The sequence below is a fragment of the Sediminibacterium sp. genome (assembly GCF_030695065.1).
In the GTDB taxonomy this organism is placed as follows: domain Bacteria; phylum Bacteroidota; class Bacteroidia; order Chitinophagales; family Chitinophagaceae; genus Sediminibacterium.
Genome location: NZ_JAUYTR010000009.1, coordinates 57,672 through 288,357, shown reverse-complemented (window position 1 = coordinate 288,357; position 230,686 = coordinate 57,672). Strand labels below are relative to the sequence as shown.

Genomic DNA, 230,686 nt, shown 5'->3' with positions numbered 1-230,686 from the left:
CACCCATTAGTCCAAGGCTTACGATGAATTATAAGTTGAATGCGAACTTGAATATATACGGAATTATTGCAAGAGGATTTTCCGCTCCAAGTTTGGCAGAAATTAGACCATCAGATGGTAATTTTTATCCGCAATTAAATGCAGAACAAGGGTGGAATGCAGAGATTGGTATTAAAGGTGGGTTACTTAATGATCAAATACAAGTAGACTTGTCTTATTATTCTTTTCAACTAAAGAATGCGATTGTAAGAAGAAACGATTTAAATGGGAATGAATATTTTATAAATGCAGGTGCAACAAAGCAAAATGGACTTGAAGCAATGATAAAATATTTACTGGTACGGCCCTCTAAAGAGAAAAAATACAGCATTGATATTACCAATTCATTTAGTTTTCAACCGTATCAATTTACCAATTATCAACAGGGGAATACCGTATTTAGTGGTAATCCAATAACAGGGGTGCCGAAATATATTTTGGTATCAACAGTAAACTTTGCTCATAAAAACGGTTGGACATTTAACATTACCGCCAACTTAACCAGTAAAATATCATTGAATGATGCTGCAACAGTTTATGCAGAAGGGTATGAATTATTACAAACGAAATTAGCTAAGCAAATTAAATGGAAGCAGTATCAGTTTCAGTTATTTGCAGGGGCAGATAATTTATTAAACCAAACATTTAGCTTGGGTAATGATATTAATGCAGTTGGGAGTAGGTACTTTAATCCAGCCCCGCTGCGTAATGGTTATATGGGCATCAGAATCAATTTGCAATGATTAACTTCGTAAATAAACCAAAATATGGCTTCCATACTAATTATTGATGATGAAAGAGCTATTCGGAATGTTTTAAAAGACATTTTGAATAATGAAGGTTATACAACAGATGAAGCAACAGATGGAGAAGAGGGGTTGAAAAAATTTAAATCTAGTAGTTTTGATTTAGTGCTCTGCGATATTAAAATGCCTAAGATTGATGGTATAGAATTTTTGCAAAAAGCAAAAGAGATAAATGCCGATGTGCCTATTATTATTATTAGTGGGCATGGCAATATAGAAACAGCTGTAGACGCGGTTAAGAAAGGTGCATTTGATTATATAGCCAAGCCGCCTGATTTAAATAGGCTGTTGATTACGATTAGAAATGCCATGGATAAAAATAGTTTGGTGAAGGAAACCAAAGTGTTAAAGAAAAGAGTGGCAGGTATTCAAGAAATCATTGGACAATCAGCTCCAATTATCAAAATTAAAGAAACCATTGAAAAAGTAGCAGCAACAGATGCTCGAGTTTTAGTAACAGGGGAGAATGGCAGTGGTAAGGAACTAGTAGCAAGATGGTTGCATGAAAAAAGTAATAGAGCTGCTGGAACATTGATTGAAGTTAATTGTGCTGCTATTCCTGCAGAATTAATAGAGAGTGAATTATTTGGGCATGAAAAGGGATCATTTACTTCTGCCATAAAACAAAGGATTGGAAAATTTGAACAGGCCAATGGGGGTACACTGTTTTTAGATGAAATTGGAGATATGAGTTTGAGTGCTCAGGCCAAAGTGCTAAGGGCTTTGCAAGAGGGTAAAATAACTAGGGTAGGGGGAGATAAAGAAATAGCAGTAGACGTTCGGGTGGTAGCTGCAACCAATAAAGATTTGTTGAAGGAAGTAGAAGAGAAGAATTTTCGATTAGACTTATACCATCGCTTAGGGGTAATTTTAATTCATGTTCCTTCTTTAAATGATAGAAGAGAAGACATACCGTTGCTGGTCAATCACTTTTTAGCCGATATAGCAAAAGATTATGGGCAGGCTCCAAAAACTATAGCTAATAATGCATTAGAGCTGTTGAAAAAACACAATTGGACGGGTAATATTAGAGAGTTGAGAAATGTGGTAGAGCGGTTGATTATACTGTCTGGAAAGGAGATTTTGGCGGAAGACGTAAAAAATTATATTTAGCAAAACATTATATTTAATTATTGAGCATTGTATTTGAAATAGATACATTTGTTTAAACTAAAACCGTTTTATGGGCTTAGCGTTGTTTATTATAGGAATATTAGGTTGGCATATTGGAATGTATGGCATGTTTAAGAAAGCTGGTATTGATGCTTGGAAGGCCTTTATCCCCTTTTATAATACATGGGAAATTGTGCAGAAAGCAGAAATTAAGCGTTTTTGGTTTTGGCTACAGCTTATACCTATAGCAGGTCAGTTTATTACAATTTGGATTACTATCATTTTTGTAATGAATTTTAAAAAAGTCTCGGTTCCTGCACATGCTGCAGTAGTTTTTTTCCCTTTTATTTATTTCCCTTATTTGGGTTTTTCTGAAAAAGAAAAATGGCATGGTCCTCAAACTTTAAATCATTACCACAAACCTGCTTCTCGAGAGTGGATTGATGCAGGAGTATTTGCAGTTGTAGCGGCTACTATCATTAGAACATTTGTGTTTGAAGCCTATGTAATACCAACAGAAAGTATGGAGAAGAGTTTATTGGTGAACGACTTTTTATTTGTTAGTAAAATGAGTTATGGTCCAAGAGTTCCTCAAACGCCTGTTTCTTTTCCTTTTGTGCACAATATCATGCCTTTCAGCTTAACCACTCCGTCATATATTAAGGAGGTTCAGTTGCCATATAAAAGATTACCTGCTTTAACAACAGTGAAAAGAAATGATGCAGTTGTTTTTAATTTTCCAGCTGGTGATACCATCATTAACTTACCTGAATTTGGGAGCAAAATAACGTATTACGAAGTTTTGCGAAGTAGCCAGTTTAAGGGGAATAGAGATGCCTTATTAGCAGAGTATCCCATATTGGTACACCCAATGGACAAAACAGATAATTATATCAAACGCTGTGTTGCAGTGCCTGGCGATGTGCTGGAGATTAAAAATGCAGATTTATTTATCAATGGAAATCCTGCTGATTTACCAGGTGGTGCTCAAACGGATTATATTGCAACAACTAGTGGATCGGGTTTTTCTGATGAGTTTTTACAAGACGAGTTAGGTATTGATTTAGAAAACAATAACGGTAATTTTTCTCCAGGTCCAGATAGTAAAACCTATATTTTCAATATTACTGCAGAGGCTGCTGAAAAAGTAAAAAAATATCCTGGTGTTCTTTCTTTAACTAAGTATGTAGATACCAATGTGGGAATGTTTTTTCCGAACGATGAAGCTAATTTTCCTTGGACATTAGATAATTATGGACCAATAACCATTCCTCAAAAAGGAAAAGCTATTGGGTTGAATCAGAACAATATTTCCTTGTACCGCAGGTTAATCACGGTTTATGAGCACAATGTTTTAGAAGAAAAACAGGGTCAATTCATTATTAATGGCAAAGTGGTAAATAGTTATACACCTCAATACAATTATTATTGGATGATGGGAGACAACCGACATAGAAGTCAAGACAGTCGTTTCTGGGGCTTTGTTCCTGAAACACATATAGTTGGTAAAGCCTCTTTAATTTGGTTTAGCTGGAATAAAGGACCAAGATGGGATAGATTATTTAAAGTGATTCAATAACTGGGATGAAAGAAATCGTATTCCAATATCAAATGCTAGAAAACGCTTCTTCTCTTTCTACAGAAGATGCCCATTTATTATTAATGGCAAGAGAAGCTACTTCAAAAGCATATGCGCCTTATTCTCAATTTCAAGTTGGGGCAGTAGCAATGCTGAACAATGGAGAAACAATTGAAGGCACCAATCAGGAAAATGCCAGTTACCCTGTAGGCATTTGTGCTGAAAGGGTATTATTGTCTGCGGTATCTTCTTTATATAGCGGTGTGGCAATTAAAACCATTGCTATTAGTTGCCACAATTTAAAAGGAGAAAGTAAAAATCCGGTGAGCCCATGTGGCTTATGTCGCCAAAGCTTATTAGAACAAACTTTGAGACAGGCTCAACCCATCAAATTAATTTTAAGTGGAATGGAAGGGGCAATTTATGTGTTAGAAGATGCAGCTTCATTGTTGCCGCTTAGTTTTACCGCTAACGATATGAAATAGCCCCTTATTTAATTGCTATTTCATACCGGTTATTCTCCTTTTTAAAATAAAAAGTCAGCGCTAAAGATATTAATAAATATATGCCAACTATATAAGGCATAATGGGTGCAATGGTACCTAGTCCGAACCATCCATTGGTATTAATTAAAAAATAAATACCCATCCCGAATTTGATAAATTCCCAGGCCCATGCATTTGGATTGCCATCCATTAATTCTGTAAATGCATAAACAAATACAAAAATGAAAAGCCCATAATAGAACATTCCCGGGCTTCCTATTGCTGCAATATTTCCAAATAAGTAGCTAATAAAAAGCAGCAACAAACCTAGTTGTACCCAAACCCATACTGTAAAAAAAGATCCTGCTTTGGTTTCATATTTTTCAAAATGATAAGGGTCCTCAATTTTAAATACTGGATATTTTTCAGCAACATCAGCAGGCCTCCATCCAGTAGGCATAAACCATATACGTAACTTATCTTTTAAACTATTTGCTCGCCATGCATCTTGAATGAGTAACCATAAATGCATAAAATTAATTTTGATTGGATTCCAAGTTCTTACTGGTCTTGTAATACCGTAAACAGGTTTAACATGGGATAATTCTTCCTGATAAGTACCAAACCACTTATCCCAAAAAATAAAAATCTGGCCGTAGTTTTTATCTAGGTACTCCTGATTAATGGCATGATGTACTCTATGGTGTGAGGGGGTTACAATGATTTTCTCTAACCATCCCATTCTATCAATATGTTGGGTATGATACCAAAATTGTGCAAATAAATGCAAAGGCGCAACCACCGCAATTACTTGTGTTGGAACCCCTAATATTGCCGCTGGTAAAAGAAAAATAGTAAATAAGCGAACAAAAGTAGATATGCTTTGGCGCAAAGCACAAGCAAGATTGAAGTCTTCGCTGCTGTGATGAATAATATGCGCGTTCCAGAAAAAATTAAATTCATGGTCAATCCTATGCACTAAATAACCAGTGAGGTCTAAAGCAACAAAAGCAATAATATAAAGCAAAACAGAAGCTTCAACTTGAAAGATAGCCCAATGGGTTACCATCCAATCATAACTTAAAACAGCAATACTTAACCCTAAAACATCTTTTGTTGAATTGGTTATTCCAGATGTTAAACTAGATACCATATCCATGGTTCTAATGGTGTCATTTCCTTTTCGAATTCCCCACCATTTTTCCAGTAAAATCAATACTAAAAAAGCAGGCATCGCAATGAGTAGAATTTTTCCGTAAGTTTCCATAATTATTAGCTTAAAGATAATAAGCTATCTTCAAAATAACCCTATAATTAAATGAAAATAACCATCATAGGTGGAGGAATCATTGGCCTTAGTAGTGCTTGGTTTTTAAATAGTGCTGGGCATGAAGTAACGGTGATAGATAAAACAGATATGCAAAACAATTGCTCTTACGGTAATGCAGGTTATGTATGTCCAAGCCATTTTGTTCCTTTGGCTACCCCAGGAATTGTTACACAAGGATTAAAGTGGATGTGGAATTCGAAGAGCCCTTTTTATGTTCAACCCCGTTTAGACATTAACTTAATAAAATGGGGATGGAAATTCATGCAAGTAGCAACGGAGCAACATGTTGAAAAAGCGGCTGTTCCGTTAAGAGATATTGCTATGTTGAGTCAATATTGGTACGAACAATGGGATCAATCTACCCTATTTGATTTTTCGTATGAACACAAAGGGTTGTTGGAGATTTTTAAAACTGATAAAGGGGGAGACAAGTGTAAAGCTTTATGTGAAAGAGCGCACCAATTGGGATTATTAGATACAACAATGCTTTCCCAAGATCAATTGCAAGGCTTAGAGCCACATACAGCAATAGATGCGTTAGGGGCATTGTTTTTTAAGTGTGATGCTCATTTGTACCCCAATAAATTAATGCAGCAGTTGTTGGAAGTACTGGTTCAAAAAGGAGTAAAATTGGTTAAAGAAGAAGAGGTAGTAGGCTTTGAAAAAAAAGGGAAAAAAATCATTGCTGTAAAAACCATTACTGCCAGCTACCCAACAGATGAAGTAGTGCTGTCTTCTGGCTCATGGAGCAGGGAATTGGCAGCGAAATTAAATATGGATTTATTATTAATGCCCGGAAGAGGATATTCTATTACACTAGAAAATTCACCCTATCACATTAATTATCCAAGCGTTTTAGTAGAGGGGAGAGTTGCATTAACGCCAATGGATGGGAATAAAATCAGGTTTGGAGGTACTATGGAAATCACCTCTACTAAAACCCCTCCTAGAATGAATAGGGTTCAAGGAATAGTTGATGCAGTTAAAACCGTGTATACCCAATTTGATATTGCATTGCCTCCCAACGAAAAGATTTGGTACGGTTATAGACCCTGCTCGGCCGATGGACTTCCTTATATTGGAAGAGCCAAGCAATGGGATAATTTGGTTATGGCCACTGGGCATGCAATGGTTGGGTTAAGCTTAGGTGCTGGTACCGGAAAACTGGTTGCTGAAATTGTTGAAGGAGGGGCATTAAGCATGGATATATCTCCATTTAATCCCAATAGATTTGATTAATCTAAACCTCAATAATATAAGACTTAGATAAATCAATGATGTTGTATTTTTACATTCTATATGGATTGTAGCACCCAGTATTTGCCATACGAAAAAACCGGATTTTTTTCTAAGATTGTTCAGGATTACCTGCAACAACACGAAAATTTAAAGCCATTTTATTTGCATAACACCAGTTTAGAAGGTGTTCAATCTGCAATGAGTGCTAGAGATTTACATCCAGTAAACAGAAAAGTTCTGGTAGAAGAATTGACTTTGCAATATCATGGAATTGCTATCAGTTCCAAAGTGCAACAGCATATTCAAGATTTACAATTGCCCAATACATATACTATTACTACAGCGCATCAACCCAATATTTTTACAGGGCCTCTGTACTTTATTTACAAAATCGTTCATACCATCAAATTGGCAGAAGAACTTTCTGTTGCGTTTCCACAGAAAAAGTTTATTCCTGTTTATTATATGGGAAGCGAAGATGCCGATTTAGATGAATTGGGATTTGTAAATATTGGCGGAGAGAAATTAGTTTGGAATACCGCACAAACAGGGGCGGTGGGTAGAATGAAAGTAGACAAATTATTTGTTTCACTCATCCATTTAATTTCAGGACAAATTGGTATATTACCTTTTGGAAACGAATTGACGCAATTATTTTCAACTTGTTATACCATTGGAAAAACCATTCAACAAGCAACTTTAGAATTGGTTAATTCACTTTTTGGTTCCTATGGATTGATTGTTTTGGTTCCAGACAATGCACGATTAAAAGCTTTATTTGCTCCTGTAATTGAAAAAGAATTAACACTGCAATTTTCAGAAAAAATTGTTGCGACGACCATTGTAAAATTGCAAGAAAATTACAAAGTACAAGCTGCAGGAAGGCCAATCAATTTATTTTATTTAATTGGTGATAAAAGAGAAAGAATTGAATTCAATAATGGTATTTATGAAGTGGCTGCTTTGAATATTCAATTTACCCAAGAAGCCATTTTACAAGAACTACAAGACCATCCTGAAAGGTTTAGTCCAAACGTGATTTTAAGAGGCGCATTTCAAGAGTCTATTCTGCCGAATATTGTTTTTATTGGGGGAGGAGGAGAACTGGCTTATTGGCTAGAACTCAAAAATGTATTTGAAGCTGCAGGGGTGGCTTTCCCGGTTTTACTGCTGCGGAATTCTTTTGCAATCTTATCTCCAAAAATGGGGACCAAACAAAAAGCTCTAGAACTGAGCAACCAGGCATTATTTTCACCTGAACATCAGTTGATAAAAGAATATGTTGCAAGTCATTCTAACAATGAATTAAGCCTTGCTACAGAATTAGAAGACTTAACAGCATTTTATTTAAAGCTAAAGAACAAAGCGGGTTTAGTGGATGCCTCTTTAAATGAACATATACTTGCGCTTGAAGCCAATGCGCTTAAAAGAATAAAAGCGTTAGAAAATAAAATTAGAAGAGCCGAAAAAAGAAAATTTGCAACAGCAACACAACAAATACAAGTATTGAAGCAAAACTTATTTCCAAGCAATAGTTTGCAAGAACGTCATGAAAATATCGCTTTATTTTATAGCCAATATGGCTCAGCCCTTATTGAATGCATTTATCAATCTTCAAAGGGATTAAGTTCGGCGTTTGGTTTAATCAAATTGAATCAATAATTATTTATTTCCACCTGGCTTTTTAACAGGAGGAGGAAGTACTGCTTTGGGTTTGTCTGCAGGTTTGTTGGTATTGCTTCCAGGAGTTGCAGGTGGGGTTGCAGGTTTTTTATTCTCGATAATGATATCAGATTCTGCTCCTAATTCTTCTGGTTTAATATTTTTTGGAATCTCATAATCTTCTGAAGTACCTGTTCCCATGTCTTCTCCTTCACCTCCTAAAATTGGATTGGTGCCATTAATGTAATCAATGATAATATCGTTACTCATCACTTCCGGTTTAATGAAGCTTAGCTTAGTGTCTATGCCACAATTAGGATCAGCTATAGCTTTATTAAAGAAGTAAGCCCAAATTGGCATTGCTGCTCTACCGCCTTCACCATTCTTGCTATTAAAGCGAATAAAACGGTCGTCGCATCCAACCCAACCACCAGCAAGGTATTGCGGCGTATATCCCATAAACCAAGCGTCACTGTTATTATTGGTAGTTCCTGTTTTACCTGCTACTTGCAAGCCAGATGGAATTCCATGTCCCCAGATACCGGCACCGGTTCCATTGGTTAATACCCCTTGCATCATTTTAATGACTGAATAGGCAGTAACATCATTAATCACTTCTTTTCTTTGAGGAGTAAAAGTGGCCAGCACATTACCATTTCTATCTTCAATTCTGGTAATATACATGGGCTTTGCATTAAAGCCTCTTCCAGGAAACATGCTGTAAGCTTGCATCATTTCAAATAAAGAAATTTCGCAAGCACCTAATGCTATAGAAGGGTAAGGTTCAATCTTAGTTTTTAATTCGCATTTCTCTAAAAACTCAACGAATCTTTTTGCCCCGTTATTAGCAGTATTATCCAACTGCTTCATAATATATGCAGAAGCGCAGTTTCTAGATTTAGCCAATGCAATGGCCATTGGAATGGTAGCGCCAGTACATGTTTTAGAAGTAGCAGGTACCAGCCCATATTGTCCAAAATTTTGTTGAATATCCTGAACTGGTGAGTTGGGGTTTAGGCCAGCTTCTTCAATTGCCAAGCTGTATAAAAGGGGCTTAATAGTACTTCCTACTTGTCTTTTTGTATTGATATTGGCGTGATCGTATTTAAATGTTTTAAAATCAATGCCACCTACCCAAGCTTTTATTTGACCATTTAGTGGGTCCATTACCATAAAGCCTGCTTGCAACATTTGTTTGTGGTATTTAATGGAATCAAATGGAGTCATAGTAGTATCAATACCTCTATTATTATTCCAAGCAAATACACGCATGGGTACTTTCTGGTAAAAAGTTCGCAAGTTTTCTTCGTCGGTTAAACCTTCTCTTTTTAAATTTTTCCAACGGTCTGTTTGTTTTATTGCTTGATCTAGATTTGTTTCAAACCCTTTCCAAATACTACCTGTTCTAATATTTTCTTGGGTATTAAAGAGCTTCTGCATATAGCTCATATGCTTTGCTACAGCTTCTTCTGCATACAATTGCATTCTAGGGTTGATAGTAGTATAAATTTTTAAACCATCTCTATATAAGTCATATTGATCTCCATTATTTTTTGTGTTTTCTTTGCACCATTTTTTCATTTCTTCTCCAAGAATCATTCTGAAATATGGCCCTAAACCTGTGGTTTCATCTAGCTTTTTGTAGTTAAGCTCAATAGGTTGACGTTTTAATATTTCGGCTTGTTGTGCATCCAAATAGTTGTTTCTAACCATTTGGCTCAGTACCGTATTTCTTCTATCTAATGATAATTTTGGGTTTCTTCTTGGATTATAAAGCGTTGCGCCTTTTAGCATTCCAATTAGAACTGCGGCTTCTTCTACATTCACTCTATCGGGCTCCTTTTGAAAAAATGTTTTAGAAGCATTTCTGATTCCAAATACATTGTCGCTGTAAGCAACTGTATTTAAATACAAAGTGATGATTTCTTCCTTTGTGAAATTTCTTTCAAGCTTAACTGCAATAATCCCTTCCTTGATTTTTTGGAGGGCCCTTAATATAAAATTCTTAGTGCTCCAATTTTCTGTGAAAAGGTTCTTTGCTGTTTGCATGGTTATTGTACTCGCCCCTCCCTCACTTCCTAAATAAAATATAGCCCTTCCTAAAGACCTAGCGTCAATACCGCTGTGCGCATAAAAACGCTCGTCTTCTGTTGCAATTAAAGCTTCAATTATATGCTTGCTTATATCTTTATAATGAACATTAATTCGATCTTCAATATAATATTTACCCATCAATGTGCCATCTTCGGCATAAACTTGGGAAGCCAAAGAAGCTGATGGATTTTCAATATCGTCTAAATCGGGCATGCTTCCAATCCAACCAAAATTGAGCATAGCCAATAGAATAATCACAAAGGCAAAGCCTCCAAAAAATATACGCCAAAAAATACGAACCGGTTTAGTCATTGTCAATGCGCTGTTTTGTATGGGTAAAATTAATACTTATCGGGAAACAGATTTCTCACTAGTTGCCAATAAGTAGTTGTTTCCCCTTTTTTTCTTAAAAGCGTTAAGTTTTTAGGACTAATAATGCTAAAGCTGTACTTGTCAGTTGTTAGCCATGGCATAATTCTGGATGCAGCCAAAGACTTATTCTTGTCTGTATAAGTGCTTGCTTCGGCAGCATTTATAAATGGACCAATTAACAATATTTGTTCTGTATCATTCACTCTTATAACGTTAATAGGGAGTTTCTGCCCATAATACCTTTCTTGGTTAAACCTATTAAAAGCATTTCTTGCTTCGCTTACAAAAATGGGGTCAACTTTATATAAAGCAATGGCCACATATTGAGAATCCGTTGCATTAAAATCATAAGATTCTGGAAGAGTTGGTTTTTCAACCGGCGCAGCGGTTATAGGTAAGCTAGGTATTACCTTCTCAGGAACTTTTACAACTGTGGGCGCTTTTGAAACAATAGGTAAATCTTGTGCGTTGGTTGTATTTAAATCTATTTTTCTTTCCACTACTTCAACAGGTCTTTCTATTGTTAAATTGGTCAAGTATGCTTCAATTTCCGCCCTTTTGCTTAGCACTTCAAGCATTGTCTTTGCTTTCTCAGCAATTGGACTTGCTGGAAAGAGGCGGCTAATTTCGTTCAATCTGTTTTTAGCAGTACTATCCTGCTTTTGTTTGATATAGTAAACTGATTCTATATAGAGCAATTGAGGTGTCCAATAAGAACTGCCTAATTGTATATCCGCTTTCTTTTTATTGGCAATGGCTTCTTCAAATTTACCTTCTATAAATTGGTTATAAATATGGGCATAAAGCTGATTGGTTTCTGCTTCTTTTAAATTGACTCCCGACTGAAGCAGTTGATTATTTTTTCCTTTTGGGTAAAATGCATTTAGTAATTGCTTTACTGAGTCTGCCTTTTTAAACTGATTTTGTTTACTATAAGAATTATGTAATTGAAACCAAACTTCTTCTAATGCGCTACTCTCAGCAAAACGTTTTGCAATTTCTTCATAGGTTTCAGTGGCCGCTAAAACATCTCTAAGCTGGTATTGAAAAATGCCAGCACTCAAAATGAGCGAGTTCAAGATGGTATCATTAGAAATAGCTAGCTTTTCTATAGTAAGTGGAATGCTATCTTTTAAAGTTTCAAGGCTCAAGACAGTATTTTGTGCAGATTTAGTGTTGTTGGGCTTTTGATCGTTATCAATTGCCATTGCACCAACGTTCCTATCTATTGCAGACTGTCTTCTCCAATTATCAATATTGGGCCTATTACCCCACTTAGCTTTAAAATCGGCCAGCCCCTTGGTTTTTAAGGAATTATTGGTAAAGTAAAATCCAGTGTTGCCAGTTGGAGGTGCAAATAAGTCTGTTGGTGCTGCTATAGAGCCACTTAATCCAAAACTGGTTTCTGTATCTGATTCTTTTATGCCTTTTTCTTTTCTTAATTTTTTTAATAAAGCTTTCAATAAGGCATCCCTTTCTGTTTCAGGGAGTAATGCAATTTTTTGTAGACTATCTTCTCTGTTAACAGATTTTAATGCAAGGGCTATTCTATTTAACGGTGCTTTTTTTTGGTTTACTGTATTTGATTCAGCTGTATTTAGTAAACTAATAGATAGGCTGTCGTAAGCAGCAGATGCAGAAATGTATTTTTTGTTTTTGTATAAGGTTTCTGCTAAGAGAAAATAGGATTTTGATTTTTGCGAATTATTCTCTTCGCTGTAGTTAATACTTTTGTTTAACCAGTTTTCTGCATTATTTAAATTATTTTGTCTAATTTCTATTTCGGCCGCTGCATAATAAATAAGGTCTCTGTAGCCTTGGTATTTTTCTTTTTTGGCCATTGCCAAAAGCTGCAATAAATGAAAATTAACGGCATTTGCTTTTTTCTCGGAGGATAGAGATACAATATTTAGCCTAGCATAAACATCCATTAAAGGATCAGGTGTATGGGTAATTGCTTTTTCATACCAAACAACCGATAAAGAGTCTTGGTTAGATAACGAATACATTTGAGCAATTAAATATTCCCATCTAGCTGTTTCTAACTTTGAATGCGCATTAGGTAAAGCTTTCGAAAGATAAAAAGCGGCACTATCGTATTGCTTTTCTTTGTAGAGTAAATAGGCAGTGTATTCGTTCCAGGTTGTTTTTAATCTTTCTGGGAAAAATTTATCTGCTGCTAAAATTTGTAATAGTGCTTCTGCTTCAGCAAGCTTTTCTTGTTCAATAAAATTTCGAGACTGAAATAAAAAGCTTTCATTTCTAGCTGGCTTAGGAGAACTTATTTTTCTCCAAAAATTTCTTTTTTCGTCTGTACTAATAGAAAATGCACCGCCTTTACTACTTAAATTACTTCCTATTGGTAAGTCATATCCTTCGTCTTTTGCTGCAAATGCATAGTTGATATAATTGAATACCAAGGCAGCAGAATCAAAATCTTTTCGATGCATGTACGCATTCCCCATTAATAAATACAACTGATCTACCCAGTCGCTCCTTAAGTCGTGTAATAATATACCAGCAGTGCATTTATATATCACACTGTCTATTTGCCCTTTAGCAGTTTCATCTAAGGAATAGTTGTAAAAGGGTAGCAATTCTGTATAATCTTCTTTATATTGGTTTTTAGCCGCTAAAATGATATCATTAAGCTTAACGGAAGCATTGTAGTAGTAGTTGTAATGGCTTACTGTATTATTGTAAATTCTTTTTGGAATAGTGAACTTCTTATTTCCAGATTTTTCTGCAGGGAGTAAACGGCTTTGGTATTTTTCTGGTTTAGTTAATTCAATAGTAGTGTTGGGCTGTGCACTTAAATAGGAACAACTTAATATGAAAATGCCTAAAAGGCCCTGTTTTGAATATTTTAGAAATTGGCGCATAAAATCCATTAAAAATACAGTTATTTCTGCACCATACAGATATAAAACCGAACCAATCCTTACCTTTAACCAGTTTTTATAATATGAATAAAATAAATACCGGAAATACATTTAAGCGATTAAGGAATACTTATCGCTTGGTAATTATGAATGACGACACTTATGAAGAGATGGTGGCATTTAGATTATCTAGATTAAGTGTATATATTGGTTTGAGTACAGTATTTGTTTTGCTGGTTGGTTTTACCATTGCATTGATTGCTTTCTCTCCTTTAAAATATTATATACCTGGGTACGGTACCAAGGAGAGTAGAACTGCTTTACAGTTATTGAAAATTAGGACTGATTCTTTAGAAAATGAAATAAGGTATAAAGAACAATACTTAGAAGGTATAAAAAAGGTATTGGCTGGCGATAAGCCAGCTACTTTAGACACTGTTCCATTGGCGCTACCTAAAGTGGAAGCATCTAACGATTAAATTGCATTCATGAAAACTAAGTTTCAACAATTTTATATTCCCCTAATTGTATTATTTGGAGTAGTAAATGGGATCTGTTTGCTATTTAGTGATGCATTAAAACTGAAGCAAATTGACCCAGTCATGGTAGCAGGTGCGAATACATTATTGTTCGTTATTTGTACTGTTAGTATACGTTCGCAAATAAAGTCGGTAAACAATACCAACCCCCATGCCATGGTAAGAAGTGTAATGGGGTCTGTAGTATTGAAGCTTTTTGTGTTGGGAACTGCAGCATTTATTTACCTATATAATGTGGGCGAAGCCCAAAGTATAAATGGAATATTTTTAAGTATGGGATTGTATATACTTTATACTTGGTTAGAAGTAAAAATGGCCATGCAAATAAAACCGACTAAAAAAAATGGCAGCAATTGAGCATCCATTGCATGAATTAGCCCGTTTTTTACCTGCGGGTAGTTTTGATTATGTTGTAAAATACCTTTATCAATATAAAGTACATTTAACTGTTGCTAAAAGTCGCAAATCGGTCCTAGGCGATTATAGACATGCACATCAGGGTAACAATCATAGAATTAGTGTAAATGGGAATTTAAACGTTTATGAGTTTTTAATTACCCTATTGCATGAGTTGGCCCACTTGCTCACTTTTGAGCAATATCAAAATAGGGTAGAGCCTCATGGGAAAGAATGGAAGGCTATTTACAGCAAATTATTGATTGATTTTGTAGCATTTGGTGTATTCCCAACTGAAATTGTAGCTGCTTTACAAAAATCAATAATCTCCCCTGCTGCAACAGCAAATGGAGAAACAGAATTGTTGATGGTATTAAGAAAGTATAATTCAAGTAAGAAAGAGGGAGTCTGTTTTATTGCTGATTTACCTATGGGTGCCCTTTTTAGGTTGTCTAATGGAAAGGTATTTAGAAAAGGGGAACTCCGTAGGAAGCGATATACCTGTATTGAAATAAAAACAGGATTAACATATACAGTTAGTGCAATAACAGAAGTTAAACAACTTGAAGTGATTAATCAATAAAAAAAGCCATTAGAAATTGATGTACTTTTCTAATGGCTTTAAAATAAGGCATTTATAAATTACGCAACCGCTTGTTTTACTAAAGCTGCAGCCTCGCTTAACTGAATAGCAGATTGAACTTTTAATCCACTTTCGTCAATTAATTTCTTGGCTTCAACGGCGTTGGTACCTTGTAATCTTACAATAATTGGGATATTAATATTGCCTAGTTTATTGTAAGCTTCAATTACTCCTGCTGCTACACGGTCACATCTTACAATACCACCAAAAATATTAATCAAAATGGCTTTTACATTTGGATCTTTCATAATGATACGAAAACCTGCTTCAACGGTTTGTGCATTTGCTGTACCGCCTACGTCTAAGAAATTGGCTGGTTCACCACCGCTCAATTTAATCATATCCATGGTAGCCATAGCTAATCCTGCACCATTTACCATACAACCTACGTTGCCATCTAATTTAACAAAGTTCAAATTGTATTGACCTGCTTCTACTTCAGTAGGATCTTCTTCTGTTACATCTCTTAAAGCGGCAACATCTGCATGACGCATTAAAGCATTGTCATCAATATTCATTTTGCAATCAACTGCAATTATCTTTTCATCACTCGTTTTAAATAGTGGATTAATCTCAAGCATCCCACAATCTAAACCTACATAGGCATTGTATAAATTCGTTACAAATTTCACACAGTTTTTGAAAGCTTCTCCGCTTAATCCTAAGTTAAACGCTATTTTTCTTGCCTGAAATCCTTGTAATCCACCTCCTGGGTGAACCCACTCTTTAAATATTTTTTCTGGGGTATTATGTGCTACTTCTTCAATATCCATTCCACCCTCTGTGCTATACATAACCACATTCATGCCCTTTGATCTATCTAACAAGATAGATAAGTAGAATTCTTTAACTGGGTTGGGACCAGAATAGTACACATCTTGTGCAACTAAAATTTTGCTCACTTTCTTTCCTGCTTCGCCTGTTTGAATAGTTACCAAAGTGCCTCCTAAAATATTCTTAGCAATACTGGTAACGTCTTCAGCACTTTTGGCAACAGCTACCCCTCTTTGCTCTGTACCTACAATTTTTCCTTTCCCGCGTCCGCCAGCGTGTATCTGTGCTTTCACTACGGCAAAATTGTTGCCAGTTTGGGTTTTTATTTGACGATAAGCCTCTTCGGCCGCCATTACAGTGTCAACTGCTATACCTTCCTGTACAGGAACATGGTATTTTTTGAGTAATTCTTTAGCCTGGTACTCATGAAGATTCATATGGAACAATTTTTGCGAAGATAAGATAATCGTAGATGCAGATTTAAACCTTTTGTTAAAATTGTTGTTGTAACATTAATTTTTGTATTTTTGAAACTCTAAATAAAAATCAACATGAAAAAAATGGCATTAGCGCTGTTAAGTACAGCTTTTTTAGCAGGCATTTATTCTTTTACTGGTGCAACTAGTACCAAAGAAGTAATCACTTATAAAGTAGAAGCCGGAAAAAGTCGCGTTGACTGGGTAGGTTCTAAGAAGAATGATTTTCATACTGGTTTTTTCACTGTTAAAAGTGGATCAGTTCAAGTTAATGCTGGTAAAGTAACTGGTGGCGAATTTGTTATTGACTTAGCAAATATCAAAGTAACAGACGCAGCAGGTGCTAAGTTAGAAGGTCACTTGAAGTCTGGAGACTTTTTTGATGTTGCAAAATTTGGGGAAGCAACTTACAAAATCACTAGTGTTGTTTATAACGACGATACCAATGCAACCATTACAGGAGATTTAAACTTGAAGGGTGCTAGCCTTCCTGTAAGCTTTAAAGCTGCTATTCGTAGTGCAGATGAAAAAGGTTTGTTTGCTGAAGCTTTCTTTGCAATGGATAGAACCATGTTTGGTATTAATTACGGAGTTGGAAATATTGCCAAAGATGTACAGGTTGCTGTTCACCTTTATGCTACCAAGTAATTATTGGTTAACAATTTCATTATAAAAAAAGTCCCGGTTACTAGTAGTAGTCGGGACTTTTTTATTCTATTATAGATAGCGTTCTTCAATTATTTTCTTGTGGTGTAATAAATGACCAAATAAAATATATGCAATAGCATTGGCAGTTACTTTTTTATCACTTGCTATTCCACTATTCAATAATTGAGTTTCTGTTAAGGAGCTAATTAACAAATCGGTAGATTTTCTGAGCGCTTTAAATTCCTCTTTTAACGCAATAAAAGTTCTAGTATTAGCTTGTGCGTTTTGTGCATAAAGGTTTTCATCAAAACCTGGGAGAGGGGTTGAATCGTTTCTAGCAACTCTCAATAATCTGTATTGCATTATTCTCTCGGTGTCAATAATATGTTGAATAAGATCTTTTAACGTCCATTTCCCTTCTGCATATGCATAGTCCCCTTTTTCATCAGGAAGGTTCAAAAAAAAGTAGGTGAGTGGGTGAGACAATTGTTTTACCGCTTCTTGTATATCGGTTACTTCAACTTGCTTAATATATCCTTCAAAATAGGTTGGATATTCTCCTGACTGTGGCTTTGGCATAATTATTTTTTGGGGTTAATATTGGGTTTAATTGCACTGGATAATTTGTATTCATTGGCTATTTTAACCGCTTCATAAGCATTTACGATACCACCTGTTTTTGATAATGTTTTAAAAGGAACAACTTGTTGTTCTTGGCCAGGCTTTAAACATTTGACATCATCCGATGGTTTATAAACCGATTGTTCTATAATTTTCTTGATTTCAATTGCAGACAAATGCGGATAATAGGATTTTAAAATGGCTGCCAAACCAGAAACAATTGGAGTAGCCATGCTGGTTCCTTTTAAATTACCATAATTGTTCCCACCGGGAATAGTTGAATAGATTTTTACACCTGGTGCAAATACATCAACCTGTTGTTGGCCGTAACTACTGAAGTCGGCTGCAATGCTCGGCCCCAAATTAGGGTCACTACTAGCTCCTACAGTTATATAATTTTTTGCATAAGATTTCCATGGATTTAGCCATGGATTGGGGAAGTTGTCTACTGAATCTAGGTTTTCTGCATCATTGCCTGCGGCATGAATTAATAATACATCTTTTTGTTCTGCATATTTAACTGCACTGTCTACCCAAGCTTTCTGTGGAGAAAAAGATTTACCAAAACTCATATTGATAATTTTGGCTCCGTGATCTACTGCATATCGAATTGCCAATGCAATGTCTTTATCATACTCATCTCCGTCTGGAACAATTCTTAGTGTCATTATTTTTACTTGATCCGCAACCCCATCAATTCCTACTCCGTTGTTTCTTGTTGCACCAATAATCCCCGACACATGTGTTCCATGTGTGGGTCCTGGCCCCATTACATCGTTGTTTCCATAAAACCTATCCAATAAATTTTCATAATCATCTCCAATTATTTCGGCTCTGTAATTAGGAGGAGCATTGTCTTTTGATTCAAATGCTGATTTCTTCCCGTCTATGTATTCCTCTAGTTCTTTTAACGCATTCGAGTTTTTTTCCTCGGGATCAATTTGTAGCATTTTCATAACGGTCAAAAAACCCAATTTTGCATCTCTTGCAGTTTTGGTAATTGGCTCAAATTTTTCTAGTTTTTCGCAATTATATTCCTCTACCCCCATTTCTTGGCGTAGAATTTTATCGTGTCTTTTTAATGCTTTTGCTGTTACTTCTATGAACATTAAGTCCATCATTTCGTCTTGACTAAAATTTAGTTCTTTTGCCGCTTTTGACCACATTTGAAATTGTGACTTTTCTGCACTTGAAAGCAAGTTCGTATCTATAAATGCAGACTGGTATCTATTCTTCCATTTATGAAATACCCTTGCTCTTTCATCCCCAGCTTTTTTAAGACTCTTGCCGTCTTTCCCCCCTAAAAAATTCCACCCAAAAACGTCGTCGATAAATCCGTTTTTGTCGTCGTCTATTCCATTGCCTGGAATTTCTTTAGGATTTCTCCATAATACTTTTATTAAATCTTCATGCGTAGTGTCTACACCGGAGTCTAATACTGCAACTATAACTGGTTGGGGCTTTTTGTTTTTTGCAGCTAAAAAATCGTATGCCTTATTTAGGCTTATTCCATATACATGGTTGTTCTCTAAATCTAGTAAATGCCAACCCTTGGGTATTTCCGATTGTGCAAATGAAGACAAACCAATTCCGCATCCAAAAAAGACGGCAAGCGCTGTTCCACGAATCATGTAGTGTAAATTTTCTATCTGTACAAATTTGCACAATACTGTTGATATATGGTAATGCCCATTTTTTATTTATCAAATCATTAAGCTTAGTATCCAATGTGATATCCTAACAAAATGTTAAACCTTGCTGTATTGTCTCCATTTTTCAATTGCAGTTTCCATATCTGCTGGTAAGGGCGATTCAAAAAAGATTTCTTTGCCAGTATGTGGATGAATAAAGCCAAGCGTTTTTGCATGTAGCGCACACCTTGGACATGCTTCAAAACAATTGTCTACAAATTGCTTATACCTTGAATAAATAGTGCCCTTTAAAATTTTGTCACCACCATATTCTGCGTCGTTAAATAAAGTGTGCCCAATATGTTTCATATGCACGCGTATTTGGTGTGTACGACCTGTTTCTAGCCTGCATTCAACTAAGGTTACATAATTAAATCTTTCCAACACTTTATAATGGGTAATTGCGTGTTTTCCTGTTTCACCTTCAGGATAAGCGTCAAACATTTTTCTATGTTGTTTGTGTCGTGCAATATGTGCGTTGATGGTGCCTTCCTCTTCTTGTATATTGCCCCAAACCAATGCTGTATATCTTCGATTAACCGTGTGATTAAAAAACTGTTTGGCTAAATGTGCTGCTGCTTCACCTGTTTTAGCCAACACAATTAATCCGGTTGTGTTTTTATCAATTCTATGAACCAAACCAAACCGGGGTAAACTTTCTTCGTTCAATTGCGGATTTTGTTGTCTTAAATAATACGCCACTCCATTTAATAAAGTACCGCTAAAATTTCCTACACCAGGATGAACCACCATATTGGGCGGTTTATTTATTACCATTAGAAAGTTGTCTTCGTAAACAATATTCAAAGGAATTGGTTCCTCTTTTAGAATGGTATGTTCAGGATTAATCAAACTCATTAAAATGATTTCATCCCCTGGCTTTATCTTATAATTGCTTTTAACTGTTTTACCATTAACTGTTAGAAAACCCGCTTCAATACCTTGTTGAACTTTATTTCTGGTAGCTCCTTCCATATGCATCTGTACCCATTTGTCTATTCGGAAGGGCTCTTGGCCTTTGTCTACAGTAAAAATCTTGCGTTCGTACAAGGCATCTGACTGCTCTTCTGAAATTAATTCGGTATCTATCTGCATGCGGCAAAATTAACTTTATTTTTGTGGTATGGAGCAGGAAGTCATTTTCAAGGATTTAGGTAAAAGCAGCTACAAAGAAGTGTGGGATCAGCAAGAAGCTTTATTGAAAGCAAATGCAGATATTAAAATGGCGTTTAAATTTGGGAATCAGCAATTAAATGCCCCAGAAACCATACCTACTTTGCATCATTTATTATTTGTTGAACACCCGCCTGTATATACCTTGGGTAAAAATGGAAAAGAAGAACACGTATTGATTAGTGAATCAGATAGGCTAAAAAAAGGAATTGAATATTTTCATATAAATAGGGGGGGAGATATCACTTTCCATGGTCCAGGGCAATTGGTAGGGTATCCCATTTTGGATTTAGAAAGGTTTAAAACAGATTTAGGTTGGTACTTAAGATCTTTAGAAGAAGTAATTATTAAAACCATGGCAGATTATGGTTTAAAAGGCGAAAGGAGTGCAGGAGAAACAGGGGTTTGGTTAGATGCCCATATAAAAGGCAAGGAAAGAAAAATATGTGCCATGGGCATTAAGTGCAGCAGATGGATTACCATGCATGGATTTGCTTTTAATGTAAATACAGACCTCACATATTTCGATCATATAGTTCCTTGTGGTATTCAAAATAAAAAAGTTACTTCTTTAGCACAAGAACTAGGACGAATAGTCGATTTTGAAGAAGTAAAGTATAGAGTAAAGAAACATTTTGAAGCCATTTTTCCTTGTAAGCTAATGGGTGATTCTGATTAGTGAAGAAGGAACTTATTTCTCTCTAACAATTCTCCATTGCAATACAATTCAAAATTATACCATCCACTGTGGTAGAAATTACTTTTTTCAATCACCCAATAATCTTCTTGCAAATTGGTAATATTATGTAGCAATATTTTACCATCGTAAATAAATAGGCTGTACCTTTTTGTGTTGGTATTAGGCAATTGAATGGTTAGGTTACCTTTTGCATTAGTGAATACATACATGGATGGAATCCAATTGTCTTGAACTTGAACGTTGGTTGGTGCAATTGGTGCCGGTGAAAATTGCAAGGTTCTTTTGCCAATTCTTGTTAGGGTGTCTTTGGTATTGGCAAAGATGGAATCTTTAAACTTTTTATATTCACTAGCTGAAAGCTCTTTGTATAATTTATTTTTGATGAAAATCCTTTGACTAATTTCAGCTTTGTTTGTTTTGTTAGATTTTGATTTTTGCCCAAGGGCTAAATTAAACAAGCCGAGTAAACAAATTAGGATAAAGCTGAATTGTTTCATAGTCAATGCAAATATATTTTTTTTAAGGCTAAAAAACTAAGCTCCTTGGAGCTAAACTTCTGTTGCCTTGTAATCCTCCACTATGTATGATTAGAATATTTGAATTGGGGTTAAAATATTGCTGCTTAATTAATTGTTCTGTAGCATAAAAAAGTTTTGAAGTGTACACAATATCAGTAGGTACTTGTTCTCTTTTGAATAATTGGTTCATATAATCAATTAATTCAGCAGGATGTTTAGCATAGCCTCCAAAATGATAATCGTGTATTGTTGTAAAAGATTTATTTTTTTGTAGTGGGAGTAAAGCTGTTACCATATCATTTAGCCCAATATTATTTTTTAGCACACTAATTCCTGTTACCAATTGGTTTTCATTCGATCCAATTACAAGGCCAGCTAACATAGTTCCTGTACCACAAGCACAAATTATATGTGAAAATGAAGAACAGTCTTTATCAGTTAATATAGTAGCTGCTCCAAGGGCCCCATTAATGCCATAGCCTCCTTCATTGATCCAAAACCATTCGTTATGGGCAAATTCTTGCATCACCACTTCTTTGTATTTATATGCATCTCTTGAAATAAAATGCAATTGCATACCCAATGCTTTTGCTTCTTGTAAACTGGGTGAATTGTTCATTTCTCCCCTAATAAAGCCAACAGATTTAAACCCGTTTATTTTGCAAGCTGCAGCAAGGGCTACTATATGGTTGGAGTATGCTCCGCCAAAACTAGCGATGGTATTGCATTTGAGCCGCTTTGCTTCCTCCAGATAAAACCTTAATTTAAACCATTTATTCCCACTTACAATAGGATGAATTAAGTCTGTTCTAAGTGTAGAAACCTTAATATTTTCAGTTCCTAAACTAGAGAGCTGTTGGATGGTTATTTTATTTATATCGAATAACATTTTATTACCAATTGTTGCAATGTTAAATGATTTAACTTTGTATTGTAAAATTAAGTTATGAAACCTACCCTTGTAATTTTAGCAGCTGGAATGGCCAGCCGTTATGGAAGCATGAAACAAATACAGTCTTTTGGCCCAGATGGAGAAACCATCATGGACTATTCCATTTATGATGCCATTGAAGCTGGTTTTGGTAAAGTTGTATTTATTATACGCGAAGAGTTTGCTGATCAGTTCAAAGGAATTTTTGAACCTAAGTTGGCAGGAAAAATTGCTACCGATTATGTTTATCAATATTTAGAAGCCTTCACCAATGGTTATGCAATACCAGCTGATAGAGCAAAACCCTGGGGTACTGCTCATGCTGTATTGTGTTGCAAAGGAAAAGTAAATGAGCCATTTGCTGTTATTAATGCAGATGACTATTATGGCCGGGATGCTTTTCATAAGGCATTTAATTTCTTAACAACGGCTTGTAACGATACTACATTTGCATTATTGGGGTATGAGTTGCAAAAAACCTTGAGTGAGAATGGAAGTGTAAGTAGAGGAGTTTGTACTGCTGATACCAATAATAATTTGACCGAAATTAACGAGCGAACTAAAATATATCGTGAAAATGGTGAGATAGTGTTTGAAGACGAAAATGGTAAAACGCCACTGCCTGGAACCAGCTTAGTGAGTATGAACTATTTTTGTTTTTCACCCGCTTTTATTGATATATGTGAAAATATGTTCATTGAGTTTTTAGCCGCTAAAGGTCAAGAGTTAAAGTCGGAGTTTTTTATCCCATATGCAGCCAACGAGTTTATTCAATCTGGTAAAGGGGTATTAAAAGTATTGCCTACATCGGCCCAATGGTTTGGCGTAACTTATAAGGAAGATGCACCAGGGGTGCAAGCAGCTATCAGTCAATTGGTGGCAGATAAGGTATATCCTGCCTCTTTGTGGAAATAGAAATAATCAATCAAGTAAATTCAAATAAAAAGGTCTCAGTTACATTTAGCAGCTGAGACCTTTTTATTTTATTAAATGTTATTATTTTCCGTAAGCTTTTACAAAATATACGCAGTCTTCTAATTTGTTGATTTGAACTTTTCTTTCAACCCCTTTTAAAGTAGATTTATTAGGAAGTTTGACTCTTTGAAATGCAGTGTCACTTTTCTTTAAATCTTCAATAATTGAATGAATATTTTTTGACTTCACTGCAAACGTTACACCATCTGCTTGCGCTTGCTTTGTACTTAAAACTCCAATTACTTCGCCATTCTTGTTGAATACTGGGCCGCCTGAGTTACCAGGATTGGCGCTAATTTGAATTTGATAAGAAAGTGAATCTCCATTGAAACCTGATTTTGCACTTAAATAGCCCATTCCATAAACAATTTCGTTTCTTGGATAACCTAAAGTGAAAATTTCTTCTCCTAAATCGGAATTGTTTTTTTGAATGGTGTAAGGAATAGACTTGATGGATTCATATTCTTCATCATTAATTTTCAATATGGCCAAATCTTTAACATGGTCTATTAAAACAATAGAAGACTTGAATTCCTTCCCTTTACTGTTTACCACAATGGCACCAGTTCCTTTAAGAATATGGGCATTAGTAACAATGTATCCTTTTACATCTACTAAAAATCCTGATCCACCACTTAGTAATCTTGCATTAATTGGAATTTTAGAAGTGACTTCATTAATAATATCCCCTTGATATTGTTGGTTTTTCTTTACAACTTCTAAATCTTTACCTAGTTGCTCTAATTTAGGATCGTTCACTGCAGTGGAGAAATACATTGCTAATCCACTGATGAATAGAGCAATTACCCCGCCAACAGATGCGGCAATAGCGGTGACTCTTTTATATTTATTAAAGAATTGAATTACTTTTCCTTTAGGGCTTAAAGCACCTCCTTCATTTAAGTCACCTCTCTCTAAAAGGTTTTGGTGAACCTCGTGTAAAGTTTGCTTGATTTGAATATTCGCAGAATAGTCGGCAATTTGATGCAAGAACATATTGTGCTCTACTACCATCTGATCAATTTCAGGGGTAGTATTGCGTAGATTCTCAAAATAAGCACGCTCTTCAGGGCTCATTTCTCCGCTGAGATATCTTTCAATTGCGTCTAATAATAAAATGTCATCCATATACTTACTCTCCAATATTATATTGCGAAAAGAATAATTTCTTTAGTCGCATTAAACACTTGTACTTCTGGTTTTTTGCATTGTCTGCATTGGTGTATCCAAATTCAGCCGCTAATGCATTCATGTCCATTTTTTTTAGGTAATAACCTTGAAGTAAACTTTTGCAAGGTTCACCCAAACTATTCAAAGCCCTATCCATTATAACAAACTCCGCATTCCTTTTCTCATGGGTTTCCAAATCTTCTTCAACTGCTACAGTTTCCTCAAACCCATCAACCGATCCTGTAAACCTTCCCATTTGTTGAAGTCTTTTTAGCCAAAGCCTTCGGCAAACAGAATACAGATATGTTTTAATTTGACAAGTCAGCACAAATGAGTCCGTTTGAGACTTTTCATATAAAGCTATCATCGCTTCCTGAAAAATGTCTCTGGCTTCGTCATAGCTCCCATTGTTATTCAATATAAAAGCTTGAATCATATTAAAATTATCTTTATATATGATTTCTACAGCTTTTGAATCATTGTGAGCCAGCCCCTTCAATAATGCTTGTTCGTTCGTATCTCCTTTCACTATCTGTTCCTTTAATACAGTTATAGGCTTAAAAGTAACCCAAAATAGCCCTAAATATTTTTATAAAAAAAATTGAAACAACGGGTTACCTTTTTCTCGTTGGCGTATTAAACAGTAATCATTCAAACTAAAAAAGAAAAAAAATGAAAAAATTATTATTCGTTTTAGCATTAGGCGTATTCGCATCTTGCGCTGGAGAAAACAAAGAAGCTGCTGCTGACACTACTGCAACAACTGTTGACACTGCTGCTGCAACTGTTGACACAACTGCTGCAATGGTTGACACAACTGCTGCTGCTGTTGATACCACTAAGAAGTAATTCAAACCATCTGTTGGTGAAGAGAACCGGTGAAGTCTAGCTTGCGGAAAGTACAACAGATTCAAAAATTTCATATGGCAAGCAATCGTTAGAAGCCGCTCCGTTTCCACGGAGGGGCTTATTTTTTTAATAGAAGGGAATAAAAACTAACTAACCTTAGTTTAATATTTGTCAAATTAATTTTTTGCTTCCCAATCAATTCTTATATTTGAAATATCATGCAAACGGCAATTAACAACTGGTTTTATTCTTTTTATTATTTCTTCTTTATGAAAAGGAGCCGGGTATTGTTTGCAAAAGCTTAAAAGTTTTAAATCGCATATAAATCCCGGCAAGTTGCCGGGATTTTTTTTATCCATTAATGAATGAAAAAAATAACAACCAATAAACACCAAATAAAACAACTGCCAATATTGGCAGAGGGTATTTGTATTCAAGGCTATGAAGGAAGTTTTCATCAAGTTGCAGCTAGACATTTTTTTGGCAAACAGGTTAAAGTAATACCCTGTGCTTCATTTAGGCAGTTGATAAAGCAAACTTTGGATTCTACTGTTTCCGCAGGCGCAGTAATGGCTATTGAAAACTCAATTGCTGGGAGCATTTTGCCTAACTATAATTTATTGCAGAAAGCAAATTTGAAAGTAGTGGGTGAAGTGTATTTATCCATCAGTCAAAATTTATTAGTGAATAGAGGTGTGAGCTTGTCGGATATTAAAGAAGTGCACAGCCATCCAATGGCCATTTTACAATGTCTAGATTTTTTAGAATCGCATCCATTTAAATTAATAGAAACAGAAGATACAGCTTTAAGTGCTAAATACGTTCACCAGCACAAGAGTAAGCATATTGCCGCAATAGCAAGTAAACTGGCGGCTGAATTATTTGATTTAGAGATTTTAGCACCCGATATTCAAACGCAAAAAAATAATATTACTCGCTTTTTAATATTACAAAGAACCAAAGAAGCTATGCCAATTGTAGGAGCAAATAAAGCTTCTATTTATTTTCAAACGAATCATTCTAAAGGAATTTTAGCAAAAGTGTTAACAGAAGTGGCTAAAACAGGCATTAATCTAAGTAAGCTTCAAAGTATGCCTATTCCGGGTAGTCATTTTAAGTATGGGTTTTATGCAGATATGGAGTTTGATCAATTAAAACAGTTTGATAGCATGATGAATAAAATTGAATCGCTAACGAATAATGTAAAACTGTTTGGAATTTATAAAAAAGGGAAACTGGTAAAAGGATAATTATGGAAATAGCTAAATCAAAAAGATTAGAAGGGATTGGGGAATACTATTTTTCCCAAAAGCTCAGAGAGATTGAACAGCTGAATAAAGCAGGGAAAGACATCATCAATTTAGGAATTGGTAGTCCTGATCTTCCTCCACATCCTTCTGTTATTAAAGTATTGCAAGAGCATTCTGGTTTGGAAAATTCGCATGCCTATCAATCCTATAAAGGAGTTCCAGCTTTAAGAAATGCCATAGCTAATTGGTATCAAACCCAATACCATGTTGGCTTAAACCCTGATACTGAAATTTTGCCTTTATTAGGAAGTAAAGAGGGCATTATGCATATCTGCATGACTTATTTAAATGAGGGTGATCAAGTGTTGATTCCTAATCCTGGATATCCAACTTATACCAGCGCAGTAAAATTGGCCGGTGGTACACCTATCTATTTTGAGTTAACAGAAGAAAGTAATTGGGAGCCCAATTTTGCGGCATTGGAGGCAAGTGATTTAAGTAAAGTCAAATTGATGTGGGTGAATTACCCGCAAATGCCCACTGGTAAAAAACCAAGTCTTGAACTATTTGAAAAGTTGATTGCTTTTGGTAAGCAATATCAAATTTTAATATGTCATGATAATCCGTATAGCTTTATTTTAAATGATGCACCTATGAGTTTGTTAAGTGTAGCAGGTGCAATGGATACTGCTATAGAATTAAATTCATTAAGCAAGAGCCATAATATGGCAGGGTGGAGAATAGGGATGTTATGCGGTGCAGAAGAAAGGATTAATGAAGTACTTACTTTCAAAAGCAATATGGATAGTGGAATGTTTTTGCCTGTTCAGCATGCGGCTGCAGCTGCTTTGAATTTGGGAAATGAGTGGTATAATTCGGTGAATGAAGTGTATGCGAAGCGTAGAGAAAAAGTTTTTGAATTACTTGATACACTTCATTGCAAGTACAGCACCAATCAAGTAGGAATGTTTGTATGGGCTAAAATTCCTGAGGGCTTAAAAGACGGATATGAATTAAGCGACCAAGTTTTATACAATAGCAATGTATTTATTACTCCTGGTGGAATTTTTGGTTCGGCTGGTAACCAATTTATACGAGTAAGTTTATGTGGAAGCATCACCAAATTTGAGAAAGCAATACAAAGAATACAAGCACAAAAGGCGAATTAAAAAAACGAGTATGGTTATTACAGTAGTAGGAATAGGTTTAATAGGGGGGTCACTTTCTATAGCATTACAAGAAAAGGGAATAGCAACCCATGTAATTGGGGTAGAAAATGATTCTGCGCATGCCTCCAAGGCAATTGAATTGGGATTGGTGCAAGAATGTTTGCCATTAGAAGATGCAATCCAAAAATCTTCTTTAATCATTATTGCAACTCCTATTAACGCGGCTGAACAATTATTGCCATTAATCTTAGATAAAGTTAGCAATCAGGTGGTATTTGACGTTGGTTCTACCAAATCAAAAATTGTGGAAGCGGTACAAAATCATCCTAAACGAGGAAGATTTGTTGCAACCCACCCTATGTGGGGAACTGAGAATAGTGGCCCTTCTGCGGCTGTTAAAGGAGCATTCAGCAAAAAAGCCACCGTTATATGCGATAAAACGGATTCTGATGCAGATGCTTTAGTACTGGTTGAAAAATTATATGCAATTCTCGAAATGCATATAATTTATATGGAATCAACTGCGCATGACATGCATGTGGCTTATATTAGTCATATATCACATATCACATCTTTTGCATTGGCCAATACCGTTTTAGAGAAAGAGCGGGAAGAAGATGCCATTTTTGAACTAGCAAGTGGTGGTTTTGAAAGCACAGTAAGACTTGCTAAGAGTAATGCTGCTATGTGGGTTCCCATTTTTATGCAAAACAGAGAAAATATCTTAGATGTATTAAATGAACATATAAGTCAATTAAGAAAATTTAAGTCCTGTTTAGAAAAAGAGAACTACGAATATTTGCAAGAATTGATTGAAAATGCCAATGGAATAAGGAGAATACTTAAGTAAAACACCGCAAAGAAGGCTATATAGAGTACCTTTGCACAAATTTTAGAATACATGATTACATTTGAAGGGTTGGGAATTGACGAACGTTTAATTCAAGCAACCACAGAGTTGGGGTATGTGAACCCAACAGCAATTCAGGAACAGGCGATACCGGTCTTATTGAGCGGAACGACTGATTTTATCGGTTTGGCGCAAACCGGCACGGGAAAAACAGCAGCATTTGGATTACCCTTGTTACACATTATAGACGCAGCAGCAAAATATCCACAGGCATTGGTGGTTTGTCCTACACGCGAATTGTGTTTGCAGATTGTTAAAGAGATAGAGCTGTTTAAGAAATATATGACCGGCATTTCGGTTGTTGCAGTTTATGGAGGAGCTTCCATCGGATTACAGATCCGTGATCTGAAAAGAGGAGTACAAATTGTTGTGGCTACACCGGGTAGACTAATTGATTTGATTGAGCGTAAAGCAATCAACTTAGAACAAATCAGTTATGTTGTATTAGATGAAGCAGATGAAATGTTGAACATGGGTTTTCAAGATGATATTGAGTTCATCTTAAAAAATACCCCTCAGAGAAATAGTACTTGGTTATTTAGTGCAACCATGCCACCTGAAATTAGAAAAGTGAGCAAGCGTTACATGAAAGATCCCAAGGAAGTAACAGTTGGAAAGGTGAATACTTCAAACAAAAGTATTGATCACCAATATTATGTTACCACTGCGCATCATCGTTATGAAACATTAAAGCGAATTATCGATTTTAACCCGGGTATTTATGGAATTATTTTTACCAGGACTAAATTGGATGCACAAGAAATATCAGAGCGTTTAACTAGGGAAGGGTATGATATTGATGCATTACATGGAGATCTTACACAAGGTCAACGTGATAAAGTAATGGGTCAGTTTAGAGATAAAAGCCTCCAATTATTAATTGCAACTGATGTGGCTGCAAGAGGTATTGATGTACAGGGTATTACCCATGTAATCAATTTTGAACTACCAGATGATGTAGAAATCTACACACATAGAAGTGGACGTACAGGTAGAGCTGGGAATCAGGGAATTTGTATATCAATTGTACATGCCAAAGAAACCTATAAGCTTAAGCAAATTGAAAGAATCAATAATTGTCATTTTAGCAAACTAGATATCCCTTCAGGAAAAGATGTTTGTAGAAAGCAATTTTTCTCTTTTATGGACAAGCTTTTGTCGGCAGATATTAGTCATGGCGATTACGAAACCTACGTTCCAATGTTGGCAGAAAAATTTGCCGATGTAAGTAAAGAAGACGTATTGAAGCGTGTTGCTGCAATGGAATTTGATCGATTCTTGAAGTACTATGAAAACTCTGAAGATTTAAATATTAGAGAGCGTGATAGAAGTGCGAAGAGAGATCCTAATGACCGTGGAGACAATAGATCAAGCCGAAGAGAAAGCGGAAGAGACGCTGGAAGAGATGCTGGTCGTGGTGATAGTCGCAAAGAATATAAATCAGGTGGTGGTTACAGTAGGTTATTTGTAAACTTAGGAACCAAAGACGGATTTTATAAAGCTAGCTTTTTACAGTTTGTATTAGATATGAGCGATTTAAAGAAAGAAGTGCTAGGACGTATTGATATGAAAGACATGAATAGCTGGATTGAAATTGAGAAAACAGCAGCACAGCAAATGATTCGTTCTTTGGATGGTAAGAAATACAAGGGAAGAAGCATTCGTATGAACGATGCAGACAGTGGAGGAGGACGCCGATAATTTTAGTAACAAGCAATCAATCGAATATGGAACAGACCTTACAGCAAGCAGCTAGTATTAACAAGGTGCTTGCAAAAAGACCACTTATTATTTCCGGACCTTGCAGTGCGGAAACAGAAGAGCAAATTTTAGCAACTGCTAGCCAGCTTGCCGCAACAGGAAAAGTAGATATTTTGCGAGCAGGTATTTGGAAACCCAGAACCAGACCTGGAAGTTTTGAAGGGGTTGGAACAAAGGGCTTGCCTTGGTTGCAAAAAGCGAAAGAGTTAACTGGGTTACCCGTAGCAGTAGAAGTAGCAACTGGTAAGCAGGTTGAAGATGCTTTACATTTTGGTGTAGACGTTTTGTGGATTGGCGCCAGAACAACGGTGAATCCATTTAGCGTTCAGGATGTTGCAGATGCTTTAAAGGGAGTGGATGTTCCAGTTTTGATTAAGAACCCAATAAATCCAGATTTAGAACTATGGATTGGGGCTGCTGAGCGTGTTGCAAAAGCAGGAATTAAAAATATTGGTTTAATTCATAGAGGGTTTAGTTCATATGGCAATACCGAATACCGTAATGCTCCAATGTGGCACTTAGCTATAGAAATGAAGCGCAGGTTTCCTGAAATGATTATGATAAATGATCCTTCCCATATTTGTGGTAGAAGAGACATTCTACAGGAAGTTGCACAAAAAGCCATTGACTTAGATTTTGATGGATTAATTATAGAAAGTCATATTGATCCAGATAATGCATGGAGTGATGCCAAACAGCAAATTACACCTGAAGTTTTAGGGTCAATGATGGATACCATGATTTGGCGTAAAGAAGACATCATTTCCGAGGAGTTACATATTCAGATGGATAAAATGCGTGCGCAAATTAACCAGTTAGACGATGAGCTTTTGCAATTATTAGGACAGCGAATGAAAGTGGCCGATAAAATTGGACAGTATAAAAAGGACAACAATATTACCATTTTGCAAACCAATCGTTGGAATGCTATTTTAGAGCGTGCTTTTGTAAAAGGAGGGCAGCTTGGTCTTAGCCAAGAATTTATCACTAAGTATTTTGATGCGGTACATATGGAAAGTATCAACCATCAAAATAAGATTATGAATTCATAGTATGCAGAAGAAGCGTTTTTTATTCTCTGGAAAAGAGACCCTTTTTTATTTTGATGCCGCATTTGGTTTGTTAGAAAAAATTGTTTCAAAAGAGAAAGCGATTATTGTAACAGATGAAAATTTGTTTCAAGCACACAAAAGAAAATTAAAGGGATTTAATACTATTGTGTTAAAGCCAGGAGAGCAATTTAAGGTTCAACAAACAGTTGATGTAATTATTGACCAGCTGATTTTATTGGGTGCCGATAGGCAAACCACCTTAATTGGTTTTGGAGGCGGTGTCATTACAGATATAACAGGATATGTTGCAGGAATTTATATGCGAGGGGTAGAAGTAGGATATATTCCTACTTCTTTGCTTGCAATGGTAGATGCCGCTATAGGTGGCAAAAACGGAATTGATGTAGGGGTGTATAAAAATATGGTTGGATTAATTAGGCAGCCCTCTTTTCTAATATATGATTACAGTTTACTAAAAACACTGCCTTTAGAAGAATGGAAAAATGGATTTGCAGAAATCATTAAACATGCTTGCATTAAGGATCAAAAAATGTTTGAAGAATTAGAGCAAAATAGTATTCCCAAGTATAAAAAAAATCCTGTATTACTTGCAAAGTTGATCATGCGCAATGCTTTAATAAAAATAAAAGTTGTGCAAAAGGACGAATTTGAAAAGGGGGATCGAAAGCTGTTGAATTTTGGTCATACGCTGGGTCATGCAATTGAAAATATGTATCAATTAAGTCATGGCGAAGCCATAAGCATTGGAATGACTTATGCGTCATTGATGTCTCAGCAACTAAAATTTTATAAAGAAGCGGATAGGGTTATACAGTTATTGCATAGTTATGGGTTACCCACTGTTGCTGATTTTGATGCAAAGAAGGCTTTTGGAGTTTTATTAAAAGACAAAAAACGTCAAGACGATTCAATCAATTATATTCTGTTGCAAAAAACTGGTAAAGGGGTTATACAACCTTTGTTACTTGTGCAATTACAAGAAATTTTTAAACAATTTTAATATTCCAATTTGTACTGATGATTGCAATCATTCATCCTACTAATATACAAGGTACTTTACTTGCTAATGCAAGTAAGAGCTCTATGCAGAGAGCTTGTGCTGCGGCATTGCTGCATCATGGGAGAAGCCATATTTTAAATGCAGGAGATAGTTTTGATGATTTGGCAGCAATAGAAATGATTAAAAAACTGGGTGCAAATGTAATCAGCAATGAAGATGGAAGTTTAACCATTCATTCTAATGGCGTTGTGCCTATTGATCATCAACTAAATTGTGGTGAAAGTGGATTGGGTATTAGAATGTTTACGCCAATTGCTGCCTTAAGCAATACAAGCTTACAAATTAATGGTACAGGAAGTTTATTAAAACGCCCCATGCATTTTTTTGATGAAGTACTCCCGCAGTTGAGTGTTCAAGTTAACTCAAACAATGGTTATTTACCAATCACTATACAAGGTCCACTTAAGCCAAATAATATTATTATTGATGGCTCTTTGAGTTCACAATTTTTAACTGGATTGTTAATGGCATTTGGAGCTGCTGAAGCAGACGGAATTACCATTGAAGTAAATGATTTAAAAAGTAGGCCCTATATAGATCTTACTTTAAAAGTTATGGAGGCATTTGGAACAGTTGTTCGAAATGATGACTACAAAACTTTTGGGTTTTATAAAGCAGATCAAATAGTTAAAAAGGAAATGATAGCGTACCAGGTAGAAGGGGATTGGAGTGGGGCTGCTTTTTTATTAGTAGCAGGCGCGGTTGCAGGAAGTATTACTGTTAAAGGATTGGATGTATTTTCTACACAGGCAGATAAAGCAATATTACAAGCATTAGCTGATGCAGGAGCTGGCCTCTCTGTTCAAGAACACCAAATAGACGTGAGGGCGTTGCCTATGAAAGCTTTTCATTTCGATGCAACTGATTGTCCAGATTTGTTTCCCCCATTGGTAGCATTGGCCGCATTTTGTGAGGGGACCACTGTAATAGAAGGGGTTCATAGGCTTGCCCATAAAGAAAGCAATCGTGGGATTACTTTGCAAAAAGAATTTGGTAAATTGGGTGTTGAAATAAAGTTGCAAGACAATTTAATGCTCATAACAGGATTAAGAAATGGAATGCAGGTTAATGCTATTCAGTCAAATACTGTTCATTCTCATCACGATCATAGAATTGCCATGGCAGCAGCTGTAGCAGCATTGAATGCAAGTGGGCCAGTTACTATAAAAGATGCGGAAGCAATTAATAAGTCTTATCCTGCATTTTACGGTCATTTGCAACAATTGGGTGTTCGTGTAATAACTGAATTATAAAAACGTTTAAATACAAAACAGCAAGGTGAACGCATTTGGAAAGTTATTTAGTGTGCAAATTTTTGGTGAATCTCATGGGGAATCCGTAGGATTAATCATTGATGGATGTCCTGCTGGTCTTCCCTTATGTGTTGAAGATTTCATTGTTGATACCGAAAGAAGAAAAGGTGGTGTTCAAAAAGGAACAACACCTAGAAAAGAAGACGACTTACCTATTTTTAAAAGTGGTTTATTCAATGGAAAAACAACAGGTGCGCCGTTGACTATTTTATTTGAAAATAATAACACTAGAAGTCAGGATTACGAAAAACATCGTTCCATACCAAGACCAGGACATGCAGATTTTACTGCGCATATTAAATATGGAGGATTCGAAGATTTTAGAGGGGGTGGCCATTTTAGCGGTCGTTTAACGGTATGCTTGGTTGCAGCGGGAGTAATTGCAAAAAAGCTATTAGTGCAACACCATATTCAGGTTCATTCATCTATCAGTGAAATTGCTGGAGAATTAGACTTAGAAAAAGGGTTGCAAAAAGCGATTGATGCAAAAGACAGTGTGGGGGGTATAGTAGCTTGCACCGCATCAGGCCTGCCAATAGGGTTGGGGGAACATTTTTTTGATTCAGTTGAATCGCTTATTAGCCATGTAGTTTTTGCTATTCCTGCAGTTAAGGGGATTGAATTTGGGGCAGGATTTGCTGCTGCAAAAATGTATGGGTCTGAACACAATGATGCCATTGAAAGTGTTTCAGGTAAAACTAGAACCAATCACGCAGGTGGGGTAGTTGGCGGAATCACTAATGGGAATGAATTGCTTTTTAGGGTTGCCATCAAGCCTACGTCTTCTACACCCAAAGAGCAAGTATCTTTAAACTGGGATAATAACCAACAAGAAAGTTTTTCAATAAAAGGAAGGCATGATTTGTGCATTGCTTTAAGGGTTCCTGTAATTTTAGAAGCAGTAACAGCAATAGTAATTACCGATCTAATGCTACAAGAACAGAAATTAAAAAGATTAATTTAAAATGAACGGAGAATTTATATATCATATTACAACCCAAGAAAAATGGGATTTGGCCTTGAAACAAGGATTTTATGAGGCCGATACATTGGTAAAAGAAGGTTTCATGCATTGTAGTACAGCTGATCAAGTAGCAGGTGTACTAGAAAGGTATTATAAAGGATTAACGGGTTTGGTTCAATTAACCATTCAAAAAGAAAAAGTAGAACGTCCCCTTGTTTTTGAATTAGCTGGCAGTATTAATGAGGTATTCCCTCATATTCATGGCACCCTTAATTTGGATGCGGTAGTTGCAGTTACTCCTATTTAATTTGTCATAAGTTATTGAAAATCAGCCTGTATATAGTATACATGGTTGATTTTTTTTATTTGAATCAATCTTCGGCATATAATTTGGCTATTGTGGCATAAAGTGCTAAGTCTATTCGGTGATTTTTTGTACCTTATAAATTGGCGCTATTGTTAACTTAAAGAAATTGAATGCATATTCGAATCCTTTTTATACTGATGTTGTTTATTGTTGGCAAAGTACAAGGGCAAACTCAAACAGATTCAGTAATGTTTAATCCTGGTATGCCAGATAGTTTATTGTGGTCGTTAGATAGTGCTTTAAAAGCAGATGCAAATTTGGTTTTTACGGGAAAAGTGGTGTTAGGAACTGCTAGTTATTACAGTGGACGTTTTGAAGGTATTAAAACGGCTTCCGGAGAAAGATTTAGTAACAAAGCGTTTACTGGAGCGAGTAATAACCTTAAGTTGGGAACATGGGTGAAAGTGACCAATGTAAATAATGGGAAATGGGTTGTTGTCAAGATAAACGATAAAATGCATCCTCGTATGAAGAAAAAGGGCAGGGTGATTGATTTAACCAGGGCTGCTGCTCAAAAATTGCAATTTTTGAATAAAGGATTAGCCAAGGTAAAACTAGAAGTTATAGAAACTCCGGAGGGGAAAAATAATTAAAAGATAAAGTTATCATAATTTTAGAAAACCAATTTCTACATGTATTTTTGCCATAAATTAACAAAAACCTGTTTATGAAGAAATTTCTGTTTTCTTTGATCGTTGTTGGTTTGGCAACGGCTTCTTTTGCGCAAGCACCTACCAGCTACAAGAAAAGAGCCAGCTTAGGGGTTGCCTTTTTCTTAAATGATATGTACACTGCTGATAAAATCAGCAGAACTTCACTTTCTCGTGTACTTCAAAGTGGTGGATTTACCCCAATGAAGGAAATGAGTCCTGGCTTAAGTTTGCAATATTTTGAAGGCCTTTCTGAACATGTAGACTTCATGGCTACATTATCTGGAACTTATACCAAATACCCTTTTTATAGCAAATCTGGTATAGCTCCTTCTGTTAGAAGTCTTTTCTTATTAGAAGCAGACGCTAATGTGAATGTAAAATTACTTTCAGATAAGTATACTGTAGTTCCTTATTTAACACTTGGAGTTGGTGCTTCAATGTATACTGGAACTTATTTTGCTGCTCAGGGTAATACTGGTTTGGGATTACAATTTAATCTTGGTGGAGAAACTTTCATCAATACCCAAATGTTGTATCGTCCAGCAATTTCTGGATTAGCAGTTAATCATACAGCTTATTCAGTAGGTATTGCTTCACCAATTAAAGATAAGCCAGCACCAGTTTTAGTTACCCCACCACCACCACCAGTTGTTGCTCCAGCACCAGTTGATACTGATAAAGATGGTATTAACGATAAGGATGACAAATGTCCTACTGTTCCTGGTGTAGCTAAGTACAATGGTTGTCCTGTTCCTGATACTGATAAAGATGGTATCAACGACGAAAACGATAAGTGTCCTACCATTGCTGGAGTTGCCAAATACAATGGTTGTCCTATTCCTGATACCGATAAAGATGGTGTTAATGATGAAGAAGATAAGTGTCCTTCTGTTCCAGGATTAGCTCGTTACCAAGGTTGTCCTATTCCTGATACCGACGGTGATGGTGTTAATGATGAAGAAGACAAGTGTCCTAGCATTAAAGGAACTCGTGAAAATAATGGTTGTCCAGAATTGAAAGCAACTTACAATTTCGATAATAAGAAAGTACAGTTTGTTTCTGGTTCTGCAGTATTAACCAAAGTTTCTAAAGTAGAGTTAAACAAAGTAGTTAAAGCGTTGAATGAGAATCCAACATTGAAACTTTTTGTAGAAGGTCATACTGATGCTTCTGGAAATGATAAAATAAATAATCCATTGTCTTTGAAGCGTGCAAATGCAGTTAAAGAATACTTAGTAGCTCAAAAAATTGATGCTGCAAGACTTACAACTGAAGGCTTTGGAAGTAGCCAGCCAATTTCAGATAATAAAACTGCGAAAGGTAAAGCACTAAATAGAAGAGTAGACTTTAAAGTTCAAGAGTAATTTTTGAATAAATAGTATTAAAAAAGCCCCGATTAATCGGGGCTTTTTTATTGCCTTGTTATCATAAAAAGTGCATCATGAAAATGCTATTAGTTAATTTTTATTTTAATGAATCCGATCGCCCCTTATTTCAATTTGTTTCATGATTTCTATTTCGTGGGTAAGCCATTCTTTCCATCTTGCTCTTACTTTTGTTTTGGGTATATACAATTCGGCAAGGGTAATAAATAAAGTGTAATGACCTGCTTCACTCTCCATAAATTTTCTATAGAACTTTCTTAAATAAGCATCTTCTAAACCTTCACTTAAGCGTTTAAATCGCTCACAACTTCTTGCCTCAATTAATGCCATAGTGAGTAATTGATCTAATAGCCTGTCTTCTATATGTCCTCCTTTGTGTTGAAAAATCAGTAATTGATTTACGTATTCATCTTTTCTTTGTTTACCCAAAGCAAGTTCTCTTTTATTCAATTCTGCCAATACGGCTCTAAAATGGCCCCATTCTTCGGTTACAATTGGAGATAGCGCTTCTACTAATTCTTTTCTATCTGAATATCTTTGTATGTAAGAAATACAAGTTAAAGCAGCTTTTTGCTCACAGTATGCATGGTCTGTTAAAATTGCTTCTATGGAAATGCTTGCTAAATCAACCCATCTTGGATCGGTTGGTAATTGTAATCCAAGGATATTCTTTGTATGTATTGATAAGTTTTCGGTCATATTATTTAGGGTCATTGTTCAAAATAAGCAAGGCTTCCTCCAACCCAGTCTTTGTCTTGGTTGTATCTAACCCCAATCATTTTACCTTTACTTAGTCGGGCTAAGTTGTTGGTTGCAACAGGCCTTTCATCTCCCTCTTTCCAAAAATAAAAAATTCTAATCTCTGCTTTGGCGGGTTCATTAGGGGTATTAATTACTGCTGCATATTGAACCTTTTTTTGGAGGATCCAATTTTCTGGGTCTTTAACTAACTCTATATCTTTTGCTGTTACATCTATTACTACACCTTGACCTGCAAAAGAGAACAATGGTTTTAAAACGTAATTTTCCAAGTCTTGTGGAACTTCTTTCAGATCATTTAAAAACCAAGTAGTAGGAACATATGGGTGATGAATAAATGGTAAAGTATATTTGCTAATTCTGTAGAACCAATTTGGGTGGGGAACCCATTCAACATTTAATTCTTCGAAAAGTATTTTACCTATCTCTTGAATGTCTTTTTTCTGTTGTTGTAAATCATCAAAAATAATCCTGTTATAAATACGTTTAATTTGAATTTTCTTATTGGCTTTAATATAGAAAAGGTCCTTTCCCTCTTTGATTAATTCAGTTAAACAAACTACTGAAATGCCTGAATATTCAGCTGTAAAATAAAAGTCAATTTTTGTTTTTTGTTCATGTGGAAATAATTCTAATAGTACTACTTCATCCGGGGAATATTTTCCAATAATTATTTCATTGAGTAATGAAGTGTATGATTCTGCTGTAAAACCATTTAAGTAACAGCTGTAGTTTGTTGGTATTTGATATTGTTTTCTGCAAATTTGATCTTGCCATATTTGATATGCAAATAAAGTTGGGAATCCTTGCATTTCAATTAGTTGCGGTTCCAATTCGCCATGTTCATTTTCACATATGCCAAAGTCAAAAGCAATAAAATGAGTATGTTCATTTTGATTGGGAACCAATACATTAGATTGGATTGAATTATTAGTTAATTCAATGAAGTTGGGTTGTATAATTAAGTCAACAATAGACTCGCAAGCTGAAAGTATTTTTTCTTTAAAAATTTTATCAATAAACACAGGTGTTTCTGCAACCCTAAATTCTATAGCGTCATTAAATTTTTCATTTAGTAATGCAAGGTATTGTTGATACCCAGCATCAGTATATGTTTCATTGAACTGTTTTCTGATAGCAGGAACCATAAAATTTTATTTTGAACTAAAGTGTAACCAATTCTTTAGTGGCTTCATGTAGGAAGTTAGGAAGAATATGATTGTAGGTCCACATGATTTTTCCAGGATCCATTAATTGTTCTACCATGCTTTCCCACTTTGCCAACCCATGTGCTTCAATTACAACATTCTTTTTATCTTCCCTTTGTAAATACATGGCCATACCAATTGCATCTGCTTCTGGATGAAACTGTGTGCCCATGAAATATTCATTAAAACGAAGTGCCATTATGGCCCTCTCAAAAGGGACGTGCGGCCTGTTCTTTTCAATGGCTAAAATGGCTCCGCCTAATTTCCTGATTTTTTCGTGATTGGGTTCAATTACTTGGTAGTCTCTGCTGTCAACGCAATAGAATGGGTCATGTAGTCCATTAAATACCAATTCATGGTGGCCATCTTCCATCATATGTACCGGGAAAACACCAAAGGAGGTAGATTTTCGTTTACACACATTGCCGATTTCATAATGCCTACACAGTAATTGAAAGCTATGGCAAATAAAGAAAGCATTTTTCTTTGGGAAACAATCTGCACTATTATTCCATAGTTCAAGCTGTTTTAACCAATTAAAATAAGCAGCCTCCCATTCAGTATCAACTGTATCCAACGGAGAGCCAGGCCCACCACTGGATATATATATATCATAGTCTAAATTTGGTACAGCTAAATGTTGACGAACATTAAATTCATCTAAATGAATCTGAATATTATTTTTAGAACTCCATTCGGCAATTATTGCTCTTATACAACGCATTCCTTCGTTAGCCTGACCTTCATAAAGGTCAAGTATGGCTACCTTGTAAGTTGTTTTACTGGGTGTTACCATGCTTATAAATAGCTAAGATTTGTCTTAGGTGTTAATGTTAATAAGGTTTCATACATTAATTTGATGGTGTCTTCAATATCTTTTTTATGCAGCATTTCAACTGTGGTATGCATATATCTTAAAGGGATAGAAATTAAAACCGATGGACAGCCATCGTTTGCATAAGCAAAACTGTCTGTGTCTGTTCCTGTACTTCTGCTTAGGGTTCGCATTTGAACTGGAATTTTGTTCTTTTCCGCAACTGTTTCTACAACAGCAAGTAATTTATTGTGTATTGCAGGAGCAAATGCAAGTGAAGGCCCCTTACCGCATTGGATATCGCCTTCAATAATCTTACTAATCATTGGGGTGCTTGTATCGTGTGTTACATCGGTAATAATAGCAATATTGGGTTTAATTCTACGTGCAATCATTTCAGCACCTCTTAACCCAATTTCTTCTTGAACTGCGTTTACCACATAAAGTCCAAATGGTAATTGCTTTTTGTTTTCTTTGAGCAACCTGGCTACTTCTGCAATCATAAATCCCCCAACTCTATTGTCAAATGCGCGTCCAATGATAAAGTCGTAAGCTAATTCGTCGTAACCCTCTTCGTAAGTAACAACAGCGCCAATTCGAATCCCTAATGCTTCTACTTCCTTTTTATTTCTGGCGCCACAATCCAAACAAAGGTTTTCAATTTTAGGAGATGGCTCTTTTTGTTCTGGATTGCTTAAACGCGTATGAATAGCAGGCCATCCAAATACGGCTTTTACAGGACCTTTTTTGCCATGAATCAATACTCGCTTTGCCGGAGCAATTTGGTGATCTACTCCTCCGTTCCTTTTCAAATAAATGAGCCCTTGATCGTTAATGTAATTGACAAACCAGCTGATTTCATCACAATGAGCTTCAATCACTACTTTAAATGGAGCAGTAGGATTTACAACACCTACAGCAGTGCCATAGGGATCTGTAAACATTGTATCTACAAAGGGTTTTATATAGTCCATCCATAATTTTTGTCCACCGCTTTCAAATCCTACGGGGGATGGAGTATTGATATACGTTTTTAAAAAATTCATTGACTTTTCGGTCACTACCGACTTAGTCTTGGTTGTTTTTGCTTTGGCCATTGTTAAAAGTTTAATTTCCCAACATTCCGGTTATGCCACAAACTGCTTTTACCAGCATCAATCCGTCAATGATTGCAAGATAATAGAGAATGCTTTTACGTTGGTGCATAAAGGTGCAAACAGTTATCAACAATACATAGGGAATACTGTTGAATAGTATGCTAAAAAGCGAAAATTCTTGCCTAATTGCAAAAATCCAGTAAGCCAGAATGCTTAAAATGGTCATCGGGTAAATAACCCAATACAATGTTTTTTTAAGTCCAAATTGAACCACCCAAGTTTTTAATTGTTGGTTGGCATCATTTGCGTAATCTTTTATATCAAAGAGGATGCAAAGGATACTAATAAACAACCAGTTTTTAATGAATAAAAGCCATGTTAATGGTTCTAGGCTTTTATCTAGGCCAGGATAGCTCAAGTCGTAAAAAAAAACAGGAGAAAATGAGACTGTTCCAGCCCAAACCAAACCAATAATTAATGGCTTAAGAAGGCCGTTGTTTCTTAATCCCCAATTCCCCCAAAATGGATGCAATTGTTTATAATAAGCCATCCCTATTAGTAAAGTAGCAAATAATATAATCCAACTTTTAAAGTTTACTTTAGAAAAATGGGGTTGGAGTCCATTCACTAATAAAATAGAAATGACTGCTATCAAAAAAGTTAGCAATAATTGAGACCCTTCTATTTTTTTTTTATTTCTTAAATACCAGGCAGTTCTATCATTTAAATTTATTGGATTTCGCTTGATTTCAATGTAATAGGCATGGGTATAATAAAGTACAGTTGCAAAGCCTATTAATAAATAATAAAAGATATTGTTAAGTGGTAGTCCTAATTGTAAGGAGCATTCAATTGAAAGAGACACGGCACAAATTGCATAGAAATAGTTGCCGTAAAAAATACTTTTTATAAACCCTATTGCTTTCATTACCTGATTAGGATAATGTCAGGGGAGTTAATGGTATCACTTCTATTATTGGCTTTGTCTTTTAACCAAAATCTAAAATAAGATGTGTCATTTCTGTTGTTACATCCAACTATTGAAGGGGTTCCAGGTACATTTGCATTGTATACAAAAGTGATTTCTAATTTACCCTTTAAATTAGGTGTTCCTGTAAAATCGGGCACTTTGTTAGGGCTGATAAACTGAACACCTGGGGTGGTTGGACAGGTTTTAGAAATTTTTTGCACCCAAAGTGTATCTTGAATATCACCTTCTTTATCTGTAAAGTTTAAACTGAAAATGAGCAAATTGCCTTGTCTGAGTTCTCTGGAATTTACTTCACCAAACTCAAGGGTAGGCTTTGTATTAAATTCATCTTTTTTACATCCGTAAAAAAAGACCGTAATTGTCAGCAGGATTAATAATTTTGTACTCATCAGGTTACTTTCTATTCAAATTTAGTTAAAACAATACAAATAAGGTTGGTACTACCCTTTGATATTAACAATATTTTTTCTGTGAATGAATCCAGTTTTGATGATTTATGCAATACTGTTTTTCAATTTCAGTACCAATACAACCCAATTTACCACAAATGGGTCGACCTCATTGATTCATTGCCAACTAAACGAAAGATACCACAAAACATACCGGCGTTGCCTATTTCATTTTTCAAAGAGCAGCGGGTGACAACAGGAAATTGGCAAGAGCAGAAAGTTTTTGAAAGCAGTGGAACAACAGGAATGGTAACCAGCAGGCATTATTTGGCCGATTTAGCCATCTACGAGCAGGCCTTTATTCAAGGATTTGAGCGTCAATATGGTTCAATTCAAAACTGGTGTGTATTGGCATTGTTGCCTGCCTATTTAGAAAGAGAAAATTCTTCCTTGGTATATATGGCCAATAAAATGATTGCAATGAGTAATCATGCAGAAAGTGGTTTTTATTTGTACAATTACGCTGAATTGGCGTCTAAGTTAACTGAATTGGAATTACTAGGTCAGCCCACTTTATTGTTGGGGGTCACATTTGCATTACTTGATTTTTCAGCGCAGTTTCCTTTACAATTAAAACATACAGTGGTTATGGAAACAGGTGGAATGAAAGGGAGAGGGAGGGAACTGACCCGTCTAGAATTACACAAAACACTTATTGGTAGGTTAGGACTCAAAAATATTCATGCCGAATACGGAATGACCGAATTACTTAGCCAAGCTTATTCTAAAGGTATGGGGAGGTACTATTGTCCACCGTGGATGAAAGTATTTGTTCGAAAAGAAGATGACCCATTTGAGTTATTAACTGAGGGAACAGGGCTTATACAAATTGTTGACCTGGCAAATATTTTCAGCTGCTCTTTTATTGCAACCCAAGATATAGGGAAACTATATGAAGATGGGAGTTTTGAAGTGCTTGGCAGAATGGATCATGCAGACATTCGTGGATGTAGTTTGCTGGTATTATAGATTCAAAAGCTCGGTTATACAATTGTTTGATATACTGCTATTTGTTCTCTGGCAATTTTGTTCCAGGCACAATAATCAATGACCATTTGTCTGGCGTTCATTTTTTTTCTATTCCATTGAACTGAATCAATATCGTTCATGCTTTCTATAAAAGTTTGAGTAAGTGCTTCTACAGAATTTTCTTTTAAGGTATAGCCAGCATTGGCATTTTTGATTAGTTCTGCAAAATAAGTTTCATTAGAAACAATGGAAGGGATAGACATAGAAGCGCTTTCTAACACTACAAAAGGGGAGTAGTCTAGTCTGGAAGGCCTTACCATGATATCAATTTTACTGAGCTGTTCAAATTTCAGTGCACCATAAACCATTGGCTTTACAAATACATATTTATGTAGCCCTAATTTTTTGATTGATTTCAAAATGGTGTTTCTGTCTTTGCCATTTCCCATAATCCAGAGGACAGCGTTATTACTATTTGTTTTTTTAAATATGGAAAATGCGTTTAGTAAAATATCAATACCCATATTAATCATATTTAGCTCTCCATAGAAGCAATAAATAATTTCATCATGTTTCATGATTTTAGGGGCAATATTAATATTGTTGTCAATTAATCCATTCGGTATTATATATGACTTTTGTAAGTCGAATGGGCAACAAGCTAAAAGCTCTTTTCTTTCGAACTCACTAACAAAATGAATAGCACTAGCCCAATTAATAATATTTGTGTCAAAATTTTCGAAATGTTTGCGTTTTAAAAAGCTTGCAGATTTTAATGTATTGGTATTATATCTACCGTGAGGTGACAATATGAATGGACAATTGTTTTTATGAAGATGAAATATGATTGGGTAAAAAATTGGAATAATTCCTCCATGAACATGAATGATTGTGCCAGGCTTAATTAAACTGATGGCTTTCTTCATATTGTCTATGGTATTCCACATAAATAAGCTTGTGCTAAAGCATATGACTTTATACGGCTTTTGTTGTAATTGATCTAAAGTGCCCGAACCAATTCCCCAAACCTGAACAGTATGCCCCAATTTTATTTGCTCTGTTGCTAATTGGTTAGCAATGTCTACCAACTGGTTTATTTTTTCTTTTGCTTTTCGTGCAAAAACCATATGTATTATTTCCATAAGAAATTCTGCATTTATTTATTCCAGAATGAAAATACAGTATATTTAAATTATACAACGAATTACCTATGAAGTGGCGTGAACTAACTTCCAGTTCTATATTTTTCGCTTATTTTTTACTACTGATAGGCCAATTTTTATATTGGCTAGGTAGAATTTTTTCCATCCACAATATCAAGTGGTTCATATTGAAAGTCATTATTTACGCTTACTTGATACTATGGCTTTATAATTATATTAAAACCTGGTTAGGTACTTTAAAACAATTTGGCTAATTTATAGTACGAGTATTTTGAGTTATACTAATAAATTAAAGAAGTAAGATGCGTTATCCTTATAGTGTTGAAAGAAGATTGTTAGACCAAATTTCTTCTAACGACCATTTTGTTTTCACAACAGATCTAGAGGCAAATATTACATTTTGTAATGACGCTTTTCAAAGGATTTATCAAATAGTTGGTGAATCAGTAGTTGGAGTGAATATTGACTCATTAATTAACTCAGTTGATGCCGGGCTAATTAAAGATGCTATACATCAGGCTTTGCTAACAAAGTCTACTGGTTCAATAAATTTAAAATTAAAACACCCTGGAGTAAATACTACAGAATCTTGCATACAGTATGAATTTACTGTAGTAAATGATCGTAGGTCTTACCCTGTTGCTTTTTTACTAGTTGGTAAATCTGCTGCTGCTTCTACTGTTCAGTTTAATACTTCCTCGGCAATAAGTGCAGGTGGAACTGGAATCTCAGGTCAAAATAGAGAATGGTTTCGTGAAATAGCAGACTATATGAAGGAGATGATGTGGATGAGCGATCACCAACATCAAATCAATTTTGTTAACAAAGCCTGGCTAAAGTTTAGAGGAGTTTCTTTAGAAAATGAATCTGGCAAAGGGTGGATGGATGGTATTTATTCGGAGGATAAATACAAAGTAACAGAGGAGCAAAATACAGCATATCATACAAAATCAGATTATACAATCCAGTTTAGGTATAGAAAATTTGATGCAACGTATAGATGGGTAGAAATGCAAGGCAGTCCTATGTATTCTCATTTAGGAGATTTTGTTGGTTATGCTGGTACGCTGCAAGATGTAACCAATATGAAAGAGTTACAATTGCAATTGAATAGGCAAAAAGAGATGTTGGATGTATCTAAAGTTGAATTTGCAAAGTTCACTAAAATTGCTCAAAGGATTAATGTGGTAATTATTTTATGTGATCCTGGATATAGGATTACTTGGGTAAATGACAGCTTTGTGAAATTAACAGGCTTCCCCTTACGAGAGGTTAATGGTAAAGAGCCAATTGCTATTTTGTCGGGTTCTGACACCGCTGCTGATTCATTGGATAAATTAAAAAAAGCGATTGAGCAGGGGAAAAGCTTAAGAACTGAAATTGTGTTCTATGCTAAAAACGGGAACAAGATTTGGTTGGATTTAAAAATGGAAACTTTGTTTGATAAGCAAGGAAATATTATTGGCTATTTGACTATCCAAAATGATATTACTAAAAAGAAAATGACTGAAAAAGATGTTGAAGAGCAAATGGCTCACCTTAAGCAAATTTCAGACATTGCATCTTTTGAGTTAAGGCATGAATTTTCTAAAATCTTACAAATTTTGCAAACTGCCAAGTTTCAACAAAACACGCTGCAGGGGTTTCAACAGATTTTATTGGATATAGAATCCTCAGCAAACACAATGAATCAGGCAATTCTGAAAATTTCCGATGAAGTTAGTTTTGCATCTAATAGTAATATAGCATTAAATAAATTCTTATTAAATCAGGCAATAGAAGAAATAATATTGGTAGATGATGACCATATGATTAATAAACTAAATTCAGTTATTATTAGGAATGTAATTCCAAATATGACTGTAACTGTGTTTGATAATATAGATGATGCCATTGCCTATTTAAAAGGAAATCCAACTTTGAAAAGGAAAATATTTTTAGACTTAAATTTCATGGGAAGAAACGGATGGGACTTTTTAGAAGAATATGAAAAGATGAACCAACCATGGCCAGTTATCATATTGACTTCTTCCATTGATCACAATGATTACGAGAAGTCTAAAAAATATTCTAATGTAACCCATTTTATTACTAAGCCCCTAACAGTACCTCAATTTGAAGAACTTAGCGCATTAGACGAAGCTTCTCCAGTTGGGAACTAATAGATTGTTTCATTAAAACGCCATTATTGGCCGCTTTGGTAGGGTGAAGTGAGTGAAGTATTTCAATAAGTTCAGTTGAATGTTTAAAAAGCATGGCGTTATCTTGGGTGATTGCTTTATTGTAATCTGAAGCATAGGCAACAATGGGCAGTTGCATATACATAGCTTCTATTAGTGATGCAGAATTGTCTTCTTGGTGATGAGAATCTATATATATAAAGCAATTTGTTCTGAGCATATTCAATGTTCTTAATTGAATTTGCGGATCTATCAGTTTAATTAAATAGCTTTTTTGATAACGTTCAAAAAGTGCTTGGCCATATGCGTTTGCTTTCCAATTTCCCACTGCAATAATTGGATATTGATTAAACTTTTCAAAACCATCAAATACAATATGAATGTCATTTTCCGGATCCGGTTCAGTAATCATCAATGCATATTTGCCATATAAGAAAGGAAATAAAGTATGATCCTTTGTTTGAATGATTTCATGATTACAATGATCGCTTAATAATTTATGCGATATTTCCGATAGCTGTTCTTTTATATACACATTTACATTCATCACATTGAATTTAGGTATTCAATTGTATTCTTCCAATTCAGTGCCAATTCAATTTTGAATGTTTTATATTGATTATCAATTATTTAGAATATTTCTATTTGTAAATCAATTCCCATAATTGGAATAAAAATTTATTTTGGGACAAAAGTGTTAGGGTAATCATCCTTTAATTGAGTTAATACTTGTTTTAAAGTTTCATTTACTTCTCTTATATATGTATGAATAGATTGGTCAAATTGATCGGCCATTGCCATTTCTTCTATAAGTTTCACTTTACTTGCTATTGCTTTAATGCCCATACCTCTTAAAGCAGATTTCATTCGATGCGCAGTTTTTTCTACAGTCTTCCACTCATTTTTGGAGGCAGACTTTACTAATAATTCCATATCAGTTGGCATAGTTTTTAAAAATAAGCCCACCATTTTTTGAATAAATTCTTGCTTCCCCTTTCCCATTCCCATAATTAAATCTTCATTATAAAGTTTGTGGTTGAGTGTAACAGCGTTTTCAATTTGGTCATCGTGTATTACGAATGGCATATTGTCTAGAACTTCTAGTATAGCAGTTAATAATTGTTCTTCATGAAATGGTTTACTTAAATAACCATTCATTCCATTGGCTCTGTATTTGATTTCATCTTTTTTAAATGCATTGGCTGTCATTGCTATAATAGGAATATTTTTCTTTGTTAAATCACTCATGCTTCTAATGATAGATGTTGCTTGTATTCCATCTATATATGGCATAGAAATATCCATTAATATTAAATCGTACTGATAATTTGTTACTTTTTCAACTGCTTCTTTTCCATTCATAGCAACACTTACATAAACACCTTTTTCTTCTAAAAGCGACCTTGTGATAAACTGATTCATTTCTACGTCTTCTGCTAAGAGTATTCTACAACCTTTTAATTTTTCATAATTAGGTTTAATAACTGCTGGAGTAAAAACTTTAATATTCTTCTTAATTGGTAGGATGCAACTAAATGTTGAGCCTTTTTGGGGTGTGCTTTCTACGGCAATTCTACCACCCATATTTTCTATTAATTTTTTACAAATTCCTAAGCCTAATCCTGTGCCTCCATACCTTCTTGTAATAGAGCTGTCTGCTTGTTTAAAAGGCTCGAATATTTGATCTATTTGATTTGCTTCTATCCCAATTCCAGCGTCTTTTACTGCAAGTTTGCACCAAATTAAATTTTCCGTTTCCGATATACAGCTAAGTTTAATTGCGACACAACCTTTTTCAGAAAACTTGATGGCATTGCTAATTAGATTATTTAATATTTGTGATATTCTATAAGGGTCTCCCAATACCAATTGATTTTTTTCTATTTCATTTTCAAATTTTAATAATAATTTTTTTTCTTCTGCTTTATATTGAAAGCTTTCTACAATTGTTTGAATTTGATTTTCTAATGAAAATGGAATTTCTTCAAATGCAATTTCACCAGAAGAAATCTTTTCTAAATTCAGAATATCGTTTACTATAACTAATAAATTATTGGCGGCTTCATTAATCATTAAAGCCATTTTTCTTTGTTGTTGGGTTAATTCTGTTTTGTTAATTAAATTTACTACGCCTAAGATTCCATTTAAGGGTGTTCTAATTTCATGGCTAATATTTGCAAGAAATAATTCTTTAGCTTTTGCAATTTCTTCTGTTAATAATTTAGCTTTTTTTAATTTTTCTTCTGTTTTTACTCGTTCAGTAATGTCTGTATTTGACCCAATTATCATATTGAGTTTACCAGTTTCATCTAATATTGGTTTTATATTTCTTAAATAAACTCTCGTTTCACCAATTTCATTTACTTGCTTTTCTTCTATTGTGCCTTCCGCTTTATTTGCTACTACTTGTGTAAATAAATCTTGATAATTATTGATAGTTTTATTAGAAATAATCGAATTACCTTGAACTGGATTATTTTGATTAATCATCCATTCTAAAATGTATTTTCTTAGTTCAGTGTCTTTTACTGCAATTGGATTAAGAAATAAATCTGAGTATTCTGGATCAAGTACAGCAATGTCATTGGGTAGATGATTGAAAAGCTCACTGTACGCTTTTTTTATTTTTTCAAGTTTCTTTTCAACTAATATTTTTTCTGTTGCATTTTTATAATACCAAATATGACCCTGGTATATATTCCCATCTAAAATGGGCATATAATCTCTTTCTAAATAATTTCCATTTTTTAATTCTATGGCATCATTATTTATTTGTACTCTATCACTTAGTATTTCATTTGTTCTTTGTATAAAATAGTATTGATTTTCTAATACTGTTAAATCAATACTGCTATTCAATAGCAAGTCTGTTCCAATTAATTTTTCAATTGGGGTATCAATATTAAAAATGTTACAAAACTCCTTATTAACCGATACAACTAATCCAGATTCATCTTCTATTAAAATGCCTAGATTTATATGATTGGTTATAGTATCAATTAAATTTCCCCCTAAATAGGGGTTAGTTAATTTGTTTTTATCATATGAAGGGCTATTACTTAACATATTTTTTACTTAGAAATTTCACCCTTTTGCATCATTCTGTATAGGGTAGATTTTCCAATATTTAATTTTTTTGAAACCATTATAACATCTTGGTTATACTTGTTTAAAAAAAACTGAATGATTTGTCTTTCATATTCTTTTAGACTTGTTTCCTTATTTAATAGATTGCCAATATGTTCACTGTTATCAATATTAATGTCAGCTGCTAGAATTACTTCTTTTTCTGCCATTACAATCGCTAATTCTATAATTGATTTTAGTTCTCTAATATTACCGGGAAAATCATATTGTTTTAATTTCGAAATAGCTTCTGCACTCAATGTTTTTATTGGCAATCTATTATCGCTACAGAAGCTTTGCATAAAGTGCTTAGCTAAAATAAGATAATCGTTTCCTCTTTCTCTTAATGGGGGTAATTCAATTGTGAGACCTAAAAGCCTATAATACAAGTCTTCTCTAAAAGTTTTATTTTGAACTTCCTTTAATAAATTTTTGTGTGTAGCAACAATGATTCTAACATCTAGTGTTACAGTGGTATTGCCACCAATTCTGGTAATTTCTCTTTCTTGTAATACCCGTAAAATCTTTGCTTGTAAATGCAAATCCATTTCGGCTATTTCATCTAAAAATATTGTTCCTTTATTTGCTTCTTCAAATTTTCCTATCCGTTTACCATTTGCCCCTGTAAATGCTCCTTTCTCGTAGCCAAATAGTTCACTCTCTAACAAATCTGGCGGTATAGCAGCAACATTTAATGCAACAAATGGATATTTATGTTTACTCGAATTGTAGTGTATGGCTTTGGCTACCATTTCTTTGCCAGTTCCTGTTTCACCAGTAATTGAAACAGTGATATTTGTTTTTGCGGCTTTTTCTATTAGTTTAAATACGGAATTAATTGCTTCACTTTGTCCTATGATGACTTTAGAAAAATCGAAATTTTTTTTGAGTGCATCTTTCAATGTTTCTACCTCTTTTTTGAGACCTTTTATTTCTTGTAAGTGAAGCAAGACATTCCAAAGTCGATCTTTTGTATCTTCATCTTTTACCAAATAATCAAATGCACCTGATTTCAATAATTCTACTGCAGTACTTATTTGATCTTGACCAGAAATAATGATGACTTCAATATCGGCATTGAATTCTTTTATTTTTTTTAATACTTTACTACCATCTGCATCTCCCTCTGCTAATGTATAGTCAAGTGTAACTACATCTGGTTGTTCATGTATTTTTTGGAAAAATGACTTTTCAGTTTCAAACCTTTGAACTTGATAGTCTGGGTTTAAAGACAGATAGTGCTCAAGCATGGTACCATACCAGAGATCGTCTTCTAAAATGAAGATTTTTAGCGGTTTTGAAGGCTTCATTGGATTTTTTTAAAGCATTACAATTTAATGATATTTTCTGCCGAATAATTGATTTTAATCCCAAAAGGGGAATATTCGTCCCAAAAATGGCCTATTCTGGGATGGTCTATTTATGCAAGTCGTTGATTTTTAGTTTGTTAAATAGATGGCATTGTTTTTACATTAGTCTTATAAATAATTGGTGATGGAAGCTCAAGTATCAACATTTACTGTTTTACCTTCTTTTGTTAGTTTGTCTGCTTTATTGGAAGCCATTTACAATAAGCTGCCAGACATGATTTTTATTTTCAATGTTAAAGAAAGGAGATTTGTTTTGAGAAACCCCGCTTTAGATGATATGTTGGGTTTTGAGCACCTAAAAGATCAAGAAATCAATTGTATTTCACTTAGGTCACTCATTCATTCCGAAGATTGGAAACCCTTACAAAATGCTATGCAACAGTTGGAGAGTCTAGAAAAGCAAAATGTAGAAATAGAATGTAGGTGTTTAGATAAGTTTCAACAATACCAGTATTTTAATGCCAGGTTATCGGTATTTGAGAAGTTGGGTAATGAAGTTGTTCATTTAATTGGAATTGCTCAAAATATTTCTGAGAGAAAGAAAATTGAGCAACAAAGTCAGTTATTCAAAAATCGTTTGCAAGAACTTTCGTTTATTACCTCTCATGAAATGCGCCATGAATATGCCAAAATACAGTCAATTGTTAATTTGATGGACAATAAGTTTATTTCGGATACTGAAAGAGTTGAATTGATAGGGGAAGCCAAAAAGTCTATTCAATTAATCAATTCTTCCATTTTTAAATTAAATCATAAACTTTCTTTTAATCAACAAGATGAATTTTTTAACATGAATAAAGAAGCAGAAAAATTCAGCAAAATATTAATGATAGACGACGATGTGCTAACGAATGTGTTGAATAGGAAAATTGTTCAAGCTTTAATGCCCGAAATGCCTGTAGAGGTTTACATAGACATAGATGATGCTTTAGCTGATATCAGAAATATGGGTAAAATGCATCAAACCCTCATTTTTTTAGACATTAATTTCCCTGGAAGGGGTGGCTGGGAGTTTTTAGATGATTATGCAACCATTTCTGAGGCATCTAATGTAATTGTACTTTCCTCTTCCATAGATAATCGGGATAGAGAGAAAGCAAGAAGCTATACTTCAGTAATAGATTATGTTACTAAACCGCTTTCCTTTGATTTTGTCAAGTCCTTTTTTGCGGATTTGGAATCGGCAAAGCTTGATAATCAGTTATAGTTCATATTAATCTGTTTCCTTATCTTTAATATTATAATTGGTGTGCAAAGCTGTAAGTAATAAAATATGCGAATACTCATTGCTGATGATCATGGTTTAATTAGAGAAGGATTAAAGAAGATTCTGCTTGAGTCACTTCCTGAAGCCGAAGTACATGATGTGTCTGATTCTGCGGAATTATTTAAAAAATCAATCAAGGAAAAATGGGATATTATTATTTCAGATATTAGTATGCCTGGATTTTCTGGTATTGAAATTCTTAAACAAATTAAGACGCATGTACCAAATACTCCTGTTTTAATGTTGAGTATGCATTCGCCAGAACAATACGCAGTTAGGGCTATAAAAGCGGGAGCTTCTGGTTATTTAACCAAAGAGAGCGCTCCTTATGAGTTAGTTACCGCTGTTCAGCAAATCCTAAGCGGAAGAAAGTATATTACTAATAGGGTAGCCGAAGTGCTAGCCAGTTCTTTAGAAACAGATACCACAAAATTACCCCATGAAAACTTGTCGGATAGGGAGTTTGAAGTGTTAAAAAAGTTGGTTGAAGGAAAATCCGTATCAGAAATAAGTGAAATGCTATCGTTGAACATTAATACTATCAGTACTTACCGCGCTCGAATTTTAGATAAAATGGGATTAAAGAGCAATGCCGATCTAATTCGATACGCCATTGAACATAAGATTTCTGAATTGTAGTGATATCACTACAGACTGTCGTGTAATCACCCCTTTTTTTGTTAAATGCAACTACAAGTGAAGTTATTCAGTTGAATTAGTTTTGTTATTTGAAACACTTCTGTGTTGATTTTAAAATTCAAATTCCTGAAAAACCAATTGTAGTGTCCGCACTACAAAAGCTTTGTAGGCTTGCCCTACAAAGCTTTCTTTTTTTGATGATTAAATTTGGATAAGTATACATGATATGACTTCAGCAAGTTTAAACATATTAATTATAGAAGATGCAGATATTATAGTTCATCAACTTCGGATTCTCTTATCTGATAAAAATTCATCGTATAATATTAGATCAGCGAATTCAGCAGAACTTGGGTTGGAACTAGTTGATAAGTCTTTTCCTGATGTGTTTATTTTAGATATTAAGTTACCAGGTATTAGTGGAATAGATTTATTGAATAAAATTAAACAGGACTATCCGTTAGCAAGTCCTTTGATAATTATTTTGACCAATATGCCCCATGCAATTTATAAACACGCATGTTTAAGCAAAGGGGCAAATTTTTTTTTAGATAAATCAAGAGATTTTTTGGTATTACCAGAAATTCTTGATTCCTATTTTTTTAAGTTTAACCCCCCAAACTCTAGTTTATGCAATTCCCCTTTATAATTGATAAAGATTTGAAAAGTGCCAACGCATTTTCAGATGATTTTTTATTAGCAACAGATTTGGATGGTAATATTACATTCTGCCATGAATTGTTTGTTAAATCATATCAATTAAAGGGGACGAAGGTGAAGGGGCTGTCTATTGATTCAATTTTAAATAGTGCAGAAGCTGGCTTATTCAAAAATGCATTACTGAAATGTGCAAAGAATAAACTCCATACCGAGAAGTTGAAATTTAAGAAACCAGGTAGTGAATTTGATTTGTACGAATGTTTTATGAATGGCGTTTGTAATAGTAAAGGTGTTGTAATAGGAGTAGTTTTAAAAGATCATTTGATTAAACAAACATCAAATCATTTGACCAATACGGAGATTAATATTACGAGCGTATGTTTTTCTGAGTTAGCCAATCATATAGCCGATTTAATGTGGGTAACAGATAAACACCATCAGTTAATTTTTGCGAATACTGCTTGGTTGAATTTTAGAGGTGTTTTGTTAGAGGAAGAAATGGATAATGGTTGGTTGCAGCATGTACATCCTGAAGATAAAGAGCAGGTATTACAGGAGAGAAGGCAGGCATTTGTAATTCAACAACCCTATTCAATCACTTTTCGATTTAAAAAACATGATGGCTCTTATAGGTGGATGAATATGAAAGGGAATCCAATTTATACCGATGCCGGAATTTTTAAAGGGTATGCTGGAACTGCTTTAGATATTACGCCAGTTAAAGAAGCTCAAATTCAAATTAGAAGGCAACAAGAGTTGATGGAAAGTACTAAAATTGAATTTGGGAAGTTCACTAAGATTGCACAAAAAATTGGTAGTATTATTATCATGTGCAATAGCGATAACAGAATAACTTGGGTAAACGATGCATTTGTAAAAACAACTGGATATACTTTAAAAGAAGTCTGCGGTAAAACGCCGGGTAGCTTTCTAAAAGGGGCAGAAACAAGTAAAGAAACGCTAGATAGAATTAGAAAAGTGATAGAGTTGGGAAAAGGTATTAGAACAGAGATATTGTATTACACCAAATCAGGTGCTAGAATATGGCTCGATTTAATGATTGAAACACTATTTGATAAAGAAGGAGCTGTTACAGGGTATATTACCATTCAAAAAGACATCACGCTCAAAAAAATTTCAGAAAAAGAAGTTTTAGAACAAATGAGTCATCTTAAAAAAATCTCTTTTATAACTTCTCACGAATTGCGACATGAGTTTTCTAAAATTTTACAATTACTACAAACAGCTAAATTTCAGGACCATAATGTAGCCACTTATTCCCAAATATTTACTGATATTGAGCACTCTGCTAATTTGATGAACGATGCAATTTTCAAGCTAAACGATCAAATTAATTTTGCTTCATCAAATAGTATTTCATTAAATAAATATTTGCTAAATCAAGCAATTGAGGAAATATGTTTAGTAGACGACGATCATTTAGTAAATAAATTAAATGAGCTTATTATTAGAAACGTAATGCCTAGTATGCCAGTGCATACATTTGATCATGTAGATACTGCATTGGAGTATGTAAAAGAGAATCCAAACACAAAGAGAAAAATTTTCTTGGATCTTAATTTTTCGGGAAGGTCGGGATGGGATTTTTTGCACGAGTATGAAAAATTAGGACAACCATGGCCAGTAGTAGTATTAACTTCTTCAATAGACCATGTAGATTACGAACGATCAAAGAAATTTTTAAACGTTACGCATTTCATTACTAAGCCACTAACGATTGAGCAATTTGAAAGATTAAGTGAAATGGAAAATGTATTGGTACATTAATTGATTGGTCTGGTTGTTTGCCATCCAATTAGTACTACGCCTATAATGACCAAGAATGTGCCTACTATTTGTTCCATTAAAATGGGCTCATTTAAAAAAATGGCTGCTTGAATAATAGTTGATACCGGACCTATACTAGTTATAATTGAAGCGTTATTGCTGCCTATCTTTTTCATGCCACTGCTCATTAGAAAAGAAGGGATAACCGTTGCAATGATTGCCAAAGCAATACTATACCACCAAAGTTGGCTAGACATATTTACTTTTTCCCATTGTGCTTGTGTTATGAAATGGATAAATACTCCAGCAGTTGCAGCAAGCATAGCATAAGCAGTATACCTAGTAGCACCCACTTTCACAACCATTTTTCCTGTTCCAACCAAATAAAATGAATAAGTTACAGCACATAAAAAAACCATGAATGATCCAAAATAGAAATGTTCATTGTGTTGAATTGTACCTAATTCTGCGTAATAAGCAATGCCAATTCCTGTATAAGTAATTGCGAGTGCAAAAAGTTGAATTTTTGAAATAGTGCTTTTAAAAACCCACGTATTCAACAATACAGCAAATGTGGGGTACAAAAATAAAATTAAGCGTTCTAATCCAGCAGAAATATATTGTAAGCCTATGAAATCGAATAAGCTACTTATGTAGTAACCCAACACCCCTAAAGTAATAATCCAAAACCAATCTTTTTTACTAAGTGGAATGGCAGATTCTTTTTTACCTGAAAACCACGCGACTACTAAATAAAATGGGAGTGCCAATAGCATTCGTAAACTTAGCAGCGTTAATGCATCTACACCTGTATTACGAAAAGCCAATTTTACCCAAATGGCTTTGGTTGAAAATAAAATAGCTCCGCCAATGCTTAGTAAAAAGCCACTTAAAAACAAGGATGAGCGTTTGGACCCATTCATTGTTAAACACTTACATTAAAGTCTCTGAGCGCGTCGTTTAAACTGGTTTTTAAATCGGTGCTTGGCTTGCGTTGTCCAATGATTAAGGCGCAACTAACCTGGTATTCTCCGGCATTAAACTTTTTGGTATAGCTGCCTGGTATTACTACACTACGAGCAGGAACTCGACCTTTCATTTCAATAGGCTCTGATCCGCTCACATCTATGATTTTGGTAGATTGTGTTAATACTACGTTTGCTCCTAATACGGCTTCTTTTTCTACAATTACTCCTTCCACAACAATACAACGGCTACCAATAAAACAACCATCTTCAATAATTACCGGGCTAGCTTGTAAAGGCTCTAGTACGCCACCAATTCCAACACCTCCGCTTAAATGAACGTTTTTACCTATTTGAGCGCAGCTTCCAACAGTAGCCCAAGTGTCTACCATGGTACCCTCGTCTACATAAGCACCAATATTTACATAACTAGGCATCAAAACAACATTTTTGGCAATATAAGCCCCGTACCTAGCTGTGGCAGGTGGAACTGCTCTAACACCCAATTCTTTATAATTGGTTTTTAAAAGCATCTTATCGTAAAACTCAAACGGGGGCATTTCCCAGGTTTGCATTTGTTGTATTCCAAAATATAGTAGGATTGCTTTTTTAACCCATTCATTCACTACCCATCCGTTTGCTTCAGGGCTTGCTACCCTTAGTTGACCCTTATCAACAGCTTCAATTACCTGTTTTACTGCATCAATATACTTTGCTTCCTTTAAAAGATCTCTATTATTCCATGCTTCTAACACTAATTCTTGCGACATATTTTAAATTTTAGCAAAAGTACAATATTTACCTTTTTTAATTGAATGAGAATGATTTAATGCATATCCTTAGTTTTGTTGAATGCAAAGGATGCTGATAATTCAAACGGCTTTTATAGGGGATGTGGTTTTAGCAAGCGCAATGTTAGAATCCTTGCATCAAGCCTATCCAACTGTTGAATTAGATATTTTAGTTCGTAAGGGAAACGAATCTTTATTTATTGGGCATCCCTATTTGCATAACACCTTGGTTTGGAATAAGCAAAAAGATAAATACAGGCATCTCTGGCAATTGCTGACTCAAATTAGAAAGAACCAATATGATGCGGTTATTAATTTGCAACGATATGCTGCAACCGGTTTTTTAACAGCTTTTTCAGGTGCAAAAGAAAAAATCGGGTTTGATAAAAATCCACTCAGTTCATTATTTACAAAAGTGATACATCACCAGATGGCTAGCAGTACTGGATTGCATGAAATTGAGCGAAATCAGTTGTTATTACATTGGCCAGAGACCAAACTTTCTTTGCCAAAATTGTATCCAGCGGAAAGCGATATCCATTTTGTTGAACAATTTAAAACTGGGAAATATATTTGTTTTGCACCTTCTTCTGTTTGGATGACCAAGCAGTTTCCTCCTGAAAAATGGATTGCTTTTTTGCAACAGTTACCTCCTAATATTCAAGTTTATGCATTGGGTGGCCCAAGCGATTATGCTTTATGTCAAGATATAATTGACCAAAGCGGTCATAAGCAATCTGTTAATTTAGCTGGCAAATGCAATTTTTTGCAATCAGCTGCATTAATGAAAGATGCATTAATGAATTATGTGAATGATTCAGCACCTATGCATTTTTGTTCTTCGGTTAATGCGCCTGTTACTGCTATTTACTGCTCTACTATTCCTGGGTTTGGATATGGTCCGTTGAGTACAAAAAGTTTTATCGTTCAAATTAATCGGGACCTTGCTTGTAGACCCTGTGGCTTACATGGAAAAAATCAATGTCCTGAGGGGCATTTTGATTGTGGATATAAAATTGAAATTGCGCAATTAATGCGTTGCTTGCCCGCTTCATAATAAACAATCTTACATTTGTAGCAATGACCATTCAGTTTAGCGATAAGGAAGAGGCAATATTTAAACAAATAGGGGCAGTAGCCGATAAAATGAATATGCCCTGCTATTTAATTGGCGGTTTTGTAAGAGATAAAATCATAGGACGAAATACCAAAGACGCAGATATTGTTTGTTTAGGAGATGGCATTGAGCTTGCTCATGCCTATGCCAATGAATTAAGTCCAAAACCCATTGTAGCGTATTTTAAAAATTTTGGAACAGCTCAAATAAAATTGGATGAATTCGAAATTGAATTTGTAGGAGCTAGAAAAGAGAGTTACCAGCAAGAAAGCAGAAAACCCCAGGTTGAACAGGGTACATTAGCCGATGATCAAAACAGAAGAGATTTTACCATCAATGCTTTAGCAGTTGGTTTAAATAAAGCACAATTTGGCCAACTATTGGATCCATTTAACGGTATTCAAGCAATTGAAGATAAAAGAATTCAAACGCCATTAGAACCAGTGCAAACTTTTAGTGACGACCCCTTGCGTATGTTGAGAGCTATCCGATTTGCAGCTCAATTAAATTTTGTAATTGAGGAAAATACGTTTAAGGCAATAGGGGAGAACGTACATCGAATGAAAATAGTAAGTCAGGAAAGAATAACCGATGAGTTAAATAAAATCATGCTATGTTCAAAGCCATCTATTGGGTGGGATTTGCTGTATAAATCTGGTTTGCTGAAGTTGATTTTTCCTCAAATGGTAGACTTGCATGGGGCCGTATATATTGACGGGAAGGGGCATAAAGATAATTTTTACCATACCCTTCAAGTATTAGATAATATTGTGCCAAATACCCAAAACCTTTGGCTTAGGTGGGCTGCATTGTTACATGATATTGGCAAGCCGGCTACAAAAAAATTTGAAGAAGGGCATGGCTGGACTTTTCATGGACATGAAGTGGTGGGTGCTAGGATGGTGCCCAAAATATTCTCGAAGTTGAAATTACCATTGCATGAGCCTATGAAATATGTTCAAAAACTGGTTCTATTGCATTTACGTCCTATTAGCTTAACCAAAGAAAATATAACTGATAGTGCAGTAAGAAGGCTGCTGTTTGATGCTGGGGAAGATATTGACGATTTAATGACTTTATGTGCTGCTGATATTACGAGTAAGAATAAACAAAAAGTGAATCGGTATTTGCAGAATTTTGAAATGGTTAAAGAGCGAATGCAAGCCGTTGAAACCCAAGACCAATTGAGGAATTGGCAGCCACCTATTAGTGGAGAATTAATTATGGAAGTATTTGGTCTTACCCCAGGAAGAAATGTTGGGATAATTAAAGATGCTATACGAGAAGCCATATTGGATGGAATTATTCCGAACCAATATGAATTGGCATATCAATATATGTTAGAAAAAGGGGTAGAATTGAATCTAAAACCCGTTAAATAATCGCTATTTTGCATCTCAATCATTAAATCTTGGAGGGATGGCTGTTTTAAAGTTCAGAATATATTTAGAAGAGGACGACGCGGTTTATCGCGATATTGTTATTAAGCATAACCAATTCTTTTTAGACTTGCATTTTGCTATTTTGAAGTCGTTTGAATTTGATTCTAAGCATCAAGCCACTTTTTTCAGAAGCAATGATAACTGGTTGCGTGGAAGGGAAATTAGTTGTGAAAAATACGATAAGCCTTATAAGGTAGATCCATTGTTAATGGCTGAAACTACTATTGGCTCAGAAATACAAGACGTAAATCAAAAATTCATTTACGAATACGATTTTGCAAAAGGATGGGTCTTTTTAGTAGCACTAATCAGCGTAAATAAGGAGGCCAACCCTAAATTAACTTATCCAGCTGTTTCAAGAGTGGAAGGTATTGGCCCTCAGCAATATGGTACAAAAAGTTTACTGGGCGATAAGTTTGCCGACATTGAAGAGAAATACGATTTAAATGAAGCGTCAGATGGATTTGGTGAGGAAGGGGAAGAAGCTCCAAGTGAAGCAGACGGGGACGATGATGGCATAGGTGGTGAAGAACAAAGAGACGATTTTGAAGATTAATCCTACTATTTATATTCTTGCAGGCCCCACCGCAGTGGGCAAAACTGCTGTGTCCATAGCATTAGCTAAAGCACTCAATACCGAAATTATTTCTGCGGATTCAAGACAATGTTTTACCGAATTATCAATAGGTGTTGCAAGGCCAAGTGAAGCTGAATTAGCTGCTGTAGAACATTATTTTATTGCAGATCATTCTGTTGAAACAGATATTAATGCAGGTTATTTTGAAAAATTTGCATTAGACAAAACAGAACAGGTTTTTACTCAAAAAAATCAGTTGGTTATGGTAGGTGGAACTGGTTTGTATATTCGCGCTTTTTGTGATGGGATTGATCCTATGCCAGAAATACCCGCGTGGATCAGAGAATTTGTTGTATCTAACTATCAGTTAAAGGGATTAATTTGGTTACAATCTGAATTGAAACATAAAGATCCTGCATTTTGGAAAATTGCCGAACAGTCTAATCCGCAAAGATTGATGCGTGCTTTAGAAGTGTTTTATGCTACTCGTCATTCTATTCTCCATTTTAGAACTGCTCAAAAAAAACAAAGGCCTTTTAGTATTATTAAAATTGGATTAGAAATGCCAATGGATCAATTGACTAATCGAATTAATTTGCGAGTAGACCAGATGATTCAAGATGGATTAATTGAAGAAGTACAATCAGTGCTTCAATATAGAAATAAGCCTGCTTTGCAAACTGTTGGATATAAAGAAGTATTTGATTATTTAGATGGAAATATTTCGAAAGAACAAGCTATACTACAAATTAAACACCATACACGCCAATATGCCAAACGCCAAATGACTTGGTTTAAAAAAGACCCTGAATTCAAATGGATCAATATGGCCGAACACTCTATAGAAGAAGCGATACAGAAAATTTTAGGATAAAAATATTGAGTTAATAAATGTTTACCTCTCTTTCTAATAGAATGCCAAAATGAGCTTGCACTTTTTTAATGATTTGTGCACTTAAATCAAAAATTTCAGCACCCGTTGCATTTCCATAATTAACCAAAACCAATGGTTGTAAAGGATAACATCCTGCATCACCAACTCTAAAACCTTTCCAGCCAGTTTGTTCAATAAGCCAGGCTGCAGGAACTTTGGTGTAGTCTCCATTATTAACAGCAAAACCAGGGATGTTCTTGTTTTCTTTTTTTAGCTCTTCATACAATGCAGTAAGAATAATTGGGTTCTTAAAAAAGCTACCTGCATTTCCAATTTTGGAAGGATCGGGCAATTTTCTTTGCCTAATACGAATTACCGCTTCGGCAATAGATTGGATATTGGGCTGCTGTTCTTTCATATTGATCAATTCCTGCTCAATATTGCCATAACTGGTATTGTATACGGGTGTTTTTCGTAATTTGAACACCACAGATAGAATAATAAATTGATTGCGTAATAGGCGTTTGAATATACTTTCTCTATAGCCGAATTCACAAGCTGAATTGTTAAAAGTTACCACAGCGCCATCACTAATTTGTATTGCCTCTAAAGATTCAAAGACATCTTTTATTTCTACTCCATAAGCGCCTATATTTTGCATAGGAGATGCGCCTACATTGCCAGGAATTAAACTCATATTTTCAATTCCCTGGTATTGCATTTGAACACAATAACATACAAATTGATGCCAGTTTTCACCAGCCATTGCTTTTACATAATAATTTTCATGGTCTTCTCTTATTAGCTCAATGCCCTTTAGTGCATTCTGTAAAACCAGCCCATTATAATCTTTGGTAAAAAGTAAGTTGCTGCCTCCTCCTAAAATGAGTAATGGATTATTTTGTATTTTATTCCATTCTAATAATTCTTGCATTTCAATAATAGAAGAAACACTGCAAAACGATTTGGCTAATGCATGAATGCCAAAGCTATTATAAGGTTTAAGGGAAATATTTTCTTGTATTTGAATCATTAATATATGGGATCTGCATTAGGAATAATATGTACCGATCTATATCTCTTATTCGTTTGTATAATGACCATTTGTTGGTGGATGGCTATTTTACAGTTATTTACGATATGGCTGTCTTTTGGCAGCTTCAATAAAATTTCCCATATAAATTGATTCCTAATTCTGTCTACAATGGGCTGTGAAGGACCGTTTAAATAAGCCCCAAACTGTTTGGATAACCCTTGCTGCATAATATTGGCTGCTTCTTCGGCAACATGCTTGTCTTTGTGTTTAAAAATGACCTGTATTAATCTAGTGAATGGGGGGTAATGAAATTGTTGTCTATTCTCTATTTCAAACTGATACAATGCTTGGTAATTGTGTTGTTGCACAAACTGCAATACAGGGTGCTTTAAATTACTCACTTGAACCATTACTTTTCCTAATCCGTCTTTTCTTCCGGCTCTGCCACTTACCTGTTCCATTAATTGGTAAGCGCGCTCGTTTACCCTGAAGTCGGTAAAGTTTAGGATGCCATCGGCGTCTATAATCCCCACTAAACTTACCTTCTCAAAATCTAAACCTTTCACTACCATTTGCGTACCCACTAAAATATCAATACGATGTTGTTCAAATATTTTGATTAGGTTGTCGTGGTCGTGCTTGCCTTTCACGCTATCGTAATCCATTCGGGCAATTACGGCTTGTGGAAATGCTTCTGATACCAATTCTTCTATTTTTTCGGTGCCAAAATTTTTCTGAACAAAATGATGGTTACCGCAAGCCATACAGGTTTGTAAAATAGGGTAAGTGGTACCACAATAGTGACAAGACAATTTCTGTTTCCCTTTATGAAAAGTGAGGGTTACATCACAATGATTACAATGTGGAATCCATCCACAAGTATCACAAATCATGTAAGGGGCATAACCTCTTCTATTTTGGAATAGAATGATTTGTTTTTTGGCATCTAAAGTTTCTTGAATCCCTTTTAAGAGGGCAGGCGACAAAGGGGTTTCACTTCTTTGTTTGGCAGGTATTTGTTTTAAGTCTATTAACTCAATTGCTGGCATAGCAACATCCCCATATCTTTCTAATAGTTCTACTAACCCATATTTATTTTGTTGAACATTAAAGTAAGTTTCTATTGATGGGGTTGCTGAGCCTAATAAAACTTTTGTCTTAAATAATGATGCATAATAAATGGCTGCATCTCTACTATGATAACGGGGTGCAGGTTCTTGTTGTTTGTATGAAGCATCGTGTTCTTCATCGCAAATAATTAAACCCAGGTTATTGAATGGTAAAAACAAAGCAGATCTAGCGCCTAAAACTACTTTGGTTTCGCCAGAATTTATTTTATTCCAAATTTCTACTCGTTCATTAGGGTTGAACTTTGAATGATAAATAGCAATATGACCGCCCAGGCTTTTTTGCAACCTCCGAATCATTTGTGCAGTAAGGGCAATTTCAGGTAGCAGGTATAATACTTGTTTCCCTAATTGAATTTGCTCTTCAATTAATTTCATGTACACTTGGGTTTTACCACTAGCGGTTATACCATGCAATAAGCATACTGTTTTAGATTCAAATATTTGTTTAATGGAAGCCAAGGCGCTAAGCTGCGCTGCAGAAAGTGTAAAATCTAAACTGAGTAATTTGGGTAAACTAGGTAGTCGATCGGTATTTCTTCTTTCTGCAATTAAGATGCCTTTTTCTATTAAACCTTTTAGTTGAGCAGCACTTGCATTGGCTTTTTTTAATAAGTCGGGTTGGGTTACAACGCCAATGGTGTTTTTTAAGTGTAAATATGCCAAGAGCAATTCCATTTGCTTTGGTGCCCTGCTCCAATTATTTAATAATTGTTCTAATTCGTTTTCTTGAGCATACTTCGGATGAAGTAGAATATAATTCTCTGTTTTTTGCTTGTATTTTTCTTTCAATTCCTCCCAAACAAAACAGACGCCCTTTTCAACCAGTTTTTTTATAACAGGGTAAGTGTTGTTGATGTCTAGTAATTGCTGTACTTCACTAATTTTAAGTTCTCCTTTAATCTCTAATGCTTCTGCTATAATAAATTCTGAATCGCTTAAATCACTAAAGTCTAAAGTTCGCTCTTCGTTCCACTGCAAAACACTTTCGCTAGACAATTTTAAATTCGCAGGAATGGCTGCTTGCATAACTTCCCCCTCGGTGCACATATAATATTGTGCAATCCATTCCCATAATTTTAATTGGATTTCATTTACGACAGGAGTACTATCTAAAATATTTAAAATAGGAGATGGGGTAAATTGTGCTGGAATTTCTTTTACGATTCTCTTTACAATGCCAGCATACTTTTTGTTTTTTCTTAAAGCAACTTCCACTCTAATTCCAGGAGCAATTGCCAACTGCATCTGCTCCGGAACTTGCCAGGTATAATTTTTAGGCAATGCCAATGGTATAATTACTTCAACAAACAAATTGAGATTTTAAACAAAAATACGTTTAAGGAGTGGGATAAGAAATATAACGTTTCAATCCTTCCTCCATGATTTTATTCACTTTTTCTTTTAATAAGGGTATGTCTTTTGGGGTAAGTCCACTTACTGGCACTTCATCTAAGTAAACAACTCTGTTCTCGCCAGGATTTAATTCAAAAAGTGATCGATAATGCATCCTTTTTAGTGTATCTACTAAAAGCAATGGTTTAATAGGGGTTTGTGTTTCAATGGCAATTCTAAAAGCGCCATCAAAAAAGTTTTTTAACGGCTGCCTTGTTTCATTAAAAGTGCCTTCTGGAAAAATAATAATGGAGATATGGTTTTTGATTGCTGCTTTGAGCGCACGAACACTCTTTGCTCTGGTTTCAGCATTCTTTCTATCAACCAAAATTACTGCTGCTCTATAGATCCATCCAAAAATAGGCACTTTAACCATTTCATATTTTCCTAGCGCACGTATGGGTTGGTGGATGGCTAATACAATAGGCGGAATATCCATATAAGAAATATGATTGGCAACAAAAATATATTGCTTGCTAGCATCGTGTGGGTACTCGTATATTTCTTTATGTGTAACGCCAATAGTATAATACCAAAGCTGTGCCCAAATTCTACAACAACGATATACTAAATTTCCTCCTCTTACTTTTCCGGCGGTAATGGCCAACATAGCAAACGGGAATACCAGTAACATAGCCATCACAAAAGTGATAAGGGCATAAATAGTAAATAAGAATAAGCCAATCTTTTTAAAAAGCGCCATAGCGCTCAAAAGATATTAAACAGTTGGGCTATCACCAAAAAAATGAATTAGCTAATCAATAAATCGTCATAGGTAGGCACTCATTACAGTGTTTATGTCTTTTGATTCTAATAAAGAACTGCCCATTAAATATTCATCTACTTTTCTAGCGCATTCTCTGCCTTCACTAATGGCCCAAACTACTAAGCTTTGTCCTCTGCGCATATCGCCTGCAGCAAATACTTTTTGTATATTGGTTTGGTACTGCTTTTCATTTGCTTTTACATTACCTTTTTCATCTAGTTCAATTTCTAATTTATTTAATAGCCCTTCTTTTTGGGGGCTCACAAATCCCATTGCCAATAAGGCCAATTCACAAGGAATTTCTTTTTCGGTTCCGGCTATTTCTACAAATCCAGCAGTTTTTCCGTCTTGGGTAATTTCCCATTCCAATTGCACTGTCACCAACGATTTCAAATTGCCATTTGCATCTCCAATGAATTTTTTAGTTGCAATTGCCCATTCTCTTTGTGCACCCTCTTCATGCGAAGAAGTGGTTTTTAATATAAATGGATATTGTGGCCAAGGCATATGGCTGTTTCTTGAAACTGGGGGTTGGGGCATTAGTTCAAATTGCGTTATACTGGCGGCTTTTTGTCTATTGGCAGTACCAATGCAATCACTTCCAGTATCTCCACCACCAATCACCACCACATTTTTATTGGTAGCTAGTAATGGACTTTCGTCAAAATGAATAGATGCAACTCTTTTGTTTTGTTGTTTTAAGTAATCCATTGCAAAATGGACCCCATTCAGTAGACGGCCTTCTATATTTAAGTCTCTAGGAATAGTAGACCCTCCGGCCAATACAATTGCACTGTATTCGCGCAATAAATCGTTGATGCTAATGGTTACGCCCACATTTGCATTGCATTTGAAAATAACGCCTTCTTCTTCCATTAATTGAATTCTTCTATCAATTACCCATTTCTCTAATTTAAAGTCTGGGATGCCATATCTTAGTAAGCCCCCTGGTGCTTCATCTCTTTCAAATACTGTTACCAGATGGCCTGCATAATTCAATTGGGCTGCTGCAGCAAGACCTGCCGGTCCAGATCCTATAACAGCAATGGTTTTACCTGTTCTTGTTATTGGCTTATTAGGTAAGACTAATCCTTTTTCAAAGGCAATTTCAATAATATGCTTTTCTATTTCTTCAATGGTGACAGGAGGTTGATTAATACCCAACACACATGCAGACTCGCATGGGGCAGGGCAAATTCTTCCAGTAAATTCAGGGAAGTTGTTGGTAGAAGAAAGAATTTCATAAGCTTCTGCCCAGTTTTTTTTGTATACTGCATCGTTAAATTCTGGAATGATATTTCCTAAAGGGCAACCATTGTGGCAGAATGGAACACCACAATTCATGCACCTTGCACTTTGTTGGTTTAATGCTTGCTCTGTTAATGGGGCAACAAATTCTTTATAATGAGTAATTCTTTCCTTGGTAGACTGCTTTGATGGAATCAGTCGGTCAAATTCTAAAAATCCAGTTGGTTTACCCATGGTAATTATTTTAAAACAGTGGTGTGTTGATTTTTTTTAGCCAATACTTTTTTATAGTCTGTAGGGAACACTTTTATAAAATGGGCTAATTGGTTTTCAAAATCTTTTAAAATGAATGCTGCAACACTACTGTTTGTGTAATTGAAGTGTTGTTGAATTAATGCTTTTAGTTGAATGGAGTCTGTTTCATCTAGTGGATCTAGCTCAACCATTTCAAGATTGCAATTGGCTGCAAATTCATTGGCGGTATCATATATGTATGCAATACCACCACTCATTCCAGCAGCAAAATTTCTTCCTGTTTTACCTAGAATAACTGCAATGCCTCCAGTCATGTATTCGCAGCCATGATCTCCAATTCCTTCTACTACAACTTTGGCGCCTGAATTTCTAACTGCAAATCGTTCACCAGCTTTTCCTCTTATATAAGCCTCACCGCTTGTTGCTCCGTATAGTGCAACATTTCCAATAATGCTATTTTGTTCTGCAATAAATTGTGCGGAAGCAGCTGGATAAACAATCAATTTAGCTCCGCTAAGTCCTTTGCCAAAGTAATCATTGGCGTCTCCTTCTAATTCTAATTTTAGTCCACAAGTATTGAAAGCACCAAAGCTTTGTCCAGCGGTTCCTTTGAATTTAAAATGAATGCTGTCTTCGGGCAAGCCTTTGCTTTTGTAAAGCTTAGTAATTTCATTGGATACAATGGTACCCACTGTTCTATCTGTATTAATTAACGGGAACGCTCCATATGCTTTTTCACCTTTTTCAATAGCTGATTTTGCAGTAGCCAATAATTTCCAATCAAGTACTTCTGTTAAACCATGGTCTTGTAATTCCTGGGCATATAAACCCGTATTTGCATCTGCAGGTTCCTTATACAATATTTTTGATAAATCTAAATGGGTGTATTTCCAATGATGAATAGCTGGTCTTTGTTGTAAATAGTCTGTTTGACCAATCATTTCATTAACGGTTCTAAAACCTAATTCAGCCATTATTTCGCGCAATTCCTGTGTAATAAATTTGAAAAAATTCACCACATGATTGGGGTCTCCTGTAAAACGTTTACGCAAAGTTTCGTCTTGTGTTGCAACACCTACTGGGCAGGTATTTAAGTGGCATTTTCGCATCATAATACAGCCTTCTACAATTAATGCTGCAGTTGCAACACCCCATTCTTCTGCACCCAATAATGCAGCCATAGCTATATCTCTGCCTGTTTTCATTTGACCATCTGCCTGTACAATTACTCTTGAGCGTAATTTATTTTTTACCAAGGTTTGATGGGTTTCTGCTAAGCCTAATTCCCAAGGTAGTCCGGCATGTTTAACCGAACTAACAGGTGAAGCACCAGTACCACCGTCGTGACCTGCAATTAAAACAACATCCGCTTTTCCTTTTACCACCCCCGCCGCAATGGTACCAACCCCAGCTTTAGAAACCAATTTCACATTAATACGTGCAGTGCGATTGGCATTTTTTAAATCAAATATTAATTGGGCTAAATCTTCAATGGAGTAAATATCATGATGGGGTGGAGGTGAAATTAATCCAACACCTGGGGTGGCGTGTCTTGTTCTTCCAATCCAATCATCTACTTTATGACCTGGCAATTGCCCGCCCTCTCCAGGCTTGGCGCCCTGCGCCATTTTAATTTGAATTTCATCTGCCTCGGTTAAGTAAAGTGCAGTAACACCAAATCTTGCAGAAGCTACTTGTTTAATTGCAGAACGCATAGAATCTCCATTCGGTAGTGGGGTATACCTTATTTCATCTTCACCCCCTTCACCGGTGTTGCTTTTGCCACCTAGTCTATTCATGGCAATAGCTAGTGTAGTATGTGCTTCCCAAGAAACAGATCCAAACGACATAGCGCCGGTTGCAAATCGTTTATAAATATTTTCTGCTGGCTCTACTTCATCTATTGAAATAGAAGGTCGATTGCTTTTAAAATCAAGTTGACTTCTAAGTGTACATGCTTGTTCGCTTTGGTTATTAATTAATGACGAATATTTTTTGAAAGTTGAATAGTCGTTTCTCTTAGTTGCATTTTGCAACAAGTGAATGGTTTGTGGATTGAATAAATGAAATTCCCCTTTTCTTTTCCATTGGTATACCCCTCCAACGGGTAATCTATCAATGGTTTTATTTTTCTTACTGAAAGCAAAAAAATGTTTAGCCAATGTTTCTCTGGCAATTTCATCTAATCCCATTCCTTCTATTCTTGATGTGGCCCCTGTAAAGTATTGATCAACAACATTACTATTGATTCCAATGATTTCAAATATTTGTGCACCCTGGTAACTTTGCAAAGTGGAAATGCCCATTTTCGAAAACACTTTTAACAAGCCATCATTCACCGCTTTTATATAATTTTTCTTGAGCTGTTCAACATCTAATGGGCTGTCTATTTTATTAGAAATTTTCATGTCTCTAATAGAAGATAAAGCCAAATATGGATTAATAGCGGTAGCGCCAAATCCTACTAAGCAAGCAAAATGATGGGTTTCCCAAACATCTCCAGCTTCAATAATTAAACCCACCTGACCTCTGTACCCTTTCTTAATTAAGTGATGATGAACCGCAGCAGTTGCTAATAAAGAGGGGATAGGGGCGTGGTCCGAATCGATGGCTCGGTCTGTTAATATAATCACTTCAAATCCATCTTGAACTGCATCAACCGCATATCTACATAGTCTATCTATGCCTGCTTTTAAAGAGCCCGTTTTGCCATCTGCTCTAAAATAAGTTTGTAAAGTTTTTGCTTGAAAAACACCTGTATCAATACTTCTTATTTTTTCTAACTCATGGTTGTTTAAAATAGGATGTTGCAATGCTACACTATGACATGCAGTGGGTTCTTCTACCAATAAATTTCCATTGCTGCCTGCAAATGTGGCCAACGACATGACCATTTTTTCACGAATGGGATCAATTGGCGGATTGGTTACTTGAGCAAAAAGCTGTTTAAAATAAGCGCTTAAATGTTGAGGTTGGTTACTTAAAATGGCCAATGGTGCGTCATTGCCCATTGATCCAATTGGTTCTTTGCCGTCAATGGCCATTGGGGCAATAATAGTGTCTAAATCTTCTGTTGTATAACCAAAAGCTTTTTGGTATTTAAATACTTGATCGTGTTCTAAATGCGTAAACATCACCCGGGGCTCAGGCAATTCTTCTAATCGAATTTTGTATTTGTTCAACCATTCCGCATAAGGCTTTTGCGAACAAATTTTTTCTTTTAATTCATCATCAGAAACAATTCTGCCCTCACTCATGTCTACCACAAACATTTTGCCTGGCTGTAATCGGCCTTTTTCTTTTACGTTAGCAGGGTCTATAGGAAGCACACCTGTTTCGGAAGCCATGATTACTCTGTTATCGTGTGTAATGGTATATCTAGAAGGCCTTAACCCATTTCTATCTAGTGTTGCGCCTATCATTTGTCCATTAGTAAAGGAAATGGAAGCCGGACCATCCCATGGTTCCATTAAACAGGCATGGTACTCGTAAAAAGCTTTTTTAATAGGGTCCATGCTGCTGTTGCCATCCCAAGCTTCAGGAATCAACATCATCATTACATGCGGCAATGAGCGCCCAGTTAATGTGAGTAATTCAATCATATTATCTAAACATGCTGAATCCGATTGCCCATTGGTAACAATAGGAAGAATCATGTCTAATTCTTCTTTGGTAAATGCTGGAGTAGTGAATCCTTTTTCGCTTGATCTTAACCAGTTTAAATTTCCTTGAAGGGTATTGATTTCTCCGTTATGTGCAATATACCTAAAGGGCTGTGCCAATTTCCAGGAAGGGAAAGTATTGGTAGCAAACCTTGAATGAACTAATCCAAATGCCGATACCATTCTCTTGTTAGACAAATCGGTAAAATAGTTGCGAACCTGATGACTGGTTAGTTGCCCTTTATAAATAATGGTTCTAGATGAAAGCGAAACAATATAAAACCCAATTTCATCTTTTCGGATGGTATTATTAATAGTATGTGAAGCATAATTGCGTAGGATAAACAATTTTCGTTCAAAAGCTTCTTGGTCTTGAATATGGTCGGGACAAGCAATGAAAACTTGTTCCATACAAGGTTCTACCGACAAAGCAGTTGGGCCTATATCCAATTTGTTTACTGGTACCTTTCTGTATGCAATTATTTCTAATCCTAATTTTTCTGCTGCGCGATTAAAAATATCTCTACATTCTTCACGCAGACCAACCGATTTTGGAAAAAAAATCATTCCCACACCATACTTTCCTGCATCGGGTAAATGTTTCCCTAATTGAATACATTCATCGAAGAAGAATTCATGTGGAATTTGAATTAGAATACCAGCGCCATCTCCTGTATTTACTTCGCATCCACATGCGCCTCGGTGTTCCATATTTTCTAATACGGTTAAAGCATCCGATATATATTGGTGGTTCTTGTGTCCATTGATATTGGCAACAAATCCAATACCGCAGGCATCGTGCTCAAATTGGGGATTATAGAGGCCTCCATTGTTTTGGTTACTAAACATTTAGTCCAGTTTAAACTTGGGTTAATAATGGCGGCAATCTGAACTAAATTAATAAAAAAAGCGAGTAATTGAAAATAATATTTAAACTAATGGTTGTAAGTTTAAATATTATCTAATAAAATAAATATAATTTTAGATAAATATTAAGCTGTGATAAAGACGCTACCATTAAATGCCGAATGAATATTGTTGGAGGGTCTTGTTTTAAATATTCCAAATACAGTAGAGCCGCTTCCACTCATGGCGGCATAGCTTGCTCCTTGCTGATATAGCAGCGTTTTAATATGTTCAATTTCAGGATAAGCTTTACTTATTGGGGCTTCAAAATCATTGAACAAATGATTGGGCCATTCTTCAATGGGCTGTTCAAGTATGGAGACTAGATTTTTTCTAGATGGGGTTGGCGTTATTTGTTCAAAAGCCCACTTTGTATTTACATGAATCCCTGGGTTTACTAACACAAAATGATAGTTAGATAAATCAAGTTGAATTGGGTTCAATTTTTCGCCTCTACCAGTTGCATAACAAGCGGTATTCATGATGAAAAAAGGACAGTCACTTCCCAGCTTTGCAGCATATTCAATCAATTGTTGGTTAGTAATATTTAATTTATATTTTTCGTTTAGTAAACGCAAAGCAAATGCACCATCAGCACTTCCTCCTCCTAATCCTGCACCCATAGGAATCAATTTGTGCAAGTGCATGTGAACGCTGGGTAAGTCTGGAAAATCTTGCTTTAATAAGTGGTAGGCTTTTAAACAAAGATTGGTTTCAGTATTACCTGGAATGTCTAATCCGGTAGATTGAAAATGCTGTGTAGTGGAAGTCACTACTTCTAATATGTCCTTTAATTGAACAGGGTAAAATACGGTTTCTAATTCATGAAAACCATCCGGTCTTTTTCCGGTGATATGCAGTCCTAAATTAATTTTACAGTTGGGAAAAATGACCATGGGCTTTTGTGCAAAGCACTATTTTCTTTTTTTCAACTCGTCACGAATGGCAATAGCTCTGATATAATCTTCTTGGTCTAATACTTCATTTAATAAATTATTCAGCTCTTCAATATTGAGTGAACTTAGGTCTGAACGCTCGCTACTACCTGCAGGCTCTTCTGAGCCTACTGCTTCCATTTTGGGTTTTGCAGTACCTCCTTCTTCCATGGCAATGCCTGCACTTTCTAAAATATTATCATAGGTATAAATAGGGCAACCAAATCTTACTGCTAATGCCAATGCATCGCTGGTTCTACTATCTATTTCAACAGTGTCGTTATCGGTATAGCAAACTAATTTTGAATAGAAAATTCCTTCTTGTAAATCGTTGATAATGATTTCTTGCAATTCAACGCCAAAAGCATTCATGAAGTTTTTCATGAGGTCGTGGGTGAGTGGTCGACTGGGGTGCATATTCTCTAATGCTACCGCAATGGCTTGCGCTTCAAACCCTCCAATTACAATGGGAAGTCTTCGTAATCCATTTATTTCACCCAATACAACAGCGTAAGAGTGGGTTTGTGTAATGCTGTGAGAAAGCGCTACAATTTCCAATTCAATCTTCTTCATATTGTGTGCTAAATTAACTTAAAAATACGAATGAATCATGCTTGGCCATGTTTCTTCAGCCATTTGTCGAAAAGGAAAGTTCCAAATGGGAAAAAGGCTGCTAAAAAAGCATTAATCAAATATTTAAAAGGCCAGTTTTCTTGCTCTTTTACCCATAAAGCCAAAGATAAATACGCAACAAATAAAAGTCCATGTGCCCAACCCGTATATTTTACTGCCAATGGGTAACCCGCTAGATATTTCAGTGGCATGGCTATTCCTAATAAAATCAATAAAGAAATTCCCTCGGCATATCCAATTGTTCTAAAAAAAGAAAGGGCATTAGAAGACGATTTTTGCATAGATGCAAAACTACCAAATTTTATGTGCAAATTGTGTGGCTAAAACAGCTACTATGCCTTTGTTTAATATTCATGAAATTCCTTCCTGCAATTTAATAGCAGGATATGATGCGCAGTTTATTCATACTGCCAATGCAACCTATTCTCATGTAAAAGCGAAAGCAGATGCAGTACTACCAACACATTCGCATCCGCAGGAACAAGTGTCTTATATTTTAGATGGTACTTTTGAATTAACTGTTGAGGGAGTAAAACATGTATTAGAACCGGGGCAGGTTTTTGTTATCCCTTCTAATACCATGCATAGTGGACTTGCTATAACCGACTGTTTTATACTCGACGTCTTCACGCCATTGCGTGAAGACTATCGAGAAAAAGGTGGAATTAATTTAGGTTAAGCACCTGCTTTCATTTTTTGAATAGCAGCAGTTAACTGAGGCACTACTTCAAATGCATCTCCTACAATACCGTAGTCGGCTGCTTTAAAGAACGGAGCTTCAGGATCTTTATTGATGACAACAATCACTTTAGATCTATTTACACCAGCTAAGTGTTGAATAGCACCAGATATACCAATGGCTATGTACAAGTTAGGCGCAACTTGTACCCCTGTTTGTCCAACGTGTTCGTGGTGTGGTCTCCAATGCGCATCACCAACTGGTCTACTACATGCAGTAGCAGCTCCCAATTCTTTGGCAAGGTCTAATAAAATACCCCAGTGTTCTGGGCCTTTTAATCCACGACCTCCGCTTACTACTATATCTGCTTCAGTTAATGGGACCTCTCCAGTGATTTTATTCACTGCAGTTACTTTTACTTTTGGTTCACTTACTGTTACAGCCAATGCTTCAACAACAGCAGTACCTTCTGTTGCAACAGTTTTATATGAATTCGGGTTTAACGAAATCACTTTTGTTGCAGATAGTATATTCACATGAGCAAATGCTTTACCAGAGAATACCGTTTTCTTAACAGAAAAACCATTACTGGTATCTGGCAATGCACAAGCACCTGCAACCAATCCTGCTTTTAGTTTTGCAGCCACTCTAGCAGCTACTGCTTTACCCGTTTGGTTATGAGAAAATACCAATACAGTTGCTCCAGCAATAGTAGCTGCTTCGCTTAATACACTTGCATAAACTTGTGCATCTACATTATTAAGTGAAGCGTTATTAACTTGATGAATTTTACTTACTCCGTATTTACCTAAAGCAGCTAAGTCATCGCTAACTGTTCCTAGCACAATTCCTTCGGCACTTGTACCCAATTGTTTTGCTAAATCTGCACCATAAGTAAGTGCTTCTAAAGAAGATTTTTTTACAACACCTTCTGATTGATCAATAAATATTAAAACAGACATTTTTAAAAATTTGAGTAGTTAATAAAACGTTGCAAAACGCTTTGAAAAATTAGATGGCTTTTGCTTCTTCGTGCAGTAATCTTACCAACTCGGCAACATTATCCGGAGCTACTAATTTAACACCGGCTTTTGCAGGTGGTAATTCAAAGCTATGTATGCTAGTAAGGGCATCTATTGCAATGGGGTCAACCACTTTTAGTGGCTTTGTTCTTGCAGCCATAATACCACGCATATTTGGAATACGTTGCTCAGCCATTCCTTTTTGGCAACTTACCACTACCGGTAAAGCTACTTCAGCAGTTTCTTCGCCACCATCAATTTCACGAACAACTGTTGCAGTGGTTCCATTTAAATCGAATTTGGTAGCCAATGAAATATAAGGGGCATCAACTAATTCGGCAACCATGCCACCAATAGAAGATCCATTGTAATCAATGGTTTCCTTTCCGGTAAAGATGAGATCATACCCGCCTTGTTTAGCTACTTCCGCAATTTGTGCTGCAATAAAATAAGCATCACTATTGTCGGTATTTACTCTAATTGCTTCATCTCCACCTAATGCCAACGCTTTTCTTATAATTGGTTCTGCGTCTGCATTACCCACCGTTACTAAATGAATTGTTGCTGCAGGGTTAGCTTCTTTTAATTCAATGGCTCTCACCAATGAATACCATTCATCGTAGGGATTGATGATCCATTGTACACCTGCTTCATCAAATTTGGTATTGCCATCGGTAAAGGCAATTTTAGAAGTAGTGTCTGGTGTTTTACTTACACAAACTAAAATCTTCATATGGTTATGGTTTATCTATTAAATAGTTGTTTATGCAACTATTGCAAATATACTGAGTGAAACTAATAACTGTTTGTATTTAACCAAAAAATAACCAAAAAGTTTCGGGGACTATTCATCTGCTATTGGCTGGTCGTTTCCCTTCTTCATTTCTTTTGCAAAAAAAGAAGCCAAAGCAGCTAATTCTGCGTTCGTTATATTGTTTTCCATTTTAGACAGGGCTTCGTTGGAGAGGGCATTGTCCAATTCCTTTTCCTCGTCTTTCATATTGTCTTTTTCCACACAGTAAAAGTAAGGAATTTCATACTTTAGCCCGATGAATAGAATTGCTCGAATTCAAGAAATGTTGCTATCAAATCCAAAAGATCCCTTTTTGCGCCACGCATTGGCATTAGAATGGATTAAGATTGGCAATGATGCAGATGCCAAGGAGTTATTTGAAGCCATTTTAACAGAAGATCCCACTTATATTGGTTCCTATTATCATTTAGCCAAATTATTAGAACGAGTAGGGGAAACAGCTTCAGCTATTCAATGGTACGAAAAGGGAATGGAAGCAGCCAAAGCTGCAAAAGACCAGCATTCCTATAATGAATTGCAATCTGCCTACGAAGACTTAGCTTACTAACGATATCATTAAAATTGCCGATTATGTCTTACGATTACCAAAAATACAAGACCCCAATAGGAACTCAATTAAATTGTAAAGGGTGGGTGCAAGAAGCAGCGTTAAGAATGTTGTTGAACAACCTTGATCCTGCGGTAGCAGAAAGACCTGAAGACCTAATTGTATATGGAGGTAGAGGTAAAGCTGCGCGAAATTTTGAAGCATTAGATAAAATTATTGAATCATTAAAATCATTAGAAGACAACGAAACCCTGTTGATTCAAAGTGGTAAGCCCGTTGGAATAATGCGAACCCATAAAGACGCTCCAAGGGTTTTGTTGAGCAATTCTCAGTTGGTGCCCAATTGGGCCAATTGGAAGCATTTTTCTGAGTTAGAGCAGAAGGGTTTAATGATGTATGGCCAAATGACTGCGGGTAGTTGGATCTATATAGGTTCGCAAGGAATTGTGCAAGGTACTTTTGAAACCTATGCCGCTTTAGCCGACAAACATTTTAATGGAAGTTTAAAAGGCATATTAAATGTTACAGCAGGTTTAGGCGGTATGGGTGGAGCACAGCCGCTGGCTATTACCATGAACGAAGGCGTTGCATTAATTGCCGAAGTAGAAGAATGGCGCATTGACAAAAGAATAGAAACCAAATACCTTGATGAAAAATTTGTTGACATTGATGCGGCCATTGACCAAGCATTAATTTACAAAGAAGCAGGTAAAGCCAAAAGTATTGGCGTGTTGTGCAATGCAATTGATTTATTGCAAGCCTTGCTAAATAGAAATATTATACCCGATACGCTAACCGATCAAACATCTGCACACGATCCATTGATTGGTTATATACCGCATCTGTTAAGTAATGCAGAAGCTACTGCAATGAGAGCGGCTGATCCAGAAAAATATATTGCTAAAAGTTATGAAAGCATGTATTTACATGTTCAATTGATGTTGCAATTAATGGATAAAGGGACCATTACGTTTGATTATGGAAACAATATTAGAGCAAGGGCAAAAGAATACGAAGAACAGCAACAAACAAATGGTAATGTATTAACCTATGCCCTCGGAAGGTCATTTGATTTTCCGGGCTTTGTGCCCGCCTATATACGCCCGTTGTTTTGTGAAGGTAAGGGGCCTTTTAGATGGGCTGCTTTAAGTGGAGATCCATCAGATATTGCTGTAACAGATGAAGTAATACAAAATCTTTTTCCTGAAAATAAAAGCATGCAACGTTGGATGAAAATGGCCAAGGAAAAAATTGCGTTTCAAGGATTGCCTGCGCGAATATGTTGGTTAGGGCAAGGTGAAAGAGAAAAAGCAGGATTGGCATTTAATGAATTGGTGAGAACCGGAAAAGTAAAAGCCCCAATAGTAATAGGAAGAGATCATTTAGATACAGGCTCTGTTGCATCTCCTAATAGAGAAACCGAAGCCATGCTAGATGGTTCAGATGCGGTAGCCGATTGGCCAGTATTAAATGCCTTAGTAAATACAGCAGGAGGCGCCAGTTGGGTTTCTCTTCATCATGGAGGTGGCGTTGGAATGGGGTATTCTATTCATGCTGGAATGGTAATTGTAGCAGACGGAACAGATGATGCTGCTGCAAGACTGGCAAGGGTTTTACGCAATGATCCAGGTATGGGTGTAATAAGACATGCCGATGCAGGATATGAAATTGCCAAAGCAACTGCAGCTCAATTTAATTTAGGAATATAAGTTTCACCCATCCATCATAATACAGCCGAATCATACCGAACTCTTACAGAAGTTTTGTATTATTACCTTATGAAAAATATGATGCAAAAATTAAACAAACCTTTCAGCCTACTAGTGGTGGGTCTGGGGTTAATAGCTTTGCCCGTTGTGGCTCAGGAGAAGTTAAACCCTACTGTAGAAGCCATTATTAAAGAAGCCAATACCAATTCTCAATTACAAAGATTGGGTCATGAGTTAATGGATGGAGTAGGACCGCGCTTAGTAGGTTCTTCTAAAATGGTTCAAGCAAGTGATTGGGCTATTGCACAATATAAAAATTGGGGCATTGAAGCAAAGAGGGAAAATTATGGAACTTGGAGAGGATGGGATAGAGGCGTAACCCATATTGATATGGTAGCTCCATGGACCAAATCTTTAGAAGGCACGCAATTGGCATTTAGCCCAGCTACTAAAAAGCCAGTAACTGCAGAAACCATTGTATTGGCTGATGTTGCAGACTCATTGGCATTTCAAGCATGGTTACCCAATGTTAAAGGAAAATTTGTATTGATATCAATGCCACAGCCAACCGGACGTCCAGATTATAACTGGGCCGACTTTGGTTCTAAAGCATCAATAGATAAAATGAAGAAAGAGCGCGCTGAAGCTACCGATGCTTGGCGCAAACGCATAAGCAAAACTGGTTTGAGTGCTGCTAAATTAGCACAAGCTTTAGAAAACGCAGGAGCCGTAGGAGTGGTAGGAAGCTTATGGAGCAATGGTTTTGGCGTAAACAAAATTTTTGCAGCCAATACCAAAAAAGTGCCCACTATTGACATTGCATTAGAAGATTATGCGTTGTTGTTTAGGTTAACCGAATCTGGTCAAGCACCAAAAATATCGGTGTTTGCACAATCTAAAGAATTAGGCGTAGTACCTACTTTCAATACATTGGCAGAAATAAAAGGAACAGAAAAACCCAATGAATATGTGATGTTATCTGCACACTTTGATTCATGGGATGGTGGTACCGGTGCTACGGATAATGGAACAGGTACTTTGGTAATGATGGAAGCAATGCGTATTTTAAAAGCAGTGTATCCCAATCCCAAAAGAACAATTTTAGTAGGCCATTGGGGTTCAGAAGAACAAGGGCTAAATGGTTCACGTGCATATGTAGAAGACCATCCTGAAGTGGTTAAAAATTTGCAAGCATTATTTAATCAAGACAATGGTACTGGTCGTGTGGTTAATTTAGGTGGTGCCGGATTTAAGTATGCAAAAGATTTTATTACTCGTTGGTTAGCAGCAGCACCTTCCTATATTAAGGATACGGTTAAGACTAGTTTCCCTGGTTCTCCAGCTGGTGGGGGCTCTGATAATGCATCATTTATTGCAGTTGGTGCACCTGCCTTTTCATTAGGCGCATTAAACTGGTCTTATTTTAATTATACTTGGCATACCAATAGAGACACTTACGATAAAATTGTTTTTGATGATGTTCGCAATAACGCCATTTTAACGGCCATTTTGGTATACATGGCTTGTGAAGATCCTGAGCGTATGCCAACCGATAAAGCGGAATTGCCTGCAGGTCCTCGTGGTCCACAAACATGGCCAACACAAACCAAAGCCAAGCGTGCTGGTGGTTATGATAATTAAGTTTTAAAGCCAATTTCCTAAATATGAAAAGAATAATATTACCTTTTTTATTGATTGGGTTGATTGCAACTGTTGCTATTGCAGGAACCCCAATTAAAGACAAACCCATTAAAACAGGGGCAGATCAAACAGATAAATATTTGTCTTATTTAAAAGGCAAGCGAGTAGCATTATTAGCTAATCCAACTACTATTGTTGGCGATAAGCATTTTGTAGACAGCATGTTAAAGAAGGGCATAAATATTGTTAAAGTATTTGGTCCAGAACATGGGTTCAGAGGCAATGCCAGTGCTGGTATAAAAGTAGCAGACGAAGTAGACCCTACCAGCGGGGTAAAAGTAGTGTCTTTGTATGGGCCTAAGAGAAAGCCTTCTAAAGAAGACATGGCCGATGTAGATCTTATGATATTCGATATTCAAGACGTAGGATGTAGGTTCTACACCTATATTAATGTGTTGAGTCATATTATGGAAGCCTGTGCAGAAAATGGTAAAGAACTATTGATTTTAGACAGGCCCAATCCCAACGGATACTTAGTGGATGGCCCAATATTAGACATGAAATTTAAGTCGGGCATTGGTATGTTTCCTATACCCATTGCACATGGTATGACCATTGCAGAGTTTGCTCAAATGATTAATGGCGAAGGATGGTTGCCCAATAAAATGCAGGCCAAATTGAAAATCATTAAAGTAGCCAATTATGCGCATGATATGGATTATACTTTGCCCGTTAAGCCTTCACCTAATTTGAATACACAGCAAAGTATACTATTGTATCCAACTACTTGTTTGTTTGAAGGAACGGTATTGAATCATGGCAGAGGTACTATGTTCCCTTTTACCATTTTTGGAAGTCCTTTGTACAAAGGCATTTATGATTTTTCATTTACCCCCATTAGCATCAAAGGCATGGCTGAAACGCCATTGCATATGAATAAGGAATGTTATGGTTTAGATCTTCGCAATGTAAATATCGCAGATTTGAAAAAGAAAAATCGCATTCAAATTCAATGGATGATTGACCTCTATAATAAGTTCCCTGCTAAGGATCAATTTTTTGATCGCTCTCAGAGTAACCAAATAGGAGACATCAATAAATTAATTGGCAACGATACATTTCGCAAACAAGTTGCAGAAGGAAAATCGGTAGAAGAAATTTACGCTTCTTGGGAACCTGGATTAGCTGAGTATAAAACTATGCGAAAAAAATATTTACTATACCCTTAGTAAGTATTGGTCATATCTATATCTACACAAATTATAAAGTCTGCTTTGCCTAAATTTTCGGCGAGCAGACTTTTTATATTGGCCTGACTTACGGTAGAAATGGTCCCTATTTTCAAACTTGGTTTTTGTTGCTTTAAATACCAATTGATTCCATCAAAATTATCAGAATGGTATGCACCATTGTAATGCAAGAAGAGTGATCCGTTGGTATGGTTGGTTAATATAAAGTGTGCCATGGTGGCGTCTTTACTTGCTTGTGCTTTGGGCATATTTTCGGTTGCATGAACGCCCATCATTTTAATCATATTTACATATCCAGGCAATGAGGCATCGTACGACATTGGTAGGGGAGCCATCCATTTTTTTTCTTCGCTGGTTAAACTATCTAATTTTCCAAAACCTCCTTTGTTTACCAATGCTGCATATTTTCTGGGGATATTGGTTGCAATAAAAGGGATGTTATTTGCTTTTGCATAATTTACTAATGGGGCATAATCGGTTGGATAATTTTTCCAGAGACGTGCATTAGAGTCCAATCCTTTTGCACTCAGTTTTCCAGCTAAATAATTATTTAATGCACTTTGATTGTCTGCTTCAAACATTTCTGCCCCCAAAACCATTTGCCTTTTGGCATGTAAGTCTTTCGTTACCGTTAATTGAAGCCAGTGTGCAATTGCATTATTGTGGTATTCACCAAATAGAACTATGTCTTTTTCTTTTAGTAGGCGAATCATTTTTGTATATGAAACTTTTCTGCCTTTCGCATCAAATAAGGTATAAGGGCTTTTTTGTTGTGCATTTAATGCTGTTGCAAATGCAAAGAACAAATAGACAATTAATAACTTTTTCATGGTGTAGGTATTTCATCAAATATACCCATTATCTAACCAAATAAAGTTCCTTGCGTGGCTTTCAAAAGGGGCTTGGGTTTTTGCAATAAATTCAATTCATATCTGTGAATTGGGGCAATCTCTATTAATGGGCTGGGTTCATATCTTGATGCTACAAGTATTTTTGTTTGGTTGGCATGCGGTAGAAAGTTTTGCAATGCCAATTCAGGACTATTGTTTTCTTTTGATAAATGGGCGAGTAACAAATGGCTCATGTTTTTTGGCCGATAATTTTTGAATAGTTCCAATGCTTGTCTATTAGAAATATGCCCCTTGCCATTACAGATTCTTTCTTTTAATGGTTGCGAATAACGCCCATTTTTAAGCAATACTTCGTCGTAATTAGATTCTAGAAAAGCGGCATGGCATTGTTGAAAATAATGGGTAACATTATTACATGCAATACCAATATCTGTGATTACTCCTACATGAATTCCTTGATAACTAATAATAAAACTATGTGGATCTGCTGCATCATGCTCTTTTAAAAAAGGGGTAACAATTAATGAAGCTTCAGCTGACTGGTTGGCTTCTTTACCAATACAAATTGGTTGGTTTGCCTCAAAAGTTTTTGACAATGGTCTTATTAGCCTTGGTCCACCCTTTGCCGTTTCAGGTGTTATATAAATAGGTATTTTGTATTTGTTTGCAAAAGTAGAAACCCCTTTTATATGGTCGGTATGTTCGTGCGAAATAAAAATAGCTCTGAGTTTATCTACCGATAAATTCAGCTGTTTCATCCTAATTTCAGTTTCCCTTAAGGAGAGGCCAATATCCACCAAAACCGCATCGTTGCTATTACCTACATAATAGCAATTGCCGTTAGAACCTGAATTTAAAGAAGCAATTTGTAAACTCATGAACCGCAAATAAATGTCAATTTTCTTATACCACCATATTGCTGGCATGTAATTTGTTTTATATAGCCTAAATGGATAGTTATGAAAAAGACTTTTAGCTTATTGGTCTTCCTCATTGCAGTTGCAGTACAATTGCAAGCGCAGTCTACACAACCTAAATCGTTGGGCTTGCCAGGTGATAATTTAAACTTATATGCCGCACTTAAAGTTTTTCAAGAATCAAAAACCTTAGAAGAATTTGAGAAAACCATTAACGATCCCGATCAAAAAATCAATAACCTCGACTTAGACGGCGATAATCAAATTGATTATATTACTGTGGTAGATAAAGTTAAAGATGATGTTCACAGTATTACTTTGCGAGTAGACATTAATAGCCGGGAGCAACAAGATATTGCCGTATTTGTTGTAACAAAAGAGGCCAATAATCGGGTGTATATTCAAGTAGTAGGAGATGAAGATTTATATGGTAAAGACTACATTATTGAGCCCAATTATGCTTCTGAAGGAACACCTAATCCTGGTTTTCAATCTGATTTTGACGACGAATATATTCCTGCAGAAAGAAGAACTGTTTCTTATGTAGAAGTAGCCACTTGGCCAATTGTACAATATATTTATGTTCCTACCTATCGTCCCTGGGTTTCTATTTGGGGCTGGAATAGGTATCCAGGTTGGTGGAGACCATGGAGACCTTATTCATGGCATTGGTATTCTGGATACCATTATAATTATTTCAATATCTATTTCGGATATTACTCAAGAGGTTCTTTTTATAGAAACAAGAATTGGTACAATTGGAATTATGGCAATAATGGTTGGAGGTCTAGGTCGGTGGTTTACATTAATCGATCTCAGCAAGGATTATATAGAACTACCTATTCAAGGCCACAATCTTTTCAAGAAGGATACCGAGTTTCAAGAGATCGGGTACCAATGAATATGCGACCAGTTTCAGTTTCCAATAATAGGCCAAGTTATAATAACCAACGTCCAAATTCAAGGCCATCCATTAATGACAGAACAAGGCCTTATACAAGACCAGAGGTAAATAACAGACCTTCTCGTCCTATTCAAGAAACTAGACCACAAACTAGGCCCACTCCTGAAGTTAGCCCTGCTGGTCGGGATAGAGTAGAGCGACCAAGTACTAGCCCTGCTGGTCGGGAACGTCAGCGTCCTGAAGTAAGACCTTCTCAGCCTAATCAACCAAATCGCCCTGTAGTGCGTCCTAATCCACCTCAGCGAACTGTACCAGAAGCTAGACCTGGAAATAGTGGTAGAGGAAACAGAAATGGAACTGGCACAACCAGGAACAATGATTAAATTGCGGCATGTCTGAAAACTTTATATCCAATGATCCACTCCATGGGAAAACCTTGGAGTGGATTCTTACTTATTTAGTAAAGCATTTTGGTTGGGAAGATCTTGCCAGAATGATTAATATCAATTGTTTCAAAAATAATCCGAGTATTAAATCGTCGCTAACCTTTTTGCGAAAAACTCCATGGGCTCGTAAAAAAGTGGAAGACCTTTATATTAGTACACTCTAATCTATTTCTATTAAGTTGGTTGTTTTGATTATGTTAGATACCGCATCGTAGAGTGTATCTAGATGCGCTTGTGTATTAAATGCCTGAATAGAATACCTTAAGAAAACGCTATCTCCATGCGGCATAACCGGTATTTCAATTTTGTATTGATCAAACAAACAATTCTTTAACTGGATAGGGTCGTTGGTCTTAATAGGGATGCTGAATAGTTGTAAAATAAAATCATCGGTTAGTGGAGCCAATGGTTGGCTATTTAACAACTCGCAAAATTTCATTGCGTTCAATTTAACCATGTCTCTACATTCCTTTGATACTTCAGTCCAATTGTATTTGTTCATGAATTGAATAGCTTCTGGAATACACAAAAAGGCCGAAAAGTCTCTGGTACCCTGTGTTTGGTGATAATCTAAAAAGGAAGAATGGGAAGGTGTAGTACTGTTGAATCCCCAACTAATTACCAAAGGGTCTAACAAGCGTTGATATGCTTTATTCACGTAAAGAAAAGTACTTCCTTTTGGTGTCATCATCCATTTATGACAAGCCCCTGTAAAGAAATCTGCGCCTAAACTATTTAAATTAATTGGAGCTTGTGCTGGTCCATGCGCGCCATCTATAAATGTGGGGATGCCCATCTGCTTTGCTTTTGCGCATATTTCTTCTATTGGGAATCTTAATCCTGTTGAGCTGGTGATATGACTAATGAAAATTAATCTTGTTCTATTATTTACTCCTTTAAAAAATTCTTCTACAAATATTTCTTTGGTTGTTAAAGGCAAGCTGATGGATTGCTTTTTATAATATGCGCCAGCCTGTGCGCAATAATATTCCCAAGTTCTATCGCATGCCCCATATTCTAGATTGGTGGTTAGCACTTCATCACCCGCTTTCAAAGGAAAGTTTTTTGCAACTAGGTTAACTGCATGTGATGGATTTATAAAGTAAACCAAATCGTCTGCTGAAGCATGTAAAAATTTACCCAATGCTTCTCTAGATTGTTGTAAATAATCTAAACCAGTTTTAACAATAAAAAGAACCGGCTCTTGTTCCAGTTCTAACTGATATTGTTGATACCTTTCAAATATAGGTTTAGGGCAAGCGCCAAAAGATCCAAAGTTTAAAAAGGTAAGGTCTTTTCTTACTAAAAATTCATTTCTTAATTGTTCGGTAATCATAAAATAGGAGTTTGATATTTTTCCATATTAATCCAACAAATAATATTGCTGCTGCAATAATTAGCGTTTTCAATGCGAATGTATTGTAGAATAAACCAGCAATTATACCGCCTATAAAAAAAGAGAAAATAATGGTGAATTTTAATTTTATTGAGTCGGTTAATTGTTTTTTTTGTTCGGATGAGTTGTAAAAAAACAATTGAGATAGCTCAATTCCTAAGTCGGTAAATAGCCCGGTCAAATGGGTTGTTCTAATAACCGAGGAAGAAATTTTAGTAACCAATGCATTTTGAAGTCCCATTGTAAACAACAGTATGAACGCAATGAAATCTGGATATGTATGAATAAATGGGTGCAAGAAAAGTCCTGCACAAACTAACAAGGTTATTTCTAATAATATGGGGATGCTAAAAGCGTATCTTTTCGCTTTTCTATACACAATTTCAATGATTGTATTAGAAACAAAAGCGCCCAATAAAAAGAATATTACATAGTAAATATAAATCAGGCCTTCCCAAAATTTAAGTTGGTCAAATGCTTCTATAAAAAAGGCAAAATGCCCCGTCACATTCGTAGTTAATTTTTGGATGGCTAAAAAACCAACCACATTTACCATACCTGCCACACAAGAAAGAAAAGAAGCAAGCGCAATACTTGTTTCTAAACTTCTCTTACCAATTCTGTGTCTAAACATTGGGGTATCTTAATTAGTAATTGAAGGTACAATTTTGTAAATTGTGTCATGGTTTTTGTGGATTTACAAGCTGTTTCAAAATATGAAAGGGGTAATACGGTGCTTCAGCCCTTGCATTTTTCTATGCAAGAAGGAGAGCGGGTTGCTATTGCTGGCGAAACGGGTTCTGGAAAATCTACCTTTTTAAAGCTGATTGCTGGGCTGCTGCAGCCTGATGAAGGCAATGTTTATTTTGAAGGACTACGTGTGTTAGGACCAGAAGAACAATTGTTGCCAGGCCATGCTAAAATTGCGTATTTGTCTCAACATTTTGAGTTGCGTAACAATTACAAAGTACATGAGCTTCTTGAAATGACGAATCAATTAGATGCAAGGTCTGCCCAACAAATTTTTGATGTATGTAGAATCAGTCATTTAATGATGCGCAAGTCGGATGAATTGTCTGGTGGAGAAAAGCAAAGAATTGCTTTAGCTAAACAATTGACTTCATTCCCCAAATTATTGTTGTTAGATGAGCCCTTTTCTAATTTAGATCGTGTTCATAAAGAATTGATTCGGTCTGTTATTGAAGACATTTGTACTACTTTAAAAGTGACTTGTTTGTTGGTTTCGCACGATGCAACAGATTTATTGTCTTGGGCCGATCGTATTATTATCATGCAAGATGGGCAAGTAGTGCAGCAAGGAACGCCCAAGCAATTGTATCATCATCCCGTGAATGAATATGTAGCAGCTTTAATGGGTGATTACAACTTGATTAATACCAAAACTCACGAAGTCTTTTTACAATTGTTAGGAGAAGGCGTTAGAGGAAAGCGAGCTTTAATTAGACCTGAGCAACTAGCTATCTCAGTTGTAAAACCTGCACAACCCCATTTTGTGGAAGGAGTTGTGCAGAAAGTATTGTTTTTTGGTGCCTATTATTCAATAGAAGTGTTGGTGGATGGATTTATCATAAAAGTAAGAACCACTGCCTTCCTATTTAATGCTGGCGACATTGTATTTGTTACAGTTGCTCCAACCACTACTTAACTCATTTATTTTAAGTATTTCGCAAAAAAGCGGAGCGTCCTTTCCCATGAAAGTTTTGCTGCAGCTTCATTGTATCTTGCGCCTGCTGTATCATTGTGAAATGCATGGTTCACCTTTTCGTAAACAAAAAGCTCATAATCGATTTTATTTTCTTTTAGTGCGGCTTCATAAGCTGGAATACCTTCATTCACTCGGGTGTCTAATTCACCATAGTGCAACATAACAGCCGATTTAATTTGGGCAACTTTGGCTGCTTCTGGTTGTCTACCATAATAAGCCACTGCTGCTTTTAAATTTGTCACATTCACTGCTAAGTTATTCGCCATTGCTCCACCCCAACAAAATCCTACACAACCCATTTGACCATTACAATCTTTTCTCGTACTCAAATAAGTAAAAGCGCGAATGAAATTTTGCAAACTCTCTTCTGCTTTGAGTGTTGCAAATTTTGCTCTTAGTTCGTCGTCGTTTTTAGGCAATTCGCCCAAGGGTGATAGTATATTGGGCGCTATGGCCAAGTAGCCCGCTTTTGCGGCCCTTCTAGCAACGTCTTCTATATGGGCATTCAATCCCCTGTTTTCATGAATCACTACTACTGCTGCTAATTTCTTTTTCCCTTTAGGTTTAGCCACATAAGCACTCATAGTACCATTGACTCCTTCGTAGGTAATGGTTTCTATTTCCAAGTCGTCTTCAGCGGTAATATTAGCTTTGGCAGCATTTACCTCAATCATTGGTAATATACTCAGTGCTGCTGCCATTCCGCCTGTTAACAGTGCCAAGCGACTCATGAATTCAGGTCTGCTTAAGGGTTTATGGGTGTACTCGTCGTAGAGGTCAATAATTTCTTGATTCATAAAGCAATTCGTTTATTTAATTCGTCGTCAATTTTTTTGAAAAGGTGATAAGGTTTGTATACCCTCCATTCTGGTAATTCCATCAGCTCTATATAATAATTCAGTTTCTTCCCTCTGAAATCTTGTTGGGTGGCTGCAGGCATATTTAATGCAACAATCCAACCATTTTCATCAGTTACTTCTTCAAACCATTCCTGATAATATTCTTTGTCGCTGCTATGGAAATTTAACACATTTTCGGCAATCAATATGAATTTATAAATACCTTCTTTCTCCAATAAATCAATGATTTCTCTTTTGAGTTCCATGATATCATTCTCTATGGCATCATTCCATTCTCCAATCAATTCTATGATGGCAAACTGTAATTCATAGTCTACATAAATGATTTTGAGGTATAAAGTTCTGCTCCCAAAATCGTCCCATTGTGGATGAATAAAATAATTGTATACCGTTTGAGAGAATTCAAACTCTGAATAAGTGCGTCCGTAGAAAGGAGAGCGTTTGTCTTCTTCCGCAATATAAATATGTCTCCAATTAAAAAATGGTTCTATCTCATGCATACTATTCGCTTCCTACCGATTCAACTGCTTTTTTAACGCTACCGTATTTTAATAAAAGGTTTTTTGCTTTTTCATAATCACTTAAGCCCAAATTATCCATTACCATTTTTACGCCCCTGTCTACTAATTTGATATTGCTCAATTGCATATTCACCATCTTATTGTCTTCTACACGACCCAATTGAATCATAATAGCCGTAGAAATCATGTTCAATACCAATTTTTGCGCTGTTCCACTTTTCATTCTTGTACTACCAGTAACGAATTCTGGGCCTACCACCACTTCCACAGGAAAATCAGCAGCATCGGAAATGGGTGAGTTGGGGTTGCAGCTGATACTGCCTGTAATAATCCCTCTTTTTCTGCATTCTTTTAAAGCACCTATAACGTAAGGAGTTGTTCCGCTTGCGGCAAGCCCTATCACTACGTCTTTATCGTTTATAAAATGTTTTTGCAAATCGCTCCAACCCTCATCTGCACTGTCTTCTGCAAATTCAACTGCTTGAGTAATGGCTTTTTCTCCACCTGCAATTAAGCCAATCACTAATCCATACGGAACCCCGTAAGTAGGCGGGCATTCGCTTGCATCGAGTATGCCCAATCTGCCACTAGTACCAGCACCCATATAAAAAAGTCTACCACCTTGCAGCATTTTGTCTGCTATTGCTGCAACCAGTTTTTCTATTTGCGGAATTGCTTTCTCTACTGCATCAGGAACCGTTTTATCTTCCTGGTTAATATTGGTTAATATTTCTTGAATACTCATTTTTTCTAGGTCATTATACCTAGAAGCTTGTTCTGTAACCTTAATAAAATTACCCATGGTACTTACTGTTTATGATATGCCAATAATCCAGACATAGGGGTCTTTAAAACTTTACCCAATTCTAACTCGTAACTGTTACAAAGTTCTTTTAAAACATCTCTAAAACCAAATCCAACACTACCCACAAAATGGATGGGTTGGGTCCAGCTCTCTTTGAATTTGTATAAATGTGTGAAAAAAAAGTCGTTTAGGCCGTCTTCAATGATATTTTCTATCATGAAATGGCCTCTGTTTTCAGCCAAAAACAATGCAAACTCAGCTAAATATCGGTTGGCCAAGGGTTTTTTATAAACGTTTTCTAAAATGCTGGCATGTGTTTCGCCAAATCGTTTTTGAAACCTAGACATTAGGTCTTCATCAAAGGTTTTATACAGGTAATACTGAATTACTTTTTTACCTAAATAAGCGCCTGAACCCTCATCGCCAAGAATATAACCTAGGCCTGGGCTGATGGAAACAATTTTTTTACCATTGTAATAGCAAGCGTTAGAGCCCGTTCCTAATATGCAAGCAACCCCTTTTTCGTTTCCACACGAAGCGCGTGCAATTCCCAATAAGTCTGTATTAATTTCTGTCTTTGTTTTTGGAAAAAGTTGTTTAAAAACTTTTTTCATAATGAGCACATTGGTTGGGTTGCCCAAACCTGTACCATAAAAATAGAGTTGGTCTATGGGTGTGTTTTTTATTTTAGGGATTAGCAGCTTATTTAAGGTCTGAATCATTTCTTCTCCAGAAACAAAATAAGGGCTCATAGCAGGTGTTAGTACGGTTTTTTTCTTGCCGTTTACCAGCAAACACCATTCGCATTTGGTAGAGCCGCTGTCGGCAATTAATATGGCAGGCATAGGAAAGGTTTAATTCGGCAATAAATATAGATATTTGCATGCTTACATGACATATAATTTAATGTGTATTTATGGGTTCTAAGAAACTGCAGGTTTGGTTACCGGTTTTATTTGCGATTGTGATGATTTCGGGAATGGTTATTGGCTTTCAGTTGAAGGAAAAGACCATGTCTCCAATGTTTTTTAGTCCTTCAAGCCGATCCTCATTACAAGAATTGACCGAATTAATTAAAAATAGGTACGTTGATAAGGTTTCGGCTGATAGCATTAACGGATTAGTGGCGAATGAATTATTGAAACATTTAGATCCACATTCGGTTTTTATTCCATCTTCTGACCTTTCTGCGGCCAATGAAGACATTATGGGCAATTTCCAAGGTATTGGAATTGAATTCCGTCAAATAAACGATACGGTAAATGTAATGAGCATCATGCCAGGGGGACCAGCTGAAAAAGTGGGATTGATAGTAGGCGACCAATTGATATTTGTAAATGATAGTGTATCAATTGCGGGTAAAAAATTAAATGGTACGGCTATTCGGAAATTATTTAGAGGCCCTGCCGATTCAAAAGTTAAAGTGAAATATTTGCGTGCAGGTAAAATGCAAGAAGTAACCATAACTCGTGGCAATATTCCTGTAAGCTCTGTAGACGCTGCATATATGATTGCGCCTAAAGTGGGATTTATCCGTTTGAATAAATTTGCTGAGAGAACCTATGAAGAGTTCATGACCGAGTTAGAAAAATTGCAGGCGCAAAAAATGGAGAGCCTGATTGTAGACTTAAGGGGAAATACTGGTGGGTTAATGAAAGAAGCCGTTGATATGGCAGATGAGTTTTTAGAAGACAACAAGTTGATTGTTTATACAGAGGGAGAAAATACACCAAGAACAGAATTCACTGCCAAACGTCCTGGGCTTTTCGAAAAAGGGAAGTTGGTCGTATTAATTGATGAGTCTTCTGCTTCTGCCAGTGAAATTTTAGCTGGGGCTTTGCAAGATTGGGACAGAGCAACCATCATGGGGCGTCGTTCCTTTGGAAAGGGATTGGTTCAACAACAATTTCAATTGAGTGATGGATCGGCAGTACGCCTAACTGTTGCAAGGTATTTTACTCCATTAGGTAGAAATATTCAAAAGTCTTATGCAGATGGAATAGATAAGTATAACGACGAATTACTGGGCCGTTTTCATCAAACAGATTCAAGTGCCAAAAAGGATTCTTTAGCACGTTCGTTAAAAAAATATAAAACACCTGCTGGTAAAATGGTTTTTGGCGGAGGAGGAATTACACCTGATACCACGGTATTATTTGACTCATCATTGTACACAAGAGCTGTGTTACAAGTGTTAATGACCAGTACATTGAATGATTTTGCTTATTATGATTTTGTTACCAATAGAGCTCAATACACGGCATATAATAATGCTTCTAATTTTAATTTAAATTTCAAGGTGTCCGACACACAATGGAAAAGCTTTATTCAATTTGCTGCAAAGGATGGTTTGAATTTCAATGCAATAGATGCACGTAGCAAAGATTTTATTTTGAATAGAATTAAAGCTTTAATAGCCAGACAAATCTGGAGAACCAATGGCTATTTTGTGGTAGCCAATGATGCAGATATTTTAGTGGGCAAAGCGGTTAAGTTGGTTCAGTAACAATAAGCTAACAATTCCTTCATGTTTTGTTAATCATCAAATTCGCTTAGAGCAATAACTCTTCAATAGGTTTGTTTAAACAATCTTAATGGAAAGACTTATTGCTTCAGAAATTGCAGAAGAAATTATTCAACTATTATTATCGAATGGCGGTTCAGAATATATTGGGGAACCTGTAACCAAGTTGGAACATATGGTTCAGAGTGCAGAAATTGCAGCTGAAAAAGGTCTTGGAGAAGAGTTGATAATTGCTGCACTATTGCATGATATTGGACATATTTGTGAGCCAACAACCTCGGAAAATAATATGGGAGGGCTTGGGTTACATGACCATGAACTATTGGGAGGAGCTTTTTTACAAGCAAGAGGTTTTGCAGATGTGGTAGTTCAATCTGTTGCACTTCATGTGCCTGCTAAAAGATACCTCTGTTATAAACACCCAGCATATTTAGCATTATTATCAGAAGCAAGTATGCAAACGCTTTCTTTTCAAGGTGGTCCAATGTCTGAAGAAGAAGCAAATCTTTTTGAGCAAAATCCTTTTTTAGAAAGCATTTTAGCTATTCGCAAAATTGACGAAGAAGCAAAAATTCCAAATAAACCATTGCCCCAAAATCTTGAGCCATATAAGCAAATGATTATTCGTCATTTGCAAAAAAGTCAAATAGAATAAGATGAAAAATAAATATGCATTAGTGGTATTTGATATGGCAGGCACCACAGTTAATGAAGATAATTTAGTTTATAAATTATTGCATCAAACACTAATAGATGATGGCTATGATTGTAGTCTTGATTTAGTGCTTTCAATTGCTGCTGGTAAAGAAAAGCGGTCGGCTTTTCGAGATGTTTTAATTGAGCTTGGTGTATTTGCGCCAGACAAATTAGCAGATCGACTTCATGAATTGTTTAAAGAAAAGTTACTAATTGCCTATGCAACTGCTCCCATTTTGCCAATGGAAGGAGCAGGTGAAGTTTTTGCCATGCTTAAAAATATGGGAATAAAAGTAGTATTAAATACAGGATACGACAGTACTACAGCCCATCACTTAATTCAAAGGCTTTATTGGAATATAGGGGAACAAATTGATGGATTAATTACTGCTTCCGATGTGGCTAATGGAAGGCCAGCGCCAGATATGATTCTTTTGGCAATGCAAAAAATGGAAATCTCAGATGCAAGAATGGTTATTAAAGTAGGCGATTCAATTATTGATATAGTAGAAGGTAAAAATGCACAATGTGGGCTAACTATTGGTATTACCACTGGTGCACAAAATGCCTCTTTGCTTCAATTATCTAATCCTGACTATATTATTGATAGCTTAAATGAAATAATCTCATTGATTGAATGATGCATTATTTTAAAATTCGGCATAATGATTTTCTAAATAACAGAATGCAAAATTCACCTGCATTTTTGTTGTTCGTTGTTTCATTTGCTGCATTTGTTGTTTATACAGGCATGTATGGTTTTAGGAAACCTTATACTGTTGGCTTATATACAAATTGGACTTTCTTGGGTATTTCATATAAAGTTTGCTTAGTTATTGCTCAGGTTTTAGGATATATGATTAGTAAATTTATTGGAATTAGAATCATTGCTTCAATAGATCCAAAGTTTCGAATACAAGGAATATTGATTTGTATTTTAACTGCTTGGGTGGCATTATTCCTATTTGCTATTATTCCGGCACCTTACAATATTTTTTGTATGTTTTTAAATGGGCTGCCATTAGGGATGGTTTTTGGTTTGGTATTTGGTTTTTTAGAAGGGAGAAAAACAACTGAAATAATGGGTGCTTTTTTGGTAAGTAGTTTCATTTTTGCATCTGGTTTAGCAAAGTCCGTAGGTAAATGGCTCTTAATTAATATTGATATTCATGATTTTTGGATGCCTTTTATTGCGGGGGGTGTATTTTTAATTCCTTTGTTGTTTGCATTGTGGCTTTTGAAACAAACGCCTATTCCAAGTTCATCCGATGTATTAGTTAGGTCAGAACGCATTCCAATGAACTTAAAGGAACAAAAAAAATTTGTTACTCAATTTGGGTGGTTGTTATTGCCTGTTGTTATTAGCTATATGCTTTTTACTATTGTTAGAGATTTTAGTGAAGATTTTGCCAATGAGTTATGGATGGAAACTGGGTATATTGCCGATGCCGGAATTTTTGTTAGGACTAGCACATGGATAACAATATTCGTGCTCATTATTATCGGGTCTTTTTTTACCATTAAATCTAATTTCAAAGCATTTGTTTATTCTCATATTTTAGTAATCCTAGGATTATTACTTTCTCTGATATCAACTCTATTGTTTTATCAACAATTGTTAAACCCAATCAATTGGATGATATTATCAACAGCAGGGCTATACTTAGCTTACTTGCCTTTCAATTGCTTATATTTTGAAAGAATGATTTCGAGTTATGAAATTAAAGGTAATGTAGGCTTTGTAATGTATATAGCAGACGCTTTTGGGTATTTAGGCACTGTAATAGTTTTGCTAGTAAAGGAATTCATTTCAATTCAATTTAGTTGGGTCTTTTTTTTCTCTTTATTATTTATTGTTGCAGCTATTGGGGGAATATGCTTAGTCCTTTTTACTCTTGTTGGACATCTTAAGTATTTTAAATTATCAAAACAGGTAATATGAAAAAATCTGCTATCGTAGTTGGTGCGGGTATAGTTGGTCTTGCTACTGCAAGGGCGCTAACTAATAATGGGTTTAATGTGACTGTATTAGATAAAACACAACGTGCAGTTGGTGCGTCTATTAGAAATTTCGGAATGGTATGGCCAATTGGTCAGCCCGACGGTGAATTGTATCAGCTAGCAAAGAAATCGTCTCAAATTTGGAGGGATATTTCCAATAGTGTTGGAATGTGGTACAATCAATCAGGAAGTTTACATGTTGCATATTCAAGTGAAGAGTGGATAATTTTAAATGAGCTATTTGCCCAGTTTGAAAAAGAAGGTAGACCAATAACACTGTTAACGCCAAGTCAGATATCAATAAAGTACCCACTTGTTAAGCAGAATAATTTATACGGTGGGTTGTTTTCGGCCGATGAAATGATTGTTGATCCTAGAATTGCCGTTGCAAATGTTAGTGATTTTCTAGAATCATTTTCTGGTGTTCAATTTTTGTGGAATCATACAGTACAAGAAGTTGGGACGGGATTTGTGAAGTCTGGAAATAAATTATTAAAAGCAGATAAAATTGTTATTTGCAGTGGTCAAGATATTGAAACACTTTTCCCTGAAACATTTATTTCATTGCCAATTGTAAAGTGCAAATTGCAAATGATTCGAATGAGTGCGCCAAACAATAAGTTAATTGGAACTTCTGTATGTGGCGGCCTTTCCTTACTACATTATACTAGTTTTAAAAGCGCTCCTTCTTTAGATCTTTTGCGCAATAAATTAATTTGCGAAATACCAGATTATATTAAATACGGAATTCACGTAATGGTATCACAACATGAGTTTGGAGACTTAACTGTTGGCGATTCGCATGAGTATGGGTATACTTTTGATCCCTTTGACCATCATAATGTAAATGAATTAATTCTAAATTATTTAAACAGTTTTATGAATGCGTCTAATTGGGAAATAAGTTCTACTTGGAATGGTGTTTATCCGAAGATGACAGATGGTTCATCATGGTATTTTAATGAGCCAATTGATGATGTTTATTTGTTGAATGGGTTAGGCGGAGCAGGTATGACTTTGAGTTTTGGTGTTGCTGAAAAACTCATTGATAAAATAATTTGAAATAACAAAACATAGAGTTAACATTAACAATACATTCAGTTAACATTGCAATGATAGGTTTGCTGCTCAAACAGGAAACTTATTATGAAAACAAAAAACTATTTCTTTAAAGCAATTTTATACAGTTTGTTATTATTGCTTTTTCATTTTTCTGCATATGCGCAGAACAGTATTAAAGGTAGAGTAGTGGACGCTACTACAGGCAATGGCATTGTAGGGGCAACAATTACTGTAATAAAAACCAAGCTTAATACTATATCTGATGAACAAGGTAATTTTAATTTAAATGCTAATGTTGGAGATCAAATTACCATAAGTTCTGTAGGCTATAGTAATAAAACACTCACCATTTCCAATGGCTTTTTACAAATTCAAATGAATACTAGTACTTCCGAGTTAGATGAAGTAGTAGTAACTGCTTTGGGTATTAAAAGAGAAAAGAAAAAATTGGGATATGCTTCTCAAGAGTTAAAAGGCGAAAGTTTAACTGTTGCGCGTGAAACAAACGTGGTAAGTCAACTTGCTGGTAAAATTGCAGGCGTTACTGTAGTAGGGGGTAATTCTGGTATTGGTGGTTCTGCTAGGGTAACTATAAGAGGTGAACGCTCAGTAGATATGAATAAAAATCAGCCACTGTATGTAATAGATGGAGTGCCTATTAGTAATTCTATTGTAGGTGCAAGTGGAAGAGGGAATATGGAAGTAGATTTTGGCAATGGGGCTGGTTTTATTAATCCAGATGATGTAGAGAGTATAAACGTTTTAAAAGGACCAGCAGCATCTGCATTATATGGTTCAAGGGCAGCAAATGGTGTAATTGTAATTAAAACTAAATCGGGTAAAAGCAGTAAGGGTATTGGTGTAGAAGTGAACAGTAACTTAACTTTTGAAAATGCATTAAAGCTTCCTGAATTTCAAAATGTATATGGACAAGGAAACGGGAATGGCGGTGCTTTTGCGTTTGTGAATGGAGGGGGTGCTGGTTTAACTGATGGAACTGATGAAGGTTGGGGGCCTGCTTTTAAGGGGCAACTGTATCCTCAATACAATTCTCCAAGAACCTTAAATGGACAAGTTATTCCATTTTTAGGTGGCGATTTAAATGCACCTGCTGGAAGTGTGATTACACCTACTCCTTGGTTACCAGATATTGACGGGGTAGCTAATTTCTTTGAAACTGGTAGAACTATAACCAATAACGTTGCGATTGTAGGAAGCAATAAGGAAGGTGATTTTAGGTTGTCTTATACCAATTTAGATCAAACTGGGATAGTGCCAAATACCGACTTGAAAAGAAATACCGTTTCATTTAGCGGAGGATACAATTTAACAGATAAATTTTCTGCTCGTGCATTTGTATCTTATATCAAAAGTAATAGTGGTAATAGACCTTCCATTAGTTATGGTACTGAAAGTATCATGTATTTATTTACGAGCTGGTTCCCTAGGTCTGTTAGAATTGCTGATATGAAAAGACTATGGCAGCCAGGTTTAGAAGGGGTTAAGCAATTTGGTTGGAATTATAACTACCATGATAATCCTTATTTAACAGTTTATGAGAACACAAATAGTCAACAAGTTGATCGTATTCTTGGGAACATCACTTTAAAATATGACTTAGCAAGTTGGTTAAGCTTACAGCTAAGAGCTGCTACCGATTATGCATCTGAATTGAGAGCTTACAAAAGAGGGTTTAGTACCCAGCGTTTTCCATTTGGACAATATAGAGAAGCTAGGGTTGTTACTGAAGAGAGAAACACCGATTTCCTTTTAAGTGCGAATAAAAAAATTAATACTGACTTTACTGTTTCGGGATCTTTAGGAGGTAATCAAACTAGACAGAAGAGTGATTTTAATGAAGTGAATGCAGGTCAATTAAACATTCCTGGAATTTATAAGCTTACAAATAATAGAGTTCCAGTAGATATTGCTCAAACACTAACTGAAAAAAGAGTCAATAGTTTATATGGTGCTGCACAAGTTTCTTATAAAAACTATTTGTTTTTAGAACTAACCGGTAGAAATGATTGGAGTAGTGCTCTTACATTGCCAGCAGAATTAAAAGCGCTAGGTTCTGAGAAAAATTCATTTTTCTATTCATCTGCAGCGTTAAGTGCTGTTGTAAGTGATATGGTTCAATTACCTTCTATAATTAATTTTGCTAAGGTTAGAGGAAGTGTGGCCCAAGTGGGTAATGATACGGATCCTTTCACTTTTACACAAGCGTATAATCCAAGTACTGCGTTTGGTACTGCACAAATTTATGGTGAAACAGATCGTTTGGCCAACCTTTCATTAAAGCCAGAAATTAGCACTGCATTTGAAATTGGGACAGAAATAAAAATGTTGAATAATCGAATTGGTTTAGACTTAACTTTTTATCAAAGTAATACCAAGAATCAGATTATTAATATCCCATTGTCTCAAACATCTGGTTATACTTCGAGATCTATTAATGCGGGGCTTATTAGAAACTATGGTTTTGAAGCAATGTTAAATTTGGTTCCGGTAGTTGGAAAAAAGAATGGATTACGTTGGACGGTAGATTTAAACTTTTCAACCAATAGAAGTAAGGTGGTTGAGTTGTCTGATGGGTTATCCAATTTAGTAATGGCTAGTAGAAGTGTGAGTATTGAAGCTAGAGTTGGCGAACGAATGGGTGATATGTATGGTATTGGTTTTGCTCGCGTACAAAATACCAACCCAAATGGAGCTTATTATGATGGTACTGGCAAGTTTGTTGGTCAAATGGTATTTAGTAATGGAAGGCCTGTAAGAACAACAGATCGAATTAAATTGGGTAATTATAATCCAGATTGGTTAGCTGGTATAAATAATACATTTACTTATGGAAATTTCAAATTGGGCTTCTTATTTGATATTAGAATGGGTGGTAATGTTTACTCACACACACAAACAGTTGGACGTGAAGGAGGTATTATTGCAGAAACCTTAGAGGGTCGTGCAGATGGATACGATTTAACTAAACCAGGAAATGGAGTAATTGGTCAAGGTGTTATGTTGGTGAATGGGCAATTTGTAGCAAATGATGTTAAACGTACCGCAAGAGAATGGCATACTGCTTGGACTGGAGGAAGAGCCATTGCTGAGGGTGTAATGTATGATGCTTCATTTGTAAAGCTAAGAGAACTTCAGATTGGATTTAATTTCCCAACAACTTTATTAAGTAAAACGCCTTTTAAAGCTGCTACTTTAAGTTTTGTTGGAAGAAATTTAGCATTATGGTCTAATGTGCCACATGTTGATCCTGAAGTGATGTCTTATACTGGAGGTACTGCATTGCCTGGTATTGAATACATGTCTATTCCTTCTTCAAGAAGCTATGGTGTTAACCTTAGTTTGAAATTCTAAAAATTTAAAAAGACAACAATGAAAAAATTATATTTAGTCTTATCTGCATTTTCGCTTTTATTGCTGAATGCATGCACCAAAGACTTTACAGAAGTAAATACCAATCCAAATATTCCTACCAAAGTAACACCTAATTTGTTGTTATCTGGGGTAATTAAGAGTGCAGTAAATGAGCAAGTTGGACAAGCTTGGGGAACTGGAAATTTATTAGTCCAATACACAGCAAAAATTCAATTTGTAAATGAAGACCGTTATTTATGGGGAGAGAAAAATGGTATTTGGTCTAATGTTTATGGCAATATGCGTAATGTTCAAAACATTATTGACCTAGCAAGTTCAAGCGCACCTGTTCAGCAAAACTATTTAGGTGTTGCACTAGTTTTAAAAAGTTGGTTGTTTTCTATGGCAACTGATGCCTATGGAGATATTCCTTATTCTGAGGCAGTAAAAGCAAAGACAAACGGTATTTATTTGCCAAAATACGATACACAAGAGCAAATTTATACAGGGTTATTGGCTGATCTTAAAAAAGCGAATGATATATTAGGTACAAGCAATGAAGCCATTTCAGGAGATATTTTATTTAATGGATCAGTGATAAAATGGAAGAAATTAGCTAACTCTTTAAGATTAAGATTGCTCATGCGCTTGTCTAAAAAGAAATCGGTGAATGCAGATATGCAAGCAATTGTTGCAAATGCCACTTTGAATCCATTAATGACTTCTAATGATGACAATGCCGAATTGAAGTATTTAGCAGATGTTCCTGCAAATCAATGGCCTTTATACGGGTCAAGAGTTGGATCAATAGATGAGATAAGGGTTAGTAAAACTTTGAGTGATCGCTTATCTGCAATAAATGATCCTAGATTAGCAGTGTTTGGTAGACCTTCTCAAAATTCTGTTGCGGCTGGTAATCCTAAAATTGAAGGAATTCCTAATGGATTGGGAGATGTTGCTGCTTTAAATTATAATGGTGGTCCTCAAGGTGTTTCAAGGATTGGCTATAGTTATGCATGTTTGGTTTGTAACGACAATGGTCAAGCTGCTCCACTTCCCAACGTTGCTAGAGGTATCATAATGAATTATGCAGAGTTGCAATTTATTTTGGCAGAAGCAGCTGAAAAGGGAATGATTAGTTCATCCACTACAGCAGAAACATATTACTTAAATGGAATACAAGCCAATTTTGCCTACTACGCTGCAATGGTTCCGGCAGCATATGGAATTAATGTAACCCCTGCTGCTTCTTACTACACACAACCAGCAGTTGCCTATATTGGATCAAATACTGAAAAGTTGGGCAAGATTGCACTTCAAAAATGGGTGTCATTGTTTTTTACCGGGTTAGAAGGCTGGTTTGATTGGAGAAGAACTGGCTTACCAGTAATTGTACCAGGACAAGATAATTTGAACAACAATAAAGTACCAGTGAGATTCATTTATCCATTAGCTGAGCAAGCATTAAATGCAACTAATAGAGCTGCAGCAGTTACAAGACAGGGTGCTGATGATATCAATACCTTAGTATGGATAGCTAAATAACTTTTTCTCAGTTTTAGTTTTTATTCAATGAGGTGGATGCTATAGCATTCACCTCATTTATTATTTTATCCTTTAACTTTATCTCATGCGAAATTGTGTTTTTTTATTATTTATATCATTTTGTACTGTTGTTAAAACAACTGCGCAACAGCCCAAGCTAATTCCTATTTTAGAAGTACCGGGTAAATTTGAATATGCACGAATTCAAGAAAAAGGTATTTCGGTTTTACCCAGTGGTAGATATATAAGTCCTGCAGGTGATTTGGTTCGCATAACGCATGATCCATTTGGGATGCGTGTTTCGCCAGATGGTAAAAAAGCAGTTACCCTACACAATGGTGTGTTTACTATTATTGACTTAGCAACCATGGACCATACTAGGGTGCCTTCTTATGATAAAAAAATTCCTTCTCCTTTTTCTAATGGATCTTTTTTAGGAGTTGATTTTGGAAAAGCTTCCAATATTGTTTATTTGAGTGGGGGAGACAATGGCGCAGTATTGGTATATGATATCAATACCATGAGGCGCTTGGATTCTATTTCTTTAAATGGAAAAGTGGGAGTGGATTTGTTTGAAGATAGTTTTACTGCTGATTTATTATTTAATGAAGAAAAAAATGAGTTGCTGGTTTTAGACAGGGCTAATTATAGGATGGTTCGGCTTAATCTTGCTACCAAACAAATTGAAGCATCTATTCCTTGTGGAAGGCTCCCCTTTGGTTTGTCTTTAAGCCCAAATAAACAGTTTGCGTTTGTAGCTAATGTGGGAATGTATGCGTACCCTTTAGTTGAAGGTATGACCGAAAAAAATTATGATTCATTAGTGATACCACATCACCCATATGGCGATAATACCAATGAGTCTATTAATGGAACAGTTATAGATGGGAAAAAAATCCCTGGTGTAGGTAGCCCCAATTCACCTGAAGCAATGAGTGTGTTTGTGATAGATTTGAATACCAATAAAGTGTTGAGCAAATTAAAAACTGGCCATCAAATAGGTGAATTAATTGAAGACATTGAAGTAGTGGGTGGCGCAAGTCCTAACTCTATTGCTGTTGGAAAAAAGTATGCATATATTTCTAATGCTACCAATGACAATATCAGTGTGATTGATTATGAAAGCCAAAAAATTGTACGCCATATACCCATTAAAGTAAGTGCAAGCATTGATCAATTCAGGGGTTTATTGCCTTTTGGATTAGCATTAAGTAAAGACGAGAAAAAATTATTTGTTGCCTTATTGGGGTTCAATGCAATAGCTGTTATAGATATTGAATCATCAAAAACAATTGGACTAATTCCAACTGGGTGGGGCCCTTCAAGAGTGTTATTAAGTAAAGACGAAATGGAGTTGTATGTTATTACTGCAAGGGGATTGGGTGCAGGCCCCAATGGAGGTGCAAACTATAAGAAACCCATACAAGGAACATTTATTAGTGATTTACAATTAGGTTCTTTTCATAAAGTGGCCATGCCCGATTCTATTCAGTTATCAAAATATACCGCTACCTCTTTGTCTAATACTTTCTTTAGGTCTACGGTTGCACTCAATCAAAATCCATTGCCTCCATTGCCTGGTATTTATCAAAGCCCTATAAAATACATTGTTTACATCACCAAAGAGAATAGGACTTATGATGAGGTATTTGGACAAATTAAAGAAGCGAAGGGTGATAGTACTTTAGCTAGATTTGGCGTAAACAATGCCTATACTTTATTGGCTAATCAACGAGAAAGATTCAATGGGCTAAGGGTAACCCCCAATCACCATAAAATTGCCAGACAGTTTGCCTTTAGTGATAATTTTTATTGTGACAGTGATGCGAGTATTCACGGACACCATTGGATGATGGGAGTGATCCCCAATGAATGGGTTGAAACCAATTCTAGTGTAAGTAAAACCGCTAAGCTTTTTTCATCTGCACCAGGTAGAAGATTTCCTGGATCAACGGGAAGTATGGATCCAGAAGACTTTGCAGAAGCAGGGGGTATTTGGGAGGCTTTTGAAAGAAAGAAGAAACTGTTCTACAATTTTGGTGAAGCCAATGAAACCGCGCACGTAAGAGAAGAATGGTATGATACGGCAACAGGCGCAGGGCATGGTGTAATGGTGCCTATGCAAAAAGCATTATTTCCCAGAACTAGCAGAAGCTATCCAGGATACAATACCAATATACCCGATCAGTACAGGGCCAATCAATTTGAAAAAGAATTTACTCGTATGTGGATTACTGGTAAAGAGGAAATGCCCAGTTTAATGACTATTCAATTGCCCAACGATCATATAGCCAAAGCAAGACCTGAAGATGGGTATACTAGTGCACACTCGTTTATGGCCGACAATGATTTGGCATTGGGAAGGATGTTGCATTTTTTATCTAGAACCAAGTATTGGAAAAATATGTTGGTAATTATTACAGAAGATGATCCACAAGGTGGAGTAGATCATATAGATGCACACCGCTCTATTTTAATGATGGCGGGCCCTTACGTAAAAAAAGGACATATCAGTAATACACATGCTAATTTTGGATCTGTATTAAAAACTATTTATAATATTTCTGGTGTTCCTTATGTTAATCAGTACGATGTAACTGCTACTTTATTGCAAGACTTTTTTACAGATAAGCCAGACTTTACGCCTTATACTTTAGAAATGCACGACACACGTATTTTTGATGTAAACAAAGCCATGAAAAAATACAAGACCACTATTGATTGGAATAAAATTATCAAAGGGCCTGAAATGGATAAATTAGAAGATATGCGCGCCGACCATTATCGTCAACAAAAACAAGCCATCATTATTAAATAAAACCATGATAAAGTTAGCTGCTGTTATGTTGGGGGTTATTATGTGTAATACCATTTATGCGCAAAATGATACTGCTATTTTATTGCAAGATGTAATGGTTACTGCAACTAGAAATAAGCAGACCAATTTATTGAGTCCTTATTCTGTAAGTAAATTATCTACTCAAGATATTCAACAATTTCAGACACGCACCAGTCCTGAAGCATTGGTTGGAACTGCGGGCGTATTTGTTCAAAAAACCAATCATGGTGGGGGCTCGCCATTTGTTCGTTCTTTAACAGGGAATCAAAATTTATTAATGATTGATGGAATACGTTTGAATAATGCTACTTACCGATATGGGCCTAATCAATATTTTAATACCATTGATTTGTTTTCTGTTGGTGCAATAGAAGTAGCCAGAGGTACGGGTTCTGTGCAATATGGTTCTGATGCCATGGGTGGTGTTATACAAGTATTTACGAAAGACCCCCAGTTTTCTGAAAAGCCAAAATGGTCGGGCAATATCATTGGTAGGGTCTTGAGCAATGATGCCGAATATTCTGGGAGGACAGAATTGGTTTATAGTACTGCTAAAACAGCATTGCAGGTAGGATATACATCAAGAAAATTTGGTGACTTGCCAGGTGGTGATACTACTGGAATTCAACACCCCAGCGGTTATAAAGAGAATGCGTTGGATATTAAATTTAAATGGCAATTAAATAGTCAATGGTTGCTCACTGCTGCACACCAGCAATTACAACAAAACAATGTACCCTTGTATCATAGGGTGGTTTTGGAAAACTTTGCTTACTACCAATTTGATCCACAAAAAAGAAGCTTGAGCTATTTAAGAATGGAAGGGAAAACGCAGCATCCGCTTTTGTTTAAACTAAGTTTCACTGCTTCATCACAAGTAAATAAAGAACGCAGAAATTATAGGAGAAATGGAAATGCGAATCGTTTCATTGAAGACGATTGGGTGAATACTGTTGGGCTTACTGCTGATGTTTTTTCAGTTATCAATTCTAATTGGACCGCTAACTCTGGTGTAGAGTTTTATGCAGATCAAGTAACCAGTTCAAAACAACAGATAGCTATTGCCAATGGGGCAACTGTTAATCAGAGAGGCTTATATCCCAATAATGCCCGTATGCAAAATTTCTCTTTATACAGTTTACATCATTTTGCTTTAGGTAAGTTTAATGCAGAAGTGGGGGTAAGATACAATGGACTTCAAATTGAAGTGGATACTGCAATAGTGAAACCGTCTTCTTTGGTGTTTAATGCCGCATTGTTGTATCAAATTAGTAAAACCCAATCGGTGTATGCTTCTTATAGTACTGGATATAGAGCACCCAATATTGACGATATGGGAACACTGGGCTTGGTTGATTTTAGGTACGAAGTGCCAGCCTATGGATTAAAGCCAGAGAAAACGTTTAATACAGAATTGGGCTATAAAATCCAAACAAAAAAAGTTCAATTATCAATGGCTTTCTATTATATGCATTTAACCAATATTATCAATCGAGTACAGTTGGTTGGGCAACAGGTAGGCGGGTACAATGTGTATATAAAAGAGAACAACCAAGAATCATTTATCAGAGGAATGGAGTATGATGTACAAATTGCTATAACTAAGCAATTATTGGTTAGCACTAATGGGGCATATTCGTTTGGACAAAATACGAGTAGGGCAGAACCCATGCGTAGAATACCCCCATTTAATGGAAGGACTTTTATACAATTAACGCAACCCAATATTCAATACAGTCTTGAATATATTTACGCTGCTGCACAAAATAGATTGGCACAAGGCGATAAAGACGACAACAGAATTCCTAAAGGGGGAACGCCAGGCTTTGGTTTACTCAATTTTCATTTGTCAACAAAAATAACAGGCGTTCAATTTAGAACCGGTGTAAACAATATTTTTAATACCGATTATCGAATGCATGGAAGTGGCATTAATGGTATGGGAAGGAATTTGTATATTTCTGCCCAATTCAGGTTTTAATGAAACAATTGTTTGAACAACTTTCTAATAGATTAACAGGGGAACTGTATTTTGATTCAAGTGCAGCACATCAAATGCAGTTGATGGCCTATTCAACAGATGCTTCTGTTTACCAAGAGAAGCCATTGGCAGTTGCCATACCCCAACATGCAGAAGATATATGCACTATTATTGAATTTGCGAATGAGCATTCTATTACACTTATTCCAAGAGCCGCAGGTACGTCCTTAGCGGGACAAGTGGTGGGTAATGGAATAGTAGTAGACATTTCTAAACACTTTAATCAAATGATTGAAGTGAATATAGAAGAACGTTGGTGTAGGGTGCAGCCCGGCGTTATAAGAGACGATTTAAACCATTACCTAAAGGGATTTGGGCTGATGTATGGACCTGAAACCTCAACAGCTAATAGAGCTATGATAGGTGGCATGGTGGGGAATAATTCCTGTGGATTGCATAGTATAGTTTGGGGGTCGGCAAGAGATCATTTAATGGAGGCGTCTGTTATTTTAAGTGATGGATCTACTGCCGTTTTTAAAAATATTGATTTACAAGATGCCGTTTATACCAATGGTTTAGAAGGAAGCATTTATCAAAACCTTTTAGAGCTCTTGCAACATAAGCACCATCAAGCACTTATTCAGCAAAATTTTCCTTCTAAAGAAGTAGTCAGAAGAAATACTGGTTATGCATTGGATGCTTTATTAGATATGCAACCGTTTGCAGAAAACGGAAGTAAGTTTAATTTATGTAAACTGCTTGCAGGTTCAGAAGGCACATTGGCATTTATTACCGAATTAAAATTGAATTTATTACCGCTACCTCCTAAGGAAGTGGGGGTGATTATTGTTCATTGCAATTCATTGAGTGAATCTTTGTGTGTAAATATAGAAGCTTTGAAGCAGGGCCCGATGGCAGTGGAGCTGGTTGATAAAATGATTTTAGATTTTACTATCGGACATCCTGAATACCAAAAGAATCGATTTTTTATTGAGGGCGATCCCGCAGCTTTATTGATGATAGAATTCATGGAAGAAACCAAGGAAGAATTAGCTATCAAAATCAAGTCTACTATTAATGCTTTGATTGATGCTTCTTTGGGATATGCTTTTCCGGTTTTATACAATGCCGATACTAAGTTTGCATGGGATGTTCGCAAATCGGGTTTGGGTTTGTTGCGAAATTTAAAAGGGGATGCCCAACCGGTTAACTTAATTGAAGATTGTGCAGTGTCTACCAATGATCTGCCGCTTTATATTGCCGACTTGCAACAATTGTTAAATCAACATGGTGTGCAAGCTTCATACTATGCGCACGCGGGCGCTGGTGAATTGCATGTAGAGCCACTTATTAATTTAAAGTCTCCAGAAGGCGTACAACAGTTTAGGTCTATATTAAAAGAGACTGCTGCTTTAGTAAAAAAGTACAATGGGTCATTATCTGGTGAACACGGGGATGGAAGATTAAGAGGAGAATTTATTGCTTCCATGGTGGGAGAAGAAGTGTATGGATTATTTAAACAGGTTAAAAGCATATTTGATCCAAAGGGGATTTTTAATGCAGGAAAAATTACGGATACACCTGCAATGGATAGTCATTTTAGAATGAGTCAAATAAAGCAACCAAGCTTGGGAAAAACTTTATTTGATTTTTCTGCAGATGAGGGCATTTTACGTTTGGCAGAAAAATGTTCTGGTTCTGGTGATTGTAGGAAATCGGAAATTAGTGGGGGATTGATGTGCCCTAGTTTTATGGCCACTAGAAGTGAAAAACATACCACACGTGCTAGGGCCAATGTGTTAAGACAATTTTTAAGTAATCCCAATGATCTTGCTCCTTTTAACCATGAAGAGATAAAGGAAGCGATGGATCTTTGTTTAAGTTGCAAGGGATGTAAAATAGAATGCCCATCTAGTGTTGATATCACAAAGATGAAAGCAGAATTCTTGCAACATTATTATGATGCCAATGGAACGCCGTTCCGCTCTAAGTTGGTAGGTAATTTTGCCGCACAAATGAAATTGGCTTCTCTGTTTAGACCTATTTATAATATTGTTTTTGGCACTGCTGTATTGCGAAAACTAGCCAATCGGTTAGTGGGTTTTCATCCGGAGCGTTCCATGCCTTTGTTGAGTAATCAAACTTTGCAACGTTGGCACAATCAAAGAGTTGCTTTGTTTAATCGTAAAGTTTATTTTTTCTGCGATGAGTTTACTAATTTTTTAGACAGTGCTATTGGGCAGAAAGCTATTTTACTTCTAGAGGGTTTGGGTTATCAAGTGATTATTCCTAAACATGTAGAAAGTGGGAGGTCTTATTTATCAAAAGGGTTGGTTAGGAAAGCCGCTGCAATTGCTAATCAAAATATTGAATTGTTATCGCCCTTGGTTTCTTTGGAAACGCCAATTGTAGGAATTGAACCATCTGCATTGCTTACGCTTAGAGATGAATACAAAGATTTAGCGAGCCCCGAAAATAAGGAAGCTGCAACTAATCTTGCCCAATATAGTTTTACTATTGAAGAATTTATTTCGAATGAAATAAAAGCAGGGAATATTCATGCAGATTCATTTACGGATAATGCAAAGCATATTGCCATACACGGACATTGTTACCAGAAAGTTTTGTCTTCGCAAGATTATAGTAAACAAATTTTGTCTTTACCCAAAAACTATACTGTTGAAATTATACCATCAGGTTGTTGTGGTATGGCGGGTTCTTTTGGTTATGAAAAAGAACATTATGAAGTGTCACAAAAAGTAGGAGAGCTGGTATTGTTTCCTGCGGTTCGCAACAAAGCCAACAATACCATTGTTGCTGCAGCTGGTACTTCATGTAGACATCAAATTAAAGATGGCACCAATGAAGTTGCATTGCATCCGGTGGAGATATTGTATGAAGCGTTGATTAAATAGTCATATTTAATACCTAAAATATTATAGTTGTTGTTTTTTTCAAACCAAATGGTAAGGGTATTGTTATCAGGTGGAATGAAAATTAGATAATTATGAATCGTATTGAGCAGTTAAAAAATGAATTGAATAGTACTCGAGAGCATTTGTTGGCACACCCTGTATATGCGAGTATTACAGATTTAAATGGGTTGAAGCATTTTACGCAGTTCCATGTTTTTGCCGTGTGGGATTTTATGAGTTTATTAAAGTCTTTGCAAATTAATTTAACCTGTGTTCAATTGCCTTGGATGCCAAAGGGTATTGCCAATACCCGATTTTTAATAAATGAAATTGTTACTGGAGAGGAATCTGATGTTGATGAATTGGGCAATAGAATCAGTCATTTTGAATTGTATTTGCGTGCCATGCATCAAATGGGTGCAAGCACTGCTGCAATAAATGAATTGATTGCCCAAATGCAAAATGGTCAATCTATTCATGAAGCTATTAATAATGCAACCATTCCAGTTGAGGTAAAAGATTTTTTACAATTCACATTTGACATTATTGAAAATCATCCGATACATATGCAGGCTGCTGTGTTTACTTTTGGCCGAGAAGATTTGATTCCAGATATGTTTATGAAAATATTGGATAAAATTTATGCTGATCATCCAGAGAAAGTGTCCATTTTTAAATATTACATTGAAAGACATATTGAAGTAGATGGAGGGCATCATGGTCAGTTGGCAACTGAAATGGTAGAAGTTTTATGTGGTGATGATGAACAAAAATGGGCTGAAGCAACTACTGCCTCCATTCAGTCTTTGGCTATTAGAGCGCGTTTGTGGGATGGGATAATGCGAAGTTTATAATGCGCGGTTAGTGAAACATTAATTTGAATTTCTAAATTCTAATGGGGAAACACCTACTTTTTGTTTGAACAGCCTCGTAAAATGTTGTGGGTATTTAAAGCCCAATTCCATTGATATTTCATTAATGTTTTTATTGGTTTCAAACATTCTTTTCTTGGCTGTTTCAATGGTTTTATTTTGTAAATAATCTTTGGCGGATTGCCCTGTTTCTTTTTTAATGAGGTCTCCAAAATAGTTGGCTGATAAATGAAGTGCTTGTGCAAAGTATGCAACGGATGGTATCCCAACCCGTTGAGGTTGATCCGAATTAAAATAGTCTTTTAACAATTGTTCAAATTGAGCTAAAATTCCTTTATTAATATTCTCTCTAGTAATAAATTGGCGATCATAAAAACGTTGGCAATAGTCTAAAAACAATTCAATATTTGCTGCTATTAATTTTTTACTGTGCTTATCTATCGGTTGATTTAGTTCAAACTGAATTTTTACAAAAGATGAAATAATCATTGCCCGTTCATCTTCCGATAAGTGAAGCGCTTCGTTGGTTTCATAATCAAAGAATTGGTAATCGTTAATTCGTTTGCCCAATGAAGTGCCCAACAAAAAATCCGCATGGAAAATAAGGCCATATCCCAAAGGTTGATATGGTTCTGATGGTTTTTGCATTTCCATCACTTGGCCTGGTGCAAAAAAAGCCAATGTCCCCGCTTGGTAATCGTATAGATGTCGACCATATTTCATATCTCCACACTTAACATCTTTTAAGTAGATGCAATACATTCCATATTGAAATTTGATACTGGTAACATTTCCCCAATCGCGTAAACTCGCTTTTGAGAAATCAATAACCGTTACCAACGGATGCAGGGTTTTGTGGTTATTATCTGCATTATATTGGCTGATATTGTTGATTGGGTATATATATTCCATGAGTGAAAATTCTTCAACTAAATTAGTCATTGCTTTCATGTTGTTACTATTTACCGCCATTATAAGTAAAAATGGTAGGTAAAACAGTAATTTTTATACTTGAATTGAAGCGTAATCAAAGAGATTTGTAATATGAAAACAAAAATTATTTTAATGGCATTTGCCATTTTATGCATTGGTACTGCATCCGCTCAATCAGACAATGAGATCATTCAACTTTCTGCCAAAAAATGGCAGTGGATGTCTGATAAAAACGTAGATTCACTCAATGTTCTATTCCATGACAAAAGTGATTTTGTTCATATGGGTGGAACTTGGGGAAAGGGCAGAGAAATTGATATTATAAAAGGCGGTTTTATCTGGTATAAAAAAGCGGAAGTATACAGTAACGCTGTTAAGTTTTTTGGTAATACCGCAGTATTATTAAGTGATATTGATTTAGTGGCAGTTGTAGGTGGGAATGATGCCATCAATGGGTTTATGGTTACTGAAGTTTATGTAAAAGAAAATGGTCATTGGTTATTATCTCAGCTTACTTTTTCTAAATTAGCAAGGCCGGTAAAATTGAAATAAAATTCATTAAAAAAGTTAGATTATGGCAAAGTTTCAACTGAAGGTAAATGGGAAACCCATGCAGGTAGATGTAGATCCTTCTACGCCTGTATTATGGGTTTTGCGTGATCACTTACAACTAGTAGGTACCAAATATGGTTGCGGAGTAGGGGCTTGTGGCGCATGTACGATTCATTTAAATGGTCGCGCCTTAAGATCTTGTCAATTACCAATATCTGCAGTTGGAACACAAGCTATTACTACCATTGAGGGAATTGTTTCTGCAGGTAAAGAAATGCATCCGGTTCAAAAAGCTTGGCTTGAATTAGATGTGGCTCAGTGTGGTTACTGTCAAACAGGTCAAATTATGTCTGCAGTGGCTTTGTTAAAAAGCAACCCTAATCCAACAGAAACAGAAATAGAATCTGCAATGACTGGAAATATTTGCAGGTGTGGAACTTATTTAAGAATCAAAGCAGCTATTCAACAAGCAGCTAAATCATCTAACAAATAATTTTTAGTAAATGAAAAACGCAAAGAATAATCAAAGCAGACGTTCATTCCTAAAAGTTACTTCTTTAACTGGAGGTGGAATGATGGTTGGTTTCAGTTGGTTTGCTAATTTAATTCCCAATGAAGCCATTGCTCATACGCAGGATAAAGAAAATTGGGTGGAATTAAATGGGTTCATAAAAATCACTCCAGATAATCAAGTAAAAATATTTAATCCGAATCCAGAATTTGGAACGAATGTAATGACTTCGCTTCCCATGATGGTGAATGAAGAATTAGAAGCAGATTGGAGTAAAGTAATTGTTGAAATGGGGGATTACGATACGCCTCGTTTTAAGAGTCAATTTACTGGTGGTAGTAGGGCCATGGCAATGGCTTGGAGGCCATTAAGAACCGCTGGTGCAACAGCGAGACTGATGTTAATGCAAGCTGCTGCAAATGAGTGGGGTGTTTCAGTGTCTGAGCTCACTGTTTCTAAAGGGGTAGTGATGCACAAAGCATCGAATAGATCTGCTAATTATGGTTCATTGGCAACTGCTGCAGCTAAACTACCGAAACCTGAAAAAGTAAATCTGAAAAAGCCATCTGAATTTACCTTATTAGGTACTGCGCAGAAAAATAAAGTGGGTAAGGAAATTGTAGACGGTCAATCTCTTTTTACCATTGATTATAAAATGGAAGGGATGTTGATTGCGATGGTGATTCATCCCCCTGCATTTGGTATGGAACTCAAATCTTTTGATGCAACTGAAGCCCTGAAGATGCCAGGTATTAAAGCGGTTTTTGATTTTCAAGTTTACAAGGACGGATATGCGAAAGCTGGTTTTGATACAAGGGCATTTAATAAATTGATTGCAGTAGTTGGAAATTCTACCTGGGAAGTAATGAATGCCAGAAAGAAAGTGGTTGCTCAATGGGAACCTATTCAAGATACGAAGGAGATGGTGATGGCAAGAGGAGGCAAAAGAGAAGAAATTATTCCTGCTGGTTTAGAAAGTACTGAATCGCATTTGCGTCAGATGCATGAAATGCAGAAGAAACCAACCCGTGTAGCAAGAAAAGATGGAGACCCTGAAACTGCATTTAAAAGTGCAAAGAAAGTTTTGGAACGCACTTATACAGCTCCATTTTTAGCACATAATCCAATGGAGCCAATTAGTTGTGTTGCACATATAACCGATGCGAAAGCATTTTTTGTAGCACCTATTCAGATTCCTGAAATGATAAAACAAAATATTGTTGCCAATTTGGATATTAAGCCTGAGCAAATTGAAATGAAACTGGCTAGAATGGGTGGTGGTTTCGGGCGCAGAGCATATGGACACTATATTGTGGAAGCAGGACATATTTCTAAGAAAGTAAAAGCGCCTGTTAAATTAATTTATACAAGAGAAGATGATTTAACGAATGGTATTTATAGACCTACTTATATCATGACTTATAAAGCAGCGATTGACGAAAATAATAATATAACTGCTTTGCATGTAATTGGTGGAGGTTTCCCAGAAAGTCCATTACATGAGAATCGTTTTCCTGCAGGTGTTTTTGCTAATTATTTAGCGGAGAGTTGGGAGTTGCCTTCTAATATTACTATTGGTGCATATAGGGCACCTCGTTCTAATTTTAATGCGAGTGCGGAACAATCTTTTTTAGATGAGTTAGCAGAAACAGTAGGTAAAGATCCTTTGGAATTTCGCATAGAGTTATTGAAAAAAGCAAAATCCAATCCAGTTGGTAAAAACAATGACTACGATGCAGACCGATATATTGGCGTGTTGGAATTATTGAAGGAAAAATCAAATTGGGGGGCTGCTGCTTCTAAAAATGCCAAGCGTGGGGTAGCTGCTTATTTCTGTCATGCATCTTATGCTGCACATGTGGTAGATGTAACTATGAAGAATGGTCAGCCTGTTGTAGAGAAAGTAGTATCTGCATTGGATTGTGGTTTTGTGGTGAATCCTGAAGGAGCTAAGAATATGGTGGAAGGATCAGTGGTTGATGGAATTGGTAATGCATTGTATGGCGAGTTGATTTTTGATAAAGGAACTTCACAGCAAAAGAATTTAAATCAATACAGAATTATTAGACATAGAGAAGCACCCAAGAAGATTGATGTGCATTTTGTTCAAAATAATATTGATCCAACTGGTTTGGGTGAGCCGCCATTTCCTCCAGTATTTGCTGCGTTGGCCAATGCCTTGTATAAAGCCACGGGGAAGCGTTTGTACAATCAGCCGTATTTAAAGGAGTTGGGTAAAATAAAAGTATAGTCAACTTTCAATAATATAATTTGTTGAAAGTTTATGATGGAGTCGAAAGAAACTGTAGTGATTAATCAAGTCAGCTTCAATTTAGATGAACTAGAAAAAGATTGCTGGAACCGACTGGTCAATGGCGCAATTAAAAGTAGAGATGCTTTTCATACTCCTTGTGTTGGAAGCATAAGCAAAGGAGAACTGAGTATGCGTACGGTAGTCTTGCGGAAAGCCTTGCCCTTAGAAAGGGAATTGCGTTTTCATACCGATATTAGAAGTAGAAAATGGGAAGAATTATCGTTAAATAATTCCATTAGTGCATTATTTTATGATGTTTCAGCCCGTATTCAACTTCGGGTTAAAGGAAAAGCAATACTGCATTTTAATGATGAAATTACTTTAGAAGCATGGCAAAAGACTTCGTTGTCTAGTAGAAGATGTTATTTGACCCTATATCCTCCTTCTAGTTTTTCTGATATCCCTACGAGTGGTTTGTCAGAAGACATTGAGCAAGAAAAATTTACTTTAGAAGAAAGTGAATGTGGGCAACAACACTTTGGTATTGTTGATATACAGGTTGAATCAATAGATTGGTTGTGGTTGAATCATGCAGGTCACAGAAGGGCATACTTTGATTATATGAGTGGAGTGTATAAGTGGATGGTGCCATAGAATTTTCTCCCCGCTGGGATTGTCGGCTCCACTGCGCTACGCCGACTTCCCACCGCATTGACCTTACCCAAATCTCTGTAAAATTTTCAGTGGCTTTTTTTAGTTTAATCTCTTGAGTGGAAGTACTCGCTTCGCTCGTTGTAATGCAATTCGTTCAAGCTCAATCAAGCAAGCTTGTCTCGCTTTCACTCTTGCATTACGATTTCTTCCGCTCACATGCATGCATAAAAAAAGCTCCGAATTTCTTCGGAGCTTTGTGATCCCGCTGGGACTCGAACCCAGGACCCATACATTAAAAGTGTATTGCTCTACCAACTGAGCTACAGAATCTTAAAGATTTCGTTGCCGTTATCTTTAATTTGGGTTGCAAAAATAAGATAAATAAAACTTCAGCCAAATTTTTATTGATATTTTTTAGATTTTTTATTCTGCTGTTAAGGTTTTCTTTAATGTAAATTTGATGTATATAAACAATTAAATCATGTTCGAGTTCAAGAATAAAGTGGTTGTAATCACCGGTGGGTCTGAAGGAATTGGAAAAGCATTGGTATCCTTATTTATAGAATCAGGCGCTAAAGTGGCTACCTGTGGTAGAAACTATGATAAGTTATACCAGCTACAATCTGCCTATTCTGGTAAACCATTAGTGATTCATACTGCTGATGTGAGCAAAGAACAAGATTGCATCAATTTTATTCAATTAGCAGTTAAGCAGTTTGGCACCATTGATATTTTAATTAACAATGCGGGTGTTTCTATGCGCTCAGAAGTGGAAGAAGTAGAATTTGATGCCATTAGAAAAGTAATGGATATCAATTTCTGGGGAACTGTTTACTGCACTAAACTGGCATTGCCATTTATTTTAAAGAACAAAGGATCCATAGTAGGAGTCTCTTCTATAGCAGGCTACAGAGGCCTTCCTGGTCGAAGTGGTTATTCTGCATCTAAATATGCCATGAATGGATGGTTAGAAAGTTTAAGAACCGAATTATTAGATTCTGGTACGAATGTTATGTGGGTTTGTCCTGGCTTTACTACTTCCAATATTCGTAATGCAGCTTTAGATAAAGCGGGTAAACCCAATGGTGAAACTAAAATGGCAGAAGATAAAATGATGCCTGCAGAAGAATGTGCCCAACATATTGCCAAAGCCATTGCAAAAAGAAAGCGCACATTGGTACTCACTTTTACAGGGAAGCGTACGGTTTTTATGAATAAATTTTTTCCTTCATTAACCGATAAATTGGTTAGAAAGTTTTTCTATAAAAACGGGGAGCTGGTAAAATAATCCAATAGGGTTTTTCGTTAGCATACTAGCATGCCTATACTGACCCTGAGTTCCGATATTGGCCAACGAGACTTTATTGTTGGTGCCATCAAGGGGCAGTTTTTGCAATCGATTCCAGACCTCAATATTGCAGATATTTCGCATTATTTATCTCAAACCAATCTTCCTTTAGCAGCTTATATCTGCGGTAACGCCTTCCAATTTTATCCCACGGGCACTTTTCATTTGGTATTGGTAAACGTTTTTGAGTCTGAAACCAATCATTTTTTGATAGCACATTGGAATGGTCAAAATATTATTTGTGCCGACAATGGATTAATCACGATGATTACAGGGGTTAAGCCGGCTCAAATTATTCGGGTGCCAGTTACACCGAATACAGGTTTGTTAACCATTACAGCCGATTTAGTGGCTGCTGTTAGCAATATATTTAAGCAGGGTAGGGTAACCGCTGCAGGAACAGTTACGCAAGAAATGGTAGAGAAATATCCTTTAAAACCCACTGTTGGTGAAAATTGGATTGAAGGCCAAATCTTGTTTATAGACAATTTTGAGAATGTAGTGATCAATATTACCCAAAAAGATTTTGAAGAACATGGCAAAGGCAGGCGCTTTAAAATCATGTTCAAGCGCAACGAAATGATTGAAAAAATTAGTGATAACTATGCTTCTGTTGCAGAACATGGAAAAATTGCCTGGTTTAATTCGGCTGGATACCTTGAAATTGCGCTAAGAAATGGCAATATGGCTGGGTTATTTGGCTTACAAGGGTACAATGAACATATGCAACAATCGGGTGTTTCTAATGGAAATAAATGGTTTTACCAGACCATTCGCATATTCTTTGAATAAACATAGTATTTTCGCATCCGCAAAACCATTATTTATCAATTTTAATTAATACTGTTACCATGGCGTATGATGTAATTGTTCTGGGAAGTGGTCCTGGTGGATACCCCGCAGCAATCCGTGCTTCTCAGCTAGGATTTAAAGTGGCCATCATTGAAAAAGAAAGTTTAGGTGGAGTTTGTTTGAACTGGGGTTGTATACCTACTAAAGCGCTTATTAAGAGTGCTCAAGTATACGACTATATGAAACATAGTGCCAACTACGGAATTAACGCTACAGGCGTTCAACACGATTTTGGTGCAGTAGTAAAAAGAAGTCGTGGCGTTGCCGACAAAATGAGCAAGGGTGTTCAATTTCTTATGAAAAAGAACAAGATTGATGTAATCATGGGCTATGGTAAAATAAAAGCCAAAGGCCAAATTGAAGTAACCGCAGCAGATGGAAGCAAACAAGTTGTAGAAGGCAAGCATATTGTTATTGCAACTGGTGGTAGAAGCCGCGCTTTACCTAATTTACCTCAAGATGGTAAAAAAGTAATTGGTTACCGCGAAGCAATGGTATTGCCTGAGCAACCAAAATCTATGATAGTAGTTGGTAGTGGTGCAATTGGTGTTGAGTTTGCTTATGTATACAATAGCATGGGCACGAAAGTTACCATAGTAGAATTCATGCCTAGAATTGTTCCTGTTGAAGATGAAGATATTTCTAAAGAATTAGAAAAGCAATACAAAAAGCAAGGCATTGAAATCATGACCAATGCATCTGTGGAATCTTTAGATACTGCTGGTGCAGGTGTTAAAGCAACCGTAAAGAAGCAAGATGGTTCAATTGTAGTATTAGAAGCAGATGTAGTTTTAAGTGCGGTTGGTGTAATTGCAAATATTGAGAATATTGGCTTAGAAGAAAACGGCATCAAAACCGAAAAAGGAAAAATTATTGTAGATAAGTTTCAGCAAACTTCTGTTCCCGGAATTTATGCCATTGGAGATTGTTCTCCAGGCCAAGCTTTGGCGCACGTTGCAGCTAAAGAAGGAATAAATGCGGCTGAGCATATTGGATATACCGAAAAGAAGTTCCATCATTTACCTGAAGCCATGGATTACAACAATATCCCTGGATGTACTTATTGTATTCCTGAAATAGCTAGTGTAGGTTACACAGAAAAAGCAGCTAAAGAAGCAGGATACGAAATAAAAGTTGGTAAGTTCCCATTCATGGCAAGCGGTAAAGCCAGTGCTGCTGGAGCAACTGAAGGTTTTGTAAAAGTTATTTACGATGCCAAATATGGTGAGTTCTTAGGTTGTCATATGATTGGTACCAATGTAACTGAAATGATTGCGGAAGCAGTTGTTGCTCGTAAGCTTGAAACCACTGCCCACGAAATCTTAAATGCGGTTCACCCTCACCCAACTATGAGTGAAGGATTAAAAGAAGCTACCGCAGCGGCTTACGGCGAAGCAATAGATATATAAGCCATTTAACCTAGCGGCTTTAATTAAATAATAAACAGTCCCAGCTAAGCATTTAGCTGGGATTTTTTATTGCATAGGGGCTTCTACCAACTGGTTGGTATTTATTGTTTTTTATATATTTTATGCAGAATACTTGGTATCTTGTACTTGTAATCCTGCTGACTAGTGACCCCTTAACTATAAATCAGCGCAACCGTACAAACCTATGAGTCTATTGAAAGTAGATCAATTGCTTCCAGAGCAATTATTGAATTCATTGATTTTTTCTGTAGTCGTTACCGACTTAACAGGAAGGTTCTTGTATGTGAACCCATTGTTCCAACACAAGTTTGCACATATTTCTACTACACTTACGAATAACCATTTTGCAGATACGGTATATGCCGAAGATGTAAAAGCTTGTAATGAAGCAGCTAAAGAATGTATACGTCATCCCGAAAAACCGGTGGCTATTACAGTTAGAAAAGCTTGCGAAGGAGATGAATTTTTTTGGACGCATTGGGAAATATCTGCTGTTAAAAATGATTTGGGATATGTTGTGGGGATTATGTCTGTTGGGCACGATATCACCACCACCGAAACCAATAACAGTAAAGCGGTTGAGTTGTCTCAAAGCAGGGCTTATTTAGATGAGCAGGCTATTGAATCTATTCAATCAAATGTTGAACATATTACTCCTAGTATACGGGAAGCTGAATTATCTGAAGAAGAAGTTACTCGCATGGCGCTGGTTGCACATAATACAACCAATGCTGTGGTAATAACAGATAAAGAAGAAAATATTATTTGGGTGAATGAAGGCTTTAATAGAATTATTGGATACACTGCAGATGAAGCAAAGGGTAAAAAAATATTTTTCTATTTAGATCAAGCTGGGGTAGAAGAAAAAATAAATAAACGCATTCGATATTCAATTGAGAATAAGCTGGCTTTTGTTGAAGAAGTTCAAGTAAGCAATAAGCGCAATAAAACCATTTGGTTAGAGATTGATTGCAAGCCATTGTTTGATGAAACAAATAGACATATTGGTTTTATGTCTATTGAGAATGATATTACTAAACGTAAGAACGCCGAGAAAGAACAACAGGAAACCTTGCAAAGGCTTTCGTTGGCTACTGACTCTGCGCAGATTGGTGTATGGGAAGTAGACTTATTAGATGGCACTACTTTTTGGGATGAGAAAATGTATGATCTATATGGTTTTGCTAAAGACACGCCATTTCCTCCGTACAAGATCTTTAAAAAAGCCATGCATCCAGAAGATAAGGAAATGATGAAGGGAATCTTATCTAGGTTGTCTGAAGGCAAGAAGTCTATTGATTCAACCGTGTATAGAATTACCATGCCAAATGGTAAAATCAGGTATATAGAGGCGCATGCCATTGTTCAAAAAAATGCCGAAGGAAAACCAATTCGTTTAATTGGCACCAACCGTAATATTACCGACGATGTTGCAGTGCAAGAAAAAATGAAAACCCAAAACAAAGTCTTAAGAGATATTGCGTTTATACAATCGCACGAAGTAAGACGTCCATTAGCAAATATTTTGGGTGTAATTGAAGTGCTCAATAGCAGCAACTCTGTTCACAACAAAGAAATTTTTGATCACCTAATTGAAAGTGCCAACGAGTTAGACATGCAAATCAGAAGCATTGTTAAAAAGACCAATAATTTAGACGGAATTTTCTCTAACGGTTAATTAGTTCCAAACACTTTTTTTAATAAATCGGTGGCCCTTGCAGCAGGGTTTTGTCTAATACTTTTTTCTTCAGAAGCAATTTGTGTATAAATTCCATCCAATGCTTTTTGTGTTACATAGTCACTTAAAGAGGGATTCAATTTTCTAAAACTAAATTTATTATAGGCCGAAACCAGTGTAGCCCAATGTTTGGTAGCATCTGTTTTTTGTAGGGATGCTTCTATAATTGGTTTAAATGCGCTGGTTAATGGGGTAGTGGTTGTGCCTTTTAGATAGCTCGTTGCTGCGGTATCATTTCCTTTTAAAATATTTACCGCATCTGTTACTGTTAAATCTTTAATGGCCGACACAAAAATGGGTGCAGCTGTTTTGCATGCATCTTCTGCAGCCCTATTGATACTTAAAATGGCTTCGTCTACTTGCTTGCCCATTCCAACAGACCTTAAAGTAGATTCAATTTTTTGGGCTTCTGGCGGCAACAATATTTTTAGTGCGGCATTTTTGAAAAAACCATCTGGTTTTGCTAATTCGGCGGCTCCTTTTTCTGCGCCAATGGTTAATGCTTGTTTAAGTGCATTGGCTATTTCATTGTTCGCTTGCGAAAACAACGGTAAGGTTCCTGTTGTAAACAACAAGATGAATAATATTTTTTTCATGTGCTTTCTAAAGTTTAACTACTGTTTCTCGCAACTTTACTAATTGCGCTAATAGACCAGGTAGCAAATTCAATGCCAGCATATTGGCTCCGTCGCTTTTAGCCACAGCCGGATTGGGATGGGTTTCAATAAATAATCCCATAGCACCTGTTGCTATTGCAGCTTTTGCAATAGTTCCAATCATTGCAGGGTTACCACCAGTAACGCCGCTGGTTTGATTGGGTTGTTGTAATGAGTGCGTACAATCCATTACCACAGGTGTTCCATGCGATTGCATGATGGGAATATTTCTGTAGTCTACTACTAAGTCTTGGTAGCCAAATGTATTGCCTCTTTCTGTTAAAAGTATTTGTTCATTTCCCGCTTTTTGAATTTTTTCTACTGCAAATTTCATTGAAGCACCACTTAAGAATTGTCCTTTTTTAACGTTTACAATTTTACCTGTAATGGCTGCTGCTTCTAATAAGTCGGTTTGTCTGCACAAAAATGCAGGTATTTGTAAAATATCAATGAAAGGGGCTGCCATAGCAGCTTCTTCGTGCGCGTGTATATCTGAAGTAGTAGGAAGGCCATATTTTTCCCCTACTTTTTTTATTAAAGACAATCCATTCTCATCTCCAATTCCAGTAAAAGAATTGGCGCTGGTTCTATTGGCTTTTCTATAGCTGGCTTTAAATACGTAAGGAATGCCCAATTGTTTACAAGTGGTACTTACCGTATCGGCAATCTCCATTACTATTTCTTCTGATTCAACTACACATGGTCCTGCAATTAAAAAAAAAGATTCGGGGTTGTATTGCTGATTTTTAAATAAGTCTTGCAAAAAAGTAGGCAACATATAATAAAATTTGTACTTGATTAGATAAAACAAAAGTAAACTATTAAGGCTATCCTAAATTAGATTGGCTCAACCTTTTGTCATTCATTTTTTCGTTTCTTTGCTGCCTAAACAAATTGCTATGCCTGCTAGGAAAGATAAAATTTTGGTAATAGGTGCGTCTGGTCAAATTGGGGTGGAGCTTACGCTTGCTTTACGAAAACAATACGGTAATAATAATGTAGTTGCATCCGATTTGCGAGAAGAGAATCCTTTGCTAAAAGGAACTGGCCCCTATGTGAGTATGGATGTGATGAATAAAGAAATGTTGCACGTACAAGTTATTAGACAAAATATAACCCAGATATATTTATTGGCTGCTATACTTTCTGCAACAGGAGAGAAGAACCCAAATTTAGCTTGGCATTTAAATATGCAGGGCTTGTTAAATGTATTGGATATTGCCCGCGAAGAAAAACTCCATAAAGTTTATTGGCCAAGTAGTATTGCCGTATTTGGCCCTACTTCTCCCAAGCAATTATGCCCTCAACAAACGGTTATAGAACCTACTACTGTTTACGGAATTAGTAAGTATGCAGGAGAGTTCTGGTGCAATTATTATTTTAATAGATACGGGGTAGATGTAAGAAGTATTCGTTACCCTGGATTAATCAGTTATAAATCTGCGCCTGGTGGTGGCACTACCGATTATGCGGTTGAAATTTATACGGAAGCTTTAGAACAAAAAAAATACAACTGCTTTTTGTCTGAGCATACTTACTTGCCCATGATGTATATGCCAGATGCCATTCGCGCAACATTAGAATTAATGAATGCACCTGCCAATCAAATTTCTGTGAGAACATCGTATAATGTTTCGGGCATGAGCTTTTCTCCTAAAGAAATTGGGGCGAGCATTCAGGAGCATATTCCAGATTTTACTATGTCGTATAAACCAGATTCAAGACAACAAATTGCCGACAGCTGGCCTCAAAGTATAGACGATACTGTCGCTAATAAAGATTGGGGCTGGAAGCCCCAATACGATTTGTCTTTAATGACGAAAGATATGTTAGAAAACCTGCGCAAATAGCGCAGGTTTTGTTTTTAGAATCTGATTCCTAAACCAAGATTCAATCCTCTAATTCCAGCCCAAGGTCCATCTGATACTATTTGTGCACCTGATGCGTTAACTGTAGAAGTGAATTTAAAAGGCTTTGCATCTATTTCATTTAAGTTTTTACGCAATTCTTGTTCTTCAAATGGATTTAAGGCAGAAGCAAAATTTAAGTCTCCTTTACTTGTTCCATAGTGACCACCAATGATTTGAAAGTCTAATACAATTTTGGTAGCAATTTGGAACTGGTATCCAATCATTAAACCAGCACTGGTACTTTTTATTTTACCATTGAATACTGCTTCTTTTTCAATTAATGGAGAGGTTGAAGCAGTATACTTAATAGGAGCACCTATATCAAATGTAGCAAATCGTACATAAGGCGCTAGGTAAAATCCTTTCATTCTACCCAAACTTAAATAAATACGCAATTCAGGCGTAATGGCAGTATTGCCAATTTGAAAATTATCTAAGTTAATATCATTGCTATTGATGGCTTCTTTAAATTGGTCTTTAAATGGAAGTGCTCCTTTGCTCATGGTTCTATAACTCAATGAGAAAGAAATATTCTTTGTTAAACTTCTTTCATAAGTAACATGAAAATTTCTAGCAGCCATGGAACCTACATTCCATTTGATAATATTTTTACCGCCAATTAATTTTTGCGCATCCGCATTTAAAAAGGGCAGTAACATTGTTAAAAAAAGTAATTTTTTCATTGGTGTAGTTTGATTGGTTAATTTATTGAGTTACTAAGTCTGCTATAGTTTGGTTTTCTAGAATACCTAAGGTTTTGTCTCTTACTTTAGCCATGATTTTGTTAAGACCACATTTTTTTTCGTTACAGTCTCCACACTTCTCATAAAAATTTAAACTCACACAAGGTAATAAGGCAATAGGGCCTTCAATCAAACGCATTATAGAAGCTAAACTTACACTAGCTGGGTCGGCATTAAAATAATAACCTCCCCCTTTGCCTTTTTTGCTATTTAATATTCCAGCTTTTTTTAATTCAAGTAATATCGATTCAAGAAACTTAAGGGGGATTTTCTTTTTTTCTGATATATCTGCAATCAAGAAAGGTCCAACCTGCTTTTGCTCTGCCATATAAGTCAGTGCTTTAAATGCATATTGAGTTTTCTTCGAAAGCATTTGCTAAGATATTACAAATTATGGTAATCCTAATACCTCTTTCATGGTATATATTCCTTTCTTACCTATAGCAAACTGTGCCGCAGTAACAGCACCTCCAGCAAATCCGGTTCTATTGTGTGCCGTGTGGATGATTTCTATATCATCAATAGCAGAAGTATATTTTACATGATGGGTGCCCGGTGCTGGGTCTATTCTTTCAGATTGAATCTCCAATAGATTGCTGTTGGGTGTAACAGCGTCATTGGTCCAACTCGTTTTTCTACTTAAGGCATGCAACACTTGTTCAGCCAAAGTAATGGCTGTTCCACTGGGTGCATCTTTTTTCTGCGTATGATGAATTTCTTTAAGCAAAACATCATAAGTAGGATACTGCTCCATTAACCCTGCCAAAAACTTATTTACTTCAAAAAATAAGTTAACTCCTATGCTGTAATTGCTAGAATAAATGAATGTGCCATTTATTTCAGCACAATAGTTGGCTACCTTTTCCCATTGATCTAACCATCCAGTTGAACCACTCACAACTGGAATACCATATGATAAACATTTCAGTATATTATCTACTGCACTATTCGGGCCAGTAAATTCTATGGCCACATCTGCCATAGCCATTTTTTCTGCAGTAAAATCAGCAGCATTGTTAATGTCTATTCTTAAAACAATCTCATGGTGTTGTTCCAATGCAATTGCTTCAATGGCTTTACCCATTTTGCCGTATCCAATTAATGCTATTTTCATACAGGTTATTTTATCTGGCAATGAGTAATGGCTTTTTGTTTTTCTCTTTTATACTAAAAGACAAAGTTAGTGCAGGTGTTCTAGTTTGTGGATTTAATTGTGGGTGAATTTGCATACTCAAGTTGTTGCTCACATCAAAATGGCGTAAATGCCCAAAAACAGTAGCGTCTACCACTTGCAGACCCCAGGCTAAAATAAACCAGAGAATAGAGTAATCTCTGTCTCTTCTAAACGAGTTTCGGTAATTCTGTAGAGAACCTATGCTTAACCCGGTTAGTTCTGGATCTATAGAAGCAACATCTGAACTGTCTCCATTTTGTTCTTTAAAACGAGCTTCGTAGGCAAATTTTGTTTTGTTATAAAAAGAAGTGTTGTAAAAATAAGTGATGGCTGGTATGGCCAATACCCCATATACCAATGGGATCTTCCAATATTCTCTATTATATGCCTGACCCCAGCCAGGAATCATTGCAGACCTTCTGGTAGCACGTTGTGGAATATGGTTGGACATCCAAGAAGAATCTTTTTCCTTCTTTTTTATTTTGGCTAATTCCTTTTCTGTTAAAGTAGGCAAAGGGTTTACTGCTGCACTATCTGTAGTTGATTGTGCGTGGGCCGAAGCCCCTAAAAAAAATACGACAACAAAAAACAATAATACTTTTTTGAACATGCCAGTTTAACCCACGGTTATATTCATTAAATCCAAAATCTTATTTAACTCATCTAATGAGTAATACTCTATAGAGATACTACCATAGCCCTTTTTGTTATGCGTCATATTAACTTTTGTGCCAAAATGTGATGCAAGGTTGTCTTGAATCTTTTGGTAAGCCGGAGGAAGGTCGTTTTTAATGGCAGTTGAACCCGCAACCGACTTCTCGCCTTTGTACAATTTTCTTACGAGCTCTTCAGTTTGTCTTACACTCAGTTGTTTTTGCTGTATTTCTTTAAATACATAGAGCTGCTTATCAATGGTGTCAATATTTACCAACGCCCTTGCATGCCCCATGCTGATGGAATTATTGCGAACTGCTGCTTGAATATCTGGTGGTAGTTTTAATAAACGGATATAGTTGGTAACCGTACTTCTTTCTTTACCCATTCTTTCTGCTACTTGTTCTTGGGTATAGTTCAGCTCTTCCATCATGCGTTTAAAACTAAGCGCCATTTCTATGGCATTCAGGTTTTCGCGTTGAATATTTTCTAATAAAGCCAGTTCTAGTAATTGTTGATCGTTGGCCTGTCTTATATAAGCAGGAACATCTTTTAAGCCAGCCAATTTAGATGCCCTAAATCTTCTTTCTCCTGCAATTAATTGGTATTTGCCATTGGGTAATTTACTTACCGTAAGTGGTTGAATAATATCGTGCAGTTTTATAGAAGTAGACAACTCCTGTAATGCCTGTTCATCAAAATCTCTTCTTGGGTTCTTCGGATTAATTTGAATATCGGCTAATGGAATTCTTGAACTGGTAGTTACTTGCTCAACTATTTCATTCTTTAAACTTCCACTGGTATTTTTAAGGTCTTGATCTATATTTTGCAATAAGGACCTTAATCCTTTACCTATAAGGTCTTTATTTTGTTTTGGCGTACTCATAAATTATTCAATAATTCTATCTTGATTAGAAATTTTTGTCATCCCGTTATTCTGCAGAATCTCTTTAGAAAGATTTAAGTAGTTTACTGCACCCTTGCTTTCCGCATCATATAAAATAACAGGTTTACCCACACTTGGGGCTTCGCTTAAACGGGTATTTCTATGGATAATGGTAGCAAAAACCATATCGTCAAAATGGCGCCTTACTTCGCTTACAACTTGATTGCATAAACGCAAGCGACCATCGTACATGGTCATTAAAATACCTTCAATTTGTAAAGCAGGGTTTAATCTGTTCTGCACAATTTTAATGGTATTCAATAATTTGCCCAATCCTTCTAATGCAAAAAATTCACATTGCACTGGAACAATTACACTATCTGATGCAACCAATGAATTTACAGTAATTAAACCCAAAGAAGGAGAGCAGTCTATGATAATGAAATCGTATCGATCTCTTACTGCGTCTAATATCCCTTTCATTACATTTTCTCTATTGGGATAATTGATCATTTCAATTTCAGCACCTACTAAATCTATATGAGAAGGAATCAAATCTAAATTAGGTACATCACTTTTTAAAATGACTTCGTTGGCAGTAACATTGTTTACCATACAGTCGTATAGACTATTGGTAATATTGTGTAAGTCAAAACCTACGCCTGTAGTACTGTTTGCTTGGGGGTCTGCATCAACCAACAAGGTTTTGTATTCTAATACAGCCAAACTAGCTGCTACGTTAATTGCAGTGGTGGTTTTACCTACTCCGCCTTTCTGATTGGCTACGCCAATAATTCTTGCCATAATTGCTATTCCTTTTCTCGGTTGCCAAAAATACGGCTTCGGTAACAGCTCTCAAACAATATTATGCAATAGCTGTTAAGGTAGGGGAGTTATCTTTACATTTTATATCAATATATGCGCAGTACCGGAACTTTGTTTTTTATAGCAGCCATCATGGTTTTGCTCGATTTTTATGTTTACCAGGCCATTAAAACAGTTACCCAGCCCTTGTCTGAGCGGGTTAGAATGTATATTCATGTGGGGTTTTGGCTCATTTCGGTACTAACCATTTTTTCCTTATTGGCATTCCCATTTGTGCCGGCATTGCAGCAGTCTAAGCTATTCCGAAATTATGTTTTTGCTATTTTGGCCGGATTATTCATTGCCAAGTTAATTGCAGCTACCATTTTTTTGGTAGACGATATTAGGCGCACCGGATGGTGGGCCATCAGTAAAGTGTATAGGAGTACCGGGGGGCAAATGTTGGGCGATGGGCAAATGGTGTCGAGGTCGGTATTTTTAAGCTGGATTGGATTGGGATTGGGGTCTACTTTATTTGGGACCATGCTTTTTGGTTTTAGAAATAAATATAATTACCAGGTTAAGAAAATTCAGTTGCAATTTGCCAATTTGCCCAAGGCTTTTGATGGATTAAAGCTGGTTCAAATTAGTGATGTCCACAGCGGAAGCTTACAGGACCTTAGTGCAGTAAACAAAGGGATTGATTTAATTTTAAAGCAAAACCCCGATATCATTTTTTTTACTGGAGACTTAGTGAATGATCGGGCTACTGAAATGGAGCCTCTCAAAGCATCTTTTGCACGTTTAAAAGCACCATTAGGGGTTTATAGTACTTTGGGTAACCATGACTATGGAGATTATGTACAGTGGCCCAATACAGCGGCCAAGAAGGATAACTTAGCGGCTTTAATCAACCTACACAAAGAAATGGGCTGGGATATATTGATGAATGAAAATCGGATTATTGAAAAAGCCGGTGAGCAAATTGCAGTACTTGGTATAGAAAATTGGGGTGCAAAAGGAAGGTTTCCCAAATATGGGAAAATGGAACAGGCAGTAATAGGTACTGAGCAGGTTCCTTTTAAAATGTTGTTAAGCCATGATCCCAGTCATTGGGATGCGCAAGTAAAAACAACTTATAAAGACATCGATATTATGTTTGCAGGCCATACCCATGGTATGCAATTTGGATTAGAGAACCCTTATTTTAAATGGAGCCCCGTTAAGTGGATGTATAAGCAATGGGCTGGTTTATACGAAGATGGAAACCAAAAATTGTATGTGAATCGCGGGTTTGGATTTATAGGTTATCCTGGTAGGGTAGGCATCATGCCAGAGATTACAGTGATTGAGTTTACCAAGGCTTAACGCTTTGCTATTTTATTCATAGAAATGGATCGTTGCATAGAGCATTTAAAACGATTGATTCCTTTTTCGCGCAGGTTCTGGTGCTTAGTAGTTCTTCCATTCATGCGTTTGCGCCACATTTTAAAGCTGGATGCTTTGCTGTTGAGTCGCATGAATTCAATCACTTCTTTTTCGGATAAACCAAACTGAAATTGGATGGCTTCAAAGGGAGTTCGGTCTTCCCAGGCCATTTCAATGATGCGGTCTCTGTCTTTTTCTTCTAGCGTTGTCATGTTCTTTTAACATTTCATGTGTAACATTAGTTCAATTAAAATCGTCTATGGCATAAGTATTGAATAGATTAACTAAACCAAGTGTTATGCGTACGATTTTTTTATTTGCAGCTTTATTAATAGCTGGAACAACAGTGAATGCCCAAAAGGGTTTTAGATTAGGTGTAAAAGCGGGAGCAAACCTAAATAAGATTGATGGACAATCTTTCGACCAAGGATTTGATTTTTCTTACCATGCTGGTGCTTTTGTAGAATACGATTTCAGCAAACGCTGGGGTATACAGCCCGAAGTAATTTGGAGCCAAACTTCTACTAAGCGCGGTACTACTATTGATGCCATTTATTCTACTTTGCCTACCAATGTAAAATTGGATTACTTAATGGTGCCTGTATTATTGCGCTATAGCCCAATAGGACTATTGAGTTTTGTGGCTGGTCCTCAATTTGGCGTGTTGATTAACAAAAACGAAAACTTGTTGCAAAACGGCCAGCAAGCATTTAAATCTGGTGACTTCTCAATGGTATTGGGTGCTCAGGTAAATTTAAAAGTACTAAGAGTATATGGTCGTTATAATATTGGTTTGCAGAATATCAATGATTTCTCAGACCAACAAAAATGGACCAATCAACAAGTTCAGTTGGGAGTTGGATTAAAATTCTAAACCCCCAATTGCTTTTTTAAGGAACTGATTTCTTTTTTGAAAGATTTCAGTTCCATTATTTGTTCTTTAATGAAACTGTTGTCTTCTAACTTGCCTACTACTTCATTCATTTCGGCAAAGCTTTCATAAACCATTTTTCTAAAAGGATTGCTGTAATCTTTGGCTCTAGAATCGTGAATGCCTTTGGTGATCCATTCCATAGTAGCAACCGCACTGTTGAGCAAATAACTCAACTGGTGTTCGTCTAATTTATTAAGTGGTAGGTTGGTGATTTCTTTTAAAGTTGACAAGCCATGCATACATTTTTGCGAAGCATATAATTTTCCCTTAACTGCATATTGTGCATGCAAATCATCCCAGCCTTTTATTTTGCCAGCATTAATTTTTTTGCGGAGTTCAGTTAAATCTGCTTCAGGCATTAATTGGCCACCTAGGTTAATCCACTTGTCTCTAGAAAGCTTGCTGGGCAATTGTTTGCGCAGTTCAGCTAAATTGCTAGGCCCATTGGTTTTAATAAAGCCAATCAATTCTTTCACCCCATAAAATAATAAGACGTCTTCAAAAACTTTATAAGCTTGTCTTACTTTAACTAGTACAGTTTTCCTTTTACTGTTTTCAATATCTTCGGCAGTGATTGATAAACTATCAACTAATTTATTGTTGCTCTTTAATAAAAGTTTACCAACAGAGATAGCTTCTTCAACGTCTGTATCTGCCTTTTTTTCGGAACGTAAATAAGCTTTACCAGTATATAATTCTAATTTCTCTAAAGCAGTAAAAATTTCATTGATGCTATCGGGTGCTAAATAATTGTATTCGAGTTCTTGTGTTTTATCAAAACGTTTGTCTCTGTGCGCATATTTCCATGCATTTCGGGCTAATGCATACATATTATACAAAAACCAATAAGCCGGCATTATAGTTAGCTGGTCGTTCTTTGTATCGTTGCTGATTAAACAGAAGGGGATGGTGATATTTAATTCTGCAGGGTAGTCTCCTTTGTTAATCATGGTAAAAGAAGCAAAGACGGAATTGTGTTTTAAACTAACACATAGACCCGGCCAAAATCCACGCCCCATAATGATTTCACCATCTGCACTTCTGCTATTATGGTTAGATCCTATTGTTGCACCTGCAGCAATATTGCTTTGACCCATCACCAAGGCAGCACATAAAAAAGAATTATTGTGGTGTTGTTCGTGGGCAGGAAAAATTAAAGAGTTCAAAACTTCACAACAAGAAATGGTGGCGTTTTGACCTAAGTAAGAGTTGATTAATCGAGCACCATATTTTAATTGGGAATGATCGGCCATGATAAAGCGCACCGCTTTTACTCCGTAGAAAATTCTACAGCCGAGCCCAATGGTACCATTCACCATTTCGCAACCTTCACCAATTTGTGTTCTGCCTTCTGGGCCAGAATTAACAGTTAAGTTTTTTAATTTGTTAGCCCCTTTAAAATAAGCGTCGGAACCAACCCACACATCTTTAATGATATTACAATTCTTAATCACTGTTCTATCACCCACTTTGCCGTAATAACCTCTTTTATTGTTGAATTTTTTTTCAGTAAACTCCACTAGTTTAGATTGCAAAACCATGTCGTCTCTAAAGCGACTCCATAAAAAAGCGTCACCTGGCAGCATGCCATCAAAAGGCAATACTTTTCGTCCCGTATTTTCATTGCACAATTCTAACCAAATTCTGACTTCTTCTTTTTCATCGGCTTTAATAATACCGTTTCCAAACTTAGAATGATTGGTAGTTACCAATTCGTTTACGTTGGTAATAATGGCTTCGCTACCGATTATATAATGAGAAAGATAGTTTACATTGTTGATGACTACATTATCTCCAAAATCGCAACTGATAATGGTAGAGTTGTATAGGCCTACTGGTGTTTTTAAATCGCTAAACCCTAAACAAAGGGGTTCTAATTTTCCAATTCTAACCAAGCCATGAAACTTACAATTCTTTACTAGGTCAGGGTTAAAGGAATCTGAAACTAGAATATGATTCCAGTTGTCGGTTGTATTTCCATTGCGAACCAACTGTTCAATTTCATAAGCAGTGAGGGTTCGGTAATGTATACCGTTGCGCATCTGCATGTTGCGCAGATAATATTCATCCTTTCCCTTTGGAATATGGTGGTCTTTAATGAATCCGTAACCTAATGCTTCAAGGGGGGTCTTGGTAATATTATTTTGGGCCATATTTCATTATTCTAATACAACGAATGTTCGTTCGTTTACAGTTATTACCAAATATACAATTGCTGTGAAATATTTACTAAATACCATATACCGAATACGCTAAATACCAACAGATGGCATTCCCTTTTTGGGAATATTAGATTTGTTTGTAATACAAACAGGTTGGTATTTTTTGAATTCGTGACTAATTAGCCCAAAGCTCTAGATTGATAATTAAAAACAATTGGGCTTTGTAAATAATTGATAATGAATTACTTATCTTTTTTATAGGTTTTTGAAAAAACCGTTCTCCCTAATCTTAGGCATATATTACCCTTGTCCAGTCGAACAAATTTGTGCTCATTAAATCAGATGTATGAAATTATTAACGACTGTTCATGGCCGAATATTATTTAAGCTTCTAATTATTTGCTCGTTTTTTTTAGCAAGCTGTAGTAAGGATATTGAAGCTGATCCTATTGCAATAGCAAAAGCAACAATCGTAGGAGCAGCCAACAATCCGACTATCTGGAGACTAACTGAAGTAAAGGTTGATGGTTCTTTAGAGTCAAATCTTTCTTTTGTAAGCTCTATTGGTGCAAATACTTATATGATAACTTTTTATCAAGGGGGATCATTTAAGGACAGCGATGGTGTTGTAGGAAAATGGGATGTGCCTAATCCCCAAACTTTATCTACATCTTATATCAATCTTATTTCTGGAGTAGAAGTGATACAGAGCTATATCATAGAAGAAAGCAACGGTAGCATTTTAAAACTTAAATACACCTATCAAGGTAAAGTAATTCAGTTGACTTATGTTACTACGGGTAAATAAAATATTCATTTTCTTTTTCATCAGTACAATCTTATCTGTTGGTGCATCTGCACAGATAACAGGAAAGTTTGTGATTGGCGGCTTTGGAAATATGGGATCAACTGAAATGATCCATAGCGCCCCTGCCATCATTGAAAGTGAAAAGTGTCTGGAGGTTTCTAATGGGCTTAAAGTACTCTTTAATTCCAAGCCAGGTAATTTTACACTCACCTGTCCTGAAACACAGAAGCTTGATTTACAAGTGCTGGCTTATCCTATTCCAGTGACTGACTATTTAAATGTGAAAGTGCTTAATTCTCAAAATTTAGCCACTAACGAACAATACTTCCTTCACGTAACTGATTTTACAGGTAAGGTAGTTCAGATTGTTAAAACTGATTTTAGTTCATTAATTAGTGGGGCAAGAATTCCAGTTTCGAATCTGCTTCAAGGTAATTATATCGTTTCGCTACTTAGTTCAACCGCGAGACTTCAAAGTATCAAATTCATTAAAAATACCAAATAATGTTTAGTAGAATCATTGCCATCTTGAGCTTGTTAATTGCCTCTATTTTAATAGGGGCTCCTGCATTGAAGGCGCAGAAAGCAGGTGTTCCCAAGGGGATTTTATTTCAGGCAGTAGCATTAGATGCAGCAGGTGTTCCAGCATCCAAGCGAACGGTACATGTAAAGACCACCATATTACAAGGTTCTGCCAATGGAAATACGGTTTATGCGGAAACCTATGAAGTGAAAACTTCTGGTGATGGTTTGTTTACTATTGTTATTGGACAGGGTCAAAGAAATTCAGGTGTAAGTTCATATAGTTTAATTGATTGGGCCAATGGTCCCTTTTTCTTAAATATTAAGGCCGCTGTTGCTCCAACAAATCCAACAGCAGGTTGGGTGCCAGAACAGCAGTACATTAACATGGGAACATCTCAGTTCCTCTCTGTGCCATTTGCAAATTATGCTGGTAATGTAAGCGGGCTTGAATTAAAAATGAATTATACAGATACGGCTGCTATGTTGAAACCATACATGCTAAAATCTGATGCAGAAAGTTTAAATAAAAGAATTGATACTAAGTTAAATATCACCGATACCGCGGAAATGCTGAGATCTATTAGATCAAGTATAGTTCTAGCAAGTGGTAATCAGCTAGGTGGAGGTTCTTCATCAGGATCAGGAATATCAGGCGAGAAGGGAGACAAGGGTGAAAAAGGAGATAAAGGAGAAAAGGGAGATAAAGGTGATATAGGCGTTACAGGTGCGGAAGGAGCACAGGGTCCTAAGGGTGACAAGGGTGATGCAGGGGCGCAAGGTTTAAAAGGTGACAAGGGAGATAAGGGAGACAAAGGATTAGATGGTGCAAAAGGTGATAAGGGAGATAAAGGATTAGATGGTGCAAAAGGAGATAAGGGAGATAAAGGAGATCAAGGAGTTGCAGGTGCAAATGGTACCAATGGAGTTGACGGTGCTAAAGGAGATAAAGGAGAAAAGGGCGATAAAGGAGATCAAGGAGTTGCAGGTGCAAATGGTATCAATGGAGTTGATGGTGCTAGAGGAGAAAAAGGAGAAAAGGGAGACAAAGGATTAGATGGTGCAAAAGGAGAAAAAGGAGATAAGGGAGATCAAGGAGTTGCCGGAGTTAAAGGAGACAAAGGAGAAACTGGAGCACAAGGTGTGAAAGGTGATCAAGGTGCCGCAGGTACAAATGGAGTTGATGGTGCTAAAGGAGAAAAAGGAGAAAAGGGAGATAAAGGAGAACAAGGAGTTGCAGGTGCAAATGGTACCAATGGAGTTGACGGTGCTAAAGGAGATAAAGGAGATAAGGGGGATCAAGGTGTTGCTGGAGTTAAGGGTGATAAAGGAGATACTGGTGCACAAGGAATTCAAGGAGAGAAAGGATTAACGGGCGATAAAGGAGAAAAGGGAGATAAAGGATTAGATGGTGCAAAAGGAGATAAGGGTGGAAAATCCAGTCAAATTGATCCCCTAATACCAGCGTAAAGTGACCCCTGTTCGCCAGAGCAAACTGACCCCCTTTCGCCATTTTAAATTGACCCCCTAGATATCGGTATAAGAATTAGTTGTTTTCGTAGGAAAAAATCGGGAGGTTCTTGATTCATCAAGTCCTTTCCATTCATGTCTAACAAAACAATTGAGATGTTTACAATACGCCAGATTCTCCGTCTTTATGCTTCAGGGAAGGGAACAAAATCAATTAGTCAATCAACAGGGATTGCTCGTAATACTATTAAAAAGTATCTGTATCGCTATGTTTTATCGGAGAAAACAATAGAGCAGATAGAAGCGATGAGCGATGCTCAGATGTCTCGGTTGTTTTTAATTAAAGAGCCTATTGTGTTATTTAATAGGCGACAAGCGGATTTAGAACCACTTCTTCCATTACTCGCTAGTATGCTTAAGAAACGTGGTGTAACAAAGGGTAAGGTTTATGAGTTTTATTTAACCCAGTGTACTGATGGATATAAGAGTTCATCCTTTTTGGATAAGCTTAATAAGTATATGCAGCAAGGTAAGCCCTCTTTAAAAATGGTACATAAAGCAGGCGATAAAATGTTTGTGGATTTTACCGGACAAAAATTACACTTGGTGGATGCGCAAACGGGTGAGATAAGTGAACTGGAAGTTTTTGTAGCTATCCTAGGTTGCAGTCAACTCACTTTTGTAATGGCAGTACACTCCCAATGCAAAGAGGATTTTATTTTATGCTGTGAACGTGCCCTTCATTTTTATGGAGGTGTTCCCCAGGCTATTGTGCCAGATAATTTAAAGTCGGCAGTTACCAAAGCCAGTAAGTATGAGGCACAACTCAATGAAACCTTCGCTGCTTTTGCAGAACATTACCATACGTTTGGATATCCAACTCGTACTTATAAACCTAAAGACAAAGCGTTGGTAGAAGGTGCGGTTAAGATTAGTTACACAACTATTTTTTCTAAGATTGATCAAAAAGTTTACCACACATTAGATGACCTCAATAAAGACATTCTTGTTCATTTAGCTATACACAATAATGCTAAACTTACTGGTGAGAACTATAGCAGGATGCAACAGTTTATGGAGATAGAAAAGCAAACATTGCAACCGCTAAATCCATATTTATTTGAGCCGATGACTTCGCAGCTATCATCTGTAAACAAATATGGGCACGTGTTGCTTAGTGTTGATAAACGATATTACAGCGTACCCTACAAGTTAATAGGTAAGCGGTTGAAAATAAAGTACAGCACTACCAAGTTGTCGGTGTATGATGAAAACGAAGTGGTAGCCGTTCATGATAGATATATCGGCAAAGGACTCAAGTATATTACTATCCAAGATCATCTTGCCACCCAGCATAAGTATGCAGCTGATTGGAATCCCCAGAAATTTATGTCAACTGCTAGCGCCATCGGGGAAAGTGTAGCAGCATACATAGCCAAGATATTAGCGCGTGAAATTTATCCAGAACAAAGTTATAAATCTTGTTCTGGCGTGTTAAGCTTTGCCAAACGCGTAGGTAATACTAGACTCGTTAATGCGTGTAAACGAGCAGATAGTTATGGTATCTATAACTATGGTATTATTGACCAGATACTGCGAACAAAAGCAGATACAATCCCAATGGAAGATGAGATACTGAATACAGATATGCCATCACATGAAAATGTACGTGGAGCAGAATACTACGAATAAAGCTTTTATCACTAAATTTTAAAACCAACATTAATGAACAAAGACACATTAAAGAAAATGGGCGATATGCGCCTACTTGGAATGCAAACTGCTTTTAAAACTTTTGTAGAGCTCCCACCTCCGGTTAGCTTTACCAATGATGAAATGGCGCAGTACTTAGTACAAAACGAATGGGATGATCGCAAACATCGTTCCCTCCAGAGAAATATTAAAACAGCTAAGTTCCGCTATATGGCAGATGTAGACGGTATTGACTTTAGTAATAAACGAGAACTGGATAAAAATCAAATAGATCGCTTGCTTACTTGTGAGTTTATAAAAAAGGGACAAGATGTATTTATTACTGGTAGTACCGGAACAGGCAAGAGTTATCTGGCATCCGCCATTGGGCGCCAAGCCTGTTTGTTTGCGTTTAAAGTTTACTACACCAATACCGCCAAATTACTATCCATCTTAAAAATGGCCAAAGCCGATGGCTCACACCTCAGAGAGCTTACTCGTATAGAAAAACAAGACTTGTTAATACTTGATGATTTTGGTATCCAGGCTTTTGATGCTAGCGGTAGAGCATTACTAATGGATATAGTAGAAGACCGACATGGTAAACGAAGTACTATTATTGCATCACAGGTTCCAGTAAAAAACTGGTACGATGTGATTGGAGAACAAACTGTAGCCGATGCTATACTTGACAGACTGGTTCATCAATCAGTACGTGTAGAGTTAAAGGGGGAATCTTTACGCAAACTAAAAAAAGAAAGCAGCACTGCAGAAACCGAGAAAAATATTTAATCAAAATAGACAAAATAAATCCTACGTTTGAAAAACAATTACAACTAGTTCTTTACCATTTTTTAGGCCTCAATCAATCCATTATTGGAAAGTGTTTCTTAGGGGGTCACATTGCTTTGGCGAATGGGGATCAGATTGTCTGGTATTTACACTTTAAGCACCAGAAACAATTCAGAACTTTTACTAACAAATGGAAATAATTACACGTAAGACCTTTTTTCAATCAGACGAATTTGCTGACACATTTATATGTGATATGCAAAATTCTTACTCTGTTGATCTCGATGAATCAATCCGTTCTGACAAAAAGCAGTTGAAACAAAATTTCGACCACCGTCAACAGTTTAATCAGAATAATTCGCCAGTCACAGGGAATTGCGTAATTGTCTATCCTGCAATAAACAGAAAAGATTATTGCCTCAAATTACCTGAGAGTATTACCCTTTTTTTAAAAACACTAGGTTCTCAAAAAGTGACCCTTCTTGATTTCGTTAACACGGATTTTTCTGATTTTCCATTTGAGACATTTCAAAAAAGAAATATATTTAAACGTATAAGCCGTGGTATAAAACGCTCCTATGTCATACAGTTCAGTGTAGATATAATAGTGGATATATTTCCCCTCTTCTTTTTTTCACGCAGGTACGATATTCCTGTTATTCTGATGATCAGTGATGGCGAAGTTCCTGTATCGTTACGACTTTGTGATGATGGTAACTTGCATCTTAATTTTCGAGAAAAACATCATGAACAAGTGATTGCGGCAGCAACCGTCGCAGGGTTTGTAATTGGTGATATTGAATTATGCAGGGGATATAGCGTGAGTTTTTTATAATTTCTTGCACCACTATTAAGAAAGTTCCTTTTAAAGGAATTTTGCAAAGGGGTTACTTTTTTCCATGATCAGCGTTCGTTCTTAAATAGCCAAACCAGAATAGATGGCATATACAATTCCAAAAACGTGCTATTTTTCTTCAGTATAAAGGCCTCAAATAATTATTGGGTTTCAAAATCAAATACAAATAAGCCTTCTCTTACTTTATTAAGAGTTTGTTTTAGTACAGAATTTGCATTTTTTTAAATATATATAAATTGTAACCCTAAAACCGTTCATTAATTCTGCCGCCATACACCCCTTATCGAATGCCCCGTCCCTTTTGCCCTAAACTCACTAAATAGTTCGTTGCCGTCATCAATGGAAAAGAAATAAGCAAAGTCTGCGTCATGTGAATCCCGAAGCCAGAAAGCTGTATATTCTTTGATGCTTTCAAATCCACCGGTTTCTGCTCTTACGCCTGCAGGCAATGCTGTAAACCCAGTAGAATTATCAGCTTTGTAAATAGTAGGATTCCATTCTTTTGGTGGCCTTAGTAATCCCCCCTCCATGGGCCCCTTTGGATTGACCATTAATAAACGGGACACTTCACTTTTTAAATTAAAGATATTTTCGGTTTCTGGTATAATCCATCCATCGGGCAACAATTTTCTTTTATCAATAGTAGCATAATAATTATAAAGCCTTCCATATTTTTTCCCGTTGGCAGGATCGTTTTCATAGTAGCACCATGCTGGTGTTTTACTTTTTTCTGCGGCAATCCACTCTTCATTTGTGCGGGCCTCAAGTATTTTATCTCCATTGCGGAATGTGTCTACGTTTAGGTTATTTTTCATCCATACGTCATACCCAACCTGTACCCATTCCACAATGTTATCAGCAGGTTTTTTTATTATCACAGGCTTTGGGAGGTTATCACCTTTTACACAACGAACAGGGCCCATGGAAAAAAAAGCAGCCCCTTCGTCTTTGAAACACATCAAAATAAAGGTTTTCAACCCATAAAACGAAGAGCGACTAGATGTAAACCAGAATGTGCTGTACACTACACCTTTCTTCTCGGAAAAATAATCCTCTGACTCAATTGCATTGAATCCATATTTGTCGGTTCCGTTAGGTACACAAGATTCTGGATCAAACATGCCTTTTTTCCAGCCCATCTTACTTTTCAATTCATGAATACCTTTCACAGAATTTCTAAGTTCCTTCCAGTCATTAAGAGATGCAATTCGCCAACCATTAGGCGCGAGGCCACGGGGATCCATGATTGCGGCCATGTTATAGATTGCGCCAAATTTACCTCGGTTTGAAGGATCAAAATTGATATAAGCATATGCAGGGATGTTGTTGTAAACCGCTTTATCATAATCTTGCTTATTGGCGCAATACATCAGCTTATCGCCATTACGAAAGGCATCCACATCAAGATTAGATGTAGCCCATTCTAATGCCCCAATTTTTGTGCTATTAGGTTGTGCTGATAAAACAAAAGAAACTAAAACAGATAGGGCGCAGAATATTCCCGTTCGCTTTATTTGTCTTAAAATCATATATTAAAATTTAGAGTAAGATAGAATTTCTTTTTATATCAACCCGTATTCTACGTTGAAAACCTGCATGTTTGGAATGAACCAATTTTAAAGCAGTCTCAGGATCAAAAATTAGTACATATGAAGGTAAGAGTTTAAGCCAAATGGAAGCCAAAAATGATACTTATGGCAAAATCCCAATCAATAGCTATATATGCAATGATTGTGACCACAACCTAGTTAATAAAAAAATATTACAAGCGTTTAACCATATGCGCAAGCTATGCGGTGCACCAGATCCAATAAGCTTTGATGAATAATTAACATTTGAATTTTAAATAAAATTGATTTTTAATCTTTTATAAGTAAAATAAATATCAGTTATTGGGTTGCCTTCTAACTATTTTTACACTTTCTATAAAAAACTGGTATTTAATTATTTAGTATTTTGATGTGCAGAATAATTAGACTATAATGGCGTTTAACCAACTTCCAGTAATTGATGCTTCTTCAAAAAACAGTGAAACATCCACCCGAAGGATGAATGAACAGATCAATCTCAAAACCGGGTTTAACTGCAGGCCACAAGTTCCTGATACCGGGATAGATTATGAAGTTGAATTAGTGATCAATAAAACACAGGCATCTGCATGGCAGTTTCCAATCCAGCTAAAAAGTATCGCCGGCCAATTTGAAAGAGTTAAAAATGATGCATTCATTTCATACTCATTTGAAACCTCCCGATTGGGTTACCTTATGCGCAGATTACCTGCTAGGGGGTTGATCGTGTTATATAGTGATTCGGAAAATATATTATTGTTCGATTATGTTGATCGGATCTATGAAAGATTAATGGAAGAGCGTATTTCAGATGAATGGAAAAATAATAATAAAGTCAGTATTAATATTCCAGCCTCAAATATACTTGACCCAAAAGCAGTACATCAGATTCATCAGGTCTTTGTACAGTTATTTGAGCAAAATGAAAGAATGCACCGGGATCATGGATCTAAATACAAGCTGCCGCTCGGCGATCTTACTGCTTCTCAAACTGATCTCTATAGCATCGAGGATATTAAAGCGATCCTGCTTAAACATGGGATGTCATTTCTGAACAGTTATGATATTCGGATCGTTTACCGACTTCTTTCAAAGCTAACGCATCAGCAGATCCTAGAGGATGATAAGTTGCTGGTAATGGCGGTAGTGGTTTATGCTGAATTCGGTCAATATGCTGAATCGCTTATGTATTTTAACAAACTAAATAAGCGTAATCCTCAACTTGTAGAAAGTGAAATAACTCTACAATTCAGTAAACTCAAATCAGATTTATCACTCGCCAATATTACCCAGGATGAATTTGACATCCGACTGAAAAAACTTGGTGAAAATGCGAGCGGCGGTATTGATAAAATCACTATTGATATCAATTCGATATTCTACGAATTGCTTGCTGTAAAATCCTTTCATCCGATGCCGGAAGACTTGTCTAGCAAGATCGAGAAATTGTTTAACGATATCGAAGCATCTCGGCAACCCGAGGATATCAAGTGTATGCTTGAACTTTGGAATACCGAGAACCTTATGATTCTGTTTAATGGCATCAGGCATAGAGCGTTTAGTGAAGTGAGGATAATGGAAACTTTAGGCAGATCATTTACCATGCAGGAGCGGCTAGAAAAAGTTACGTTACTTATTGAACAAGAGAAAGAATACACTAACCGACTTGATGGCCTGAATAAATATGCAAAAGCAAACGACAAAAAGCTTCTGCTCGCTCACGTTTGGGCGTTAAACAATCGTGGAACATACTCAAAGCAGTTGGATTATTATACTTTTCAACCAGTAAGGGAAACTATAAAAATCAGCAAGGAACTAATATTTAATAATATTATCCTCGGACTGCAAGCCTATAACCTTTTTATGGAACTTGATCATCTCATGGAAGCTTACCATTCTCTCTGTACTTCCATAGAATTGATTGATGTCTCCCGGAAATTTCTTGACTATACTGATCCGATTGATAGGGAAGATTTATTAGGCAAAAAACAATTACTCGAGCAACAATTTGACGGTGTTCCGTACGAACTGTCAGCCGAGAAACTCGCTGAGAAAATTAAAGTGCATGAGCCTATTAACTATCATCCCGATTCAATGGATTTCCTGAAGGATTTCGACGACCTTCAAATGGAGACCTTGGCAAGGATTACAATGAATGCGACTCACTTACAGGAATCTAGTCTCTCCTTTATTATAGATGAGATGAAAGGGTATAGGACATTTTTCAATTCAAACGCAACAGGTAAACTACTCATTCTGCAATCTCCCTCCAATGTCGGACCAAATGGTGAACGATACCAATCTCCCATCCGGTTTATCTTGAAAAGCAGGGAGACAGGTCTCGAAAGCAGTGAAGCTACTGATGTCGCCAAACTTCTCTCTGATTGGGGATATCAGACTAGTGTTGTTAATAAAGAATGAAAGCAAAAAATTGTTGAATAATTAATCAAAAAAAATTTAAGTGGTAGCGGCTTATCTGAAAGTAATAGCAGATAACAAATGTTCAGTAGAGAATATTACTGGGCTGCTGCTAACAAAACTTTCAATACAGTACATTCATTGTCGAGAAAAATAATATGTTATGTATTTTCTATGAGGGAAGTAGTATTCATTAATTCTTTACTTACACTCCATCAGATGTGATATTAACGTATAGAAGATGTTTTATACTGTGAACTGGTAAGCGTAATTTCCAGCTTTTTTATGTTCGAGAATAGTTTTGAACATTACAGAACGTACAGGTACTTTCCTGAATGTTACAGAACGTTCCAGAACAGAATAAATCGTTCCGGAACACTAAGTTCCTAACGTATTCTCTGTAAAAATTAGGAATTACTATGTATGGCTACTTTTAGTAGCCTTATGTAATTCTGCTAACAAGGACTTTCTTTCATTCCTTAATGACCCAATAATTAATTCATTCTGTTGTAGGTCATATTCAAGCATAGCAGTTTTTGAGGTTAAATTATGTATGGATTCGAGGTTTTTCAATGTATTTGCCTTTAACTCTAGAATTTCCTTTGACATTGTAATTGACGATTTTATTGCAATATAGGCGACACCTATTATGCCTAAGCCGATTAATATGAAAGTGGTTTTGATTTTTACGTTTTGTGCTGGTTTATGATAACGTTCTATCATCCACATTACTTCTTGGTTTATCATGTTTTTGAATTTTTATTGATTGTTTAAATGGGTTAATAATTATGTTGTAGCCTAAAAATTCTAGATAACTTTCTTGATATCCATGGCTGATTGTTATGTAGTTGTTTAATGCAATTCCATATGCCTCTAATATTTGTAGGTTTACAAATTCGCCATGAGTGGCAACTGTTTCTTCAATTTTTGTTTTTGTTTGCCTCTGCACCGCTGCCCAATCCAAAAGTCGATCTTCATGTATTTGGTGTTTCTTCTGGTACTTTCTTCTACGGCAATTGTGGTGAATTCCGTTTTCATCTACATACTCACTACAATGTCTTTTTGTCTTGCGTTCTTGGTCAGCAATAGGTTCCCCGCAGTCCTCGCATGCACGTCCTAAAAGGTAGGTTAAGGATGGTTTACTGGAAATTTCTTTCTTTTTCGAGTTCATATTATTCTTAATTAAACATTAAAGATCGTAAGATTTTTTGTATATGTTATAAAAAATCTTACTTTAGATTAAAATTTAGATAAAAATACGCATTAATTTAAAACATGAAAAATGATTACTTGAGTTTGTTGGATTTGGAGATGAGCTACTTTCAGCCAATTTTACCATTAAAAGACTTTGCTGGAAAAGATGGGCAATCGCTTTACAAAAGCCTTCCTTTTTGGAGACGTAATAACTTATTGCCATTTATTAAAGAAGGTGGTTGGGGATTGGAGGTAAGTTTGTCTCAACTAATTTGGCTAAGAATATTGGACAATCTTCGGGCTTTAGGCTATCCAGTTAAGGATACTGAAAAAGTAACCGACTATTTTTTTAAAGATGCATACTTTGATGATCTGCCAACAAAAAATTTATTACAACAAAAAGAAACCCTTATAAAAAAACAATCAAAAATTAAGCTTGATGAGTTTGAGCAGCAAATGTTAGTAGATATTGAATACATATTAGGAGACAAACTATTATTATATGGGTTGAAATTTGATATTAGTTACTTATCCGATTTGGTTGTTTGGTGTGTAAAGATGGGAAAGGAAGCAGGTGTTTTAATTTACCCAAATGGATTAGTAGTAGAAAAAAGAGGTGAAGAGTTTACAAACCACAGCAAAGCACCATTTGATGTTGAAGCACCGCACATATATATATCAATCAAAGGCTTGCTAAAAGAATTTGTTGATAATAAAGAGCTTTCAAATATTGTTATACCTTATTTGCTTGAAGATGAAGAGCGCTTAGTGCTTAAGGAGTTGAGAAAGAAAAATATCAAAGAAATAAGAATATTAATTCAATCAGAAAAAATAATGAGGGTTGATACTCAAGTTCAACAAACTTTTACAGATGAGCAGGCAGAACAAGTAAAAAAAATACTTCATTTAAAAAACTATGAAGAAGTAACAATTAGTACCAGAGATAATAGAACAATTACATTTAATAGAACAACGAAGAATATGACTTCCGGTAAAACCGGCTCGAAGAATTAACAGCATACTAATCGCATCCCATTAAAGGGCCGAGTGGTGAAATGTTAAATCATCATGGATCAAAAATTTCAATCCAATGAAAATGAACTAAAAACAATTCAAATTTTATCAGAGATTATCGCTAATCAAATTATCAAAAAATTACTTCAAGATGAACAACTTGGAATTACAGCTTCAGCAGATGACAACCAAATTTGCCAAAAAAGCGAAACCGCCTAAATGGAGGGAGGGGAATAGTATTGTAAATTATACAAGGGTGTCCGATGTCTCTCAATTTGACAATACATCCCTTGAAACTCAACGAAAAGATGCTATCGTATTTGCAGCCAAAAGGTCATTTGAGATTAAAGCCTTTTTTGGTGGCGAGGCGGAGTCGGCCAAAACGGATGAGCGGAAGGAGTTTAAATTAATGCTTAATTATGTCAGGAAAAACAAGGATGTAGTAGCCATATTGGTTTACTCATTTGAGCGTTTCTCAAGAAGTGATCATGCACAAGAACTTATTATTGATTTAAGTAAAATGGGTGTTAAGGTAATTAGTGTGCTACAAGATATTGATGTTACTTCACCTGCTGGAGAGTTGCAGCAACAAATATTCTTTGCTTTTGGTAAGTATGATAACGATTTACGAAGAACCAAAACCATGCGTGGTACTTCTGAATTAATTGAACAGGGGTATTATATTGGTCACTGCCCATATGGTTATACAAACCTGAGAAGAAAGGAGAAAGCCAAGTATCACGAATATGTAATCAATGACCAGGGCAAGTTTATGAAAATGGGCTTTAAATGGAAAGCAGAAGGTAAATGGAGCAACAAAGAAATCGTAGACCAATTGCGCCAATTAGGGTCAACAATCGAATATAAAAGCTTTTATCGCCAAATTACCAATCCATTTTATTGCGGATATTTTGTGAATGCATATTTCCCTGGTAAATTAATTAAAGGGCACCATCCTGCGCTAGTTTCTATGGAGTTATTTATGAAAGCAAATGAGGTTGCAATTACTAATCCACATAAGGGAATTGCAAAGAAATTCAAAGACCCCGACATGCCATTAAAGTCGTTTTTAAAAAGTGAGCTCACGAACTCTCCGTTTACTGGCTATAAACAAAAAGGGTATATCTATTATAAAACCAGAGGACATGCCGAACCTGTTAATGAAAAGGCTACAATTATAAATAAGCTTTTTATGGAGGAGTTGGAAAAATATAAGATTAAACCAGCTCATATAGAAGAAATAGAAACACAAGTAAAGGAAATTGTATCGCATAAGTTTAATGACAAACTACAGGAGGATGTATCTAGAAAAAGAAAGATTACAGAATTGACTGATAAAGTGGAAGCACTGGAAGAAAGGTTTATTAATCAGGAATTCACCAAAGAACTTTACGATAAATACAGAAACAAATACATAGATGAAAAGAAGCAATTAGAAGAGGAAATTGTCAAAAGTGATTTTAAGAGTTCGAACTTAGAAAAGGCGATTAAAAATGGTTTGGATATTTTGCTAGACCCACTGCAGTTATGGGTTTCATGCGACTATGACGATAAGCAACGTCTTCAATATTTGCTATTCCCGGAGGGAATGAGGTATGATAAGCAAAATAGGCGAGTTCGAACTCCAAGAGTAAATAGTGTAGTTTCTCTAATATCAAGTGTAGCAAGGGTTTCGGAGGAAAATGAGAAAGGCTACCTCGTTGGAAGTAGCCTTGATTCTCGTTTCGTAGCCGGTACGGGAATCGAACCCGTCTTTGCCCCGTGAAAGGGGGCTGTCCTAACCGATAGACGAACCGGCCATGGTTTTATCTTTCGGGTTGCAAAAATAAGAGGCAAATTGTTTTCTGCCAAACTTTTTTATCAAATTACGCAAATTGATTTTAGAAACTGTAAATTTGCCATCCTAACGCTAATTAATCAAATTAAAACAGCTATCAATGAGTACAGTAAAAGTTGCTATTAACGGTTTTGGAAGAATCGGTCGCTTGGTATTTCGTCAGATTTACAATATGAAAGGTATAGATGTGGTTGCAATCAACGATTTAACCAGTCCAGCGGTATTGGCACATTTATTAAAATACGACAGTGCACAAGGACGTTTTGATGCTACTGTAACTTCAACAGATGATTCAATTGTTGTAAATGGTGAAACTGTAAAAATATATGCACAACGTGATCCAGCTCAAATTCCTTGGGGTGAGCATGGTGTTGATGTTGTGATTGAGTCTACCGGATTCTTTACAGATAAAGACAAGGCAGAAGCGCATATTAAAGCAGGTGCTAAAAGAGTAGTTATTTCTGCTCCTGCTACTGGAGATTTAAAAACTGTTGTATTTAATGTGAATCATGGCATTTTAGATGGTTCTGAAACCATTATATCTTGTGCTTCTTGTACTACCAACTGTTTGGCTCCAATGGCTAAAGTGTTGAATGATCAATACGGAATTTTAACAGGTATCATGAGCACCATTCATGCTTATACCAACGATCAAAACACATTGGATGCACCTCATCCTAAGGGTGATTTAAGAAGAGCAAGAGCAGCTGCTGCTAATATTGTTCCAAATAGCACTGGTGCAGCTAAAGCAATAGGATTAGTATTACCTGAGTTAAAAGGTAAACTAGATGGAAGTGCACAACGTGTACCTACTATTACTGGTTCATTAACAGAGTTAACTACTATTTTAAGTAAAAAAGTAACTGCCGAAGAAATCAATGCTGCAATGAAAGCTGCTGCAAACGAAAGTTTTGGTTACAACGAAGATGAAATTGTAAGTTCAGATATTATTGGAACCCATTTTGGTTCTTTATTTGATGCTACTCAAACAAAAGTAATGACCGTTGGTGATACTCAAATGGTTAAGACAGTAAGCTGGTACGATAACGAAATGAGTTATGTAAGTCAGTTGGTTAGAACTGTTCATTATTTTGCAGGATTAATCAGCAAATAATCATTTAATAATAGCATTAAAAGCCGTTTCGATTTTTCGGGACGGCTTTTGTTTTTTGGTTAAATTGCCTTTAAATATTTTTTTATGACGAGTCCTTTTGTAGCTTTTAATTTTTCCGGGAAGAAAGCCTTAATTAGAGTAGATTTTAATGTGCCTTTAGATAAGCAAACCTACGCCATTGGCGACGACAATCGTATGCGTGCTGCAGTTCCTACAATTGTGAAAATTTTGCAAGAGGGTGGTGCAGTTATTTTAATGAGTCATTTGGGTAGACCTAAAGAAGGACCAGAAACAAAAAGTTCATTAATACATATCATAGGTCACTTGCAAACTTTACTTACTAATGCAATGAGTAAAGAAGTATTGGTGCAATTTGCCAATGATTGCATAGGCCAAGAAGCATATGATAAATCTGATAATTTAAAAGCGGGCGAAGTTTTATTATTAGAAAATTTACGATTCTATAAAGAAGAAGAAAAAGGAGATCCTGCTTTTGCAGAAAAACTAAGCAAGTTGGGAGATGTATATGTAAACGATGCATTTGGAACTGCGCATCGAGCGCATGCATCCACTGCAGTAATTGCGCAGTATTTTAATGCCGATAACAAGATGTTCGGTTTATTAATGGAAGGTGAAGTAAGGGCAGCTGAGTTGGTTTTACATAAAGCTGCAAAACCATTTACCGCAATTATAGGTGGAGCCAAAGTGAGCGATAAGATTTTAATTATAGAGAACTTATTAGAACGTGCAACAGATATCATAATAGGTGGCGGAATGGCTTATACTTTTATGAAAGCACAAGGGGGTCAAATAGGAAAAAGCCTTTGTGAAGAAGATCGATTAAATACGGCTTTGGATATATTAAATAAAGCTGCAGCTAAAGGAGTAAATATTCATTTGCCAGTAGACAGTATTGTTGCAGATAATTTTGCTGCTGACGCCAATACCAATATTGCACAGAGTAATCAGGTGCCCGATGGTTGGATGGGATTAGATATTGGGCCCAAAGCTGCTGAGTCTTTTGCTACTACTATTAAAAGCGCTAAAACCATTTTATGGAATGGTCCAATGGGTGTTTTTGAAATGGAAAAATTTCAGCATGGAACCAAAGCTATTGCTATTGCTGTAGCTGAAGCCACTGCTAATGGAGCATTTAGTTTAGTAGGCGGTGGCGATAGTGTTGCTGCTGTAAACCAATTTGGTTTTGCAGATCAAGTGAGTTATGTAAGTACAGGGGGTGGTGCAATGCTAGAATACTTTGAAGGAAAAGTATTACCAGGAATTGCTGCTATTGCTGTTAAATAAATTTAAGCTACATCTTCACCAGTTGCAGCTTTCATCATTAAGAACCAGTCTTCTTGGGTTAGTTTGATGGAAGCTGCAATTTTTGCTTGCGCCAATCTTTCTGATTTAGTAGTTCCAATTACTGGGATTATTTTTGATGGATGGGTGTTCAGCCATGCAATCAATATTTCATTTAATCCAGCTACATATTTTTCTGCTAACAATGATGCAGCATGTGTTATGCTTCTGTAATGCGGATGCAAATCATCTGTAAGCAAGCCACCGCCTAAAGGCGCCCATGCCATAGGGATGATTTCATTTTCTATGCAATTGTCTAAAATTCCGTTATAAAATGGGGAAGTGCAAATAATAGATACTTCAACTTGATTGTATTGTATGGGAACCCATTTACGCAACATATTTACTTGATGGGGTAAAAAATTGGATACGCCAAATGAATGAACCTTTCCTTGTTTTTGTAAAGTCTGAATTGCTTCAGCCACTTCTTCAGGGTTAAGTAATGGATCGGGACGATGAATTAACAGCACGTCTAAATAATCTGTTCCAAAGTTTTTTAAAGATTGTTCTGCAGAACGAATAATATGTTTTTTACCAGTATTATACGATTTGATATTATGGTTGGGCCTGTTCTCCGTAACCATTTGAATACCACACTTTGTAATTAATTTTATTTGTGAGCGTAATGTTTTGTCTTCTTTTAATGCATCTCCAAACTCTTCTTCTGTGGTATAATCTCCATAAATATCTGCATGGTCAAAACTATTCACGCCAATAGCTAAACAGGCTTCAATCATTGACCTATATGCTGCGGTAGAAAAATTAGCGCCCCATTTACCCCAACGCATGCAACCTGCAATTGGGCTACTTAACTGTTCTTGCTGTTTCATATTTTAAATATAGGGATAAAAAAATCTCGTTCTGTAAACAGAACGAGATTTATAAATCGGTAGGTTAAATAGATTAATATCTGTTGTATCCACCACCGCCGCCGCCGTTTCCACGATCGCGATTACCGCCACCGTATCCACCGCCACCGCGATTTCCACCACCGCCGCCACCGTAGCCGCCACGACTTCCGCCGCCGCCACCACCATAGGGCTTCTTTTTAAAGCCGCCTCTTTCGCCTTCAGGACGAGGGGTAGATTCGTTTACAACAATTTTGCGATCCATAACATCAGTGTCATGTAAAGCAGCGATAGCAGCGCGAGCTGCATCATCATCAGCCATTTCAACGAAACCAAAGCCTTTGCTACGGTCGTTGTTAAATTTGTCGGTAACGATTTTGGCACTGCTTACTTCACCATAGGGAGCAAACAGATTTTGCAGGTCTTCACTAGACATATTCCAGTTCAGATTTCCAACGTAAATGTTCATTTTTAAGAAATTAAGTGATCAAAAAACCAAAGCTAAAATAGTAACCAAAAACCCTGAACCATTTACGTAAAAACGTTCTGAGACCTGGAACTTCTGCATTTGGACAGTTAAAGATAGGGTTTTTAATGATTTGGCAGTTTTTTTCCAAAAAAATGACAAATCTTTCTAAATAGCCCAAAATACCGCTTATGCGGTATTGTTCTAATTAAACACTGCAGCTATTTTTATTAAAAAATAAGTATATGCGTTCTTTATTGCTTTTTGTATTATTTGGAATGTTTTTTTCATCAATTGTTGCCCAAAGTATAACGGTTGTTAAAGAAAGCTTTGATGACAACCGATTTGGAATTAGTTCTAATACTCAACTCACTAAAAAGGATTCTGTTCTTTATTTTATAGACAAAGGAAGTTTTCAAATGAATAATAAATTCTATTTAGGAAGTAGTACTAGATGGGTAACGCATACTTATGGAATGAGTGCAAAAGCAAATACTAGGTATCAGGCTGATTTTTTTCAAATTTCAGGTTCACAATCATACGGGTATGGTATAGTAACACATGCAGTGGATGGAAAAAATTTTGTGCTTTTTGTAGTTGCTGCCAATGGATATTATTTAATTAATGTAGCATCCAATGGCAAGCTAAATAATGTTTCCAATGGTTGGGTAAAATCTACATTGGTTAAAACAGGATATAATACTATCAATCAGTTAGCAGTTGAAATGGATGGAGACAATTTTAATTTCATTTTAAATGATGTGTCGGTAAAGCAAACTCGTTTACCTGGTCAATCGAATGGTTATAATATGGGATTGGTTTCTCATGGTGGAATGCATGTAGCTATGGATAATCTTCAGATTCAACAATGGTTACCCAATAAAATGATTCCAGGAAAAATTGAGCCAGGTTATACTCCAATGACCAAATATCCTCTAGCTTTAAAACCTATTCCTACTAAATCAAAACAGCCAGAACTTTTTGGAATAACCGAAGGTCAATATGGGTTTAAATATGGATTGGTAGATAAAGATGGATTTCGATTCGTTGATCCTTTATTTCGTTACGCAGATATTATTGAAAACCGCATTGTTGTAAATGAAGAAAATTCTGCTTTTAGTGGCGTGTATGATTTACTGGGTAATACCATTGTTCCGCCTATTATGAAAACCATCGGTTTCAAAAAAGATAAAGAAGTGATCTATTTTTCCTGTAAATCTGAAAACGGTTATTGGGGTTTAATTGACCAATCAGGTAAAACAATTTTACCCTTTGTTTATAATTATTTAGATAAAGTATCCGAAGGATTGATTTATGCAAAAAATGGTAAGGGGTGGGGAGTTATTGATTTAAATGGATCAGCTGTTGTTCCATTTGGTACTATTGATGATGAAGATGAAGTTAAAAAAAGAAAGAACCGTTATCCTGTTCTTTATAAAAAAGGACGAATCATTGTAAAAGCTAAGTTGAGTGATGGTGACCAAATTGGAGTAATGGATAATTATGGCAAGTGGGTAATACCTCCTAGGTTTCATTCTATTTCTTTGATAGATACCAATCAAGCTTACAAAGTAGCAATCATAGATCCTGTTGATAAGACTAAGATTAAATATGGTATTATAGATTACTATGGTAAAGAAATAATTCCTTTTAAGTATTCAAGTATTTCGCTTGAAGGTAAAAACTATACCGTTGCAGAAGGAGATGATCCCGATGGCTTTGATTTAGTTGATTTATCTGATGATGAATTGTGGGAAGCTTTGGGTGCGGAAGAACAAACTGATTCTAGAAAATGGGGGATGCTTAATAATACAGGGGCAATTATCATACCAATTAAGCATTCATATATTTCATCAACAGGAGATAAGCAAATGGTTTTGGTTGAAGATGAAATAAAAGATAGCAATTCAAAACAAACCAAAATAATTAAAACATTATACGATCTGATGGGTAAATCTTGGTTATCCTTGTCTTCTTACGACTCATACAAATACGATTCATTATTATTTAAAGGAAAGCCCAAAGGAGATTATAGAACCGCTTATCCTTATTATTCACATGGATTGATTAATGTAGCAAAAGCGGGGAAATGGGGGTTTGTAGATAAAACAGGGAAAGTAGTCATGCCATTTCAATTTGATCATGCAAGTGCATTTTATAATGGTGCTGCTTTAGTAAAAAAAGGAAATGAGTGGTGGTATATCAATAAACAGGGTAAGAAAATTTCAGAAGCTGAAGCGAATCCCAAAAAGGGTATTAATTATAGCAATAAAGAATTACCACCATTGCGAGCCATAAAATAACTATAAAAAGCTTGCATTTATCAGGGGGATAAAGGCAAAAAAAATGCCCCGAGTAATCGGGGCATTTACTATTTTGTCAGTTAAAGATTAACCTTCTATTACTTCAAATTCAATCTCTGTATTGTTTCCGTTGCCAAAGTCGATAGTTGCTTTATAAGTTCCTAACTCTTTAACGTCGTCTACAATAGTGATGCGCTTACGATCAATCTCATAACCTTTTTGGTCACGGATGGCACGAGTAATTTGTAAAGAAGTAACTGCACCAAAGATTTTACCGCTGGTACCAGTTTTTGCACCAACCTTTACAGGAGATGATTTCAATACATCTATTACTTTGTTGATTTCAGCCAACATAGCAGCTTCCTTCTTTGCTTTAACTTTCAGTTTTTCTTCTAATTGTTTCATATTAGAAGGACTAGCTTCAACAGCAAATTTTTGAGGAATCAAATAGTTACGAGCATATCCGTTTTTAACGGTTACTAGTTCGTTTTTACCGCCTAAATTGTCTACGTCTTGAATTAATATTACTTGCATGTTTTGTTTTTTAGTCCCAGCGCCCAATCATTTGATTTTGATTTGACTGTCTCACGCTTTGCGTGATTAGGGATGGTTAACTAATTGGTCTATTTCAATAAATCGGTTACGTAAGGCAACAATGACATTTGACGTGCTTTTTTAACAGCATCAGTTACTTTACGTTGGTATTTCAAAGAGTTACCAGACAAACGACGAGGTAATAACTTACCTTGTTCGTTAATGAACTTCTTCAAAAATTCTACGTCTTTATAGTCTACGTATTTAATACCGTATTTCTTAAAACGACAGAATTTCTTCTTTGGCTTCTCTTGCTTAATAGCGGTCAGGTACTTTATTTCGTTCTTTGCCATGATTATGCTTCCGCTTTTTCAATTTTAGGAAATCCGCCATTTCTCTTAGTGTAGTTGTACTCGACGGCGTATTTGTCGAGACGAGTAATCATGTGACGCATCACTTGCTCATCACGTAGTAATTGGATCTTCAACTTCTCAATTCCTTCAGCAGGAAGAGTGAATTCTAAAACCCAGTAGATACCAGTGGTTTTCTTTTGAATAGGGTAAGCGAGTGATTTCAATCCCCATGGATTGTTGTGAACGGTTGTACCGCCCAGTTCAGTGATCAGGTCTTGGAACTTCTTTTGAGAAGATTTGAAATCTTCTTCAGAAAGAACCGGTGTAAAGATCACCATCAATTCGTAATTGTTCATTACTTGAATTTTTTTGGTTAAAAATTGGTTTTGCCCAGTGGATTCTTGCAAGCAAGAAAATCTGCCAAATACAGATTTGGGGCTGCAAAAGTAAGTATAATAGGGTTCTCAACCAAATTAGTAAGCCTTAATTTGCTGAATTGTGAATTTAAAAGCGATTAAATTATAAATATTTATTATACCTAAGCTAGAACTATCTTTTCAACACCACATAAGTAGGATAATGGTCACTAAATCCCCCTCGATAGTGATTCCCATCCCAGGTTCGCATAGGATAGCCCTTATACCTTCCGGTATTTTCTGTCATAAAGGGCTGGTGGTAAATTCCTGCTTTTAAATAATGCCAATTCTTTGAAGTACTATCAAAAAATGAGTGAGACAAAAGAATCTGATCAAATAATCCCCAGACATCTCTATTGGCGAGCGTTCCAATCCCCCTATTATAATATGGTACCCATGGATTTAAAAATATTCCATTGTGTAAATTTTTTAGTTCTCCCGTTGCTCCCAAGACTTCTATGATGCTCTTGTCTGTAGGATTGTCGTTCAGGTCTCCCATCACAATAATTTTTGCGGCAGTATTTTCTCGTCTAATGGAGTCTGCGTGTTTTCTGCAAAGTTGGGCAGCAGCAGCTCTTGCAGGGGCACTTCTTTCTTCACCGCCTCTTCTACTTGGCCAATGGTTTACATAAATATGTATTTCTTCACCACTCAGTTTCCCTTTTACATATAAAATATCTCTGGTAAAATATGCTTCTTTGCTTTTTCCTGGAAGTGTTACTTCTAGTGCTTGAGCAAAATATGGATGAAAATAATCGGATTGATACAATAATCCAACATCTATGCCTCGCGCATCTCTTGAATCAAAATGGATAACCTGGTATTTTTTTGACCTAATTAAAAAATGCTTTACTAAGTCATTTAATACCGTATCATTTTCAATTTCTGCAACCCCAATAATTGCAGCACCTCTCGGGTGCATTTGAACGCCAAAATCTTTTAGTACATAGGCCAACTTAAATAATTTGTTGGTATAAATTTTACCAGTATAATGTTTGCCTCCATTGGGTGTAAATTCATCATCATTTACTAATGGGTTATCAGTGGTGTCATATAAATTTTCTAGGTTGTAAAAACCAATTACTGCAATTTCAATTGGTTTTTTTTCTTGCCATCCCAATGCAAGGCATGCTATGATTAAATATGACCATTTCATTTGAGCAAAATAACTTTTACAATATGGTCATTCATGCAGTATTTAAAGCAAATGTTTCCGTTTTTTGACTGGGTTTAATTAGGTGTTTTACTCATTTTTTATTGCTGGCTTCTTTAAATCAATACTTGTTAATACTTTTAAATTGTTTGTAATTCCGCAAGTCTATTTTATGCGGAGATTGTTTTTCTTTTTTGGGTTGATTCAAGCTGTAGCTTTTGCCCAACCTCCTTCTAAGCCAATTTTGCTCAAAAGCAAGAACCAATGGGTAGACAGTAGCTTAGACAAGGATGGGTGGAAATATTTTCAAGACCAGTATACCGATGAGTCTGCTTTGTCTGAAGGAATTGACGAAATGCCTTTTGTTCCATCTTTATTGCAATCTGGGAAAGACTTGTTTAGTTCATTAACAGGGTTCAGTTTTAGTATCAGAAGGTTCAGAATGAAGGGCTTGAGTAACCGCTACTTTTCTCAATCCATTCATGAAATTTCTATGAATCAATTGTCGGATGGAAATATTCCTTGGTCCAATTGGGGTGGATTGAATGAAGTGACTTCAAACAATCAATACGCAGCAGGTTTAAAAGACAATGAATACCAATTTGGTGCATTGGGGAATTCGGTGTTTATGCAATTGAATGCTAGTAAATTATTTCCACAAACTACATTTACTTTGAATTTGTCTAATCGAAACTATCACCAACGATTTGCTTTTACTAAAGTATGGAGTGAGAGCAAAAAAGGTTGGTCAGTTGCAACAAGTATTGCATTTAAACAAGGTATTGGAGGTCAATTAATAGCCAATGAATTTAAAGGGTTGTCTTATTTTTTATCCATTGATAAAAGGGTTAAAAATCATTTGATTTCTTTGGTATTGCTGGGCAATAGGCAAATGAATACCAGAACTGCTGCAATAACACAAGAATTGGTAGATATAACTGGAACAAAGCTTTATCAACCCAGTTGGGGCTTTCAATCAAATAAAATTAGAAATGCCAATTGGCAGTTTAATCACCATCCAATGCTCTTGCTTTCACATGAATACAATTTGCATGAGAAAATTAAACAAGTAAGTAGTTTATTGATCAGTATGGGCGAAAAATATTCTACTGCTTTAGATTGGTTTAATGCGGCAGACCCTAGGCCTGATTATTATCGCTATTTACCTTCTTTTTTTAAGGACAGTTTACTTTCACAAGATGTTTTTACTCAAATACAAATGAATCCTTCCCAATTACAAATTAATTGGGATCAATTGTATTGGATTAATCAAAATAGCACCACTGATAAAAGGGCGCGCTATTTATTAGAAGACAGGGTAGAACAATCCAAAAAAGTGGCTCTAAATACCCGTTATCGTATCCAGTTGAATAATCGCTTATTAGTCAGTTTTCAAGGACAATATAGACTTGAAGTTTATCACTATTTTAAAAGAATCAATGATTTATTGGGTGCGGCCTATTCAATTAATTGGAATCAATTTGCCGATGACAATTTACCTGGTAGTACAGCCATTCAAAATGATTTAAATAAACCTAATCAAATAATAAAAGTAGGGGATCATTTTGGGTATAATTATATTATGCATTTGCAACAATGGTTATTTCACTCTCAATTGCTATATACTTTATCAAAATTTGATTTTAACGCCGCAGTTGAATATACTACTACGCAATATCAGCGCGAAGGAATTTATAGAAATGGGGTATTCCCTCAAAATTCTTATGGCCATTCAGAACCAGATTATTTTAGCAATGGTCAAATAAAAATGGGAGTTACCTATAAATTAAATGGTCGCAATTACTATTATTTTAGAACTGCTTTTTCATCTAAACCTCCATTGGTTAATGACTTGTATATTTCTCCAAGAAATAGTTCGCATAAGCAAACCGATATATCCAATGAACAAGTAAATATGGCCGAAGCGGGATATATTTTACAGTCTCCCGGCTTAAAATTAACTGCAAATGCTTATTGGATCAGCATCCAACATGCTATGGATGTAATGAGTTTTTATCATGATGGATACCGCAACTTGGTTAATTATGCCTTATCAAATATTGACACACGTATGTTGGGACTTGAAGTTAGTATGGCTTATACTTTGAGTGCAGGTTTAACATTGAGCGCTGCTATTAATGCAGGTAAATATGAATACATCCAAAGACCCAATTATAGTGTAATGGCCGATAACGAACAGTACATTTCTGAAAAGGGTGTTTTATACATTGACCAATTCCCAATTACAGGATTACCTCAGCTAGCTATTTATAGTGGGTTGGCTTATCGTACTAATGGGAATTTATTTTTAAACCTGAGCAGTTCTTATATGGGTAATCAATGGCTTTCTTTTAATCCTATCAGAAGAACTTATGATGCTGCACTAAACTTGCCAAGCAATTTGGATCATAATTTAATGAGTAATCCCAGTGCAATACCCAATGCATTCATAGTTGATTTTTCTGCAGGTTATAGCTGTCGAATTAAAAAGCTTAGGGATGGTCGTGCATATTATTTGCAGTTTTTTTTAGGGGTTAACAATTTGTTGAATCAATCAATTATTACAGGTGGATATGAACAGTTGCGATTTGATACAGCTGGGGGTAATCTCAATAAATTTCCCAATAAGTATTATTTCAGTACCGGTACACTTTATTCTCTCAGTATAAAATGGAAACTATGAAATGGATAGTAATTAATAAAGTTTTTTTAATCTCGTTCATATTGGGTGTTCTTTTAAATGCTTGTGTAAGAAAATATGATTCGCCTCCAATTTATATGGGTACTGGGTTACAAGCAAATACATCCATCAAGTCTTTGTATGATTCGCATATTGCGGGGAACAACGAGCAATTTGTTGACAATGAAATCATCACAGGTATTGTTACCGCAAATGACGCAAATGATAATTTTTACAAGACCATTGTTTTGCAGGATAGTACGGCTGCTATTAGTATTCGTATGGATGGATTTGGCCTCTCTGCCAATTATCCATTGGGTATGCGATTAATAGTGAAATTAAACGGTATGTGGATGGGTGAATATGGTGGTATGTTGCAATTGGGTGGGGGAGTAGATAGGTCGGATCCGCTTTTTACAGAATTAGTTCCTATGCCTACTGCATTATTTTCAAAACATTTTGTTGTTGTAGGTATGAATAGTATGCCCCCGCCTTTGGAGGTTACTTATAATCAATTGCATGACAGCTTGCATAGCAGATTGGTAAAACTAAATAATATTGAATTTGCCGCAACTGATACAGCAAAATTCTATGGCGATGCCATTAATAAAATAACCACTAGTCATTCATTGAAGTTTTGTGGTGGTGGAACCGTTTATTTGCGTACCAGTGGTTTTGCCAGCTTTGCTTCTATAAGAACCCCCCATGGCAGTGGTTCTATAACTGGAATTTATTCTGAATTTGGTTCGCAAAAACAATTAATGATAAGAGATACCAGTGATGTAGATTTCAATCAAAGTAGATGCGTGAGTAGTGGCCCCTCGGTATTATTTTTTGAAGATTTTGAGCAGTATTCTCCAAATCAATCATTAACTATTCCGCAATGGTCAAATTATGCTGAATCGGGTAAGCAGTTTTATCAAATTCAGTTGATGCAGCAAAATCGTTTTGCTTCTATAACTGCATTAGGTAGCAATGAAACTAGTGTTGTAAGTTGGCTAGTTCTGCCGCCTATTCAATTGAATAATACCACTGGCGAACAACTTAGTTTTTTAACGCGTGATGCTTTTGATAATGGTGCCGTTTTGCAACTGCTGATTTCTAGTAATTATGATGGAAAAGGGCAACCGTGGAAAGCTAAATGGGCTGTATTAAATGCGAATATTGCAAAAGGTGCTATTGGAGGTATTGGGCTTGGATTTACAAAATCTGGTAATATCAATTTGTCTAATTATGCTGGTCAAATTTATTTAGCTTTTAAATATTCAGGGAATGATTCAGGGCCATCTGGTTCAAGAAAAAATACCAACTATCAGGTAGATGATGTTAAAATTACTGCTCAATAGTCCATTTTGAAGGCATTTCAGTGGTTTTAGCACTCAAATTAGCTTAACTTAGTAATATGTTAACCGCAACCGATTTAACGGGAGAGGAAACGCACGAAAAGAAAAATCCAAGATTCCTCCTACTTGTATTGGCTTTGTTTATCATGGCCGGTATTGGGTATGCTGCATTTTGGTGGATAGCTAAACAAGAGACCATTGTGCCGGTTGTTGAAGAAAAAGAAACCGTGGATGCCAGCGCTCAGGCTTGGTATGACGAGCAGAGAAAAATCATGGAAGCCAATTTGAACCTTCAACCAGATTCTGCTGAAGCTGCCGTTCTAATTGATTCTTCGGCCATTAATAGTACAACCATAGATTCAGCCGCTGAAATGCCTACTGTAGCGCCCCCTGAACCAAAGCCAAAACCCGTTGAAGAAATTAAAACGGAATTACCTAAACCTGCTCAGGTTAAACGTGTAAAATCAACTCCCCGCCCCATTGATGAAGCCGAAACTGAATATATAGAGCCAGTATATAAGCCTGTTCGTTCAAAAAAAGTGATTTCGGACAATATAAAACCTACCGATCCAACCCAATATTTTCAACAAGAAAATAGCCTGCCGCAATACAGTGGCAGCGTTCCCCCCACAAATAATAAAAGACCTATCGAGCCTGTTTATATACCTGTTCAGAAAACACAAAAGGAAGCAGAAAAAAATGCCCCCTCCTTTTATACTGCTATGATAACGCGAGAGGAATTAGAAGAATTCATGCGCCAATTCCCTTACAAAAAAACGACCATTCAATTTGTGTGCTATGTAAAGCCCAATGAAGATATGGAAGCAATGAAAGGGCAAATCATCCAATTCCTTCGCCAGAACGGGTATACCGATATGGAAACAAACTGGAATATTTGGTCCGATCATACCCCTATTAAAGAAGTGCATTATGGAAAATCGGGGGCAACTGGCGCTAATTTTTACATTCCTAGCTTCCGATAATTCCTTCCAGTTCTGTCAAAATTTAATTCCTTGGGGTTAATTTTCTTATTTCCTTGTCATCCTGTCAGCAAATAATCAATTGGTACTTTCTTTGACAAGTCTTGGAAAAAGTATTGATATGCAAAAAGGACAGATACGCGTTCAGACGGAGAATATTTTTCCCATCATTAAAAAATTCCTCTACAGCGACCATGAAATTTTCTTGAGAGAGCTGGTTAGTAATGCTACCGATGCAACCCAAAAAATTAAAACCCTTTCATCCATTGGTGAAGCAAAAGGTGAATTAGGTGAATTACGCATAGATGTTAGGCTCGATGCCAAAGAAAAAACCATTACCATAGAAGACCGTGGGGTAGGTATGACTAAAGAAGAAGTAGATAAATACCTTAACCAAGTTGCATTTAGTGGAGCAGAAGAATTTTTGACTAAATACAAAGATGCAAGTATTATTGGTCATTTTGGATTGGGATTTTATAGTGCATTTATGGTGGCTTCTAAAGTAGAAGTATTAACCCAAAGCTATCAAGAGGATGCTGCTACTGTGTATTGGAGTTGCGATGGTAGCCCTGAATTTGAATTATACGAAGTAGAAAAAAAGCAGCGTGGAACTAAAATTATTTTGCACGTAAACGAAGAAAGTGCAGAGTTTTTAGATGCGTTCAAGTTGAAAGGAATTTTAGAAAAATTCTGTAAGTTTTTACCTATCCCAATCTTCTTTACCGATGTTAATGCGGAAGTAAAAAAAGACGAAGAGAAAGAAGAAGAAAAATCAATTAACAATACCAATCCTATTTGGGTAAAAAAGCCTAGCGAACTAACCAAAGAAGATTACGAAAAATTCTATCGTGAGTTATATCCATTTGGTGAAACACCTTTGTTTTGGATTCATTTGAATGTAGACTATCCGTTTAATTTAACAGGTGTATTATACTTCCCTAAAATTAAACAGAGTTACGAAATTCAGAAAGACAAGATTCAATTGTATTGTAACCAAGTTTTTGTGACCGATGAAGTAAAAGACATTGTTCCAGAATTTTTAATGCTTTTACATGGTGTTATTGACAGCCCAGACATTCCTTTAAATGTAAGCAGAAGCTACTTGCAAGGTGATCCAAACGTAAGAAAAATCAATGCCCATATTACCAAGAAAGTAGCCGACAAGTTGGAAGAGATTTTTAAAAATGATCGTTCTGAGTTTGAGCAAAAATGGGAAAGCCTTGGCTTATTTGTAAAGTACGGAATGATGACCGACGACAAGTTCCTAGATAAAGCCAATAAGTTTTTGGTGATGGAAAATGTAGATGGTAAGTTCTTTACTTTAGATGAATATAAAACCGCTACTGAAGCTTCACAAAAGAATAAAGAAGGCAAGCATATCGTTTTATACACTACCAATCCTATTCAGCAAGATGCTTACATTCAAGCATGTAAAACAAAAGGATACGAAGTTGTAAAAATGGAAACCTTGGTTGATGCGGCATTCTTGAATACCATGGAGATGAAATGGGAGAATACCAGTTTTGTTAGAGTAGATGCGGATATTGTAGACAATCTAATTGATAAGCAAGAAAGCACAGAATCTGTTTTAAGTAAAGATGAAACAGAGCAGCTAAAAACCCTTTTCACTTTGCAAATACCAGAACTTCATGTAACCACAGAAGTAAAAGGATTAAGCACCGATTCTGCTCCTGTTATTGCTACTCGTCCTGAGTTTATGCGTAGAATGAAAGATATGGGTGCTGCGGGTGGAGGGATGACTGCTTTTTATGCACAAATGCCCGATGAAGTAACACTTACAGTAAACGGGAATCATCCTGTATTTCAAACTATATTGAAGGAGAATAACGAAGACACCAAAACCAAACAAGTTCGAAATTTAGCTGATTTGGCATTATTGTCACAGGGATTATTGAAAGGATCAGAACTCACTAATTTTATTAATCGTTCTGTGCAGATGATGCAGGGAGTAAATCAATAATTTTTAGTTGCAAGCTGGTATTTCCTTGCCATTCGTTTTCATCAATGGCAAAAACAATATCAATTGGTTTGCCATTTTCCAATAAACAAAATTTATTGGCCATATTAAAACCAATACCCGAGAAAATAATATCGTCTTGTTTTAATACTACTCTAAGATGCAGGTCTTTTACCACTTTGGAAAAACCTGCATCTTTTACGTTTCTGGCAATAAATACAGGACGCATATTATCTGGCCCAAATGGCTCCATTTGTTTAATTATATTATACAATGAAGTATTGATTTCCTTAAAGCTAATCTCGGTATTAATCACTATTTCCGGAACCAATTGTTCTGGCTGTATGGTTCTTGCTACTTCTTCTTCGAATGCTTGACTAAAAGCCTCAACTTGATCTATTGAAAGAGTCATGCCAGCTGCTGCAAAGTGACCTCCATAGCCCAGTAAATATTTACGGCAGGCATGAATTGCTTCATATAAATTAAATCCTGAAACGCTTCTTGCACTTCCTGCAGCATAGTCTCCGCTCTTGGTTAAAATGATGGTGGGTCTATAAAAGGTTTCAATTAATCTACTTGCTACAATACCCACTACACCTTTATGCCAATTTTGATTGTATAATACAGTTGATTTTCTGTTTTTATTATTCGGGTCTGCGGCTATCATTTCCATAGCTTCAATAGTGATATTACTATCTGCTTCCCTGCGATCAGTATTGTCGCTGTGCAATATATTGGCGAACGAAATGGCTTCAGTAGGATCTTTCTCAATAAACAATTGCACTGCTTTTTTAGCATCATCCATTCGGCCGGCTGCATTTATTCTGGGTGCAATTACAAAAACCAAACTGGTTAAACTCATTGGTGCTTTTGCTTTAGACAAATTCAACAATGCTTCAATTCCTACCGATGGTTTTGTGTTAACTTTCTGAATACCAAAAAAGGCCAATGTTCTGTTTTCTCCAGTTACTGGAACAATGTCTGCTGCTATTGCTATTGCTACTAAATCTATATATTGTAAATATGCTTCATTATTGAGGTGCAGCCTTTCTGTTAAAGCAGTCATCAGTTTAAAACCAACACCGCATCCGCACAATTCTTTATATGGGTAATTACAATCTTTTTGTTTGGGGTTTAATATGGCAGCTGCAGAAGGAATTATTTCATCGGGTAAATGATGGTCGCAAACAATGAAATCTATTCCAATACTTTTTGCATATGCAATTAGTTCTGCTGATTTTATTCCACAATCGAGCGATACAATTAACGTGAAACCATTTTCTTTTGCATAATCAATTCCAATTTTTGAAATGCCATAACCTTCTTTATATCTATGCGGAATATAAAAATCGACGGGTTTATGTAAAGACTTTAAAAACTGAAACATGCTTGCAACAGAAGTAGTTCCATCTACATCATAGTCTCCATATACTAAAATTTGCTCTTGTTTATCGAAAGCTTGCAAAATGCGATCTACTGCGTTCTGCATATCTTTCATTAACCACGGACTATGCAAGTGTTCAAGACTTGGTCTGAAATACTCTTTGGCTTTATCATAATTATTAATGCCCCTTTGTGCCAATATGGTGCACAGTGTTGCATTGATTTTTAAAGAAGCTTGTAGGGATGCTACTTCAGCAAGGTTAGCCGATAATATGTTCCATCTTTTTTGCATTAATATTCTCTATCGGTAGTATACCTTACCAGTTCTTCTAATGCATCTCTTATTGGGGATGATGGAAAACGATACAACAATTCAAGTGCTTCGTCTCTGTAGCTAAACATTTTTTTAGTTGCATACTCTATGCCACCCAATACTTCAACTTGTTCAATTACAAAAGCAACTTTATCTTTCTGTGTGTTTTGGTTTTTGACAATGTAAATGATTTGTTTTTTTAACGATGGACTGCAATTATTCAAAACATAAATTAACGGCAAGGTTAATTTTTTCTCTTTAATATCATTGCCGGTAGGTTTGCCAATATCCTTACTACTATAATCGAATAAATCATCTTTTATTTGAAATGCCATACCTACTTTCTCCCCAAATAATCGCATAGTTTCTATGTCTGCTGAATCTGAAAAAGTAGTAGAAGCACCTGCCGCACAAGCAGAAGCTAATAATGATGCTGTTTTGCCATTAATTATTTCGAAATATACCGTTTCACTTAAGTTGAGGTTTCTAGATTTCTCAATTTGTAATAGTTCTCCTTCGCTCATTAACCGAACTGCTTCAGAGAGAATGCGTAAAACCTCATGGTCTTTGTTATTTAAAGACAGCAATAATCCCTTCGAAAGCAAATAATCGCCCACTAAAACAGCAATTTTATTTTTCCAAAGTGCATTTATAGAGAAAAAACCCCTTCTTTCCATTGATTCGTCTACCACATCGTCGTGAACTAGGGTTGCGGTATGTAATAATTCTACTAAGGATGCTGCTCGGTAAGTACTTTCATTGATGGTGCCCCCCAAACGAGCGCTTAATAGCACAAACATTGGTCTAAGCTGCTTCCCTTTGCGCTTAACAATGTATTGCATAATTCGGTCTAATAACGCCACCCTGCTCTTTACAGCCTCCCTAAAATGAACTTCAAATTGCTCCAGTTCACTCGAAATAACCTTTTTTGCTAAATTCATGTTATAATTATGCTGCAATATACCCATGAATCTGACAAAATAAACTGTTAAAAGCAGCGTTTATAGTATATTCGCAGTCCTATAGCTATCGTTAACCCCCCAGGATAGTAATTTTTAGTATTTATATAAAAAATAAGTACTTTTACGGCGATTATAATTAATTATTAAATCAAATATCGATTATGGCAAGCAAGAAGCTCCTTTTACTAGTTGTATTATTTGTGTCCGCACAATTTGCAGCTAATGCACAAACAGATTGGGGTTGGGATTGGAAAGATACTTCCAAGATAGCAGTAAAAGATCTGCCCCAGCACAATGAGTTCATGAACAACCAATACCCTTACCCTGCTAAGCCAAGAAGCCAGTGGGAATTAGGTTTTAACTTAGGACCAACTTGGTTAGTAGGTGATATTAAAGCTAAAACAGGTTTAGGTTATGGCGTTTCTTTAAGAAAAGCCCTTGGTCATATATTCTCTTTTAGAGGTTCTTTAACTGGAGCTAGTACTTCTGGTACACCAAACGCTTATGGTGTTGGTGTTGGTCAAACTGCTTATAAGAATACTATGTATGCTTTAGGTTTTGACTTCATTGCATCTTTAAACACTCCTAGCTACTACAGAGGAAACCCTAAGACTAATATTTATGTTTTAGCGGGTTACAGTTTGTTGGGTTCTAAAGCACAATACCAAGGTGCTCCTGGTAACCAAGCTGGTGGATACAATATTTTCTACGGTCAGCGTGCTGGCCAAGCTTACACACAAGATGGTTTAATTACCACTATGTTTGGCGCAAGCATAAACAATAGAAAATCTTGGGCACTAATGCATGCTTGGAACTTAGGTCTAGGTGCTGCTTTTAAAGTAAGTGATAAAGTGAATATTGGTCTAGAGCAGAAATTCATTTTCACTGCTGGTGGATATGATTATCTAGATACTTGGAAAGATGCTAGAAACGAGAACAACGATTACTTTAGCATGACTACTGCTAGAGTGAACATCAATATTGGCGATAACAGTAAGAAAGTTCAACCTTTATACTGGATCAATCCAAACAACTTTATCTACAGCGAGTTAAACTCACCTAAGCATATGAAAATGCCTAAAGTGGTTTTACCTGATGCCGATAAGGATGGTGTAACTGATCAGTTTGATATGGAACCAAATACTCCAGCTGGTGCTCCAGTTGATTCTCATGGTGTATCTAAAGATACTGATGGTGATGGTGTTCCTGATTACAGAGATAAAGAGTTGTTAACTTCTCAAAAATGTTTCCCTGTTAACAACGACGGTATTGGTACTTGTCCTGAGAATCCTTGCTGCAAGGAAATTAAGGAAATGGTAACAAATATGCAAGCTAATCAAAAGCCTAGCTGTACTATCAGCGCTTTACCTAGCGTACAGTTTAAAGGAACTACAACTAAGTTAAGCAAAGATGCAATGGTAGTATTAAGTGCAGCAGCTGCTCAGTTGAAAGCTAATCCTACTTGTAACGTAAAAGTAATTGGATACGGTGCAACAAGCAAAGCTGCTCAGCAACAAAGCTGGGAGCGTGTGAATGCAGTTATTAAGTACTTAGTTGAAAAGCAAGGTATTGCTGAAAGCAGATTGTTATTTGTTTATGCTCAGGACGGTAAAGCTGGTACTGTAGATTTACAAGGTACAACTGAAGAAGGTCCTAATAGCGTACCTGCTCCACATCCAAATTTGAAAAGTAAGAACTAGTAATTAGTTATTATTATAATCTTAAATGCCCCGAAATTTCGGGGCATTTTTTTGTGTTCTATTGAAACATTCTGAATTCGATAATGATGCTAACTATTTAATCGGTCAAAATGCAGCTCGCCGAAATTTTGTAGAGAGCTTAGTTTAAGGTCTGCTGCGCCCCAGCGCTCATCTTTATTTAAGGAATGGTGTGGTATAATTACACATTTCATTCTAGCTGCTTTAGCTGAAATAAGCCCATTGAAAGAATCTTCAAAACAAATGCATTCCGTTGGTTTGCTATGCATTGCTTCAGCACAATTTAAATATACTTGGGGATGAGGTTTTCCGAAGGGTAAAAATTCTGCTGATGCTGTTGCAGATAAATAGGCATCAATGCCTGTCATTCTCACCACCAAATCAATTAATTCAGGCGGTGAAGAAGTTGCTAAACCAATTTTAAATTGTTTATTAGCAAAAAATTCAAATATATGTGGTACTCCAGGCATGATATTGGCTTTTTCTTCAATTCTTTTTAAAACGCCTGATACTATATTTTTTTCTGCTTCAACAGCGTGAACCATATCAATCCCAAAATATCCAAACCACCATTGTACAAATTCTTTGGTTCTTAGGCCAGTAGTACTTGCGTACATGGCATCAGTCAATTTTACTCCATATTGATTAAAAACTGCCGTAGCAGCTTCATGCCATAGTGGTTCACTATCTATTAATAAGCCATCAATATCAAAAATTACGGTTGTTAATGCCATTGGTTATTTTTTCTGGTGCAAATGTATAATACATTCCTTATTTTGCACTGCTGGCCAATTATTATCGACATGAATTTAGTGGAGAGAATAAAGAATATACGCGTTGTACGATCGTTCGTTTATGGAATAGTAGGAATGGCAACATATCCTGGTCTTGCTTTAATTAATTCCATTAAAATTGAAGGGACAGAGCATTTGCGTAAACTTCCAAAAAACAATGTGCTCTTTGTGAGTAATCACCAAACGTATTTTGCAGACGTAATCACTTTCATCCATATTTTCTGCGCAGTTAAATGGCGGAAACAAAATAAATTAGGTTTGCCATATTACTTGTTGAATCCATTTACCAATATCTATTTTGTTGCTGCGGAAGAAACGATGAATGGTAGTATGATTAGTAGGTTATTTAAGTTAGCAGGTGCACTAACGGTAAAAAGAACATGGAGAGCTGAAGGTCAAGATATTAATAGAAATAGGGATGAGTCTGATACACAAAAAATTGATCAGGCGCTCAATAAAAGTTGGGTAATCACTTTCCCTCAAGGAACTACTAAACCTTTTGCACCTGGTAGAAGAGGTACAGCACATATCATAAAGAATAATCAACCCGTGGTTGTTCCCGTAGTGATTAATGGATTCTGGAGGGCTTTCACTAAAAAAGGATTAAGCTTCAAAAAGAAAGGGTCTCTTTTGTCTGTTCGATTTAAGGAACCTTTGGTTATTGATTATACACATTCGGTAGATCAAATACTTGACCAAGTAATGGAAGCTATAGAGCAAAGCAAAAACTTTATGCTCAAAGGCAAACATCACTTAATGAGTAAATTAGATAAATAGGCAATTAAGCTTCTTTAAAAAACAGTGCTTTTAATTCGTTTGCGTCGTCTGGTTTCATTTTGCCAGCCAAAATAAGCCTCAATTGTCTTCTTCTTAAAGCGCCATCAAATAATCTTTTTTCATCCTCTGTTTCAGGAATTAATGCTGGCACCGTTCTTGGCTTACCATTCGGGTCAAGCGCTACAAAAGTGAAGAATGCTTCATTGCTTTCGTATCTGTATTGGTGCAATAAATCTTCGCCCCAAACCTTTAAATGAATTTCCATTGATGTATTAAATGCCCTACAAACTTTAGCTTGTATATGAACTACATTGCCCAATTTGATGGGATTTTTAAAACTCAAATTATCAACAGACGCAGTCATGCTCGGTGTATTAGAGTGTTTGCCTGCAGCAATGCCTGCCGCAATATCCATCCAATACATTAACCTACCACCCATTAAATTACCGAATGTATTGGTATCGTTGGGTAATACCAATTCGTTCATGATGGTAAAACTTTCACTAGACTTTTTTGCTTCCATAATTGTTCATTGAGTTGCAAATATAGGTTAGCTATTCTTGCCTTATTAGTTAAATAGTAATGCTTTCAAGTGTCTGTAAAAAAGAAGGGTCTACACTTGCGCCAATTCCAGCATCTTCATTTACCGTTAATTCCATACTATTGTATTGGGCTCCACCAATTACCGGATCAATTTTATGACCCAATAAACAGGTATCTAAATCATAATAAATAATATTTTGTTTTGCCATGGCAAAATGTACTTTCGCGGTTAGGGCTAATCTGCTTTCTAACATACCTCCCATCATACATGGGATATTATTTTTTTCTGCTACTTCATTTATTTTAATTGCTTCTGCAATGCCTCCGCTTTTAGCAAATTTGATATTGATGGAAGCACAAGCTTTGTTGCGAATGATTCTTTCAGCATCGTGGTGAGTATAAACAGATTCATCTGCCATTAAAGGAATTGGAGAAAGTTTACACAGTTCTGGAAGTAATTCATCGTTATAGGTGCGCATTGGTTGTTCGCAAAATTCAATACCATATTTTCCTAATTCGGTTAAAGCAATAATTGCGTCTTCATAAGACCAACCTTGATTGGCATCAATTCTGATGGTAGTAGCATTTCCAATTGCTGAACGGATGGCTTTAATGCGTTCTATATCGGTATTTGGATCTTTCCCAAGTTTAACTTTTATAGTTGCTACATTTTGTTGAACAAATTCTACCGCTTGAGCAGCCATATTAGTTGGACTATCAATTCCTATGGTTAAATCGCTTACAATCTTTTTTACTGACCCGCCTAAATATGCATACAGCGGTTGATTGGCTGCTTTTGCAGCAATATCGTGCAAGGCAATATCAAATGCACTTTTTGCAGTATAATTTCTTGCAGTAAAACCTTCTAATTCTTGCATGCGAGCAGGAATATCTAAAGGGTCTTTGTGCTTAAAGATAGCTGCAAATGCTTTGCCCATTTCGTAGCAGGTTGCTTGCGTTTCACCAACTATCATTGGGAAAGCTGAACATTCTCCATACCCGGTAATTCCTTCATTGGTATGAATCACTACCAATAAATTTTGTGCAAAATCCATTGTGCCTGTTGCTATGGTAAAAGGCACCATTGGTATAGAATAACGATAAACTTGTATTGAAGTAATTTGCATGAGCAAATTTCTCTATTTATTGGTAATAGCGTTCACATTTTTTCCAATAACTAAAAAAACTGCCATAGTATTGATTTACTTGGTCAAATAACCATGTCCTAGGTTCTATTTTACCAATATAGTGATTGTTTAAAGGATGTTCCTTATATATAATGGTTGCATTGGGAGCCAATTTTCTTAAAGAATCAAATGATGCAGTACAAACCTGAAGGTTAGGGATATTGTCTTGAGCCAATGCAAGAATAAAATCCATTACTTTTTTACTAATTGGGTATTTATTAAAATGATCAGGTTCTAATAATAAAATTCGGTTGGCTAATTTGTCTTTGTGCCAATTGGGGTCAAGATTATAACTGTTGTAAACTAAAATGGGTAATGAATGGTCAATTATTGGAGTTTCAACAGCAGGTAACTGAGTTGATAAGTTTAATTCCTTAGTTGCTTTTAGTACTGTTGGAATTTCCAAATTAGGTAATTCTTCATAACTAAAATCTACTATAGTATGCGTTTGTTTGATGCCTGTATATTTATTGATGTTCTCTTGATTGGCATAATATTTTTTACTACTAAAACTACCTGCAACCCATTGCCAACTTAACATATTACTTGCTAAGTCTCCATCTAATAAGTGGTAATACATCCATCTTGCAGGATTTAGCCAATGTGCCTGCGCAATATTACAAGTTAGCATAGCGGTATACATTCTTGCATGGTTGTGCATATAACCAGTTGCATACAATGACTTAATTGCGGAATCAATTGCTTCAATTCCAGTTTGTGCTTCTTCAATCATTACAGGCATTAAATGATGTGCAATTGCTGATTGGTCCTGCTTTAGGTCTGTAAATATTTGCTCTTGTTTGTGTTGCCATACTCTTTGAAAAAATTCTCTCCATGCCAATTCTTGAACTAATTTTTCTGATACATATCGGCCATATTTCGCAACCACAATTTCTTTTATTTGAGGTAGTTGAATCACCCCTCTGGCAATATAGGGAGATAAATAAGTTACTGCACCATTAATGAAATTTCTGGTTCGCTCATATTGTTTAGCATCTATTTGTTCAATTCTATTGATGATTGCACCATAATGGGTGGGGAATTGTAAAGGTTCATTCATACATATTATTGCTTGTCTAAGTTTTGTAAATACTTTTCTGCATTGCTTAAGTGAATGGCTTTTTTTGTTTCAGGCATTTTGTCAAAAGTTTTAACTAGCATTCCCAAGCGTGGGTTTTGTAAAAAAAATGAACGGTGAACATGCATAAATCTCCAGAAGAGCCCATCCCAAATTTCCTGCCATTCTCCTTTGGAATAATTACTCATTTTTAGAATATAATTACTCCCACTTATATAGGGTTTTGTAGTCATTAAGCCTCCATCTGCAAATTGGGTCATTCCGTAAACATTGGGAACCATGACCCAGTCGTATGCGTCTACGTACATTTCCATAAACCATTGATATACTTGGTCAGGATCAAACTCGCAGAGCAGCATAAAATTGCCTAATATCATTAATCTTTCTATATGATGGTTGTACCCGGTCTGATTCAGTTTTTGTATTGCATCGTCTAATGGAACAATACCTGTGTCCCCTTTATAAAATGAGGCCGGAATTTTTCTTTTAAAGCCCCAATAGTTTCGGGTCCTTTGTTTGCCCCCTGCTCTTGCATAAACTTGGTAAATAAATTCTCTCCATCCTACTATTTGTCTTATAAATCCTTCTAATGAATTGATTGGAATTGCCGAGTTTGCAGCATGGCTTAAAGTTTCATTGAGTACTTGTTGAGGAGTTAATAATCCAATATTAATTAACGGGCTCAAAACACTATGATGTAAAATAGATTCACCTGCAACCATTGCATCTTCGTAAATACCAAATTCGCTGAATCGGTTGTTTAAAAACTGCTTCAACCATAATTGTGCTGATTCAAAATCAATTGGGTAGTATCCTTTTTTACCCTGGTGTTTAAATGGCGCATCTTTAATGCCTGGGTTATTGGGAAAATGTTGAGTAATGTATTGTGTAGCGGCTTTAATCAACTCATTTTCTTCTATGAATTCACAAATTGGTACTTGTTTGTTTTTTGGAAATTTATCTCTGTTGTCTGCATCAAAAGCCCATTTGCCTCCAACAGGTTGTAATGCATCATTCACTAAAATTTTCCTTGTCTTTCTTTGCCAAGTGTAAAAGTCTGTTTGAAAGAATTTATTTCTTTTTTCAAAGAATGCATCTGTACTGGAAAGGGTATTTAAAAATCCTGGCGAATTAAAAAAAGATAGTGCAATATGGTTTTTCTTGCAAGATTGCTTGAGCCTATTGGTAAGCCAATTATCTGTGGGGTCTACCACTTGAATATGTGTAATTTCTTGTTTTGCTAAAAAAGGAACCAATTCAAGCACATTCGAAATGTTTTCATTCGTTTCTATATAATGAACAGTATACCCCCTGCTGCATAAATATTTTTTGTATTGCTGCATACTAGCCCTATGCAACAAAAGCTTTTGAAAATGAAAGGGGTACTGTTTAAAAAATAGCCATTCTTCTACCAGATATACCGGTATGGAAGGGTCTATTGCGGGATGTTCTTTAAACAGTTGGTGCGGGAAAACAATGCTGGCTATTTTCATATGGAGCATTTACAACAAAATGCATTACTCATTGTTGTACTTAAAACGAATTAATGGAATCTTTAAAAGGAAAAGTTGTACTTATTGCCGGAGCAACAGGCGGTGTTGGATCTCAAGTGGCCAAACAAGTGAGCGCCAGTGGTGCAATTGTATTTTTAACTGGGCAAAATGCAGACAAATTAGAAGAAGTTGGCTTGCAAGCAGGTATTCCACAGGATCGATGTTTTCAGATGGATATAACCAATGAAGCATCGGTAAATCAAACAGTTCAACAAATATTGTTGCAAACTCCTGTTATCAATATTTTGATTAATGCTGCTGGTATTGGGATTATTAAAACAATGGATTCCCTAACCAGTGCCGACTTTGAACGTACTCTTCAAGTTAATTTGATGGGGGCATTCTATTTGGTTAAAGCGGTTTTACCCAATATGAAAGAGCAAAAAAAAGGCCTAATCATTAATATTCCAGGCGTTCTTGGAAAAGTCCCCATGGCTGGTGCTGCCGCATATAGTGCAAGTAAGTATGGACTAGTTGGAATGATGCAAAGTATTCGTGAAGAACTCAAAAGAACGGAGATTCGAATTACAAATATATTTCTAGGTGGTATTGATTCTGCTTTTTGGGACAACATCGATTTAAGGGTTCAGCGTGATAAAATGATTGTTGCCGAAGAAGCTGCCAAAGCCATTTGGTTCTTATGTCAACAACCTGCAAGTGGGGTAGTTAGTGAAATGGTTTTGCAACCTTTTAATCACCAAGCCATTTAAAAAAATTATATGGTTTTTTAGCTAAATACTGCATACTTAAGCATGGAGTACCGATATTTGCTCAACGAACATCTGTTAGTATGAATATTTCTTTCGACAATACCCAGAATGCATTTGCTTACAAGACTGATAAAGAGTTAAAAGGGGCTAAATTTTTATTTAAAACCATGGAATTTCCATGGTTTGTAAAATTGGGAACCACCCTTACTCCCTATATAATGAAAACGGGTATTCCATTGGTTAATGGGTTAATAAGAAAGACCATCTTTAAACAATTTGTAGGTGGTGAAACCTTGGAAGAAACAGCTGCTGTTGGGAGTGTATTGGGAAATTATGGTATTCAAGTAATTCTTGATTATGGAGTAGAAGGTAAAGAATCGGAGGAAAGTTTTGATCATGCTACCGAAGAGTTTATTAGGGTAATTAATTATGCAGCAACTCAGACCAATATTCCTTTTATTAGTATTAAAGTAACTGGCTTAGCCCGTTTTGCATTATTGCAGACCTTGAATGAAGCACCTAGATTAAGAAGTGGCATTCATGATCATGAAGAAGAAGTAGCTGAATGGGATCGCGTACGCGAAAGAATGTATACCATCTGTGAAATTGCAGCAGAAAAAAATATTGGCGTTTTAATTGATGCAGAAGAAAGTTGGATTCAAGATCCAATTGATCGATTGTGCATGGAAATGATGGAAGTGTTTAATAAAGACAAAGTAATTGTATATAATACCATACAATTGTATAGACACGATCGACTTCATTTTTTGCAATTGAGTTATAAAATTGCCAAACAACAACAATTTAAATTAGGCATCAAATTGGTTAGGGGCGCATATATGGAAAAAGAGCGTGAAAGAGCGAATGATATGGGTTATGGCTCTCCAATTCAACCAACAAAGGAAGCTACAGATTCCGATTTTAATGCTGCTGTAAAGTTTTGCTTTGAGCACCTTGAAGATATTTCAGTCATTATTGCTTCACATAATGAAAAAAGTAATTTACTCGCTGCTGAAATAATGCACGAACAAAAGTTACAACATAATCATCCTCATGTACACTTCTCTCAGTTGTATGGAATGAGCGATAATATTACATTCAATTTAGCGAAGGAAGGATTTAAAGTAAGCAAGTATTTGCCCTTTGGTCCTATCAAAGATGTGATACCTTATTTAATGCGCAGAGCCAAAGAGAATTCAAGTGTTGCCGGGCAAACAGGTCGTGAATTGTCTTTAATAAAAAAGGAATTAGACCGACGAAAGGGATAATTTTTACATAAACGGTGCAACAGTTCGTTGCTTTATAGACTCTTATTTAAAAAATTGTTTATGAAGAAAGGACGGATGCTTTTATTATCATTGGTTTTTGTACAATTGATTTACGCTCAATCCGAGAAATTACATTACCAACATTTTAATAAAGGCAAGTCATTTTGGGGAATTGGTCTTTCCCCAGTTTACTCCGATATGATGGGTTCTTACACCGATATTTCTATTACAAAAGGGAATACCAATCTGGGTATTTTATTAGCTCCTATGTATGGTAAATTTGTTCAGCAAAACTGGATGATTGGGGTGATGGGTATTGCAGGGGTTCATACTGAACGCAGAAGTTATTTAACATATCCAATTACAATAGGTCCTGGGCCAAGTTTTCCTAGTGTTGATACTAAAAATATAGACAATAGTATAGATATTGGTATTGCCCCAATAACCCGTTATTACTTGCCATTTAATAAACGTAATTCAGCTGCTTTTTTTGTACAAGCTGCTTTACCAGCAGTGTATAGTAAGTCCAATTATATTCTTAGGTACAAATATGCTTCTGGTGCTGTAGATGAATTTAAAACTATGAATGATCAATTCTCCTTAAGAGGCAGTATTGGTTTTGGCGTAAGTATGCAGGGTAAATTTGGCAGCTTTGATACGCATGTAAGTAACATGGGTTGGTTTTTGAGCTTTAATAAGTTGATTCAAAAAAAATAGGGGAATAATCACAATTTCTGCACAGCAGTGTTTAGGGCCGCAAAATGCGGCCTTTTCGTTGTTAATTTGTATATGCAACAGTATCACGATTTATTAAAACATATTTTAGCAAACGGGACAGCAAAAACAGACCGAACGGGAACTGGCACCATCAGTTGCTTCGGATATCAAATGCGATTTGATTTAGCTAAAGGATTTCCTTTGGTAACAACTAAAAAATTGCATTTAAAAAGTATTATTTACGAGTTGCTTTGGTTTTTAAAGGGCGAAACCAATACCAAATACTTAACAGATCATGGAGTGAGTATTTGGAATGAATGGGCCAATGAAAATGGTGACCTTGGTCCTGTTTATGGCAAGCAATGGAGAAGTTGGGAAGGTGCAGATGGGAAAGCGATTGATCAAATTACTGAGGTATTGCATCAACTCAAGCATAATCCAGATAGTAGAAGAATGATTGTGAGTGCATGGAATGTAGGGGAGCTTTCTCAAATGGCTTTAATGCCTTGTCATAGTTTATTTCAATTTTATGTGGCGGATGGAAAATTAAGCTGTCAATTGTATCAACGCAGTGCAGATGTTTTTTTAGGTGTACCATTTAATATTGCATCTTATGCACTGCTAACGATGATGATGGCCCAAGTAACTGGTTTGCAATATGGAGATTTTGTTCACAGTTTCGGAGATGTTCATATTTATAATAATCATTTAGATCAAGTACAATTGCAATTGAACAGAGATCCTTATCCATTACCTACAATGAAATTGAATCCTGCTGTTACCAGTATTTTTGATTTTGATTTTAGTGATTTTACATTAGAAAATTACCAATGTCATCCCCCTATTAAAGCCCCTGTTGCAGTATAATATGATTATTTCAATAATAGTAGCCGCTTCTAATAACAATGCCATTGGTTTAAATAATCAATTGCTTTGGCATTTGCCCAATGATATGAAATTCTTTAAGCAAACCACTTGGGCAATGCCGGTAATTATGGGAAGAAAAACCTTTGAATCATTGTCGGGAAAACCATTAAATGGGCGACTAAATATTGTGGTGACTCGGCAACTGGACTGGCATGCAGATGGTGTACGCAAAGCTTCTTCTTTAGAAGATGCTTTGCGGATTGCTTCGGAGAACGATTACAAAGAATCTTATATTATTGGTGGGGGAGAATTGTACGCAACCGCATTGCCCTATGCGCACAAAGTGTATTTAACCAGGGTTGATACAATTATTGAAGGCGATACTTTTTTTCCAGCATTAGATACCGATGTTTGGAAACTAACGATGGATGAACCTAAAGATGCGGATGCTAAACATGCTTTTGCATATCGTTTTCAGTGTTGGCAAAAGCATTCATAATTATGCAAATTATTCCCTTTCTCTATCTTTTACTTATTCCTTTTCTAGTTGTTACTTCTGTTGTATTTGCCAATAATTTAAAATCGGTATTCAGTAAAAGCATATTGCAGGTAATGAATATTCTATTGCTGATTCATGCTTTTTATCAAATAAGATTGTTAATTGGAATCATCCAATTTTTGAGAACAATTAGTACTGGACAACCAATTAGTGAATTTTGGTTAAATTATATAGATCAGTCTGTGGTGAGAACCCTTATTTCTATAGCACTGCCTTTGTTTTTTGTTATACCATTTTTCAGAAAGAGCTTATGGTTTAGCTTAGGTGTAATGGTTTATTATTTAGATTTCACTGCATTGCCTGACCTAGATTTAATGGATTGGTTAATAAAATCTGCTCATTTTTTAAGTTGGTTTTCACTGGTATATGCCCTATTTTGGCTTAAGAAATGGCTTCCTATTAACCAAATTCAATCATAATGTATTCAGCTTTTCAACTTGGGTTACGTTATATACATTATTGGATAAAGTCGTCCAATGCAAAAGGACACGGAGTTCACTCGCCTTTTGTATATGAGTTAATTGTTAAAGTATTTAATGATGACAGAAACTTTTATGTTTTCCCTCTAATTGAAACTGCAAGGGCCGAACTTTTATTCAATGACACTTCAATTGTGGTGACCGATTTTGGTGCAGGGTCTAGATTAAATACTACTAATACAAGAACGATTTCTTCTATTGCAAAGACCGCATTAAAGCCCAAAAAATTCGGGCAATTATTATTTAGATTGGTTAATCATTTTGGTTCATCAACCATATTAGAATTAGGCACATCTTTGGGGATTACCACGAGCTATTTAGCTGCAGCTAATCAAAACGGTTTAGTCATAACTATGGAAGGGGCTCCTGAAATTGCAAAGCAAGCTCAACGTCATTTTCAACATATAGGATTACATAATATTGAACAAGTAATTGGAAATTTTGACGATAATTTATCTACAGTTCTTGCAAAGAACAAAAAGTTTGATTTCGTGTTTATTGATGGAAATCATCGATTTGACCCCACTATGCGATATTTTAATATGATGAAGCCCAATTTGCATGAATATTCTGTTGTGGTGTTTGATGATATTCATTGGAGCAAGGAAATGGAGCAGGCTTGGGCTGCAATTAAAGTAGATGAAAGTGTAACCTTAACGATTGATTTATTTTTTATAGGCTTGGTTTTTTTTAGGAAAGAGCAAAAAGAAAAGCAGCATTTTACAGTTCAATTTTAATGAATTAACTTACACACATGATAATTGGTATCCTTAAAGAACCCGCAGGAGAAAATAGAGTAGCTATGTTGCCAGAACAATTGGCTGCATTAGTTAAACAGGGTATTCAAGTGATGGTTGAAGATGATGCAGGTGCCAAGGCATTTGCAAATAACGAGTCTTATATTGCCGCAGGTGCAACTATTACTAATCGTGATGCGCTATTAACGGCAGCTAACATTTTATTAAGTTATTGGAGTATTTCTCAAGAAGAACTGGCAAAAACCCAGAAGGGTACAATATTAGTAGGGGTGTTTCAGCCTTTATTCAATTTTCAATTAATGAAAGAATGGGCTAAAAACGGGTTTACTGTTTTTAGTTTAGATATGATACCTAGAACAACTCGTGCACAATCCATGGATGTGTTGAGCAGTCAAGCAAATATTGCTGGGTATAAAGCTGTTTTAAAAGCAGCCAATTTGTTGCCTCGTTATTTTCCCATGTTCATGACAGCTGCAGGAAGTATTCCTCCAGCAAAATTGATGGTATTGGGTGCTGGAGTTGCAGGACTTCAAGCTGTAGCAACAGCTAAGCGTTTAGGGGCAGTAGTAGAAGTATCTGATACCAGGGCAGCAGTTAAAGAAGAAGTGATGAGTTTGGGTGCTAAGTTTATTGAAGTGGAGGGTGCGGCTGATGCTTCAGCGGCCGGAGGATATGCGGTAGAGCAAACTGATGAATTTAAACAAAAACAAAAGGAACGATTGGCTATATCAGTTGCTAAATCTGATGTAATTATTGCAACTGCACAATTACAAGGAAAACCTGCGCCATTATTGATTGATGAGAACATGCTAAAATTAATGAAACCAGGTGCTGTAGTAATTGATTTAGCTGCATCTACCGGGGGCAATGTGTTTGGTGTTCAAAACAATGCCATTATTCAATTACATGGCGTTACATTAGTTGGCAATAGTCAATTGGCATCTGACATGCCAGCTGATGCCAGTAAAGTATATGGTAAAAATATGTTTAATTTTTTACAATTGATTTTGACCAAAGAAGGACAGATTAATTTAAATTTTGAAGACGATATAGTAAAAGGTTGTTGCATGGCTCACAATGGTGAAGTTGTTAACGATCGCATTCAATCTTTACTAGCATCTTAAATTATTATTATGAATACTTTTTTAGCTTATTTACAAGAGCATATCCAGATTATTTATATTGTAATCTTGTCTATTTTTTTGGGAATAGAAGTAATAGGTCGTGTTCCGAGTGTGTTGCATACTCCTTTAATGAGCGGGGCCAATGCTATTCACGGGGTAGTGATCATTGGTGCTATCATTGTAATGGGGCAGGTTTCCTCTGATGATATACCAGCACTAATTATTGGATTTTTGGCCGTAGTGTTGGGTACGCTTAATGTGGTTGGAGGTTTTGTGGTTACTGATAGAATGTTGGAAATGTTTAAGAAGAAAAAATAACATGGAAATAAATTTGCTTACACTCTGTTACTTATTGGGCTCTGTTAGTTTTATAGTAGGCCTTAAAATGTTGTCTCATCCTGATACTGCTCGAAAGGGGAATTGGGTTGCAGCTGCAGGCATGGCAATTGCCATATTGGGTACCATATTTTTATATAGTAAAGATGGGGTCAAGCTAGAAAATTATGGCTGGATTTTTGGCGGCTTGGCCGTAGGTACCATTGCGGGAACCTTAGCGGCAAAAAAAGTGAAAATGACTTCAATGCCCGAAATGGTCAGTTTGTTTAATGGTATGGGAGGTGCTTGTGCTGCTTTAATTTCAATTATTGAGTTTCAACATTTAACTCATCCAATGTTGGTGCAAAACAATATGTATGCTGCAGCAGGAAGTTTAAATGGGGCTACCTTGTTGATTATTTTTGCAGGGTTAATTATTGGTACTATTTCATTTGCAGGCAGTATGATTGCTTGGGGGAAATTAAATGGTTCAGTTAAAGATTTGGCTTTCAATGGTCAGCAGATAGCAAACAATATTTTGTTGTTAGCTATCATTGGGGTTGCTGCATACTTAACTTACAATATTTCAATTACTAATTATTATTGGTTTTATTTTATAACTGGTGCTGCCGTTTTATATGGCGTATTATTTGTTTTACCTATTGGGGGAGCAGATATGCCAGTTGTTATTTCGCTCTTGAATTCTTTCACAGGAGTTGCCGCAGCTTGTGGTGGATTTTTATACGATAACCAAGTAATGCTAACAGGGGGAATCTTGGTTGGTGCTGCTGGAACATTGTTAACCATCTTGATGTGCAAAGCAATGAACAGGAGTTTAATGAATGTATTGTTGGGCTCTTTTGGCATTACTGCAAAAGGGGAACAGCAAGCCATTACTGGAAGTTTTAAAGAAATCTCTATTAGTGATGCCGCAGTATGTATGAGCTACGCCACTAAAGTAATGATTGTTCCTGGTTATGGATTAGCAGTTGCACAAGCACAACATATATGTCATGAATTGGAGCAATTATTAGAAGAAAAAGGAGTTGAAGTAAAATATGCTATTCATCCAGTGGCAGGAAGAATGCCTGGTCACATGAATGTATTGTTGGCTGAGGCCGATGTAAATTATGATTCATTGTTAGAAATGGAAGATGCGAACAATGAGTTTAAATCAACAGATGTGGTCCTTATTTTAGGAGCAAATGATGTAGTAAATCCTGCTGCTAAAACGGACCCAGCTTCACCAATTTACGGTATGCCAATTTTAGAAGTAGAACAGGCTAAAACAGTTATTGTAAATAAACGCAGCATGAAGCCAGGCTATGCTGGTATTGAAAACGCATTGTTTTTTCAGCCTAAAACATCTATGTTATTTGGTGATGCAAAAGCTGCTTTGCAAAAATTAGTTGCAGAAATAAAAGCAATCTAGCAGTGGATTTACCAAAGCAATTGATTGATTCTTTAGCAAATGTAAAAGGCTTTGACAAAGCAGCATTTGAGAAAGTGCATATATCTGGGGAGCAGGTAACCAGCATTCGGTTAAATCCCTTTAAACCCAGTAATGTTTTAACTGATTTTATAGATGCTAAAGTGCCTTGGTGTAGTGATGGATTTTATTTAAAAGAACGACCTTCTTTTACAATGGACCCACTATTTCATGCGGGGGCTTATTATGTGCAAGAAGCTAGTTCAATGTTTTTGCACCATGCTATTCACGAATTAATTCCTGGATCTAAGCAAGGATTAAAAGTATTAGATTTATGTGCAGCACCGGGTGGAAAATCTACCTTATTGGCATCCATTTTTTCAGAAGGGTTGGTAGTGAGCAATGAAGTAATCAAATCTCGTGCTGCTATATTGGTAGAGAATACAACCAAATGGGGGTTGCCTAATATGGTTGTTACCAATAATGATCCAGATCATTTTAAAGACTTTGTTGGCTATTTTGACGTAATTGTTGTAGATGCACCTTGTAGTGGAAGTGGATTGTTCAGGAAAGATTCAGCAGCCATTGGTGAATGGAGTGAACAAAATGTGGTACACTGTAGTCAAAGACAAGAGCGAATATTGGCAACAATTTTACCTTGTTTAAAACAAGATGGAATTCTCTTGTATTCTACTTGCTCTTATTCCGAGGCAGAAGATGAGTCAATTGCAGATTGGCTAGTAAGCCACATGAATATGGAGTCCTGCCCAATTAAAACAGCACCCTCTTGGAATATCGTAACCACTCAATCTCCTCAACAACAAGCTTGGGGGTATCGGTTTTATCCTTATTTAGTAAAAGGAGAGGGCTTTTATTTGGCAGCATTTAAACAGCAGCAATCGGTTTTTGGTGGTCGGTTAAAAGAAGCTGCCTTAACTAAATTGACCAAGTTTGAAATAGCCAGTTTGGCCATGTATGTAGCAAATGACTTGAATGCTGCATATTTTAAACAGAACAACGCCATAAGAAGAGTGCCTGATGCTTTTTTGAGCAATATTCAAGAATTAGCGGGTAGATTGTATATAAAAAAGGCGGGGATAGAAATTGGCGAATTTAAAGGAAATGCATTGGTTCCATCTCATGAGTGGGCCGTTTCGGTTTTGCCCAAAAACGGGTTTAGTATTTTACCAGTAAACAAAGAGCAGGCCCTACTTTTTTTGAAAAGGGGAAACTTTATCCCTGATAATGCTTCTATTGGCTGGAATTGGGTGCAGTTTGACGCCGTTGTGCTGGGATTGGTTAAAGTTTTGCCCAATCGAATCAATAATTATTATCCTGCTGAATGGAGAATATTAAAAGATTAACTTTACACCCTATTTATAATCTCATGTACCTGAAGAAATATTTATTTTTTGCACTACTTTTTTGTGCCAATGCAGTTATTGCCCAAGATAAATTAATTGCGGCAGGACCTACTGGTGACCTTTATATTAATCATACTGTTAAAGGAAAAGAAAACCTATCTATTTTAAGTAGAATTTATGGTGCAACACCCAGGCAAATTGCTGCTTATAATAATTTAAATGCCAATGCTGTTTTACCCTTGGGGGCTAAATTGAGAATTCCATTATCTGAAGACAATTTGGTACAACAGCAGGAGTTCGCAACCAGTGAGCCTGTTTATCATATAGCAGGTAAAGGCGAAAATTTATTTAGACTTAGTCAGCGCTATTATAAAGTTTCATTGGCCAATTTGCGTGAATGGAACGATTTAAAAACGGATGCTTTAAAAAATGGTCAAGCCATTGTAATTGGTTTTATTGGCGGATCAAAGCTGGCTGCAATGAAAGCCGATGCTCCGGCAGCCAACACCCAAGTTTTTATTAAACCACCAGTAATTGGTGCTCCGGTTGAAAACGCTCCTTTAAAGGATCCCAATGTAATGGATGCTGCAGTAGACGGTAGCAGAGAAATGAAAAAAGGAGAGATGAAGCCCTTAACAGAGACGGATAAGTTTTTTGCAAAAGCTGCTGCTGATAGAGCAAAAAAAGATGCAGAAGCAGCTGCTAATATTGTTCCAGCTCCTGTTCCGGTAGATCAGTTTAAAGAAGCCAATAAAGTTGCTCCAACCGAATATAGAATTAGTGAAGAAGATTTACGTTATGTTCCTAAACCCAATGACGAAGGTTATTTTGGGTTAATATATACCATGGACGAATCAACTAAAAACAAAATTAATAAAGCAGGAGATGTTGGAACTTTTAAATCTGTAAGTGGATTTTCTGATAGAAAATTTTATGCTTTATTGAATGATGTTTTGCCTGGTACAATTGTAAGAATTACTACTGCCGATAATAAAACTGTTTGTGCAAGGGTATTGGGGCCTGTTCCTGAAATTAAGGGTGCTCCTGCATTAATGATGCGCGTTAGCAATGCAACCGCTGCTGCCTTAGGAAAAACGGATCTTCCTTTTTCTGTTACTATAACTTATTTACAATAATTATGAAACTACCTCTTTTTAGTATTGCCTTATTCTTTCTTGTTCTAGCTTGTGATTCTGCACCTAGTGAAAGTTCTGTTTCATCAATGGAAGGCGAAGCAATTGCACAAACAGGCGGATCCATTTCTGTTGCTGCTTTTGAACAAAAAATGAAAACACCTGGAATTCAAATTTTAGATGTTAGAACTGCAGGTGAATACCAAGGGGGGCATTTTAATAATGCATTACAAGCCAATTGGCTTGATGAAAAAGAGTTTGTAGAAAGAGTGCAACATATTGATAAAACCAAACCTGTACTAGTGTATTGTGCTTCCGGTTTAAGAAGTGAAGAAGCAATGAATTGGATGAAACAAAATGGTTTTGCAGACGTGAGCAATTTACGCGGAGGTGTTTCTGCTTGGCGTATAGAGGGCAAACCCCTTGCTTCTAAAGCGTCGAGAGAAGAAATGAGTATGGCAGCATTTACTGCAAGTACAAAAACAGGAACGGTGTTAGTAGATATAGGTGCAGAATGGTGCCCGCCTTGTGTAAAAATGGAACCTATTCTACAACAATTACAAAAGGAAAAGGGCACACAGTTTAGTTTGTTAAGAGTAGATGGAGGAATTGATATTGAAGTAATGAAACAGTTGCGTTCTGAAGGGTTGCCTACTTTTATAGTATACAAAAATGGAAAAGAAACCTGGAGAAAACAAGGTATAGTAGATTATGCAACGTTAGCTTCGGCCATTCAATAATACATTAAAGTGCAGTTGGTTTATATCCCCTTAAAAAATCGGAAATAGGCATTCTTTTCTTTCCTTCTAATTGTAAGTCTAATACATGTAGGTATCCATTACCGCAACTAAACTTCAAAAAAGTTTTATTGTCTGTAAATACTTTGCCTATTACTTCTTGGTGTGCTATAATTTCTTTTTGACTTTTGTAAATCTTCAAGATTTTGCCATCTAATTGAGTAATAGCACCCGGAAACTGTGCTAAACCTCTAACCAAATTATGCAACTGCTCAACGCTTTGATTCCAGTTAATAGTACAATCTTTAGTAAAAATTTTGGGTGCATGCTTGGTTTCGGCAGTAAGTATTTGAGGAATTTCATGAATGCTCCCTGCAATTAAATGCTGCAAAGTTTTTACCAATAAATTAGCCCCAATTATTTTCATTCGATCATGCACTTCAGTAGCAGTTTCGTCATCGCCAATTGGCATGGATTCTTGTAATAAAATATCGCCGGTATCAATTTCATGCTTTAATTTAAAAGTAGTAACACCGGTTTGTTTTTCTCCATTAATTACAGCCCAGTTTATAGGAGCAGCACCACGATACTGAGGCAATAATGAACCATGCACATTTAAGGTTCCCATTTTGGGCATATTCCAAACTATTTCGGGCAACATTCTAAAAGCAACCACAATTTGAATATCTGCTTGTAAAGCGCTTAAATCTGCTATAAATGCTGGGTCTTTTAATTTTATGGGTTGAATTACTGGAATTCCTTTTGCAATCGCGTATTGTTTTACTGCGCTTTCTGTTAATTTTAGCCCTCTTCCAGCAGGTTTATCAGGTGCCGTAATCACTGAAACTACGTTGAATCCATTGGAAACCAATGCGTCTAAAGAAGCCACTGCAAAATCAGGGGTACCCATAAAAACAATACGCATAGCCAAAATATTTGGCTGCAAAGGTAATATTAAGCGCGAAGGATAGTACTTTTGCCCCTTAATAATAATTTATGCAACAAGCTAAAAAGGGTGATAAGGTAAAAGTGCATTATCACGGAAAGTTAACCAATGGCAATACTTTTGATTCTTCAGAAGGCAGAGAGCCGTTGGAGTTTGAAATTGGAAGCGGTATGGTAATTGCCGGTTTTGACGACGGTGTTACAGGTATGGTTATTGGCGAAAAAAGAACGGTCAATATCCCAGCTGACCAGGCTTATGGTCCAAAGCAAGAAGAAATGATCATGGAGTTTCCCAAAGATAGATTCCCTGCTGATATGGTACCTGAAGTTGGTATGCAATTGAATATGAGCAACGGTTCTGGGCAAAACTTTCCTGTTGTGATAGTAGAAATTAAAGAAGCGGTTGTAGTATTAGACGCCAATCATCCCTTAGCTGGTGAAGAATTGGTTTTTGATTTAGAATTGGTTTCAATTGATGGACCAAAGTCTATCATCATTACACCTTAATAATTGGCTGTATACTAATTAAGGCTTATTGTTTTAATAGGAATTTATGATAAAAATAGACCGGCTTGCCGGTCTATTTTTATTAGTTTATTTTAATGTGTAAATCTCATTATTTTGGGCTTCTGTTCATCCACCAACCTAGCCAAAGTCCAACTAAGCCCCAGCTTACAATAGCATCAATTAAATAAGCTCTGATATCGAACATTGGATACCAAATATGACCCGTATAGCTGCTATTTAAATAAACAATTAGTCCAACAAAAAAAGTAGCTGTAAAAGTGGTTGTGAAATTATTGCTAGCCAATTTTGCGAGAATCCAACACAATAACCAAATAATAAAAATATTAGCAATAAGTCCTCTAACCATATTCAATTCCATATTGTATTCCAGCGCTGAATGGTATTGAATACTGGCCCAAGGCTTTCCAACATTTGCAGCAGCCATTTTTTCCATGTCTTCAAAAGAAGTGCCTGCTGGTGCTGAAGGCATGTAATAACCACCTTCTTTATCTAGATTGGTTTTCAGCACCTGCATGATGCTGTCTTGTTTAGGTGTGTATTGTTGCGAAGCGCTGTGTAAATTTAATGCAGTCCACGATACGAACTGCCACATAAATAATACAATTCCTCCAACAATAGCTGCAATCAGTGTTTTTTTCATTTTAGGGGGTGTTTGGTTACTACAATATAAATATTGCATTTTATAAATGCAATAGAAGCAGCAACAAATATTAACTTGCGGTAAAAAAGATGATGAATGGTTTTTCTGGATACAGTGTTGCTGAAAGATTAATGCGTTATGTGCAGATAGATACACAGAGTGATCCACTAAGTAGTAGTTTCCCATCCACCATAAAACAAAAGAATCTAAGCCAATTATTAGTACAAGAATTGCACGCCTTACAAGTTGCCGATGCTCATACCGATGAGTATGGGTACGTATATGCTACCATTCCTGCAAATACGAATAAGCCAATTCCAGTCATCTGTTTTTGTGCACATATTGATACTGCCCCAGATTGTAGTGGAACCAATATAAAACCCTTACTTCACAAATCATATAGTGGCCATCCAATTGTATTACCAGATGATTCAACTATTATCCTTGATCCCAATGAAGATGCTTATTTAAAGCAACATATTGGTAAAGACATCATTACCGCTAGTGGGTTAACTTTATTGGGGGCAGATGACAAAGCTGGAGTTGCTATTATTATGAATTTGGTGGAATATTTAATGCAAAACCCTAGCATTCCACACGGCACCATTAAAATTCTATTTACACCCGATGAAGAAGTAGGAAGGGGAACCAATCAATTGAACTTACAAAAATTGGGTGCTGATTTTGCTTATACATTAGATGGTGGAGAGCTGGGTACATTTGAAGATGAAACGTTTAGTGCCAATGGCTTTACCATTCATATTGAGGGCGTAATTGCGCATCCTGGCTATGCAAAGGATAAAATGGTTAATGCTTTAAAAGTAGCAGCGGCTATTGTAAATCAATTACCAAAAACAATTTTAGCACCTGAAGTAACCGAAAAAAAACAAGGATTTGTTCACCCTGTAAGAATAGAAGGGTTGGCTGAAAAAGCCACTATTGAATTCATCATTCGCGATTTTGAAACAGCCAAGTTAGCTGAGCACCAAGAATGTATTAAACAAATTGCCCTTACCGTTTTAGATCAATTTCCAGGTGCAAAAATTTCTTTTGCTGAAGTGGAACAATATCGAAATATGAAAGCAATTATTGAACAATATCCTTTTATTGGCTCATTTGCAGAAGAAGCGTATAACAAGTGTGGGCTTACTTTTATTAAAGAACCCATAAGAGGAGGAACCGATGGAAGTAGGCTCAGTTTCTTGGGACTACCATGCCCCAATATTTTCACTGGTATGCAAGCCATTCACAGCAAGAAGGAATGGGTAGGTGTTGCTGATATGGAGCGGGCTGTAGATGTATTGGTTCAATTGGTTCAAGTGTGGGAAGAAAAGGGTGTTAATCTGACTAAATAGATATTATCTTTATTAAAATTAATTTTTATGCAATTTCTACTGACTTATTGGTGGCTTATTGTTGCCTTAATTATTGTTTTTACTGGATTAGTAACAGTAAACCAAGGCACAATTGCGGTCATTACCATGTTTGGTAAATATAGAAGAATCTTAATGCCAGGGTTGAATTTTAAAATTCCAATTCTAGAGCAAGTGTATAAAACTGTGAGTATTCAAAATCGCTCTGTTGAGTTAGAATTTCAGGCAGTAACGGTAGATCAAGCAAATGTGTACTTTAAAAGTATGTTACTGTACTCTGTTATTAATCAAGATGAACAATCTATTAAGAATGTTGCATTCAAATTTATTTCAGAAAAAGATTTGATGCAGGCTTTAATTAGAACAGTTGAAGGTTCTATTCGTGCATTCGTTGCTACTAAAAAGCAAGCAGAAATTTTATTGTTGCGCAGAGAAATAGTGGAAGATGTAAAACAGCAGATTGATAAATCATTAGAAGACTGGGGATATCACTTGCAAGATTTGCAAATTAATGATATCACATTTGATCAGGTGATTATGGAAAGTATGAGTAGGGTAGTGGCTAGTAATAACTTAAAAGCAGCAGCTGAAAACGAAGGGCAGGCATTATTGATTACGAAAACCAAGGGAGCTGAAGCTGAGGGTAATGCCATTAAAATTGCAGCAGAGGCAGAAAGAGAAGCAGCACGTTTACGTGGTATGGGGGTGGCATTATTTAGACAAGAAGTAGCAAAAGGGATGAGCCAGGCTGCAGAAGAGATGAAACAGGCCAATTTAGACACCAATGTGATATTATTCAGTATGTGGACTGAAGCAATCAAGAATTTTGCTGAAATTGGTAAGGGCAATGTTATTTTCTTAGACGGTAGCCCAGAAGGTATGCAAGATAATATGCGTCAAATCATGGCGATGATGAAGATGAAGGAAATGGATAGACCTAGCAAATAATCATCATGTGTAAAAGCTTTCTTAATTAACGAAGTGTATGATTTTTTATGCACGATTAATTGTTCTTTTGTAGAACCTACTACATTAGCAAACTAAATTTAATTCATGTTTTATTTATTACAGTCGGATACATTACAAAAAGCGGCTACTGCAGCAGTAGCTACTGCTGAAAAAGTGTCGTTGTGGACTTTGCTAGAAAAGGGCGGATGGATTATGTATCCGCTTTATGCTTTGTTGATAGCAGCTATTTATGTATTTACAGAGCGATTACTCGCTATTAGAAAGGCAGGCCAAATAGATGTAAATTTTATGGTAGTGATTCGTGACCATATTTTATCAGGAAATGTACAAGCTGCAAAAAGTTATGCCAAGAACAATAACAGTCCTGTAGCTAAAATGATTGATAAAGGATTACAGCGAATAGGAAAGCCTATTGATGCTATTGAAAAAAGTATGGAGAATGTGGGCAAGTTAGAAATGTACAATATGGAAAAGAACCTGAACATATTGTCGTTGATTGCAGGTATTGCACCCATGTTTGGTTTCTTGGGAACAATTATCGGAATGGTTCAATTGTTCTATGGAATTGCTTCAACTGGCGAATATACATTGAATACCATTGCTGGAGGTATTTATACTAAAATGATTACTTCTGCGACAGGCTTGATTATTGGACTGATTGCATATGTAGGGCATAATTTTTTAAGTACACAAATAGATAAAACGGCTAATAAAATGGAAGCTGCAAGTGCAGATTTCATGGATATCTTACAGGAGCCAACTAGATAATATGAATATCCGAAAGAGATTTAGAACTCATCCTGAAATGCATACAGGGGCGCTGAATGATATTTTATTCATTCTATTGTTGTTTTTTTTGATTGTATCTACATTGGCTAATCCCAATGTTATCAAGGTCTCTAACCCTAAGGCCAAGGCAGATACTAAGGCCAAGCAAACGGTAGTAATTAGCGTAAATAAAGACCAGCAATTGTTTATTGGTGCAGAGCCTATTGCCATTGAAAATTTGGAAAGCAAATTGCAAGAGTATTTGTCAAAGGAAACAGAAAAGCCAACAGTTGTGATTAATGGAGATAGTACTTCACATTTAGGAACATCTATAAAAATTATGCAAGTCATAAAAAAATTAGGTGCAACACCTGTGATGGCAGTTGATCAAAATTGATAAGCCATAATCATCCGCTCTTTGTTTTGCATGTCTTTTTTTATTTCAACGCTGTAGTTGGTATTAAATAATGCTGCAGTTTCATTGCCTAAGCCTTCGTTGATTTCTAAAAATATAGCCCCCTTTTTGTTCAGCTGATTTTCGCAAAAAGCATGAATAGCTTTATAAAAAATCAAAGGGTCATTGTCTTCTACAAATAGTGCAGTATGTGGTTCAAAAGCCAGCACATTTGTATGCATTGAGGCAGCTTCAGCTTTTCTAATATATGGTGGGTTGCTGATGATGATGTCAAATAATCCCAGTCTCTCCCATTCTCGGGAGTCTAAAAAATTCAATTGTTTCCAATTGATATCCACTCCTATGTCTTGAGCATTTTTACTTGCAACAGTTAAAGCATTAGCACAAAAGTCTACACTAGTAATAGTTGCCTCAGGGTAATATTTTGCAATTGCAATAGGGATGCATCCAGAACCAGCCCCTATTTCTAAAATTTGAACTTTTTTGTTCCCATTGGCTTTCAAATATTTAATTAAGGCATCAACCAGCTCTTCTGTTTCGGGCCGAGGAATTAATGTATTCGCATTTACCGTTAGCTCTAATTCCATAAACCAGGCTTTGCCAATTATATATTGAATGGGTTCTCCTTTACTTAATCGCTCAATACAATCATTCAACTTGCTGGCTATTTCTGCTGATAAAATGGATTGTTTTTGTAAAAATTGATTCATCTTACTAAAGCCAGTTAGATTCTCAAGCAGTAATGTAGCAATATTTACTGCCTCTCTATTGTCATAAATAGGCTCAATAGCCTGTATAATAGCTTGCTTAGCATCTCTGATGGTCATGCTGCAATGTAGCCATCATTTGTTTATTTTTGTAAGCTTATGCCCACCAATCACGAATTCTATATGCAAAGATGTTTGCAGCTGGCTCAAAAAGGAGCTGGATGGGTTGCCCCCAATCCAATGGTTGGTGCAGTGTTGGTATACCAAGACCAAATTATAGGGGAGGGGTATCATGAATGTTATGGACAGCCTCATGCTGAAGTAAATTGCATTAATAATGTTGCGGAAACCAATATTGAAAATATAAAATTGGCTACCTTATATGTAAGCCTTGAACCTTGCGTACATTTTGGTAAAACCCCACCTTGTACCAGTCTAATTATAGCCAATCAAATACAGAGAGTAGTGATTGGGTGCATGGATCCTTTTGAGGCAGTAAATGGAAAAGGAGCAGAAAAGTTGAAACAAGCAGGCATAGATGTAATTGGGCCTGTGTTAGAAAAAGAAGCAATTGAAATAAATCAACGATTCTTTCATTTTCATTTGAAGCAACGCCCCTATATTATTTTAAAGTGGGCCGAAAGCGCTGATGGATTGATTGGGTTGCGAGGTCAAGAAATTAAAATCAGCAATGCAGCTACGCAAAGATTGGTGCATAGCTGGCGTTCAGAAGAAGCAGCCATTTTAGTGGGCACCCAAACAGCCTTAACAGATAATCCAAAATTGAATAACCGTTTTGGTAAAGGGCCAAATCCTTTGAGAATGGTCATTGATAGGACGCTACAACTGAACCCGTTGCTCAATTTACTAAAAGACCAAGAGCCAACCTGGGTATTTAATACTATTAAAGATGAAACCCAAGGTTCGGTTAATTATATCCAATTAAGGGAACAGCCAAGCTTATTAGAGCCATTATTGGAATACGCATATAAACATCAAGTGCAAAGTATTTTAGTTGAAGGAGGCGCAAAACTGTTACAAAGTTTTATTGATCAAGAATTATGGGATGAAGCAAGAGTGATTAGAGCAAAACACTCAATAGGAACCAATAATGAAAATGGAATTCAAGCTCCTCAACTATTGAATGCACAAACAATCAAAAAAGAAAATCTGGGAACAGATATTATTTATTACTACCGAAGAACCCAATCATGATATATTTAATAGGCAGTATTGTTTTAACCAGCTATTTATTACTCTCTTTTAAGGTATGTGGTAAATTAAATATACCCGTATTCCCAGCCATTGTATTCAATTATATTACTTGTGTAATTACAGGCTCTATTGTAAACGGATCATTCCCTATAAAAGCGGAATCATTTGCTACACCTTGGTTTAGATGGGCAATGATTATGGGATTACTATTTATTACCAGTTTTAATTTAATTGGAATGACGGCCCAGAAACTGGGTGTTGCAGTAGCTTCTGTTGCAAATAAACTCTCCTTAATTATTCCAGTAATATTAACCATAGTCTTGTATAATGAACAAGTGGTAGGTTGGGAAATAGTAGGCATTGCTTTAGCCTTAATTGCAGTAATATTTACTTGTTACCCACAAAAAAATGAAGGAGGTAATTCACAGCCTATACCTTTTTTACAAAAAATAATATTACCCTTATTGGTGTTTGTAGGAAGTGGATTTTTGGATGCATTAATTAATCATGTACAACAAATATATGTGACTAAAGAGACCAATAATGCTTTTTTAATTTCAGGATTTTTTTCTGCTGCATCTATTGGAACGGCAGTCCTAATTTATCAATATTGGAAAAAACAACTGGTTTTTAAATTCAATCAAGTGCTTGCTGGCATTTGTATTGGAATTCCCAATTATTTTTCTATATGGTGTTTGGTACATTTTCTTCAAGACAGCCCATGGGAAACCAGTGCCAGCTTGCCTGTAAATAATATGGGTATTGTATTATTTAGTACACTGGTAGCAGCCATTCTTTTTAAAGAAAAGCTATCTATAATCAATTGGACAGGCATAGCATTATCTGCTATTGCCATCTATTTGATTGCATTTGGAAATACCTTGTAGATTTGAATTACTTCTTAAAATTTGGGCTAACAACTAATTCTTTTGAACCAGGAGTATATACATAAAATCCTTCTCCTGATTTAACCCCTAATTTTCGAGCTGTTACCATGTTAACCAATAATGGACAAGGTGCATACTTGGGATTACCATAGCCAGTATACAATACATTCATGATACTTAAGCAAACGTCTAATCCAATAAAATCTGCTAATTGTAAAGGACCCATTGGATGCGCCATTCCAAGTTTCATGATGGTATCAATGGATTCTACATCTGCAATTCCTTCGTATAAAGAGTAAATGGCTTCATTAATCATTGGCATCAATACTTTATTGGCAATAAATCCAGGATAATCATTCACTACAGAGGGAATTTTACCTAATTGCTTACTCAACTCAACTATTGAATCAGTAACAGCAGCATCAGTTGCATAACCATTGATGATTTCAACCAATTTCATTACTGGAACTGGATTCATAAAATGCATGCCAATCACTTTGTTGGGGCGTTTAGTAGCTGCGGCAATTTTAGTGATTGAAATGGAAGAAGTGTTGCTGGCTAATATGGCATTTACTGGCGCAGCGGCATCCATCTCTCCAAATATTTTTAATTTCAATTCAACATTTTCTGTTGCTGCCTCCACTACTAAATCGGCAATTGCAACACCTTCACTTACTGAAGTATTGGTACGAATATTGGCAAGGGTTTCGTCTTTTTCTTCTGCTGCAATGGTGCCTTTGGCAACCATCCTATCTAAATTTTTTCCAATAGTAGCAATTGCTTTTTCTAATTGTGCTTGTTGCACATCTACCAATACTACCTTAAATCCTTTTTGTGCAAAAACATGTGCAATACCATTACCCATGGTACCAGCACCAATTACTGTAACATTGAAAATAGACATAGTCAATTATTTTTTTCGTTTGAAATCACCTCGTTTCCAAGCAGTAATAAAATCTGCCCAAGCAGCAGGGTTCATGATATTCATTGGCGGTACCTGACCCGCATAATAATATTTGTTGGTTTGTTGTCTTAGTTGAAAATTAACTGCTTCTCTGCCATCAGCTGGTAAGCTGTTTAATAAAATTCTACGAGTAGCTTCATCGGTATTTTTACGAGCAATTTCATAGGCATCGTCTGGGAAGCGATTATTTAAAAAGTCTCTTTCAAATTGTTCTTTGGTAGGTCTTGGCTTTAGAATAGTGGCAGGCAAATAAGCAGTATCACTAATTAATAATTGAATGACACTGTATTGATTACTTTCTAAATTAAATGGAATTTGAATACTGTTGTTTTTGAATCCGATACTGCTAAAAGTAATTCTATCTCCTTTCATGACTGCAATAGAAAATACACCATCGTAACTAGTGATGGTTCCTCTCCCTTTTCCTTCAACTATTACAGAAGCGGATGGAATTCCCCTTAAACTATCTGCAGTCATTATTACACCGTATAGTTGCACGATGGAATCTCTATAGGGGTTGTTTTGCTGTGCACTTACCTTTTGCACCAATCCTAACCCAACCAACAATATCAAAAAAGGTATAATCAATCTATTCATAAAGGCAGTTGCGGTTTAAAGGAGGGCAAAGGTACTAATTTGCTTTGTTCTCCGTATTTCATAACAAAGTAAAGTCCTAGGTTGTTAACTTTGCAATTCAACGGTTATTTTAACAAAAACTTGAGCAACAATGACAAAGGAAGCAATCTTACAAGCATTGAGTAATGTGCAGGAGCCAGATTTAGGAAAGGATTTGGTAACCCTTAACATGGTAAAAGATATTGTGATTGATGGGGATGCGGTAAGCTTTACCATTGTTTTGACTACTCCAGCTTGTCCAATGAAAGATTTAATGAGCAGGGCCAGCGAAAATGCCATCAAATTATTGGTAAATAAGAGTGCCAAAGTAACTGTCAACTTTACTGCTAATACCACTTCTACAAGAAAGGATGATCAGAAAGTGTTGGGCGGGGTTAAAAATATTATTGCAGTGGTAAGCGGAAAAGGAGGAGTAGGAAAAAGCACTGTCTCCGCAAATTTGGCTCTGGCATTGGCCGAAGGGGGGGCATCGGTAGGATTAATGGACGCAGATATTTATGGGCCCAGTGTGCCAATTATGTTTGGCGTAAGAGGAGCAAGGCCCATGATGAAAGAAGTAGCCGGTAAAGGAATGATTGTTCCATTAGAAAAATTTGGCATAAAACTCATGAGTATTGGGTTGTTGGTAGACGAAAAAAATGCAGTGGTTTGGAGAGGACCAATGGCTAGTTCGGCAATACGACAATTTGTTACAGAAGTAGATTGGGGTGAGCTGGATTATTTGGTTATTGATATGCCTCCAGGAACTGGGGATATTCATTTAACATTAATGCAAACAGTACCAGTAACCGGTGCGGTAATTGTAACGACCCCACAAAATGTGGCTTTGGCAGATGCTAAAAAAGGAATTGCCATGTTTAGCCAAGCACAAATTAATGTTCCCATCATAGGCTTAATTGAGAATATGGCTTATTTTACCCCTGCAGAATTACCGAACAATAAATATTATTTATTTGGTAAAGAGGGGGGAAGGAAACTGGCTGAAGAATATGATCTCTCTTTCTTAGGTCAGATTCCCTTAGTTCAAACCATTCGCGAAGGGGGTGATGAAGGGGTGCCAGCAATGGTAGGAAACGATGATTTAACTAAAGAAGCATTCAGATATTTTACTGCACAAACAGTTCGAAACATTGCTATGCGCAATGCTAATTTGCCGCAGACTTCATTAATAGAAGTGGTATAAATGAAATGCTTATTCACTATCATTGTTTGGTGCATCTGTTTAACACTTATTGCCCAACCTAGTGACTCAGCTTTCAACCAAAAAAAAGCTGCTATTCAGTTAAGTGGCTATGCAGAAGTTTATTATCAGCATAATTCCAATGGTCCTACAACCAATAATGACGCATCTTTCGCATACAGTCATGATGAAAACAAAGCGCTTAGCATCAATTTGGCTTTTGTAAAAGCTGCTTATGATAAAAATCGTCTAAGGGCTAATTTGGCTATAGGATTTGGCTCTTATATGCGCTCCAATTATGCAGGTGAAGAGGGGATTTACAAGCAAATCCTAGAAGCTAATATTGGTTGGAAGCTTAATAAGAAAGCTAATTGGTGGCTTGATGCTGGCGTATTCACTTCACATATTGGATTCGAAAGTGCTATAGGTAAAGATTGCTGGACATTAAGTAGAAGCATAGCTGCAGATAATTCCCCCTATTTTGAAACAGGTGCAAAAATATCTTATACTTCTCCCAATGAAAAATGGTTTTTGAGTGCATTGGTTTTAACTGGTTGGCAGCGTATCCAAATGCCCAAAGGCAATACCAGCCCATCTTTTGGACACCAGATTCAATATAAACCGAATAGTAAATGGACCATTAATAGTAGTTCTTTTATTGGTGTTCCAATTGCCGGCTTTTACCCAGTAACGCGCTATTTTCATAATTTATATGCTTTACATCAATGGACTAATAGGTTAGGGGTAATAGCTGGATTTGATATAGGCTTACAGAAAGCAAAAGGCATTAATCAAAGCCAGGTTTGGTATACACCTATCTTAATGGCACAATTTGCAGTGAGAGATAATATGAAGTTTACGTTAAGAACAGAGTCTTACCAAGATCCAAATGGGGCTATTATTTATACAGGCACTGCAAATGGTTTCAGGGTGAATGGCATTTCCTTGAATGCAGATTGGGCTAGCAATAAGTATTTTTTATGGAGAGTTGAATTAAAACATTTGCAAAGCGGGGATTTAATATTTACAAAGCAATATAATTTACCTACTCAAAATATGTTTACAGCAACCACTGCATTGGCCGTTAGCTTTTAAGTTTTCAAAATAATCCTACCTTGCAAGTAGCATGTACTTAACTAATCATTTTTCAACAGCAGAACAAGCGGATGTTTTGGCATTTATGCAATCCAATTCATTTGCTACTATATGTGGTGTAGGTATTGAGGGATTCCCAGTAGCTACTCATGTGCCTGTCATGATAAATTTGCGTAACAACCAACTGTTCTTACAAGCACATATTATGCGTAAACAGGCACATACTATTGCATTTGAGCATAACGATAAAGTGTTGGCAATATTTACTGGTCCGCATGCATATATTAGTGCGCAACATTATGAGCCACAAAATACTGCTAGTACTTATAATTATTCTGCTGTTCATGCAACAGGTATTATACATTTTTTAGGAGATGCTGAATTACATGAAATGTTGAAAAACTTAACTGCTAAATATGAGCAGAATCCTTCTTCTCCATCGCAAATGGAGCATATGAGTGAAGAATATATTCAATTGAACATGAAAGCAATTATTGCATTTGAAATTGAAGTAACTCAATTAAAGCACGTTTTTAAATGGAGTCAAAATAAGCCAAGCCATATTCAAGCAAATATTATTCAAACATTAGCAGAGGGTAATCTTGAAGAAAAATTAGCCGCAGTAGAAATGAAAAAAAGATTGAATATACAATAATCATTCATGAAAAATATTTTTATCATCTGCTGTATAATTTGCTTGTACAGCTGCAGTAGCACTAAAATGAGTCAACAAAATAAAACGCAAGTATTTGATTGGCAAGGCCATAGAGGTGCCCGTGGGTTGGTTCCAGAAAACACTGTATCGGCTATGTATAAAGCCATTGATTTAGGTGCAGTTACTTTAGAAATGGATGCAGTAATTACCGCCGACAAACAAGTTTTAGTTAGTCATGAGCCTTTTTTTAACCATGAAATAACTACTAAACCCGATGGTACACTTGTAAGTAAAGCCGAAGAAAAAAAATTGAATATTTACAAAATGAGTTATGCAGCTACTCAGCGTTATGATGTAGGTTTAAGAGGAAACCCAAGATTTCCTCAGCAACAAAAAATGGCTGCTACCAAACCTTTGTTGCTAGATGTAATTGAAGCTTCAGACCAATATGCTGCAGATAATAATAAGCCGCTTCCGTTTTATAATATTGAAACTAAATCACAAGCAATAACAGATAATGAGTACCATCCTGCTCCAAAAGAATTTGTGGATTTATTAGTTGCTATAATACATCATAAAAAATTAGTTGACAGAGTAACCATTCAATCATTTGATATTAGAACCTTGCAATACCTGCATCAACAGTACCCCGCTATTGCAACTGTTTTATTAATAGAAGACTATAATAAGAAAACTTTAGCTGAGCAATTACAAGAATTGGGATTCACCCCCAGGGTGTATAGCCCTCATCATAGTTTGGTGAACGAAGCTTTAGTAAAGGATTGTAAGGCAAAGGGAATGAAATTAGTTCCATGGACTGTGAACGATTTAGATACCATGAAAAAATTACGTTCATTGGGTGTTGATGGAATCATTTCAGACTATCCCAATCTTTTTTATTTTCCTTAATTAACTTTGCAGCAAGAAGCTTTTATGAAAAAAATTATTATTACCCTTGATGGATATTCTTCCTGTGGAAAAAGCACCCTGGCTAAACAAATGGCCAAGGCGTTGAATTATGTTTTTATTGACAGCGGGGCCATGTATAGGGCTATCACATTATTTTTTATAGAACATGCTATTGATTATACTAATGATACAGCAGTTCAGGAGGCGTTAAAGCAGATCAATCTTGCATTTGATTACAATGAATCAACAGGAAGCAGTGATATATTATTGAATGGTAGAAATGTAGAAAATGAGATACGCGAAATGCGGGTGAGCAATCTGGTAAGTGATGTGGCAGCCAACCAATATGTAAGAGAATTTGGAGTGGCACAGCAACAAAAAATGGGATTACAAAAGGGCATTGTAATGGATGGTAGAGATATTGGTACAACTGTTTTCCCGAATGCTGAATTGAAAATATTTGTAACTGCAGATCCTTCAATTAGAGTTGCTAGAAGGTATTTAGAATTATCTGCAAAGAATCCTGGAATCACAAAAGAAGAAGTGCAAGCGAATTTAGCTATGCGCGATGAAATTGATAGTACCAGAGAATTTAGTCCTTTAAGAAAAGCGGATGATGCGGTGGTTTTAGACAATAGTCATTTAACCAGAGAAGAGCAGTTGAAAACCGCTCTCCAATGGGTAAACGAAAAAATTAATTCATTAGCTGTTCTGTAATTTTACCAGTTGTCTTATGCTTTAAGATGAGTTTTTTAGCGCCATAATGCGTCATCTCTTCTTTTACTAAGTAGTGATCTTGATCATAAGAAACCAAATGAGATTCCTTGGTAAGTCCTGTTTGTCCTCTCCAAATATCTAATTGAACTGGTTCCCATATTTTAGACTTGGCACTTTTGTAAGCGGCATCGAGTATGGCATTAACTACATAGCCATCGTAAAATGTTTCTTTGGGTGCAATTCCTTTTTCTAAGGCGTTGAACATATCCATAAACATATGGTTGTAGCCCAACTCATTTAACTCGTCACCTACAGGGAATAACCAACCACTATTACTTTCTGCTTTCTCAGCAATATAATCACCGCCTTTTCCTGTAGTGAACATATCAAAACCTGTTCGTAAAAAGGAGTTAATCCAAATAGTGCCCTCTGTTCCCATTACTTCATCACGCAAATCTAACCCCCCTCTAAAAGTCCAGCTTACTTCGAACTGTCCAATAGCACCGTTTTCATATTTAACTAATCCAATAGCATGGTCTTCTGCATCAATTGGTTTTACTTGGGTATCGGCCCAACACATTACTTCAATCGGCTTTATGTCTTTGCCAATATAACTGCGGGTAATTTCTACACAATGACAACCTAAGTCTAGAATGCAGCCCCCACCAGCTTGTTCAATATCCCAGAACCATTCACTGTGTGGGCCAGGGTGAGTTTCGCGACTTTTTGCCCATAAAATTCTACCCAATGCACCCTCATGAACACTTTGACTAGCTTTGATAAATTTAGGTGTATATACCAAGTCTTCTAAATAACCATTGAAAATGCCTGCTGCTTCTACCGCTTCTAACATTCGCTTTGCTTCAGCAGCATTTCTGCCCAAGGGTTTGGTTGTCATTACTGCTTTCTTGTGTTTGCAACAAAGCATTACTGCTGCTTCATGTAAATTATTGGGAAGTGCAATACAAACAATGTCTACATCTTCTCTCGCAATTGCTTCTTCCATTACTGTGGTGTAATGGTGACATTGGTAGTCTTCCGCAAATTTACGGGCGCTTTCCTCTCTTCTAGAATAAATACTCACAATGCTATCTCTGCTTCTATAACCTTGCAAAGAGTCTGCATAAAAACGGCCAATAAAGCCGGAACCTAACATGGCAATACGTTGCATGAAATTGATTTTTTATAATTATGTTGTTGCTATTGATTTTTTTTCTTTAAAGAAAAGGATAAAAAACACTAAAACGGCTGCTGCAATATAGGCGGGTACCATCCAGATACTCATCCAATTATGGCCAGTAGCGGTTTTAGCGCCATCTACAACATAACCAGAATAGCCAGTACCTATAACCATTCCTAATCCATAAGTAGCAAAAGTGAATAAGCCCTGTGCCGCATTCTTGATTTTTTCCCCCGCTTTTTTCTCGGTATACATATAGCCTGTTACAAAGAAGAAATCGTAACAAATACCATGCAGTACAATACCTGCATACAACATCCAATTGGCGTCTCCAGTATTTCCGTAAGCAAAGAATACATAGCGCAACACCCAAGCCAACATACCAAAAATCAGCATATTCTTAACACCAATTCTATTGAAGAGCAGTGGGATGGCTAAAATGAATACAGCTTCAGAAACTTGGCCCAATGTCATTTTAGATGCTGCATTGGGGAAGCCAATTTCGTTTAGGAACGGATTTGCAAAGCCATAATAAAATGATAGTGGAACACAAATTAGAATAGCTGCTATAAAAAACACTAAATAGGACTTGTCTTTAAATAATACAAATGCTTCTGTACCTAAAGCAGAGGAAGCGTCTGTTGTTTGCGCCTTTGGTGGTGTGTTGGGTAATATAAAGCTGAACAGCCCTAATCCCCCAGAAACAGCCGCAGCAATATAAAATGTATCTGCTGATTTTTCAATACCCATTTGACCTATCATCACTCCTGCAACAATCCAGCCAATGGTGCCGAATACTCGAATCCAAGGAAACTGTTTACCTGGGTCGGTCATTTGTGAGAAAGCCACGCTATTACTTAAAGCAATGGTTGGCATGTATAGCAATGAATAACATAGAATGGTCCAATAAAAAATATTACTATCTGTAATTTTGGTAGCCATCAATAATAGACCGGCTCCCAAAATATGTAAAATCCCCATAATTTTTTGTGCTGCAAAAAAACGGTCGGCAATTAAACCCACAAAAAAAGGCGATATCATGGTGGCAATTGCTAGTGCACCGTAAGTAGCCCCAATTTGAATGCCAGAAGCACCCAGTGGGGGTTCGCTCATATAAGTTCCAAGTGTTACGTACCAAGCACTCCATATAAAGTACTGTAGAAACATCATTAACGATAATTTAATACCGGTATTTATATTCATATAGCAAGTTTTGAATGGACAATATAATTATAATTTGTGATTTTGTTGAAGGAGTTATTGTGTGATTAAAGAAATAAATAGACTGGCTTGAGGAATGGTCTAAAAGTAGCCCGAGAATTATTTATATTACTTGCTTAAAAGTACATTTAGTCCTTTTTCTTTTTTATTAAATGTTTTAATTCAGTCTAAATGAAAGGTCTTTCCTGTTTCATTTTTTTAATTGTTACAAAGCTGTCTTTTGGGCAAAACTGTAAATGTGATAGTTTGTTTTTACAAACTCAATCAATTGTAACTGACAATTACGCAGGTTGGTTTGATAAAGTAACAGATGATAACAAGGCTGTTTATCTCGATTGGACTAGTAATAAGTATGCTCAATCAAAAAGCATTTCTACAGATAGCAGTTGTGCAAAACTATTACAAGAATGGATATCTTTTTTTAAAGACAAACATCTACGAATAAAATACACTAAGCCAAAAGTAATAGTACAAAATAGTTCAGTGGTTAAAGCGATTCAGATACTTTATTCCAAATTAACCGAAAATCAAATAATAGCTTACTTGGATCAATCAAAAAAACTTGATCCGATTGAAGGAATCTATGAAAGTGCAAGTTATAAACTTGGGGTGACTAAAATAAATGACAGACAATTTCATGCAGTCATACTTTCTACTACCAATCAGAACTGGAAAATAGGTGAAGTAAAACTAGTAATTCAAAAAGTAGGGAGTAAATACCAAGGCACTTTTTATGAAGGCGATAAGTCTGATCAATCCGAGCATGAAGTTCAAATAGTTGACAATATTCTTGATTTTGATATAGTATTTTATGAGAAAATATACCCGGCTGTAAAAGTCAAAAAAGATATAGTAGAATATGAAATGTCAAAAGATCGATATGCCCCTAGTTTGATTTTTCAAAAAGATGTTGCTATTTGGAAATTCCCTTCATTTGAAAATAATGCCAATGAGCAAACGGAATATCTTTTAAAAAAGTATAAAGAAAAGTTGGATACAATTCCATTTTGGGTTTTAGACTTTCGTAATAATAGCGGGGGCGATTACAGTATTGGACTTCAGTTATTAGAATATATTTATACAAGGCCTATCGTAATGTATAATACTGAAATGCGAATGACGAAAAGTAATTATGATATCTGGTACAAAACGTTTATCTCAAATTATTATCAAAGTTTGGACAGCGTTGATAAGCTTAAAATGGATGTGCGTTTAAATAAGATGAAAGCAAATTATGATAAAATGTATAACGGAGATGAAAAGCTCACTGATACCTTGTTGATTAATAACGCCAATCTATTTCCTAAAAAAATTGCACTTTTAATTAACGAGCAAACAGTAAGTAGCGGAGAGCTATTTACAATATTAGCTGCTCAAAGTGATAAAGTAAATGTAATGGGTTCCAATTCAGGAGGAATGATTGATTATGGCAATGTGGTAAACTATTCTACCAATATTGCTGCAATTAGAATTCAATTGCCAACCAATCGTTATTTATGGTTAAATGAAGGAAAGTCTATTGATAAGGAGGGGATTAAACCGGCTATTTATTTAACTGATAGTGATTGGGTAGAAGCTGCTATTAAACTGATAAAAAGTAAATAATTAATTGAGTAAAAATTTGCATGATGATTTGTTTGAATAAAGTTGAAATTGCTGAAAGGATGGCTTTTTTAGATCAATCATGGGAACTAAAATCAGATTCAATTGAAAGGGAATTTGTTTTTAAAGATTTTGTTCAGGCTTTTGCTTTTATGACTTCAGTTGCAGCCAATGCTGAAACACTAAACCACCATCCCTACTGGACTAATGTGTACAATAAAGTAACTATTGAACTTACAACTCATGATGCAGGAGGGTTAACTGTATTAGATTTTGAGTTAGCTTCTATAATTGATAAGATTAACGTAACAATTAATTAGTTTAACCAACATTTCTATTTGGGCTTATTGCTTCAACATAAATGAATTGATGATTTCTATTTCATAGATTGAACTATTAATTTTAGTATGAATGTTCTCTGATAAATTTAAATATCGACTTGAGCAGTTTACAACCTATTTTGGTATTGGAGCATTCATACTACATTTTACAACAATAATGGCAATTCAACTTGGGTTACTCCAAGCAAAATATTTTCCAGAAAATTTATTTGGACATCCTTTTTCAGCATTATTTTCTCCATTTAGTATTCTTTTAGTTTATGAAGTTTATTTACTCGTATTTTATTTGCGAAAAAGTTATACTAAATCAGTTGCAAAACAAATGGAGATTATGGCGCTGATTTTATTAAGGAATAGTTTTAAAGATATCGGGAAATTACTACAAGGGGATACCCCGCTTTTGCAAAGTGACTTATTAAAGGATTTAATTGGGTTTGTTTCTATTTTACTACTACTTTGGATTTTTTCAAAAATTGATTCAGAGCGAACTGATAGTAAGTATGAATTAACTCCTCATTTTATAAAGTTAAAGGAAAGGTTATCTATTGTTTTGATGTTTGTGTTCTTTGGTTTGTCAGTTTTTTCATTTACTATTTGGATTTTTGAATTAGTTCAATATTCTGATAATCATGCATCATTACAAGATCCTTCACATATATTTTATAAAGAGTTTTTTACACTATTAACTTTTGTTGACGTTTTGCTTTTATTGAGTAGTGCAAAGAATTTGCAAAATACCATTCTTGTTATCCGGAATTCAGGTTATGTATTAGCAACTCTATTGATGCGTATTTCATTTGGTTTAGAGGGATGGGAGAAAGTATTTACCATTGTTATAGGGGCATCAGTTGCAGTATTCATGCTTTGGATTAGCCGAAGAAAAGTATTCTTAGTTTAATAACTAGCGATTCATTGCTGAATATTTTTTACTCTGCTTTTTATAATGTATATTACGATAATGATTTTATCGGCTTCCATTGCCGGACTGACAATTATCAAACTCCTGTGTAACATAATTACAAATGTTACTCGAGACCCATTGGTCTATTTTTGGCCTGAACTTTAGTTGAAGATGCAATTATCAAACAGTTTTGTTTTGATATCGGCGCAAATTTGCACTTAAAAAGTGTCGCAGGTTCATGCATTACACAAAATTTATCTATGAAAATATATGTAAAAAACATGGCTTGTGTTAGTTGTAAAGTAGTTGTTACTGATGTATTAGTTGAAATGAAAATTCCATTTTATAAAGTAGACTTAGGTGAAATAGACACGCACCAAGATGTTTCTGAAGAAGAAAAAATGGTACTAAATTCGAAATTGCGTAAAGCAGGTCTAGAGTTGCTTGAAAAAAAGCAAGGAATATTAATTGAAAGAATTAGACAAATAATGATAGATTATGTTTACAATTCTGATGGAAAGCCAGATTTAAAATTTTCTGTCTTGCTTCGTAAAGAATTGAATTTAAGCTATACCTATCTGGCAAATTTTTATTCTGAAGTTGAATCTACCACCATAGAGCAATTTATGATTGCCTTAAAAATTGAGCGGGTTAAAGAGTTACTTATTTTTGGGGAAGATACAATAGCTGAAATTGCTTATAAATTGAATTACAGTAGTGCTGCTCATTTATCTACCCAGTTTAAAAAGGTAACTGGGTTAACTCCTTCTCATTTTAGAAATTTAAAGGAAAGAAGGCGGATTGCTATACAAAATATCTAATTTTTCCACGTTGCCTGAATTAAATAAACTTCATTTCAATTAGATTAATGATGTTTATTTAACTTTCAGATAAAATGATTAATGGATAATATTATATTTCATATTCTTGGCTTTTTAGTTTGTGCTGCAATTATCATCTTTAGTGGGACAAAACTCTCTTACTATGGTGATAAAATTGCAGAGCTAACTGGTTTGGGAAAAGCGTGGATTGGTTTAATTTTAATGGCATCAGTTACATCTCTTCCAGAGTTAGTTACAGGGATTAGTTCGGTTGCAATCATCAAATCTCCAGATTTAGCAGCTGGTGATATTTTTGGTAGTTGTATGTTTAATCTGTTAATATTATCTGTATTAGACGCCAGGATAAAAAGACCACTTTTTTCTATGGTTAAATCGAGCCATATATTAACTGTAATTTTTGGGATTATGTTATTGACTGTTGCTGGAATAGCAATTTACCTTACTAATCAAATTCCTAGTATACTTTGGATGAGTAGTTTTACTTTCATCATTATTGCTATTTATTTGGTTTCTGTTTGGGGGATATTTAAATATGAACAAGCCGATTTAATTAGGACAGGGGAAGTAAATAACACCTATACAACTTTTGATAAAGCCGCTCTTAAAAGTGTGATTGGAAATTATGCGCTTCATGCATTAATTGTGATTTGTGCAGCAATTTTTCTTCCTTATTTTGGGGAACATATTGCGAGTGTTTCTGGATTGGGAAATTCTTTTTTTGCTACTTTATTTATTGCTGGGGCTACATCATTACCTGAGTTGGTTGTTTCAATTGCTGCATTGAGAATGGGGTCATTAGATATGGCTGTGGGTAATTTATTAGGAAGCAATGTATTCAACATATTTATTTTAGCCATTGATGATGTTTTTTATAGAGAAGGCTCTTTATTTTCTGCTATATCTCCATCTCACTTAACATCCGTGTTAATCATTATTATGATGTCTGCAGTAGTTGCACTTGGGTTGTTGTTTAAGCCAGAGAAAAAGCATTTTTGGGTTTTTAGTTTAGATACATTTATCATTATTGTTCTTTATATATTAGTAATGATGTACCTCTTCTTTAGCTAAAATGATCAATAATTTACTTTATTGTTGTGAAATTAATTTAAAAATTATTAAATAGCTATAAATAATTATTGTTTATCAATAAATATTTATTAATATTGCTCCATAATCATCAAAAACGAATCATTATGGAGATTTCAATCAGTTCCCAAAATGTGCTTAGAGTAATTAATATTATTGCCTGGGTCATTTTCGTTGGCCTTTGCATAGAGGCCGGCGGTATCTTATTCAATTCCATTTATGCAATTTTTATTAATCCTATAGCTTCCAAAAGCTTTTGGATGAAAGCTGACCTATCTGCATTATACAATTATGATAAAGGATTTTTTATGGTTGTTGTAAGTTTGATGAGTATTGTTGCTGTATTAAAGGCAATAATGTTTTATTTAATTATTACTTTATTCCATCATCGCACATTTCAGTTTACCCAGCCATTCAATACAATTTTAGAAAAATTTATTTCCAATCTAGCGTATCTATCTTTTGGCGTAGGGCTGTTTTCTATTTGGGGTAATCGTTATTGCGATTGGTTAAATTTTAATGGAGTGGAATTGCCCCCTATGCAAAGTTTAAGAATGGCTGGCGGCGATGTTTGGCTATTCATGTGTGCAATCTTGTTTGTTATAGCATACATAGTTAAGCGCGGTATAGAAATTCAAACTGAAAACGATTTAACTGTATAAGTATGCCAATTATAGTAAACTTAGATGTAATGATGGCAAAGCGTAAGATGTCTCTAAACGAACTTTCAGAAAAAGTAGGTTTAACTTTGTCTAATCTCTCCATTTTAAAAACAGGGAAAGCAAAGGCAATTAGATTTAGTACGCTAGAAGTTATTTGCGAAGTTTTAGATTGTCAGCCAGGGGATATACTTGAATTTACCAATGAATAAATGATAAGTTAGGGTTGATTTTTTAAAATAAATTTCGTAATTTATGATTTAACCAAATTATCCAATTTATGCCAAAGTATGTAATCGAAAGAAATATTCCTGATGCAGGTAATATTCCAGCTGACCAACTTAAAGCCATTTCACAAACCTCTTGTGGAGTATTAAATAAAATGGGACCTGAAATACAATGGTTGCAGAGTTATGTAACAAATGATAAAATTTATTGTGTGTACATTGCTCCAAATGAAGAGATGATTCGAGAACATGCTAGTCAAGGAGGCTTCCCAGCTAATTCAATTAGTGAAGTGAAGACCATGATTGATCCTACCACAGCAGAATAATTAAATATTATTAGTCATGAAACAACCATTGAGATTGATATATACTGCAGTCACTTTGATTGCGGTATATTTTTTCTCTAATATTTTCATATTAAATATTTTACCATTTCCTGATTCAATTATTTTTTTGAAGCCATTCATTTCATTTGCAATAGCAATACTAATTGCCAAAATGATTTGGAATAAAACTGATCAACTAAGAGATTCTTTTGCTACTTATTGTTTGATGGGTGGGTTAAGTGTTGGGGGAGTAGGACTGTTAGGAGGTTTTTTGGGTCCTATGATTTTTATGCCTGAGTCTAATCTTGGGCCTTTACTTGGAATATTTATTACAGGTCCAATCGGTTTTTTAATAGGGTTCTTGGGTGGTTGGATTTATTGGGAAATCAAGAAAAAGAAAAGCTGAAAGTTAATTTTACAATTGGCTGACTCATTCAACTAACAATTAGTTCAATTTCGTGTTTTAATTGAGCTATGAAAAATCTTGTTGAATACATCCCCATTTTTACTACTTTATTTTCTATTTATTTTTTTAAGGAAATATATAAGCACTATCAGTTAAAGAGAAAGAACTATTTACTTTGGTGGGCATTGGGGGTATTAACTTTTGGTTTAGGCACTTTGTCTGAAAGTATCAATATTTTATTGGGTTGGAGTGAGACTAATTTAAAATATTGGTATATCGTAGGGGCTTTATTAGGCGGGTATCCATTGGCCCAGGGCAGTGTGTATTTGTTAATGAATAAGCAGTTTGCACATATTACATCAGCGTTTTTTATACTTTTAATTCTAGTTGCTTCTTATTTTGTTATTTTAACTCCGGTTGAACTGCCTGATTCGTTCAACAATAAATTAACTGGGAGTGTTTTTGCATGGAAATGGGTTCGTTACTTTTCTCCACTCATTAATATTTACGCCTTTCTATTTTTGGTAGGAGGAGCTATATATTCTGCGTATAAATATTATAAACAAGGAATTAAAGAAGCCCCATTCAAGGGTAATATTTTTATTGCAATAGGAGGATTACTACCTGGAATTGGTGGCTCTTTTACAAGGGCAGGATATGTTGAAGTATTGTATGTGACTGAGTTTATTGGACTTGTTTGTATTTATTATGGATATAAAATTATTAAAGAGAATAAAGTATTCTTCATAGTAGCAACTACTAACACCTAAAAAGGGGGTATTTGGCCCAAATAAATATTAAGTACTCTGTGATACGTTAATATTCGGCATCTTACATTATGCTCTCAAAGTCAATGAAGAATTCATTATCTCTTTTATTTGTTTTATTTATTTCTATATCATCAATGTATGCACAAAATGCTGAACTGAGAGGTATCATTATTGATAGTAAATCTAGAAGCCCTGTTGAGTTTGCAAGTGTATCTATTTTAAAGGCTTCTGATTCATCTATTGTAGAAGGGTTTTTGACTCAAAAAAATGGTGCTTTTATTTTTTCTAAAATTAACACTGGTAATTTTTTATTGAAAGTAGTTTCTTTGGGTGCCCGAAACTTTTTCTTACCATTTTCTATTCAAAAGAAAAATCAACAGTTACTGCTTGATAGTATTCCATTATCTATATCCAATGAATCGTTAGGTGAAGTAGTTGTGACAGGTAAAATTAATAATTCCCTTTCCAATAAATTAGATAAGCAAACCTATAAAGCAAATCAGTTTGAAGCAGCAAAAGGCGGAACGGCCACAGATGTTTTGAAGAATTTGCCTTCTGTTGCGGTAAATAGTTCAGGAGAAATAAGTGTAAGGGGCTCTACAGGATTTTTGGTATTAATTAATGGTAAACCTGTATTAACCGATGCGCAAACCATCTTAAGCCAATTGCCAGCAAACACAATTGAAGGAATTGAATTAATTACTGCTCCATCAGCAAAATATGATGCGGACGGAAGAGCTGGTATTATTAATATAACAACAAAAAAGGGAATTACAGATGGATTTGAAGTGCAAGCCAATTTACTTGGCGGGTTGCCTAGTACTACTGATTATAATAATTTAGAAAAACCAGGACGTTTTGGGGGTGATATTACCTTGAGTTATAAAAAAAATAAGTGGAATTTTTCTGTAAGTGCTAACTATAATAGAAATGATGCCAACGGTAGTAGGGAAGGAGATGTGTATACAATCAATGAGGTAAATAATACTATTACTCGGTTTCCTTCAATAGGCGAAAGAAGTTTTGACAGATATAATTATGGAATTAGAACAGCTGTTAACTATGCAGCTGACAAGCAAAACCTATTTAGCGCAGGATTTTTTATTAGTAAAAAATACCAACAGCGAAGGGCAGATATTAACTATAATAATTCTGTTGAAAACTTAACCAATGGAGCTATATTAAAACAGTTTCCATATTTCAATTCCAATGTTCAAAATAAGGAGGGTGAATTTTTGGTGAGCAGTCTAGATTATGTTCATACTTTTAAAAATAATTCGAAACTTTCTAGTTCGGCTATTTATGAGAATGCAAATCTTTACGGGAATACTTTTAATCAAAACTTAGATTTGGCCTCCAAAACAATCCCTTTTCAACTAGTAACCAACCCTTACACGAATCCAATCAATGGTTATAGGTTTAAACTAGATTACAGTACTTCAATTGGAGCTGGAAAATTTGAAGCGGGCTATCAATTTAGACGAGATCAACAAGATGGTAAGTTTGATTATACAGTTACACCTTTTTCAAATCAACCAGATATTGCAAAGTTCAGGGGAACGGCTAAATCGGTGAATCAGGTAAATGGGTTATATGCACAGTATAGTGGAAAAGCGTCAAGTCTTCAATATACAACTGGGTTGCGGTATGAAAATGCGAATAGGGAAGTGATTTTGTCTTCAGACATCAATCCGCATTTATTAAAGATGCGTAATTTATTTCCCTCTTTTAATTTACTGTACACGTTTAACAATAACTGGAATGCAAAAGCAGGTTATAGTAAGCGCATACAGCGAAATAATAATTTTTAAATTAAATCCAATACCAGAAAGAGAGCACTCTGAAACTTTAGAACAGGGTGATCCAGATTTGCTCCCGCAAATGATTGATTTGGTTGAGTTGGGAGTGAATCATAGTTTTTCTAAAGGAACTTTTTTTGCAACTCTTTATTTTCAAAATATTCAAAATCCAATACAAAGAGTAAATAGTATATATGCAGACACTATTTTGAATAGGGTCTTTACTAATGTTGATAGAGCAAGACTTTTTGGGATTGAAATGGGTACAAATTTTAAGTTGACTTTGTGGTACAATTTATATTTTGGCGCCAATATATATAATTACAAAATAAATGGAGGGTTGAATGTATTGGGGGTCACTTCAACTGTAAATAATTCAAATTGGGTTTACTCCATTAACATGAATAATACTTTTAACCTAGGTCGAAGCTGGAATTTACAAGCCAATATGAATTATTTATCTGCGCGACCTACTGCGCAGGGAGAAGACTCAAGATTTTTATCTGTCAACTCTTCAATCAAAAAAACAATTTTGAACGGAAAATTCTCCATAGGATTACAATGGCAAAATATGAACCTAGGATTCATGAATACTAATCAACAACGCATTACTACTTTTGGTAAAAATTTTTACACAACTACCAATTATATTTATGAGACAGATGTGTTGCTACTTAATTTTAGCTTCAATCTAAATAAACTGACTAATAGACCAAAGCTTCCAACAAGTGAAATTGGTGAAAAAGAATTTTAATACTGCTCGTACCAGCTAAATTTTTCTTTGATAATCGTAGCTTTCTCCTTTTTCAAATGGTTTAGAAAAGCCAATGATACGGGAGAATGTTTTTTTCCTTTTAGCCAAATTAAACTCCAAGTAGTTTTAATGGGTAATCCTTTTGTATTAATGATTTGTAATTCTTTATTCTGTAGTTCATTCTTAATTCCAATAAGTGGCATAATCGAATACCCTAGTCCGGCCATCAATGCTTGTTTAACTGCTTCATTAGAAGTTAGCTCCATTTTTTTCTGAATGCTTAATTGATTTTTTTCGAAATACTTCTCCATTGTTTGTCTAGTTCCAGAACCTTGCTCTCGAAATATGATGGGAATGTCTTTAATAGAAAGCTTGGGTTTATTATTGCCTACTAGGTATAATTTGTTCTGCAATAAATCTAGTTTTTCAATATTTAATGAACTAGGTAAAATGGAAACTAAGGCAAAGTCAATTTCGTTTTTTTCTAAACTCTCAATTACTTTAGACTTATTTGTTACATCCATATTTAATTCTATACCATTATTGAGTTTGATGAATTCTGTTAGAAAATAAGGCATAATATACTTTCCTGTTGAAACTACAGATAACTTTAGCCGACCTGCAAGTTGACCTTTATATGCCAAGGTTTTATTGTTAATGGCATTCGCTTGATTAATTATTTCTGCTGCTGCTAGTGCAATTTCTTTCCCAAAATCAGTAATATATATTTTTCTTCCAACTACTTCTGTTAAGGGTATTTCAAATTGGTCTTGAAGATTTTTTAATTGTATGGAAACAGCTGGTTGACTTAAATGTAACTCTTCTGAGGCTTTAGTAACACTCTGTGTTTCTACCACTTTTAAAAAAATTTGTAATTGATTTAAAGTATAATTCATAAAAATAATTTATGGTTTATATATTAAAGATAAATGAAAATTTATGTAAAATACTGCCAAATTTGCACCCATCGGTTAATGATCCAAATAAACTGACTCATGAGTAACATACTATTTATTGTTTGCCCTTTTTCATGTGTAGAGAATAAATTGAAGCAAAAATATGGATCTAATGCTTTCTTTATTTCTAGCCCTGGAGCAATAATCCCTTACAATGACCACCTTTTTATTGAGGTTCTAATGGGCGAAATTGTTAGGAATAATATAAATGCAATTTACTTTGTTAATGATGCGTCTTCTAGAATTATTAATTCGGTAATCTTGAATAAGGATTTGTTTGGTTTGGATGCTGAACATTGGGTAGAAAGTATTTATAAACAGGCTTTCGCCACTAGTTTAAAAGGAAGATCAAATCAATATCAACTATTCCGACTAGCCGAATTAATAGCTCATAATCAAAAAAATGAATTTTTGACTAATGGTGTTTTTACTGACTTAATTATTGAAGAGAAAATAGTGGTTAAGACCTTGGTGATATCTTCTTCAATGCAATTTGTAAAAGAGTCTAGAATTGCAGCTCCTATTAAAGCTACCTATGAATTATAATCTTTTATTAGACAATTTAACCAATCCAGCTTTACTGTTTTTCGTTTTAGGAATTTTAGCGGTTTATTTGAAAAGCGATTTAGAAATACCTCCGAATTCTTCTAAGTTTATTTCGCTTTATTTATTGTTTGCAATTGGTTTCAAGGGTGGTCAAGAGCTTTCTCATGAAAAGTTTTCTTCAGAAATTGCATGGTCAATGCTGTTAGGCGTAACAATCTCTGTTATCATACCAGTTTATACATTTTTTCTTCTTAAAAAGCGATTGAACATATATAATGCTGGTGCAATTGCTGCAGCTTATGGTTCTGTAAGTGCTGTTACTTTTGTTACTGCTGTTACTTATTTGGAGTCTCAGCAGTTAGGTGTTCATGGCTATATGGTAGCCATAATGGCATTAATGGAGTCCCCTGCAATTATAGTTGGTTTATTATTGATTAGTCTTTTTAATCGCGAAGATGTTACCGATATTAAAAAACGAGATGTAATTAAGCATTCCTTTACCAATGGTAGTGTATTACTTATTTTGGGAAGTCTATTAATTGGATTAGTTGCTAATGCAAAACAAGCTGAAGGAATCAAACCATTTACCAATGATTTATTTAAAGGGTTTCTAGCTATTTTTTTATTGGATATGGGTATATCTAGTGGTAAAAAATTAAAAGCATTTTTCTCCTTTGGCTTATTTCCTTTCTTATTTGCTTTTTTTATTCCTTTACTTAATGGGTCTTTTTTTGCATGGGCCAGTATGTTTGTTACAGATGATATTACCAATCGATTTATGTTTGCTATTTTAGCTGCAAGTGCATCTTATATTGCTGTTCCCGCTGCAATGAAAATATCTGTTCCAAAAGCAAATCCAGGACTATTTTTGCCGATGGCGTTAGCTGTTACCTTTCCAGTAAATATAACTATTGGGATGCCTCTATACTTTTTTATAGCTCAAACTACTTGATAAACTGATTTATCTTTTTTATATTTAGTGTAAATCAAGTGTATGAAACAAAAAGTTTTAACCGTAGTAACTGTTTTATTCGCCCTTATGTTTATCAACGGAGGCTTAAATAAGTTTTTCAATTACATACCTGTACCCCCTGATTTACCTGCCGAAATGGTTAAAGTAAACACTGCTTTAATGGAAATTGTTTGGTTAATGCCTCTGATTGCTGTTGTTGAGCTTTTTGGTGGGATTTTATTGTTGATTCCTAAGTTAAGGGCGCTTGGTGCTATGATGATTTTCCCAATCATGGTTGGAATTGTACATATTCACGCTACAGTTGCTTTAAGTGGGTTGCCTTTAGCTATTATACTCTCCGCTATTTTATTATGGATCATGTGGGAAAATAGAGCAAAGTATATCCAATTAATTAAGTAGGAATTTTTATTTTATTTGTCATTTATTAGATGAAATTTTATTGGGAAATTTATTAACCATTTTACCCGATCTTGTTGGCACATTTGCATTTGCTATTAGTGGAATTAAATTAGCTTCTGGCAAACAGGTGGACTGGTTAGGTGCCTATATCATTGGGTTAGCAACCGCTATTGGCGGCGGTACCATACGTGATTTGCTTTTAGGTGTTACTCCATTTTGGATGTTGGATAGTAGGTATTTTATAACAACTGGTGCGGCTTTATTGGCCACGTTGGTTTTTAAAGAAAAACTTTTTAGATGGAGCAATACGCTTTTTTTATTTGACACCATTGGTTTAGGCCTTGTAACTATTGTTGGAATTACCAAGAGTTTAGATGCTGGCTTTCCATTCTGGGTTTGTATTGTTATGGGTGCAATTACAGGCTCAATTGGTGGCGTTATTAGAGATATTTTATTGAACGAAGTACCATTGCTGTTGCAAAAAGATATTTATGCCTTGGCTTGTATTATAGGAGGGGTAGTGTATTTTGTTTGTCTTTATTTTGGTTTATCAACAGGATTAACAGAAATTATTGCAGCATCTGTAGTGATATTGGTTCGAGTTTTAGCTGTTCAATTTCATATCCATTTACCAATATTACGTGCTTTACAATCTAACGTTAAGGAAAACATCAAAAAATAATTTCACCCAAACGGTTAGGTAATCAACTATTGATTCTACTATTTTTTCGAATCTGTAAATAATGTATCATTTGCTTACAGTTCTGTAATAAACTACAATACTTTGTTTTTGACCTTTAGTCTTTCAAAATAACATTTAAAAAGACTACATGAAAAACACTACAGAGTTACTCGGTAATTGGAAAGAGCTTAAAGGTAAATTGAAGCAGAAGTATGCAATGCTTACTGATGATGATATGTTGTTGGTTGAAGGAAAGCATGATGAACTTATGGGACGTCTTCAAATAAAATTAGGCAAGTCTAAGGAAGAACTCCAAAAGATTCTCACATCTTTATAATTTTTACCATTTAAAAGTACAATATGAAAAAAATAAGTTTGATTTTTTCTGCCCTATTATTATTGGCAGGAACTGAAATGATTAGCTGTAACTCTTCTGCAGAGAAAGTTGAAAAGGCAGAGGATGAAGTAAAGGTAGCCAATGAAAATTTAGATGAGGCCAATGCCGAATATTTGGCCGATGTAGAAAAGTTCAGGTTAGAAACAAATGAAAAGATTGATGAAAATGCAAAAAGTATTGCCGATTTCAATGCTAGAATTGCCACAGATAAAAAAGCAGCCAAGGCAGAGTATAAAGCAAAGATTGCTGCATTAGAGTTGAAAAATACCGATATGAAGAAAAAAATTGCCGATTATAAAGCGGATGGTAAAGATGGTTGGGCTAAATTTAAAGAAGAATTCAACCGCGATATGGATGAATTAGGAAAAGCCCTAAAAGATTTTACAGTTAAGAATGAATAAGCAATATTTTAATTTAAGCGAGGATGATGTGTTTAACGCATTCAAATCGTCTAGAAAAGGATTATCCCCAATAGAAGCGTCTAATCGTTTAACCAAATATGGATTAAATGAATTAGTTACCAAGAAAAATAAACCCGCATGGGTTTATTTTTTTGACCAGTTTAAAGACTTCATGATTATCATTTTATTGGTAGCTGCAGTTCTCTCAGGTATAATGGGAGATATGGTGGATACAATTGTTATTTTAATCATTGTACTATTGAATGCCTTATTAGGTTTTAGTCAAGAGTATAAAGCAGAAAAATCAATGGCTGCTTTAAAAAAGATGAGTCTTACTACGGCTCGAGTTAACCGAGACGAAATGCCGGCAATTATTCCGTCTCAAGAATTAGTGCCTGGTGATATTGTTTACTTAGAAGCAGGGAATATTGTACCTGCAGATATACGACTAATTGAAGTACATACGCTTAGCATAGACGAATCCTCCTTAACTGGAGAATCGACTGCTGCTCATAAAAAAGCAGACACCATTAATGAAGTAGAAATTTCATTAGGCGATCGGCACAATATGGCATTTAAAGGCACTTTGGTAACTGCAGGTAGGGCAACTGGTTTAGTGGTGGTAACCGGAATGTCTACAGAATTAGGTCAAATTGCAGGATTGCTACAAGAAGATAAAGCAACCACTCCATTGCAAAAACGAATGGAATATTTTGGTAAAAAATTATCTTATATAATTTTATTCATTTGTTTTGTTTTGTTTATTAGCGGGTTAATCCGAGGTGAAGATCCTTTTACTTTATTGTTGCTCTCCATCAGTTTAGCGGTGGCTGCTATACCAGAAGCATTGCCAGCTTTAATTACTATTGCATTATCTAAAGGTGCGGCAAGGCTGGCCAAGAAAAAGGCATTAATCAGAAAGCTCCCTGCTGTAGAAACTTTGGGGTCAGTTAGTTTTATTTGTTCTGATAAAACAGGTACACTAACTCAGAATAAAATGGAAGTGATTGAGACTTTTGAAAATACGGTTTTGTCTCCATCATTTTCTAATACGCCATTATTGCTCTCAATGGCCTTAAACCATGATATTCAATTTAATCAGTCAGGGGAACCATTTGGTGAATCAACAGAACTTGCCATTGTAAATCAATGCATAGACCAGCTAACTATTGCTGAATTTCATACATTATATAGTCAATACCCAAGAGTCTCTGAAATTCCGTTTGATTCTGATCGAAAATGTATGACAACCATTCATTCCTTTGGCGACCAATTTTTGGTGATCACCAAGGGGGCAACAGAAACCATTCAAGCTTCTTTAACGGACGCAGAGTCTAAGCACCAATTGCTTGCCTTGTCTAATAAATGGGCAATAAAAGGAATGAGGGTTATTGCTTACGGATTTAAATTAATCAATACACTCCCTCAGGAAATAACCAGTGAAACTGTAGAGAAGGATTTAGTATGGATTGGCCAGGTAGGATTAATGGATCCTCCCAGAGTAAACGTGGTAAATGTTATTCAAGAATGTATAGAAGCTGGAATAAAGCCTGTCATGATTACGGGTGACCACCCTGAAACAGCTAAAGCAATTGCTATGCAAATCGGTATAATGCAAGCAGGAGATAAGGTTATGATTGGTACAGCTTTGGCTCAGCTAAATGATGAGCAATTTAAAATGGAAGTATTGAACATTGCAGTATATGCTAGGGTTTCGCCCAATCAAAAATTACGTATTATTAAAGCATTGCAAAGTAACGGACATTTTGTTGCGATGACAGGTGATGGGGTAAATGATGCACCTTCTTTAAAGGCAGCCAATATTGGTGTTGCAATGGGTATCACAGGTACAGATGTAAGTAAGGAAGCGGCTGATTTAATTTTATTGGATGATAGTTTTGGCACTATTGTAAATGCTATTAAAGAAGGAAGAAGAATTGTAGATAATATTCGGAAGTTCATCAAGTATATTATGACCTGCAACGGTGCAGAAATTTGGACTATTTTTTTAGCTCCTATTTTAGGGATGCCCATTCCGTTATTACCCATACATATCTTATGGATTAATTTGGTAACTGATGGATTACCAGCTTTAGCATTGGCCAATGAAAAAGGGGAATTAGATATTATGAAAAGACCTCCTCGGAATGCTTCAGAAAGTTTTTTTGCAGATGGAGTAGGGTTGCATATTATATGGGTAGGACTATTGATGGCAGGTGTTACATTGACAACCCAAGCCTATGCATTGCATAATGCTTCTGCTCATTGGCAAACTATGGTATTTACAGTATTGTCTTTTGCTCAATTAGGCCATGTATTGGCGGTCAGAAGTGATAAAACATATTTATTTCAACAAGGATTTTTTTCTAACACACTATTACTATTATCTGTACTATTTACCTTTTGTTTACAGTTGGGTGTCATCTATATCCCTTTCTTAAATGAAATATTTAAAACACAACCACTAAGTTTACAAGAATTAGGTTTTTGTATATTAATGTCGATGATTGTTTTTCATGCAGTAGAATTAGAAAAGCTAATCAAGCGCTTGAAGAATGTCCGCTAGTATATCTTCCTTGTGCTCAAGTCCTACGCTAATTCTAATGAGGCCTGGAGTAATATTGACCGCTTGTCTTTCGGCTTCTGTTAGTTTGGCGTGTGTAGTACTTGCAGGGTGAGATGCAATACTTCTGGTGTCTCCTAAATTAGCTGTGAGCGAAAGCATCTTGAGGTTATCTAAAAATGTTCGGCCAGCTTCAATCCCCCCCTTCAACTCAAAACACACTATTCCACCACCATTTTGCATTTGTTTAGTGGCAATTGAATAATGAGGATGAGATTGTAAAAATGGATATCTTAGGTTAGCTATGCTTGAATGATTTTCTAAAGCTTGTGCTATAAATAATGCATTGGAAGCATGACGTTCCATCCTTACATCAAGTGTTTCTAAACTTTTGCTGAGTACCCAAGCATTGAAAGGGGATAGTGCTGGCCCTGTGCTTCGGCAGAATAAATAGATTTCTTTAATTAAGTCTTTTCTGCCTACTACAGCACCACCCAAAACACGTCCTTGACCATCTAACCATTTAGTTGCTGAATGCACTACTAGGTCTGCTCCAAATGCAATGGGTTGTTGGTTAACTGGTGTGGCAAAGCAATTGTCTACATTGAATATAATCTGGTGTTTTTTTGCTAGTTTTCCAATCATTGCTAAATCTAATACTTCAAGTCCTGGATTGGTAGGGGTTTCTAGGTAAATCATTTTAGTGTTAGGGGTAATGGCTGCTTCCCATTCTTCTTCGGTTGCATTGGCGCCTATATAACCGTATTCAATTCCATATTTGGGCAAATATTTTGCAATAACGGTATGGGTACTTCCAAATATAGAATTACAAGACAATAAGCGATCTCCCTGTTTTAGTAATGCCATGAATGAACCGAATACAGCACTCATTCCTGAAGCAGTTGCATAGCCAGCTTCAGCGCCTTCTAAAGCCACCAATTTATCTACAAATTCTTGTACGCTCGGATTACTAAAACGGGAATAAATATTATCGTCCGATTCATCCGCAAAAGCAGCACGCATTTCTTCTGCATTATCAAAACAAAAACTGCTGGTTAAGAAAAGGGGGGATGAATGTTCCATTTCTTGAGTGCGTTCTGTTTGAATTCGGATGGCCTGTGTTTGCTTTTTCATAGTCCTAGCGCTGCTTTTAAAATTTTCACAAAGGTACGCTTCACATGTCTTTATTTTGTGGTAGAATTTTGAATAATGGCCATACAGCAATTTACCTGCGAATCTCCTTTGTTATTGGAATGCGGGGAGACTTTACACGGATTAGAAATAGTTTACCATACTTATGGTAATATGAATAAAGATGGTACCAATATTATTTGGGTATGCCATGCTTTAACCGCTAATTCCGATGCAGCTGACTGGTGGAAAGGATTGGTAGGAGAGGGATGCTTAATTAATCCAGCTGATTATTTTATTGTTTGTGCAAATATTATTGGTTCTAGTTATGGCTCAACAGGGCCTTTGAGTTTAAACTCAGCTAGCCATCAACCATATTATTCTCATTTTCCTTTAGTAACCATACGAGATATGGTGGCGGCACATATTTTATTACGAAAGCATTTAGGCATTCAATCTATTCAGTTATTGATGGGTGGAAGTATGGGTGGATACCAAGTGTTGGAGTGGGCGGTGATGGAGCCATCGGTTATTAAGAAGCTATTTTTAATTGCAACCTCTCCTTCAGAATCTGCTTGGGGTGTTGCGGTACATACCGCACAAAGGCTGGCCATAGAAGCAGATGCTACTTGGAGACATCATACTACAGAAGCTGGTGCTGCTGGATTAAAAGCAGCTCGTGCTATTGGTATGCTCACTTATCGCAATTACGCTACTTTTCAAGAGAAGCAGACAGATCCTGACCCGGAAAAAATAGACGACTTTAAAGCATCTTCCTATATTAATTACCAAGGTCAAAAATTAGTGAATCGCTTTAATGCTTATAGTTATTGGTTACTTACTAAAGCAATGGATAGTCATCACTTAGCAAGAGGCAGAGGAGGGAATTTAATTGCTGTACTACAAAGTGTACAACAACCTACTTTAATCATAGGAATAAGTTCTGATATACTTTGTCCTGTAGACGAGCAACAATTCATGGCTACTTACATGCCTAATGCTTCATTAGAAATAATTCATTCCACTTATGGACATGATGGATTCATTATTGAAACACAACAAATTACCAATTTGCTAAAACCCTTTATTCAGTAAGGTTAAAGAGGATTATATTTTTTCACCGCTTCTTGATAAACAGTTGCTTTATCTAAAGTCATTTTTTTGGTTTGTTGCTTCACATACATGTCCATTTGATCGGTGTAATGCGGAGAATCCTTTCTAGCAGAAGCTCCATATACATTCAAGCTTTCAATGATAGGGCCGTTTTTAGTAAAGCGAACCATTTCAATGTATGCGTCACCTTGATTTCCCTTATACATCCCATCTTTATATGGTATAGAATACATGGGGGCTAATACATCCGGTAAGCCAGGTAAAGGTAAAACTACATTTCCTCTAACCAGTTTTTGAATATCTCCCAATTGCAAATTGGTTCTGTTGAAACTCGCCAACATTTTTGTTTTAGCAGCTCTCATAATTTCTACTGCCTGATCTTGGGTTATTGTTTTTTGCTTCAGGTAAATTGCTCTATTGTCATAAACAGTATGAGTAATCATAAAAAAGGTACCAGCTCCAATGCTTTCTGCATCGGCAATTTTATCCCAAGTTTTTAGTTGTGTAATTAAGTCGGCTATATCAGTATACTTTAATTCATCCAACATAAATAGGGTATCAATATTATAAGGAAAGTAAAAGTTGGATGGAAACTGTCTACTGAATTTGATTCGCTTAAAGTCTTCGTAACTCACTTTGTTCAGGGGTTTGAGCATTTCTTCAAAACGCTTGCTGCGATTGTTTTCTAGGGTCTCATATCCCATAGTAATATCAGTTACAATCGGATTCTCAGGGCCTTCCGTTGAATGAAAAGGCGAGTGGTTGGTATTGTATACAAATCCAGATTTTGGTTGTAATACTTGTGGTAAGGCCTCTATTGGATGTAACTGATTCCACAATGTAGCACTGGTATTACCGGGTAAAGTGGTTTTCCAATTATAGTTTTTATCTCTGATTGGAATACGTCCATTACTGATATAATAGATGGTATCGTATTTATCAGCATAAACAATATTATAACCGGGAATGGCTTTCATGTTTACTGCCGCTTTAAACTCAGTAAAATTTTTGGCTTTATTAAAACGATACCATTGTTCTAGTCCTCTGATATCCATTTGAGCGGGCATTCTGATGGAGAAAGTGCCTCTGTCTGTAATAATGGTTGGGCCATATTTACTCCAATACGCTTTCTTTTTTACATTGATTTTTAAACCCGCAATTTTTACTTTTAATTGGGCCACTCTTTCTTCCAATATTTCCCATTTGCCGTCTAGTTTATATTGCGTTTTGTTTTCAGGATTTATTTCTAATTGGTATACATCTAATTTATCAGGCTCGTTTACCGTATGGGCCCAACCTAAATGCTCATTTACTCCATGCAATATAGATGGAGCACCCGGGAAGTTTGCCCCCAATATATTCCATCCTTCTTCACTGCTTAAATGGGCTTCGTAAAATGCTACAGGACCTTCTAAGGGTTGATGGGCATTGATATTTAAATAGACTTGTCCGTCGTTTGTTTTGTTGCTGTTAAAAGCAAATGCGTTGCTTCCCTGCGTTTTATAATTTTCTAATAAAGGGATGGTGCCACCAAAAATTGCAGCCAATGCTTTATCAGCCCCTGAAAGCACACAAAGTTGTAAAACAGAGTACTGCACCATGTCTTTGGGGGTAACGGGGAATATTTTTTTGAGCAATATTTCTTTGGGGTGTTTGGCTGCGTATGCATTCAGGCCAGCGCTATATCCTTCCAATAGTTTTTTAAAGTCGGGTGCTAAATCCGATTCATAGCGTTCTTCAACTAGTTCAGGAATACGCAACAAGTGAACAATATAATCGATGGATGCGCCCTTTTTCCCTTGGTATTGAGCCAGCATGGCTTTGCCCGCTAATAAGGATTGTTGTATGGTAGTAAAATCGTCTTCCGCATGCGCCCAAGCCAGGCCATAAGCCACTTCAGGATCTGTTTTTCCGAAAATATGGGGAACGCCGTATTTGTCGCGGATAATATCAATTTTGGCAGGATCTATTTGAGCCTGGGTTTTCAAACCAATGGCCAAGCAAACTATTAAAAAGACTTTTGGAAGCATATATCGTTTTGTATTTTAACAAATCTAAGGGTATAAGGTTGATTGAACTAAAATCGGCTCAGCATGTTATCTTTGTAAAAATGACCAACCATGGGAATCTGGAACCAAATTCAACAATACCTATTTATAAAGAAAGCTGATCCTAATGCACCTAAATCTACTTGGATGAAATACATGCATGGTATGAATAGGATTTCACTAGTGATGTTCTTATTAGCTGTCATCTTTATTGTTGTAAAGCAGGTAGTGATACCAATGTTTCGCTAGTTTATTATTTCATAAAATCCATAATATGCAATGCTGCATTCTTGGAAGCATGACCACCTGCTGATAGCAGTTGATAAAGTTCTGCATATTCTTTCTTGAGCATTTCTTGTTGTTTACCATCCTTTATAAGGGTATTTAATTCTTGAACTAAATTGGAAGTGTTTAGTTGATCTTGAATTAACTCTTTCACAATTTCTTTGTTCATAATTAGATTCACTAAGGAAATGAATTTAATTTTAACCAAGCGCTTTGCAATTTGATAGCTGATATTGCTTCCTTTATAACATACAATTTCTGGTACCCCAAATAAGGCAGTTTCTAAAGTGGCAGTTCCGCTGGTAACCAATGCTGCACTGGATTGCATCAATAACGAATAAGTACTGTCTTTCACTACCCTTACATTATTTTGGCCTAGTAAGAATGGTTCATAAAAAGCATCATCTTGCCCTGGTGCTTTAGCCACCACAAATTCATAATCAGGAAAATGTGGAGCTACACTTAACATAATCGGAAGTTTTTTCGCAATTTCTTGTTTACGACTCCCAGGTAATAAAGCCACAATTGGTTTGGTTTCCAATTGATGGGTTGCTTTAAATTGTTCAATTACTTCAATTAAGGGATGGCCTACGTATTCTACTTCCCAGTTCCATTCTGCTTTAAAATAGTTTTTTTCAAAAGGAAGAATACATAACATTAAATCGATGCATTGCTTCATTTTTTTTACTCGATTGGCTTTCCAAGCCCATACTTGAGGTGCAATATAGTAGACCACTTTAAATCCTTGTTGTTTGGCCCATTCAGCAATTCTTAAATTAAAGCCTGGATAATCAATTAGAATGAGTACATCAGGCTGAAAGCTTAAAATGTCTTTTTTGCAAAAGCTCAAATTGCCTAAAATAGTGGGTAAGTTTTTTATCACTTCCGAAAAACCCATGAACGCTAAATCTCTGTAATGCTTTACCAGAATGGCTCCTGCGGTTTCCATTAAATCTCCACCCCAACACTTTATTTGTGCTGAAGCATCTTTTATTTGCAATTGTTTAATCAGGTTGCTGCCATGTAAATCTCCGCTGGCTTCTCCCGCTATTATGTAGTATTTCATGTTGAATAACTAAATAAATAGTTAAATAACTAAAAATATAGTTGTTAAACTAAAAATTTAGTTATAAGTTTACTCTTGTAAATGTACATCATGAAACCATTAACCAAAGCAGAAGAGCAAATAATGCAATCTATCTGGAAGCTAGAGACCGCTTTCTTAAAAGACATAATAGATGCACAACCCGATCCCAAACCCCATAGCAATACCATTGCTACGATTGTAAAAATTTTAGTAGATAAAGGATTTGTAGGAGTGAACCAAATAGGACGTGTGCATCAGTATTATCCAATTGTTACAAAAGAGGAATACTCTTCTAGCACCATTCGAAATTTAGTAGAAGGTTATTTTGAAGGGTCTTTTTCCGATGCAGTTTCCTTTATGGTAAAGCAAAAAGACATCAGTGTAAAAGAGCTGGAGTTGTTATTGCAAGAAATGAAAAAAACTAAAAAATAATTGTATGCAAACCACCATTTATTATTTTCTTCAGGTAGTTTTTTGTTCTGCTATTATGATAGGATATTACTCGCTTGTGCTGCGTAATAATAAATTTCATCAATACAATCGCTTTTATTTGTTGGCGATAGCAGCACTTTCTTGGATTGTTCCTCTAATAAAGATTCACTGGAATGAGACCAGTTTTTCAGAAGATACTAATATTTATTATTTACTTTCTGCAGTTGCTGAGAACAATACCCAACTTGAATCTAGTTTCAAGTTGAGTTGGTATAATATTAGTTGGCAGAATGGATTAAAGCTGTTGTATATAGGTGGCGCGCTGCTATTATTGGGCAGTTTAATGGTGTCGATGTTTCGTATTTATCAATTGTACAAATCGAATAAAACCAGTTCACTTGGGCAAATTGATTTAGTCATCACGAATGCTAAAGGAACCCCATATTCCTTCTTCAAGTATATTTTTTGGAATGAAGCAATTGACATTACCAGCACAACTGGTCAACAAATTTTGCAACATGAAATTACCCATGTAAAAGAGAAGCACTCTTACGATAAACTATTTGTACAACTCATTTTGATTGCAGGCTGGTTTAATCCATTTTTCTGGCTAATCAAAAAGGAGCTACATATGATTCATGAATTTATTGCAGATAAAAAATGTGTAGACAGTGGTGATACTGCATCATTGGCGCAAATGCTACTTACCGCTGCATATCCCCAACACCAATTTAGTTTAACCAATTCCTTCTTTTTTTCACCCATCAAAAGACGTATAGCCATGTTAAGTAAACAGCCCACCACCAAATTCAGTTATTTAAGAAGACTGATTGTGCTACCATTATTAGCCATAATTGTAGTGCTGGTAGCTTTTAGAAATAAAGAGACTACACAACCCATATCTGTAGAATCGATTATCAATAACATTTACAAAGATATTGCTGGTAAATCTACTCCCTCCGTTGAACCCCTCGATATCGATTTGGAAAAAGACTATACCATTGTAATCAATGCAGGGCACGGGGGTGCAGATAAAGGCGGGTTGGGTATTGATCGAAAATCGACAGAATCTATTTTAACACTAGAATTGGCCAATACTATCAAGTCCTTAAATCAAAATTCACGCTTAAATCTAGTATTCACTCGAAATGAAGATGAAACACAATCAGTTGCTGAAGTTGCAGCTATTGCTAATAAAGCCAAGCCTGATTTGTTTGTGTCTTTACATTATAATAATGCCAATAAAAATGCTCAACTCTCTGGAACTGAAATCTATATTGCTAGCCCTGCTAAAACCAATCGCTACAATAGTCATTTACAATTTGCCAATGAACTTGCGAATCAATTGGATGATTTAAATATGCCATTTAATGGCATTAAAAGTAGAAAGGAAGGGGTTTATGTTTTGCAAAACATCAATTGTCCAAGCATTCTAATTGAAGCTGGGTATTTGTCTAATCAAAAAGATTTAAGTAAAATTACTTCAACCAATTTTAGAGAATCATTGGCCGTAGCTATTTTGAATGGTATTCAAAAATATTTAGCGGATAAGGAGAACAATGTAATGTTAAATGATACTACATTTCCTAAGACTGATTCTGTTAAACTGGCTGTAAAGAAAATTGAATCTGTGCCAGGTAAACAATTATTTGATTCTGCACAATCAATTTCGTTCAGTAAAGGCTCTGATACTTGGGGTACTGGCTTAAAATTACTTGCGAAAAATGGACAAAAGCCGCTGGTTATTTTAAACGGGAAAAAAATAGAATTTGAAAGATTAAATGAGATTAGTCCGAACGAAATTGAATCCATTAATGTGCTTAAGAATGAAGCGGCAAAACTAAAATATGGGACAGAAGGAGGTAACGGTGTTTTAGAAGTATTTACAAAAGGGGCTAATCTTAAAAGTGTTAACCCATCTCATGAAAAAGATGGTAATGACAGATCTGGGATAAAGTCATTCATGCTTCGCAACAAAGCGGTTTCAAATGTTTCATGGAATCATCAATACAAAACCATGGAAATCAAGTTAAAAGATGGCACTGAAGAAAAATATATGCTCAATAATCAGTCTAGTATGAAAAGAGCTGAAGCGAAGTATGGTAAACTTCCAATTCCTGCGCCTCCACCACCAACTTCTCCTTCAGGTCGTCCTGTTCATGTTAAAGAAGAGAGCTATGATAAAGTATTTACCAAATCGGAAGTTCCTGCTTCTTTTCCTGGCGGTAAAGAAGCTTGGCAAAAATATTTAGAAAGAAATTTAAATAGAGATTTGCCAGTAATCAATGGGGCGCCTCCAGGAACATACACCGTTATTGTTTCATTTATTGTTGCAAACGACGGTGGTATCAGTAGTGTAAAAGCAGATAATGATCCCGGATATCAAACTGCAGCAGAAGCCGTTAGGCTAATCGTTAAAGGGCCTAAATGGGTTCCAGCTAAACAAAATGGAAAAACAGTAACTTCAAAAGTAAAGCAATCGATTACTTATATGGTTAGTGAAGATTAACTAAACAAACCATTTAAAGCCAAGGGAGATTAACGCATACACACAAGTTGCAATAAATACTCCCTTGGCTGTTTTGTCTTTTTGCTTATTGATGTAAACGGTAAATACAATGGCATTGGCAATTAATGCAATGCTAATGATACCACTCAGCAAAGATTTTTGGAGCATCAATACCTGAAAGAATTCATTCAAAGTAAATAAGCTAAACTTCCAGTAGTAATAGCCGAATAAGCCAAATATGGGAGCAATGAATCCCAATAGCAAACCAAAACCAAATTGATCTTTATTCAACAGCATTAGAATTTCCAGTTTTTTTCCAACTGCTTTTTTAATTCGTAGTTGGTTAAGTCAAATTGAACAGGTACTACACTTACATAATTATTTTTTAGCGCCCAAACATCGCTTTCCTTGCTCTTGTCGAAATTCACAAACTCTCCAGTTAGCCAAAAATACTTACGACCATGGGGATCTTTTCGTTCGTCAAATTTCTCTTGGTATTTGGCATAAGCCTGAGAGCATATTTTGATTCCGTTGATTAGTTCCGCTTTAACTTTAGGAATATTTACGTTTAAGCAAATATGCTTATCTAATTTTTTGCTAGCCAATAATTGTTCTACTATGATTCTGGCATACTTTTTTGCACCTTCAAAGTCGGCTTCAATACTAAAGTCTAATAAACTAAAGCCAATACTTGGAATACTTTCAATAGAAGCTTCCAATGCAGCACTCATAGTACCTGAATAAATCACATTAATGGAATGATTGGCGCCATGGTTGATTCCACTTATACAAATATCTGGTTTGCGGTGTAATACTTTGTCTACAGCTAATTTAACGCAGTCTACTGGGGTGCCGCTGCAGCTATAAGCTTCTACATCTCCAAAATGGTGCACTTTATGCAAGCGCAATGGCTCTCCAATTGTAATAGCATGTCCCATACCGCTTTGAGGTTTGTCTGGAGCAACTACTACAATCTTCCCTAAACCTTTTACTGATTCTACCAACGCATGAATGCCTGGTGCGGTAAAACCATCGTCGTTGGTTACCAATATAATGGGCTCTTCTTTCTTCTTGCTTGTTTTTACTTTAACTTTGGCCATACTGCAAGGTACGATAAGCTAACGCCTATCTTTTCTTTTTCGTTGTTGTAATTGTGCTAAAAAATTTAAACACAGGGTATGCTACTGGTTGGGTGCTAATTCCTTTGGTGTTTAGATAATGGTCAAAGAAATTCCAAGTTAATAGACCATCATCTGATTGGGGTTCTAATGCATAAAAGATGAGGTTGGCCAATGGTTGAGCTAGGTCTACCAAATAATCTCCTTTTTCAGCTGTAAAATTTTTTGCAACAAATTTTCCTTCCGCAGAAGCCATTTGATGCCCTTCGAATTTTCTTGTTGCTTTGGTGAATTTTTCAATCATGAACTCTTCTCCTTTGAACTCGGTTTTTTTCTCCATCTTTTCTACTATTGCGCCCATCATTTTCAACTGTTCAACTATACTGTCCATTGATGCTGGAATAATATATCCTCTTGGTAAAGTAGCATTTACGGTGTCTTTAAAATCGGCATAATAGTTCACTTTGTCTATATGGGTAATTCGGCCTGTTTTAACGATGCTGGTATTACCATCTTCTTTTTTGAAAGGGATGTAATCATAAGTTCTAAAGTTACGTATGCCCTCTAGTGTAGGAACCATTTTAAATCTTACCCCCTTAGAAACCAACCCTGCATTGTTGCGTACGTTTTCAATAGCGTTTTTTTCTGCTTGTTGGTTTATTTGAATAATTTCCGCCGCATTGTTATTGCAAAACAATAAGATCTCTTTTACAAATTGGTAAGTACTATTGATGCGTTGATAAAAACGCTCATGTGCAAAAGATTCACTTAAAATAGACATTCTATTTCTTAATCCAATTTGATTGATAATATATCTTGGATGATGATTGTAAGTGTAAAAGTTTTTTACTGGCCATCCTTCTCTGGTTGAAAAATCACCAAAGGGTCCAAATAATAAATCATTTTTTTTCTTTACTTGGTCTGTAATAAATGGTAGAATGGTGCTATTGGTATAATGATAAGGTCCTGGTTCTCCTGCAGATAAATATCCTGGAGCCCATGTTAAATCATAGCCATGCCAGGTTCCATTGGTGGTATGTAAGTCTACTACCATTTGTGGGTCCCATGCATTCAAAATATTGGCTACCATGGCTCTTGTTTCAGGGGTTTCCATCTTCATGCCATCTCTATTTAAGTCGAGCCCTTGTCCGTTTTCTCTGATACCTGTTTCTAGGGGGCTATTTTCTTGAGACGGCCTTAATCCCTTCGCAAATTGGTCGTTCCCATCTGTATTATAGATAGGAACAAATACGATGATTTGTTTGCTGAGTAATTCAGATAAATTTCCCAATAAGATATCACGCATTAACATCATACTCACTTCTTTTCCTTCCACTTCACCACCATGTATATTTCCTTGTATGTACACAACTGGCTTACCTGATTGCTTGGCTTGTTCAGGATTGCTAATGGCCGGATTGGCTAAAACTGCAAAGGGAATGTCTTTTCCCAATTTGCTTTTTCCTATTGAACCCACATGAATAAGCGGGCTTATGTTTTTGATGGTATTTAAGAACTGCATTACATCGGCATGAGAAGAAGTTTTCTCAAAATTGGATTTTTCCGGCGTAATCATTAACGTTGCTGGAAATGATGCAGGTTGTTGTGCTATTGCATTAAGTGAAACGCAAATAGAAAGTATAAAAGCTATTTTTTTCATGATTGTATATTACACATGAAAAGTACTGCAAACATTTTTTAGAATCGACTGGAAAAAATAAAAATGAAAATAAATTTGGAAAAACTAAAAACTTTAGTAAATTGCACTAAAAGTATTAGTTATGTCAAACGCTGGAAAAAATTTACGGTATCTGCGCAAACTGCGGGGCTGGACCCAGGAAGAGTTTGCCAACAAGCTAAAAATTAAGCGCTCCTTAGTAGGTGCTTATGAAGAAGAAAGAGCTGAGCCAAAATTAGAAGTAATGGAACAGGTCTGCAGTATTTTTAAGCTTACGCTTGAAGACTTTTTATTTAAGGACCTTGCTGAAACTACTGGGGGGTCTTATTTAGATAGAAGACGCCAATTAAAAATGGTTGCTGAGTCCAATGAAATTCGTTTTGTTCCCGTTAAAGCAGCAGCGGGTTATATGACTGGTTATGCAGACCCTGAGTTTGTTGATGAATTGAATACTTTTACTTTGCCTATGTTGGCTCCTGGTCAGTATAGGGCTTTTGAAATAATGGGTGATTCTATGTTGCCTACGCCAAGCGGAAGTGTTATTGTGGGTGAAAAGGTAGAAGACCTAGATGATTTAAAGAACAGCAATACTTACGTGGTTTTATCTAGAAATGAAGGAGTTGCTTACAAGCGTGTAATGAAGAACAATCGCTTGAAAAATAAAATAACTTTAATAAGTGATAATCCGCAGTACGAACCTTACAACGTAAGCGCAGAAGATGTGTTGGAGATTTGGAAAGCGGTATATATTTTACAAAAAGCCAATGCAGCACCTGTTTGGGATGTAAATCAATTGGCGGGAATGGTGAATAATTTGCAAGAACAAGTAAGTACGCTTAAGAAGAAGCTTAACTAGAATGAGTAAAGACCATCAATATAAAGTAGCTGTTAAGTGGACCGGTAATTTAGGTACTGGAACAAGTAATTATAGAAGCTATTCTAGAAATCATTTAATTCAGGTGGAAGGGAAACCTCCCATTGAATCTAGTTCAGACCCTGCATTTAGGGGTGATCCCAATCGGTATAATCCAGAAGAAATGCTGGTAGCTGCTTTGTCTTCTTGCCATATGCTTTGGTACCTGCATTTTTGTGCGGAAGCTGGAATTATTGTCACTTCTTATATTGACCATGCAGAAGGTACTATGGTAGAAGACCTCTCGGGAAGTGGAAGGTTTACAGAAGTAATATTAAAGCCTTCCATTTCATTGGCTAATATGCAAATGATGGATCAAGCAAATGCGTTACACGCTAAAGCCAATCAATATTGCTTTATTGCTAATAGTTGTAACTTTCCCATAAAACACCAAGCAGTTTATAGTATTGGTTAGTCGTAGAAGTTGGCAGCCAATCTAAATGTATTACAATGAGCTTCAACAATGGTTCTAAGGTCGGGTGAATATCCACCTCCTAACGCCACCGTAACGGGTATTTGGTGTTTTTTTAATTGCTCAAATACCATTTCATCTCTCTGTTTGCATTCGTCAAGGCTAACTTGAAGTTTGCCAAATTTATCTGTGTTTAAAATGTCTACTCCTGATAAATAAAATGCAAAATCTGGTTTTACTTTATTGATTAGTTGGGGAAGTGTTTCTTGTAAAATGGCTAAATATTCCTGACCGGTAGTGCCATCTTTTAATCCTATATCTAAATCGGAATTTTCTTTGTGAAAGGGGTAGTTGTGCGCGCCATGCATGCTGAATGTGAATACTCTTTCTTCCTTTTCCATCAATTTAGCAGTTCCATTTCCTTGGTGCACATCTAAATCGATGATCAAAATTTTTTTGCTGATTTTTTGCTTCAATAAATAATTAGCTGCTACAGCCATATCGTTCAATAAACAAAATCCTTCACCTCTATCAGCAAAAGCATGGTGGGTTCCTCCTGCAACATTCAGTGCAATACCTGATTCTAATGCATAAGAACAAGCGTCTATTGTTCCCTGTGTAATGATTAATTCTCTCTGAGTTAGTTCTGGTGATTGAGGAAAACCAATTTTTCTTTGTTCCGAAGGGCTTAATTGTTGATGCAATAGTTTATTTAAATAGGCTTTATCGTGAGTGTATAAAATAATTTCTTCTGCGCAAACACTAGGAGCAAAAAAATGATTGGCGGTATAGGTTCCTTCGTACATCAATTGTTCGGGTATCAATTGATATTTTAACATCGGGAATCGATGGTTCTCGGGTAATGGATGGGCATAGATGGGGTCAAATGCTATTTTGATCATGCTAGTTTAATAATAGTATCGTTTGCAATAGCATATACCTGGTCATGTTTGTTGGGCTTCACAATTGCCAAACCACTGAACTTACTAAAAGCAGGTAGTATGCATTGATTTTTTGTAAAATAAAAACAAGGGAAACGAAGCGATTGTTTGCCAATACCTTTCATGTTTATTCCTGGATGAAGATGTCCTGAAAAGACAAATGAATGCTCATTTAGTTGGTTATGGTTTTCTGCAGGATCGTGTTGGAAACTAAATTTACCTATTTTATAAAAATGCTCAATTAATTGGATGCCTGCATTTTCGTACCAATTATTTCCAAGAATATCGTGATTCCCTTTGATTAATGTGATTTGTAATGATTCAAAATCATTTTTCCATTTTAAAAATAAGTTGTGCTCCTCGTTGTTGGTACTATGAAAAAAGTCACCTACTACTAGTATTCGTTCGGGTTTTAATTCAGATGCAAGACTAAAAAATCGTTGTAAATCTTCTTTATAAACTTGTTGTGGCACTGCTATTCCACTTTTTCTAAAATGACCGGTTTTCCCAAAATGGGTATCTGAAACAATTAATGTTTTTTCCTCTTCCCAGTAAATACTTCTTTGAGGTGAAAGCCAA

At 35.9% G+C, this 230,686-nt stretch carries 219 protein-coding genes and 2 tRNA genes (2 of these 221 only partly in view); 133 read left to right on the top strand and 88 right to left on the bottom strand.

Annotated features, from left to right (window positions below):
• From Q8S25_RS03555 to Q8S25_RS03540, 4 genes are all read left to right on the top strand, one after another.
• Window positions 1-782 carry the final stretch of a TonB-dependent receptor gene (locus Q8S25_RS03555; protein ID WP_305534939.1) on the top strand. Its footprint begins 1,234 nt before the window's first position, so the window shows 782 of its 2,016 coding nt (coding positions 1,235-2,016); its start codon lies beyond the left edge, outside the window; the stop codon is at window positions 780-782.
• Window positions 783-806: 24 nt separating this feature from the next.
• On the top strand, window positions 807-1,958 hold the full coding sequence (locus Q8S25_RS03550; RefSeq protein WP_305534937.1) for a sigma-54 dependent transcriptional regulator: 1,152 nt from the start codon (window positions 807-809) through the stop codon (window positions 1,956-1,958).
• A gap of 70 nt (window positions 1,959-2,028) precedes the next feature.
• On the top strand, window positions 2,029-3,537 hold the full coding sequence (lepB, locus tag Q8S25_RS03545) for a signal peptidase I (RefSeq protein ID WP_305534935.1): 1,509 nt from the start codon (window positions 2,029-2,031) through the stop codon (window positions 3,535-3,537).
• Between the two features lie 5 nt (window positions 3,538-3,542).
• Window positions 3,543-4,022, top strand: coding sequence for a cytidine deaminase (locus tag Q8S25_RS03540; protein ID WP_305534933.1), 480 nt, complete (start codon window positions 3,543-3,545; stop codon window positions 4,020-4,022).
• A gap of 4 nt (window positions 4,023-4,026) precedes the next feature.
• Here Q8S25_RS03540 and Q8S25_RS03535 read toward each other — a convergent pair whose 3' ends face one another.
• Entirely contained in the window at window positions 4,027-5,289 is a 1,263-nt protein-coding gene (locus Q8S25_RS03535; protein ID WP_305534931.1) for a sterol desaturase family protein, read from the bottom strand.
• Between the two features lie 51 nt (window positions 5,290-5,340).
• On the opposite strand from Q8S25_RS03535, the gene Q8S25_RS03530 reads away from it, so the two are divergent.
• Both Q8S25_RS03530 and bshC read left to right on the top strand, forming a co-directional pair.
• Window positions 5,341-6,591 carry an FAD-binding oxidoreductase gene (locus Q8S25_RS03530; protein ID WP_305534929.1) on the top strand — a complete coding sequence of 417 codons (1,251 nt, stop codon included), beginning with the start codon at window positions 5,341-5,343 and terminating at the stop codon, window positions 6,589-6,591.
• Between the two features lie 60 nt (window positions 6,592-6,651).
• The gene (gene bshC, locus Q8S25_RS03525) at window positions 6,652-8,253 is read left to right on the top strand and encodes a bacillithiol biosynthesis cysteine-adding enzyme BshC (protein ID WP_305534927.1); all 1,602 of its coding nucleotides are present in this window, start codon (window positions 6,652-6,654) and stop codon (window positions 8,251-8,253) included.
• Here the strand turns inward: bshC and Q8S25_RS03520 are convergent, their stop codons facing one another.
• Together Q8S25_RS03520 and Q8S25_RS03515 are read right to left on the bottom strand one after the other, a co-directional pair.
• Window positions 8,254-10,659: a transglycosylase domain-containing protein gene (locus Q8S25_RS03520; protein WP_305534925.1), complete on the bottom strand. Its 2,406-nt coding sequence runs from the start codon at window positions 10,657-10,659 to the stop codon at window positions 8,254-8,256.
• 29 nt (window positions 10,660-10,688) lie between these two features.
• On the bottom strand, window positions 10,689-13,601 hold the full coding sequence (locus tag Q8S25_RS03515) for a lipopolysaccharide assembly protein LapB (protein ID WP_305534923.1): 2,913 nt from the start codon (window positions 13,599-13,601) through the stop codon (window positions 10,689-10,691).
• Window positions 13,602-13,684: 83 nt separating this feature from the next.
• Between Q8S25_RS03515 and Q8S25_RS03510 the strand changes: the two genes are divergently transcribed.
• Genes Q8S25_RS03510 through Q8S25_RS03500 form a run of 3 tightly spaced genes read left to right on the top strand, consistent with a single transcriptional unit; the run spans window position 13,685 to window position 15,119 of the window.
• Window positions 13,685-14,080 carry a hypothetical protein gene (locus tag Q8S25_RS03510; protein ID WP_305534921.1) on the top strand — a complete coding sequence of 132 codons (396 nt, stop codon included), beginning with the start codon at window positions 13,685-13,687 and terminating at the stop codon, window positions 14,078-14,080.
• Between the two features lie 9 nt (window positions 14,081-14,089).
• Window positions 14,090-14,497: a hypothetical protein gene (locus Q8S25_RS03505; RefSeq protein WP_305534919.1), complete on the top strand. Its 408-nt coding sequence runs from the start codon at window positions 14,090-14,092 to the stop codon at window positions 14,495-14,497.
• Entirely contained in the window at window positions 14,484-15,119 is a 636-nt protein-coding gene (locus Q8S25_RS03500) for a SprT-like domain-containing protein (protein ID WP_305534917.1), read from the top strand. Before Q8S25_RS03505 ends, Q8S25_RS03500 begins: the two co-directional genes overlap by 14 nt.
• 59 nt (window positions 15,120-15,178) lie before the next feature.
• Here the strand turns inward: Q8S25_RS03500 and sucC are convergent, their stop codons facing one another.
• Entirely contained in the window at window positions 15,179-16,390 is a 1,212-nt protein-coding gene (gene sucC, locus Q8S25_RS03495; protein WP_305534915.1) for an ADP-forming succinate--CoA ligase subunit beta, read from the bottom strand.
• A 114-nt stretch (window positions 16,391-16,504) separates the two neighbouring features.
• Here sucC and Q8S25_RS03490 point away from each other — a divergent pair, with 114 nt between their 5' ends.
• Window positions 16,505-17,077: a YceI family protein gene (locus tag Q8S25_RS03490; RefSeq protein ID WP_305534913.1), complete on the top strand. Its 573-nt coding sequence runs from the start codon at window positions 16,505-16,507 to the stop codon at window positions 17,075-17,077.
• Window positions 17,078-17,146: 69 nt separating this feature from the next.
• On the opposite strand, the gene Q8S25_RS03485 is transcribed toward Q8S25_RS03490, so the two are convergent.
• From Q8S25_RS03485 to Q8S25_RS03475, 3 genes are all read right to left on the bottom strand, one after another.
• Window positions 17,147-17,656, bottom strand: a complete 510-nt coding sequence (locus tag Q8S25_RS03485) for a DinB family protein (RefSeq protein WP_305534911.1) — start codon at window positions 17,654-17,656, stop codon at window positions 17,147-17,149.
• 2 nt (window positions 17,657-17,658) lie between these two features.
• Entirely contained in the window at window positions 17,659-19,329 is a 1,671-nt protein-coding gene (locus Q8S25_RS03480) for a S8 family peptidase (RefSeq protein ID WP_305534909.1), read from the bottom strand.
• A gap of 117 nt (window positions 19,330-19,446) precedes the next feature.
• Window positions 19,447-20,484 (bottom strand): RluA family pseudouridine synthase, encoded by a 1,038-nt coding sequence (locus tag Q8S25_RS03475; RefSeq protein WP_305534907.1) that lies wholly within the window; start codon window positions 20,482-20,484, stop codon window positions 19,447-19,449.
• Between the two features lie 28 nt (window positions 20,485-20,512).
• Between Q8S25_RS03475 and lipB the strand changes: the two genes are divergently transcribed.
• Window positions 20,513-21,241, top strand: coding sequence for a lipoyl(octanoyl) transferase LipB (lipB, locus tag Q8S25_RS03470; RefSeq protein ID WP_305534905.1), 729 nt, complete (start codon window positions 20,513-20,515; stop codon window positions 21,239-21,241).
• Here the strand turns inward: lipB and Q8S25_RS03465 are convergent.
• Together Q8S25_RS03465 and Q8S25_RS03460 are read right to left on the bottom strand one after the other, a co-directional pair.
• Complete coding sequence (locus tag Q8S25_RS03465; protein ID WP_305534903.1) at window positions 21,238-21,759, bottom strand: hypothetical protein; 522 nt, start codon at window positions 21,757-21,759, stop codon at window positions 21,238-21,240. The genes lipB and Q8S25_RS03465 overlap by 4 nt on opposite strands.
• Window positions 21,760-21,787: 28 nt before the next feature.
• Complete coding sequence (locus Q8S25_RS03460; protein WP_305534901.1) at window positions 21,788-22,669, bottom strand: 1-aminocyclopropane-1-carboxylate deaminase/D-cysteine desulfhydrase; 882 nt, start codon at window positions 22,667-22,669, stop codon at window positions 21,788-21,790.
• 57 nt (window positions 22,670-22,726) lie between these two features.
• Between Q8S25_RS03460 and Q8S25_RS03455 the strand changes: the two genes are divergently transcribed.
• Entirely contained in the window at window positions 22,727-23,626 is a 900-nt protein-coding gene (locus Q8S25_RS03455) for a nucleotidyltransferase (protein WP_305534899.1), read from the top strand.
• Between the two features lie 81 nt (window positions 23,627-23,707).
• On the opposite strand, the gene Q8S25_RS03450 is transcribed toward Q8S25_RS03455, so the two are convergent.
• Both Q8S25_RS03450 and Q8S25_RS03445 read right to left on the bottom strand, forming a co-directional pair.
• Window positions 23,708-24,814 carry a S1C family serine protease gene (locus Q8S25_RS03450; RefSeq protein WP_305534897.1) on the bottom strand — a complete coding sequence of 369 codons (1,107 nt, stop codon included), beginning with the start codon at window positions 24,812-24,814 and terminating at the stop codon, window positions 23,708-23,710.
• Between the two features lie 4 nt (window positions 24,815-24,818).
• Window positions 24,819-25,385: an RNA polymerase sigma factor gene (locus tag Q8S25_RS03445; RefSeq protein WP_305534895.1), complete on the bottom strand. Its 567-nt coding sequence runs from the start codon at window positions 25,383-25,385 to the stop codon at window positions 24,819-24,821.
• A 143-nt stretch (window positions 25,386-25,528) separates the two neighbouring features.
• Here Q8S25_RS03445 and Q8S25_RS03440 point away from each other — a divergent pair, with 143 nt between their 5' ends.
• The gene (locus tag Q8S25_RS03440) at window positions 25,529-25,705 is read left to right on the top strand and encodes a hypothetical protein (protein ID WP_305534893.1); all 177 of its coding nucleotides are present in this window, start codon (window positions 25,529-25,531) and stop codon (window positions 25,703-25,705) included.
• A 176-nt stretch (window positions 25,706-25,881) separates the two neighbouring features.
• Here the strand turns inward: Q8S25_RS03440 and Q8S25_RS03435 are convergent, their stop codons facing one another.
• Complete coding sequence (locus Q8S25_RS03435) at window positions 25,882-26,064, bottom strand: hypothetical protein (RefSeq protein WP_305534891.1); 183 nt, start codon at window positions 26,062-26,064, stop codon at window positions 25,882-25,884.
• Window positions 26,065-26,070: 6 nt separating this feature from the next.
• Here Q8S25_RS03435 and Q8S25_RS03430 point away from each other — a divergent pair, with 6 nt between their 5' ends.
• From Q8S25_RS03430 to Q8S25_RS03380, 11 genes are all read left to right on the top strand, one after another.
• Window positions 26,071-26,955, top strand: coding sequence for a prephenate dehydratase (locus Q8S25_RS03430; RefSeq protein WP_305534889.1), 885 nt, complete (start codon window positions 26,071-26,073; stop codon window positions 26,953-26,955).
• Between the two features lie 2 nt (window positions 26,956-26,957).
• The gene (locus Q8S25_RS03425; RefSeq protein WP_305534887.1) at window positions 26,958-28,124 is read left to right on the top strand and encodes a pyridoxal phosphate-dependent aminotransferase; all 1,167 of its coding nucleotides are present in this window, start codon (window positions 26,958-26,960) and stop codon (window positions 28,122-28,124) included.
• A gap of 10 nt (window positions 28,125-28,134) precedes the next feature.
• On the top strand, window positions 28,135-28,974 hold the full coding sequence (locus Q8S25_RS03420) for a prephenate dehydrogenase (RefSeq protein ID WP_305534885.1): 840 nt from the start codon (window positions 28,135-28,137) through the stop codon (window positions 28,972-28,974).
• Window positions 28,975-29,025: 51 nt separating this feature from the next.
• On the top strand, window positions 29,026-30,735 hold the full coding sequence (locus Q8S25_RS03415; RefSeq protein ID WP_305534884.1) for a DEAD/DEAH box helicase: 1,710 nt from the start codon (window positions 29,026-29,028) through the stop codon (window positions 30,733-30,735).
• A gap of 26 nt (window positions 30,736-30,761) precedes the next feature.
• Complete coding sequence (locus Q8S25_RS03410) at window positions 30,762-31,847, top strand: chorismate mutase (RefSeq protein ID WP_305534882.1); 1,086 nt, start codon at window positions 30,762-30,764, stop codon at window positions 31,845-31,847.
• Between the two features lies 1 nt (window position 31,848).
• Complete coding sequence (gene aroB, locus Q8S25_RS03405; protein WP_305534880.1) at window positions 31,849-32,868, top strand: 3-dehydroquinate synthase; 1,020 nt, start codon at window positions 31,849-31,851, stop codon at window positions 32,866-32,868.
• A 17-nt stretch (window positions 32,869-32,885) separates the two neighbouring features.
• Window positions 32,886-34,181 (top strand): 3-phosphoshikimate 1-carboxyvinyltransferase, encoded by a 1,296-nt coding sequence (aroA, locus tag Q8S25_RS03400; RefSeq protein WP_305534878.1) that lies wholly within the window; start codon window positions 32,886-32,888, stop codon window positions 34,179-34,181.
• A 25-nt stretch (window positions 34,182-34,206) separates the two neighbouring features.
• Window positions 34,207-35,205 carry a chorismate synthase gene (locus tag Q8S25_RS03395; RefSeq protein WP_305534876.1) on the top strand — a complete coding sequence of 333 codons (999 nt, stop codon included), beginning with the start codon at window positions 34,207-34,209 and terminating at the stop codon, window positions 35,203-35,205.
• A gap of 1 nt (window position 35,206) precedes the next feature.
• Entirely contained in the window at window positions 35,207-35,512 is a 306-nt protein-coding gene (locus tag Q8S25_RS03390) for a DUF952 domain-containing protein (protein ID WP_305534874.1), read from the top strand.
• Between the two features lie 170 nt (window positions 35,513-35,682).
• Window positions 35,683-36,165, top strand: coding sequence for a septal ring lytic transglycosylase RlpA family protein (locus tag Q8S25_RS03385; RefSeq protein WP_305534872.1), 483 nt, complete (start codon window positions 35,683-35,685; stop codon window positions 36,163-36,165).
• A gap of 74 nt (window positions 36,166-36,239) precedes the next feature.
• Complete coding sequence (locus Q8S25_RS03380) at window positions 36,240-37,589, top strand: OmpA family protein (RefSeq protein ID WP_305534870.1); 1,350 nt, start codon at window positions 36,240-36,242, stop codon at window positions 37,587-37,589.
• 105 nt (window positions 37,590-37,694) lie between these two features.
• On the opposite strand, the gene Q8S25_RS03375 is transcribed toward Q8S25_RS03380, so the two are convergent.
• The 6 genes from Q8S25_RS03375 to Q8S25_RS03350 all read right to left on the bottom strand — a co-directional run bounded on the left by Q8S25_RS03375 (window position 37,695) and on the right by Q8S25_RS03350 (window position 42,868).
• A complete protein-coding gene (locus Q8S25_RS03375) occupies window positions 37,695-38,324 on the bottom strand; it encodes a tRNA-(ms[2]io[6]A)-hydroxylase (protein ID WP_305534868.1) in 630 nt (209 codons plus the stop codon).
• Window positions 38,321-39,517 carry a hypothetical protein gene (locus Q8S25_RS03370; protein ID WP_305534866.1) on the bottom strand — a complete coding sequence of 399 codons (1,197 nt, stop codon included), beginning with the start codon at window positions 39,515-39,517 and terminating at the stop codon, window positions 38,321-38,323. The genes Q8S25_RS03375 and Q8S25_RS03370 overlap by 4 nt, the downstream gene beginning before the upstream one ends.
• Before the next feature lie 16 nt (window positions 39,518-39,533).
• Entirely contained in the window at window positions 39,534-40,373 is an 840-nt protein-coding gene (locus Q8S25_RS03365) for a type 1 glutamine amidotransferase (RefSeq protein WP_305534864.1), read from the bottom strand.
• Window positions 40,374-40,375: 2 nt separating this feature from the next.
• Window positions 40,376-41,488, bottom strand: a complete 1,113-nt coding sequence (locus Q8S25_RS03360; RefSeq protein ID WP_305534862.1) for a M42 family metallopeptidase — start codon at window positions 41,486-41,488, stop codon at window positions 40,376-40,378.
• A gap of 10 nt (window positions 41,489-41,498) precedes the next feature.
• On the bottom strand, window positions 41,499-42,353 hold the full coding sequence (locus Q8S25_RS03355; protein ID WP_305534860.1) for a UbiA family prenyltransferase: 855 nt from the start codon (window positions 42,351-42,353) through the stop codon (window positions 41,499-41,501).
• A gap of 62 nt (window positions 42,354-42,415) precedes the next feature.
• Complete coding sequence (locus tag Q8S25_RS03350; protein WP_305534858.1) at window positions 42,416-42,868, bottom strand: hypothetical protein; 453 nt, start codon at window positions 42,866-42,868, stop codon at window positions 42,416-42,418.
• 81 nt (window positions 42,869-42,949) lie between these two features.
• Between Q8S25_RS03350 and Q8S25_RS03345 the strand changes: the two genes are divergently transcribed.
• Window positions 42,950-43,897 (top strand): acyl transferase, encoded by a 948-nt coding sequence (locus Q8S25_RS03345; RefSeq protein ID WP_305534856.1) that lies wholly within the window; start codon window positions 42,950-42,952, stop codon window positions 43,895-43,897.
• 14 nt (window positions 43,898-43,911) lie between these two features.
• On the opposite strand, the gene Q8S25_RS03340 is transcribed toward Q8S25_RS03345, so the two are convergent.
• Window positions 43,912-45,039: a glycosyltransferase family 4 protein gene (locus Q8S25_RS03340; RefSeq protein ID WP_305534854.1), complete on the bottom strand. Its 1,128-nt coding sequence runs from the start codon at window positions 45,037-45,039 to the stop codon at window positions 43,912-43,914.
• A gap of 323 nt (window positions 45,040-45,362) precedes the next feature.
• Here Q8S25_RS03340 and Q8S25_RS03335 point away from each other — a divergent pair, with 323 nt between their 5' ends.
• Entirely contained in the window at window positions 45,363-47,222 is a 1,860-nt protein-coding gene (locus tag Q8S25_RS03335) for a PAS domain S-box protein (RefSeq protein ID WP_305534852.1), read from the top strand.
• Here Q8S25_RS03335 and Q8S25_RS03330 read toward each other — a convergent pair.
• The 3 genes from Q8S25_RS03330 to Q8S25_RS03320 all read right to left on the bottom strand — a co-directional run bounded on the left by Q8S25_RS03330 (window position 47,185) and on the right by Q8S25_RS03320 (window position 51,676).
• Window positions 47,185-47,787, bottom strand: coding sequence for a hypothetical protein (locus Q8S25_RS03330; RefSeq protein ID WP_305534850.1), 603 nt, complete (start codon window positions 47,785-47,787; stop codon window positions 47,185-47,187). The two genes, Q8S25_RS03335 and Q8S25_RS03330, sit on opposite strands and share 38 nt — an antisense overlap.
• A gap of 131 nt (window positions 47,788-47,918) precedes the next feature.
• Window positions 47,919-50,306: a PAS domain-containing hybrid sensor histidine kinase/response regulator gene (locus Q8S25_RS03325; RefSeq protein WP_305534848.1), complete on the bottom strand. Its 2,388-nt coding sequence runs from the start codon at window positions 50,304-50,306 to the stop codon at window positions 47,919-47,921.
• A 5-nt stretch (window positions 50,307-50,311) separates the two neighbouring features.
• Window positions 50,312-51,676 (bottom strand): sigma-54 dependent transcriptional regulator, encoded by a 1,365-nt coding sequence (locus tag Q8S25_RS03320; RefSeq protein WP_305534846.1) that lies wholly within the window; start codon window positions 51,674-51,676, stop codon window positions 50,312-50,314.
• Between the two features lie 184 nt (window positions 51,677-51,860).
• On the opposite strand from Q8S25_RS03320, the gene Q8S25_RS03315 reads away from it, so the two are divergent.
• The 4 genes from Q8S25_RS03315 to Q8S25_RS03300 all read left to right on the top strand — a co-directional run bounded on the left by Q8S25_RS03315 (window position 51,861) and on the right by Q8S25_RS03300 (window position 56,090).
• Window positions 51,861-52,943 (top strand): response regulator, encoded by a 1,083-nt coding sequence (locus tag Q8S25_RS03315; protein WP_305534844.1) that lies wholly within the window; start codon window positions 51,861-51,863, stop codon window positions 52,941-52,943.
• 66 nt (window positions 52,944-53,009) lie between these two features.
• Window positions 53,010-53,642 carry a response regulator transcription factor gene (locus tag Q8S25_RS03310; protein ID WP_305534842.1) on the top strand — a complete coding sequence of 211 codons (633 nt, stop codon included), beginning with the start codon at window positions 53,010-53,012 and terminating at the stop codon, window positions 53,640-53,642.
• Between the two features lie 226 nt (window positions 53,643-53,868).
• Window positions 53,869-54,291 (top strand): two-component system response regulator, encoded by a 423-nt coding sequence (locus Q8S25_RS03305; RefSeq protein WP_305534840.1) that lies wholly within the window; start codon window positions 53,869-53,871, stop codon window positions 54,289-54,291.
• On the top strand, window positions 54,273-56,090 hold the full coding sequence (locus Q8S25_RS03300) for a PAS domain S-box protein (protein ID WP_305534838.1): 1,818 nt from the start codon (window positions 54,273-54,275) through the stop codon (window positions 56,088-56,090). The genes Q8S25_RS03305 and Q8S25_RS03300 overlap by 19 nt, the downstream gene beginning before the upstream one ends.
• Here the strand turns inward: Q8S25_RS03300 and Q8S25_RS03295 are convergent.
• Together Q8S25_RS03295 and Q8S25_RS03290 are read right to left on the bottom strand one after the other, a co-directional pair.
• Complete coding sequence (locus tag Q8S25_RS03295) at window positions 56,087-57,013, bottom strand: DMT family transporter (protein ID WP_305534836.1); 927 nt, start codon at window positions 57,011-57,013, stop codon at window positions 56,087-56,089. The genes Q8S25_RS03300 and Q8S25_RS03295 overlap by 4 nt on opposite strands.
• 2 nt (window positions 57,014-57,015) lie before the next feature.
• Complete coding sequence (locus tag Q8S25_RS03290; protein ID WP_305534834.1) at window positions 57,016-57,825, bottom strand: 2,3,4,5-tetrahydropyridine-2,6-dicarboxylate N-succinyltransferase; 810 nt, start codon at window positions 57,823-57,825, stop codon at window positions 57,016-57,018.
• A 91-nt stretch (window positions 57,826-57,916) separates the two neighbouring features.
• Here Q8S25_RS03290 and Q8S25_RS03285 point away from each other — a divergent pair, with 91 nt between their 5' ends.
• From Q8S25_RS03285 to miaA, 4 genes are read left to right on the top strand one after another with little or no spacing between them, the layout of a single operon-like run.
• Window positions 57,917-58,903, top strand: a complete 987-nt coding sequence (locus Q8S25_RS03285; RefSeq protein ID WP_305534832.1) for a glycosyltransferase family 9 protein — start codon at window positions 57,917-57,919, stop codon at window positions 58,901-58,903.
• Between the two features lie 23 nt (window positions 58,904-58,926).
• On the top strand, window positions 58,927-60,345 hold the full coding sequence (locus Q8S25_RS03280) for a CCA tRNA nucleotidyltransferase (protein ID WP_305534830.1): 1,419 nt from the start codon (window positions 58,927-58,929) through the stop codon (window positions 60,343-60,345).
• Between the two features lie 37 nt (window positions 60,346-60,382).
• On the top strand, window positions 60,383-60,961 hold the full coding sequence (locus tag Q8S25_RS03275; RefSeq protein WP_305534828.1) for a hypothetical protein: 579 nt from the start codon (window positions 60,383-60,385) through the stop codon (window positions 60,959-60,961).
• Window positions 60,951-61,856, top strand: a complete 906-nt coding sequence (gene miaA, locus Q8S25_RS03270) for a tRNA (adenosine(37)-N6)-dimethylallyltransferase MiaA (RefSeq protein WP_305534826.1) — start codon at window positions 60,951-60,953, stop codon at window positions 61,854-61,856. The genes Q8S25_RS03275 and miaA overlap by 11 nt, the downstream gene beginning before the upstream one ends.
• A gap of 10 nt (window positions 61,857-61,866) precedes the next feature.
• On the opposite strand, the gene murB is transcribed toward miaA, so the two are convergent.
• The 8 genes from murB to Q8S25_RS03230 all read right to left on the bottom strand — a co-directional run bounded on the left by murB (window position 61,867) and on the right by Q8S25_RS03230 (window position 74,100).
• Window positions 61,867-62,889 (bottom strand): UDP-N-acetylmuramate dehydrogenase, encoded by a 1,023-nt coding sequence (gene murB, locus Q8S25_RS03265; protein WP_305534824.1) that lies wholly within the window; start codon window positions 62,887-62,889, stop codon window positions 61,867-61,869.
• Window positions 62,889-65,333 carry a primosomal protein N' gene (priA, locus tag Q8S25_RS03260; protein ID WP_305534822.1) on the bottom strand — a complete coding sequence of 815 codons (2,445 nt, stop codon included), beginning with the start codon at window positions 65,331-65,333 and terminating at the stop codon, window positions 62,889-62,891. Before priA ends, murB begins: the two co-directional genes overlap by 1 nt.
• Before the next feature lie 25 nt (window positions 65,334-65,358).
• A complete protein-coding gene (locus Q8S25_RS03255) occupies window positions 65,359-66,117 on the bottom strand; it encodes a 1-acyl-sn-glycerol-3-phosphate acyltransferase (RefSeq protein ID WP_305534820.1) in 759 nt (252 codons plus the stop codon).
• A gap of 66 nt (window positions 66,118-66,183) precedes the next feature.
• A complete protein-coding gene (locus Q8S25_RS03250) occupies window positions 66,184-67,662 on the bottom strand; it encodes a glutamate synthase subunit beta (RefSeq protein WP_305534818.1) in 1,479 nt (492 codons plus the stop codon).
• 5 nt (window positions 67,663-67,667) lie between these two features.
• Window positions 67,668-72,194 (bottom strand): glutamate synthase large subunit, encoded by a 4,527-nt coding sequence (gene gltB, locus Q8S25_RS03245; RefSeq protein ID WP_305534816.1) that lies wholly within the window; start codon window positions 72,192-72,194, stop codon window positions 67,668-67,670.
• Between the two features lie 143 nt (window positions 72,195-72,337).
• A complete protein-coding gene (locus tag Q8S25_RS03240; protein WP_305534814.1) occupies window positions 72,338-73,147 on the bottom strand; it encodes a 4-(cytidine 5'-diphospho)-2-C-methyl-D-erythritol kinase in 810 nt (269 codons plus the stop codon).
• 18 nt (window positions 73,148-73,165) lie between these two features.
• The gene (locus Q8S25_RS03235; protein WP_305534812.1) at window positions 73,166-73,759 is read right to left on the bottom strand and encodes a bifunctional nuclease family protein; all 594 of its coding nucleotides are present in this window, start codon (window positions 73,757-73,759) and stop codon (window positions 73,166-73,168) included.
• A gap of 35 nt (window positions 73,760-73,794) precedes the next feature.
• Window positions 73,795-74,100, bottom strand: a complete 306-nt coding sequence (locus Q8S25_RS03230; protein WP_305534810.1) for a DUF3817 domain-containing protein — start codon at window positions 74,098-74,100, stop codon at window positions 73,795-73,797.
• Between the two features lie 53 nt (window positions 74,101-74,153).
• Between Q8S25_RS03230 and Q8S25_RS03225 the strand changes: the two genes are divergently transcribed.
• Window positions 74,154-74,498: a cupin domain-containing protein gene (locus Q8S25_RS03225; RefSeq protein ID WP_305534808.1), complete on the top strand. Its 345-nt coding sequence runs from the start codon at window positions 74,154-74,156 to the stop codon at window positions 74,496-74,498.
• Here Q8S25_RS03225 and Q8S25_RS03220 read toward each other — a convergent pair.
• From Q8S25_RS03220 to Q8S25_RS03210, 3 genes are all read right to left on the bottom strand, one after another.
• On the bottom strand, window positions 74,495-75,460 hold the full coding sequence (locus Q8S25_RS03220) for an electron transfer flavoprotein subunit alpha/FixB family protein (protein ID WP_305534806.1): 966 nt from the start codon (window positions 75,458-75,460) through the stop codon (window positions 74,495-74,497). The genes Q8S25_RS03225 and Q8S25_RS03220 overlap by 4 nt on opposite strands.
• Window positions 75,461-75,509: 49 nt before the next feature.
• Window positions 75,510-76,253, bottom strand: coding sequence for an electron transfer flavoprotein subunit beta/FixA family protein (locus Q8S25_RS03215; protein WP_305534804.1), 744 nt, complete (start codon window positions 76,251-76,253; stop codon window positions 75,510-75,512).
• A 111-nt stretch (window positions 76,254-76,364) separates the two neighbouring features.
• Window positions 76,365-76,535 carry a hypothetical protein gene (locus Q8S25_RS03210; RefSeq protein ID WP_305534802.1) on the bottom strand — a complete coding sequence of 57 codons (171 nt, stop codon included), beginning with the start codon at window positions 76,533-76,535 and terminating at the stop codon, window positions 76,365-76,367.
• 34 nt (window positions 76,536-76,569) lie between these two features.
• On the opposite strand from Q8S25_RS03210, the gene Q8S25_RS03205 reads away from it, so the two are divergent.
• From Q8S25_RS03205 to Q8S25_RS03190, 4 genes are all read left to right on the top strand, one after another.
• Complete coding sequence (locus Q8S25_RS03205; protein WP_305534800.1) at window positions 76,570-76,881, top strand: tetratricopeptide repeat protein; 312 nt, start codon at window positions 76,570-76,572, stop codon at window positions 76,879-76,881.
• A gap of 23 nt (window positions 76,882-76,904) precedes the next feature.
• Window positions 76,905-78,590, top strand: a complete 1,686-nt coding sequence (hutU, locus tag Q8S25_RS03200) for a urocanate hydratase (RefSeq protein WP_305534798.1) — start codon at window positions 76,905-76,907, stop codon at window positions 78,588-78,590.
• 69 nt (window positions 78,591-78,659) lie between these two features.
• Window positions 78,660-80,231, top strand: coding sequence for a M20/M25/M40 family metallo-hydrolase (locus Q8S25_RS03195; protein WP_305534796.1), 1,572 nt, complete (start codon window positions 78,660-78,662; stop codon window positions 80,229-80,231).
• A 23-nt stretch (window positions 80,232-80,254) separates the two neighbouring features.
• Complete coding sequence (locus tag Q8S25_RS03190) at window positions 80,255-81,460, top strand: DUF1343 domain-containing protein (protein ID WP_305534794.1); 1,206 nt, start codon at window positions 80,255-80,257, stop codon at window positions 81,458-81,460.
• Here Q8S25_RS03190 and Q8S25_RS03185 read toward each other — a convergent pair.
• Window positions 81,457-82,311: a ChaN family lipoprotein gene (locus tag Q8S25_RS03185; protein WP_305534792.1), complete on the bottom strand. Its 855-nt coding sequence runs from the start codon at window positions 82,309-82,311 to the stop codon at window positions 81,457-81,459. The two genes, Q8S25_RS03190 and Q8S25_RS03185, sit on opposite strands and share 4 nt — an antisense overlap.
• A gap of 32 nt (window positions 82,312-82,343) precedes the next feature.
• Window positions 82,344-83,258, bottom strand: a complete 915-nt coding sequence (locus tag Q8S25_RS03180) for an MBL fold metallo-hydrolase (protein ID WP_305534790.1) — start codon at window positions 83,256-83,258, stop codon at window positions 82,344-82,346.
• Window positions 83,259-83,291: 33 nt separating this feature from the next.
• Between Q8S25_RS03180 and Q8S25_RS03175 the strand changes: the two genes are divergently transcribed.
• A complete protein-coding gene (locus tag Q8S25_RS03175; protein ID WP_305534788.1) occupies window positions 83,292-84,536 on the top strand; it encodes a hypothetical protein in 1,245 nt (414 codons plus the stop codon).
• Window positions 84,537-84,544: 8 nt separating this feature from the next.
• Window positions 84,545-84,763 (top strand): VF530 family protein, encoded by a 219-nt coding sequence (locus tag Q8S25_RS03170; RefSeq protein WP_305534786.1) that lies wholly within the window; start codon window positions 84,545-84,547, stop codon window positions 84,761-84,763.
• Here the strand turns inward: Q8S25_RS03170 and Q8S25_RS03165 are convergent.
• Window positions 84,760-85,935 carry an aminotransferase class V-fold PLP-dependent enzyme gene (locus tag Q8S25_RS03165; RefSeq protein ID WP_305534784.1) on the bottom strand — a complete coding sequence of 392 codons (1,176 nt, stop codon included), beginning with the start codon at window positions 85,933-85,935 and terminating at the stop codon, window positions 84,760-84,762. The genes Q8S25_RS03170 and Q8S25_RS03165 overlap by 4 nt on opposite strands.
• Window positions 85,910-86,629 (bottom strand): YoaK family protein, encoded by a 720-nt coding sequence (locus tag Q8S25_RS03160; protein WP_305534782.1) that lies wholly within the window; start codon window positions 86,627-86,629, stop codon window positions 85,910-85,912. The genes Q8S25_RS03165 and Q8S25_RS03160 overlap by 26 nt, the downstream gene beginning before the upstream one ends.
• Window positions 86,630-86,677: 48 nt before the next feature.
• Between Q8S25_RS03160 and Q8S25_RS03155 the strand changes: the two genes are divergently transcribed.
• On the top strand, window positions 86,678-87,661 hold the full coding sequence (locus Q8S25_RS03155) for an ABC transporter ATP-binding protein (RefSeq protein WP_305534780.1): 984 nt from the start codon (window positions 86,678-86,680) through the stop codon (window positions 87,659-87,661).
• A 5-nt stretch (window positions 87,662-87,666) separates the two neighbouring features.
• Here the strand turns inward: Q8S25_RS03155 and Q8S25_RS03150 are convergent, their stop codons facing one another.
• From Q8S25_RS03150 to Q8S25_RS03135, 4 genes are read right to left on the bottom strand one after another with little or no spacing between them, the layout of a single operon-like run.
• A complete protein-coding gene (locus Q8S25_RS03150; RefSeq protein WP_305534778.1) occupies window positions 87,667-88,518 on the bottom strand; it encodes a dienelactone hydrolase family protein in 852 nt (283 codons plus the stop codon).
• Window positions 88,515-89,081, bottom strand: coding sequence for a hypothetical protein (locus Q8S25_RS03145; protein WP_305534776.1), 567 nt, complete (start codon window positions 89,079-89,081; stop codon window positions 88,515-88,517). The genes Q8S25_RS03150 and Q8S25_RS03145 overlap by 4 nt, the downstream gene beginning before the upstream one ends.
• Before the next feature lies 1 nt (window position 89,082).
• Entirely contained in the window at window positions 89,083-89,904 is an 822-nt protein-coding gene (murQ, locus tag Q8S25_RS03140) for an N-acetylmuramic acid 6-phosphate etherase (protein ID WP_305534774.1), read from the bottom strand.
• A gap of 5 nt (window positions 89,905-89,909) precedes the next feature.
• Entirely contained in the window at window positions 89,910-90,752 is an 843-nt protein-coding gene (locus Q8S25_RS03135) for an N-acetylglucosamine kinase (RefSeq protein WP_305534772.1), read from the bottom strand.
• A gap of 71 nt (window positions 90,753-90,823) precedes the next feature.
• On the opposite strand from Q8S25_RS03135, the gene Q8S25_RS03130 reads away from it, so the two are divergent.
• From Q8S25_RS03130 to Q8S25_RS03080, 11 genes are all read left to right on the top strand, one after another.
• Window positions 90,824-92,413 (top strand): S41 family peptidase, encoded by a 1,590-nt coding sequence (locus tag Q8S25_RS03130; RefSeq protein WP_305534770.1) that lies wholly within the window; start codon window positions 90,824-90,826, stop codon window positions 92,411-92,413.
• An 88-nt stretch (window positions 92,414-92,501) separates the two neighbouring features.
• Window positions 92,502-93,086 (top strand): HD domain-containing protein, encoded by a 585-nt coding sequence (locus tag Q8S25_RS03125; RefSeq protein ID WP_305534768.1) that lies wholly within the window; start codon window positions 92,502-92,504, stop codon window positions 93,084-93,086.
• Window position 93,087: 1 nt separating this feature from the next.
• A complete protein-coding gene (locus tag Q8S25_RS03120) occupies window positions 93,088-93,768 on the top strand; it encodes a phosphonatase-like hydrolase (RefSeq protein WP_305534766.1) in 681 nt (226 codons plus the stop codon).
• A gap of 44 nt (window positions 93,769-93,812) precedes the next feature.
• Window positions 93,813-95,069 (top strand): DUF5690 family protein, encoded by a 1,257-nt coding sequence (locus Q8S25_RS03115; protein ID WP_305534764.1) that lies wholly within the window; start codon window positions 93,813-93,815, stop codon window positions 95,067-95,069.
• Window positions 95,066-96,190: a TIGR03364 family FAD-dependent oxidoreductase gene (locus tag Q8S25_RS03110; protein ID WP_305534762.1), complete on the top strand. Its 1,125-nt coding sequence runs from the start codon at window positions 95,066-95,068 to the stop codon at window positions 96,188-96,190. The genes Q8S25_RS03115 and Q8S25_RS03110 overlap by 4 nt, the downstream gene beginning before the upstream one ends.
• Before the next feature lie 84 nt (window positions 96,191-96,274).
• The gene (locus tag Q8S25_RS03105; protein ID WP_305534760.1) at window positions 96,275-99,562 is read left to right on the top strand and encodes a SusC/RagA family TonB-linked outer membrane protein; all 3,288 of its coding nucleotides are present in this window, start codon (window positions 96,275-96,277) and stop codon (window positions 99,560-99,562) included.
• Window positions 99,563-99,580: 18 nt separating this feature from the next.
• On the top strand, window positions 99,581-101,107 hold the full coding sequence (locus tag Q8S25_RS03100) for a SusD/RagB family nutrient-binding outer membrane lipoprotein (protein WP_305534758.1): 1,527 nt from the start codon (window positions 99,581-99,583) through the stop codon (window positions 101,105-101,107).
• An 85-nt stretch (window positions 101,108-101,192) separates the two neighbouring features.
• Window positions 101,193-103,925: a bifunctional YncE family protein/alkaline phosphatase family protein gene (locus Q8S25_RS03095; RefSeq protein ID WP_305534756.1), complete on the top strand. Its 2,733-nt coding sequence runs from the start codon at window positions 101,193-101,195 to the stop codon at window positions 103,923-103,925.
• A gap of 4 nt (window positions 103,926-103,929) precedes the next feature.
• Window positions 103,930-105,927 carry a TonB-dependent siderophore receptor gene (locus Q8S25_RS03090; protein ID WP_305534754.1) on the top strand — a complete coding sequence of 666 codons (1,998 nt, stop codon included), beginning with the start codon at window positions 103,930-103,932 and terminating at the stop codon, window positions 105,925-105,927.
• A complete protein-coding gene (locus Q8S25_RS03085) occupies window positions 105,927-108,842 on the top strand; it encodes an FAD-binding and (Fe-S)-binding domain-containing protein (protein WP_305534752.1) in 2,916 nt (971 codons plus the stop codon). Before Q8S25_RS03090 ends, Q8S25_RS03085 begins: the two co-directional genes overlap by 1 nt.
• A 92-nt stretch (window positions 108,843-108,934) precedes the next feature.
• Window positions 108,935-109,696 carry a DUF3050 domain-containing protein gene (locus tag Q8S25_RS03080; protein WP_305534750.1) on the top strand — a complete coding sequence of 254 codons (762 nt, stop codon included), beginning with the start codon at window positions 108,935-108,937 and terminating at the stop codon, window positions 109,694-109,696.
• Between the two features lie 18 nt (window positions 109,697-109,714).
• Here Q8S25_RS03080 and Q8S25_RS03075 read toward each other — a convergent pair whose 3' ends face one another.
• Window positions 109,715-110,665: a helix-turn-helix domain-containing protein gene (locus Q8S25_RS03075; RefSeq protein ID WP_371131571.1), complete on the bottom strand. Its 951-nt coding sequence runs from the start codon at window positions 110,663-110,665 to the stop codon at window positions 109,715-109,717.
• Between the two features lie 93 nt (window positions 110,666-110,758).
• Here Q8S25_RS03075 and Q8S25_RS03070 point away from each other — a divergent pair, with 93 nt between their 5' ends.
• From Q8S25_RS03070 to Q8S25_RS03055, 4 genes are read left to right on the top strand one after another with little or no spacing between them, the layout of a single operon-like run.
• Window positions 110,759-111,199, top strand: a complete 441-nt coding sequence (locus Q8S25_RS03070) for a nuclear transport factor 2 family protein (RefSeq protein ID WP_305534748.1) — start codon at window positions 110,759-110,761, stop codon at window positions 111,197-111,199.
• Window positions 111,200-111,221: 22 nt separating this feature from the next.
• The gene (locus Q8S25_RS03065) at window positions 111,222-111,692 is read left to right on the top strand and encodes a (2Fe-2S)-binding protein (RefSeq protein WP_305534746.1); all 471 of its coding nucleotides are present in this window, start codon (window positions 111,222-111,224) and stop codon (window positions 111,690-111,692) included.
• Window positions 111,693-111,702: 10 nt separating this feature from the next.
• Window positions 111,703-113,961, top strand: coding sequence for a xanthine dehydrogenase family protein molybdopterin-binding subunit (locus Q8S25_RS03060; protein WP_305534744.1), 2,259 nt, complete (start codon window positions 111,703-111,705; stop codon window positions 113,959-113,961).
• Between the two features lie 33 nt (window positions 113,962-113,994).
• A complete protein-coding gene (locus Q8S25_RS03055; RefSeq protein WP_305534742.1) occupies window positions 113,995-114,618 on the top strand; it encodes a pyridoxamine 5'-phosphate oxidase family protein in 624 nt (207 codons plus the stop codon).
• A gap of 257 nt (window positions 114,619-114,875) precedes the next feature.
• On the opposite strand, the gene Q8S25_RS03050 is transcribed toward Q8S25_RS03055, so the two are convergent.
• Window positions 114,876-114,948, bottom strand: a tRNA-Lys gene (locus Q8S25_RS03050).
• 151 nt (window positions 114,949-115,099) lie between these two features.
• Between Q8S25_RS03050 and Q8S25_RS03045 the strand changes: the two genes are divergently transcribed.
• The 4 genes from Q8S25_RS03045 (at window position 115,100) to Q8S25_RS03030 (ending at window position 119,926) form a co-directional block, all read left to right on the top strand.
• The gene (locus tag Q8S25_RS03045) at window positions 115,100-115,906 is read left to right on the top strand and encodes an SDR family oxidoreductase (RefSeq protein ID WP_305534740.1); all 807 of its coding nucleotides are present in this window, start codon (window positions 115,100-115,102) and stop codon (window positions 115,904-115,906) included.
• 30 nt (window positions 115,907-115,936) lie between these two features.
• A complete protein-coding gene (locus Q8S25_RS03040) occupies window positions 115,937-116,758 on the top strand; it encodes an S-adenosyl-l-methionine hydroxide adenosyltransferase family protein (protein ID WP_305534738.1) in 822 nt (273 codons plus the stop codon).
• Between the two features lie 59 nt (window positions 116,759-116,817).
• A complete protein-coding gene (gene lpdA, locus Q8S25_RS03035; RefSeq protein WP_305534737.1) occupies window positions 116,818-118,227 on the top strand; it encodes a dihydrolipoyl dehydrogenase in 1,410 nt (469 codons plus the stop codon).
• Between the two features lie 205 nt (window positions 118,228-118,432).
• A complete protein-coding gene (locus Q8S25_RS03030) occupies window positions 118,433-119,926 on the top strand; it encodes a PAS domain S-box protein (RefSeq protein WP_305534735.1) in 1,494 nt (497 codons plus the stop codon).
• Here Q8S25_RS03030 and Q8S25_RS03025 read toward each other — a convergent pair.
• A complete protein-coding gene (locus Q8S25_RS03025; RefSeq protein WP_305534733.1) occupies window positions 119,923-120,582 on the bottom strand; it encodes a DUF4197 domain-containing protein in 660 nt (219 codons plus the stop codon). The two genes, Q8S25_RS03030 and Q8S25_RS03025, sit on opposite strands and share 4 nt — an antisense overlap.
• A gap of 7 nt (window positions 120,583-120,589) precedes the next feature.
• Window positions 120,590-121,420: a 3-deoxy-8-phosphooctulonate synthase gene (kdsA, locus tag Q8S25_RS03020; protein ID WP_305534730.1), complete on the bottom strand. Its 831-nt coding sequence runs from the start codon at window positions 121,418-121,420 to the stop codon at window positions 120,590-120,592.
• Window positions 121,421-121,541: 121 nt separating this feature from the next.
• Between kdsA and Q8S25_RS03015 the strand changes: the two genes are divergently transcribed.
• On the top strand, window positions 121,542-122,492 hold the full coding sequence (locus Q8S25_RS03015) for an NAD-dependent epimerase/dehydratase family protein (protein ID WP_305534728.1): 951 nt from the start codon (window positions 121,542-121,544) through the stop codon (window positions 122,490-122,492).
• A 14-nt stretch (window positions 122,493-122,506) separates the two neighbouring features.
• Here Q8S25_RS03015 and Q8S25_RS03010 read toward each other — a convergent pair whose 3' ends face one another.
• Genes Q8S25_RS03010 through Q8S25_RS02985 form a run of 6 tightly spaced genes read right to left on the bottom strand, consistent with a single transcriptional unit; the run spans window position 122,507 to window position 126,813 of the window.
• Window positions 122,507-123,235: a DUF3575 domain-containing protein gene (locus tag Q8S25_RS03010; protein ID WP_305534726.1), complete on the bottom strand. Its 729-nt coding sequence runs from the start codon at window positions 123,233-123,235 to the stop codon at window positions 122,507-122,509.
• A 22-nt stretch (window positions 123,236-123,257) separates the two neighbouring features.
• A complete protein-coding gene (locus tag Q8S25_RS03005; RefSeq protein ID WP_305534724.1) occupies window positions 123,258-123,668 on the bottom strand; it encodes an Rrf2 family transcriptional regulator in 411 nt (136 codons plus the stop codon).
• Window positions 123,669-123,686: 18 nt separating this feature from the next.
• Entirely contained in the window at window positions 123,687-124,409 is a 723-nt protein-coding gene (locus Q8S25_RS03000; RefSeq protein WP_305534722.1) for a 4-hydroxy-tetrahydrodipicolinate reductase, read from the bottom strand.
• Between the two features lie 10 nt (window positions 124,410-124,419).
• Entirely contained in the window at window positions 124,420-125,079 is a 660-nt protein-coding gene (locus Q8S25_RS02995) for a DUF5683 domain-containing protein (protein ID WP_305534721.1), read from the bottom strand.
• A 6-nt stretch (window positions 125,080-125,085) separates the two neighbouring features.
• Window positions 125,086-126,009, bottom strand: coding sequence for a ParB/RepB/Spo0J family partition protein (locus Q8S25_RS02990; protein ID WP_305534719.1), 924 nt, complete (start codon window positions 126,007-126,009; stop codon window positions 125,086-125,088).
• 3 nt (window positions 126,010-126,012) lie between these two features.
• The gene (locus Q8S25_RS02985) at window positions 126,013-126,813 is read right to left on the bottom strand and encodes a ParA family protein (protein ID WP_295185783.1); all 801 of its coding nucleotides are present in this window, start codon (window positions 126,811-126,813) and stop codon (window positions 126,013-126,015) included.
• A 114-nt stretch (window positions 126,814-126,927) separates the two neighbouring features.
• Between Q8S25_RS02985 and Q8S25_RS02980 the strand changes: the two genes are divergently transcribed.
• Entirely contained in the window at window positions 126,928-128,181 is a 1,254-nt protein-coding gene (locus Q8S25_RS02980; RefSeq protein ID WP_305534716.1) for a metallophosphoesterase, read from the top strand.
• Here Q8S25_RS02980 and Q8S25_RS02975 read toward each other — a convergent pair.
• Window positions 128,178-128,453 carry a TIGR03643 family protein gene (locus Q8S25_RS02975; protein WP_305534714.1) on the bottom strand — a complete coding sequence of 92 codons (276 nt, stop codon included), beginning with the start codon at window positions 128,451-128,453 and terminating at the stop codon, window positions 128,178-128,180. The genes Q8S25_RS02980 and Q8S25_RS02975 overlap by 4 nt on opposite strands.
• Window positions 128,454-128,539: 86 nt before the next feature.
• Here Q8S25_RS02975 and Q8S25_RS02970 point away from each other — a divergent pair, with 86 nt between their 5' ends.
• Window positions 128,540-129,115, top strand: coding sequence for a porin family protein (locus Q8S25_RS02970; protein WP_305534712.1), 576 nt, complete (start codon window positions 128,540-128,542; stop codon window positions 129,113-129,115).
• Here Q8S25_RS02970 and Q8S25_RS02965 read toward each other — a convergent pair.
• Window positions 129,112-131,328, bottom strand: a complete 2,217-nt coding sequence (locus Q8S25_RS02965; RefSeq protein WP_305534710.1) for a DUF4954 family protein — start codon at window positions 131,326-131,328, stop codon at window positions 129,112-129,114. The genes Q8S25_RS02970 and Q8S25_RS02965 overlap by 4 nt on opposite strands.
• A 355-nt stretch (window positions 131,329-131,683) precedes the next feature.
• On the opposite strand from Q8S25_RS02965, the gene Q8S25_RS02960 reads away from it, so the two are divergent.
• The 6 genes from Q8S25_RS02960 (at window position 131,684) to Q8S25_RS02935 (ending at window position 137,456) form a co-directional block, all read left to right on the top strand.
• A complete protein-coding gene (locus Q8S25_RS02960) occupies window positions 131,684-132,145 on the top strand; it encodes a hypothetical protein (protein ID WP_305534708.1) in 462 nt (153 codons plus the stop codon).
• Entirely contained in the window at window positions 132,126-132,650 is a 525-nt protein-coding gene (locus Q8S25_RS02955) for a T9SS type A sorting domain-containing protein (RefSeq protein ID WP_305534706.1), read from the top strand. The genes Q8S25_RS02960 and Q8S25_RS02955 overlap by 20 nt, the downstream gene beginning before the upstream one ends.
• Complete coding sequence (locus tag Q8S25_RS02950; RefSeq protein WP_305534704.1) at window positions 132,650-134,137, top strand: hypothetical protein; 1,488 nt, start codon at window positions 132,650-132,652, stop codon at window positions 134,135-134,137. The genes Q8S25_RS02955 and Q8S25_RS02950 overlap by 1 nt, the downstream gene beginning before the upstream one ends.
• A gap of 156 nt (window positions 134,138-134,293) precedes the next feature.
• The gene (istA, locus tag Q8S25_RS02945) at window positions 134,294-135,829 is read left to right on the top strand and encodes an IS21 family transposase (RefSeq protein ID WP_305534702.1); all 1,536 of its coding nucleotides are present in this window, start codon (window positions 134,294-134,296) and stop codon (window positions 135,827-135,829) included.
• Window positions 135,830-135,862: 33 nt separating this feature from the next.
• Complete coding sequence (gene istB, locus Q8S25_RS02940) at window positions 135,863-136,621, top strand: IS21-like element helper ATPase IstB (RefSeq protein WP_305534700.1); 759 nt, start codon at window positions 135,863-135,865, stop codon at window positions 136,619-136,621.
• A 190-nt stretch (window positions 136,622-136,811) separates the two neighbouring features.
• Entirely contained in the window at window positions 136,812-137,456 is a 645-nt protein-coding gene (locus tag Q8S25_RS02935; protein ID WP_026752403.1) for a hypothetical protein, read from the top strand.
• Between the two features lie 278 nt (window positions 137,457-137,734).
• Here Q8S25_RS02935 and Q8S25_RS02930 read toward each other — a convergent pair whose 3' ends face one another.
• Window positions 137,735-139,006 (bottom strand): FISUMP domain-containing protein, encoded by a 1,272-nt coding sequence (locus Q8S25_RS02930; protein WP_051408608.1) that lies wholly within the window; start codon window positions 139,004-139,006, stop codon window positions 137,735-137,737.
• A 453-nt stretch (window positions 139,007-139,459) separates the two neighbouring features.
• Between Q8S25_RS02930 and Q8S25_RS02925 the strand changes: the two genes are divergently transcribed.
• Complete coding sequence (locus Q8S25_RS02925) at window positions 139,460-141,466, top strand: DUF4365 domain-containing protein (RefSeq protein WP_026752402.1); 2,007 nt, start codon at window positions 139,460-139,462, stop codon at window positions 141,464-141,466.
• A 414-nt stretch (window positions 141,467-141,880) separates the two neighbouring features.
• On the opposite strand, the gene Q8S25_RS02920 is transcribed toward Q8S25_RS02925, so the two are convergent.
• Both Q8S25_RS02920 and Q8S25_RS02915 read right to left on the bottom strand, forming a co-directional pair.
• Complete coding sequence (locus tag Q8S25_RS02920) at window positions 141,881-142,210, bottom strand: hypothetical protein (RefSeq protein WP_026752401.1); 330 nt, start codon at window positions 142,208-142,210, stop codon at window positions 141,881-141,883.
• A complete protein-coding gene (locus Q8S25_RS02915; RefSeq protein WP_026752400.1) occupies window positions 142,167-142,634 on the bottom strand; it encodes a hypothetical protein in 468 nt (155 codons plus the stop codon). The genes Q8S25_RS02920 and Q8S25_RS02915 overlap by 44 nt, the downstream gene beginning before the upstream one ends.
• Before the next feature lie 104 nt (window positions 142,635-142,738).
• Here Q8S25_RS02915 and Q8S25_RS02910 point away from each other — a divergent pair, with 104 nt between their 5' ends.
• Genes Q8S25_RS02910 through Q8S25_RS14700 form a run of 3 tightly spaced genes read left to right on the top strand, consistent with a single transcriptional unit; the run spans window position 142,739 to window position 145,436 of the window.
• Window positions 142,739-143,671: a hypothetical protein gene (locus Q8S25_RS02910; RefSeq protein WP_026752399.1), complete on the top strand. Its 933-nt coding sequence runs from the start codon at window positions 142,739-142,741 to the stop codon at window positions 143,669-143,671.
• A 54-nt stretch (window positions 143,672-143,725) separates the two neighbouring features.
• A complete protein-coding gene (locus Q8S25_RS02905; protein WP_161631517.1) occupies window positions 143,726-143,890 on the top strand; it encodes a hypothetical protein in 165 nt (54 codons plus the stop codon).
• The gene (locus Q8S25_RS14700) at window positions 143,823-145,436 is read left to right on the top strand and encodes a recombinase family protein (protein WP_081720548.1); all 1,614 of its coding nucleotides are present in this window, start codon (window positions 143,823-143,825) and stop codon (window positions 145,434-145,436) included. The genes Q8S25_RS02905 and Q8S25_RS14700 overlap by 68 nt, the downstream gene beginning before the upstream one ends.
• Here Q8S25_RS14700 and Q8S25_RS02900 read toward each other — a convergent pair.
• Window positions 145,399-145,470 (bottom strand) — tRNA-Glu (locus Q8S25_RS02900). The genes Q8S25_RS14700 and Q8S25_RS02900 overlap by 38 nt on opposite strands.
• A gap of 138 nt (window positions 145,471-145,608) precedes the next feature.
• Between Q8S25_RS02900 and gap the strand changes: the two genes are divergently transcribed.
• Together gap and pgk are read left to right on the top strand one after the other, a co-directional pair.
• Complete coding sequence (gap, locus tag Q8S25_RS02895; RefSeq protein WP_305534692.1) at window positions 145,609-146,622, top strand: type I glyceraldehyde-3-phosphate dehydrogenase; 1,014 nt, start codon at window positions 145,609-145,611, stop codon at window positions 146,620-146,622.
• Window positions 146,623-146,706: 84 nt separating this feature from the next.
• Window positions 146,707-147,927, top strand: a complete 1,221-nt coding sequence (gene pgk / locus Q8S25_RS02890) for a phosphoglycerate kinase (protein WP_305534690.1) — start codon at window positions 146,707-146,709, stop codon at window positions 147,925-147,927.
• A gap of 2 nt (window positions 147,928-147,929) precedes the next feature.
• Here the strand turns inward: pgk and Q8S25_RS02885 are convergent, their stop codons facing one another.
• Window positions 147,930-148,814: an aldo/keto reductase family oxidoreductase gene (locus Q8S25_RS02885; protein WP_305534688.1), complete on the bottom strand. Its 885-nt coding sequence runs from the start codon at window positions 148,812-148,814 to the stop codon at window positions 147,930-147,932.
• Window positions 148,815-148,887: 73 nt separating this feature from the next.
• Window positions 148,888-149,301 (bottom strand): RNA-binding protein, encoded by a 414-nt coding sequence (locus tag Q8S25_RS02880; RefSeq protein ID WP_295188357.1) that lies wholly within the window; start codon window positions 149,299-149,301, stop codon window positions 148,888-148,890.
• A 242-nt stretch (window positions 149,302-149,543) separates the two neighbouring features.
• Here Q8S25_RS02880 and Q8S25_RS02875 point away from each other — a divergent pair, with 242 nt between their 5' ends.
• On the top strand, window positions 149,544-151,601 hold the full coding sequence (locus Q8S25_RS02875; RefSeq protein WP_305534686.1) for a WG repeat-containing protein: 2,058 nt from the start codon (window positions 149,544-149,546) through the stop codon (window positions 151,599-151,601).
• 87 nt (window positions 151,602-151,688) lie between these two features.
• On the opposite strand, the gene rplI is transcribed toward Q8S25_RS02875, so the two are convergent.
• The 4 genes from rplI to Q8S25_RS02855 form a co-directional block, all read right to left on the bottom strand.
• Window positions 151,689-152,135, bottom strand: coding sequence for a 50S ribosomal protein L9 (gene rplI / locus Q8S25_RS02870; protein ID WP_305534684.1), 447 nt, complete (start codon window positions 152,133-152,135; stop codon window positions 151,689-151,691).
• 89 nt (window positions 152,136-152,224) lie between these two features.
• Window positions 152,225-152,488, bottom strand: coding sequence for a 30S ribosomal protein S18 (gene rpsR, locus Q8S25_RS02865; protein ID WP_026752391.1), 264 nt, complete (start codon window positions 152,486-152,488; stop codon window positions 152,225-152,227).
• Between the two features lie 2 nt (window positions 152,489-152,490).
• On the bottom strand, window positions 152,491-152,844 hold the full coding sequence (gene rpsF, locus Q8S25_RS02860; RefSeq protein WP_305534681.1) for a 30S ribosomal protein S6: 354 nt from the start codon (window positions 152,842-152,844) through the stop codon (window positions 152,491-152,493).
• Between the two features lie 193 nt (window positions 152,845-153,037).
• Window positions 153,038-154,060: an endonuclease/exonuclease/phosphatase gene (locus tag Q8S25_RS02855; protein ID WP_305534679.1), complete on the bottom strand. Its 1,023-nt coding sequence runs from the start codon at window positions 154,058-154,060 to the stop codon at window positions 153,038-153,040.
• A 169-nt stretch (window positions 154,061-154,229) separates the two neighbouring features.
• Between Q8S25_RS02855 and Q8S25_RS02850 the strand changes: the two genes are divergently transcribed.
• The 4 genes from Q8S25_RS02850 to htpG all read left to right on the top strand — a co-directional run bounded on the left by Q8S25_RS02850 (window position 154,230) and on the right by htpG (window position 161,041).
• The gene (locus Q8S25_RS02850; RefSeq protein WP_305534677.1) at window positions 154,230-156,740 is read left to right on the top strand and encodes a hypothetical protein; all 2,511 of its coding nucleotides are present in this window, start codon (window positions 154,230-154,232) and stop codon (window positions 156,738-156,740) included.
• A complete protein-coding gene (locus Q8S25_RS02845) occupies window positions 156,737-158,083 on the top strand; it encodes a DUF5689 domain-containing protein (protein WP_305534675.1) in 1,347 nt (448 codons plus the stop codon). The genes Q8S25_RS02850 and Q8S25_RS02845 overlap by 4 nt, the downstream gene beginning before the upstream one ends.
• 56 nt (window positions 158,084-158,139) lie before the next feature.
• The gene (locus Q8S25_RS02840) at window positions 158,140-159,063 is read left to right on the top strand and encodes a hypothetical protein (RefSeq protein ID WP_305534674.1); all 924 of its coding nucleotides are present in this window, start codon (window positions 158,140-158,142) and stop codon (window positions 159,061-159,063) included.
• Window positions 159,064-159,181: 118 nt separating this feature from the next.
• Window positions 159,182-161,041: a molecular chaperone HtpG gene (gene htpG, locus Q8S25_RS02835; RefSeq protein ID WP_305534673.1), complete on the top strand. Its 1,860-nt coding sequence runs from the start codon at window positions 159,182-159,184 to the stop codon at window positions 161,039-161,041.
• Here the strand turns inward: htpG and recJ are convergent.
• Both recJ and Q8S25_RS02825 read right to left on the bottom strand, forming a co-directional pair.
• Window positions 161,001-162,713 (bottom strand): single-stranded-DNA-specific exonuclease RecJ, encoded by a 1,713-nt coding sequence (recJ, locus tag Q8S25_RS02830; protein ID WP_305534672.1) that lies wholly within the window; start codon window positions 162,711-162,713, stop codon window positions 161,001-161,003. The genes htpG and recJ overlap by 41 nt on opposite strands.
• Window positions 162,713-163,675 carry a polyprenyl synthetase family protein gene (locus Q8S25_RS02825; protein WP_305534670.1) on the bottom strand — a complete coding sequence of 321 codons (963 nt, stop codon included), beginning with the start codon at window positions 163,673-163,675 and terminating at the stop codon, window positions 162,713-162,715. Before Q8S25_RS02825 ends, recJ begins: the two co-directional genes overlap by 1 nt.
• Before the next feature lie 182 nt (window positions 163,676-163,857).
• Between Q8S25_RS02825 and Q8S25_RS02820 the strand changes: the two genes are divergently transcribed.
• Entirely contained in the window at window positions 163,858-165,396 is a 1,539-nt protein-coding gene (locus tag Q8S25_RS02820) for an OmpA family protein (RefSeq protein WP_305534668.1), read from the top strand.
• Between the two features lie 89 nt (window positions 165,397-165,485).
• Here the strand turns inward: Q8S25_RS02820 and hxpB are convergent, their stop codons facing one another.
• Window positions 165,486-166,148 (bottom strand): hexitol phosphatase HxpB, encoded by a 663-nt coding sequence (hxpB, locus tag Q8S25_RS02815; RefSeq protein WP_305534666.1) that lies wholly within the window; start codon window positions 166,146-166,148, stop codon window positions 165,486-165,488.
• 69 nt (window positions 166,149-166,217) lie between these two features.
• Between hxpB and Q8S25_RS02810 the strand changes: the two genes are divergently transcribed.
• On the top strand, window positions 166,218-166,985 hold the full coding sequence (locus tag Q8S25_RS02810; protein WP_305534665.1) for a 1-acyl-sn-glycerol-3-phosphate acyltransferase: 768 nt from the start codon (window positions 166,218-166,220) through the stop codon (window positions 166,983-166,985).
• A gap of 4 nt (window positions 166,986-166,989) precedes the next feature.
• Here Q8S25_RS02810 and Q8S25_RS02805 read toward each other — a convergent pair whose 3' ends face one another.
• The 4 genes from Q8S25_RS02805 to Q8S25_RS02790 are packed head-to-tail and all read right to left on the bottom strand — an operon-like array spanning window position 166,990 to window position 171,286.
• Window positions 166,990-167,508 (bottom strand): acyl-CoA thioesterase, encoded by a 519-nt coding sequence (locus tag Q8S25_RS02805; RefSeq protein ID WP_305534662.1) that lies wholly within the window; start codon window positions 167,506-167,508, stop codon window positions 166,990-166,992.
• A 49-nt stretch (window positions 167,509-167,557) separates the two neighbouring features.
• A complete protein-coding gene (locus Q8S25_RS02800; RefSeq protein WP_305534660.1) occupies window positions 167,558-168,655 on the bottom strand; it encodes a mandelate racemase/muconate lactonizing enzyme family protein in 1,098 nt (365 codons plus the stop codon).
• Window positions 168,656-168,671: 16 nt separating this feature from the next.
• On the bottom strand, window positions 168,672-169,775 hold the full coding sequence (locus tag Q8S25_RS02795) for an FAD-binding domain-containing protein (protein WP_305534658.1): 1,104 nt from the start codon (window positions 169,773-169,775) through the stop codon (window positions 168,672-168,674).
• Window positions 169,776-169,780: 5 nt separating this feature from the next.
• Window positions 169,781-171,286: a cryptochrome/photolyase family protein gene (locus tag Q8S25_RS02790; RefSeq protein ID WP_305534656.1), complete on the bottom strand. Its 1,506-nt coding sequence runs from the start codon at window positions 171,284-171,286 to the stop codon at window positions 169,781-169,783.
• Window positions 171,287-171,339: 53 nt separating this feature from the next.
• Here Q8S25_RS02790 and Q8S25_RS02785 point away from each other — a divergent pair, with 53 nt between their 5' ends.
• From Q8S25_RS02785 to Q8S25_RS02725, 13 genes are all read left to right on the top strand, one after another.
• A complete protein-coding gene (locus tag Q8S25_RS02785; protein ID WP_305534654.1) occupies window positions 171,340-172,056 on the top strand; it encodes an SDR family oxidoreductase in 717 nt (238 codons plus the stop codon).
• An 80-nt stretch (window positions 172,057-172,136) separates the two neighbouring features.
• The gene (locus Q8S25_RS02780) at window positions 172,137-173,324 is read left to right on the top strand and encodes a proline dehydrogenase family protein (protein WP_305534652.1); all 1,188 of its coding nucleotides are present in this window, start codon (window positions 172,137-172,139) and stop codon (window positions 173,322-173,324) included.
• A gap of 60 nt (window positions 173,325-173,384) precedes the next feature.
• A complete protein-coding gene (locus tag Q8S25_RS02775) occupies window positions 173,385-174,041 on the top strand; it encodes a hypothetical protein (RefSeq protein ID WP_305534650.1) in 657 nt (218 codons plus the stop codon).
• A gap of 72 nt (window positions 174,042-174,113) precedes the next feature.
• Complete coding sequence (locus Q8S25_RS02770) at window positions 174,114-174,908, top strand: thymidylate synthase (protein ID WP_305534648.1); 795 nt, start codon at window positions 174,114-174,116, stop codon at window positions 174,906-174,908.
• Window position 174,909: 1 nt separating this feature from the next.
• On the top strand, window positions 174,910-175,407 hold the full coding sequence (locus Q8S25_RS02765; RefSeq protein ID WP_305534646.1) for a dihydrofolate reductase: 498 nt from the start codon (window positions 174,910-174,912) through the stop codon (window positions 175,405-175,407).
• A gap of 2 nt (window positions 175,408-175,409) precedes the next feature.
• Window positions 175,410-175,886, top strand: coding sequence for a hypothetical protein (locus tag Q8S25_RS02760; RefSeq protein WP_305534644.1), 477 nt, complete (start codon window positions 175,410-175,412; stop codon window positions 175,884-175,886).
• A complete protein-coding gene (locus Q8S25_RS02755; protein WP_305534642.1) occupies window positions 175,886-176,683 on the top strand; it encodes an O-methyltransferase in 798 nt (265 codons plus the stop codon). Before Q8S25_RS02760 ends, Q8S25_RS02755 begins: the two co-directional genes overlap by 1 nt.
• A 17-nt stretch (window positions 176,684-176,700) precedes the next feature.
• Complete coding sequence (locus Q8S25_RS02750; protein ID WP_305534640.1) at window positions 176,701-177,828, top strand: NAD(P) transhydrogenase subunit alpha; 1,128 nt, start codon at window positions 176,701-176,703, stop codon at window positions 177,826-177,828.
• Between the two features lie 9 nt (window positions 177,829-177,837).
• Window positions 177,838-178,146: an NAD(P) transhydrogenase subunit alpha gene (locus Q8S25_RS02745; protein WP_295233954.1), complete on the top strand. Its 309-nt coding sequence runs from the start codon at window positions 177,838-177,840 to the stop codon at window positions 178,144-178,146.
• 1 nt (window position 178,147) lies between these two features.
• Window positions 178,148-179,575 (top strand): NAD(P)(+) transhydrogenase (Re/Si-specific) subunit beta, encoded by a 1,428-nt coding sequence (locus Q8S25_RS02740; RefSeq protein ID WP_305534638.1) that lies wholly within the window; start codon window positions 178,148-178,150, stop codon window positions 179,573-179,575.
• 2 nt (window positions 179,576-179,577) lie between these two features.
• Window positions 179,578-180,936: an RNA methyltransferase gene (locus Q8S25_RS02735; RefSeq protein WP_305534636.1), complete on the top strand. Its 1,359-nt coding sequence runs from the start codon at window positions 179,578-179,580 to the stop codon at window positions 180,934-180,936.
• Window positions 180,915-182,072, top strand: a complete 1,158-nt coding sequence (locus Q8S25_RS02730) for a LysM peptidoglycan-binding domain-containing protein (RefSeq protein ID WP_305534634.1) — start codon at window positions 180,915-180,917, stop codon at window positions 182,070-182,072. Before Q8S25_RS02735 ends, Q8S25_RS02730 begins: the two co-directional genes overlap by 22 nt.
• A 2-nt stretch (window positions 182,073-182,074) precedes the next feature.
• The gene (locus tag Q8S25_RS02725) at window positions 182,075-182,809 is read left to right on the top strand and encodes a rhodanese-like domain-containing protein (RefSeq protein ID WP_305534632.1); all 735 of its coding nucleotides are present in this window, start codon (window positions 182,075-182,077) and stop codon (window positions 182,807-182,809) included.
• A 4-nt stretch (window positions 182,810-182,813) separates the two neighbouring features.
• Here Q8S25_RS02725 and fmt read toward each other — a convergent pair whose 3' ends face one another.
• Window positions 182,814-183,731, bottom strand: a complete 918-nt coding sequence (gene fmt, locus Q8S25_RS02720; protein ID WP_305534630.1) for a methionyl-tRNA formyltransferase — start codon at window positions 183,729-183,731, stop codon at window positions 182,814-182,816.
• A 71-nt stretch (window positions 183,732-183,802) separates the two neighbouring features.
• Here fmt and Q8S25_RS02715 point away from each other — a divergent pair, with 71 nt between their 5' ends.
• The gene (locus Q8S25_RS02715) at window positions 183,803-184,258 is read left to right on the top strand and encodes a peptidylprolyl isomerase (RefSeq protein ID WP_305534629.1); all 456 of its coding nucleotides are present in this window, start codon (window positions 183,803-183,805) and stop codon (window positions 184,256-184,258) included.
• A 109-nt stretch (window positions 184,259-184,367) separates the two neighbouring features.
• On the opposite strand, the gene Q8S25_RS02710 is transcribed toward Q8S25_RS02715, so the two are convergent.
• The gene (locus Q8S25_RS02710) at window positions 184,368-184,919 is read right to left on the bottom strand and encodes a hypothetical protein (protein ID WP_305534627.1); all 552 of its coding nucleotides are present in this window, start codon (window positions 184,917-184,919) and stop codon (window positions 184,368-184,370) included.
• An 89-nt stretch (window positions 184,920-185,008) separates the two neighbouring features.
• On the opposite strand from Q8S25_RS02710, the gene pepT reads away from it, so the two are divergent.
• The 4 genes from pepT (at window position 185,009) to Q8S25_RS02690 (ending at window position 188,426) form a co-directional block, all read left to right on the top strand.
• The gene (gene pepT, locus Q8S25_RS02705; RefSeq protein WP_305534625.1) at window positions 185,009-186,274 is read left to right on the top strand and encodes a peptidase T; all 1,266 of its coding nucleotides are present in this window, start codon (window positions 185,009-185,011) and stop codon (window positions 186,272-186,274) included.
• 27 nt (window positions 186,275-186,301) lie between these two features.
• Window positions 186,302-187,240 carry an SPFH domain-containing protein gene (locus Q8S25_RS02700; protein WP_305534623.1) on the top strand — a complete coding sequence of 313 codons (939 nt, stop codon included), beginning with the start codon at window positions 186,302-186,304 and terminating at the stop codon, window positions 187,238-187,240.
• 105 nt (window positions 187,241-187,345) lie between these two features.
• A complete protein-coding gene (locus Q8S25_RS02695; RefSeq protein WP_305534620.1) occupies window positions 187,346-188,029 on the top strand; it encodes a MotA/TolQ/ExbB proton channel family protein in 684 nt (227 codons plus the stop codon).
• 1 nt (window position 188,030) lies between these two features.
• Window positions 188,031-188,426: a biopolymer transporter ExbD gene (locus Q8S25_RS02690; RefSeq protein ID WP_295233943.1), complete on the top strand. Its 396-nt coding sequence runs from the start codon at window positions 188,031-188,033 to the stop codon at window positions 188,424-188,426.
• On the opposite strand, the gene prmC is transcribed toward Q8S25_RS02690, so the two are convergent.
• Complete coding sequence (gene prmC, locus Q8S25_RS02685) at window positions 188,417-189,271, bottom strand: peptide chain release factor N(5)-glutamine methyltransferase (protein ID WP_305534617.1); 855 nt, start codon at window positions 189,269-189,271, stop codon at window positions 188,417-188,419. The two genes, Q8S25_RS02690 and prmC, sit on opposite strands and share 10 nt — an antisense overlap.
• A gap of 39 nt (window positions 189,272-189,310) precedes the next feature.
• On the opposite strand from prmC, the gene ribD reads away from it, so the two are divergent.
• Complete coding sequence (gene ribD, locus Q8S25_RS02680) at window positions 189,311-190,366, top strand: bifunctional diaminohydroxyphosphoribosylaminopyrimidine deaminase/5-amino-6-(5-phosphoribosylamino)uracil reductase RibD (protein ID WP_305534615.1); 1,056 nt, start codon at window positions 189,311-189,313, stop codon at window positions 190,364-190,366.
• Window positions 190,363-191,253, top strand: coding sequence for a hypothetical protein (locus Q8S25_RS02675; protein ID WP_305534613.1), 891 nt, complete (start codon window positions 190,363-190,365; stop codon window positions 191,251-191,253). Before ribD ends, Q8S25_RS02675 begins: the two co-directional genes overlap by 4 nt.
• A gap of 7 nt (window positions 191,254-191,260) precedes the next feature.
• Here Q8S25_RS02675 and Q8S25_RS02670 read toward each other — a convergent pair whose 3' ends face one another.
• Window positions 191,261-192,157: a 3-hydroxybutyryl-CoA dehydrogenase gene (locus tag Q8S25_RS02670; protein WP_305534611.1), complete on the bottom strand. Its 897-nt coding sequence runs from the start codon at window positions 192,155-192,157 to the stop codon at window positions 191,261-191,263.
• A gap of 6 nt (window positions 192,158-192,163) precedes the next feature.
• Window positions 192,164-192,814 carry a carboxypeptidase-like regulatory domain-containing protein gene (locus Q8S25_RS02665; protein ID WP_305534609.1) on the bottom strand — a complete coding sequence of 217 codons (651 nt, stop codon included), beginning with the start codon at window positions 192,812-192,814 and terminating at the stop codon, window positions 192,164-192,166.
• Between the two features lie 130 nt (window positions 192,815-192,944).
• On the opposite strand from Q8S25_RS02665, the gene Q8S25_RS02660 reads away from it, so the two are divergent.
• From Q8S25_RS02660 to cmk, 5 genes are read left to right on the top strand one after another with little or no spacing between them, the layout of a single operon-like run.
• Complete coding sequence (locus tag Q8S25_RS02660; protein ID WP_305534607.1) at window positions 192,945-194,036, top strand: Mrp/NBP35 family ATP-binding protein; 1,092 nt, start codon at window positions 192,945-192,947, stop codon at window positions 194,034-194,036.
• The gene (locus Q8S25_RS02655) at window positions 194,037-195,128 is read left to right on the top strand and encodes a porin (protein ID WP_305534605.1); all 1,092 of its coding nucleotides are present in this window, start codon (window positions 194,037-194,039) and stop codon (window positions 195,126-195,128) included.
• 31 nt (window positions 195,129-195,159) lie between these two features.
• Window positions 195,160-195,783, top strand: a complete 624-nt coding sequence (locus Q8S25_RS02650; RefSeq protein ID WP_305534603.1) for an FMN-binding negative transcriptional regulator — start codon at window positions 195,160-195,162, stop codon at window positions 195,781-195,783.
• A 6-nt stretch (window positions 195,784-195,789) separates the two neighbouring features.
• Window positions 195,790-196,692, top strand: coding sequence for a glycerophosphodiester phosphodiesterase family protein (locus Q8S25_RS02645; protein WP_305534601.1), 903 nt, complete (start codon window positions 195,790-195,792; stop codon window positions 196,690-196,692).
• Between the two features lie 24 nt (window positions 196,693-196,716).
• Window positions 196,717-197,409, top strand: coding sequence for a (d)CMP kinase (gene cmk / locus Q8S25_RS02640; protein WP_305534599.1), 693 nt, complete (start codon window positions 196,717-196,719; stop codon window positions 197,407-197,409).
• Here the strand turns inward: cmk and Q8S25_RS02635 are convergent.
• A complete protein-coding gene (locus Q8S25_RS02635) occupies window positions 197,387-198,580 on the bottom strand; it encodes a Gfo/Idh/MocA family protein (RefSeq protein ID WP_305534597.1) in 1,194 nt (397 codons plus the stop codon). The genes cmk and Q8S25_RS02635 overlap by 23 nt on opposite strands.
• Window positions 198,581-198,598: 18 nt before the next feature.
• Window positions 198,599-199,792, bottom strand: a complete 1,194-nt coding sequence (locus Q8S25_RS02630) for a nucleoside permease (protein ID WP_305534595.1) — start codon at window positions 199,790-199,792, stop codon at window positions 198,599-198,601.
• 264 nt (window positions 199,793-200,056) lie between these two features.
• On the opposite strand from Q8S25_RS02630, the gene Q8S25_RS02625 reads away from it, so the two are divergent.
• From Q8S25_RS02625 to Q8S25_RS02570, 12 genes are all read left to right on the top strand, one after another.
• Entirely contained in the window at window positions 200,057-201,415 is a 1,359-nt protein-coding gene (locus tag Q8S25_RS02625) for a S41 family peptidase (RefSeq protein WP_305534593.1), read from the top strand.
• A 20-nt stretch (window positions 201,416-201,435) separates the two neighbouring features.
• Window positions 201,436-201,732, top strand: coding sequence for a 4a-hydroxytetrahydrobiopterin dehydratase (locus Q8S25_RS02620; RefSeq protein WP_305534591.1), 297 nt, complete (start codon window positions 201,436-201,438; stop codon window positions 201,730-201,732).
• A gap of 91 nt (window positions 201,733-201,823) precedes the next feature.
• Window positions 201,824-202,651 (top strand): hypothetical protein, encoded by an 828-nt coding sequence (locus Q8S25_RS02615; protein WP_305534589.1) that lies wholly within the window; start codon window positions 201,824-201,826, stop codon window positions 202,649-202,651.
• Between the two features lie 263 nt (window positions 202,652-202,914).
• On the top strand, window positions 202,915-203,475 hold the full coding sequence (locus tag Q8S25_RS02610) for an AraC family transcriptional regulator (protein WP_305534587.1): 561 nt from the start codon (window positions 202,915-202,917) through the stop codon (window positions 203,473-203,475).
• A gap of 81 nt (window positions 203,476-203,556) precedes the next feature.
• Window positions 203,557-204,564, top strand: a complete 1,008-nt coding sequence (locus Q8S25_RS02605) for a sodium:calcium antiporter (protein ID WP_305534585.1) — start codon at window positions 203,557-203,559, stop codon at window positions 204,562-204,564.
• Between the two features lie 68 nt (window positions 204,565-204,632).
• Window positions 204,633-205,244: a DUF2975 domain-containing protein gene (locus Q8S25_RS02600; RefSeq protein WP_305534583.1), complete on the top strand. Its 612-nt coding sequence runs from the start codon at window positions 204,633-204,635 to the stop codon at window positions 205,242-205,244.
• 2 nt (window positions 205,245-205,246) lie between these two features.
• The gene (locus Q8S25_RS02595) at window positions 205,247-205,453 is read left to right on the top strand and encodes a helix-turn-helix transcriptional regulator (protein WP_305534581.1); all 207 of its coding nucleotides are present in this window, start codon (window positions 205,247-205,249) and stop codon (window positions 205,451-205,453) included.
• A gap of 68 nt (window positions 205,454-205,521) precedes the next feature.
• Window positions 205,522-205,794: a DUF4242 domain-containing protein gene (locus tag Q8S25_RS02590; protein WP_305534579.1), complete on the top strand. Its 273-nt coding sequence runs from the start codon at window positions 205,522-205,524 to the stop codon at window positions 205,792-205,794.
• Between the two features lie 16 nt (window positions 205,795-205,810).
• The gene (locus Q8S25_RS02585; RefSeq protein ID WP_305534577.1) at window positions 205,811-206,200 is read left to right on the top strand and encodes a hypothetical protein; all 390 of its coding nucleotides are present in this window, start codon (window positions 205,811-205,813) and stop codon (window positions 206,198-206,200) included.
• A gap of 68 nt (window positions 206,201-206,268) precedes the next feature.
• Window positions 206,269-206,970 (top strand): hypothetical protein, encoded by a 702-nt coding sequence (locus Q8S25_RS02580; RefSeq protein WP_305534575.1) that lies wholly within the window; start codon window positions 206,269-206,271, stop codon window positions 206,968-206,970.
• Between the two features lie 83 nt (window positions 206,971-207,053).
• Complete coding sequence (locus Q8S25_RS02575) at window positions 207,054-208,781, top strand: outer membrane beta-barrel protein (RefSeq protein WP_305534573.1); 1,728 nt, start codon at window positions 207,054-207,056, stop codon at window positions 208,779-208,781.
• Window positions 208,732-209,523, top strand: a complete 792-nt coding sequence (locus Q8S25_RS02570) for a TonB-dependent receptor domain-containing protein (protein ID WP_305534571.1) — start codon at window positions 208,732-208,734, stop codon at window positions 209,521-209,523. The genes Q8S25_RS02575 and Q8S25_RS02570 overlap by 50 nt, the downstream gene beginning before the upstream one ends.
• On the opposite strand, the gene Q8S25_RS02565 is transcribed toward Q8S25_RS02570, so the two are convergent.
• Window positions 209,520-210,419 (bottom strand): LysR family transcriptional regulator, encoded by a 900-nt coding sequence (locus tag Q8S25_RS02565; protein ID WP_305534569.1) that lies wholly within the window; start codon window positions 210,417-210,419, stop codon window positions 209,520-209,522. The genes Q8S25_RS02570 and Q8S25_RS02565 overlap by 4 nt on opposite strands.
• A 99-nt stretch (window positions 210,420-210,518) precedes the next feature.
• On the opposite strand from Q8S25_RS02565, the gene Q8S25_RS02560 reads away from it, so the two are divergent.
• From Q8S25_RS02560 to Q8S25_RS02530, 7 genes are all read left to right on the top strand, one after another.
• Window positions 210,519-211,025: a hypothetical protein gene (locus tag Q8S25_RS02560; protein WP_305534567.1), complete on the top strand. Its 507-nt coding sequence runs from the start codon at window positions 210,519-210,521 to the stop codon at window positions 211,023-211,025.
• A complete protein-coding gene (locus Q8S25_RS02555) occupies window positions 211,015-211,977 on the top strand; it encodes a sodium-dependent bicarbonate transport family permease (RefSeq protein ID WP_305534565.1) in 963 nt (320 codons plus the stop codon). The genes Q8S25_RS02560 and Q8S25_RS02555 overlap by 11 nt, the downstream gene beginning before the upstream one ends.
• A 42-nt stretch (window positions 211,978-212,019) precedes the next feature.
• Window positions 212,020-212,397, top strand: coding sequence for a DoxX family protein (locus Q8S25_RS02550; protein WP_305534563.1), 378 nt, complete (start codon window positions 212,020-212,022; stop codon window positions 212,395-212,397).
• Between the two features lie 40 nt (window positions 212,398-212,437).
• Window positions 212,438-213,079 carry a trimeric intracellular cation channel family protein gene (locus tag Q8S25_RS02545; RefSeq protein WP_305534561.1) on the top strand — a complete coding sequence of 214 codons (642 nt, stop codon included), beginning with the start codon at window positions 212,438-212,440 and terminating at the stop codon, window positions 213,077-213,079.
• Window positions 213,080-213,227: 148 nt separating this feature from the next.
• The gene (locus tag Q8S25_RS02540; protein WP_305534559.1) at window positions 213,228-213,416 is read left to right on the top strand and encodes a CsbD family protein; all 189 of its coding nucleotides are present in this window, start codon (window positions 213,228-213,230) and stop codon (window positions 213,414-213,416) included.
• A 23-nt stretch (window positions 213,417-213,439) separates the two neighbouring features.
• Window positions 213,440-213,877, top strand: coding sequence for a hypothetical protein (locus Q8S25_RS02535; protein ID WP_305534557.1), 438 nt, complete (start codon window positions 213,440-213,442; stop codon window positions 213,875-213,877).
• Window positions 213,870-216,443: a cation-translocating P-type ATPase gene (locus tag Q8S25_RS02530; protein WP_305534555.1), complete on the top strand. Its 2,574-nt coding sequence runs from the start codon at window positions 213,870-213,872 to the stop codon at window positions 216,441-216,443. Before Q8S25_RS02535 ends, Q8S25_RS02530 begins: the two co-directional genes overlap by 8 nt.
• Here the strand turns inward: Q8S25_RS02530 and Q8S25_RS02525 are convergent.
• Window positions 216,414-217,574 carry a PLP-dependent aspartate aminotransferase family protein gene (locus Q8S25_RS02525; protein WP_305534553.1) on the bottom strand — a complete coding sequence of 387 codons (1,161 nt, stop codon included), beginning with the start codon at window positions 217,572-217,574 and terminating at the stop codon, window positions 216,414-216,416. The two genes, Q8S25_RS02530 and Q8S25_RS02525, sit on opposite strands and share 30 nt — an antisense overlap.
• 75 nt (window positions 217,575-217,649) lie before the next feature.
• Here Q8S25_RS02525 and metX point away from each other — a divergent pair, with 75 nt between their 5' ends.
• On the top strand, window positions 217,650-218,666 hold the full coding sequence (gene metX, locus Q8S25_RS02520) for a homoserine O-acetyltransferase (RefSeq protein ID WP_305534551.1): 1,017 nt from the start codon (window positions 217,650-217,652) through the stop codon (window positions 218,664-218,666).
• A gap of 2 nt (window positions 218,667-218,668) precedes the next feature.
• Here the strand turns inward: metX and Q8S25_RS02515 are convergent, their stop codons facing one another.
• Window positions 218,669-220,714: a penicillin acylase family protein gene (locus Q8S25_RS02515; protein ID WP_305534548.1), complete on the bottom strand. Its 2,046-nt coding sequence runs from the start codon at window positions 220,712-220,714 to the stop codon at window positions 218,669-218,671.
• Window positions 220,715-220,804: 90 nt separating this feature from the next.
• Here Q8S25_RS02515 and Q8S25_RS02510 point away from each other — a divergent pair, with 90 nt between their 5' ends.
• A complete protein-coding gene (locus Q8S25_RS02510) occupies window positions 220,805-220,981 on the top strand; it encodes a DUF6728 family protein (RefSeq protein WP_305534546.1) in 177 nt (58 codons plus the stop codon).
• 4 nt (window positions 220,982-220,985) lie between these two features.
• Here the strand turns inward: Q8S25_RS02510 and lpxB are convergent, their stop codons facing one another.
• Window positions 220,986-222,083: a lipid-A-disaccharide synthase gene (lpxB, locus tag Q8S25_RS02505; RefSeq protein ID WP_305534544.1), complete on the bottom strand. Its 1,098-nt coding sequence runs from the start codon at window positions 222,081-222,083 to the stop codon at window positions 220,986-220,988.
• A gap of 90 nt (window positions 222,084-222,173) precedes the next feature.
• On the opposite strand from lpxB, the gene Q8S25_RS02500 reads away from it, so the two are divergent.
• Window positions 222,174-222,536, top strand: a complete 363-nt coding sequence (locus tag Q8S25_RS02500; RefSeq protein WP_305534542.1) for a BlaI/MecI/CopY family transcriptional regulator — start codon at window positions 222,174-222,176, stop codon at window positions 222,534-222,536.
• A gap of 4 nt (window positions 222,537-222,540) precedes the next feature.
• The gene (locus Q8S25_RS02495) at window positions 222,541-225,045 is read left to right on the top strand and encodes an N-acetylmuramoyl-L-alanine amidase (RefSeq protein ID WP_305534540.1); all 2,505 of its coding nucleotides are present in this window, start codon (window positions 222,541-222,543) and stop codon (window positions 225,043-225,045) included.
• On the opposite strand, the gene Q8S25_RS02490 is transcribed toward Q8S25_RS02495, so the two are convergent.
• The 3 genes from Q8S25_RS02490 to Q8S25_RS02480 are packed head-to-tail and all read right to left on the bottom strand — an operon-like array spanning window position 225,046 to window position 227,823.
• Window positions 225,046-225,342 carry a hypothetical protein gene (locus tag Q8S25_RS02490; RefSeq protein ID WP_305534538.1) on the bottom strand — a complete coding sequence of 99 codons (297 nt, stop codon included), beginning with the start codon at window positions 225,340-225,342 and terminating at the stop codon, window positions 225,046-225,048.
• On the bottom strand, window positions 225,342-226,145 hold the full coding sequence (gene surE, locus Q8S25_RS02485; protein WP_305534536.1) for a 5'/3'-nucleotidase SurE: 804 nt from the start codon (window positions 226,143-226,145) through the stop codon (window positions 225,342-225,344). Before surE ends, Q8S25_RS02490 begins: the two co-directional genes overlap by 1 nt.
• Window positions 226,146-226,170: 25 nt before the next feature.
• Window positions 226,171-227,823 carry a M14 family metallopeptidase gene (locus tag Q8S25_RS02480; RefSeq protein ID WP_305534534.1) on the bottom strand — a complete coding sequence of 551 codons (1,653 nt, stop codon included), beginning with the start codon at window positions 227,821-227,823 and terminating at the stop codon, window positions 226,171-226,173.
• A 121-nt stretch (window positions 227,824-227,944) separates the two neighbouring features.
• On the opposite strand from Q8S25_RS02480, the gene Q8S25_RS02475 reads away from it, so the two are divergent.
• Both Q8S25_RS02475 and Q8S25_RS02470 read left to right on the top strand, forming a co-directional pair.
• Window positions 227,945-228,697, top strand: a complete 753-nt coding sequence (locus Q8S25_RS02475; RefSeq protein WP_305534532.1) for a LexA family transcriptional regulator — start codon at window positions 227,945-227,947, stop codon at window positions 228,695-228,697.
• 1 nt (window position 228,698) lies between these two features.
• Window positions 228,699-229,169, top strand: coding sequence for an OsmC family protein (locus tag Q8S25_RS02470; RefSeq protein ID WP_305534530.1), 471 nt, complete (start codon window positions 228,699-228,701; stop codon window positions 229,167-229,169).
• On the opposite strand, the gene Q8S25_RS02465 is transcribed toward Q8S25_RS02470, so the two are convergent.
• On the bottom strand, window positions 229,166-230,068 hold the full coding sequence (locus Q8S25_RS02465; RefSeq protein ID WP_305534528.1) for a histone deacetylase: 903 nt from the start codon (window positions 230,066-230,068) through the stop codon (window positions 229,166-229,168). The genes Q8S25_RS02470 and Q8S25_RS02465 overlap by 4 nt on opposite strands.
• A protein-coding gene (gene pdeM, locus Q8S25_RS02460; RefSeq protein ID WP_305534526.1) for a ligase-associated DNA damage response endonuclease PdeM crosses the window boundary here: on the bottom strand, window positions 230,065-230,686 show its 3' portion. It continues 41 nt past the right edge of the window; the window shows 622 of its 663 coding nt (coding positions 42-663); the start codon falls outside the window, past its right edge; it ends in the stop codon at window positions 230,065-230,067. Before pdeM ends, Q8S25_RS02465 begins: the two co-directional genes overlap by 4 nt.

Bases quoted from the DNA above. Each gene is read 5' to 3' on its own strand.
- Q8S25_RS02795 (WP_305534658.1), bottom strand. From the start codon at position 169,775: ATGAATGAACCTTTACAATTCCCCACCCATTATGGTGCAATCATCAAT.
- Q8S25_RS03125 (WP_305534768.1), top strand. From the start codon at position 92,502: ATGGAAAGACTTATTGCTTCAGAAATTGCAGAAGAAATTATTCAACTA.
- bshC (WP_305534927.1), top strand. From the start codon at position 6,652: ATGGATTGTAGCACCCAGTATTTGCCATACGAAAAAACCGGATTTTTT.
- Q8S25_RS02580 (WP_305534575.1), top strand. From the start codon at position 206,269: ATGAAAAATCTTGTTGAATACATCCCCATTTTTACTACTTTATTTTCT.
- Q8S25_RS03550 (WP_305534937.1), top strand. From the start codon at position 807: ATGGCTTCCATACTAATTATTGATGATGAAAGAGCTATTCGGAATGTT.
- Q8S25_RS02955 (WP_305534706.1), top strand. From the start codon at position 132,126: ATGTTACTACGGGTAAATAAAATATTCATTTTCTTTTTCATCAGTACA.
- Q8S25_RS03110 (WP_305534762.1), top strand. From the start codon at position 95,066: ATGAAAAAATCTGCTATCGTAGTTGGTGCGGGTATAGTTGGTCTTGCT.
- Q8S25_RS02645 (WP_305534601.1), top strand. From the start codon at position 195,790: ATGAAAAATATTTTTATCATCTGCTGTATAATTTGCTTGTACAGCTGC.
- Q8S25_RS03025 (WP_305534733.1), bottom strand. From the start codon at position 120,582: ATGAAAAAAATATTATTCATCTTGTTGTTTACAACAGGAACCTTACCG.
- Q8S25_RS03275 (WP_305534828.1), top strand. From the start codon at position 60,383: ATGGCTGTTTTAAAGTTCAGAATATATTTAGAAGAGGACGACGCGGTT.
- Q8S25_RS03315 (WP_305534844.1), top strand. From the start codon at position 51,861: ATGGAAGCTCAAGTATCAACATTTACTGTTTTACCTTCTTTTGTTAGT.
- Q8S25_RS02475 (WP_305534532.1), top strand. From the start codon at position 227,945: ATGTCAAACGCTGGAAAAAATTTACGGTATCTGCGCAAACTGCGGGGC.
- Q8S25_RS03430 (WP_305534889.1), top strand. From the start codon at position 26,071: ATGAAAAAAATAACAACCAATAAACACCAAATAAAACAACTGCCAATA.
- Q8S25_RS02465 (WP_305534528.1), bottom strand. From the start codon at position 230,068: ATGATCAAAATAGCATTTGACCCCATCTATGCCCATCCATTACCCGAG.
- Q8S25_RS02510 (WP_305534546.1), top strand. From the start codon at position 220,805: ATGGGAATCTGGAACCAAATTCAACAATACCTATTTATAAAGAAAGCT.
- Q8S25_RS03045 (WP_305534740.1), top strand. From the start codon at position 115,100: ATGTTCGAGTTCAAGAATAAAGTGGTTGTAATCACCGGTGGGTCTGAA.
- Q8S25_RS02700 (WP_305534623.1), top strand. From the start codon at position 186,302: ATGCAATTTCTACTGACTTATTGGTGGCTTATTGTTGCCTTAATTATT.
- Q8S25_RS02960 (WP_305534708.1), top strand. From the start codon at position 131,684: ATGAAATTATTAACGACTGTTCATGGCCGAATATTATTTAAGCTTCTA.
- murQ (WP_305534774.1), bottom strand. From the start codon at position 89,904: ATGGGTAATTTTATTAAGGTTACAGAACAAGCTTCTAGGTATAATGAC.
- Q8S25_RS03285 (WP_305534832.1), top strand. From the start codon at position 57,917: ATGCTGATAATTCAAACGGCTTTTATAGGGGATGTGGTTTTAGCAAGC.
- Q8S25_RS02760 (WP_305534644.1), top strand. From the start codon at position 175,410: ATGCAAATTATTCCCTTTCTCTATCTTTTACTTATTCCTTTTCTAGTT.
- pepT (WP_305534625.1), top strand. From the start codon at position 185,009: ATGATGAATGGTTTTTCTGGATACAGTGTTGCTGAAAGATTAATGCGT.
- Q8S25_RS02575 (WP_305534573.1), top strand. From the start codon at position 207,054: ATGAAGAATTCATTATCTCTTTTATTTGTTTTATTTATTTCTATATCA.
- Q8S25_RS03485 (WP_305534911.1), bottom strand. From the start codon at position 17,656: ATGCCAAAGCCACAGTCAGGAGAATATCCAACCTATTTTGAAGGATAT.
- lipB (WP_305534905.1), top strand. From the start codon at position 20,513: ATGGAGCAGGAAGTCATTTTCAAGGATTTAGGTAAAAGCAGCTACAAA.
- Q8S25_RS02905 (WP_161631517.1), top strand. From the start codon at position 143,726: ATGGATCAAAAATTTCAATCCAATGAAAATGAACTAAAAACAATTCAA.
- metX (WP_305534551.1), top strand. From the start codon at position 217,650: ATGGCCATACAGCAATTTACCTGCGAATCTCCTTTGTTATTGGAATGC.
- Q8S25_RS03250 (WP_305534818.1), bottom strand. From the start codon at position 67,662: ATGGGTAAACCAACTGGATTTTTAGAATTTGACCGACTGATTCCATCA.
- Q8S25_RS03005 (WP_305534724.1), bottom strand. From the start codon at position 123,668: ATGCTTTCGAAGAAAACTCAATATGCATTTAAAGCACTGACTTATATG.
- Q8S25_RS03380 (WP_305534870.1), top strand. From the start codon at position 36,240: ATGAAGAAATTTCTGTTTTCTTTGATCGTTGTTGGTTTGGCAACGGCT.
- prmC (WP_305534617.1), bottom strand. From the start codon at position 189,271: ATGACCATCAGAGATGCTAAGCAAGCTATTATACAGGCTATTGAGCCT.
- Q8S25_RS02820 (WP_305534668.1), top strand. From the start codon at position 163,858: ATGGCAAGCAAGAAGCTCCTTTTACTAGTTGTATTATTTGTGTCCGCA.
- Q8S25_RS03230 (WP_305534810.1), bottom strand. From the start codon at position 74,100: ATGCAAAAATCGTCTTCTAATGCCCTTTCTTTTTTTAGAACAATTGGA.
- Q8S25_RS03160 (WP_305534782.1), bottom strand. From the start codon at position 86,629: ATGTTTAGACACAGAATTGGTAAGAGAAGTTTAGAAACAAGTATTGCG.
- Q8S25_RS03105 (WP_305534760.1), top strand. From the start codon at position 96,275: ATGAAAACAAAAAACTATTTCTTTAAAGCAATTTTATACAGTTTGTTA.
- Q8S25_RS02780 (WP_305534652.1), top strand. From the start codon at position 172,137: ATGAATATTTCTTTCGACAATACCCAGAATGCATTTGCTTACAAGACT.
- Q8S25_RS03440 (WP_305534893.1), top strand. From the start codon at position 25,529: ATGAAAAAATTATTATTCGTTTTAGCATTAGGCGTATTCGCATCTTGC.
- Q8S25_RS03255 (WP_305534820.1), bottom strand. From the start codon at position 66,117: ATGGCGCTTTTTAAAAAGATTGGCTTATTCTTATTTACTATTTATGCC.
- Q8S25_RS02595 (WP_305534581.1), top strand. From the start codon at position 205,247: ATGCCAATTATAGTAAACTTAGATGTAATGATGGCAAAGCGTAAGATG.
- lpxB (WP_305534544.1), bottom strand. From the start codon at position 222,083: ATGAAATACTACATAATAGCGGGAGAAGCCAGCGGAGATTTACATGGC.
- Q8S25_RS03535 (WP_305534931.1), bottom strand. From the start codon at position 5,289: ATGGAAACTTACGGAAAAATTCTACTCATTGCGATGCCTGCTTTTTTA.
- Q8S25_RS02540 (WP_305534559.1), top strand. From the start codon at position 213,228: ATGAAAAACACTACAGAGTTACTCGGTAATTGGAAAGAGCTTAAAGGT.
- istB (WP_305534700.1), top strand. From the start codon at position 135,863: ATGAACAAAGACACATTAAAGAAAATGGGCGATATGCGCCTACTTGGA.
- Q8S25_RS02710 (WP_305534627.1), bottom strand. From the start codon at position 184,919: ATGAAAAAAACACTGATTGCAGCTATTGTTGGAGGAATTGTATTATTT.
- sucC (WP_305534915.1), bottom strand. From the start codon at position 16,390: ATGAATCTTCATGAGTACCAGGCTAAAGAATTACTCAAAAAATACCAT.
- Q8S25_RS03505 (WP_305534919.1), top strand. From the start codon at position 14,090: ATGAAAACTAAGTTTCAACAATTTTATATTCCCCTAATTGTATTATTT.
- Q8S25_RS03195 (WP_305534796.1), top strand. From the start codon at position 78,660: ATGAAAAATATGATGCAAAAATTAAACAAACCTTTCAGCCTACTAGTG.
- Q8S25_RS03515 (WP_305534923.1), bottom strand. From the start codon at position 13,601: ATGCGCCAATTTCTAAAATATTCAAAACAGGGCCTTTTAGGCATTTTC.
- Q8S25_RS02555 (WP_305534565.1), top strand. From the start codon at position 211,015: ATGAATTATAATCTTTTATTAGACAATTTAACCAATCCAGCTTTACTG.
- Q8S25_RS02970 (WP_305534712.1), top strand. From the start codon at position 128,540: ATGCGTACGATTTTTTTATTTGCAGCTTTATTAATAGCTGGAACAACA.
- Q8S25_RS03070 (WP_305534748.1), top strand. From the start codon at position 110,759: ATGAAAACAAAAATTATTTTAATGGCATTTGCCATTTTATGCATTGGT.
- Q8S25_RS02560 (WP_305534567.1), top strand. From the start codon at position 210,519: ATGAGTAACATACTATTTATTGTTTGCCCTTTTTCATGTGTAGAGAAT.
- Q8S25_RS02785 (WP_305534654.1), top strand. From the start codon at position 171,340: ATGGAATCTTTAAAAGGAAAAGTTGTACTTATTGCCGGAGCAACAGGC.
- Q8S25_RS03390 (WP_305534874.1), top strand. From the start codon at position 35,207: ATGAACGGAGAATTTATATATCATATTACAACCCAAGAAAAATGGGAT.
- Q8S25_RS03490 (WP_305534913.1), top strand. From the start codon at position 16,505: ATGAAAAAAATGGCATTAGCGCTGTTAAGTACAGCTTTTTTAGCAGGC.
- Q8S25_RS02805 (WP_305534662.1), bottom strand. From the start codon at position 167,508: ATGGAAGCAAAAAAGTCTAGTGAAAGTTTTACCATCATGAACGAATTG.
- Q8S25_RS03460 (WP_305534901.1), bottom strand. From the start codon at position 22,669: ATGTTATTCGATATAAATAAAATAACCATCCAACAGCTCTCTAGTTTA.
- Q8S25_RS02745 (WP_295233954.1), top strand. From the start codon at position 177,838: ATGAATACTTTTTTAGCTTATTTACAAGAGCATATCCAGATTATTTAT.
- gltB (WP_305534816.1), bottom strand. From the start codon at position 72,194: ATGTTTAGTAACCAAAACAATGGAGGCCTCTATAATCCCCAATTTGAG.
- Q8S25_RS03480 (WP_305534909.1), bottom strand. From the start codon at position 19,329: ATGATTCGTGGAACAGCGCTTGCCGTCTTTTTTGGATGCGGAATTGGT.
- Q8S25_RS03360 (WP_305534862.1), bottom strand. From the start codon at position 41,488: ATGGCCAAAGCAAAAACAACCAAGACTAAGTCGGTAGTGACCGAAAAG.
- Q8S25_RS02980 (WP_305534716.1), top strand. From the start codon at position 126,928: ATGCGCAGTACCGGAACTTTGTTTTTTATAGCAGCCATCATGGTTTTG.
- Q8S25_RS02620 (WP_305534591.1), top strand. From the start codon at position 201,436: ATGATGATTTGTTTGAATAAAGTTGAAATTGCTGAAAGGATGGCTTTT.
- Q8S25_RS02770 (WP_305534648.1), top strand. From the start codon at position 174,114: ATGCAACAGTATCACGATTTATTAAAACATATTTTAGCAAACGGGACA.
- Q8S25_RS02750 (WP_305534640.1), top strand. From the start codon at position 176,701: ATGATAATTGGTATCCTTAAAGAACCCGCAGGAGAAAATAGAGTAGCT.
- Q8S25_RS03425 (WP_305534887.1), top strand. From the start codon at position 26,958: ATGGAAATAGCTAAATCAAAAAGATTAGAAGGGATTGGGGAATACTAT.
- Q8S25_RS02975 (WP_305534714.1), bottom strand. From the start codon at position 128,453: ATGACAACGCTAGAAGAAAAAGACAGAGACCGCATCATTGAAATGGCC.
- hxpB (WP_305534666.1), bottom strand. From the start codon at position 166,148: ATGGCATTAACAACCGTAATTTTTGATATTGATGGCTTATTAATAGAT.
- Q8S25_RS02995 (WP_305534721.1), bottom strand. From the start codon at position 125,079: ATGTTCAAAAAAGTATTATTGTTTTTTGTTGTCGTATTTTTTTTAGGG.
- Q8S25_RS03475 (WP_305534907.1), bottom strand. From the start codon at position 20,484: ATGCAGATAGATACCGAATTAATTTCAGAAGAGCAGTCAGATGCCTTG.
- Q8S25_RS02740 (WP_305534638.1), top strand. From the start codon at position 178,148: ATGGAAATAAATTTGCTTACACTCTGTTACTTATTGGGCTCTGTTAGT.
- Q8S25_RS03435 (WP_305534891.1), bottom strand. From the start codon at position 26,064: ATGGATAAAAAAAATCCCGGCAACTTGCCGGGATTTATATGCGATTTA.
- Q8S25_RS02590 (WP_305534579.1), top strand. From the start codon at position 205,522: ATGCCAAAGTATGTAATCGAAAGAAATATTCCTGATGCAGGTAATATT.
- Q8S25_RS03520 (WP_305534925.1), bottom strand. From the start codon at position 10,659: ATGACTAAACCGGTTCGTATTTTTTGGCGTATATTTTTTGGAGGCTTT.
- Q8S25_RS02920 (WP_026752401.1), bottom strand. From the start codon at position 142,210: ATGATAAACCAAGAAGTAATGTGGATGATAGAACGTTATCATAAACCA.
- Q8S25_RS03145 (WP_305534776.1), bottom strand. From the start codon at position 89,081: ATGCATGAGATAGAACCATTTTTTAATTGGAGACATATTTATATTGCG.
- Q8S25_RS03305 (WP_305534840.1), top strand. From the start codon at position 53,869: ATGACTTCAGCAAGTTTAAACATATTAATTATAGAAGATGCAGATATT.
- Q8S25_RS03150 (WP_305534778.1), bottom strand. From the start codon at position 88,518: ATGAATCAAGAAATTATTGACCTCTACGACGAGTACACCCATAAACCC.
- cmk (WP_305534599.1), top strand. From the start codon at position 196,717: ATGAAAAAAATTATTATTACCCTTGATGGATATTCTTCCTGTGGAAAA.
- Q8S25_RS02840 (WP_305534674.1), top strand. From the start codon at position 158,140: ATGTTAACCGCAACCGATTTAACGGGAGAGGAAACGCACGAAAAGAAA.
- rpsR (WP_026752391.1), bottom strand. From the start codon at position 152,488: ATGGCAAAGAACGAAATAAAGTACCTGACCGCTATTAAGCAAGAGAAG.
- Q8S25_RS03175 (WP_305534788.1), top strand. From the start codon at position 83,292: ATGAAAAAGACTTTTAGCTTATTGGTCTTCCTCATTGCAGTTGCAGTA.
- Q8S25_RS03075 (WP_371131571.1), bottom strand. From the start codon at position 110,665: ATGAAAGCAATGACTAATTTAGTTGAAGAATTTTCACTCATGGAATAT.
- Q8S25_RS02695 (WP_305534620.1), top strand. From the start codon at position 187,346: ATGTTTTATTTATTACAGTCGGATACATTACAAAAAGCGGCTACTGCA.
- Q8S25_RS03015 (WP_305534728.1), top strand. From the start codon at position 121,542: ATGCCTGCTAGGAAAGATAAAATTTTGGTAATAGGTGCGTCTGGTCAA.
- Q8S25_RS03310 (WP_305534842.1), top strand. From the start codon at position 53,010: ATGCGAATACTCATTGCTGATGATCATGGTTTAATTAGAGAAGGATTA.
- Q8S25_RS03300 (WP_305534838.1), top strand. From the start codon at position 54,273: ATGCAATTCCCCTTTATAATTGATAAAGATTTGAAAAGTGCCAACGCA.
- aroB (WP_305534880.1), top strand. From the start codon at position 31,849: ATGCAGAAGAAGCGTTTTTTATTCTCTGGAAAAGAGACCCTTTTTTAT.
- Q8S25_RS03215 (WP_305534804.1), bottom strand. From the start codon at position 76,253: ATGAAGATTTTAGTTTGTGTAAGTAAAACACCAGACACTACTTCTAAA.
- Q8S25_RS02985 (WP_295185783.1), bottom strand. From the start codon at position 126,813: ATGGCAAGAATTATTGGCGTAGCCAATCAGAAAGGCGGAGTAGGTAAA.
- Q8S25_RS03340 (WP_305534854.1), bottom strand. From the start codon at position 45,039: ATGGAAATAATACATATGGTTTTTGCACGAAAAGCAAAAGAAAAAATA.
- Q8S25_RS03060 (WP_305534744.1), top strand. From the start codon at position 111,703: ATGAAAAACGCAAAGAATAATCAAAGCAGACGTTCATTCCTAAAAGTT.
- Q8S25_RS03385 (WP_305534872.1), top strand. From the start codon at position 35,683: ATGCATATTCGAATCCTTTTTATACTGATGTTGTTTATTGTTGGCAAA.
- Q8S25_RS03155 (WP_305534780.1), top strand. From the start codon at position 86,678: ATGGTTTTTGTGGATTTACAAGCTGTTTCAAAATATGAAAGGGGTAAT.
- Q8S25_RS02965 (WP_305534710.1), bottom strand. From the start codon at position 131,328: ATGGCCCAAAATAATATTACCAAGACCCCCCTTGAAGCATTAGGTTAC.
- Q8S25_RS02930 (WP_051408608.1), bottom strand. From the start codon at position 139,006: ATGATTTTAAGACAAATAAAGCGAACGGGAATATTCTGCGCCCTATCT.
- Q8S25_RS02855 (WP_305534679.1), bottom strand. From the start codon at position 154,060: ATGAAATGGTCATATTTAATCATAGCATGCCTTGCATTGGGATGGCAA.
- Q8S25_RS02650 (WP_305534603.1), top strand. From the start codon at position 195,160: ATGTACTTAACTAATCATTTTTCAACAGCAGAACAAGCGGATGTTTTG.
- Q8S25_RS03165 (WP_305534784.1), bottom strand. From the start codon at position 85,935: ATGATTACCGAACAATTAAGAAATGAATTTTTAGTAAGAAAAGACCTT.
- Q8S25_RS03450 (WP_305534897.1), bottom strand. From the start codon at position 24,814: ATGGATGACATTTTATTATTAGACGCAATTGAAAGATATCTCAGCGGA.
- Q8S25_RS03325 (WP_305534848.1), bottom strand. From the start codon at position 50,306: ATGTTAAGTAATAGCCCTTCATATGATAAAAACAAATTAACTAACCCC.
- Q8S25_RS03180 (WP_305534790.1), bottom strand. From the start codon at position 83,258: ATGCCAGCAATATGGTGGTATAAGAAAATTGACATTTATTTGCGGTTC.
- Q8S25_RS03185 (WP_305534792.1), bottom strand. From the start codon at position 82,311: ATGAAAAAGTTATTAATTGTCTATTTGTTCTTTGCATTTGCAACAGCA.
- Q8S25_RS03080 (WP_305534750.1), top strand. From the start codon at position 108,935: ATGAATCGTATTGAGCAGTTAAAAAATGAATTGAATAGTACTCGAGAG.
- Q8S25_RS03510 (WP_305534921.1), top strand. From the start codon at position 13,685: ATGAATAAAATAAATACCGGAAATACATTTAAGCGATTAAGGAATACT.
- Q8S25_RS03030 (WP_305534735.1), top strand. From the start codon at position 118,433: ATGAGTCTATTGAAAGTAGATCAATTGCTTCCAGAGCAATTATTGAAT.
- Q8S25_RS02880 (WP_295188357.1), bottom strand. From the start codon at position 149,301: ATGAACATTTACGTTGGAAATCTGAACTGGAATATGTCTAGTGAAGAC.
- aroA (WP_305534878.1), top strand. From the start codon at position 32,886: ATGATTGCAATCATTCATCCTACTAATATACAAGGTACTTTACTTGCT.
- Q8S25_RS02615 (WP_305534589.1), top strand. From the start codon at position 201,824: ATGTTCTCTGATAAATTTAAATATCGACTTGAGCAGTTTACAACCTAT.
- Q8S25_RS02910 (WP_026752399.1), top strand. From the start codon at position 142,739: ATGAAAAATGATTACTTGAGTTTGTTGGATTTGGAGATGAGCTACTTT.
- Q8S25_RS03130 (WP_305534770.1), top strand. From the start codon at position 90,824: ATGGGTTCTAAGAAACTGCAGGTTTGGTTACCGGTTTTATTTGCGATT.
- ribD (WP_305534615.1), top strand. From the start codon at position 189,311: ATGCCCACCAATCACGAATTCTATATGCAAAGATGTTTGCAGCTGGCT.
- Q8S25_RS03240 (WP_305534814.1), bottom strand. From the start codon at position 73,147: ATGGTCATTTTTCCCAACTGTAAAATTAATTTAGGACTGCATATCACC.
- Q8S25_RS03205 (WP_305534800.1), top strand. From the start codon at position 76,570: ATGAATAGAATTGCTCGAATTCAAGAAATGTTGCTATCAAATCCAAAA.
- Q8S25_RS02490 (WP_305534538.1), bottom strand. From the start codon at position 225,342: ATGCTGTTGAATAAAGATCAATTTGGTTTTGGTTTGCTATTGGGATTC.
- fmt (WP_305534630.1), bottom strand. From the start codon at position 183,731: ATGCGTATTGTTTTTATGGGTACCCCTGATTTTGCAGTGGCTTCTTTA.
- Q8S25_RS02670 (WP_305534611.1), bottom strand. From the start codon at position 192,157: ATGTCTATTTTCAATGTTACAGTAATTGGTGCTGGTACCATGGGTAAT.
- lepB (WP_305534935.1), top strand. From the start codon at position 2,029: ATGGGCTTAGCGTTGTTTATTATAGGAATATTAGGTTGGCATATTGGA.
- Q8S25_RS03455 (WP_305534899.1), top strand. From the start codon at position 22,727: ATGAAACCTACCCTTGTAATTTTAGCAGCTGGAATGGCCAGCCGTTAT.
- Q8S25_RS03415 (WP_305534884.1), top strand. From the start codon at position 29,026: ATGATTACATTTGAAGGGTTGGGAATTGACGAACGTTTAATTCAAGCA.
- Q8S25_RS02565 (WP_305534569.1), bottom strand. From the start codon at position 210,419: ATGAATTATACTTTAAATCAATTACAAATTTTTTTAAAAGTGGTAGAA.
- Q8S25_RS02665 (WP_305534609.1), bottom strand. From the start codon at position 192,814: ATGAATAGATTGATTATACCTTTTTTGATATTGTTGGTTGGGTTAGGA.
- gap (WP_305534692.1), top strand. From the start codon at position 145,609: ATGAGTACAGTAAAAGTTGCTATTAACGGTTTTGGAAGAATCGGTCGC.
- Q8S25_RS02630 (WP_305534595.1), bottom strand. From the start codon at position 199,792: ATGAATATAAATACCGGTATTAAATTATCGTTAATGATGTTTCTACAG.
- Q8S25_RS03085 (WP_305534752.1), top strand. From the start codon at position 105,927: ATGAAACAATTGTTTGAACAACTTTCTAATAGATTAACAGGGGAACTG.
- Q8S25_RS02660 (WP_305534607.1), top strand. From the start codon at position 192,945: ATGACAAAGGAAGCAATCTTACAAGCATTGAGTAATGTGCAGGAGCCA.
- Q8S25_RS02845 (WP_305534675.1), top strand. From the start codon at position 156,737: ATGAAATGGATAGTAATTAATAAAGTTTTTTTAATCTCGTTCATATTG.
- Q8S25_RS02990 (WP_305534719.1), bottom strand. From the start codon at position 126,009: ATGAGTACGCCAAAACAAAATAAAGACCTTATAGGTAAAGGATTAAGG.
- Q8S25_RS02480 (WP_305534534.1), bottom strand. From the start codon at position 227,823: ATGAAAAAAATAGCTTTTATACTTTCTATTTGCGTTTCACTTAATGCA.
- kdsA (WP_305534730.1), bottom strand. From the start codon at position 121,420: ATGTTGCCTACTTTTTTGCAAGACTTATTTAAAAATCAGCAATACAAC.
- Q8S25_RS03375 (WP_305534868.1), bottom strand. From the start codon at position 38,324: ATGACCCTAAATAATATGACCGAAAACTTATCAATACATACAAAGAAT.
- Q8S25_RS02635 (WP_305534597.1), bottom strand. From the start codon at position 198,580: ATGCAACGTATTGCCATGTTAGGTTCCGGCTTTATTGGCCGTTTTTAT.
- Q8S25_RS02515 (WP_305534548.1), bottom strand. From the start codon at position 220,714: ATGCTTCCAAAAGTCTTTTTAATAGTTTGCTTGGCCATTGGTTTGAAA.
- Q8S25_RS03500 (WP_305534917.1), top strand. From the start codon at position 14,484: ATGGCAGCAATTGAGCATCCATTGCATGAATTAGCCCGTTTTTTACCT.
- Q8S25_RS02810 (WP_305534665.1), top strand. From the start codon at position 166,218: ATGAATTTAGTGGAGAGAATAAAGAATATACGCGTTGTACGATCGTTC.
- pgk (WP_305534690.1), top strand. From the start codon at position 146,707: ATGACGAGTCCTTTTGTAGCTTTTAATTTTTCCGGGAAGAAAGCCTTA.
- Q8S25_RS03350 (WP_305534858.1), bottom strand. From the start codon at position 42,868: ATGAGTACAAAATTATTAATCCTGCTGACAATTACGGTCTTTTTTTAC.
- Q8S25_RS02495 (WP_305534540.1), top strand. From the start codon at position 222,541: ATGCAAACCACCATTTATTATTTTCTTCAGGTAGTTTTTTGTTCTGCT.
- Q8S25_RS02875 (WP_305534686.1), top strand. From the start codon at position 149,544: ATGCGTTCTTTATTGCTTTTTGTATTATTTGGAATGTTTTTTTCATCA.
- Q8S25_RS02610 (WP_305534587.1), top strand. From the start codon at position 202,915: ATGAAAATATATGTAAAAAACATGGCTTGTGTTAGTTGTAAAGTAGTT.
- Q8S25_RS03290 (WP_305534834.1), bottom strand. From the start codon at position 57,825: ATGTCGCAAGAATTAGTGTTAGAAGCATGGAATAATAGAGATCTTTTA.
- Q8S25_RS03170 (WP_305534786.1), top strand. From the start codon at position 84,545: ATGTCTGAAAACTTTATATCCAATGATCCACTCCATGGGAAAACCTTG.
- Q8S25_RS02755 (WP_305534642.1), top strand. From the start codon at position 175,886: ATGTATTCAGCTTTTCAACTTGGGTTACGTTATATACATTATTGGATA.
- Q8S25_RS02850 (WP_305534677.1), top strand. From the start codon at position 154,230: ATGCGGAGATTGTTTTTCTTTTTTGGGTTGATTCAAGCTGTAGCTTTT.
- Q8S25_RS14700 (WP_081720548.1), top strand. From the start codon at position 143,823: ATGAACAACTTGGAATTACAGCTTCAGCAGATGACAACCAAATTTGCC.
- Q8S25_RS03320 (WP_305534846.1), bottom strand. From the start codon at position 51,676: ATGAAGCCTTCAAAACCGCTAAAAATCTTCATTTTAGAAGACGATCTC.
- Q8S25_RS03365 (WP_305534864.1), bottom strand. From the start codon at position 40,373: ATGGTAACACCCAGTAAAACAACTTACAAGGTAGCCATACTTGACCTT.
- Q8S25_RS02775 (WP_305534650.1), top strand. From the start codon at position 173,385: ATGAAGAAAGGACGGATGCTTTTATTATCATTGGTTTTTGTACAATTG.
- surE (WP_305534536.1), bottom strand. From the start codon at position 226,145: ATGGCCAAAGTTAAAGTAAAAACAAGCAAGAAGAAAGAAGAGCCCATT.
- lpdA (WP_305534737.1), top strand. From the start codon at position 116,818: ATGGCGTATGATGTAATTGTTCTGGGAAGTGGTCCTGGTGGATACCCC.
- Q8S25_RS02790 (WP_305534656.1), bottom strand. From the start codon at position 171,286: ATGAAAATAGCCAGCATTGTTTTCCCGCACCAACTGTTTAAAGAACAT.
- Q8S25_RS03220 (WP_305534806.1), bottom strand. From the start codon at position 75,460: ATGTCTGTTTTAATATTTATTGATCAATCAGAAGGTGTTGTAAAAAAA.
- Q8S25_RS03055 (WP_305534742.1), top strand. From the start codon at position 113,995: ATGATGGAGTCGAAAGAAACTGTAGTGATTAATCAAGTCAGCTTCAAT.
- Q8S25_RS03190 (WP_305534794.1), top strand. From the start codon at position 80,255: ATGAAAAGAATAATATTACCTTTTTTATTGATTGGGTTGATTGCAACT.
- Q8S25_RS02530 (WP_305534555.1), top strand. From the start codon at position 213,870: ATGAATAAGCAATATTTTAATTTAAGCGAGGATGATGTGTTTAACGCA.
- Q8S25_RS03225 (WP_305534808.1), top strand. From the start codon at position 74,154: ATGCCTTTGTTTAATATTCATGAAATTCCTTCCTGCAATTTAATAGCA.
- Q8S25_RS02935 (WP_026752403.1), top strand. From the start codon at position 136,812: ATGGAAATAATTACACGTAAGACCTTTTTTCAATCAGACGAATTTGCT.
- Q8S25_RS03100 (WP_305534758.1), top strand. From the start codon at position 99,581: ATGAAAAAATTATATTTAGTCTTATCTGCATTTTCGCTTTTATTGCTG.
- Q8S25_RS03465 (WP_305534903.1), bottom strand. From the start codon at position 21,759: ATGAAACAATTCAGCTTTATCCTAATTTGTTTACTCGGCTTGTTTAAT.
- Q8S25_RS03000 (WP_305534722.1), bottom strand. From the start codon at position 124,409: ATGAAAATAGCATTAATTGGATACGGCAAAATGGGTAAAGCCATTGAA.
- Q8S25_RS03065 (WP_305534746.1), top strand. From the start codon at position 111,222: ATGGCAAAGTTTCAACTGAAGGTAAATGGGAAACCCATGCAGGTAGAT.
- Q8S25_RS02800 (WP_305534660.1), bottom strand. From the start codon at position 168,655: ATGCAAATTACTTCAATACAAGTTTATCGTTATTCTATACCAATGGTG.
- istA (WP_305534702.1), top strand. From the start codon at position 134,294: ATGTTTACAATACGCCAGATTCTCCGTCTTTATGCTTCAGGGAAGGGA.
- Q8S25_RS03335 (WP_305534852.1), top strand. From the start codon at position 45,363: ATGCGTTATCCTTATAGTGTTGAAAGAAGATTGTTAGACCAAATTTCT.
- Q8S25_RS02470 (WP_305534530.1), top strand. From the start codon at position 228,699: ATGAGTAAAGACCATCAATATAAAGTAGCTGTTAAGTGGACCGGTAAT.
- Q8S25_RS03010 (WP_305534726.1), bottom strand. From the start codon at position 123,235: ATGAAAAAATTACTTTTTTTAACAATGTTACTGCCCTTTTTAAATGCG.
- Q8S25_RS02825 (WP_305534670.1), bottom strand. From the start codon at position 163,675: ATGAATTTAGCAAAAAAGGTTATTTCGAGTGAACTGGAGCAATTTGAA.
- rpsF (WP_305534681.1), bottom strand. From the start codon at position 152,844: ATGAACAATTACGAATTGATGGTGATCTTTACACCGGTTCTTTCTGAA.
- Q8S25_RS03235 (WP_305534812.1), bottom strand. From the start codon at position 73,759: ATGAAGAAGATTGAATTGGAAATTGTAGCGCTTTCTCACAGCATTACA.
- Q8S25_RS02950 (WP_305534704.1), top strand. From the start codon at position 132,650: ATGTTTAGTAGAATCATTGCCATCTTGAGCTTGTTAATTGCCTCTATT.
- Q8S25_RS03295 (WP_305534836.1), bottom strand. From the start codon at position 57,013: ATGAATGGGTCCAAACGCTCATCCTTGTTTTTAAGTGGCTTTTTACTA.
- Q8S25_RS03530 (WP_305534929.1), top strand. From the start codon at position 5,341: ATGAAAATAACCATCATAGGTGGAGGAATCATTGGCCTTAGTAGTGCT.
- rplI (WP_305534684.1), bottom strand. From the start codon at position 152,135: ATGCAAGTAATATTAATTCAAGACGTAGACAATTTAGGCGGTAAAAAC.
- Q8S25_RS03135 (WP_305534772.1), bottom strand. From the start codon at position 90,752: ATGCCTGCCATATTAATTGCCGACAGCGGCTCTACCAAATGCGAATGG.
- hutU (WP_305534798.1), top strand. From the start codon at position 76,905: ATGTCTTACGATTACCAAAAATACAAGACCCCAATAGGAACTCAATTA.
- Q8S25_RS02885 (WP_305534688.1), bottom strand. From the start codon at position 148,814: ATGAAACAGCAAGAACAGTTAAGTAGCCCAATTGCAGGTTGCATGCGT.
- Q8S25_RS02550 (WP_305534563.1), top strand. From the start codon at position 212,020: ATGAAACAAAAAGTTTTAACCGTAGTAACTGTTTTATTCGCCCTTATG.
- Q8S25_RS03370 (WP_305534866.1), bottom strand. From the start codon at position 39,517: ATGGTTCCTGCTATCAGAAAACAGTTCAATGAAACATATACTGATGCT.
- Q8S25_RS03115 (WP_305534764.1), top strand. From the start codon at position 93,813: ATGCAAAATTCACCTGCATTTTTGTTGTTCGTTGTTTCATTTGCTGCA.
- Q8S25_RS02525 (WP_305534553.1), bottom strand. From the start codon at position 217,574: ATGAAAAAGCAAACACAGGCCATCCGAATTCAAACAGAACGCACTCAA.
- Q8S25_RS02585 (WP_305534577.1), top strand. From the start codon at position 205,811: ATGAAACAACCATTGAGATTGATATATACTGCAGTCACTTTGATTGCG.
- Q8S25_RS03420 (WP_305534885.1), top strand. From the start codon at position 28,135: ATGGTTATTACAGTAGTAGGAATAGGTTTAATAGGGGGGTCACTTTCT.
- Q8S25_RS02715 (WP_305534629.1), top strand. From the start codon at position 183,803: ATGCAACAAGCTAAAAAGGGTGATAAGGTAAAAGTGCATTATCACGGA.
- Q8S25_RS03095 (WP_305534756.1), top strand. From the start codon at position 101,193: ATGCGAAATTGTGTTTTTTTATTATTTATATCATTTTGTACTGTTGTT.
- Q8S25_RS02535 (WP_305534557.1), top strand. From the start codon at position 213,440: ATGAAAAAAATAAGTTTGATTTTTTCTGCCCTATTATTATTGGCAGGA.
- Q8S25_RS02605 (WP_305534585.1), top strand. From the start codon at position 203,557: ATGGATAATATTATATTTCATATTCTTGGCTTTTTAGTTTGTGCTGCA.
- murB (WP_305534824.1), bottom strand. From the start codon at position 62,889: ATGATTCAAATACAAGAAAATATTTCCCTTAAACCTTATAATAGCTTT.
- Q8S25_RS03540 (WP_305534933.1), top strand. From the start codon at position 3,543: ATGAAAGAAATCGTATTCCAATATCAAATGCTAGAAAACGCTTCTTCT.
- Q8S25_RS03410 (WP_305534882.1), top strand. From the start codon at position 30,762: ATGGAACAGACCTTACAGCAAGCAGCTAGTATTAACAAGGTGCTTGCA.
- Q8S25_RS03120 (WP_305534766.1), top strand. From the start codon at position 93,088: ATGAAAAATAAATATGCATTAGTGGTATTTGATATGGCAGGCACCACA.
- Q8S25_RS03280 (WP_305534830.1), top strand. From the start codon at position 58,927: ATGACCATTCAGTTTAGCGATAAGGAAGAGGCAATATTTAAACAAATA.
- Q8S25_RS02765 (WP_305534646.1), top strand. From the start codon at position 174,910: ATGATTATTTCAATAATAGTAGCCGCTTCTAATAACAATGCCATTGGT.
- Q8S25_RS02675 (WP_305534613.1), top strand. From the start codon at position 190,363: ATGATATATTTAATAGGCAGTATTGTTTTAACCAGCTATTTATTACTC.
- Q8S25_RS03040 (WP_305534738.1), top strand. From the start codon at position 115,937: ATGCCTATACTGACCCTGAGTTCCGATATTGGCCAACGAGACTTTATT.
- Q8S25_RS03330 (WP_305534850.1), bottom strand. From the start codon at position 47,787: ATGAATGTAAATGTGTATATAAAAGAACAGCTATCGGAAATATCGCAT.
- Q8S25_RS02655 (WP_305534605.1), top strand. From the start codon at position 194,037: ATGAAATGCTTATTCACTATCATTGTTTGGTGCATCTGTTTAACACTT.
- Q8S25_RS02725 (WP_305534632.1), top strand. From the start codon at position 182,075: ATGAAACTACCTCTTTTTAGTATTGCCTTATTCTTTCTTGTTCTAGCT.
- Q8S25_RS02690 (WP_295233943.1), top strand. From the start codon at position 188,031: ATGAATATCCGAAAGAGATTTAGAACTCATCCTGAAATGCATACAGGG.
- Q8S25_RS02570 (WP_305534571.1), top strand. From the start codon at position 208,732: ATGCAAAAGCAGGTTATAGTAAGCGCATACAGCGAAATAATAATTTTT.
- Q8S25_RS03090 (WP_305534754.1), top strand. From the start codon at position 103,930: ATGATAAAGTTAGCTGCTGTTATGTTGGGGGTTATTATGTGTAATACC.
- Q8S25_RS02730 (WP_305534634.1), top strand. From the start codon at position 180,915: ATGGAGAATATTAAAAGATTAACTTTACACCCTATTTATAATCTCATG.
- recJ (WP_305534672.1), bottom strand. From the start codon at position 162,713: ATGCAAAAAAGATGGAACATATTATCGGCTAACCTTGCTGAAGTAGCA.
- Q8S25_RS02915 (WP_026752400.1), bottom strand. From the start codon at position 142,634: ATGAACTCGAAAAAGAAAGAAATTTCCAGTAAACCATCCTTAACCTAC.
- htpG (WP_305534673.1), top strand. From the start codon at position 159,182: ATGCAAAAAGGACAGATACGCGTTCAGACGGAGAATATTTTTCCCATC.
- Q8S25_RS02925 (WP_026752402.1), top strand. From the start codon at position 139,460: ATGGCGTTTAACCAACTTCCAGTAATTGATGCTTCTTCAAAAAACAGT.
- Q8S25_RS02500 (WP_305534542.1), top strand. From the start codon at position 222,174: ATGAAACCATTAACCAAAGCAGAAGAGCAAATAATGCAATCTATCTGG.